Origin of the sequence: Planococcus plakortidis, from assembly GCF_001687605.2 — a bacterium.
Classification (GTDB): domain Bacteria; phylum Bacillota; class Bacilli; order Bacillales_A; family Planococcaceae; genus Planococcus; species Planococcus plakortidis.
On the sequence record NZ_CP016539.2, the window covers coordinates 1,293,365 to 1,524,050 of the forward strand.

Annotated in this window: 218 protein-coding genes, 1 tRNA gene, 1 other RNA gene, 2 pseudogenes, 2 riboswitches and 4 other annotated features (1 of these 228 only partly in view); of the genes and pseudogenes, 196 read left to right on the forward strand and 26 right to left on the reverse strand. The window is 51.4% G+C overall.

What is annotated here, in order from left to right; all coding sequences use genetic code 11:
- Nucleotides 1-64: 64 nt before the first annotated feature.
- Genes BBI15_RS06615 through BBI15_RS06625 form a run of 3 tightly spaced genes read right to left on the reverse strand, consistent with a single transcriptional unit; the run spans nucleotide 65 to nucleotide 2,506 of the window.
- Nucleotides 65-1,240 (reverse strand): acetoin utilization protein AcuC, encoded by a 1,176-nt coding sequence (locus BBI15_RS06615; protein ID WP_405312332.1) that lies wholly within the window; start codon nucleotides 1,238-1,240, stop codon nucleotides 65-67.
- On the reverse strand, nucleotides 1,216-1,854 hold the full coding sequence (locus BBI15_RS06620) for an acetoin utilization AcuB family protein (protein WP_068868836.1): 639 nt from the start codon (nucleotides 1,852-1,854) through the stop codon (nucleotides 1,216-1,218). Before BBI15_RS06620 ends, BBI15_RS06615 begins: the two co-directional genes overlap by 25 nt.
- Nucleotides 1,855-1,873: 19 nt before the next feature.
- Nucleotides 1,874-2,506 (reverse strand): GNAT family N-acetyltransferase, encoded by a 633-nt coding sequence (locus BBI15_RS06625; protein WP_068868837.1) that lies wholly within the window; start codon nucleotides 2,504-2,506, stop codon nucleotides 1,874-1,876.
- Between the two features lie 166 nt (nucleotides 2,507-2,672).
- Between BBI15_RS06625 and acsA the strand changes: the two genes are divergently transcribed.
- Nucleotides 2,673-4,388 carry an acetate--CoA ligase gene (gene acsA / locus BBI15_RS06630; RefSeq protein ID WP_068868838.1) on the forward strand — a complete coding sequence of 572 codons (1,716 nt, stop codon included), beginning with the start codon at nucleotides 2,673-2,675 and terminating at the stop codon, nucleotides 4,386-4,388.
- Nucleotides 4,389-4,423: 35 nt separating this feature from the next.
- Here the strand turns inward: acsA and BBI15_RS06635 are convergent, their stop codons facing one another.
- On the reverse strand, nucleotides 4,424-7,426 hold the full coding sequence (locus tag BBI15_RS06635) for a transglycosylase domain-containing protein (protein WP_068868839.1): 3,003 nt from the start codon (nucleotides 7,424-7,426) through the stop codon (nucleotides 4,424-4,426).
- Nucleotides 7,427-7,792: 366 nt separating this feature from the next.
- On the opposite strand from BBI15_RS06635, the gene tyrS reads away from it, so the two are divergent.
- Both tyrS and BBI15_RS06645 read left to right on the forward strand, forming a co-directional pair.
- Entirely contained in the window at nucleotides 7,793-9,058 is a 1,266-nt protein-coding gene (tyrS, locus tag BBI15_RS06640; protein WP_068868840.1) for a tyrosine--tRNA ligase, read from the forward strand.
- A gap of 133 nt (nucleotides 9,059-9,191) precedes the next feature.
- Complete coding sequence (locus BBI15_RS06645; protein ID WP_068868841.1) at nucleotides 9,192-9,740, forward strand: general stress protein; 549 nt, start codon at nucleotides 9,192-9,194, stop codon at nucleotides 9,738-9,740.
- A 63-nt stretch (nucleotides 9,741-9,803) separates the two neighbouring features.
- Here BBI15_RS06645 and BBI15_RS06650 read toward each other — a convergent pair whose 3' ends face one another.
- The gene (locus BBI15_RS06650; protein WP_068868842.1) at nucleotides 9,804-10,616 is read right to left on the reverse strand and encodes a cobalamin-binding protein; all 813 of its coding nucleotides are present in this window, start codon (nucleotides 10,614-10,616) and stop codon (nucleotides 9,804-9,806) included.
- A 166-nt stretch (nucleotides 10,617-10,782) separates the two neighbouring features.
- Between BBI15_RS06650 and BBI15_RS06655 the strand changes: the two genes are divergently transcribed.
- Nucleotides 10,783-11,340 (forward strand): chloramphenicol phosphotransferase CPT family protein, encoded by a 558-nt coding sequence (locus BBI15_RS06655; protein WP_068868843.1) that lies wholly within the window; start codon nucleotides 10,783-10,785, stop codon nucleotides 11,338-11,340.
- Nucleotides 11,341-11,390: 50 nt separating this feature from the next.
- Here BBI15_RS06655 and rpsD read toward each other — a convergent pair whose 3' ends face one another.
- Nucleotides 11,391-11,993, reverse strand: a complete 603-nt coding sequence (gene rpsD, locus BBI15_RS06660; RefSeq protein WP_068488533.1) for a 30S ribosomal protein S4 — start codon at nucleotides 11,991-11,993, stop codon at nucleotides 11,391-11,393.
- Between the two features lie 326 nt (nucleotides 11,994-12,319).
- Here rpsD and megL point away from each other — a divergent pair.
- Nucleotides 12,320-13,528: pseudogene (megL, locus tag BBI15_RS06665) on the forward strand (methionine gamma-lyase).
- Between the two features lie 39 nt (nucleotides 13,529-13,567).
- On the opposite strand, the gene BBI15_RS06670 reads toward megL, so the two are convergent.
- Together BBI15_RS06670 and hisJ are read right to left on the reverse strand one after the other, a co-directional pair.
- The gene (locus BBI15_RS06670; RefSeq protein ID WP_068868844.1) at nucleotides 13,568-14,047 is read right to left on the reverse strand and encodes a GAF domain-containing protein; all 480 of its coding nucleotides are present in this window, start codon (nucleotides 14,045-14,047) and stop codon (nucleotides 13,568-13,570) included.
- Nucleotides 14,048-14,076: 29 nt separating this feature from the next.
- Nucleotides 14,077-14,877: a histidinol-phosphatase HisJ gene (gene hisJ / locus BBI15_RS06675; RefSeq protein WP_068868845.1), complete on the reverse strand. Its 801-nt coding sequence runs from the start codon at nucleotides 14,875-14,877 to the stop codon at nucleotides 14,077-14,079.
- 150 nt (nucleotides 14,878-15,027) lie between these two features.
- Between hisJ and ezrA the strand changes: the two genes are divergently transcribed.
- The 11 genes from ezrA to BBI15_RS06730 all read left to right on the forward strand — a co-directional run bounded on the left by ezrA (nucleotide 15,028) and on the right by BBI15_RS06730 (nucleotide 26,120).
- Nucleotides 15,028-16,722: a septation ring formation regulator EzrA gene (gene ezrA / locus BBI15_RS06680; RefSeq protein ID WP_068868846.1), complete on the forward strand. Its 1,695-nt coding sequence runs from the start codon at nucleotides 15,028-15,030 to the stop codon at nucleotides 16,720-16,722.
- Nucleotides 16,723-16,779: 57 nt separating this feature from the next.
- Nucleotides 16,780-17,892 carry a cysteine desulfurase family protein gene (locus BBI15_RS06685; RefSeq protein WP_068868847.1) on the forward strand — a complete coding sequence of 371 codons (1,113 nt, stop codon included), beginning with the start codon at nucleotides 16,780-16,782 and terminating at the stop codon, nucleotides 17,890-17,892.
- The gene (thiI, locus tag BBI15_RS06690) at nucleotides 17,889-19,091 is read left to right on the forward strand and encodes a tRNA uracil 4-sulfurtransferase ThiI (protein ID WP_068868848.1); all 1,203 of its coding nucleotides are present in this window, start codon (nucleotides 17,889-17,891) and stop codon (nucleotides 19,089-19,091) included. Before BBI15_RS06685 ends, thiI begins: the two co-directional genes overlap by 4 nt.
- Before the next feature lie 260 nt (nucleotides 19,092-19,351).
- The gene (gene mbcS / locus BBI15_RS06695) at nucleotides 19,352-20,926 is read left to right on the forward strand and encodes an acyl-CoA synthetase MbcS (RefSeq protein ID WP_068868849.1); all 1,575 of its coding nucleotides are present in this window, start codon (nucleotides 19,352-19,354) and stop codon (nucleotides 20,924-20,926) included.
- A gap of 127 nt (nucleotides 20,927-21,053) precedes the next feature.
- Nucleotides 21,054-21,986: an EamA family transporter RarD gene (gene rarD / locus BBI15_RS06700; RefSeq protein WP_068872535.1), complete on the forward strand. Its 933-nt coding sequence runs from the start codon at nucleotides 21,054-21,056 to the stop codon at nucleotides 21,984-21,986.
- Nucleotides 21,987-22,047: 61 nt separating this feature from the next.
- Nucleotides 22,048-23,058, forward strand: coding sequence for a signal peptide peptidase SppA (gene sppA / locus BBI15_RS06705; RefSeq protein WP_068872536.1), 1,011 nt, complete (start codon nucleotides 22,048-22,050; stop codon nucleotides 23,056-23,058).
- Nucleotides 23,059-23,072: 14 nt separating this feature from the next.
- On the forward strand, nucleotides 23,073-23,642 hold the full coding sequence (locus BBI15_RS06710) for an RDD family protein (RefSeq protein WP_068868850.1): 570 nt from the start codon (nucleotides 23,073-23,075) through the stop codon (nucleotides 23,640-23,642).
- A gap of 36 nt (nucleotides 23,643-23,678) precedes the next feature.
- A complete protein-coding gene (tpx, locus tag BBI15_RS06715) occupies nucleotides 23,679-24,185 on the forward strand; it encodes a thiol peroxidase (protein WP_068868851.1) in 507 nt (168 codons plus the stop codon).
- A 52-nt stretch (nucleotides 24,186-24,237) separates the two neighbouring features.
- Nucleotides 24,238-25,161: a class I SAM-dependent methyltransferase gene (locus BBI15_RS06720; protein WP_068868852.1), complete on the forward strand. Its 924-nt coding sequence runs from the start codon at nucleotides 24,238-24,240 to the stop codon at nucleotides 25,159-25,161.
- Between the two features lie 122 nt (nucleotides 25,162-25,283).
- A complete protein-coding gene (locus tag BBI15_RS06725; RefSeq protein ID WP_068868853.1) occupies nucleotides 25,284-25,703 on the forward strand; it encodes a universal stress protein in 420 nt (139 codons plus the stop codon).
- 90 nt (nucleotides 25,704-25,793) lie between these two features.
- Nucleotides 25,794-26,120, forward strand: a complete 327-nt coding sequence (locus tag BBI15_RS06730) for a zinc ribbon domain-containing protein YjdM (protein ID WP_068868854.1) — start codon at nucleotides 25,794-25,796, stop codon at nucleotides 26,118-26,120.
- Between the two features lie 57 nt (nucleotides 26,121-26,177).
- Here BBI15_RS06730 and queE read toward each other — a convergent pair whose 3' ends face one another.
- The 3 genes from queE to queC are packed head-to-tail and all read right to left on the reverse strand — an operon-like array spanning nucleotide 26,178 to nucleotide 27,963.
- A complete protein-coding gene (gene queE / locus BBI15_RS06735; protein WP_068868855.1) occupies nucleotides 26,178-26,885 on the reverse strand; it encodes a 7-carboxy-7-deazaguanine synthase QueE in 708 nt (235 codons plus the stop codon).
- On the reverse strand, nucleotides 26,882-27,304 hold the full coding sequence (queD, locus tag BBI15_RS06740; protein WP_068868856.1) for a 6-carboxytetrahydropterin synthase QueD: 423 nt from the start codon (nucleotides 27,302-27,304) through the stop codon (nucleotides 26,882-26,884). The genes queE and queD overlap by 4 nt, the downstream gene beginning before the upstream one ends.
- On the reverse strand, nucleotides 27,301-27,963 hold the full coding sequence (gene queC, locus BBI15_RS06745; RefSeq protein WP_068868857.1) for a 7-cyano-7-deazaguanine synthase QueC: 663 nt from the start codon (nucleotides 27,961-27,963) through the stop codon (nucleotides 27,301-27,303). Before queC ends, queD begins: the two co-directional genes overlap by 4 nt.
- Nucleotides 27,964-27,971: 8 nt before the next feature.
- A riboswitch (PreQ1 riboswitch) is annotated at nucleotides 27,972-28,015 on the reverse strand.
- A gap of 105 nt (nucleotides 28,016-28,120) precedes the next feature.
- Between queC and BBI15_RS06750 the strand changes: the two genes are divergently transcribed.
- Nucleotides 28,121-29,059: an NADP-dependent oxidoreductase gene (locus tag BBI15_RS06750; protein ID WP_068868858.1), complete on the forward strand. Its 939-nt coding sequence runs from the start codon at nucleotides 28,121-28,123 to the stop codon at nucleotides 29,057-29,059.
- A gap of 51 nt (nucleotides 29,060-29,110) precedes the next feature.
- Here the strand turns inward: BBI15_RS06750 and BBI15_RS06755 are convergent, their stop codons facing one another.
- Nucleotides 29,111-29,611 (reverse strand): universal stress protein, encoded by a 501-nt coding sequence (locus tag BBI15_RS06755; RefSeq protein WP_068868859.1) that lies wholly within the window; start codon nucleotides 29,609-29,611, stop codon nucleotides 29,111-29,113.
- 297 nt (nucleotides 29,612-29,908) lie between these two features.
- Between BBI15_RS06755 and ald the strand changes: the two genes are divergently transcribed.
- Nucleotides 29,909-31,024: an alanine dehydrogenase gene (gene ald / locus BBI15_RS06760; RefSeq protein ID WP_068868860.1), complete on the forward strand. Its 1,116-nt coding sequence runs from the start codon at nucleotides 29,909-29,911 to the stop codon at nucleotides 31,022-31,024.
- A 61-nt stretch (nucleotides 31,025-31,085) separates the two neighbouring features.
- On the opposite strand, the gene BBI15_RS06765 is transcribed toward ald, so the two are convergent.
- A complete protein-coding gene (locus BBI15_RS06765; RefSeq protein WP_068868861.1) occupies nucleotides 31,086-32,183 on the reverse strand; it encodes a M24 family metallopeptidase in 1,098 nt (365 codons plus the stop codon).
- A gap of 90 nt (nucleotides 32,184-32,273) precedes the next feature.
- Here BBI15_RS06765 and BBI15_RS06770 point away from each other — a divergent pair, with 90 nt between their 5' ends.
- Both BBI15_RS06770 and BBI15_RS06775 read left to right on the forward strand, forming a co-directional pair.
- A complete protein-coding gene (locus BBI15_RS06770) occupies nucleotides 32,274-32,954 on the forward strand; it encodes a metal-dependent hydrolase (protein WP_068868862.1) in 681 nt (226 codons plus the stop codon).
- Between the two features lie 167 nt (nucleotides 32,955-33,121).
- Nucleotides 33,122-34,429, forward strand: coding sequence for a DRTGG domain-containing protein (locus tag BBI15_RS06775; protein ID WP_068868863.1), 1,308 nt, complete (start codon nucleotides 33,122-33,124; stop codon nucleotides 34,427-34,429).
- A gap of 85 nt (nucleotides 34,430-34,514) precedes the next feature.
- Here BBI15_RS06775 and BBI15_RS06780 read toward each other — a convergent pair whose 3' ends face one another.
- A complete protein-coding gene (locus BBI15_RS06780) occupies nucleotides 34,515-34,814 on the reverse strand; it encodes a YtpI family protein (protein ID WP_068868864.1) in 300 nt (99 codons plus the stop codon).
- Nucleotides 34,815-34,907: 93 nt separating this feature from the next.
- Between BBI15_RS06780 and BBI15_RS06785 the strand changes: the two genes are divergently transcribed.
- The 30 genes from BBI15_RS06785 to BBI15_RS06930 all read left to right on the forward strand — a co-directional run bounded on the left by BBI15_RS06785 (nucleotide 34,908) and on the right by BBI15_RS06930 (nucleotide 68,434).
- Nucleotides 34,908-35,849 (forward strand): DHH family phosphoesterase, encoded by a 942-nt coding sequence (locus tag BBI15_RS06785; protein WP_068868865.1) that lies wholly within the window; start codon nucleotides 34,908-34,910, stop codon nucleotides 35,847-35,849.
- Nucleotides 35,850-35,866: 17 nt separating this feature from the next.
- Entirely contained in the window at nucleotides 35,867-38,920 is a 3,054-nt protein-coding gene (gene dnaE / locus BBI15_RS06790; RefSeq protein ID WP_068868866.1) for a DNA polymerase III subunit alpha, read from the forward strand.
- Between the two features lie 573 nt (nucleotides 38,921-39,493).
- Nucleotides 39,494-40,135: a FadR/GntR family transcriptional regulator gene (locus tag BBI15_RS06795; RefSeq protein ID WP_157101633.1), complete on the forward strand. Its 642-nt coding sequence runs from the start codon at nucleotides 39,494-39,496 to the stop codon at nucleotides 40,133-40,135.
- On the forward strand, nucleotides 40,126-40,998 hold the full coding sequence (gene accD, locus BBI15_RS06800; RefSeq protein ID WP_068868868.1) for an acetyl-CoA carboxylase, carboxyltransferase subunit beta: 873 nt from the start codon (nucleotides 40,126-40,128) through the stop codon (nucleotides 40,996-40,998). The genes BBI15_RS06795 and accD overlap by 10 nt, the downstream gene beginning before the upstream one ends.
- The gene (locus BBI15_RS06805) at nucleotides 40,991-41,956 is read left to right on the forward strand and encodes an acetyl-CoA carboxylase carboxyltransferase subunit alpha (RefSeq protein WP_068868869.1); all 966 of its coding nucleotides are present in this window, start codon (nucleotides 40,991-40,993) and stop codon (nucleotides 41,954-41,956) included. The genes accD and BBI15_RS06805 overlap by 8 nt, the downstream gene beginning before the upstream one ends.
- Before the next feature lie 141 nt (nucleotides 41,957-42,097).
- Entirely contained in the window at nucleotides 42,098-43,057 is a 960-nt protein-coding gene (gene pfkA, locus BBI15_RS06810; protein ID WP_068868870.1) for a 6-phosphofructokinase, read from the forward strand.
- A gap of 22 nt (nucleotides 43,058-43,079) precedes the next feature.
- Complete coding sequence (pyk, locus tag BBI15_RS06815; protein ID WP_068868871.1) at nucleotides 43,080-44,840, forward strand: pyruvate kinase; 1,761 nt, start codon at nucleotides 43,080-43,082, stop codon at nucleotides 44,838-44,840.
- A gap of 24 nt (nucleotides 44,841-44,864) precedes the next feature.
- Nucleotides 44,865-45,251, forward strand: a complete 387-nt coding sequence (locus BBI15_RS06820; protein ID WP_068868872.1) for an FxsA family protein — start codon at nucleotides 44,865-44,867, stop codon at nucleotides 45,249-45,251.
- A 186-nt stretch (nucleotides 45,252-45,437) separates the two neighbouring features.
- Entirely contained in the window at nucleotides 45,438-46,553 is a 1,116-nt protein-coding gene (gene citZ, locus BBI15_RS06825) for a citrate synthase (protein ID WP_068868873.1), read from the forward strand.
- Nucleotides 46,554-46,631: 78 nt separating this feature from the next.
- Complete coding sequence (gene icd / locus BBI15_RS06830) at nucleotides 46,632-47,900, forward strand: NADP-dependent isocitrate dehydrogenase (RefSeq protein WP_068868874.1); 1,269 nt, start codon at nucleotides 46,632-46,634, stop codon at nucleotides 47,898-47,900.
- A gap of 62 nt (nucleotides 47,901-47,962) precedes the next feature.
- Nucleotides 47,963-48,901, forward strand: a complete 939-nt coding sequence (mdh, locus tag BBI15_RS06835; protein WP_068868875.1) for a malate dehydrogenase — start codon at nucleotides 47,963-47,965, stop codon at nucleotides 48,899-48,901.
- 157 nt (nucleotides 48,902-49,058) lie between these two features.
- Complete coding sequence (locus BBI15_RS06840; protein ID WP_068868876.1) at nucleotides 49,059-49,535, forward strand: MaoC/PaaZ C-terminal domain-containing protein; 477 nt, start codon at nucleotides 49,059-49,061, stop codon at nucleotides 49,533-49,535.
- Nucleotides 49,536-49,580: 45 nt separating this feature from the next.
- On the forward strand, nucleotides 49,581-50,288 hold the full coding sequence (locus BBI15_RS06845) for a response regulator transcription factor (protein WP_068868877.1): 708 nt from the start codon (nucleotides 49,581-49,583) through the stop codon (nucleotides 50,286-50,288).
- Nucleotides 50,285-51,685 (forward strand): two-component system histidine kinase PnpS, encoded by a 1,401-nt coding sequence (gene pnpS / locus BBI15_RS06850; RefSeq protein ID WP_068868878.1) that lies wholly within the window; start codon nucleotides 50,285-50,287, stop codon nucleotides 51,683-51,685. The genes BBI15_RS06845 and pnpS overlap by 4 nt, the downstream gene beginning before the upstream one ends.
- 9 nt (nucleotides 51,686-51,694) lie before the next feature.
- Nucleotides 51,695-52,915, forward strand: coding sequence for a carboxylate--amine ligase (locus BBI15_RS06855; protein ID WP_068868879.1), 1,221 nt, complete (start codon nucleotides 51,695-51,697; stop codon nucleotides 52,913-52,915).
- Nucleotides 52,916-53,086: 171 nt separating this feature from the next.
- The gene (gene hflK / locus BBI15_RS06860; RefSeq protein WP_068868880.1) at nucleotides 53,087-54,058 is read left to right on the forward strand and encodes an FtsH protease activity modulator HflK; all 972 of its coding nucleotides are present in this window, start codon (nucleotides 53,087-53,089) and stop codon (nucleotides 54,056-54,058) included.
- Nucleotides 54,058-55,038, forward strand: coding sequence for a protease modulator HflC (gene hflC / locus BBI15_RS06865; protein WP_068868881.1), 981 nt, complete (start codon nucleotides 54,058-54,060; stop codon nucleotides 55,036-55,038). Before hflK ends, hflC begins: the two co-directional genes overlap by 1 nt.
- A gap of 66 nt (nucleotides 55,039-55,104) precedes the next feature.
- Nucleotides 55,105-57,741, forward strand: coding sequence for a DNA polymerase I (gene polA, locus BBI15_RS06870; protein ID WP_208599450.1), 2,637 nt, complete (start codon nucleotides 55,105-55,107; stop codon nucleotides 57,739-57,741).
- A gap of 13 nt (nucleotides 57,742-57,754) precedes the next feature.
- A complete protein-coding gene (gene mutM, locus BBI15_RS06875; RefSeq protein ID WP_068868883.1) occupies nucleotides 57,755-58,624 on the forward strand; it encodes a bifunctional DNA-formamidopyrimidine glycosylase/DNA-(apurinic or apyrimidinic site) lyase in 870 nt (289 codons plus the stop codon).
- A 9-nt stretch (nucleotides 58,625-58,633) separates the two neighbouring features.
- Nucleotides 58,634-59,230, forward strand: a complete 597-nt coding sequence (gene coaE / locus BBI15_RS06880; RefSeq protein ID WP_068868884.1) for a dephospho-CoA kinase — start codon at nucleotides 58,634-58,636, stop codon at nucleotides 59,228-59,230.
- A gap of 110 nt (nucleotides 59,231-59,340) precedes the next feature.
- Entirely contained in the window at nucleotides 59,341-60,360 is a 1,020-nt protein-coding gene (locus tag BBI15_RS06885; protein WP_068868885.1) for a glyceraldehyde-3-phosphate dehydrogenase, read from the forward strand.
- 313 nt (nucleotides 60,361-60,673) lie between these two features.
- A complete protein-coding gene (gene speD / locus BBI15_RS06890; protein ID WP_068868886.1) occupies nucleotides 60,674-61,057 on the forward strand; it encodes an adenosylmethionine decarboxylase in 384 nt (127 codons plus the stop codon).
- Between the two features lie 121 nt (nucleotides 61,058-61,178).
- The gene (gene nrdR, locus BBI15_RS06895; protein WP_068868887.1) at nucleotides 61,179-61,655 is read left to right on the forward strand and encodes a transcriptional regulator NrdR; all 477 of its coding nucleotides are present in this window, start codon (nucleotides 61,179-61,181) and stop codon (nucleotides 61,653-61,655) included.
- Between the two features lie 12 nt (nucleotides 61,656-61,667).
- Nucleotides 61,668-63,038 carry a replication initiation and membrane attachment family protein gene (locus tag BBI15_RS06900; protein WP_068868888.1) on the forward strand — a complete coding sequence of 457 codons (1,371 nt, stop codon included), beginning with the start codon at nucleotides 61,668-61,670 and terminating at the stop codon, nucleotides 63,036-63,038.
- Nucleotides 63,039-63,980, forward strand: coding sequence for a primosomal protein DnaI (gene dnaI, locus BBI15_RS06905; RefSeq protein ID WP_068868889.1), 942 nt, complete (start codon nucleotides 63,039-63,041; stop codon nucleotides 63,978-63,980). It abuts the gene before it with no gap.
- 627 nt (nucleotides 63,981-64,607) lie between these two features.
- The gene (thrS, locus tag BBI15_RS06910) at nucleotides 64,608-66,536 is read left to right on the forward strand and encodes a threonine--tRNA ligase (protein ID WP_068868890.1); all 1,929 of its coding nucleotides are present in this window, start codon (nucleotides 64,608-64,610) and stop codon (nucleotides 66,534-66,536) included.
- Nucleotides 66,537-66,795: 259 nt separating this feature from the next.
- Nucleotides 66,796-67,317, forward strand: a complete 522-nt coding sequence (gene infC, locus BBI15_RS06915) for a translation initiation factor IF-3 (protein ID WP_068868891.1) — start codon at nucleotides 66,796-66,798, stop codon at nucleotides 67,315-67,317.
- 28 nt (nucleotides 67,318-67,345) lie between these two features.
- Complete coding sequence (gene rpmI, locus BBI15_RS06920; protein WP_068868892.1) at nucleotides 67,346-67,546, forward strand: 50S ribosomal protein L35; 201 nt, start codon at nucleotides 67,346-67,348, stop codon at nucleotides 67,544-67,546.
- A gap of 175 nt (nucleotides 67,547-67,721) precedes the next feature.
- Nucleotides 67,722-68,081 carry a 50S ribosomal protein L20 gene (gene rplT, locus BBI15_RS06925; protein WP_068868893.1) on the forward strand — a complete coding sequence of 120 codons (360 nt, stop codon included), beginning with the start codon at nucleotides 67,722-67,724 and terminating at the stop codon, nucleotides 68,079-68,081.
- Between the two features lie 89 nt (nucleotides 68,082-68,170).
- Nucleotides 68,171-68,434 (forward strand): DUF1294 domain-containing protein, encoded by a 264-nt coding sequence (locus tag BBI15_RS06930; RefSeq protein WP_068868894.1) that lies wholly within the window; start codon nucleotides 68,171-68,173, stop codon nucleotides 68,432-68,434.
- 16 nt (nucleotides 68,435-68,450) lie between these two features.
- Here the strand turns inward: BBI15_RS06930 and BBI15_RS06935 are convergent, their stop codons facing one another.
- Nucleotides 68,451-68,843 carry a sigma-w pathway protein ysdB gene (locus tag BBI15_RS06935; protein ID WP_068868895.1) on the reverse strand — a complete coding sequence of 131 codons (393 nt, stop codon included), beginning with the start codon at nucleotides 68,841-68,843 and terminating at the stop codon, nucleotides 68,451-68,453.
- An 88-nt stretch (nucleotides 68,844-68,931) separates the two neighbouring features.
- Here BBI15_RS06935 and BBI15_RS06940 point away from each other — a divergent pair, with 88 nt between their 5' ends.
- The 9 genes from BBI15_RS06940 to pheT all read left to right on the forward strand — a co-directional run bounded on the left by BBI15_RS06940 (nucleotide 68,932) and on the right by pheT (nucleotide 77,787).
- Nucleotides 68,932-69,417: a dUTP diphosphatase gene (locus BBI15_RS06940; RefSeq protein ID WP_068868896.1), complete on the forward strand. Its 486-nt coding sequence runs from the start codon at nucleotides 68,932-68,934 to the stop codon at nucleotides 69,415-69,417.
- A gap of 71 nt (nucleotides 69,418-69,488) precedes the next feature.
- Nucleotides 69,489-70,577, forward strand: coding sequence for a M42 family metallopeptidase (locus BBI15_RS06945; RefSeq protein ID WP_068868897.1), 1,089 nt, complete (start codon nucleotides 69,489-69,491; stop codon nucleotides 70,575-70,577).
- 267 nt (nucleotides 70,578-70,844) lie between these two features.
- Nucleotides 70,845-71,807 carry a nuclease-related domain-containing protein gene (locus BBI15_RS06950; RefSeq protein WP_068868898.1) on the forward strand — a complete coding sequence of 321 codons (963 nt, stop codon included), beginning with the start codon at nucleotides 70,845-70,847 and terminating at the stop codon, nucleotides 71,805-71,807.
- Between the two features lie 265 nt (nucleotides 71,808-72,072).
- Nucleotides 72,073-72,273, forward strand: a complete 201-nt coding sequence (locus tag BBI15_RS06955) for a helix-turn-helix transcriptional regulator (protein WP_068868899.1) — start codon at nucleotides 72,073-72,075, stop codon at nucleotides 72,271-72,273.
- A gap of 2 nt (nucleotides 72,274-72,275) precedes the next feature.
- The gene (locus BBI15_RS06960; RefSeq protein WP_068868900.1) at nucleotides 72,276-72,770 is read left to right on the forward strand and encodes a hypothetical protein; all 495 of its coding nucleotides are present in this window, start codon (nucleotides 72,276-72,278) and stop codon (nucleotides 72,768-72,770) included.
- On the forward strand, nucleotides 72,767-73,210 hold the full coding sequence (locus BBI15_RS06965) for a small multi-drug export protein (RefSeq protein WP_068868901.1): 444 nt from the start codon (nucleotides 72,767-72,769) through the stop codon (nucleotides 73,208-73,210). The genes BBI15_RS06960 and BBI15_RS06965 overlap by 4 nt, the downstream gene beginning before the upstream one ends.
- A 52-nt stretch (nucleotides 73,211-73,262) precedes the next feature.
- Nucleotides 73,263-74,036 (forward strand): TrmH family RNA methyltransferase, encoded by a 774-nt coding sequence (locus BBI15_RS06970; protein ID WP_068868902.1) that lies wholly within the window; start codon nucleotides 73,263-73,265, stop codon nucleotides 74,034-74,036.
- 36 nt (nucleotides 74,037-74,072) lie between these two features.
- Nucleotides 74,073-74,299, forward strand: a binding site (T-box leader).
- Between the two features lie 38 nt (nucleotides 74,300-74,337).
- Nucleotides 74,338-75,375 (forward strand): phenylalanine--tRNA ligase subunit alpha, encoded by a 1,038-nt coding sequence (gene pheS, locus BBI15_RS06975; protein WP_068868903.1) that lies wholly within the window; start codon nucleotides 74,338-74,340, stop codon nucleotides 75,373-75,375.
- Between the two features lie 12 nt (nucleotides 75,376-75,387).
- Nucleotides 75,388-77,787, forward strand: coding sequence for a phenylalanine--tRNA ligase subunit beta (gene pheT / locus BBI15_RS06980; protein WP_068868904.1), 2,400 nt, complete (start codon nucleotides 75,388-75,390; stop codon nucleotides 77,785-77,787).
- Nucleotides 77,788-77,831: 44 nt separating this feature from the next.
- On the opposite strand, the gene rnhC is transcribed toward pheT, so the two are convergent.
- The gene (rnhC, locus tag BBI15_RS06985) at nucleotides 77,832-78,767 is read right to left on the reverse strand and encodes a ribonuclease HIII (RefSeq protein WP_068868905.1); all 936 of its coding nucleotides are present in this window, start codon (nucleotides 78,765-78,767) and stop codon (nucleotides 77,832-77,834) included.
- An 82-nt stretch (nucleotides 78,768-78,849) separates the two neighbouring features.
- On the opposite strand from rnhC, the gene zapA reads away from it, so the two are divergent.
- From zapA to BBI15_RS07170, 37 genes and pseudogenes are all read left to right on the forward strand, one after another.
- The gene (zapA, locus tag BBI15_RS06990; protein ID WP_058381052.1) at nucleotides 78,850-79,110 is read left to right on the forward strand and encodes a cell division protein ZapA; all 261 of its coding nucleotides are present in this window, start codon (nucleotides 78,850-78,852) and stop codon (nucleotides 79,108-79,110) included.
- 5 nt (nucleotides 79,111-79,115) lie between these two features.
- Nucleotides 79,116-79,652, forward strand: a complete 537-nt coding sequence (locus BBI15_RS06995; protein ID WP_068868906.1) for a CvpA family protein — start codon at nucleotides 79,116-79,118, stop codon at nucleotides 79,650-79,652.
- 61 nt (nucleotides 79,653-79,713) lie between these two features.
- A complete protein-coding gene (gene polX, locus BBI15_RS07000; protein ID WP_068868907.1) occupies nucleotides 79,714-81,417 on the forward strand; it encodes a DNA polymerase/3'-5' exonuclease PolX in 1,704 nt (567 codons plus the stop codon).
- Nucleotides 81,418-81,430: 13 nt separating this feature from the next.
- The gene (locus BBI15_RS07005; RefSeq protein ID WP_068868908.1) at nucleotides 81,431-83,791 is read left to right on the forward strand and encodes an endonuclease MutS2; all 2,361 of its coding nucleotides are present in this window, start codon (nucleotides 81,431-81,433) and stop codon (nucleotides 83,789-83,791) included.
- 21 nt (nucleotides 83,792-83,812) lie between these two features.
- Nucleotides 83,813-84,226, forward strand: a complete 414-nt coding sequence (locus BBI15_RS07010) for a DUF350 domain-containing protein (RefSeq protein ID WP_068868909.1) — start codon at nucleotides 83,813-83,815, stop codon at nucleotides 84,224-84,226.
- Nucleotides 84,227-84,597: 371 nt separating this feature from the next.
- On the forward strand, nucleotides 84,598-86,289 hold the full coding sequence (locus tag BBI15_RS07015; RefSeq protein ID WP_068868910.1) for an AMP-binding protein: 1,692 nt from the start codon (nucleotides 84,598-84,600) through the stop codon (nucleotides 86,287-86,289).
- A 97-nt stretch (nucleotides 86,290-86,386) separates the two neighbouring features.
- On the forward strand, nucleotides 86,387-86,971 hold the full coding sequence (locus BBI15_RS07020) for a fatty acid metabolism transcriptional regulator FadR (protein WP_068868911.1): 585 nt from the start codon (nucleotides 86,387-86,389) through the stop codon (nucleotides 86,969-86,971).
- Between the two features lie 17 nt (nucleotides 86,972-86,988).
- Nucleotides 86,989-87,762 (forward strand): enoyl-CoA hydratase, encoded by a 774-nt coding sequence (locus BBI15_RS07025; RefSeq protein WP_068868912.1) that lies wholly within the window; start codon nucleotides 86,989-86,991, stop codon nucleotides 87,760-87,762.
- Nucleotides 87,763-87,782: 20 nt separating this feature from the next.
- On the forward strand, nucleotides 87,783-88,556 hold the full coding sequence (locus tag BBI15_RS07030; RefSeq protein WP_068868913.1) for an electron transfer flavoprotein subunit beta/FixA family protein: 774 nt from the start codon (nucleotides 87,783-87,785) through the stop codon (nucleotides 88,554-88,556).
- Between the two features lie 49 nt (nucleotides 88,557-88,605).
- Entirely contained in the window at nucleotides 88,606-89,574 is a 969-nt protein-coding gene (locus tag BBI15_RS07035; RefSeq protein ID WP_068868914.1) for an electron transfer flavoprotein subunit alpha/FixB family protein, read from the forward strand.
- A 321-nt stretch (nucleotides 89,575-89,895) separates the two neighbouring features.
- Nucleotides 89,896-90,210, forward strand: a complete 315-nt coding sequence (gene trxA, locus BBI15_RS07040; RefSeq protein WP_058381042.1) for a thioredoxin — start codon at nucleotides 89,896-89,898, stop codon at nucleotides 90,208-90,210.
- Between the two features lie 53 nt (nucleotides 90,211-90,263).
- Nucleotides 90,264-92,057, forward strand: a complete 1,794-nt coding sequence (gene uvrC / locus BBI15_RS07045) for an excinuclease ABC subunit UvrC (protein ID WP_068868915.1) — start codon at nucleotides 90,264-90,266, stop codon at nucleotides 92,055-92,057.
- A gap of 41 nt (nucleotides 92,058-92,098) precedes the next feature.
- Nucleotides 92,099-92,272: riboswitch (Lysine riboswitch) on the forward strand.
- 103 nt (nucleotides 92,273-92,375) lie between these two features.
- Nucleotides 92,376-93,602 carry an aspartate kinase gene (locus BBI15_RS07050; RefSeq protein WP_068868916.1) on the forward strand — a complete coding sequence of 409 codons (1,227 nt, stop codon included), beginning with the start codon at nucleotides 92,376-92,378 and terminating at the stop codon, nucleotides 93,600-93,602.
- Between the two features lie 436 nt (nucleotides 93,603-94,038).
- Nucleotides 94,039-94,650, forward strand: a complete 612-nt coding sequence (locus BBI15_RS07055) for a succinate dehydrogenase cytochrome b558 subunit (protein WP_068868917.1) — start codon at nucleotides 94,039-94,041, stop codon at nucleotides 94,648-94,650.
- 45 nt (nucleotides 94,651-94,695) lie between these two features.
- Nucleotides 94,696-96,444 (forward strand): succinate dehydrogenase flavoprotein subunit, encoded by a 1,749-nt coding sequence (gene sdhA / locus BBI15_RS07060; RefSeq protein ID WP_068868918.1) that lies wholly within the window; start codon nucleotides 94,696-94,698, stop codon nucleotides 96,442-96,444.
- A gap of 25 nt (nucleotides 96,445-96,469) precedes the next feature.
- Nucleotides 96,470-97,240 (forward strand): succinate dehydrogenase iron-sulfur subunit, encoded by a 771-nt coding sequence (gene sdhB, locus BBI15_RS07065; RefSeq protein WP_068868919.1) that lies wholly within the window; start codon nucleotides 96,470-96,472, stop codon nucleotides 97,238-97,240.
- Between the two features lie 131 nt (nucleotides 97,241-97,371).
- Entirely contained in the window at nucleotides 97,372-97,839 is a 468-nt protein-coding gene (locus tag BBI15_RS07070) for an acyl-CoA thioesterase (RefSeq protein WP_068868920.1), read from the forward strand.
- Between the two features lie 74 nt (nucleotides 97,840-97,913).
- Nucleotides 97,914-98,366: a MarR family winged helix-turn-helix transcriptional regulator gene (locus BBI15_RS07075; RefSeq protein WP_068868921.1), complete on the forward strand. Its 453-nt coding sequence runs from the start codon at nucleotides 97,914-97,916 to the stop codon at nucleotides 98,364-98,366.
- 16 nt (nucleotides 98,367-98,382) lie between these two features.
- Nucleotides 98,383-99,186, forward strand: coding sequence for a glutamate racemase (gene racE / locus BBI15_RS07080; RefSeq protein WP_068872537.1), 804 nt, complete (start codon nucleotides 98,383-98,385; stop codon nucleotides 99,184-99,186).
- 76 nt (nucleotides 99,187-99,262) lie between these two features.
- Entirely contained in the window at nucleotides 99,263-100,012 is a 750-nt protein-coding gene (gene rph, locus BBI15_RS07085) for a ribonuclease PH (RefSeq protein WP_068868922.1), read from the forward strand.
- Nucleotides 100,009-100,605, forward strand: a complete 597-nt coding sequence (locus tag BBI15_RS07090) for an XTP/dITP diphosphatase (protein ID WP_068868923.1) — start codon at nucleotides 100,009-100,011, stop codon at nucleotides 100,603-100,605. The genes rph and BBI15_RS07090 overlap by 4 nt, the downstream gene beginning before the upstream one ends.
- An 84-nt stretch (nucleotides 100,606-100,689) precedes the next feature.
- A tRNA-Arg gene (locus BBI15_RS07095) sits at nucleotides 100,690-100,763 on the forward strand.
- Nucleotides 100,764-100,926: 163 nt separating this feature from the next.
- Entirely contained in the window at nucleotides 100,927-101,526 is a 600-nt protein-coding gene (locus tag BBI15_RS07100) for a YdcF family protein (RefSeq protein WP_068868924.1), read from the forward strand.
- A 99-nt stretch (nucleotides 101,527-101,625) separates the two neighbouring features.
- Nucleotides 101,626-102,060: an OsmC family protein gene (locus tag BBI15_RS07105; RefSeq protein WP_068868925.1), complete on the forward strand. Its 435-nt coding sequence runs from the start codon at nucleotides 101,626-101,628 to the stop codon at nucleotides 102,058-102,060.
- A gap of 64 nt (nucleotides 102,061-102,124) precedes the next feature.
- Nucleotides 102,125-103,105 carry a tetratricopeptide repeat protein gene (locus tag BBI15_RS07110; RefSeq protein ID WP_068868926.1) on the forward strand — a complete coding sequence of 327 codons (981 nt, stop codon included), beginning with the start codon at nucleotides 102,125-102,127 and terminating at the stop codon, nucleotides 103,103-103,105.
- Nucleotides 103,106-103,208: 103 nt separating this feature from the next.
- Nucleotides 103,209-104,510 (forward strand): trigger factor, encoded by a 1,302-nt coding sequence (gene tig, locus BBI15_RS07115; protein WP_068868927.1) that lies wholly within the window; start codon nucleotides 103,209-103,211, stop codon nucleotides 104,508-104,510.
- 172 nt (nucleotides 104,511-104,682) lie between these two features.
- Nucleotides 104,683-105,954: an ATP-dependent protease ATP-binding subunit ClpX gene (gene clpX, locus BBI15_RS07120; protein ID WP_068868928.1), complete on the forward strand. Its 1,272-nt coding sequence runs from the start codon at nucleotides 104,683-104,685 to the stop codon at nucleotides 105,952-105,954.
- Between the two features lie 162 nt (nucleotides 105,955-106,116).
- Entirely contained in the window at nucleotides 106,117-108,444 is a 2,328-nt protein-coding gene (gene lon / locus BBI15_RS07125) for an endopeptidase La (RefSeq protein ID WP_068868929.1), read from the forward strand.
- Nucleotides 108,441-109,022: a ribosome biogenesis GTP-binding protein YihA/YsxC gene (gene yihA, locus BBI15_RS07130; protein WP_068868930.1), complete on the forward strand. Its 582-nt coding sequence runs from the start codon at nucleotides 108,441-108,443 to the stop codon at nucleotides 109,020-109,022. Before lon ends, yihA begins: the two co-directional genes overlap by 4 nt.
- 900 nt (nucleotides 109,023-109,922) lie before the next feature.
- Nucleotides 109,923-111,305 (forward strand): glutamyl-tRNA reductase, encoded by a 1,383-nt coding sequence (gene hemA, locus BBI15_RS07135; RefSeq protein WP_068868931.1) that lies wholly within the window; start codon nucleotides 109,923-109,925, stop codon nucleotides 111,303-111,305.
- Between the two features lie 161 nt (nucleotides 111,306-111,466).
- Nucleotides 111,467-112,297 (forward strand): cytochrome C assembly family protein, encoded by an 831-nt coding sequence (locus BBI15_RS07140; protein WP_068868932.1) that lies wholly within the window; start codon nucleotides 111,467-111,469, stop codon nucleotides 112,295-112,297.
- An 18-nt stretch (nucleotides 112,298-112,315) separates the two neighbouring features.
- Nucleotides 112,316-113,245, forward strand: a complete 930-nt coding sequence (hemC, locus tag BBI15_RS07145; protein ID WP_068868933.1) for a hydroxymethylbilane synthase — start codon at nucleotides 112,316-112,318, stop codon at nucleotides 113,243-113,245.
- A 55-nt stretch (nucleotides 113,246-113,300) separates the two neighbouring features.
- Entirely contained in the window at nucleotides 113,301-113,924 is a 624-nt protein-coding gene (locus BBI15_RS07150; RefSeq protein WP_237150921.1) for a uroporphyrinogen-III synthase, read from the forward strand.
- Nucleotides 113,921-114,901: a porphobilinogen synthase gene (hemB, locus tag BBI15_RS07155; RefSeq protein WP_068868935.1), complete on the forward strand. Its 981-nt coding sequence runs from the start codon at nucleotides 113,921-113,923 to the stop codon at nucleotides 114,899-114,901. The genes BBI15_RS07150 and hemB overlap by 4 nt, the downstream gene beginning before the upstream one ends.
- A gap of 1 nt (nucleotide 114,902) precedes the next feature.
- Nucleotides 114,903-116,189: pseudogene (gene hemL / locus BBI15_RS07160) on the forward strand (glutamate-1-semialdehyde 2,1-aminomutase).
- A 253-nt stretch (nucleotides 116,190-116,442) separates the two neighbouring features.
- A complete protein-coding gene (locus tag BBI15_RS07165; protein ID WP_068868936.1) occupies nucleotides 116,443-117,492 on the forward strand; it encodes an AbrB family transcriptional regulator in 1,050 nt (349 codons plus the stop codon).
- 21 nt (nucleotides 117,493-117,513) lie between these two features.
- Nucleotides 117,514-117,731 (forward strand) — a binding site (T-box leader).
- A gap of 81 nt (nucleotides 117,732-117,812) precedes the next feature.
- The gene (locus BBI15_RS07170) at nucleotides 117,813-120,446 is read left to right on the forward strand and encodes a valine--tRNA ligase (RefSeq protein ID WP_068868937.1); all 2,634 of its coding nucleotides are present in this window, start codon (nucleotides 117,813-117,815) and stop codon (nucleotides 120,444-120,446) included.
- Between the two features lie 217 nt (nucleotides 120,447-120,663).
- On the opposite strand, the gene BBI15_RS07175 is transcribed toward BBI15_RS07170, so the two are convergent.
- Nucleotides 120,664-121,458 carry an ATP-grasp domain-containing protein gene (locus BBI15_RS07175; protein WP_068868938.1) on the reverse strand — a complete coding sequence of 265 codons (795 nt, stop codon included), beginning with the start codon at nucleotides 121,456-121,458 and terminating at the stop codon, nucleotides 120,664-120,666.
- Nucleotides 121,455-122,318: an ATP-grasp domain-containing protein gene (locus BBI15_RS07180; RefSeq protein ID WP_068868939.1), complete on the reverse strand. Its 864-nt coding sequence runs from the start codon at nucleotides 122,316-122,318 to the stop codon at nucleotides 121,455-121,457. Before BBI15_RS07180 ends, BBI15_RS07175 begins: the two co-directional genes overlap by 4 nt.
- A gap of 73 nt (nucleotides 122,319-122,391) precedes the next feature.
- Between BBI15_RS07180 and BBI15_RS07185 the strand changes: the two genes are divergently transcribed.
- The 15 genes from BBI15_RS07185 to BBI15_RS07255 all read left to right on the forward strand — a co-directional run bounded on the left by BBI15_RS07185 (nucleotide 122,392) and on the right by BBI15_RS07255 (nucleotide 137,852).
- On the forward strand, nucleotides 122,392-123,582 hold the full coding sequence (locus tag BBI15_RS07185; protein WP_068868940.1) for a bifunctional folylpolyglutamate synthase/dihydrofolate synthase: 1,191 nt from the start codon (nucleotides 122,392-122,394) through the stop codon (nucleotides 123,580-123,582).
- Between the two features lie 31 nt (nucleotides 123,583-123,613).
- Nucleotides 123,614-125,317 (forward strand): sensor domain-containing diguanylate cyclase, encoded by a 1,704-nt coding sequence (locus BBI15_RS07190; RefSeq protein ID WP_068868941.1) that lies wholly within the window; start codon nucleotides 123,614-123,616, stop codon nucleotides 125,315-125,317.
- Between the two features lie 222 nt (nucleotides 125,318-125,539).
- Nucleotides 125,540-126,058 carry a type IV pilus modification PilV family protein gene (locus tag BBI15_RS07195; RefSeq protein WP_068868942.1) on the forward strand — a complete coding sequence of 173 codons (519 nt, stop codon included), beginning with the start codon at nucleotides 125,540-125,542 and terminating at the stop codon, nucleotides 126,056-126,058.
- Nucleotides 126,058-126,516, forward strand: a complete 459-nt coding sequence (locus BBI15_RS07200; protein WP_068868943.1) for a prepilin-type N-terminal cleavage/methylation domain-containing protein — start codon at nucleotides 126,058-126,060, stop codon at nucleotides 126,514-126,516. The genes BBI15_RS07195 and BBI15_RS07200 overlap by 1 nt, the downstream gene beginning before the upstream one ends.
- 10 nt (nucleotides 126,517-126,526) lie before the next feature.
- Entirely contained in the window at nucleotides 126,527-128,035 is a 1,509-nt protein-coding gene (locus BBI15_RS16545) for a hypothetical protein (RefSeq protein WP_068868944.1), read from the forward strand.
- 33 nt (nucleotides 128,036-128,068) lie between these two features.
- Complete coding sequence (locus BBI15_RS07210; protein ID WP_068868945.1) at nucleotides 128,069-128,479, forward strand: hypothetical protein; 411 nt, start codon at nucleotides 128,069-128,071, stop codon at nucleotides 128,477-128,479.
- Nucleotide 128,480: 1 nt separating this feature from the next.
- Nucleotides 128,481-129,914, forward strand: coding sequence for a G5 domain-containing protein (locus BBI15_RS07215; protein ID WP_068868946.1), 1,434 nt, complete (start codon nucleotides 128,481-128,483; stop codon nucleotides 129,912-129,914).
- Between the two features lie 22 nt (nucleotides 129,915-129,936).
- A complete protein-coding gene (locus BBI15_RS07220) occupies nucleotides 129,937-131,595 on the forward strand; it encodes a GspE/PulE family protein (RefSeq protein ID WP_208599452.1) in 1,659 nt (552 codons plus the stop codon).
- Between the two features lies 1 nt (nucleotide 131,596).
- Complete coding sequence (locus BBI15_RS07225) at nucleotides 131,597-132,649, forward strand: type IV pilus twitching motility protein PilT (RefSeq protein ID WP_068868947.1); 1,053 nt, start codon at nucleotides 131,597-131,599, stop codon at nucleotides 132,647-132,649.
- Entirely contained in the window at nucleotides 132,650-133,861 is a 1,212-nt protein-coding gene (locus tag BBI15_RS07230) for a type II secretion system F family protein (RefSeq protein WP_068868948.1), read from the forward strand.
- A gap of 134 nt (nucleotides 133,862-133,995) precedes the next feature.
- Nucleotides 133,996-134,424, forward strand: a complete 429-nt coding sequence (locus BBI15_RS16755; protein ID WP_068868949.1) for a prepilin-type N-terminal cleavage/methylation domain-containing protein — start codon at nucleotides 133,996-133,998, stop codon at nucleotides 134,422-134,424.
- Nucleotides 134,425-134,449: 25 nt separating this feature from the next.
- Nucleotides 134,450-135,385 carry a type IV pilus biogenesis protein PilM gene (gene pilM, locus BBI15_RS07240; protein WP_068868950.1) on the forward strand — a complete coding sequence of 312 codons (936 nt, stop codon included), beginning with the start codon at nucleotides 134,450-134,452 and terminating at the stop codon, nucleotides 135,383-135,385.
- Between the two features lie 2 nt (nucleotides 135,386-135,387).
- Nucleotides 135,388-136,122 carry a PilN domain-containing protein gene (locus tag BBI15_RS07245; RefSeq protein WP_068868951.1) on the forward strand — a complete coding sequence of 245 codons (735 nt, stop codon included), beginning with the start codon at nucleotides 135,388-135,390 and terminating at the stop codon, nucleotides 136,120-136,122.
- On the forward strand, nucleotides 136,119-136,874 hold the full coding sequence (locus tag BBI15_RS07250) for a pilus assembly protein PilO (protein ID WP_068868952.1): 756 nt from the start codon (nucleotides 136,119-136,121) through the stop codon (nucleotides 136,872-136,874). Before BBI15_RS07245 ends, BBI15_RS07250 begins: the two co-directional genes overlap by 4 nt.
- A 222-nt stretch (nucleotides 136,875-137,096) precedes the next feature.
- On the forward strand, nucleotides 137,097-137,852 hold the full coding sequence (locus BBI15_RS07255) for a prepilin peptidase (RefSeq protein WP_068868953.1): 756 nt from the start codon (nucleotides 137,097-137,099) through the stop codon (nucleotides 137,850-137,852).
- A 248-nt stretch (nucleotides 137,853-138,100) separates the two neighbouring features.
- Here BBI15_RS07255 and BBI15_RS07260 read toward each other — a convergent pair whose 3' ends face one another.
- Nucleotides 138,101-139,627 carry an AbgT family transporter gene (locus BBI15_RS07260; protein ID WP_068868954.1) on the reverse strand — a complete coding sequence of 509 codons (1,527 nt, stop codon included), beginning with the start codon at nucleotides 139,625-139,627 and terminating at the stop codon, nucleotides 138,101-138,103.
- A 379-nt stretch (nucleotides 139,628-140,006) separates the two neighbouring features.
- Between BBI15_RS07260 and BBI15_RS07265 the strand changes: the two genes are divergently transcribed.
- From BBI15_RS07265 to pheA, 14 genes are all read left to right on the forward strand, one after another.
- A complete protein-coding gene (locus BBI15_RS07265) occupies nucleotides 140,007-140,618 on the forward strand; it encodes a Maf family protein (protein WP_068868955.1) in 612 nt (203 codons plus the stop codon).
- Complete coding sequence (gene radC / locus BBI15_RS07270; protein WP_157101634.1) at nucleotides 140,608-141,300, forward strand: RadC family protein; 693 nt, start codon at nucleotides 140,608-140,610, stop codon at nucleotides 141,298-141,300. The genes BBI15_RS07265 and radC overlap by 11 nt, the downstream gene beginning before the upstream one ends.
- Before the next feature lie 94 nt (nucleotides 141,301-141,394).
- Nucleotides 141,395-142,423 carry a rod shape-determining protein gene (locus tag BBI15_RS07275; RefSeq protein WP_068872539.1) on the forward strand — a complete coding sequence of 343 codons (1,029 nt, stop codon included), beginning with the start codon at nucleotides 141,395-141,397 and terminating at the stop codon, nucleotides 142,421-142,423.
- A gap of 46 nt (nucleotides 142,424-142,469) precedes the next feature.
- Nucleotides 142,470-143,357, forward strand: coding sequence for a rod shape-determining protein MreC (mreC, locus tag BBI15_RS07280; RefSeq protein WP_068868957.1), 888 nt, complete (start codon nucleotides 142,470-142,472; stop codon nucleotides 143,355-143,357).
- Nucleotides 143,354-143,884 (forward strand): rod shape-determining protein MreD, encoded by a 531-nt coding sequence (gene mreD / locus BBI15_RS07285; protein WP_068868958.1) that lies wholly within the window; start codon nucleotides 143,354-143,356, stop codon nucleotides 143,882-143,884. The genes mreC and mreD overlap by 4 nt, the downstream gene beginning before the upstream one ends.
- Nucleotides 143,884-144,573, forward strand: coding sequence for a septum site-determining protein MinC (gene minC, locus BBI15_RS07290; RefSeq protein WP_068868959.1), 690 nt, complete (start codon nucleotides 143,884-143,886; stop codon nucleotides 144,571-144,573). Before mreD ends, minC begins: the two co-directional genes overlap by 1 nt.
- Nucleotide 144,574: 1 nt before the next feature.
- Nucleotides 144,575-145,378: a septum site-determining protein MinD gene (minD, locus tag BBI15_RS07295; RefSeq protein ID WP_068868960.1), complete on the forward strand. Its 804-nt coding sequence runs from the start codon at nucleotides 144,575-144,577 to the stop codon at nucleotides 145,376-145,378.
- Between the two features lie 1,442 nt (nucleotides 145,379-146,820).
- Nucleotides 146,821-146,894: a sequence feature (ribosomal protein L21 leader region), on the forward strand.
- A 14-nt stretch (nucleotides 146,895-146,908) separates the two neighbouring features.
- A complete protein-coding gene (gene rplU, locus BBI15_RS07300; RefSeq protein ID WP_068488425.1) occupies nucleotides 146,909-147,217 on the forward strand; it encodes a 50S ribosomal protein L21 in 309 nt (102 codons plus the stop codon).
- A gap of 2 nt (nucleotides 147,218-147,219) precedes the next feature.
- Nucleotides 147,220-147,549, forward strand: a complete 330-nt coding sequence (locus tag BBI15_RS07305; protein ID WP_068868961.1) for a ribosomal-processing cysteine protease Prp — start codon at nucleotides 147,220-147,222, stop codon at nucleotides 147,547-147,549.
- Nucleotides 147,550-147,561: 12 nt separating this feature from the next.
- Nucleotides 147,562-147,852, forward strand: coding sequence for a 50S ribosomal protein L27 (gene rpmA / locus BBI15_RS07310; RefSeq protein ID WP_068461850.1), 291 nt, complete (start codon nucleotides 147,562-147,564; stop codon nucleotides 147,850-147,852).
- Nucleotides 147,853-147,979: 127 nt separating this feature from the next.
- On the forward strand, nucleotides 147,980-148,492 hold the full coding sequence (locus tag BBI15_RS07315) for a Spo0B domain-containing protein (protein ID WP_068868962.1): 513 nt from the start codon (nucleotides 147,980-147,982) through the stop codon (nucleotides 148,490-148,492).
- Nucleotide 148,493: 1 nt separating this feature from the next.
- Nucleotides 148,494-149,783: a GTPase ObgE gene (gene obgE / locus BBI15_RS07320; protein ID WP_068868963.1), complete on the forward strand. Its 1,290-nt coding sequence runs from the start codon at nucleotides 148,494-148,496 to the stop codon at nucleotides 149,781-149,783.
- A gap of 16 nt (nucleotides 149,784-149,799) precedes the next feature.
- On the forward strand, nucleotides 149,800-150,252 hold the full coding sequence (locus BBI15_RS07325; protein WP_068868964.1) for an ACT domain-containing protein: 453 nt from the start codon (nucleotides 149,800-149,802) through the stop codon (nucleotides 150,250-150,252).
- Between the two features lie 19 nt (nucleotides 150,253-150,271).
- A complete protein-coding gene (pheA, locus tag BBI15_RS07330) occupies nucleotides 150,272-151,132 on the forward strand; it encodes a prephenate dehydratase (RefSeq protein WP_068868965.1) in 861 nt (286 codons plus the stop codon).
- Nucleotides 151,133-151,186: 54 nt separating this feature from the next.
- On the opposite strand, the gene BBI15_RS07335 is transcribed toward pheA, so the two are convergent.
- Nucleotides 151,187-151,720 (reverse strand): transcription repressor NadR, encoded by a 534-nt coding sequence (locus BBI15_RS07335; protein ID WP_068868966.1) that lies wholly within the window; start codon nucleotides 151,718-151,720, stop codon nucleotides 151,187-151,189.
- Between the two features lie 333 nt (nucleotides 151,721-152,053).
- On the opposite strand from BBI15_RS07335, the gene ruvA reads away from it, so the two are divergent.
- The 13 genes from ruvA to dtd all read left to right on the forward strand — a co-directional run bounded on the left by ruvA (nucleotide 152,054) and on the right by dtd (nucleotide 167,152).
- Nucleotides 152,054-152,650, forward strand: a complete 597-nt coding sequence (gene ruvA, locus BBI15_RS07340; protein ID WP_068868967.1) for a Holliday junction branch migration protein RuvA — start codon at nucleotides 152,054-152,056, stop codon at nucleotides 152,648-152,650.
- A gap of 16 nt (nucleotides 152,651-152,666) precedes the next feature.
- Nucleotides 152,667-153,665, forward strand: a complete 999-nt coding sequence (ruvB, locus tag BBI15_RS07345) for a Holliday junction branch migration DNA helicase RuvB (protein ID WP_068868968.1) — start codon at nucleotides 152,667-152,669, stop codon at nucleotides 153,663-153,665.
- 23 nt (nucleotides 153,666-153,688) lie between these two features.
- Nucleotides 153,689-154,741: a tRNA preQ1(34) S-adenosylmethionine ribosyltransferase-isomerase QueA gene (gene queA / locus BBI15_RS07350; RefSeq protein ID WP_068872540.1), complete on the forward strand. Its 1,053-nt coding sequence runs from the start codon at nucleotides 153,689-153,691 to the stop codon at nucleotides 154,739-154,741.
- Nucleotides 154,738-155,880 carry a tRNA guanosine(34) transglycosylase Tgt gene (tgt, locus tag BBI15_RS07355; protein ID WP_068868969.1) on the forward strand — a complete coding sequence of 381 codons (1,143 nt, stop codon included), beginning with the start codon at nucleotides 154,738-154,740 and terminating at the stop codon, nucleotides 155,878-155,880. Before queA ends, tgt begins: the two co-directional genes overlap by 4 nt.
- 41 nt (nucleotides 155,881-155,921) lie before the next feature.
- Nucleotides 155,922-156,179 (forward strand): preprotein translocase subunit YajC, encoded by a 258-nt coding sequence (yajC, locus tag BBI15_RS07360; protein ID WP_068868970.1) that lies wholly within the window; start codon nucleotides 155,922-155,924, stop codon nucleotides 156,177-156,179.
- A 420-nt stretch (nucleotides 156,180-156,599) separates the two neighbouring features.
- Nucleotides 156,600-156,920, forward strand: a complete 321-nt coding sequence (locus tag BBI15_RS07365) for a post-transcriptional regulator (protein ID WP_068868971.1) — start codon at nucleotides 156,600-156,602, stop codon at nucleotides 156,918-156,920.
- A 63-nt stretch (nucleotides 156,921-156,983) separates the two neighbouring features.
- On the forward strand, nucleotides 156,984-159,260 hold the full coding sequence (gene secDF / locus BBI15_RS07370) for a protein translocase subunit SecDF (protein ID WP_068868972.1): 2,277 nt from the start codon (nucleotides 156,984-156,986) through the stop codon (nucleotides 159,258-159,260).
- A 106-nt stretch (nucleotides 159,261-159,366) separates the two neighbouring features.
- Nucleotides 159,367-159,807 carry a LapA family protein gene (locus tag BBI15_RS07375; protein ID WP_084632784.1) on the forward strand — a complete coding sequence of 147 codons (441 nt, stop codon included), beginning with the start codon at nucleotides 159,367-159,369 and terminating at the stop codon, nucleotides 159,805-159,807.
- A gap of 84 nt (nucleotides 159,808-159,891) precedes the next feature.
- On the forward strand, nucleotides 159,892-162,234 hold the full coding sequence (gene recJ / locus BBI15_RS07380; RefSeq protein ID WP_068868973.1) for a single-stranded-DNA-specific exonuclease RecJ: 2,343 nt from the start codon (nucleotides 159,892-159,894) through the stop codon (nucleotides 162,232-162,234).
- Nucleotides 162,225-162,737 carry an adenine phosphoribosyltransferase gene (locus BBI15_RS07385; RefSeq protein WP_058380980.1) on the forward strand — a complete coding sequence of 171 codons (513 nt, stop codon included), beginning with the start codon at nucleotides 162,225-162,227 and terminating at the stop codon, nucleotides 162,735-162,737. The genes recJ and BBI15_RS07385 overlap by 10 nt, the downstream gene beginning before the upstream one ends.
- Before the next feature lie 89 nt (nucleotides 162,738-162,826).
- The gene (locus BBI15_RS07390; protein WP_068868974.1) at nucleotides 162,827-164,380 is read left to right on the forward strand and encodes a glycosyl hydrolase family 28-related protein; all 1,554 of its coding nucleotides are present in this window, start codon (nucleotides 162,827-162,829) and stop codon (nucleotides 164,378-164,380) included.
- A gap of 117 nt (nucleotides 164,381-164,497) precedes the next feature.
- Nucleotides 164,498-166,690, forward strand: coding sequence for a RelA/SpoT family protein (locus BBI15_RS07395; RefSeq protein WP_068868975.1), 2,193 nt, complete (start codon nucleotides 164,498-164,500; stop codon nucleotides 166,688-166,690).
- Between the two features lie 9 nt (nucleotides 166,691-166,699).
- Complete coding sequence (dtd, locus tag BBI15_RS07400; RefSeq protein ID WP_068868976.1) at nucleotides 166,700-167,152, forward strand: D-aminoacyl-tRNA deacylase; 453 nt, start codon at nucleotides 166,700-166,702, stop codon at nucleotides 167,150-167,152.
- Nucleotides 167,153-167,289: 137 nt separating this feature from the next.
- Here dtd and BBI15_RS07405 read toward each other — a convergent pair whose 3' ends face one another.
- A complete protein-coding gene (locus tag BBI15_RS07405) occupies nucleotides 167,290-168,858 on the reverse strand; it encodes an N-acetylmuramoyl-L-alanine amidase family protein (protein WP_068868977.1) in 1,569 nt (522 codons plus the stop codon).
- Nucleotides 168,859-168,976: 118 nt separating this feature from the next.
- Nucleotides 168,977-169,217: a binding site (T-box leader), on the forward strand.
- A 47-nt stretch (nucleotides 169,218-169,264) separates the two neighbouring features.
- On the opposite strand from BBI15_RS07405, the gene hisS reads away from it, so the two are divergent.
- The 4 genes from hisS to BBI15_RS07425 all read left to right on the forward strand — a co-directional run bounded on the left by hisS (nucleotide 169,265) and on the right by BBI15_RS07425 (nucleotide 173,429).
- On the forward strand, nucleotides 169,265-170,548 hold the full coding sequence (gene hisS / locus BBI15_RS07410; protein ID WP_068868978.1) for a histidine--tRNA ligase: 1,284 nt from the start codon (nucleotides 169,265-169,267) through the stop codon (nucleotides 170,546-170,548).
- A 2-nt stretch (nucleotides 170,549-170,550) separates the two neighbouring features.
- Entirely contained in the window at nucleotides 170,551-172,335 is a 1,785-nt protein-coding gene (gene aspS, locus BBI15_RS07415) for an aspartate--tRNA ligase (protein ID WP_068868979.1), read from the forward strand.
- 44 nt (nucleotides 172,336-172,379) lie between these two features.
- Nucleotides 172,380-172,563, forward strand: a non-coding RNA gene (gene ssrS, locus BBI15_RS07420) — 6S RNA.
- Nucleotides 172,564-172,667: 104 nt separating this feature from the next.
- Nucleotides 172,668-173,429 (forward strand): tRNA threonylcarbamoyladenosine dehydratase, encoded by a 762-nt coding sequence (locus BBI15_RS07425; RefSeq protein WP_068868980.1) that lies wholly within the window; start codon nucleotides 172,668-172,670, stop codon nucleotides 173,427-173,429.
- A 53-nt stretch (nucleotides 173,430-173,482) separates the two neighbouring features.
- On the opposite strand, the gene BBI15_RS07430 is transcribed toward BBI15_RS07425, so the two are convergent.
- Nucleotides 173,483-174,766, reverse strand: coding sequence for a replication-associated recombination protein A (locus BBI15_RS07430; RefSeq protein WP_068868981.1), 1,284 nt, complete (start codon nucleotides 174,764-174,766; stop codon nucleotides 173,483-173,485).
- Between the two features lie 137 nt (nucleotides 174,767-174,903).
- On the opposite strand from BBI15_RS07430, the gene cymR reads away from it, so the two are divergent.
- The 15 genes from cymR to mtnN all read left to right on the forward strand — a co-directional run bounded on the left by cymR (nucleotide 174,904) and on the right by mtnN (nucleotide 189,923).
- Complete coding sequence (cymR, locus tag BBI15_RS07435) at nucleotides 174,904-175,320, forward strand: cysteine metabolism transcriptional regulator CymR (protein ID WP_068868982.1); 417 nt, start codon at nucleotides 174,904-174,906, stop codon at nucleotides 175,318-175,320.
- Between the two features lie 14 nt (nucleotides 175,321-175,334).
- Nucleotides 175,335-176,468 (forward strand): cysteine desulfurase family protein, encoded by a 1,134-nt coding sequence (locus tag BBI15_RS07440; protein WP_068868983.1) that lies wholly within the window; start codon nucleotides 175,335-175,337, stop codon nucleotides 176,466-176,468.
- 14 nt (nucleotides 176,469-176,482) lie between these two features.
- Nucleotides 176,483-177,601 carry a tRNA 2-thiouridine(34) synthase MnmA gene (gene mnmA, locus BBI15_RS07445; protein ID WP_068868984.1) on the forward strand — a complete coding sequence of 373 codons (1,119 nt, stop codon included), beginning with the start codon at nucleotides 176,483-176,485 and terminating at the stop codon, nucleotides 177,599-177,601.
- A gap of 14 nt (nucleotides 177,602-177,615) precedes the next feature.
- On the forward strand, nucleotides 177,616-178,275 hold the full coding sequence (locus BBI15_RS07450; RefSeq protein ID WP_068868985.1) for a tetratricopeptide repeat protein: 660 nt from the start codon (nucleotides 177,616-177,618) through the stop codon (nucleotides 178,273-178,275).
- 26 nt (nucleotides 178,276-178,301) lie between these two features.
- Entirely contained in the window at nucleotides 178,302-180,737 is a 2,436-nt protein-coding gene (recD2, locus tag BBI15_RS07455; protein ID WP_068868986.1) for an SF1B family DNA helicase RecD2, read from the forward strand.
- A 302-nt stretch (nucleotides 180,738-181,039) separates the two neighbouring features.
- Nucleotides 181,040-183,664: an alanine--tRNA ligase gene (alaS, locus tag BBI15_RS07460; protein ID WP_068868987.1), complete on the forward strand. Its 2,625-nt coding sequence runs from the start codon at nucleotides 181,040-181,042 to the stop codon at nucleotides 183,662-183,664.
- A gap of 89 nt (nucleotides 183,665-183,753) precedes the next feature.
- Complete coding sequence (locus BBI15_RS07465) at nucleotides 183,754-184,020, forward strand: IreB family regulatory phosphoprotein (RefSeq protein WP_068872541.1); 267 nt, start codon at nucleotides 183,754-183,756, stop codon at nucleotides 184,018-184,020.
- Between the two features lie 2 nt (nucleotides 184,021-184,022).
- The gene (gene ruvX, locus BBI15_RS07470; RefSeq protein ID WP_068868988.1) at nucleotides 184,023-184,439 is read left to right on the forward strand and encodes a Holliday junction resolvase RuvX; all 417 of its coding nucleotides are present in this window, start codon (nucleotides 184,023-184,025) and stop codon (nucleotides 184,437-184,439) included.
- A gap of 13 nt (nucleotides 184,440-184,452) precedes the next feature.
- Nucleotides 184,453-184,761: a DUF1292 domain-containing protein gene (locus BBI15_RS07475; protein ID WP_068868989.1), complete on the forward strand. Its 309-nt coding sequence runs from the start codon at nucleotides 184,453-184,455 to the stop codon at nucleotides 184,759-184,761.
- A 92-nt stretch (nucleotides 184,762-184,853) separates the two neighbouring features.
- Nucleotides 184,854-185,978 (forward strand): endolytic transglycosylase MltG, encoded by a 1,125-nt coding sequence (gene mltG, locus BBI15_RS07480; protein WP_157101635.1) that lies wholly within the window; start codon nucleotides 184,854-184,856, stop codon nucleotides 185,976-185,978.
- A 548-nt stretch (nucleotides 185,979-186,526) separates the two neighbouring features.
- The gene (locus BBI15_RS07485; protein ID WP_068868990.1) at nucleotides 186,527-187,132 is read left to right on the forward strand and encodes an O-methyltransferase; all 606 of its coding nucleotides are present in this window, start codon (nucleotides 186,527-186,529) and stop codon (nucleotides 187,130-187,132) included.
- Nucleotides 187,133-187,159: 27 nt separating this feature from the next.
- Nucleotides 187,160-187,783, forward strand: a complete 624-nt coding sequence (gene udk, locus BBI15_RS07490) for a uridine kinase (protein WP_068868991.1) — start codon at nucleotides 187,160-187,162, stop codon at nucleotides 187,781-187,783.
- An 81-nt stretch (nucleotides 187,784-187,864) separates the two neighbouring features.
- Entirely contained in the window at nucleotides 187,865-188,341 is a 477-nt protein-coding gene (gene greA / locus BBI15_RS07495; RefSeq protein WP_068868992.1) for a transcription elongation factor GreA, read from the forward strand.
- A gap of 120 nt (nucleotides 188,342-188,461) precedes the next feature.
- Nucleotides 188,462-189,163, forward strand: coding sequence for a YrrS family protein (locus tag BBI15_RS07500; protein ID WP_068868993.1), 702 nt, complete (start codon nucleotides 188,462-188,464; stop codon nucleotides 189,161-189,163).
- 55 nt (nucleotides 189,164-189,218) lie between these two features.
- Entirely contained in the window at nucleotides 189,219-189,923 is a 705-nt protein-coding gene (gene mtnN / locus BBI15_RS07505) for a 5'-methylthioadenosine/S-adenosylhomocysteine nucleosidase (RefSeq protein ID WP_068868994.1), read from the forward strand.
- Between the two features lie 56 nt (nucleotides 189,924-189,979).
- On the opposite strand, the gene pssA is transcribed toward mtnN, so the two are convergent.
- The gene (gene pssA, locus BBI15_RS07510) at nucleotides 189,980-190,519 is read right to left on the reverse strand and encodes a CDP-diacylglycerol--serine O-phosphatidyltransferase (RefSeq protein ID WP_068868995.1); all 540 of its coding nucleotides are present in this window, start codon (nucleotides 190,517-190,519) and stop codon (nucleotides 189,980-189,982) included.
- Between the two features lie 89 nt (nucleotides 190,520-190,608).
- Here pssA and BBI15_RS07515 point away from each other — a divergent pair, with 89 nt between their 5' ends.
- The 12 genes from BBI15_RS07515 to BBI15_RS07570 all read left to right on the forward strand — a co-directional run bounded on the left by BBI15_RS07515 (nucleotide 190,609) and on the right by BBI15_RS07570 (nucleotide 199,997).
- Nucleotides 190,609-191,382, forward strand: coding sequence for a phosphatidylserine decarboxylase (locus tag BBI15_RS07515; protein WP_068868996.1), 774 nt, complete (start codon nucleotides 190,609-190,611; stop codon nucleotides 191,380-191,382).
- Nucleotides 191,383-191,412: 30 nt separating this feature from the next.
- Entirely contained in the window at nucleotides 191,413-191,943 is a 531-nt protein-coding gene (locus BBI15_RS07520) for a YqeG family HAD IIIA-type phosphatase (RefSeq protein WP_418312495.1), read from the forward strand.
- Nucleotides 191,940-193,043, forward strand: coding sequence for a ribosome biogenesis GTPase YqeH (gene yqeH, locus BBI15_RS07525; RefSeq protein WP_068868998.1), 1,104 nt, complete (start codon nucleotides 191,940-191,942; stop codon nucleotides 193,041-193,043). The genes BBI15_RS07520 and yqeH overlap by 4 nt, the downstream gene beginning before the upstream one ends.
- A gap of 13 nt (nucleotides 193,044-193,056) precedes the next feature.
- Entirely contained in the window at nucleotides 193,057-193,881 is an 825-nt protein-coding gene (gene aroE, locus BBI15_RS07530) for a shikimate dehydrogenase (protein ID WP_068868999.1), read from the forward strand.
- Nucleotides 193,868-194,158, forward strand: a complete 291-nt coding sequence (yhbY, locus tag BBI15_RS07535) for a ribosome assembly RNA-binding protein YhbY (RefSeq protein WP_068869000.1) — start codon at nucleotides 193,868-193,870, stop codon at nucleotides 194,156-194,158. The genes aroE and yhbY overlap by 14 nt, the downstream gene beginning before the upstream one ends.
- Nucleotides 194,155-194,763 (forward strand): nicotinate-nucleotide adenylyltransferase, encoded by a 609-nt coding sequence (locus tag BBI15_RS07540; protein WP_084632786.1) that lies wholly within the window; start codon nucleotides 194,155-194,157, stop codon nucleotides 194,761-194,763. Before yhbY ends, BBI15_RS07540 begins: the two co-directional genes overlap by 4 nt.
- Nucleotides 194,717-195,295, forward strand: coding sequence for a bis(5'-nucleosyl)-tetraphosphatase (symmetrical) YqeK (gene yqeK, locus BBI15_RS07545; protein WP_068869001.1), 579 nt, complete (start codon nucleotides 194,717-194,719; stop codon nucleotides 195,293-195,295). Before BBI15_RS07540 ends, yqeK begins: the two co-directional genes overlap by 47 nt.
- Nucleotides 195,288-195,626, forward strand: a complete 339-nt coding sequence (gene rsfS, locus BBI15_RS07550) for a ribosome silencing factor (protein WP_068869002.1) — start codon at nucleotides 195,288-195,290, stop codon at nucleotides 195,624-195,626. The genes yqeK and rsfS overlap by 8 nt, the downstream gene beginning before the upstream one ends.
- Nucleotides 195,623-196,345 (forward strand): class I SAM-dependent DNA methyltransferase, encoded by a 723-nt coding sequence (locus BBI15_RS07555; RefSeq protein WP_068869003.1) that lies wholly within the window; start codon nucleotides 195,623-195,625, stop codon nucleotides 196,343-196,345. Before rsfS ends, BBI15_RS07555 begins: the two co-directional genes overlap by 4 nt.
- A gap of 135 nt (nucleotides 196,346-196,480) precedes the next feature.
- Nucleotides 196,481-197,083 carry a helix-hairpin-helix domain-containing protein gene (locus tag BBI15_RS07560; protein WP_068869004.1) on the forward strand — a complete coding sequence of 201 codons (603 nt, stop codon included), beginning with the start codon at nucleotides 196,481-196,483 and terminating at the stop codon, nucleotides 197,081-197,083.
- A gap of 71 nt (nucleotides 197,084-197,154) precedes the next feature.
- Nucleotides 197,155-197,727 (forward strand): ComE operon protein 2, encoded by a 573-nt coding sequence (locus BBI15_RS07565; RefSeq protein ID WP_068869005.1) that lies wholly within the window; start codon nucleotides 197,155-197,157, stop codon nucleotides 197,725-197,727.
- A gap of 104 nt (nucleotides 197,728-197,831) precedes the next feature.
- Nucleotides 197,832-199,997: a DNA internalization-related competence protein ComEC/Rec2 gene (locus tag BBI15_RS07570; RefSeq protein ID WP_237150922.1), complete on the forward strand. Its 2,166-nt coding sequence runs from the start codon at nucleotides 197,832-197,834 to the stop codon at nucleotides 199,995-199,997.
- Nucleotides 199,998-200,031: 34 nt separating this feature from the next.
- Here BBI15_RS07570 and BBI15_RS16250 read toward each other — a convergent pair whose 3' ends face one another.
- A complete protein-coding gene (locus BBI15_RS16250) occupies nucleotides 200,032-200,166 on the reverse strand; it encodes a YqzM family protein (RefSeq protein ID WP_006828710.1) in 135 nt (44 codons plus the stop codon).
- A 178-nt stretch (nucleotides 200,167-200,344) separates the two neighbouring features.
- Between BBI15_RS16250 and holA the strand changes: the two genes are divergently transcribed.
- Nucleotides 200,345-201,379 carry a DNA polymerase III subunit delta gene (holA, locus tag BBI15_RS07575; protein WP_068869007.1) on the forward strand — a complete coding sequence of 345 codons (1,035 nt, stop codon included), beginning with the start codon at nucleotides 200,345-200,347 and terminating at the stop codon, nucleotides 201,377-201,379.
- Nucleotides 201,380-201,484: 105 nt separating this feature from the next.
- Here the strand turns inward: holA and rpsT are convergent, their stop codons facing one another.
- Complete coding sequence (gene rpsT, locus BBI15_RS07580; protein WP_068869008.1) at nucleotides 201,485-201,733, reverse strand: 30S ribosomal protein S20; 249 nt, start codon at nucleotides 201,731-201,733, stop codon at nucleotides 201,485-201,487.
- 215 nt (nucleotides 201,734-201,948) lie between these two features.
- Between rpsT and lepA the strand changes: the two genes are divergently transcribed.
- From lepA to recO, 21 genes are all read left to right on the forward strand, one after another.
- Nucleotides 201,949-203,778, forward strand: a complete 1,830-nt coding sequence (lepA, locus tag BBI15_RS07585) for a translation elongation factor 4 (protein ID WP_068869009.1) — start codon at nucleotides 201,949-201,951, stop codon at nucleotides 203,776-203,778.
- Between the two features lie 58 nt (nucleotides 203,779-203,836).
- Nucleotides 203,837-204,976, forward strand: a complete 1,140-nt coding sequence (gene hemW / locus BBI15_RS07590) for a radical SAM family heme chaperone HemW (protein ID WP_068869010.1) — start codon at nucleotides 203,837-203,839, stop codon at nucleotides 204,974-204,976.
- A 91-nt stretch (nucleotides 204,977-205,067) separates the two neighbouring features.
- The gene (gene hrcA / locus BBI15_RS07595) at nucleotides 205,068-206,099 is read left to right on the forward strand and encodes a heat-inducible transcriptional repressor HrcA (RefSeq protein WP_068869011.1); all 1,032 of its coding nucleotides are present in this window, start codon (nucleotides 205,068-205,070) and stop codon (nucleotides 206,097-206,099) included.
- A gap of 19 nt (nucleotides 206,100-206,118) precedes the next feature.
- Nucleotides 206,119-206,724: a nucleotide exchange factor GrpE gene (grpE, locus tag BBI15_RS07600; RefSeq protein WP_068869012.1), complete on the forward strand. Its 606-nt coding sequence runs from the start codon at nucleotides 206,119-206,121 to the stop codon at nucleotides 206,722-206,724.
- A 39-nt stretch (nucleotides 206,725-206,763) separates the two neighbouring features.
- Nucleotides 206,764-208,593, forward strand: a complete 1,830-nt coding sequence (dnaK, locus tag BBI15_RS07605; protein WP_068869013.1) for a molecular chaperone DnaK — start codon at nucleotides 206,764-206,766, stop codon at nucleotides 208,591-208,593.
- Nucleotides 208,594-208,709: 116 nt separating this feature from the next.
- Complete coding sequence (gene dnaJ / locus BBI15_RS07610; RefSeq protein WP_068869014.1) at nucleotides 208,710-209,828, forward strand: molecular chaperone DnaJ; 1,119 nt, start codon at nucleotides 208,710-208,712, stop codon at nucleotides 209,826-209,828.
- A 94-nt stretch (nucleotides 209,829-209,922) separates the two neighbouring features.
- A complete protein-coding gene (gene prmA, locus BBI15_RS07615) occupies nucleotides 209,923-210,864 on the forward strand; it encodes a 50S ribosomal protein L11 methyltransferase (RefSeq protein WP_068869015.1) in 942 nt (313 codons plus the stop codon).
- A gap of 12 nt (nucleotides 210,865-210,876) precedes the next feature.
- On the forward strand, nucleotides 210,877-211,614 hold the full coding sequence (locus tag BBI15_RS07620) for a 16S rRNA (uracil(1498)-N(3))-methyltransferase (protein WP_068869016.1): 738 nt from the start codon (nucleotides 210,877-210,879) through the stop codon (nucleotides 211,612-211,614).
- A 15-nt stretch (nucleotides 211,615-211,629) separates the two neighbouring features.
- Complete coding sequence (gene mtaB, locus BBI15_RS07625; RefSeq protein WP_068869017.1) at nucleotides 211,630-212,964, forward strand: tRNA (N(6)-L-threonylcarbamoyladenosine(37)-C(2))-methylthiotransferase MtaB; 1,335 nt, start codon at nucleotides 211,630-211,632, stop codon at nucleotides 212,962-212,964.
- A gap of 34 nt (nucleotides 212,965-212,998) precedes the next feature.
- The gene (gene deoC / locus BBI15_RS07630) at nucleotides 212,999-213,667 is read left to right on the forward strand and encodes a deoxyribose-phosphate aldolase (protein ID WP_068869018.1); all 669 of its coding nucleotides are present in this window, start codon (nucleotides 212,999-213,001) and stop codon (nucleotides 213,665-213,667) included.
- A 95-nt stretch (nucleotides 213,668-213,762) separates the two neighbouring features.
- Nucleotides 213,763-213,936, forward strand: a complete 174-nt coding sequence (rpsU, locus tag BBI15_RS07635) for a 30S ribosomal protein S21 (protein WP_006828698.1) — start codon at nucleotides 213,763-213,765, stop codon at nucleotides 213,934-213,936.
- A 246-nt stretch (nucleotides 213,937-214,182) separates the two neighbouring features.
- Nucleotides 214,183-215,511, forward strand: a complete 1,329-nt coding sequence (locus BBI15_RS07640) for an NfeD family protein (protein ID WP_068869019.1) — start codon at nucleotides 214,183-214,185, stop codon at nucleotides 215,509-215,511.
- Complete coding sequence (floA, locus tag BBI15_RS07645) at nucleotides 215,512-216,501, forward strand: flotillin-like protein FloA (RefSeq protein WP_068869020.1); 990 nt, start codon at nucleotides 215,512-215,514, stop codon at nucleotides 216,499-216,501.
- Between the two features lie 33 nt (nucleotides 216,502-216,534).
- On the forward strand, nucleotides 216,535-217,074 hold the full coding sequence (locus BBI15_RS07650; protein WP_068869021.1) for a hypothetical protein: 540 nt from the start codon (nucleotides 216,535-216,537) through the stop codon (nucleotides 217,072-217,074).
- 135 nt (nucleotides 217,075-217,209) lie between these two features.
- Nucleotides 217,210-218,169, forward strand: a complete 960-nt coding sequence (locus BBI15_RS07655; RefSeq protein WP_068869022.1) for a PhoH family protein — start codon at nucleotides 217,210-217,212, stop codon at nucleotides 218,167-218,169.
- A 170-nt stretch (nucleotides 218,170-218,339) separates the two neighbouring features.
- Nucleotides 218,340-220,469 (forward strand): HD family phosphohydrolase, encoded by a 2,130-nt coding sequence (locus tag BBI15_RS07660; RefSeq protein ID WP_068869023.1) that lies wholly within the window; start codon nucleotides 218,340-218,342, stop codon nucleotides 220,467-220,469.
- 21 nt (nucleotides 220,470-220,490) lie between these two features.
- Nucleotides 220,491-220,973, forward strand: coding sequence for an rRNA maturation RNase YbeY (gene ybeY, locus BBI15_RS07665; RefSeq protein WP_068869024.1), 483 nt, complete (start codon nucleotides 220,491-220,493; stop codon nucleotides 220,971-220,973).
- On the forward strand, nucleotides 220,960-221,313 hold the full coding sequence (locus BBI15_RS07670; protein ID WP_068872544.1) for a diacylglycerol kinase family protein: 354 nt from the start codon (nucleotides 220,960-220,962) through the stop codon (nucleotides 221,311-221,313). Before ybeY ends, BBI15_RS07670 begins: the two co-directional genes overlap by 14 nt.
- A gap of 49 nt (nucleotides 221,314-221,362) precedes the next feature.
- The gene (locus BBI15_RS07675; protein WP_068869025.1) at nucleotides 221,363-221,773 is read left to right on the forward strand and encodes a cytidine deaminase; all 411 of its coding nucleotides are present in this window, start codon (nucleotides 221,363-221,365) and stop codon (nucleotides 221,771-221,773) included.
- Entirely contained in the window at nucleotides 221,757-222,674 is a 918-nt protein-coding gene (era, locus tag BBI15_RS07680) for a GTPase Era (RefSeq protein WP_068869026.1), read from the forward strand. Before BBI15_RS07675 ends, era begins: the two co-directional genes overlap by 17 nt.
- 12 nt (nucleotides 222,675-222,686) lie before the next feature.
- On the forward strand, nucleotides 222,687-223,472 hold the full coding sequence (gene recO / locus BBI15_RS07685; RefSeq protein WP_068869027.1) for a DNA repair protein RecO: 786 nt from the start codon (nucleotides 222,687-222,689) through the stop codon (nucleotides 223,470-223,472).
- Nucleotides 223,473-223,497: 25 nt separating this feature from the next.
- Here the strand turns inward: recO and BBI15_RS07690 are convergent, their stop codons facing one another.
- The gene (locus BBI15_RS07690; RefSeq protein WP_084632789.1) at nucleotides 223,498-224,874 is read right to left on the reverse strand and encodes a glycine--tRNA ligase; all 1,377 of its coding nucleotides are present in this window, start codon (nucleotides 224,872-224,874) and stop codon (nucleotides 223,498-223,500) included.
- A 314-nt stretch (nucleotides 224,875-225,188) separates the two neighbouring features.
- On the opposite strand from BBI15_RS07690, the gene BBI15_RS07695 reads away from it, so the two are divergent.
- The 5 genes from BBI15_RS07695 to BBI15_RS07715 all read left to right on the forward strand — a co-directional run.
- Nucleotides 225,189-225,827, forward strand: coding sequence for a transcriptional regulator CcpN (locus BBI15_RS07695; RefSeq protein ID WP_068869029.1), 639 nt, complete (start codon nucleotides 225,189-225,191; stop codon nucleotides 225,825-225,827).
- A gap of 10 nt (nucleotides 225,828-225,837) precedes the next feature.
- Nucleotides 225,838-226,644 carry a pyruvate, water dikinase regulatory protein gene (locus BBI15_RS07700; RefSeq protein ID WP_068869030.1) on the forward strand — a complete coding sequence of 269 codons (807 nt, stop codon included), beginning with the start codon at nucleotides 225,838-225,840 and terminating at the stop codon, nucleotides 226,642-226,644.
- Nucleotides 226,645-226,871: 227 nt separating this feature from the next.
- Nucleotides 226,872-228,677, forward strand: a complete 1,806-nt coding sequence (gene dnaG, locus BBI15_RS07705; protein ID WP_068869031.1) for a DNA primase — start codon at nucleotides 226,872-226,874, stop codon at nucleotides 228,675-228,677.
- Nucleotides 228,678-228,710: 33 nt separating this feature from the next.
- On the forward strand, nucleotides 228,711-229,865 hold the full coding sequence (gene rpoD, locus BBI15_RS07710; protein WP_058380923.1) for an RNA polymerase sigma factor RpoD: 1,155 nt from the start codon (nucleotides 228,711-228,713) through the stop codon (nucleotides 229,863-229,865).
- A gap of 198 nt (nucleotides 229,866-230,063) precedes the next feature.
- A protein-coding gene (locus BBI15_RS07715) for an acyl-CoA dehydrogenase (protein ID WP_068869032.1) crosses the window boundary here: on the forward strand, nucleotides 230,064-230,686 show its 5' portion. Its footprint extends 517 nt past the window's final position; only the first 623 of its 1,140 coding nucleotides appear in the window; the start codon lies at nucleotides 230,064-230,066; its stop codon lies beyond the right edge, outside the window.

Sequence of the window (230,686 nt, forward strand, 5' to 3'; positions counted from 1 at the left end):
ATCCCGTCGCAAGGGCGGTTTTATGATGCAAACTGCGGAATATTCCGACTAAATAAGTTGTCGTTTATTGATTGCGGATCATGTATAGTGCCTTATCCAGCATTTGTTGGTTTTTTTCGGTGATTTCCGCTTTTCTTGGAATCGGTTTGTACATGTTTTCCGGATCTTCCCATGTCTCGATCAAAGGGACGGGCGATTCCGGTTGCCAGCGCTTCAGCCATGCTTCCGGCAATTTCCCGTGAGGCAGTGGATAGTTGTTCATTTCCATCCATAGAAGCGACCAGGCGCGTGGCACGACCCGCCAAATATCATAACCGCCACCGCCGACAGCGATCCACTTGCCCTCGCAGAACTCATGCGCCAGTTCATGGGCGATCTTCGGGATTTCACGGTAAATTTCCATCGTGCTGCTCAGGTGTGTCAAGGGATCCAGATAATGTGCATCGGCGCCATTTTGGCTTAAAATGACATCCGGTTTGAAATGTTCAACAATCTCACGCATTGCGGTCCGGTAGATATCCAGGAACGATTCATCTTCCGTGAATGCATCAATCGGGAAGTTGAATGAAGTGCCGTAGCCTTGGCCACTGCCACGCTCATTGATATTGCCTGTGCCAGGGAATAAGTAGCGGCCCGTTTCGTGGATCGACACCGTACATACTTCGGGGTCGTCATAAAAACACCATTGCACCCCGTCACCGTGATGCGCATCCGTATCGATATACAGGACACGCGCGTTGTATTTTTCCTTTAGATAATGGATGGCGACCGAACTGTCGTTATAGATGCAGAAGCCCGAGGCCTTTCCGCGGAAACCGTGATGGAGGCCGCCGCCAAGATTCAAGGCATGTTCGGCTTTGCCTTCCATCACTTGATCGACTGCGGTCAGTGTGCCGCCGACCAAGCGGGCACTCGCCTCGTGCATATTTTCGAAAATCGGCGTATCGTCCGTCCCGATGCCATAGCCTTCTCCTGCTTCCGGCGTGATTTCGCCTCGGCTCGCTTTTTTGACGATATCGATATAGCGCTGGTCATGTGCCAGCAGTAATTCTTCATCCGTTGCAGTCCGTGCGGGCACGATCAATTCCTCTGGAAGGGCGTCCATTTCCCTGAGTAAATCGATCGTTAGGATAAGGCGTTTTTGGTTGAACGGATGCGTTTCAGAAAATTTATACCCCAATTGATCTTCTGAATAGATGAAGACGGCGTGCTTTTTCATTCCTGCATAAGATTCGGCCATAGGACATCGAAACCTTCTTTGCGCAAATCTTCAATGATGGAAATGGGGTTCATCGTCTTGATGCGGAACGCTAAAATCTTATTGGAATTGTCTTCCCGGTCCGGGTAGACAAGGACACTCAATACATTGACCTTGTGCTCATAGAACACTTTGCTCACTTCGTAGAGTGCGCCTGAACGGTTTGGCACTTTGATTTCGATTTGGGATCCGGGCTGATGCGCACCGGTCAATTCGATATAGGTATAGAGCAGGTCGGTTTCGGTCAGGAAGCCGACGAGTTCATTTTGGCTGACGACCGGCAGGCAGCCGATTTTATTCTCATAGAATACCAAAGCGATCTCTTCGACGAAATCCAGCGGATGGGCTATGATCGGATTTGCTGTCATGATTTCCGAAACTTTCTTCTCGTAAGGATTCACTTTTGGCGTCACCGTAAACATGGAAGGCAACGCGTCTTTCAAATCGCGGTCGGTTACGATCCCGACGACTTTCCCGTCATCAACGATGGGGGCGTGGCGGATCCGTTTTTCCTCGAACAGATCCAGCACATCCTGTACGGTCTGGTCTGAGCGCAATGTGAAAACATCCTTTTTCATGATTTCTTCTACTAACATATAAGCACCCCTTCAGTAATCAGTACATGTAGCGGTTCATGAAACGCAGCTGGTCGAATTTTTGGATCGACTCGGTATCGACGCGGGAACCGATGCGCGCCATCAGCGTATTGGCCGGATGGGAGCTGATTTCGGGATCATCCGTCGCGAAATATTCCAGCCCTCCAGCTTGCATCATCTTTTCCATTATCTTGCGGTATTCCCAAACATTCAGCCCGGTGCCCTTTAAATCCCAATGCCAATAATATTCTGTCGTGATGACGATAAAGTCATTGAAGGCATCGTCCATCATCGATACTTGGAGCAAGGCTTTGCCGACGCCGGCACCACGGTATTTCGGGATGACTTCGATTGCCCCAAGCTCAATCAAGTTATCCATTTTCCCCTCGGACCACCGTTCAAGAGGATCCGGGTAGAGATATGTTACATAACCGACAATGGTATTCCGGTCGCGTGCAATCAGAATGCGCCCTTCCGGCAAATCCGCAATTTCCGTAATGGCTTTATGCTGCTGTTCCGGTGGGCGGAAAGCGACCAAGCCCTCGTGGAAGTCAAGCTCTTTCAATTCCTTGGAGGGGACTGGGCCTTCGATGATGAGGGGCCCGTGTTTCGTTTTCAATTCCATCGCATTGTACGTCTTCTTATGTTCCATCATTTCACCGCCTGTGGTTGCAATTAGCTTCATTATACATGAAGGGCATCCGGAAAAGAAAGTTGCTTGGGTAAATACACCGTATTTTCTAAAGAATTAAAATTATTAGCATTTCCCTTCCAGGTTGATGTAGAATATAGAGAAACAAAGGGAAAGGGTGATTTATGTGAAAGTGGAAGCGTTACCAGCAAAACCAGGGGAGCATCATTTACATAATTACGAAGAGCAGTCGGCGAGTTTCGATTGGTCGGAAGTTGAAAAAGAGTTCAGCTGGTCCAAAACCGGTAAAATCAATATGGCCCATGAGGCGATTGACCGTCATGCTGAATCGGACCGCAAGAACAAAGTCGCTCTCTATTATAAAGACCAGCATCGCCATGAGACCTACACATTCTATGAGATGAAACGCATGACCAATCGTGCGGCGAATTTGTTGAAATCACATTCCGACTTGGAAAAAGGCGACCGCATCTTCATTTTCATGCCGCGTTCGCCTGAACTGTATTTCCTCATGTTCGGGGCTTTGAAGATGGGCCTGATCGTCGGGCCGTTATTTGAAGCATTCATGGAAGGGGCCATCTATGACCGCCTGGACGATAGTGATGCGAAATCGATCATCACCACACCGGAATTGCTTCCGCGTATCCCGAAAGACCGCCTTCCGAATCTGAAGACGATCTTCATTGTCGGAGAGGAAGGGGAAAGTGAAGGCCATATCGATGTGCTGAAGCATCTACACTCCTGCTCAGATAAATTCGATGTTGAATGGCTCGATAAAGAAGACGGATTGGTGCTTCATTATACGTCGGGATCTACCGGGAAGCCGAAAGGCGTGCTGCATGCACAATATGCGATGGTGCAACAATACCAGACCGGCAAATGGGTGCTTGATTTCCAGGAGCAGGATATCTATTGGTGCACCGCCGACCCTGGTTGGGTGACAGGGACAGCTTACGGCGTGTTCTCCCCGTGGCTGAATGGTGTCACTACGGTCATACTAGGGGGGCGTTTTTCACCTGATGCTTGGTATCAAGCGATCGAAGATTTCGGCGTCACAATCTGGTACAGTGCGCCGACTGCGTTCCGTATGCTGATGGGGGCAGGCGATGCACTGGTGAAAGAATATGATTTATCGACATTGCGCCATGTGCTGTCTGTCGGCGAGCCGCTTAACCCGGAAGTCGTCAAATGGGGAGCGCAAGTGTTCGATAAACGCATCCACGATACGTGGTGGATGACGGAAACAGGCGCGCAAGTCATCTGCAATTACCCTTCGATGGCGATTAAGCCTGGTTCGATGGGCAAGCCTGTTCCGGGCGTCAAAGCGGCGATCGTCGATGATCAAGGCAATGAGCTGCCACCTAACCAAATGGGCAACCTGGCAATCAAAAAAGGCTGGCCATCCATGATGCGCCAAATCTGGAACAATCCGCAGAAGTACGATTCCTACTTCTTGAATGACGAGTGGTATGTATCCGGTGACTCGGCCTATATGGACGAAGACGGATATTTCTGGTTCCAGGGAAGAGTCGATGATGTCATCATGACTTCAGGCGAACGCGTCGGCCCGTTCGAAGTGGAAAGCAAGCTGCTCGAGCATCCGGCAGTCGCAGAAGCGGGGGTCATCGGTAAGCCCGATCCTGTGCGCGGGGAAATCATCAAGGCATTTGTCGCGCTGGTAGAAGGCCAAGAGCCTTCCGATGAGCTGATCGAAGACATCCGGCAATTCGTCAAGAAAGAATTGGCCGCACACGCAGCGCCGCGTGAAATCGAATTCAAAGACAAGCTGCCGAAAACACGGAGCGGTAAAATCATGCGCCGTGTCCTGAAAGCTTGGGAGTTGGATTTGCCGACTGGCGACTTGTCCACCATGGAAGACTAAAAAAAGCCCCTCTGCATTTAGCAGAGGGGCTTTCGTTATGCTGCGTCTTCTTCACTTTCCGGAGCTTCGGTGTCAGGTTCTGTTGGTTCTTCCGGTTCTTCAGGTTCCTCCGGTTCTTCAGGCGGAGCTTCTTCCTCTTCTTCCGGTTCTTCCGGAGCTGGAGTTTCCTCTTCCGGTTCTTCCTCGGCCGGTTTTTCTTCCGGCTCCTGTCTTTCGGTTTCTTGTGATGGAGCCGGCGCTTCTTCTTTCTCCGGTTCCGACTTTGGTTCTGGTTTCGGTTCTGGTTTCGGCGCTTCAATGGTCACGCCATTGGAAGCTGACGATTGGCGGCCGGTAATGTCTACAGCGACGACAGTGTACGTCCCAGGGCCAGATGCGCTATAGGAGTTGCTGCTCGATTCGGAAACAGAAGCGACTCTGCTGCCGCCGCGGAAAACGCGGTAGCCGACGACATCATTGGATGCGGAATCGCTCCAAGTGATCGTGCGTCCATTGATCGATGTTCCGACCGGTGCAGGTGCTGCACTGTCTGCGTCAAATTTGGCGCTGGAAACGACATTGCTGAACCTGGAGTTGCCTGGGAATAATTTGCTGGCGTCACCGCCGAATGGTGCGAGCATACGATCGACGTATTCTTCTGAAACGCCGAGGCCGCCGCCTGATACAAATTCACTTGGCGTATTCGATAGGGCGGCATAGCGTTTGCCGTTGATGGTTGTATACGATCCGCTGCTCAAGCTGTCATCGCCATCTTTTGGCGTCATGATGTCAGCGATGAACAAGTCGGAACGGACTAGGCCTGCTTTTTTACAAGCCTCGCTCGGTGCATAGCCTGAGATTCCGCAGAATGAGCGGGTGACAACGCCTTCCGGTTCCTGGAACTTGTCTCCCGAACCGATAGCGTCAGGGGCTACATCATAGGTTGTATTCATCAAATTCGCCCATAATTGGTTGACTCGGACGGATGGCTGCAAGTTCTGGTTCCGGAAATTATCTAGAGAGTATTTCTCTTTGTCGTAGCCGAGCCAGACACCCATCGTGATGTTAGGGTTATAGCCGACGAGCCAGACATCGCGTGTTTGTTGGGTGGTTCCCGTCTTGCCCGCGAAATCCGCATTGAACTTCAGCATGCCGTTTGCACGGTTGGCTGTACCGCGGTCTGTCTTGAAGACGTCGCGCAGCATATCGGTCAATACATAAGAAGCTTGAGGCGTGAACACGTCTTTCGCTTCAGTTTCGTGTTCATAAATGACATTGCCGTCTGCATCTTCGATTTTATCGATCATCGTCGTTTCCATATGCTTGCCGCCGTTTGCTAAGGTGGCATAGGCATTGGCGACTTCTTCAACGGATCCTTCGATACCGCCGCCAAGTGCAGCTGATACGACGCTATCGTTTTCATCTACACGCGAGAAGCCGTTATCGATCATGTATTGAATCGGCATTTCATCACGCATTTGCGCAAATAAACGCAAAGCGGGAAGGTTCTGTGACTGTGCGAGTGCATCGCGAGCCGGCATGATGCCTTGTTCACTTGTAGGGATGAAGTTTGTCGGTTCATAGGTATTGCCGTTGTCGTTCATGGTGAACTTCACATCGACAACCGGGCTGCCGGCGCCGATCACGCCATTTTCCAGAGCCGGTCCGTAGACGAGCAATGGCTTCACCGTCGATCCGATCGAGCGGTAGGCTTGCGTCGCGTGATTCAAGTTCTCGATTTCGTGATCACGCCCGCCGATAAAGCTCAAGATCCGGCCGGTGTCATTTTCCAAGGTGACACTGCCGACTTGCACCGGCAGCTGGCGGGTTTGTGTTTCGCCGTCTTCATCAATATAATCCTCGGATAAGGTCGTTCCGTATCCTTGATAGGCTTTCTGCGTTTTTTCCTGTGCAATATAGAGTTCTTTGTTGATGCTGGAATGGATGCGGTAGCCGTTCGAGCGTACAGCACGATCGGCAAGAATCGCATATTCCTCGTAGAGGTTTTGGTCTTGGTTCAGCGTTTCAGGATCTACGCCGTTTTGCTCTGCCAACACATCCATGATGATGCGGGTGGCACGTTTTTCAAGTTCTGCAGTGACAAACGGATAATCATCGTAGGAACGGGTTTCGCCAGTTCTGAAGCTTGAGACGATATCATAAGCCAAAGCTTCTTCATACTCGGCTTCTGTTATATATCCCGTTTCGAGCATGCGGTAAAGTACCGTTTTCATGCGATTAAGGCCAGGTTCAAGCCCCGCTTCATCTTTTAGTTTACCTCTATTGGTATATGGCGTGTAGCTGAAAGGCGCTTTCGGGATCCCGGCGATGAATGCCGCTTGCGGCAAATTCAACTCGCTTGCCGGCACATCGAATATCCCCTTAGCTGCCGTCTCAATCCCGGCGATATTTGTGCCCGCTGAGTTCCGCCCATAAGGGATGATATTCAAATAAGCTTCCATGATGTCTTCTTTGTTCATGAATTTCTCAAGGCGCATCGCCAAGAGGATTTCTTTCGCTTTCCGTTCGTAAGACACTTCATTTGTCAAAATCTGGTTTTTAATCAATTGCTGTGTCAAGGTCGATCCGCCCGATTGGCTGTCCGAATTGGAGACATCCTGGAACAAGCCGCGCATGATCGCTTTCGGGACAATGCCTTCGTGTTCGAAGAAATACTCATCTTCTGTCGCCAAGACAGCATCGATGGCGACATCGGAAACATCTTCCAAAGTCGTCTCCTCGCGGTCCAGGTCGGTCTGCAATTTGCCGAGGTACGTATTGTCGGCGAAATACAATTGGGAAGTTTCTTCGTAGCTATAGATGTCCGACAGCATTTCCTCTTCGGTTCGCAATTGTTCTTCATCTACCAGTGAAGCGAAGTACCCGGCTCCTGCCGATGCGGCAAATACGCCGCCTGCCACCAGTATAATAGCCAGAATGATTGCCAAATTCCAAATGACGCCCGTGGTGATTTTAAATCGCCTGAACCATTTATGGGAAGTCCATCTATCGGTTGTTTCCTCTGCTTTCACTAACCATCTTCTAAATTTATCTTGCACATTATCCCCCTCCTAAAAATCTTTTCCATTATAGCATAATCCGATAATTGAAACGAAAGATATTGACAATCTTTAGGATTCAAGTACACTACATAATAGAATCTTCATAATCAAACGGAGAACGGCCCGCAGTAGGGCATGCGATTTTGAAACCAGAGAGCCGGTGGAAGCTGCGAACCGGCCAAAATGCATGCGCCGAATTACAGGCCTGGAGTTTGCGGAAGTGCCCCGTCTGGCACATTCGAGTGGGGGGATGCGTCCTCCAAGCTGGGTGGTACCGCGCATATGCGTCCCTGCATGAATTCCATGCAGGGGCTTTTTTGTGTCCCGGCAATCAAGTGAAGCAGAACAAGGGAGGAAATTTACATGACGAATGCATTGATCGAGGATTTAAACTGGCGTGGGCTTATGTACCAGCAAACAGACGAAGAAGGAATGGCGGATCTACTGGAGAAAGAGAAGATTTCCTTATATTGCGGAGTTGACCCGACGGCTGACAGCATGCACATCGGCCATATCGTGCCGCTTTTGACTTTGCGCCGTTTCCAGATGCATGGGCACCGCCCGATCCTTTTGGTTGGAGGCGCAACCGGCATGATCGGCGACCCATCCGGACGCAACGAAGAACGCCAATTGCAGTCGACGGAACAGATCGACCGCAATGTCGAATCGATCAAAAAACAGATGGAGCAGATTTTTGATTTCAAGACGGAAAACGGTGCGAAAATGGTCAATAACCGGGACTGGATCGGCGGCATGAGCGTCATCGAATTCCTGCGCGATTACGGTAAATTGATTTCCATCAATTATATGCTGGCGAAAGACTCTGTCGCCTCACGTCTAGAAGGCGGGATCTCGTTCACGGAGTTCTCCTACACCTTGATCCAGGCGATCGACTTTAACCATTTATACAACGAATACAATTGCCGCGTTCAGATCGGCGGGTCGGACCAGTGGGGCAATATCACTTCAGGCCTTGAAGTGATCCGCAAGACGCACGAGGAAGAAACGAAAGCGTTCGGCATCACCATCCCGCTCGTGACGAAAGCGGACGGCACGAAGTTCGGCAAGACGGCGGGCGGTGCCGTGTGGCTCGATGCGAAAAAGACTTCGCCATATGAGTTTTACCAGTTCTGGATCAACACGGCCGATGCGGATGTCGTCAAATACTTGAAGATCTTCACGTTCCTCGAAAGACAGGAAATCGAAGCACTTGAGAAAAGCGTTGAAACGGAAGCGCACCTCAGAAAAGCGCAAACCGTCCTCGCCGAGGAAATGACCAAGCTCATCCACGGGGAAGAGGCGCTTCTGGACGCACAGCGCATCACGAAAGCCTTGTTCAGCGGTGACTTGAAAAGCTTGAGCGCAGGTGAAATGAAGGCGGCTTTCAAAGACGTTCCTTCGGTCGAGATGCCAAAACAAGCGAAGCCGATCGTCGATTTGATCGTTGATGGCAAAGTGTCGCCTTCAAAACGCCAAGCGCGCGAGGATATCACGAATGGCGCGATTTCCATCAATGGCGAAAAAATCCGTGACCTTGAATACGTTGTCGATGATAAAGACCGGTTGGATGATGAATTTGCGATCGTCCGCCGCGGCAAAAAGAAATACCATATGATCCATTTCGTTTAAACACTGACACCGCCAGCCTTTGCTGGCGGTGTTTTCTTGAGGTTACGGAATGTTTAGCACATCTTCGATGGGGAAACATATTCACTAAGATATATGAACAGGATTCCCAAACATGAAATGGAGGACGAGTAACATGTCACGAGTGGTCGGAGCATACGGTACGGAAATGGAAGCGGTGGAAGTCATTGAAGATCTTCAGCGGCAAGGCTACCGCGACGAAGATATTTCAGTTATCAGTAAAGATAAAGGTGACGTAGAGCGCGTAACAGAAGAAACCGGAACACAGGCCGGTGAAGGAGCCGCTGCCGGAGCTGCTACGGGCGGAGCATTAGGCGGTCTCGGCGGCGTCTTGGCGGGACTCGGGGCATTGGCGATTCCTGGCATCGGCCCAATTGTCGCAGCCGGGCCGATTGCAGCCGGCCTGACAGGCGCAGCGGCAGGAGCAGGCGTAGGCGGGATAGCCGGTGCCTTGATCGGCCTCGGCGTGCCGGAAGATGAAGCAAAAGGCTATGAAGACCAGTTCAAGGAAGGGCGGATACTCGTCTTGGTGGAAGAGGATGGGGCGAAGCAGCCTGACCGCAATGACGTGGACAGATTTACGGAAAAGGAAGATCCGTTGATCGGTACGGAACGCTCAACGAATATCCGCGGTGATGCCGGGCCAGGACGCGACCGGCTCTGATGATCCGCACCCAAAAACCCCGCAGCGCTTTAATGGCGCTGCGGGGTTTTGGATGTCCCAGATTTATGCATGTGATTGCTTTTCCTTGATGAAGGATGGGAGCGGGAAGTCTTCGAAAGCTTGTGGATGGACAAGCTTGCCGAGCTTGATCGCCCCTTCGATCAGCCGTGGCGACGGCCGGCAGAACAAAGCCTCTTCCATGACGTGGATGTGTTCGATCGCTTTCATCGATTGCCAGTCCGGGCGTTTCAGTACGAGTTCCGGCTTTACTTTCGAGGTCATGATGCCGACCCAAGCGAGGAGGATGAAGTCCGGCTCGCGTTTTCTCACGGCTTCCCAGTCGGTTTGGATGTTCGCGGTTTCCTCGTCCTCGAAACAATTGTGGGCGCCGACAAGCCGGCTGATTTCACTGAGCCAATTGACGCCTCCCGGAGTGAAGACCGGTTTCGGCCACCATTCCCAGTACAAGGAAGGCGAGGAAGATGTGCTGTCGCCGCGTCTTTTCAGTTCAGCGATAGCGGCGTCATATTCCGCGAGGACCGCCGCGCTGTCGAAATGGATGGCTTCGGCCACCGTTTCCAGGTCGTGGCGGATGTCGGCGAGTGATTGCGGGTCCAGGATGAGGTGCGGAATGTTGCGTTTTTCGAGCTCTTCGATATTTTTTTCCATGCCGGGCACGCTGAGCGATGCCAATACAAGGTCCGGCGCCAAGGCTTCGACTTCATCCATTCGTATGGATAGGTCCGGGCCGAGGCGCGGAAGCCGTTCGATGCTCTTCGGCCAGTCGGAATAATCATCGACGCCGACCAGCAAATGATCGGCATTCAAAAAAGCGAGCAACTCGGTATTGCTAGGGCATATGGATACGATTCTCATAAAGATGCCTCCTTTATATGGCTACAGTGTAGCATAGCTTGGAGGAGGAATCGACGGAACGGCAAGAGCTGGCGATTTTCAATCGATAAGCTTAAACTATTTATCAGGCATAGGACGGCACAGTTAAGAACGTGGATCCGGCTTGATTGAGAAGGGAGAGGGAACGGTGGATGCAGGAAAGATTATTTTATTGAATGGGGTCTCGAGTTCTGGAAAGTCGAGCTTGGCGAAAGAATTAGCTTATCAGCTGGAGAGTTACTTTCATTTAAGTATCGATGACTTTGACTTGGTAATCGAAAAAATGGAAGACCGCAACACGGAAAAGCTGATTCCGATTCCGACGGAAGTGTTTTTTCATGAGGCCGTCAGGATGTTCTCGGATAAAGGGGTCCATTTAGTGGTGGATCAAATTCTACATGATGAAGAAACGATTTCGCACCTCCTATCCGTGCTGAAGGGCTATCCTGTCTTGTTTGTGGGAGTTCATTGCCCTGTAGAGGAAATCGACCGGCGTGAAAAAAACAGGAGAGACCGCACAATCGGCCAAGGCCGGGCTCAACTGGCGTTTGTCCACCGCCAAAACGAAACCTATGATATTGAAGTCAATACAGGAGAAATCCCGCTTAAGGCGGCGGCTGAAAAAATCATCAACAGGCTGGAAAGCGGAGAAGCTCTTAATGGCTGGCAGGCTTTTGGAAGACAGCGGGCTGGCGGCCTGCTATAAATAGCCACGAAAAAACCCTCCAGGAGAACCTGAAGGGTTTTCGTCAATCATTAACGTGAGTAGAACTCAACGATCAATTGTTCGTTGATTTCAGCAGACAATTCGCTGCGCTCTGGGAGACGTACGAATGTGCCTTCTTTTTTGTCAGCGTCGATTGAAACGTATTCTGGAACGAAGCTGTTCACTTCGATCGCTTCGTTGACTACGTCAAGGTTGTTTGATTTTTCGCGGAATGCGATAGTTTGTCCTGGTTTCACGCTGTAAGACGGGATGTCTACACGCTTGCCATCGACAAGGATGTGGCCGTGGTTTACCAATTGGCGGGCTTGGCGGCGAGTGCGCGCAAGGCCGAGGCGGTAAACGACGTTGTCAAGGCGAGTTTCAAGCAAGATCATGAAGTTCTCACCGTGTTTGCCTTCCATTTTGCCGGCTTTGTTGAACAAAGTTTTGAACTGGCGTTCGTTTACTCCGTACATGAAGCGCAGCTTTTGCTTTTCTTGCAATTGCAAACCGTATTCAGAAACTTTACGGCGTTGGTTAGCACCGTGTTGACCTGGTGCGTAAGGGCGTTTTTCGAGTTCTTTACCTGTGCCGCTCAAAGAAATTCCAAGGCGACGTGACAGTTTCCATGCTGGACCTGTATAACGAGACATAATGAGTCTCCTCCTCTGATTTGGTTTTTAGAGTAAAATAAAAACCAGATGTATTCATGCTGCAAGCCATTTTGTTTTCATGTACCTTCGCTCAGCAGCCAAGAGTTACGCGATACACCTCCGCAGAGGAACAAAATGGGCAAACCCGCACATACAACTGCTGCGATTATTTTACACAAAGGCTAGTATACCTGATATCGGCTGCAGGAGTCAATGGGTAAAGGGCGGGAAGTACAGAAATGAGGCTTTCTTTTTCGGTATCCTCAGAGTAAAATGGAGATAGCTGTAAATGTAAGCGCTTTCTATTTTGTCTAAGGGGTGTATGAATGATGAAACAAAAGAAGAAGTTTGAAACGGCCATCATCCATGAGGGCTACGACAGTTCCGTGCATCATGATAGTCTTGCTACGCCGCTTTACCAGACGTCCACGTATTCGTTCGCGAATGCCGAGCAGGGAGAAGCCCGTTTTGCCGGTGAACAGGATGGCAATATCTACTCGCGCCTCGGCAATCCGACAGTGCGCGTCTTGGAACAACGCATGGCAGAGATTGAAGGAGGGGCGGCTGCGCTGGCATTCGGGTCAGGGATGGCTGCTGTCAGTGCAATTCTGGTTCATTTAACTAAAGCCGGCGACCATGTCCTATGTTCGCGCGGTATTTATGGATGCACATTCGGCTTATTGGAAATCATGGAGGAAAAGTACGGCATTACGCATTCACTTATCGCAATGACGACGGAATAGCAGATTGAACAGGCAATCCGGCCCGAGACGACAGTCATTTATGTCGAAACGCCGATCAACCCGACGATGGAACTCGTCAATTTGCGGGCGGTTGAAGCAGCTGCCAAAAAACATGGGTTGCGGGTAGTCATCGACAACACGTTCAGCTCGCCGTATTTGCAGAACCCGCTTGAATTCGGAGCCGATTTCGTGCTCCACAGCGCCACCAAATATTTGAATGGCCACGGCGATGTCATCGGCGGTGTGCTGGTCGGCGCGGATGCAGAAGAGATGCAGTTGATCCGCATGACCGTCCAGAAGGATTTCGGGGGCATCATGTCGCCTTTCGATGCCTGGCTATTGATCCGCGGCTTGAAAACCTTGCACGTGCGCATGGACCGCCATATCGATAACGCAGAAAAAGTCGTCGCCTTTCTTCATGGCGAACAGGCGGTCAAACGCATTTTGTATCCATTTGACGCAGGGCATCCGCAAGCGTCGATTGCCAAAGACCAGATGCGCCGCGGAGGCGGGTTGATCTCATTCGAACTTGAAGGAGGAAAGAAACAGGCCCAGGAGTTCCTGAATGCATTATCGCTCATCAAAATCGCGGTCAGCCTTGGGGATGCTGAAACCTTGATCCAGCATCCGGCAACGATGACCCATGCGGTTGTCCCTCCGGAAGAGCGGGAGCGGATGGGCATCAGCGATTCACTTGTGCGCTTGTCGGTAGGGCTTGAGAACGTCGAGGATATCATGGCCGATCTCGAGCGGGCTTTCGCACACATCAAATCCAATTTGCAGGAAATCTAAAAAAGATCCCGGCAGGATATCTGCCGGGATCTTCTGTGTTTAGATATGCTTCAACAATGTTTCCGCAAATTTTTCGAGCCCGATGCGGTCATCTTCCGTGAAGCGGGCAAGTTCCGGGCTGTCGATGTCGAGCACGCCGTAAGCTTCGCCGTCTTTGAAGAGCGGGATCACAATCTCCGAACGGGAAGCGGCATCGCAAGCGATATGTCCAGGGAAGGCGTGGACATCTTCGATCACCATCGTTTCGTTCTTATCGATGGCCGTGCCGCATACGCCTTTTCCGACGGGGATGCGGACACAAGCCGGCATGCCTTGGAACGGCCCGAGGACAAGCCCGCCGTCTTCCATCAAATAGAATCCGACCCAATTGATGCGGTCGAGAAATTGGCCGAGCAGTGCGGAAGCATTCGATAAATTGGCGATGCGGTTCGGTTCGCCTGCGAGCAGGGCATCCAGTTGTTTATTGAGCAGATTGTACTGTTCTTCGCGTGTGCCGCTGTAAGTGGATGTAGCAAACATGGAATCATCTCGTTTCTATAAGTTTCTATTTAATAGTGTTCAGTATAAAAGCGTTCGGCGAATTTGTGCAAGCCTTCAGCACTGTGGGCATCCGAACCGAAGACGAGCGGGATGCCGAGTTCGCGTGCATAAGCGATATAAGGCTGCGGCGGGTAAAATTCCAGGCAGCCTGGTTTCGACAAGCCGGCGGAATTGACGTCCAGTTCGTAGCCGTGTTCTTTGATCATCCGGAGGATTTTGCGGATGCGGGCATCATCGTCAATATGTTCCCGATGGATATGCTGGAATTTATGGCATAGAGTCGGATGCCCAATGCGTTTCGGTTTATGGGGGCCAAGATCCGCAAGTATGGATGCTTCGACGGTATCGTAATACAAGTCATAGACAGCCTGCACGGATCCCATGTCTTTCGCGAGATCCATAAAAGCGCCTGCACTGAAATCAAAACAGATATAGCGGTCAAGGCAGCGCAGGAAATGGACCGACAAGATGGCATCTTCCAGTTCAGTCCCGGCTTGCCCGAGCAGTTCGGCTGTCTGTTTTTCGAACCCTTGGATATAATCCACTTCTAGCCCGCTACGGATCCGCATTCCTGGAAATTGCGCTTTCGCCTCTTCCAGTGCATTGAAATACGCAGGCAATTCGGCCAAGCCCATGCCGCTATCTTGATCAGGCGTCGTATCCGTAAAACCTTCCGGCAAGGGAGCGTGTTCGGTAAAGCTGATGTCCGTGAACCCGGATTTTTCCGCCTTTTCGATATAGGCGCGGAACGGGTCGCTTGTGCCGTGAGGGCAGAACGGGGTATGGATGTGGCCATCGCGTTTTTGCATAAAGTTCACCATCTTTTCAATTTGATAAAATTATTCCCTGTTTTCTTCTAATTTGGCAAACAAAAGAGTAGAATACATGTTAAAATAAAAGAATCATTAAATATACTTATGTAACCGGTAATGTATTTGGAACAGGGGGCTAAATGACTTATGATGGAGTATATCATCATTGCGGTCATCATTCTATTGGCGCTGCTTATCATCGGCATGGTGTTTCGAAAAAAACACAATGCGGAAATCGAGCGTCTGGAACAACTGAAACTGCAACTAAAAGAGAAACCGATTATGGAAGAGCTTACCAAAGTGAAACAATTGAACTTGAATGGCCAGACAGAGGAAATGTTCGAGCGATGGCGCAATAAATGGAACGAAATCATGGATGTCGACATCCCGAAAATAGACGCAACACTCTATGACGCAGAAGAATCGATCAAACGCTTTAATTTCCCGAAAGCTTCCAAGCTCGAAAAACAAGCTGAAGTGAAAATAGATGATACAGACCAGCAAATTGCGACTATTTTCTCTGAACTGGATGAACTGATCGGCAGTGAAGAGAAAAATCGCAGCGAAATGGATCTGATCCAGGATAAATACGTGCGAGCGCGCAAAAATCTGCTCGCCCACAAGTCTTCCTACGGGGCGGCTGCCGGCCCGCTTGAAAAACGCTTGGAGTCATTCGTCCAGCGCTTCGAGGAATATGATCAGCTGACCGATGAAGGCAATTACTTGAGAGCGCGTGAGACAGTGATCAATTTATCGGCAGACAGCACGGAAGCTTTCATGCTAGTGGACGATATCCCGATGATGCTGGCGGAAATCGATGACAAGATCCCGCAGGACCTTGCGCAATTGCGCCAAGGCAAGCAAGAAATGGAAGAGCAATCGTATTACCTCAATCACCTGGGATTGACCGAGAAAATGGACGAAATCGACCAAGAACTTGCGGCATTGAAAAAACAATTGGAGACTCTTGAAGTAACCGATAGCAAGAAACAAATCGACGAAATCAAGGACCGTATCGATGCGATGTACGACCTTTTGGAAAAAGAAGTGGCGGCAAAGCATTATATCGACCAGCACTTGATGGAGACGGAGCGCCATCTGCAAGTCGTAGCGCGTGACACCCAGGAACTGGAAGAAGAGAGCCGTTATGTGCAGCATAGCTATAAAATCACGGACCAGGAAGCGGCGATACCGAAAACCTGCCTCGAGAAAGTCGAGCAGTTGTCGAAACGTTTCGAGCTTCTGGCGAATCGACTCGAGGAAGACCAATCCGCATACTCAAGCCTGCAAGATGAGTTGATGCATATCCGTGAAGACCTGACGATCGTCGATTCCACGCAAATGGATTTCACCGATGCGTTGAAAAATTTACGTGTCGAGGAAAACAAAGCCCGCATCCATGTAGAGGAATTGAGACGCCGCCTTCAAGAGACGGACCGCATGCTCCATAAAGCGAACATCCCGGGCATTCCGGAAGACATGGATGTGCGGCTGGAGGAAGCGGAAGAGCATCTCTTTGTCGCGATGCGGGCGCTTCGTGAAGTGCCGCTTAATATGAAGCTCGTCGACAATTATATGGAACAGGCAGAAACAAGCATTACAGACGTTGAGGCGAAAGCGAAAGAGATGATCGAAAACGTCTTGCTTGTCGAGCGCATCATCCAATACGGAAACCGTTACCGGAAAACGAATCCGCAGCTTCACGCAAATCTTTTGGAAGCGGAAGAATCATTCCGCCAGATGCGCTATACGAAAGCGCTCGAAGAAGCGGCGACGGCTGTCGAGAATTTCGAACCCGGCTCGATGAAACGCATCGAAGTGCTCGTGAAGGAAAACGACTAAGAAAATAACGAAACCACCAGCACATGAGCTGGTGGTTTTCTTTTCGGAGGGATGGCAATGATTTATTTGGACAATAGCGCAACGACCGAACCGGACCCGCAAGTGCTCGAAACCTATGTCAAGGCGAGCAGCCGCTATTTCGCGAATCCGGCATCGCTTCACCGCTTAGGAAATGAAGCGGAAGACCTGCTCGAGACAGCGCGCAGCCAGATCAAGGGGCTGCTCGGATACGAACGTGTCATTTTCACATCGGGCGGGACTGAATCGAATAACCTGGCGCTTCGCGGCGCGGCCTATGCCAATCAAGAAAAGGGCCGACACATCATCTCATGCAAGACCGAACATCCATCGGTTCTGGAGCCGTTAAAGCAACTCGAAAAAGAAGGGTTTGAAATCACGCTGCTGCCGGTTGACCGCGAAGGGGCGATCAACCTGGATGAATTACAGCAGGCGCTTCGCGAAGATACCATCCTCGTCAGCATAATGCAGGTCAATAACGAAATCGGCACGCTCCATCCGCTGGCACGTATCCGAAGCATGCTTGAGAATCACCGTGCGCTGTTCCATGTCGATGCTGTGCAAGGCATTGGCAAACTGCCGCTCAGCGAGGGGGAGCGTCCGGATTTATTGACCGTCTCAGCGCACAAGCTGCACGGATTGAAGAACAGCGGGGTCCTAGCGGCCAATAAAGCGGAGCTCGAGCCGCTCCTGCTCGGCGGTGGGCAAGAAGGCGGGCTTCGCAGTGGGACGGTCTCGGTACCGAACGCTGCGGCGCTGGCAAAAGCATTGCGCCTTGCCACACCAAAGCCTGATCACTTAAAATGGAACGCGGAATTGCGCAGCTTTTTTTCAGGATACAAAGATATCTATATCGTCAGCCCAAACGGCGCAGCCCCGCACATCCTTGCGATTGCGATTAAGGGCGCGCGCGGGGAGACCTTGGTCGGCGCCTTGCAACAGGAAGGCGTCATCGTCTCCACTTCGAGTGCCTGCTCTTCCAGGAACAAGCAAGCAAGCCACGTCATCGAAGCGATTGGCTTGCCGCGCGAATACCGGGACGGCACGATCCGCATCAGCTTCGGCGCCATGACCACCCATGAAGACATTCTAGAACTGAAGAAACGTTTCCATAAAGCGCATCAAACGATCAAAGGAGTCGAACCATCATGAAAACCAATCAAATCCTCATCCGGTATGGCGAGCTGTCGACAAAAGGCCGCAACCGGAAAGCATTTATCTCGCGGCTCCGGAATAATATCCAGACTTTATTCTCAGACGTCCCGGCGCTGCGCATCAAAGCCGAACGCGACAGGATGTTCTTGTTCTGCGACGATGAACAAGGCATGGAAAATGTCTTGGAGCGCTTGCCCCAAGTATTCGGCATCCAGTCATTCAGCCCTGTCACGCAGACCAGCCTGGAGCTGGATGAAATGAAACACACCGCTTTGTCGATCGTCAGGAAAATGGACACGGCCGGCAAGAGTTTCAAAGTTTCCGTCAAAAGGCCGTATAAGGATTTCCCATACGAAAAACCTGAAATCATGCGCGCAATCGGCGGCCATGTGCTCGGCAACACGCCGGAACTGACCGTGGCGATGAAAAATCCCGACATCGACTTGAATGTTGAAATTCGCCAAGACGCCGCTTATATGATGGCTGAAACGATACAAGGGGCTGCCGGGTTGCCGATCGGGGCAGGCGGCAGGGCGCTGTTGATGCTGTCAGGCGGCATCGACAGCCCTGTTGCCGGATATCATATGCTGAAGCGGGGCGTAAGGCTTGAACTGATCCATTTCTTCAGCCCGCCGTTTACGACCGAGCGCGCAAAAGAGAAAGTGCTGGATTTGGCGGAAAAATTGAGCGGCTTCGGATCGCCAGTGACTTTGCACATCATCCCGTTTACGGAAATCCAGCAGGAAGTCCATAAACAAGTCCCGGATAATATGACGATGACCTCGACCCGCCGGATGATGATGCGCATAGCCGATGCGGTGCGCGCAAAGACTGACGCCAAAGCGATCATCACAGGCGAAAGCCTCGGCCAAGTCGCCAGCCAGACGCTTGAGAGCCTGCAGGCGATCAATGCCGTGACGACGACACCGATTTTGCGCCCGTTGATCGCACAGGATAAACTTGAAATCATCGAAACGGCTCAAGCCATCGGAACTTACGATATCTCCATCCGGCCGTATGAGGATTGCTGCACGATCTTCACGCCGGCCAACCCTAAAACGAAGCCGAAAACGGACAAGGTGGAACATTATGAGAGTTTCGTGTCTTTCGGCGAAATGATCGACCAAGCGGTAGCGGAGCGCGAGGTCATTGAATTCCCAAGAAAGAAACAGCAGCGTTTCGAAGATTTGCTGTAACCCGAACCCTTCTAGCAGCCCGGCCAAGGACATGTCCTTGGCCGGGCTATTATTATGCAGTAAATTCGTTATTCTATTAGAACAATCATTTAGTGAATTAGTATTGATATCAGAAAAAGATTGACGATGTGGAGTGGTTTTTTGCGCGGTTGTCCTTATTAATAGAAGAATTGCTTTAAAATAATTATTTTGAATAATTAAATATTTATTGTATAATAATATAAGAATAATATTAGTTTATTGGCAAAGGGGAGATTGGGATGAAACGCGAACAATTGCTGGCACCTGAAAACTATAATTTGGTGGAAGAATTCGAACGCTTTGCGACGGGAGATGGACGCAAGGCAATCATTTGGGAGAACGATAAAGGGGAAAAGAAAGAAGTTACATATGATGAATTGATTCAACAGGCGAACCGTGCAGCGAACAGCTTTGAAAAAGCAGGCCTGAAAAAAGGCGATGTCGTGCTGGTCATGGTGCCCCGGCTGATCGAGGCGTACATTGTGTATGTGGGCGCATTGAAAGCAGGGCTCGTCGTCATTCCGAGTTCTGAAATGCTGCGGGCGAAAGATATTTCCTACCGCCTGAACCATAGCGAGGCCAAAGCGGTCATAGCATATGAACCGTTTTTGAGCCAATTTGAAGGAGTCGCTGAAATGGAAGGGCTGACCAATTTCGTCATCGGCCAGGGACCCGATTCCTGGATTTCATTGACCGACGAAATCGCTTCAGCTTCTGACCATTATGAAGCGGCACAGACCAAGAATGACGACATGGCATTTCTTTCCTACACATCCGGAACGACCGGCAATCCGAAAGGCGTGGTCCATAGCCACGGCTGGGCTTATGCGCATTTGCGCACATCCGCCGAGCATTGGCTCGGTGCGGAAAAAGGGGATCTGGTCTGGGCGACGGCGAGCCCGGGCTGGCAAAAATGGATCTGGAGCCCGTTCCTCGCTACACTCGGGAGCGGGGCGACGGCATTCGTCTATAATGGCAAATTCGACCCGGCTGTCTATCTTGAATTGCTCGAAAAACGGAAAATCAACGTGCTATGCTGTACGCCGACGGAATACCGGCTGATGGCGAAGCAGAAAGATTTGGCGGATTACGATTTAAGCGCGCTCCACAGCGCCGTGTCGGCAGGAGAGCCTTTGAATGCTGAAGTGATCGATGTCTTCCGGAAGCATTTCAATTTGGATGTGCGCGACGGTTACGGACAGACCGAAAACACCTTGCTTGTCGGCACGATGAAAGGCACACAAGGGCGCAAAGGCTCGATGGGCAAACCGACGCCAGGAAACCGGGTGGACATCATCGATGACAACGGGGTGCCATGTGCGGTTGGAGAAGTCGGGGACATCGCCGTACACGTCGAGACGCCGGCTTTGTTCAAGGAATACTTCAAAGATGCGGAGCGTACGCAAATGCAATTCCGCGGCGATTATTACGTCACCGGCGACAAAGCATCAAAAGATGAAGATGGCTTTTTCTGGTTCGAAGGGCGCGGGGATGACATTATCATTTCGTCGGGCTACACGATCGGGCCGTTCGAAGTGGAAGATGCGCTCGTCAAGCATCCTGCCGTGCAGGAATGTGCCGTCGTCGGTTCACCGGATGAAATCCGCGGGGCGATCGTCAAAGCTTTTGTCGTCTTGACAGAAGGCAACGAAGGCGGGGAAGGGCTCATCACGGAACTCCAGAATCACGTCAAGGAATTGACAGCGCCGTATAAATACCCGCGCGCTATCGAGTTCCGCACCGAACTGCCGAAAACGGCATCAGGCAAGATCCGCCGCGTTGAACTGCGGCAAGCGGAAAATGCAAAAAAATAATGATTTTGCCAAAAGCCCCCGCTCACACCGGGGGCTTTTGCTGTATTTACTTTCCAATAGGGCAGGCATATAATGGGTCTATTATTTCGTGAATAAAAATATTTTAAGAATGGTGCGCGATGCGAAGATGACTGAAGAGAAAAAAGGAACATTGCTGACGATTTTGACCTATACGATCTGGGGGTTCCTCCCGATATTCTGGAAGCAAGTTGACCATGTACCCGCCGACGAATTGCTGGCCGGCCGGATTTTTTGGGCGTTTTGGCTGACGCTAGGCTTTATCGTGCTGACAGGGGGCGGCAAGCGATTTATGGAGGATATAAAGTCCTTGTGGAAGTCGAAGAAAACCTTCTTCATGCTCATGCTTGCTTCGTTCCTCATTTCGGCCAATTGGTTTTTCTATATTTATGCCGTGACCAACGACCGGATCGTCGAAACGAGCCTGGGCTATTACATCAACCCGCTCATTTCCGTGTTGCTCGGTTCGTTCTTCTTAAAGGAAAAACTTTCGCCTGCCGTAAAGGCCGCTTTTGTGCTTGCCGCTATCGGCGTGGCGGTCATCACGATTTCCTACGGGACTTTGCCGTGGCTGGCGCTCGGCATGGCATTCAGCTTTGCGTTCTATGGATTGATCAAGAAAACCATCCAGCTGAATGCATTAAGGGGCCTGGCGATCGAGACGATGTTCGTGCTGCCGTTTGCGACTGCCTATTATATCTATCTATTTTCTGTCGACCGCGCAGCGTTTTTGCATAGCGGCGTGCCGACCGACCTGCTCGTCATCCTCAGCGGATTCCTGACCGCCTTGCCACTACTGCTTTTCGCCATGGGGGCGCCGCTCATTCCGTTATATATGATCGGCTTCCTTCAATATATCGCCCCGAGCTTGATGCTGTTGATCGGCGTCTTTCTGTACGGAGAGGCATTCGGGACCATTTCGGCCATTTCCTTCTCCTTTATCTGGAGCGCCCTGATCCTGTTCACGGGGTCGAAAATCATGGAAGCGAGACGGATAAGAAAAAACCGCCATATAGCAGGTGCCGAATTTGGCGGAAAGTGAAACATATTGAGCGTTGTATCGTATAGTTAAATGGAATACTTAAGGAGGGAAATGGAACATGATGAACACAAAACGATGGATCGCTTTAGTCGCCGCTGCTGTATTGCTAGTGATCTCACTGGTCATTAACTCGGCATTCAGCGTACTGCAGTCGGATTTCACTTCAGGATTTGATGATTGGACGGGAATGGATCAGACAGCCTTGAGCGAACGAGTGGTTGAACCGGGTGATGCTTCCAACCGCATTGCAGTGTTGAATGTGGACGGGGCGATCCAGGATACGGGCGAAGCTTCCGTTTTTGCAGCTGCTGGCTATAACCATGACCTGTTTATGGAGCAATTGCAAGCCGTCAAGGAAGACAGCAGCGTCAAAGGCGTTGTGCTGCAAGTCAATTCCCCTGGCGGAGGCGTGGTCGAGTCCGCTCAAATCCACGACAAGATCAAGGAAATCCAGGAAGAAACCGGCAAGCCGCTTTACGTGTCGATGGGCGCGATGGCTGCATCAGGCGGTTATTATATTGCCGCGCCGGCTGAAAAGATTTTCGTCAGCGAAGAAACCTTGACGGGTTCAATCGGTGTCATCATGCAAAGCGTCAATTATGGTGAATTGGCAGAGCGCTATGGCATTGATTTTGTCACCATCAAATCGGGGCCATACAAAGACATATTGAGCCCGACGCGGGAGATGTCCGAAGAAGAACGGGCGCTTTTGCAAGACATGCTCGACAGTTCATATGAAGAGTTTGTCGATGTCATCGAAGAAGGCCGCGATATGACCGAAGCGGAAGTGAAGGAATACGCAGATGGGCGCATCATGAATGGCCGCCAAGCAGTCGAGGCGAACCTTGCGGACGATTTCGGCTTTGCGGAAGATGTCATCCAGGCTATGCGTGATGATTTCGATCTAGCCGACGGTGAAGTATTCGAGTACGGGGCCGGAGATAACTGGTCTTCACTGTTCGCGATGAAGGCCGGCTCATTCTTCGGGATGGACATGGAAACGAAATTCATTTCGGATATGCTGTCCCAAAACAGCGGGCCGCGGATGATGTATCTATACGGTGAAAACTAAGGAGGTGGAAAAGCATGACTGATCACGTCAATACGGATGCGGCGGAACGGGCAGCTGCCACTCCGCCGTCCCAGCCGGAAAACGATTTGGTGCTTTTCTATGAACGCAAGCCGGCAGGGTTCTGGATGCGCTTCTGGGCATATTTGGTCGATATCCTGCTCATTTCAGCAGTTTCCTCTATTTTGATCCGGCCGTTGTTCGCGCTTTTCGGGTGGGAGGCCACAGAAAGTGTTTGGTATGCGCCATATGCAATCTTGACCGCGGTTGTCTTTTACGGTTATTTTGTCTTGATGACCAAATTCTTTGCGCAGACGGTCGGCAAGATGATTTTCGGCTTGCGCGTCGTTTCGCTGAAAACGGATCGCTTATCATGGGCCACTTTATTGTTCCGTGAGTGGATCGGCCGCTTTATCTCGGTGACGATCCTGCCTTTGTACTGGATTGTCGGCTTCACTCCCTTAAAGCAGGGGGTCCATGATTTCATCGCGGATACGACCGTCGTCCACGAGGAAGCCTACCGGAAACAGCAGATGGCGAGGAAACGGCTGGAAGGGTCTCGGTTGCAAGAGAGTGAAGGCATTTAGTATGATGAAGGTAATCTGAAAGGGAGGCGTTGCAATTTGGTACAAATCACATTCAAGCAAAACCCTGTAACATTGCCAGGAAATGAAGTGAAAGTAGGCGATGCGGCACCGGATTTCACGGTGCTATCGAACAGCCTGGAACCGAAGACACTTAGCGATTTCAAAGGCAAAGTGCTGTTGATCAGTGTCGTCCCGTCGCTAGATACAGGAGTATGTTCCGATCAGACGAAACGATTCAGCGATGAAGCGGCATCATTGGGTGACGAGGTCGAAGTATTGACGGTTTCCTGCGACCTGCCATTCGCGCAGAAACGCTGGACGGAGATCAATGGCGTAGATTCGATCACGACATTGTCCGACCACCGCGACCTTTCCTTCGGCGAAGCATACGGACTGACGATGCAGGAGCTGCGCTTATTGGCACGTTCCATCTTCGTTGTCGACAAAGACGGGAAAGTGACATATGTGGAATATGTAGCAGAAGGCACCGATCACCCGGATTACGAAAAAGCACTCGCAGCAGTGAGAGAGCTTACAAACTAATACCAGGAACCCACTCTAGCCGAGTGGGTTTCCTTATTGAGGACGGAGATTTATGAATTCATCTATGGAAAGCATTTTTACGGCGATCGACAATGAAACTGTGTCGATCCAAAAACAGGAAGAGACATCCTATTTGGAAAGCTTGCTCACAACGACTGAGCGCTGGCTGGACGGGCAATTGACTATTGCCGAAGGCGGCACAAAAGAAGACGTGCGAAAAGCGATCCAATTGTCGATCCTGAAAGGCATGAAAGAGCATGTCCAGCCCCACCATCAAATGACGCCGGATGCGCTTGGCTTGTTGATCGGCTATCTGGTGGAGCTGTTCGTCAAGGAACAACAAGCGACGGTTCTCGACCCGGCGGCGGGCACGGGGAACCTGTTGTTTACAGTGATGAACTATTTGGACGGCCGCATGAGCGGGACAGCTGTCGAACTCGATGACCTGTTGATCCGCCTGGCTTCGAATATCGGCAATTTAATCGAACAGCCAGTGACATTTTATTTGCAGGATGCCCTGCAGCCGCTATTGATCGATCCGGTCGACTGCGTCGTGTCCGATTTGCCGGTCGGTTATTATCCCGACGAAGCGACTGCCTCGAATTATGAACTGAAAGCGGAAGAAGGCATGTCCTATGCCCATCACCTGTTCATCGAGCAATCCTTGAGACATACGAAAGAAGGCGGCTATTTGTTCTTTGTCATCCCGAGGAACATTTTCGAATCGCCGCTCGCCGGGCAGTTGCATAGTTTCCTGAAGCAACAGGCGCATATCCAGGCCGTGATGGAATTACCGGAAAACATCTTCAAAAATGCCCAGCACGCAAAAGCCGTCTTGGTGTTGCAGAAGAAACGGGAAGGCTTGAAAGCGCCGAAAGAAGTGCTTCTTGCACGCGTCCCGAATATGTCGAAACCTGAAACGATGGCGAAATTCTTCACGCAAGTCAATGGATGGTTCAAAGAAAACAAAGCATGATGCAAGCCGGCCCCATCCGGATGGGGCCGGTTTTTTCATTTCAGGAAATAGGCAGGAACTTTTGGAGGGACGGCGAATAGCGTAAAGAGACAGGGAATGATCAGTATGGAAGGAGTGGGAGTATGTATCAGCAAATCTTGTTGGCTGTCGACGGGTCGGAAAACTCAATCCGCGCGGCGAGGGAAGCGGTAAAGATTGCCAGCCTGGTTGAAGGAGCGGAAGTGACGGTCGTCTATGTCTCCGATTACAAGGAAGATGAAAATGAAGTGATCCACGACGCTTCGGCGATGGAATTCGATTTGGCGAGGCGGAAAAAAATCCAGCCGGTAACCGAGATGCTCGACAGGGAGAAAATATTCCATCATGTCGAAGTACTGCACGGCATACCTGGCCCGGCTATCGTCCAGATGACAAAAGACAAGCAATACCACCTGCTTGTCATCGGCAGCCGCGGCCTGTCACCGATCCGTGAAGTGATGCTCGGCAGCGTCAGCCACAAAGCCGTCAACCATGCAGAATGCCCGGTCCTTGTGGTCAAATGAAATTGGCCCCATCACCGCCCATGCGATTTGGTATAATGAGAAGATCCACCGATGCACGATGCATCGTCACTTTTAGGAGATGAGAACTGAATGATGGCTTTACCGAATTGCCCGGAATGTGGTTCTGGATACACATATGAAGATGCAGGGATGATGGTTTGCCCGGAATGTGCTCATGAATGGAACCCGGATGAGAAGCAGGAGGAAGTAGTGCGCGATGCCGTCGGAAACGTTTTGCAGGACGGGGACGCTGTCACGGTCATTAAGGATTTGAAAGTGAAAGGCAGTTCCAATCCGTTGAAAATCGGCACGAAAGTCAAGAGCATCCGGCTCGTGGACGGAGAACATAATATCGATTGCAAAATCGACGGCTTTGGCGCAATGCAGCTGAAATCGGAGTTTGTGAAAAAAGCTTGATTAAAAAAACCGGCCGTTCCCATAATAATGGGAACGGCCGGTTCTGTAGGTGGCTCCTTACACGCCGCGCTTATTGCCCCATAACAAGGTGTGGAGCTGCGGCAATACTTTTGCGTCATTGAGCGAAACGGAAGCCAAATGCCTGTCGATCAGCCATTGGTAGCGCCCGAGCAGATGCTGGACTAACTTTTCGTCTTCGCTCGTCTGTGTATCGTCATTGCCGACTTGCAAAAAGAACGGGAATGATGGATAACGCAAGTGCAGCTGTTCAGCGAAAAAGAAATCCGCTTCATCGAATACGACAACTTTCAGGCTGGCTTGAGATGACGATAGCTTGCCGAGCATGGCATCGAGTTTGGAGTAGTCCAAAATCATGCCAGAACTCGGGGGCTTCGGGGAAACGGTCACTTCATCGATTTCCGAGAGCCAATCCTGCCAGATGCTTCCTTGCGTTTCGACGGCGGTACGCCAGCCGTTCTCTTGGCACAATGCGACCAGTTCTGCGATGCCTTTATGAAGTGCCGGGTTGCCTCCGGAAATGGTGACGTGTGAAAAGCTGTCTTTTCCGAGATCCTCAAGCTGCTGGGCTATGTCATCTGCAGTCATCATGACGCTTTTTCCGGTGCCGTCCCAAGTGAATTTGGAATCGCACCATGAACAGGAATAATCGCAGCCAGCGGTCCGGACGAACATCGTCTTCTGGCCCATGACCATGCCTTCGCCTTGTATCGTCGGGCCGAATACTTCCATCACGGGAATCTTCATGAAGACACCTCTTTCGGACGGTAGATGACATAGCTTGTCGGGGTTTCCCGGACGATGACTTGAATGCATCTTGGGCGGTTATCCGAACGGTCAAGCGTTTCCTGCACCAGCTCGTGTATTTGCTGCGCGAGCTGTTCGGTCGTCGGGAAAGTATCCCCAAATTCCGGATGGTCATTCAAGACGCTATGGTCGTAGCGTTTATGGATCAAGTCTTTCAATTGTTTAAAGTCGATGAGAAAACCGGTGCCGTTCAATCGATCGCCGGCAATCGTGATATTCAAATGGTAGGTATGGCCATGCATTTTTGCGCATTTGCCGGCTTCGTCGGCCGGGATATAATGAGCTGCGGAAAAATGCATATCCTTATTCAATTCAAAGCTATAGGGGTGCGGGACAGATGGGTAGAATTGCTGCATCAAGAGTTCGCACCTGCCTTTTGGGACAAATACGTCTGCAAGCCTTCATTTCGCAGTACGCAAGATGGGCATGTCCCACAGCCTGAGGCCGGAATGCCGTGATAGCAGGTCAAGGTTTCGTCTTGGACGAAATCGAATGCGCCGAGTTCGTCGGACAATGCCCAGACGCCGGCCTTATCGAGCCACATGAGCGGCGTATGGATGACGAACTGCTTGTCCATCGATAAGTTGAGGCTGACATTGAGCGAACGGATAAAGGTATCCCGGCAATCCGGATAACCGCTGAAATCCGTTTCGCTGACGCCGGTCACGAGGTGGCGTGCGCCGAATGCATCGGCGTAGATCGCTGCAAAAGACAAGAACAATAAATTGCGGCCAGGAACGAATGTGGAAGGAGGGCCGTCCTGTTGTTCTTCGACTTTGATCGAATCACGTGTCAAAGCATTGGCGGATAATTGGTTGATGAGCCCCATATCGAGCACTTGAAGGGACACGCCGAGCTTCTCGGCGATGCGTTTTGCGTGGTCGATTTCTTGCGCATGGCGCTGGCCGTAATCGAACGTGACGGCAAGCACTTCGCTGAATTGTTCCAGCGCCCAAAATAGGCAAGTGGTGCTGTCTTGCCCGCCGCTGAAGACCACGACTGCTTTTTCATTTTTCATTTACATACAGCTCCTTAGTTTTTTAGAGAGGGAGTTTGCGAACCTCTTTTATGAAACAGTATCCATAATAGCATAGTCAGTGAAGTTCTGGCGCTTTTTCATGTGTAGCAAGATGGTCTCAGGGTATATAAGGGATAAAAGGGAGGAGTGGGTGCAAATGAAAGCGATCGTTATTGATCAGTACGGGGGTAAAGAGCAATTGAAAGAACGCGAAGTGGAAACGCCGGTTATTTCGGCGCATCAAGTATTGGTGGAAGTCCACGCGACTTCAGTCAACCCGATCGATTGGAAGTTGAGGGAAGGCTATTTGAAAGAAATGCTGCCATGGGAATTCCCGATCATTCTCGGGTGGGATGTTGCAGGGATCGTCAAGGAAGTGGGCGAGGGCGTCCGTCATTTTCATCCTGGCGACCGGGTTTTTGCACGTCCGGCTACAACACGCCAAGGGACCTATGCTGAGTTCGTCCCGGTCGATGAAAACTTGCTTGCGCGCATGCCCGAAAGCATGAGCTTCGAGGAAGGTGCAGCGATTCCTTTGACAGGGCTGACTGCCTGGCAATGCCTGGTAGAGAGCGGCCATATCAAAAAAGGCGATAAAGTGCTCATCCATGCAGGTGCAGGCGGCGTCGGGAGCATGGCGATCCAGATTGCCAACAGCATTGGCTGCTATGTAGCGACGACAGCGAGCGATAAGAATGACGAACTGGTCACGTCTCTCGGCGCGAATCGCGTCATCGATTACCACGAAGAAGATTTCTCGGAAGTGTTGGAGAACTTCGATTTCGTGTTGGATACTTTGGGCGGGGAGACGCTCGAAAAAAGTTACGGCGTGTTGAAGCGCGGCGGCAGGCTTGTCAGCATCGCCGGCCAGCCCGATGAGGAAAAAGCGGAAAAGCTCGGCATCCATGTCAGCGGTTTCTGGTTGGAACCGGATGGCCAGCAATTGAAGAAATTGGGCGATCTGTTCGTCAGCGGGGAAGTGAAACCGGAAATCGGCCATCTCTACCCATTGACCGAGGAAGGGGTGCGGGATGCGCATGAACTAAGCGAATCCCACCATGCCAGAGGAAAAATCGTCATTAAAGTGAAAGATTAGGCATAATAAAAAGCACACGGCCCGGATGAAGGCCATGTGCTTTTATATGTGTCACTCAGGTTTTCCGGAGCGTTCTTCAGAATAGTATTCATCCGGTGCGTCACTTTGGGCTTCGTCTGTACGGACAACAAGCACGTCGCATTTAGCGGAGCGGACGATGTGTTCTGAAACGCTGCCGATAAGGAAACGTTCGACTGCATTCAAACCGGTTGCGCCGCAGACGATCAAGTCGGCTTCGACTCTCTCAGCGAGTTCGCGGGGGATCATCGTTTTAGGTGAGCCGTAATCGACCACAATGTTGACGTTTTCAACACCGCCGGCTTCGGCTTCTTTTTTATAGTCCCCAAGTAAGTCTTCCGCGAATTTTTGGGCGCGGTCGGCAATCGAGCGGTCATAAGCTTCGATCGCAGCGAACGACCGGGTGTCGATCACGTTCACCAGGTTCAAGGTCGCATGGTTACGTGTGGCGATACCAATGGATTTCTTAAATGCCCATTCCGCTTCTTTTGATCCGTCGACAGCTACCATGATTTGATTATACTTTAAGGTCATCTGTACATTCCTCCTTTGTCTATACTGTATCTTTCGAGGCATGGGCAATTTGTTCCTTCCTAAAGAGTGAAATTTATTGATTTATTTCCTATTTCTTTTGCTTTCACTATACCGGTATATCTTTCATTCTGGATATAAATGCTTTTGCGCCGCGTTATGGCAAGTAAAAAAATATCTTTTGAAAAGACAAAATTAAGGAGCAATATCCAACAATATCTGTTAGAATGGATTTGGTTTCAAATGCTAGTATTTTCGTTTATTTTATTATTTCAGACACAATAAATGGAGGGTTTTGTAATGCGTATTGGGGTACCTACAGAAGTTAAGAACAATGAAAACCGCGTGGCGATGACGCCGGCGGGAGTAGTGAACTTGGCACTTTATGGCCATGAAGTTTTCATCCAATCCGGTGCAGGGCTCGGATCGGGCTTTACGGATGCCGATTATGAAGCAGCAGGCGCCACAATCGTGGCGGATGCCGACCAGGCGTGGGCGCAGGACATGGTCATGAAAGTAAAAGAGCCGGTAGCTAGCGAGTACAAGCATTTTCGTGAAGGCCAAGTGCTGTTCACTTACTTGCATTTAGCGCCGGAAGTGGAATTGACAAAAGCCTTGCTTGAATCGAAAGTAACCGGTGTCGCTTACGAAACGGTCCAACTCCCGAACAATTCATTGCCGCTCCTTACGCCAATGAGTGAAGTGGCAGGCCGTATGTCGACACAGATCGGTGCCCAGTTCCTTGAGAAAATCCACGGAGGCGGCGGCATCCTGCTCGGCGGCATCCCTGGCGTTTCGCGCGGCAAAGTGACCATCGTCGGCGGCGGTGTCGCAGGGACGAACGCTGCGAAAGTGGCGATCGGGATGGGTGCAGATGTCACGATTCTTGACTTGAACCCAGAACGCTTGCGCCAATTGGATGATTTGTTCGGCAAAGATGTGCAAACATTGATCTCGAACCCATTGAACATCGCCCAATCGGTCGAAAAATCGGATTTGGTCATCGGGGCGGTATTGATTCCTGGAGCGAAAGCGCCGAAATTGATCACTGAAGACATGATCAAATCGATGAAGCCAGGTTCTGTCGTCGTCGATATCGCCATCGACCAAGGCGGAATCTTCGAGACGAGCGACCGCATCACGACTCACGACGCACCGACTTACGTGAAGCACGATGTTGTCCATTATGCCGTTGCGAACATGCCAGGCGCAGTTCCCCGCACCTCGACAATCGGCTTGACGAACGTGACGGTCCCTTACGCAGTGCAAATCGCCAATAAAGGGCTTAAGCAAGCGGTCCTTGACAACGAAGCATTGAAAAAAGGCGTCAACACAATGGATGGCCATGTAACATATAAGGCTGTAGCTGACGATCAAGGCCTCGAATACAAATCGGTAGACGAGTTGCTGCAATAATGATGAAAAAGAGCTGGCCCAGGAAAATCCGCCAAATGGATTTTCGGGCCAGCTCTTTTTTCTAACGGTTGATGATCGTCAATTCTTTCGGGTATTTGGTCAGCACTTCATAGCCGTCTTCGGTGACGACCAGGTCGTCTTCAATGCGAACGCCGACCTGATCCGTAACATAAATGCCCGGTTCGATCGTAAAGACCATGCCCGCCTCGAGCGGCATATCATTGCCTCCGTGGATCGACGGAAATTCGTGGACGGAAATCCCAAGGCCGTGGCCAAGGCGGTGTGTAAAATATTGTCCGTATCCCGCGTCCTCGATGACCTTTCTGGAAATGCCGTCAAGTTCAGCTGCCGTGACGCCCGGGCGCACCGCCTCGAGTGCTGCTTGCTCAGACCGCTTGACGACTTCATATACTTCTTTCGCTTGTTCGCTCGGTTCACCGAAAGCCAGTGTCCGGGTGATATCCGAGCAATACCCCTCATAGATGACGCCGAGGTCCATCAGCACCAGGTCGCCGCGAGCGATTCTACGTTCACCGGTTTTGCCGTGCGGGGAAGCGGCTTTTGGCCCTGTCAGCACAGTGGTGTCAAACGACATATGGGTGATGCCGCGTTTCTTCAACGCTGTCTCGATTTCGGTCATCAATTCGATTTCCGTCATGCCTTCTTGCATCACGTCAGCTGCCACTTCGATGGCGTAATCCGCAAGCGACGCGGCATGGCGCAGGATGTCGAGTTCGGCCGCATCTTTGATGACGCGCATCGCGTTCATCTGCGCATCGATCGAATGGATCTTGGGTGACTGGAAATAATGGTTGATTGCGTCGTAGCGCTCGACGTTCATATGCGCTTTTTCGATGGCGATGTGCTCCAGCGGCAAATTCCGCGTAGCTGCTGTTTCGTAAAGCACTTGCATCGCGTTTTGCGTATCGGCATGTCCTGCAATTTCGCCAGTCCAGCCGGCTGCTTTCGCATCGGGCGCTTCCATTGCCGGGCAGATGAGGAACGGCTCAGCATCAGCAAACACCATGACGGCGAGCAATCGCTCTTTCGGGTCGCTATTGAAACCGGTCAAATAAAAGACATTATGCGGGTCGGTGATGAGCGCCGCGTCGAGTTGCTGTTGCTTCAAAAAACTTTGCAAATTGGTCAATTTGTTCATATGTATTCCTCCCCTTCATGTGTAGCATATCAAAAATCAGGGTATAAAACAGCAGAAAGCAAGGAGCCAAAACTCTATTGGAGGGATATCATGAAAATCTCATATCACGGTCATTCGGTTGTGAAAATCCAAACCGGCGGCAAAACGATCCTTATCGATCCGTTCATTACCGGAAACGAATTGACGGACTTGACAGCAAGCGAAGAAAAGCCGGACGCGATTCTGTTGACGCATGCGCATAACGACCATGTCGGCGATACAGTGGACATCGCCAAATCAAGCGGCGCGGTCGTCGTGGCGCCTGTCGAGCTGGCCAATTACCTGGGCAGTCAAGGAATCGAGACAGTTGGCATGAACCTCGGTGGCGCTAAAGAATTCGACTTCGGCAAAGTGAAATTCACGAAAGCATTCCATAGCTCATCCTATACGACAGAAGAAGGCGAGGTCATCTACGGCGGCATGCCAGCCGGGATTCTCTTCGAAGCCGAAGGGAAAACGGTGTACCATGCGGGCGATACGGAAGTGTTCGGCGACATGGAAATCATCGGCAAGCGCCATTCGATCGACTTGGCATTCGTCCCGATCGGCGATTTCTTCACGATGGGACCGGAAGATGCCGCCTACGCCGTCGAGCTGATCAATCCAAAGCAAGCGGTGCCGATCCATTACAATACCTTCCCGCCGATCAAGCAGGACCCAGAAAAATTCAAGCAGGCGGTCAAGCAGGCGGAAGTCCAGGTCATGAAGCCTGGCGATAGCATCGAATTATAGAATCTTTTAACAGAGAACAGGCAAGGGAGACCAATGATTTCCCTTGCCTGTTTTTTTTTATTGCCTCGACCCGAACTTGGCTTTTGAAGGCGGCTGCCCGGGTTGTCGACTTCCATTCGGATTGTGATAAACTAAGGGATAAGGATAGCAGAAGGATTGGTGAAATAATGGCTACGAAACACGAACAGATTTTGGACTATATCGAGACCTTGGCTGTCGGGGAGAAAATCTCCGTCCGCCGGATTGCCAAGGAGCTCCAAGTATCGGAAGGCACGGCGTACCGGGCCATCAAGGAAGCGGAAAACAAGCGGCTCGTCTCGACAATTGAACGGGTCGGCACCATCCGCATCGAGCGCAAGAAAAAAGAGAACATCGAACGCCTGACGTATGCGGAAATCGTCAAAGTCGTTGATGGCCAAGTCCTCGGCGGTCGGGCGGGCCTCCATAAATCACTGAACAAATTCGTTATCGGGGCGATGCAGCTCGAAGACATGATGCGCTACACGGAAGCCGGAAATCTGCTCATTGTCGGAAACCGCTACAAAGCCCATGAGTATGCCCTTCAAGCAGGGGCCGCCGTTCTCGTCACAGGGGGCTTCGATGCGTCGGATCAAGTGAAGAAGCTGGCCGATGAACTGGAATTGCCGGTCATCTCCACCAGCTACGACACGTTTACGGTAGCCACGATGATCAACCGGGCGATTTACGACCAATTGATCAAAAAAGAGATCCTGCTCATCGAAGACATCTTGATCCCCTTGGAAAACACCCATTTCCTCCACATCAAAGATCCGGTCAGCCGCTATAATGAGCTGAACAATGAAACGACGCACGGCGGATTTCCGGTTGTCGACAGCAACGGCAGGCTGGTCGGGATCGTTACGTCTAGGGATGTCATCGGCGCTGCGGATGGTGAAACGATCGATAAAGTGATGACCAAAGACCCGATTACCGTGTCGCTGCAGACGAGCGTCGCGGCTGCAGGGCACCGGATGATCTGGGAAGGCATCGATTTATTGCCGATCACCGACGACCACCACAATCTCATGGGTATCATCAGCCGGCAGGATGTATTGAAAGCGATCCAGACTGCCCAGCGCCAGCCGCAGCAAGGCGAGACCATCGATGATATCATCAAAAGCCAGTTGACCTTGGTGCAAGAAGACAAGCTAAGCCTGGAATTCCGTGTCACGCCGCAGATGACGAATGCATATGGTTCATTGTCCTACGGGGCTTATACGATGGTGCTGACAGAGGCTGCGACCGTTGCACTGAAAACGAAAAACCGCAAAGACAGCGTGCTTGAAAATATTACGGTCTACTTCCTGAAACCGGTTCAGCTCGATGCTTCATTGACCATCCGGCCGGCCATCCTGGACATTAGCCGAAAATCGGCGAAAGTCGATGTTGAAGTGCTATATGAACAGCAAGTGATCGGCAAATCGATGCTGACGTTCCAATTGCTCGACCGTTGATGGGCGGCACCTTGGCAGGGGAGCGATCCCTTCCTTACACCGATCGCACGAAAAAAAACAACCTCTCCGCATGGGAGGGGCTGTTTTATGGATTCAAGCGGGTTTCTTCATCGAGAAATGCTTGGTAATGGCGATTCGCCTTGAAGTTATGGACGATCAGCGCCAAGCCGAGAACGATGAAAATGCCGGCAATGATATACGTGACGACGGTTTGGAAAACGAATAGCTGATTGATGCCGAAAAAGGCGATAAAGCTGCCGAGCGCAATCTGGGCGCGGCTGGCGTACCAGTTTTTGCGAACCGGCAAGCGGGTGCGGATCTGCTTCGTTTTATAGTAGAGATAGAATACAGCTGAAATGATAATCAAAAATACGAATATGAGCATGGGGAACCTCCTGTTGTGCAAATCTATCTCCATTGTAATGGGGATGGCCAGAAAATGCGAATGGATTTCCCTGCCTACTGGAGGATTGAAACAATGTACAGTCAAATCATCGACACAATTAAGCAATACGATACGATCATCATCCATCGCCATGTGCGCCCCGACCCGGATGCATACGGGTCCCAGATCGGCCTGAAATACATACTGGACCACAACTACCCGCAAAAGCGTGTGCTTGCAGCGGGAGAGCACGATTACAACATGGATTTCCTCGATTTCCCCGATATAGTCGAAGATGACGATTTCGAAGGTGCTTTAGTGATTGTCACGGATACCGCCAATACGGACCGGATCGACGACCAGCGCTATCGAAGCGGGGCGAAATTGGTGAAAATCGACCACCATCCGAATGATGATGATTACGGGGATATTTGCCAAGTGGACACAAAAGCGAGTTCCTCATCTGAAATGATCTATGAACTATTCACATACGGCCAAGTGGAAGAGAATTGGTCCATGCCCGATGCGGGTGCCCGGCTGCTTTATGCGGGAATCATCGGCGATACCGGCCGGTTCCTGTTTCCGAGCACCACGCAGAAGACGTTCGACGTGGCAGGCGAATTGATCAAGTACGATTTCGACCGCAACGAACTCCACAACGGCATGTATGAGATGGACCGGAAATTGCTGCATTTACAAGGGTATATGTACCAGAATTTCCAGATGAATGAAGATGGCGCGGCGTTTGTGAAAATCACCAAGGATATCCTGGCGAAATTCGAAGTCACCCCGGCAGACACTTCCCTTTTGGTCGGCTCGCTCGGCAATGTCAAAGGCATCAAAGCCTGGGTCATCCTAATAGAAGAAGATTCTGAAATCCGCGTCCGTTTGCGTTCAAAAGGTCCGGTCATCAATACGCTCGCCAAGGAATTCGGGGGCGGTGGGCATCCGATGGCGTCCGGGGCAGTCGCATATTCCTGGGATGAGGCAGACCGGGTCATCGGGCGATTGAAAGAAATTTGCGCGAAGGCATAAGGAAAGAAGGTGTTGAAATGGTCTATCCGCATATTGTGACGGCGGCTGATCCGCTCAAGAGCACGATCCGCCTCGATGAACTGTTTGCGGTTCTCACCGAGCAAGGCGCTGGCGCGGCAGCTTTGGTCAATTCCAAATTATACGGCGTCCTGCCATTTTGGGACGCCTGCAAAAAGGCCGGCATCCACGGGGTGCTCGGCCTTTCCGTGCCCGTCGACTTTGACGGGGCCGCATTGCCTGTAGTGCTGTATGCACAGAACAACACCGGCTACCAGATGTTATTGAAGCTGTCGAGTGCTTTGTCGACCCGCGATGTGGACGCCATCCCGCAAAAATGGCTGGCAGCTTATCAGGAAGGTTTAGTATGCGTGATTCCTGATCATGCGGAGTGGGTGCTGACAGACCGCAGCGAAGCGCTCGGCATCTTGTCGCGGTTGTTCGGGGAGGGCTTGTTCGCCAGCATCGAACGGCCTGGGGGGATGGTGCAGGAGACAGAACAAACGTTCATCGAGTACTGCTCATCCTTCGGTCTCAAATTCATGGCAAGCCACGAATGCCGATACGTAAAGCCACAAGATGCCTTTGCGTATGAAGTGGCAAGGTCAATCGGCGAAGGGTTCAAGCTAAGTGACCCTGAACGCCGGAAGCCTGAACATTCAATGGCATTCGTCCCGACGCAAACGCAATTATCGGAGTGGTTTTCAGACCATCCTGAATGGCTTGAACAAAGCCGGAAGCTGCTCATGGACTGCCGGGTCACGATTCCGTTGAACCGGCAATTGCTGCCGAGATTCCCGGTGAAGGAAGGCAGCGACAAAAGCGACGTGATCCGGGAGCTTTGCCTGAAGGGCCTGGAACAACGTATCGGGAAATTGGAACCAAGCTATTTGGACAGGCTCGATTATGAACTTGGCATCATTTCGAAAATGGGCTATATCGATTATTTCCTCATCGTTTCCGATTTCATGGCTTATGCAAGAAACAGGGGCATCTTGACCGGCCCTGGACGCGGATCCTCCGCCGGCTCGCTTGTCGCTTTCGCGATGCGCATCACGGATGTCGATCCGCTCGCTCATGGGTTATTATTCGAGCGTTTCCTGAATCCGGAGCGCGTCACCTTGCCGGATATCGATATTGACTTCGCGGACCATCGCCGCCACGAAGTCGTCGAGTATGTCGCGAAAAAATACGGTGCCTTGCAGACGGCACAAATCATCACGTTTGGCACTTTGTCCGCAAAAGCGGTCGCGAGAGACACGGCGAGGGTATTCGGGTTCGAAGCCGAAGAACTCGAGAAGATATCAAAGCTCATCCCAAGCCGGCCAGGCATCACTTTGCGCGCAGCTCTTCGTGAATCGAAAGCGTTGGAAGACTGGATTGTCGGAAATGAAACACGAGAGCGCTGGTTCAAGACGGCACTGAAGCTGGAAGGCCTGCCCCGCAATTCCTCAATCCATGCAGCCGGCGTCATCCTGAGTCCGGGCCCATTGGTGGATTATGTCCCGATCGAAAAAGGCCATGACGATATTTTCATCACTCAATGGCCGATGCAGGAGCTTGAAGCGATCGGCTTATTGAAAATGGATTTTCTTGGATTGCGCAATTTGACGATTCTGGAAAATATGGCGCATATGCTGAAACGCGACCGCAATTTGCCGATTGATTACCGCAGTTTGCCGCTTGACGATAAAGGAACCTATAGCTTATTGGCAAAGGGCGACACAGCGGGCATTTTCCAACTGGAGTCACCGGGTATGCGGCGCGCTTTGATGCTCATCAAACCGAGCGCGTTCGGCGATATTGTCGCGGTCAATGCCTTGTATCGGCCAGGACCGATGGAATTCATCCCGCTGTATGCGCGCCGCAAGCATGGCGAAGAGGCGGTAGCCTATATCCATCCGGTGCTGGAACCAATTTTATCGGAAACATACGGCGTCATCGTCTATCAGGAACAGATCATGAAAATCGCCGCTGACATGGCGGGCTTCAGCTTAGGCGAAGCCGATCTTTTACGCCGTGCCGTCAGCAAGAAAAACCGTCAGATCCTTGATGAAGAGCGCCAGCATTTCGTAGGAGGCGCCACCGCTAAAGGCTATACCGCAAAAGAATCGGGAGATGTCTATGACTTGATCGTGCGGTTTGCAGATTACGGCTTCCCGAAAAGCCATGCAGTCGCCTACAGCATGATTTCCTACCAACTGGCTTATATGAAAGCCCATTATCCCGTGCAGTTCTATGCCGCGCTGTTATCGAACAGCCAAGGGAACAACGAGAAGACGGCACAGTTCATGCGTGAAATGAAAGAACGCAGAATCCCGCTTGCGGCACCGTGCATCGCAAGGAGCCGCTACGGTTTTTCATCGGAAGAACGCCAGGTCCGCATAGGGCTCAGCGCAGTGAAAGGGGTTCCCGGAACGGCAGTCAAAGCCATTCTCGAGGCGAGAAAAGAAGGGCCTTTCCAAAACCTGTTCAATATTGCCGAACGGATTTCGGCTGTGCATTTCACCCGCAAGGCTCTCGAGCCACTCATCAAAGCCGGCGCTTTGGACGTGCTCGGAAAAGACCGGGCCGTCCTGCTCGCATCTCTTGATAGTGCGATCAAGCACGCAGAACTGGTCAAACCGAACGAAGACCCGGGTTTGTTCGATGATATGGGATCGAGCTTCATGAAACCGAAATACACAAAAGCAGATCCGATGCCGGACGGGCTCAAGCTCGACTTCGAGAAAGAAGCACTCGGCTTCTATTTGAGCACCCACCCTGTGGAGCGGGAAAAAGAACAGCGCAATAAGGCGTATACAGCGCTAAACGAGTTGCCGAAGAAAAAAGACCGTGAGCGTGTAGAAGTGCTCGGGCTGGTGGAAGACGTACGGCGCATCCGCACGAAAAAAGGCGATGCGATGGCGTTTGCCACATTGCAGGATGAAACAGGGGTCGCCTCGGTTACGCTGTTCCCGAAAGAGTATGCGCAGTACAACGAAATATTGGATAAAGACGCCTTGCTTGAAATCCAAGGAACGGCTGAAACCCGCCAAGGCAAGACGACCATCATCTGCAAAACCATTTTATGAAGGAACAAAATGATCCAGACCCATATAGGAGTATCGACAAAGAACTGCATTTCTTAAAAAGAAATACAGTTCAGAGTGTTGAACAAGTCTATGAACAGCTATAAATTGGAGCGAAAATTGTTTTTTCTACATTTTCTAATTCAAAGGTCGATCTAAGTATTGGGAGAAGCGTTTGATCGGAAAACATTCTGCTCAATAATGCTAGGCATTACTTCGCAAAGATAAGGTCTCCCGTAGGTCGATCTTATCTTTCCTGCGGGAATAGCGGGTTTGAGAGACCCTACAGGCAATGAATGAGCGAAGCTATGCTGAGCCTATTCATTTGCGACGCATCTGCTGGCAGATGTGGGAGCACAAGGGTTTTCGGTAGCGACCGAGGAGGCTCGATTCCCGCCCGCGGAAAGCGATCAATAAGCTTTGGAAAATACGACTTCATAACTTTCTCGACAGCTTGGACTGCATTTCTTAAAAAGAAATGCAGTTTTTTCTTTACGGCGGCCGAAATTTTTTGTAGAGTATAGGAAGATTAGTGGTCAGACCACTTTCAAAAAAATGGAAACAAAAGGAGTTTTCATGAATCAGCCAAAGCGCTATTTAAATATCGTAAGTGAAATGCGGGACATGATTCGGGAACAGGACATCCGGCCGGGCGACCGGATCCCGTCGGAACGGGAGCTGGCCGAGAAGCTGGCGGTCGGTCGTTCGACGATCCGCGAGGCACTCCGGAGCCTGGAGTTGCTGGGGCTTATCGAAACACGACGCGGTGAAGGGACATTTTTGGCCGATCCGAGAAAGCACCGGCTTGTGGAATTGTTGGCGACCTTCATACTGCAGGACAACAAGACGCTGGAAGATGTCCGCGTGACGATGTGCATACACGAAACCGCAGCCATCCAGGCGATCTGCGCAAGCGACGCCGCGAAACTGCCTGTATGGGAAAGTTTCCGTGAACGGCTCGATGGCCATGAGTTCATAAGGGAGGATTTCGTCCGTGAATTGATGGTGCTGTCAGGCAACCGCCTATCGTTGAAAATCTGGTTCTTATTGAAGCAATACGGGGGCAATCCGTACGATGGCGAAGTCACGACGGAAGAGAAAACCCTGCTGAAGAATATCCTGCAGGCGATCGAAAAACAGGATGCCGAAACAGCCATCCGGGATTTTAAAGCCTGGAGCAGCGTCTTAATCAAAGGAGAGAATGCACAATGGCAATGATACGCGATATATTCAAGCGAAAACGAGATGAAAAAGAAGCGACGATACCGTCCAAAGCGGCAAAAGATGTGCCGGAGGGTTTGATGACGAAATGCCCGAACTGCAAGCACATCACCTTGACGAAGGAATTGGAGAATCTGAACAAAGTATGCCCGAAATGCGACCATCATTTCAAAATGACGGCCCATGAACGAATTGTGCATCTGATGGATGATTCAAGCTTCGAATCGGTGGATGATCATTTGAAATCGGGAAACCCGTTGAATTTCCCGGGGTATAGCGAAAAAGTCCAGGCCGACAGTGAAAAGACCGGCTTGAACGAGGCGGTGCTCACAGGGACCGGTTCGATTAAAGGCCAGCAAGTAGTCGTGGCCGTAATGGATTCACATTTTAGAATGGGGTCGATGGGTTCGGTCGTAGGCGAGAAAATCACCCGTGCAGTTGAACTGGCCACCCGATTGAAAGTGCCGTTTTTGATCTTCACGGCAAGCGGCGGGGCGCGTATGCAAGAAGGCGTCTTATCGCTCATGCAGATGGCCAAGACGAGCGTCGCGTTAAAGCGCCATTCCAATGAAGGCTTGCTATTCGTCTCGATCTTGACGCATCCGACAACTGGCGGCGTGTCCGCGAGCTTTGCTTCTGTCGGCGACATCAATTTGGCGGAGCCGAAAGCGTTGATCGGATTCGCGGGGCGCCGTGTCATCGAGCAAACTGTGCGCGAGAAATTGCCGGAAGACTTCCAGACGGCGGAATTCCTACTGGATCACGGCCAACTCGATGCGGTTGTGCATCGCCAGAAAATGCGCGAGACTTTATCGACCATCGTACGCTTGCATGTGAAAGGGGCTGAATCCGATGTCTAAAAAGAAAATGAAGACGATGGCATTTGAAGAACCGCTGATCGAATTGAGAAAGAAGATTTCCGAGCTGAAGGAATATACGGAAACGGCAGATGTCGACCTCAGTTCAGAAATCACTTCCCTCGAACAGCGTTTCGCTAAGCTAGAACAAGAGATTTATGAAAACATGAAGCCCTGGGACCGTGTCCAGGTGGCGCGCCATCCTGAACGCCCGACGACTTTGGATTATTTGCCGCTCATCTTCAAGGATTTCATTGAATTGCATGGAGACCGGGTCTACGGAGATGATGAAGCGATCATCGGCGGCATCGGGAGTTTTGAAGGGCAGCCGGTAACGATCATCGGCCATCAGCGCGGCAAGGATACAAAAGAAAACGTCCGCCGCAATTTCGGGATGCCGCATCCTGAAGGCTACCGGAAAGCGTTGCGCTTGATGAAGCAGGCGGAGAAATTCGGCCGCCCGGTCATTTGCCTGATCGATACGAAAGGCGCATATCCAGGGAAGGCTGCGGAAGAACGCGGGCAAAGCGAAGCGATCGCCCGTAACCTCGTGGAGATGGCAGGGCTTGAAGTGCCGGTGCTGTCAATCGTCATCGGGGAAGGCGGCAGCGGCGGGGCACTCGCGCTTGGCGTCGGCAACCACATCCTGATGCTTGAAAACTCGACGTTCTCGGTCATTTCACCGGAAGGGGCCGCATCGATTCTTTGGAAAGATGCAGCGCTTGCGAAAACCGCAGCGGAAGCCATGAAGATTACGGCTCCAGATCTATTGGAAATGGGGATTATCGAGCATATGATTCCAGAAGTCCGCGGGGGCGCCCATCACGACACGGCCCGCCAGGCCCAATTGATCAGCGGTGCCATCCGTCATTCATTGAAGGAACTGGAAAGCATGGATGCACAACAATTGATTGCCCAGCGATACGAGAAATTCAGGTCAATCGGTGTCTTTTCGGAATAACAATCAGGCCGCACAGAGCGGCCTTTTTTATTTTTTCAAATCCAGCAAAAAACCCATGCCACGCAGGAGTTCTGGACTGACAGCACAGGCCCTGCGTGGTAAGGTGAATAAAGTAAAAAGGAAGTGCAGGAGGCGGTTCTGGTGAAGAAAATTGGAGTATTGACAAGCGGCGGCGATTCCCCGGGGATGAACGCGGCAGTACGCGCAGTCGTCCGGAAAGCCATTTACCACGATGTTGAAGTGGCTGGCGTCTATTATGGCTATCAAGGCTTGATCGAAGGAAACATCGAAGACTTGCAGGCTGGGGATGTCGGCGATATCATCCAGCGCGGCGGCACGAAGCTCTATTCCGCACGCTGCGATGAATTCCGCACAGACGAAGGGCAATGGAAAGCGATCGAGCAGATGAAGAAAAAAGGGCTTGAGGGCTTGGTGGTCATCGGCGGAGACGGTTCGTACCGCGGGGCGATGGCCTTGACCAAAAAAGGATTCCCGAGTGTCGGCGTTCCTGGGACGATCGACAACGATATCCCGGGAACGGATTATACGATCGGTTTCGATACGGCCTTGAATACCGTCATCGAGGCGATCGACAAAATCCGTGACACAGCGACAAGCCACGAGCGGACATTCATCATCGAAGTGATGGGAAGGGATGCGGGCGATCTGGCCTTATGGGCTGGCCTTGCTGGCGGCGCCGAAACCATCCTTATCCCTGAAGACCCGTTCGATATCGATGATATGCTAGAGCGTCTCGAGAATGGCCGCAAGCGTGGCAAAAAACACAGTATCATCATCGTTGCGGAAGGTGTCATGAGCGGCGGGGAACTGGCCGATCTGATCGCAGGCAAGACCAATGTGGAAACGCGCGTGTCGGTTCTTGGGCATATCCAGCGCGGCGGTTCACCGACGGCCCGCGACCGCGTGCTCGGCAGCCTGTTCGGCGCCCGGGCAGTGGAAGTGCTGCTCGAAGGAAAAGGCGGCTTGGCGATTGGCATGAAAAATCATCAGGTGGTAGACTATGATATGACAACGGCGTTCGAAAAAGAGCACGATGCCGATATGAGTTTGTACAAGCTTTCTAAAGAATTATCAATTTAAACAGTTAATTGGAGTGAGTCTATTGAGAAAAACGAAAATCGTCTGCACCATTGGGCCGGCAAGTGAATCACCGGAAGTATTGGAACAATTGATGAAAGCGGGCATGAACGTAGCACGCCTGAACTTCTCGCATGGCGACCATGAGGAGCACGCCTTGCGCATCAAACGCATCCGCGAAGCTTCTGAAAAGACCGGCATCACAGTAGGGATCCTTTTGGATACAAAAGGCCCGGAAATCAGAACCCATAAAATGGAAAATGATGCCATCGAACTCGAAACCGACCAGGAAATCACGATTTCCATGACAGAAGTGCTGGGCACGAAAGAAATGTTCTCAATCACTTATGATAAATTGATCGAAGATGTCCATGAAGGCTCCATAATCCTGCTGGATGACGGCCTGATCGAATTGCGCGTGACAAGCATCGATAAAGAACGCGGCCAGATCCATACGATCGTTGAAAATGCCGGCACGCTGAAAACGAAAAAAGGCGTCAACGTTCCTGGAGTTTCCGTTCAATTGCCGGGCATCACCGACAAAGACGCGGCTGATCTTTTGTTCGGGATTGAACAGGACGTCGATTTTGTCGCAGCTTCATTTGTCCGCAGACGTTCTGATGTCATGGAAATCCGTAGCCTGCTGGAACAAAACAATGGTTCTCACATCCAAATCATCCCGAAAATCGAAAACCAGGAAGGCGTCGACAATCTGGATGAAATTATCATGGTGTCTGACGGCTTGATGGTGGCGCGTGGAGACCTTGGGGTGGAAATTCCAGCGGAAGAAGTGCCGATCGTCCAGAAATCGATGATCGACAAATGCAATAGCGCAGGGAAGCCGGTCATCACGGCTACCCAGATGCTGGATTCCATGCAGCGCAACCCGCGTCCGACGCGTGCGGAAGCGAGCGATGTAGCGAACGCCATTTTTGATGGCACCGATGCGATCATGCTATCGGGTGAAACGGCAGCGGGGCTTTACCCGGTGGAGTCGGTCGAAACGATGCACCGCATCGCCGAAACGACTGAAGCTGCCCTGAACCATAAGCAAATCGTTTCCAACCGCCGGAAGGAAAAAGAATCGAACATGACAGAAGCGATCGGCCAAGCTGTCGCATACACCGCCCTGAATTTGCGCGTGCAGGCAATCCTTGCGCCGACCGAAAGCGGCCATACGGCAAAAATGATATCCAAGTACCGTCCGGGCTCGCCTGTCATCGCAGTGACATCGACTGCCCGTACTGCACGTAAATTGACATTGATCTGGGGCGTGCAGCCGATTGTCGGGACACGCGTCGAATCGACGGATGAAATGCTTGAAGTCGCAGTAGAAGAAGCGCTTAAGCACGGATTAATCAAGCATGGAGACCTAGTGATCATCACAGCTGGTGTTCCAGTCGGCGAAGCTGGCACGACCAACTTGATGAAACTGCGCGTCATCGGCGATATTTTGGCAAAAGGCCAAGGCATCGGCAAGAATGTCGGCTTTGGGGAAGCGGTTGTCGTACGCAATGCTGAAGAGGCATTGGCGATGGATACCGAAGGAAAGATCATCGTCACGTACGGCACCGACCGCGATATGATGGATGCCATCAATAATTGCTCAGGCATCGTGACGGAAGAGGGCGGCTTGACAAGCCATGCTGCGGTCGTTGGGCTGAGCCTTGGGATCCCGGTGATTGTCGGCGTCAAAGATGCGGTGGCGAAAGTGGAATCCGGCCAGGAAATCACGATCGATGCGGATGCCGGTGTCATTTACCACGGTCATGCAAGCGTATTGTAAAGAAATTGTGGAGGCCGATTGACTATGATGAAGTGGATTTTCCTGGCATTGGTGATCGTACCGACTCTTGAGCTTGCGATTTTGATCTGGGCAGGCGGGCAGATCGGATTTTTCTGGACGCTTGCGTTGATTGTCGCGACTGGGCTGCTCGGCGCTTATTTGGCGAAACGCCAGGGGCTTAAAGCGATACGGGACATACAGTTGAGCATGAGCCAGATGCAGCCTCCCGGCGACCGCCTGATCGGCGCGGCCTTTATCCTGGTCGGCGGCGCTTTGCTGCTGACACCGGGATTCATTTCGGATGCAGTCGGCTTCAGCTTGTTGTTCGGGCCGACGCAGAAGCTCTACAAGCCGTTCGTTTACCGGATGCTTCAGAAGAAGATGAAAAATACCCGGATTATCGTAGGATAATTCCGGGTACATTCATCATTAGGCAATCGTTTTTAAATTTTACCAAGCGTTTTCATTCACAAATTGTACAAAGTTGATTATAATGACTAGGTAAGTCCATTTACGGAAAAGTGCATGAAAGCAGATGGCTCATTATTCTGTTTTTTTTTTGGAATGATGAAGTAGAATGTAGAAGGAGAGATTTACATGACATCATCAAAAGGTTTAGAAGGTGTAGTCGCAACACAATCGGCGATCAGTTCGATCATCGATGATACCCTTACATACGTCGGCTACAATATCGACGATCTGGCGGACAACGCCAGCTTCGAAGAAGTGATCTACCTATTGTGGCACCAGCGTTTGCCGAAGGCGGACGAACTGGCCGAGCTCAAACAGCAGCTCGCGGACAACATGGCCGTACCGCAAGCGGTACTGGACCACTTCAAGACATACGACATCAAGAACGTCCACCCGATGGCGGCACTGCGCACTGCGGTCTCCATGCTCGGCCTCTTCGATGAAGAAGCCGAAGTGATGGAACCGGAAGCAAACTACCGCAAAGCGGTGAAGATCCAGGCGAAGATCTCGACGCTCGTGACGGCATTCGGCCGCATCCGCGCAGGGAAAGAGCCGATCCAGCCGAAAACGGACTACAGCTTCGCAGCGAACTTCCTATACATGCTGTCCGGCGAAGAGCCAAAAGACATTGAAGTCGAAGCCTTCAACAAAGCGCTCGTGCTTCACGCAGATCACGAGCTGAACGCATCGACGTTCACGGCGCGTGTGGCGGTCGCGACCTTGTCTGACGTCTACTCCGGCGTAACCGCTGCGATCGGCGCCTTGAAAGGCCCGCTCCATGGCGGCGCTAACGAGCAGGTCATGAAGATGCTCACGGAAATCGGCTCTGTCGACAACGTCGAGCCTGTAATCAAGGAAAAGCTTGCGAACAAAGAGAAGATCATGGGCTTCGGCCACCGTGTCTATCGCCAAGGCGACCCGCGCGCGAAACATTTGCGCGACATGTCGAAAAAGCTCACCGAGCTTCGCGGCGAATCGAAATGGTATGAAATGTCCGTGAAAATCGAGGAATTGGTGACAAGCGAAAAACCGCTTCCGCCAAACGTCGATTTCTACTCGGCATCCGTCTACCATTCGCTCGACATCGAGCACGACCTGTTCACGCCGATCTTCGCGGTCTCCCGTGCCTCGGGCTGGCTCGCGCATATCCTGGAGCAATACTCGAACAACCGCTTGATCCGCCCGCGTGCGGAATACATCGGGCCTGGCATGCAGACCTACGTGCCGGTTGAAGAACGTTAATCTAAGCAATATAATAAAATTTGATGGGGCTGTCACACTGTGCAGCCCTATGACTTTGAACTCAGGAGGAACTTACACATGACGAACGGCGAAAAAATTTCTGTAGAAAATGGCGTCTTGAACGTCCCTAATAACGCGGTTATCCCATTCATTATCGGTGATGGAACTGGACCGGATATCTGGAATGCAGCTTCACGCGTACTTGAAGAAGCGGTAAACAAAGCTTATAACGGCGAAAAATCAATCGTATGGAAAGAAGTTTTGGCTGGCCAAAAAGCTTTCGACGAAACAGGCGAGTGGCTTCCACAAGAAACGCTTGACGTTATCCGCGAATACTTGATCGCAATCAAAGGACCGCTTACTACGCCAATCGGCGGCGGTATCCGTTCATTGAACGTGGCACTTCGCCAAGAGCTAGACCTATACACTTGCTTGCGTCCTGTACGCTATTTCGAAGGCGTGCCTTCACCGGTTAAACGCCCTGAAGATACAGACATGGTCATCTTCCGTGAAAACACTGAAGACATCTATGCTGGTATCGAATACGCTAACGGCAGCGACGAAGTGAAAAAATTGATCTCATTCCTGACTGACGAAATGGGCGTTAAAAACATCCGCTTCCCTGAATCATCAGGTATCGGCATCAAACCGATTTCTGAAGAAGGAACAAAACGTTTGGTACGCGCTGCAATCAACTATGCGTTGACTGAAGGCCGCGACTCCGTAACGCTTGTCCACAAAGGGAACATCATGAAGTTCACTGAAGGAGCGTTCAAAAACTGGGGCTATGAAGTGGCTGAGCAAGAGTTCGGCGATAAAGTCTTCACATGGAACGAATACGATGCAATCAAAGACGAAAAAGGAACTGACGCTGCGAACAAAGCACAAGAAGAAGCTTTGGCTTCCGGCAAGATCCTTGTCAAAGATTCCATCGCTGATATCTTCCTTCAGCAGATCCTTACACGCCCAAGCGAGTTCGATGTTGTGGCAACAATGAACTTGAACGGCGACTACATCTCTGATGCGCTTGCTGCCCAAGTCGGCGGAATCGGAATCGCGCCTGGTGCGAACATCAACTATGACACAGGACACGCGATCTTCGAAGCGACTCACGGTACAGCCCCTAAATATGCTGGCCTTGATAAAGTAAACCCATCTTCTGTCATCTTGTCAGGCGTATTGATGCTTGAACACCTTGGCTGGTCAGAAGCGGCGAAATTGATCTCTGAATCAATGGAGAAAACAATCGCGTCTAAAGTTGTCACTTATGACTTCGCACGTCTGATGGACGGCGCAACAGAAGTAAAAACATCTGCATTCGCTGATGAACTAATCAAAAACATGTAAAATGAAAGAGGAGGCTCCGGCCTCCTCTTTGTTGTATCATCCGACGGAAAGGGGAGTTTTACATGACATTCAAACGGAAAAAGATTTCGGTAATCGGTTCTGGTTTCACTGGTGCCACGACGGCATTCCTGCTGGCGCAGAAAGAGTTGGGGGATGTGGTCATCGTCGATATTCCGGCAATGGAAGACCCTGTTAAAGGGAAAGCGCTGGATATGGCAGAAGCGGCACCTGTATTGAATTTCGATGCACATATTACGGGGACTTCGGATTACGCGGATACGAAAGACTCCGACCTTGTCATCATTACGGCAGGCGTGGCCAGAAAACCGGGCATGAGCCGTGATGACTTAGTGCAGACCAACCAGAAAGTCATGAAATCCGTTACAAAAGAAATCGTCACTCACTCGCCAAATGCGACAATTCTTGTGCTGACCAATCCGGTTGATGCGATGACCTACACTGTTTTCAAAGAATCCGGCTTTCCGAAAGAACGGGTGATCGGCCAGTCCGGGGTGCTCGATTCCGCGCGATTCCGCAGCTTCGTTGCCGAAGAGCTTAATTTGTCGGTTAAAGACGTTACCGGATTCGTGCTGGGCGGCCATGGAGATGATATGGTGCCGCTTGTCCGCTATTCATTCGCCGGAGGCATCCCGCTTGAGACCCTGATTCCGAAAGGGCGCCTCGAGCAAATCGTGGAACGGACTCGAAAAGGCGGTGCCGAAATCGTCGACCTCCTTGGCAACGGCTCTGCTTATTATGCGCCGGCTGCCTCCTTGGTGGAAATGGCGGAAGCGATCCTGCTTGACCAAAAACGCGTCTTGCCGTCGATTGCCTATTTGCAAGGTGAATACGGCATGGATGGAATCTATTTGGGTGTGCCGGCAGTCCTTGGGGCGTCCGGAATCGAGAAGGTCATCGAGATCGAGTTGAATGAAGAAGAAAAACAAGCGCTCGACAAGTCGGCTGCCTCGGTAAAAGCGGTCATGGATATATTGGCGTAAAACACGGAGCCGGGCAGGATTTCCTGTCCGGCTTTTTCTATATATCTATATAAGGGTTCGGCTGTTCATTCAATGGGCAGCAAAGCGAGCGAACTTGCACTTGTGCGCATGGAATTGATACTATAAGGATATGAAACACCTAGGGGAGGGAAAGCCTGTGTTGCTCGGGAAAAAGCGGAAACTAGGCAGAAAGATTGAAGATATCACAGTCGGCGAGAAGTTGAAGCTGACGGAAAAGATCGAGGATAAGGATTTGCTCTTGTATCTTGGGCTGACAAACGATGGAAATCCTTTATACATCCAGCATGACTTCGCTTCAACGACCAGTTTCGAGAAGCCGGTCGTGCCGAACATCATGTTAACGGGAATCATTACATCGGCAGTCTCCAAGTATATGCCGGGGCCGGGCTCATATATTTGCGAACAGCAACTGGTATTCAAGAAGCCGGTTTACCATTACGCGACAGTCGATTTCCTTTTGGAAGTGACCGACGTGGATGTAAGGGGGAACTTGGTGACCATCCGTGTAGAAGGGACGGATGAAGAAGGTAGCCTTTGCATAGAAGGAAAGATCGTGGCACAGCCGCCGAAGACGTCGACTCAATTGACGACCCAGGCGATGGAGAATTTCTAGAGCGGTTTGGGATGGGGGTTCCAAATTGAGTGTGGAGGATGCAAAATGCCGAAGAAAATTTTGATCATTGAAGACGAACATTCGATTGCAACGCTGTTATCTTATAATTTGGTGCAGGCCGGATATGAGACGATTATCGCAAATGACGGGAAGCAAGGTTATGAACAGGCGCTCAGTGAGAACCCGGACTTGATCGTGCTGGATTTGATGCTTCCTTCAATGGATGGCGTGGAAGTGTGCAAATCATTGCGCCAGCAGAAAGTGAATACGCCGATCATCATGCTGACGGCAAAAGGCGATGAGTTCGATAAAGTTCTTGGCCTGGAGCTGGGCGCGGATGATTACATGACCAAGCCATTCAGCCCGCGTGAAGTGGTCGCCCGCATCAAAGCGGTACTGCGCAGGGCAGAAACGAGCCCTGTTATCCAGCAGGACGGTTCTGCCCCATATGTGTTCGGTAAGTTGCAGATTTTCCCGGATAGATTCGAAGTATTTTTGGATGAAAAACAATTGGAATTTACGCCTAAAGAATTCGAACTGCTCGTCTACCTGGCAGAAAATAAAAACAGAGTGTTGACCCGCGACCAATTATTGAGTGCTGTGTGGAAATACGATTTCGCAGGCGATACGCGTATTGTTGACGTCCACGTCAGCCATCTGCGCGAAAAGATCGAAGCGAATACACGCAAGCCGACTTTTATCAAGACCATCCGTGGCCTGGGCTATAAATTCGAGGAGCCGAAAAGTTCATGACTTTCCGGCGCCGCCTGCTATTTTCCTTGCTGTTATGGATCGGTACGCTGCTCGTCGGTCTCTATTTGATTGTGCTCCAGTTCCTTCCATTATATGAAGAGGCGGAAAACAAATCCGCAGTCTGGGTGGCGCTTGGGCTTATTTTCCTGATCGGCCTGGGAATTTCCGCTGTCATCGGAAACCGCATAATCCGCCTGCAAGTAGAACCGGTGGAAAATGCGACAGAAACCGCAGTGGAACTGGTAAAAGGAAATTACCGCGCTCGCGCCTATGAATCCGATGCCCAGGGCAGCTTGGAGTTGAATAAGACGATCAATGTGCTTGCCCGGAACTTGCAGGAAGTCGCCGCTGTCCGCTTGATGGAACAGGAAAGGCTAAAAACATTGATCGAGAATATGGGCAGTGCTTTAGTGATGATTGACCGCCAGGGAACGATTTCATTGGTCAACCGGGCGTTTCTCGAGGAAACCGGCCTGAGCAGTGAAGCGGTCCTTGGCAGCCTGTACAGGGAAATCGATATTGCGCCAGAGCTTAAATCCTTCATTGAAACAGTATTCATGACAGAGACCCGTTCCCGCGACCAGATCGAGTTTGCCGAAGGGCTGAAAATGAAAAACTTGGATGTCTACGGGGCGCCGGTCATCGGAGAGCATGAGCGTTGGCTCGGGGTGGTCATCGTTTTCCACGATATTACCGAGTTGAAGAAATTGGAGCAGGTGCGCAAGGATTTCGTCGCGAATGTTTCCCACGAATTGCGCACGCCCGTCACGTCGATCAAAGGTTTTTCAGAAACCTTGCTGGACGGGGCTTATCAGGACAAGGACACGTTATTGTCCTTTCTGGAAATCATACAGACGGAAAGCAACCGATTGGAAATGCTTATCAATGATTTGCTTAACCTGTCGAATATGGAACGTTCCGCTTTCGAAATCGAATTGACGCCGACCGACATGAAAGCCGTGATTGAATGGGCTGTCGAAACGGTACACCCGAAACTGGCAGAAAAGAATATAAGCCTTGAATTGGACCTCGCGCCAGTTATCGTCAACGGCGACGGGAACCGGCTCATCCAAGTCATCGTCAATTTATTGATCAATGCCGCTACTTATTCACAGGAAAATACCACGGTGGCGATAGGGCTCTATGCTGAAGAGGGCCGCGCAATCGTGAAAGTGGCAGACCAGGGAATCGGCATCGAGGCGGCCGAAATCGGGCGCTTGTTTGAGCGTTTTTACCGTGTAGACCGTGCCCGCAGCCGGAATTCAGGGGGCACGGGACTTGGGCTTTCAATCGTCAAACATATCATTGAAGCGCATCATGGCAATGTCGAAGTCGAAAGCGAAGTCGGCGTAGGGACGACCTTTACTGTCTATTTGCCCCTTGCGGAAGAAATTTAGGAGGAACATATGGAAACCAAACACCCATTTTTGCCGATCATCGTCGGTACGGATATGAATGCATACAATATGGCGATTTCATTTCATGAAGCGTATGGCATCAAGCCGATCTTGATCGGGAAAGAGCCGTTGTCCTTTACGGAGATGAGCTCGATCACTGAAACCATCGAATTTGACAAGAAGTTGTCTGAACCGGAACATTTTGCGGATATTTTGATCGGCATGGCCGAGAAATACAGGGCCCCAGGAAAAACTTTATTGCTGGTCGGCACGAACGATCTATACGTGCGCTTGATCATCGAAAATGCCAAAGTGCTGCGCGAACATTATGTCTTCAATTACCCGACTGAAGAGTTGATGAACAAATTGCAGATGAAGGCGAATTTTTACGAACTATGCAAAGAACATGGGATCGACACACCGACGACGTATTTCTATAATTGCAGCCAGGATGTCCCGTTCGACGATAGCGATATGATGTATCCGGTCGTCGTCAAACCGAGCAATGGCATCGAATACAGCCGCAACAAGTTCGAAGGGCAGGAAAAAGTCTTTAAAGTGGACAGCCCGAAAGCATTATTCGAAGTCATCCAGAAAATCAAGGCAAGCGGCTATCGCGACGAATTGATCATCCAGGATTTTATCCCAGGTGACGATACATATATGTGGGATTCCGTCATTTACGCCAATTCCAAAGGCCAGACGCAATTGGTGACGTTTGCGCAAGTCGTCTTGCAGGAGCACACCGTCACGGCCATCGGCAATTACACGGCGCTCATCACGCGCTTCGACAAGGAAATGATGCAAAAGCTCCAGCATTTCCTTGAAGCGGTCGGCTATACCGGATTTGCCAATTTCGATTTGAAATACGATTCGCGCGATAAGAAATTCAAAGTCTTCGAAGTGAATATCCGTCAAGGCCGCTCGAGTTATTATGTAACCGCGCTCGGCCACAATATGGCAGAGTACCTGGTCGATGATTTGATCTACAAGATAGATAAGCCGATCACTTATTTGAATGAAGATTTCCTGTTCACGGTCGTCCCGAAAGTGGTATTGCGCAATTTCGTCCAAAACCAGGCGGTCCAAAAAGACATCAAGCGCTTGATCAAGGAAAAGAAATGGGGCAATCCGCTATTCTATAAAAAAGATACCCATATGAAACGCAAGCTGTATCTTTTTGCGCGCCAAGTGAATTATTATAAGAAATACAAAAACAATCAATGGTAAGTTTACAATGGCTTAACACCAGCTTCACAATCGGGTGCTATTCTTTAATAGAACCCCCTTCAACCGCATGACTTGAAAAAGAGCCCCTCCCCGGGCTCTTTTTCCATTTTCCTGAAACTATTTCACAATCATTCCGTATACATAGATATAAAGATAAAAGGGGGAAACACCATGACGACAAAACGAGTGCTGTCGATTATCGGCTTATCGATTGCGGGCATACTTTTATTGGTCGCTGTCTTCACTTCCTGGTATACCGTCGATGAATCGGAGCAGGCAGTCATCATCACATTCGGTGAAGCGGGGGAACCGGTGACGGAATCGGGGCTTCATTTCAAGATGCCTTGGCCGATCCAAAAAGCGGAAGTGATGTCAAAAGAAACGTATAGCCTTCAATTTGGCTATGACCAAAATGCGGACGGGGAAGTTACATCCTACGATAAGGAAACCAAAATGATCACGGGAGACGAGAACATTGTCCTGACGGATCTTGTGGTCCAGTGGAAAATCACCGACCCGAAAAAATTCCTGTTCAATGCCGAAGACCCCCGTGAAATGCTTCACGATGCCACATCCGCCTCCATCCGGTCGATCATTGGCAGTTCCTTGATCGATGATGCCCTAACTTCAGGGAAAGCGGAAATCGAAGCGGAAACACGTGACTTGCTGTCATCGCTTATCGAGGAATACGATATCGGCATTTCGGTGTTGGCTGTGAAGTTGCAGGATGTAGAGCTGCCGAACGAAGAAGTCCGCGCGGCGTTCACGAACGTGACGGACGCACGTGAGACGATGAACACCAAAATCAACGAAGCGAATAAATACGAAAACCAGAAGCGCAACGAAGCGTTGGGTGAAAAATCCGCCATCAATTCCCGGGCGGAAGCGCAAAAAGTCGAGCGCGTCGAACAGGCTCGAGGAGACGTTGCCGTATTCGATAAACTCTACGCCGAATATGAAAGCAACCCGGAAGTAACAAGACAGCGTTTGATCATGGAAACCCTGGAATCGGTATTGCCGGACGCCAAGCTGTATATCATGAATGACGACGAAGGAACGATGAAATATCTGCCGCTCGGCGAAATGCAGACCGCGATACCGCCGGCAACAGAAGAACAAACTGAAGAAGGGGGCGGCAACTGATGGATCCGAAACAGCCATTCGGCAATTCCAATACAACGGATATCTTCGGCAATAAGAACCGGGCGAAAAAACCGAGAGAGCAGAGGGAACCGATCAATTACAGGAAATACTGGAAACCGATCCTTATCTCGACCATCTTATTTTTCGCTTTGTTGATCGTCCTGACCAATACCTATGTCGTGAAAGAAAATGAATACCGGGTCGTCCGGCAATTCGGCGAAGTTGTCAAAGTCCAGGAAGAACCGGGCATCAAGATGAAAATCCCGTTCATCCAAAGCGTCACGACCATTCCGAAATATCAGATGACCTATGACGTAACGGAAGCGGAGATCAATACGAAAGACAAAAAGCGCATTTTGATCGATAATTACGCTGTCTGGCGAGTAACCGACCCGCTGAGCATGATCTCGAACGCCGGTACAATCATCAATGCCGAATCGCGCATGGAAGAGTTCATCTATTCCGTGGTGCGGACCGAGCTCGGGCAGCTGAATTATGACGAAATCATCAATGATGAGAATTCATCTCGGGGCAGCCTGAACGACACAGTGACGGAAAGGGTCAATGAATTGCTCGAAACCGACCATTACGGCATCAAAGTCGTCGACGTCCGCATGAAGCGGACCGATTTGCCGGCAGAAAACGAACAAGCCGTCTTTACGCGCATGATCTCAGAGCGGGATTCAACGGCACAGGATTATTTGTCGCAAGGGGACGCGCGCAAGCGTGAAATCGAAGCGCAAGCCGACCGCGAGGCACAGGAAGTGATCGCGACCGCCAAAAAAGAAGCGGCCTTGATCCAAGCGGATGGGGAATCGGAAGCAGCCCAAATCTATAACGAATCGTTCTCGAAAGACCCTGAGTTTTATGAGCTGTACCGTTCACTCGAATCATATTCGAAAACGGTCGGTGAAGATACGGTGATCATCATGCCGTCGGATTCTCCTTATGCAAGGCTGCTATCCGGAAATCTTGAATAGCTGACGAGCCGTCATTTCTCTTCTATTTGCCTGCGTGGTAAAATAAAGGGAATGACGGCTTTTTTTATGGAAAGGGGTAATTTTGTGTCAAAGAAAATTCTATTGCTCGATGGCAACAGCCTGGCATACCGTGCATTTTTCGCGCTGCCATTATTGACGAATGACAACGGGGTGCACACGAATGCAGTATACGGTTTTACAACGATGCTGCAAAAGCTATTGGAGGAAGAAAAGCCGACCCATATGATGGTGGCATTCGATGCCGGAAAGACGACATTCCGCAACGAAGCTTTTAAAGAATACAAAGGTGGCCGGCAAAAGACCCCACCGGAGCTGTCTGAGCAATTCCCGTATTTGCGCAAATTGCTTTCAGCTTACCAAATCAAACAATACGAACTCGATAATTATGAGGCGGATGATATCATCGGCACGCTGAGCCTTCAAGCCGAACAGGCAGGCGACCAAGTCGTTGTCGTTTCCGGCGACAAGGATTTAACGCAACTCGCCTCGGATTCAACGGTCGTCTACATCACGCGAAAAGGCATCACCGATATCGAGAAATATACGGTGGACCATATCCAAGAGAAATACGGCCTGACGCCGCTGCAGATCATCGACATGAAAGGCTTGATGGGCGATTCATCCGATAACATTCCGGGCGTTCCGGGCGTCGGGGAAAAAACGGCGTTGAAACTGCTCGCCAAATACGGGTCCGTGGAAGGCGTCTACGGGGCGATCGAAGAGCAGAAGGGCAAAATGAAGGAAAAGCTCGTGGAAAACGAGGAGCTCGCCTATTTGTCTAAGAAGCTCGCGACGATCGAGCGCCAAGCGCCGGTGGAAGTGTCGATCGATGAACTCGATTATGCAGGGCCGGACCAGGATGAACTGGTGCGCATCTGGAACGAGCTTGCTTTTAAATCATTGCTGGAGAAGCTGGATTACACGACAGAAAAAACCGAGAAGGAAGACTTGAAATTCGATGTGCTCGATACAGTCGATGCGGGCCTGCTTGAAGACGGCATGGCGGTCCATCTCGAACTGTACGATGAGCATTACCATAGCTGTGATTTGCTCGGCGTTTCATTGGCATCCGAAAAAGCGACATATGTCATCCCGATGGAAGTCGCGGAACAATCAGAAGCGCTGAAAGCCTGGCTCGAGGATCCGTCGGCGAAGAAATACATGTCCGATTCAAAAGCGGCGACAGCGGCGTTCCTCAGAAACGGCATCAAGATCGATGGGGTCGACTTCGATTTGATGCTTGGCGCCTATATCGTCAATCCTTCGCTGAAGTATACGGATTTGGCTGATATTGTCCGTGAATATGGTTATTCGGATGTGTCGACCAATGAACAGGTTTACGGCAAAGGAGCGAAGAAAAAAATCCCTGAAGCGGCTGATTTGAATGAGCACATGGCGAGAAAAGCGAGAGCGATCTACAACGTGCGCCCCGTCGTCGTCAAAAAGCTGGAAGAAAATGAGCAATTCGATTTATACGATAAATTGGAACTGCCGCTCGCCAAAGTGCTCGGCGAAATGGAATCGCTCGGCGTGAAGGTGGACCGTGGGCAATTGGCGGATATGGGCGTGGAATTAAAGCGCCAGCTCGGCATGATCGAACAGGAAATCTATTCGCTGGCCGGCCAGGAGTTCAACATCAATTCGCCGAAACAGCTCGGAGTCATCCTTTTCGAGCAGCTTGGCTTGCCGGTAATCAAAAAAACGAAGACCGGTTACTCGACTGCAGCGGATGTATTGGAGAAACTTGAAGGCAAACATGAAATCATCCACCATATCCTCATGTACCGCCAGCTGGGCAAATTGCTGTCGACATATATCGAAGGCTTATTGAAAGAGATCCATGAGGACGGCAAGATCCATACCCGTTTCCAGCAGGCGTTGACGACGACCGGCAGGCTCAGTTCGACCAACCCGAACTTGCAGAACATTCCGGTGCGCCTGGAAGAGGGGCGCAAGATCCGCAAAGCATTCGTCCCATCAGAATCCGGATGGGTGATGGTCGCAGCAGACTATTCCCAGATCGAATTGCGCGTACTCGCCCATATGTCGAAAGACAAGAGCTTGATCGAAGCTTTTAAGGCAGACCTTGACATCCATACGAAAACGGCGAGCGATGTCTTCAATGTCACGCTGGAAGAAGTGACATCGGATATGCGCCGCGCCGCCAAAGCGGTAAACTTCGGCATCGTTTATGGCATCAGCGATTATGGCTTGTCCCAAAGCCTGAATATCACCCGGAAAGAAGCGGCTGATTTCATCGAGAAATATTTAGCCAGCTTCCCGGGCGTCCAGGGCTATATGAGTTCAATCGTCGAACAGGCAAAAAAAGACGGCTATGTCACAACCCTGATGAACCGTCGCCGCTATTTGCCGGACATCAATAGCTCGAACTTCAATTTGCGCAGCTTTGCCGAACGTACCGCGATGAATACGCCGATACAGGGCAGTGCAGCCGATATCATCAAACAGGCGATGATCGAAATGGATGCGGCGCTTGAGCGTGAAGGCTTAAAATCGAGAATGCTCCTGCAGGTCCACGATGAGCTCATTTTCGAAGCGCCGCCCGAAGAAATCGATCGATTAATGAAGCTGGTACCCGAAATCATGGAATCTGCAGTGGAACTGAATGTCCCGTTAAAAGTGGATATCGCGACCGGGGACACCTGGTACGATACCAAATAAGGAGGAATATGCGATGCCGGAACTTCCGGAAGTAGAAGGGGTGGTCCGGCAAATCCGCCCCGTATCGATCGGCAAGCGGATCGTTTCGGTCGATGTGTCCGATACGATCCGAAAATCAAAGCAAGCAGGCAAGGATGCGATCTTGAAGCGCATCGAAGCGGATGATTTCCAAGAACGGCTGGCCGGAGCCCAAATACTCGCCGTCGAACGGCGCAGCAAATATATCTATATGACCATGAAAAACGAGCAGGAATTCCTGCTCGTCAACCATTTGGGGATGTCGGGGGCCTGGTTTTTCGTCGATAGCCTGCTGGCGATCCCGGAAGATAAGTTCAGGCGCCACGTCCATGTGGTGCTGACGCTTGATGATGGCAACCTGCTGGCCTTCTCGGACATCCGGCGTTTTGGGGAGATGCGGGTGCTGGAGACCGAAGCCGATTTCCCGCCGCTCCTATTGATGGCGCCGGAGCCGTTTGCAGACGGGGCGCTGGAGTGGTTTTTACAGCAAGCGGAAAGCCCGAAATTCCGCAACAAGCCGATCAAGGAAGTCATCATGGACGGCACGGTCATCTCGGGATGCGGCAATATATACGCCACCGAAGCCTTGTTCCGCATGAAGATCCATCCGAAGCGTGCCGCAAGCCGCATCAGCCGCAAGCGGAAAATTGAATTGTTCCAGGCGATAGCCGCCATTTTGCTTGAGAGCATTGAAGCGGGTGGCAGCACGATTTCCGATTACCGCAACATCAACGGGGAGTCGGGCAGCATGCAGAACCGTTTCGGCATGTACGGCAAGAAGACGTGCACAATTTGCGGCACAGAGACCAAAACAGTGAAAATTGCGAGCCGGGCGTCTGTCTATTGCCCGTCTTGCCAGAAATGAGGAAACTACATGATCATTGGACTCACGGGTAGCATCGCGAGCGGCAAAAGCACTGTCTCGCAGATGCTCAAGGAATTGGGATATCCGGTCGTTGACGCCGACCTGGTCGCCAGGCAAGTCGTCGAACCCGGAACGGAAACCTTGCAGAGCATCGAGCAAGCATTCGGCCCGGAAGTGATACGTGCGGATGGCTCGATGGACCGCGAGAAAGTCGGGGCGATCATCTTCAATGATCCTGCGAGCCGAAAAAAACTGAATGATATCATCCACCCGGCAATACGCCGGGAGATGCTTAGGCAGCGCCAAGCATTTTTGGCTGAAGGATATGAAACCGTTATCATGGACATCCCGCTCCTATTTGAAAGCAAGCTCCAGCATATGGTCGATAAGATCCTGGTCGTCAGCGTATCGGAACAAGAACAATTGAAACGCCTCATGGAGCGTAACGGCTTGACTGAACAGGAGGCAAAGGCGCGGATCGCCTCGCAATTGCCGATGGTCGTCAAAGAAGAAGGGGCGGATGAAGTGCTCGACAACAACGGTTCCGTGGATGATACAAAACGCCAATTGAAGCGCATATTGGACAATTGGCTGACACATCCGTAAAAAAGTATGCGCTTTCTTCTGTTTTCAGGTTCTCTAAAGAGAATAATGTGTTATACTATATATCGAATTGAAAAATATGAGTATGACTTATTTAATTGGAGGACAAATACATGACAGTTTCGATTGCAATTAACGGGTTTGGCCGCATCGGCCGTATGGTTTTCAGACAAGCGGTATTGATGGATGACGTGACAATTTCGGCGGTAAATGCCAGTTATCCGGCTGAAACGCTTGCTCATTTGATTAAGTATGACACAAACCACGGTACTTTTGCCGGAGAAGTGAAAGCTGAAGAAAATGCGTTGGTTGTAAACGGAAAGCGTATTCAATTGGTGAGCGAGCGCGATCCATTGAAACTCCCATGGGGCGAAATGGGCGTCGACATCGTCATCGAAGCCACAGGCAAGTTCAATTCGCGCGATAAAGCGGCGCTTCATCTGGAAGCCGGCGCGAAAAAAGTCATCCTGACTGCTCCTGGTAAAAATGAGGACATCACGATCGTCATGGGCGTCAACGATGATAAATTGGATGTCGAGAAACACGATATCATCTCGAATGCCAGCTGCACGACCAATTGCCTGGCTCCTGTCGCGAAAGTCTTGAACGATGCATTCGGCATCGAAAATGGCTTGATGACGACTGTCCATGCCTATACCAACGACCAGAAGAACCTGGATAACCCGCATAAGGACCTTCGCCGCGCCCGCGCTTGTGCACAGTCGATCATCCCGACTTCCACAGGGGCTGCAAAAGCATTGTCGCTGGTTCTTCCTGAGCTGGAAGGGAAATTGCATGGCCTGGCACTGCGTGTACCGACGCCGAATGTGTCACTTGTCGACCTGGTCGTCGATGTCCAGCAGGATGTCACGGTAGAACAGGTCAACCGCGCATTCACGGAAGCATCGGAAGGCGCGCTTGCGGGCATCCTCGATTTGACCATGGAACCGCTCGTGTCGATCGATTTCAATACGAACCCAAGCTCTGCAATCGTTGATGGATTGACCACCATTGTCATGGGCGACCGCAAAGTGAAAGTGCTCGCTTGGTATGATAACGAATGGGGCTACTCGGCCCGCGTTGTCGACTTGATGAAAAAAGTAGCCAATTCCATGGCTGTCGCTTCAAAATAATGCTGAAAGATTCCGCATTCCTCCTTATTGGAAGAGCGGAATCTTTTTTGTTTTTATATTGAAAAAATTTTTCTTCGGGAGCATTTATTTATTGCATTTCGAAAACATTCATCATATACTATGAATCGTAGCCGGAAACGGATGCCACTTCTCAATTTCTATTTATCATGTAGAGCAAGGAATTAGGAGCGTATATACTTATTCTTATGGCTGCTTAAAGGGTTAGGACCTCTCTGGACTAACTTTCCCCCGTGGTAGTCAACTTTGAATATTTTGCGCAAAACCAAAATGTTATCAAAGGGGGAAACGAACCATGGAAACTATGGGACGTCACGTAATCGCAGAACTTTGGCAGTGTGATTTTGACAAATTAAACGATATGGATTATATCGAAAAGACTTTTGTTGATGCAGCACTCAAATCAGGTGCGGAAATCCGCGAAGTCGCTTTTCATAAATTTGCACCACAGGGTGTCAGCGGCGTAGTCATCATTTCGGAATCACACCTGACCATCCACAGCTTCCCGGAACACGGCTATGCAAGTGTCGATGTGTATACTTGCGGAGATCTTGATCCGACAATTGCAGCTGATTACATCGCACAAGCTTTGGATTCAAAGCAGAGCGAAGTAACGGAAGTGCCACGCGGCATGGGGCCAGTCGGCGCTGGAGCGACCAAAGTGTCACTGACAGTGTAACCGGCCGTTAATAATGCAAAACACAAGCAGAGGAGAAAATCCTCTGCTTTTTCTAATGTTTGGGGAATTTTTTTGTTATACTGTTACTACTAGATAGAGAATTTTCGGGGAGATGTCTACCATGAAATGTCCAGCTTGCCAGCATAACGGCACCCGCGTAGTAGATTCGCGGCCAATAGACGAAATGAAATCAATCCGCAGGCGCCGTGAATGCGAAGCTTGCGGCTACCGCTTCACTACGTTCGAGAAGGTGGAGGAAATGCCGCTGATCGTCGTGAAGAAAGACGGCTCCCGTGAGGAATTCAGCCGCGAGAAAGTGTTGCGCGGCTTGATCAGGGCATGTGAAAAACGGCCGGTCTCGCTCGATAGGCTTGAAGAGGTCGTATTCGATATTGAAAAAGAACTTCGCCGCAGCGGCAATCCTGAAGTGAAATCAGAAGAGGTCGGAGAACTGGTCATGAACCGCTTGGCGGATATCGATGAAGTCGCCTATGTCCGCTTCGCTTCCGTCTATCGCCAGTTCAAAGACATTACGGTCTTTATCGATGAACTGAAAGAACTGCTCGACCGCAATCCCGGCGACAAAGACAGTAAATAAGGCGGTGAGCACATGATGTTATACAATGAACTCCAGCCCGCCGATTCGTACCGGATCCGCATGCCATACCCGTTCTCCAATTATGACCGTCAATTGCTGACGCTGCTCTATCAGCCGATGGTCGGTCCGGATGCCGTCTCCCTCTATTTGACGCTATGGGCAGACGGGGAGATGGGCTCTGGGGATTCGACGCATTACGCATTGATGAACACGCTCGGAAAACCGGTCAAGGCGATTTTTGAATCCCGTATCCAGCTCGAAGCGATCGGGTTATTGAAAACTTTCCGCAAGGACGGGGAAGGCCGTTCTTTCATATATGAACTGTGCCCGCCGCTCGACCCGAAAACTTTTTTTGCCGATCCGCTTTTGTCGATGTTCTTGTTCAGCAAGGTCGGGGAATCTTCGTATCGCCGGGTCCGTGACCGGTTCCTCATACAGACGCCGCTCGCCGAAGGATATGAAGAAGTCTCCAGGACCTTCACCGATATTTTCCAGCCAGTGCACGCCAAGTCTGGCTACCCTGCAGATCAACAAGATTTTGAAGCGCGGACGGACGGGAAATACGAGATGGAGCAGGATTTCGATTTTGCGCTGTTGCGACAAGGTCTCTCCGAGCAGCTTGTGCCGAAGCGTGTATTGACGCCGGCCATCCGTAACTTTATCGTAAAGCTTTCGTTTCTCTACGGGTTTGGCCCGCTTGAGATGCAAAAAGTCATCTTGCTGGCGATTGAAGATGATTACCGGATAGATGAGGAAGGGCTGCGCAAGGCTGCTTCCGATTATTATAAGATGACCGTCACCACCACTGCGCCAAAGCTGGAGCCAGTCAAGGAGGCAGAGCCGACAGCGAAGGAACCAAAAACGACACAGTCGTCGTCAAACAAAGAAGACGAGTTGATCGCTTATTTGGAATCGGCATCGCCGATCCAAGTATTGCGGGATATCGCAGACGGAAAAGAACCGCTGCCAGCGGATGTGCAATTGGCGAACCAATTGGTAACGCAGCATGGCATGGAGCCGGCTGTCGTCAATGTGCTGCTTCAATACGTCCTGTTGCGTACGGATATGAAATTGACGAAAGCATATGTAGAAAAGATTGCATCGCATTGGTTGAGAAAAAATGTCACGACAGCCAAGCAGGCGATGGAATTTGCACGTATCGAACACGAGCAATACATGAAATGGAAAAACGAATCAAGTACCGCACCGAAACGTGCGCCATCTTCCGGCCGCAAGCCGATCCGCGAAGAAAAATTACCGGAATGGTTCAATAAAAAAGATGAAGTGGAAACACCTGTGCAAGGGGCTTCGAGCGAACAGCTCGAACAAGAAAAGCAGAAGATGCTTGCGAAGCTTGCGTTGAAGAGAAGGAAGGGTGATTAAATGGAACCGATTCGTGAAACGATGAAGCGAGTTGTCAATGCGCCCTCATTTTCCGAGCGCTATGATGCAATGAAGAAAGAAGTGCTGGAACATCCCGGCGTCCTCAAGTTCCTGAAAGAACATGAAGAGGAAATTGACGGGCCGACAGTGGAAAAAGGCATGGGCAAGCTATATGAGTATATTGACCAGTCGCATGACTGCAATAAATGCCCAAATCTCGGTGGCTGCATCAATCATTTAAAAGGATTCGAACCGAATCTGGTGCTAGAGCGGGGCAATATCGGCATCTCCTACACGAAATGCCGTTTGAAAGCAGTGGAAGACAATAAGCGCCACGCGTCATCGTTGATCCACAGCATGTACATGCCAAAAGAAGTCATGCAGGCGAGATTCGAAAGTTTTGAATTGGATGACCGGAGGCTCCCTGCCTTCCGGGCAGTCGATGAATTCTTGGAACAAGCGAACGGCCCGGATTCCCTTCCGGAAAAAGGATTGTATCTGTACGGGAAATTCGGTACCGGCAAATCATATTTGCTCGGCGCAGTGGCGAATGAACTGGCGGAAGTCAATGTCAAATCGGTTCTAGTGTTCGTTCCGGAATTCATGCGCGAAATGAAGCAGGCGATCGGCGACCATACGCTCCAGGAGAAAATCGAATACGTCAAAAAGGCCGACGTCCTCATGCTCGATGACATCGGGGCTGAAGCGATGTCGAGCTGGACGCGCGATGAAGTGCTTGGCACAATCCTTCATTACCGGATGGCGGAAAAATTGCCGACATTCATGAGTTCGAACTTCAGTTATTCAGAACTTGCGCACCATCTGACGTATTCACAGCGCGGCGAAAAAGAAGACTTGAAAGCAGCGCGCATCATGGAACGGATCCAGGCGCTGACAGTCCCGGTCAAACTTGAAGGCGAAAACCGCCGCAACAAGCAATAGAAACTATTGCCTTTTGATTTTTTTCATCGTATAGTAAGAATCATCAATATTGATTTACATGCAATGACAAGGACATGATCGATTGCGCATGGCACACAGAGAGGGAAGACATGGCTGAAAGCTTCCCGGCACAGCGTTTTCGGTTACCCCCTTCGAGCAGCGCCTGCGAACTCCAGTAGCAGGCGACGGTACCGGCCCGTTAGCCGATGCAGAGCTTCATTCCGCGCGCAAGAACGGTGCGGAAGAGAAGAAGGGTGGAACCACGAACAGAGCTTCGTCCCTTTTGGGATGGAGCTTTTTGTGTGGAAAAAAAGAAAAGCGGAAGCTGCCGTTATGCTCCGACAGGCGTAAGCCGGGTTCCCGAAGCGGCGCTTTTTGCTGCATAGGGAAACTGGCTTACGACCCGAGGAGCAGGCAGCTGAAGCTAGACACCAAGAAAAGCGGAAGCTGCCGTTATGCTCTGACAGGCGTAAGGCAGGGTTCCGAAGCGGCGCTGTTTGCCGCACAAGGAGGCTGGCTTACGACCCGAGGAGCAGGCAGCTGTAGCTGGACACCAAGAAAGCCGGAAACGCTGAACCAGACCCTGTGGTTCGCGATTCACCCAAATCACTTAAAGGAGAGATTCATATGACAGACATGATTCAACTAACATTTCCGGATGGCGCAGTAAAAGAGTTCGAAAAAGGAACATCCACTGAAGAGATCGCTCAATCGATCAGCCCCGGCCTTCGCAAAAAAGCGGTAGCGGGCAAACTGTCAGGCAAGTTGGTCGACTTGAAAGCCCCACTCGAAGAGGACGGCGATATCGCGATCATCACTCCGGAATCCGAAGAAGCCTTGGAAGTGCTGCGCCACAGTTCAGCGCATTTGATGGCCCAAGCAGTCAAACGCCTGTATCCCGACGCCAAGCTTGGCGTTGGGCCAGTCATCGAAAATGGTTTCTATTACGATATCGATACTGAATCGGCGATCACAAGTGAAGATCTGCCGGTCATCGAGAAAGAAATGAAGAAAATCATCAATGAGAACTTGGACATCGTCCGTGTGGAAGTCTCGAGAAACGAAGCGCAACAACGTTTTGAAGCAATCAGCGATCCTTACAAACTGGAGTTGCTTGAAGCAATTCCTGAAGATGAGCAAGTATCGATCTACGAACAAGGTGAATTTTTCGACCTGTGCCGCGGCATCCACGTGCCATCGACTGGTAAATTGAAGGAATTCAAATTGTTGAGTGTCGCAGGTGCCTACTGGCGCGGTGATAGCGACAACAAGATGCTCCAGCGCATCTACGGCACAGCGTTCTTCAAAAAAGAAGAACTGAAAGCTCATCTTGAAATGCTGGAAGAAGCGAAAGAACGTGACCACCGCAAAATCGGCAAGGAGCTCAATTTATTCATGAACTCCCAAAAAGTCGGGCAAGGCTTGCCGATGTGGCTGCCGAAAGGCGCGACCATCCGCCGCATCATCGAGCGCTATATCGTCGACAAAGAAGAGCGCATGGGCTATGACCACGTCTACACGCCGGTCATGGGCAGTGTTGAACTGTACAAGACTAGCGGCCACTGGGATCACTACCAGGAAAACATGTTCCCCGTCATGAGCATGGACAATGAAGACCTTGTGCTGCGCCCGATGAACTGCCCGCATCACATGATGATTTATAAACAGGGCATCCATTCTTATCGCCAATTGCCGATCCGCATCGCAGAACTGGGGCTCATGCACCGCTACGAGATGTCAGGTGCCTTGTCCGGCCTGCAGCGCGTACGCGGCATGACATTGAACGATGCGCATCTATTCGTGCGTCCGGACCAGATCAAAGAAGAGTTCAAGCGCGTCGTCAATCTCGTGATCGAAGTGTACAAAGACTTCGATCTGAAAGATTATTCATTCCGGGTATCCTACCGCGACCCGGAAGACAAAGAAAAATACTATGACGATGACGCCATGTGGAACCGAGCGCAATCGATGCTGAAAGAAGCGATGGATGAACTTGGCCTCGATTATTTCGAAGCAGAAGGTGAAGCGGCATTCTACGGTCCGAAACTCGACGTTCAAGTGAAAACAGCACTTGGCAAAGAGGAAACGTTATCGACTGTCCAGCTCGACTTCCTATTGCCGGAGAAATTCGATTTGACGTATATCGGCGAAGACGGCAAACAGCATCGCCCGGTCGTTATCCACCGCGGGGTCGTGTCCACGATGGAACGTTTCGTCGCTTTCCTGATCGAAGAATACAAAGGCGCTTTCCCGACTTGGCTCGCACCAGTGCAGGTGGAAATCATCCCGGTATCGCTTGATGTACACAGCGAATATGCAAAAGAGCTTCAAGAGAAAATGCAGCAGCATAAATTGCGCGTCGACATCGATGAGCGTGATGAAAAGCTGGGCTATAAAATCCGCGAAGCCCAAATGCAGAAAGTTCCTTATATGCTCGTTATCGGGGATAAGGAACTGGAAAGCGGCTCGGTCAACGTCCGCAAATACGGAGAGCAGAAGTCGGAGAGCATGCCATTTGAAGACTTCCTCAAACTCGTCCAGTCCGAACTTCGTTAAAGTGCTTGACAGTGAAAACACTGCGTGCTATTCTTATTTAGGTTATTGAATACTTATATGTGCAAGCAGGAGCGCCCGCTTCTCACCTGATCGACCGATTGTTGGCAGGTAGACACGATTGACTTTTACATGCAGTTAGCATGTGTCATATTATGGCGGGCGGACTCCTCGGGGTTCGCCCGCTTTTTGTTTGCGCCTGTGAACCGGAAGATCCGGTTTACACATTTAAGCTATTCGCGACACTACCCGGAGGTGGATCATTATTAGCAGAGACAACAATGTAAACGAAGGCATTCGTGCACGTGAATTACGGGTTATTGACCAAAATGGTGAACAGCTCGGCATCAAATCACGCAACGAGGCGCTCGAGATTGCAGCCCGTGTCAATTTGGATCTAGTGCTTGTGGCTCCTCAAGCTAAGCCACCGGTCGCACGGATCATGGACTACGGCAAGTTCAAATTTGAACAGCAAAAGAAAGAGCGCGAAATTCGTAAAAACCAAAAAATCATCAATGTGAAAGAGGTTCGTTTGAGCCCTGGCATCGATGACCATGATTTTAACACGAAGCTCCGCAATGCCATCAAGTTCCTTGAAAAAGGCGACAAAGTGAAAGCTTCAATCCGTTTCAAAGGCCGTGCGATCACGCACAAGGAAATCGGACAACGCGTCCTTGAACGCTTCGCAGAAGAGTGCAAGGAAGTCGCGACGGTTGAACAGCGCCCGAAAATGGAAGGCCGCAGCATGTTCCTGATGCTGAACCCGGTCAACGAGAAGGAATAATAGCATAATTGTTTAGGAGGAACCCGAAATGCCAAAAATGAAAAGCCACAGTGGAGCGTCTAAACGCTTCAAGAAAACTGGAACTGGTAAAGTAAAACGCAACCGTTCCCACACAAGCCACTTGTTCGCGAACAAGTCAACTAAGCAAAAACGCAAGCTCCGCAAGAGTTCATTGGTTTCTGCCGGCGACTTGAAACGCATCAAATCTTTGATCTACAACATGAAGTAAGAACGAAAAGCGAAAACGGCCGTTTCAGCTCCGGCAGGCTTAAGATGAACTTCCGAAGCGGCGCCCTATGCCGCACAGGATGGGCAGCTTGAGGCCGAGGAGTTGGCCGTTGCAGTCTAGACACAAACAACTACAAAAATCGAATTTTTCATATTCAAGCAGGAGGTAATTCAATATGCCACGCGTAAAAGGCGGAACAGTGACGCGCAAGCGTCGTAAAAGAGTATTAAAATTAGCTAAAGGTTATTACGGTTCTAAACACTTACTATTTAAAGTAGCGAACCAACAAGTCATGAAGTCAGGTAACTATGCTTACCGTGACCGTCGCAACAAAAAACGTGATTTCCGTAAATTGTGGATCACACGCATCAATGCAGCAGCTCGTATGAACGATATTTCATACAGCCGTTTGATGCACGGATTGAAACTTGCTGGCATCGACATCAACCGCAAAATGCTAGCTGAAATCGCTGTATCTGATGCAGCTGCTTTCACAGCTTTGGTTGACCAAGCGAAAAAAGCATCTAACAACTAATTCACACTGGGCCTAGCGCCTGGTTGGATAGAAGGAAGGCCGGCTGATTGCCGGCCTTTTTTTATTGAAACCGTCCGGGAGGGAAGACCATGGTCATTTTGGCAGCGTATTTAGCCGCTATGTCGAGTTTTGCCTTTATCATGATGTGGGCAGATAAGCGTCAGGCTCAAGCCCGCGGCCCGCGCATTCCTGAAAAACGCCTATGGCTCGTCGCAGCAATCGGCGGCGGCATCGGGGCCTATTCGGGGATGATGCTGTTCAGACACAAAACAAAGCACACGAATTTCCGCATCGGATTTTTTGCTTTGGCAGTTGTTCAGGCCGGCTTGCTCATATGGTTCGCAACGGCATAAGAAAAGAGGGGGAAGCTCAGGCTTCTCCCTCTTTTTTCATCAATTGTTCAATTGGGCTTTTCCAGGAGATGTCTGCGTCGGGGTAATTCATGCGGATTTCCTTCTCCAGAAAATGAAAATCCTCTTTTGTGAAACCGATCAGCTTATCAGGCGTCTCGGTCCACACGAAAATGGACACGACATCAAAAGCTTCTTTCGTCGTCCCCAGATACTTCTCGCCTTCAAACAGGACGCCGCGCATGGCAATGAAAAAATTCCTGCGGACGTTCCCCACGTCGTCATGAAAATAATAAGTGCCGGATTCAAGCGCGGCATCGAGCTTGCGCTTCGGATCGAAAATGAATTTCAGGAGACGGTAAAACAGGTAAATGATCAAGGCGATGATGATCAAGCGGATCAAAAATGCCATCGGATTGCCCCCTTATCGAGATAGTCTTGTGTATAATACGTAACAGGAACCTGAAAGTTTCATTATTTTATCGAAAAGGGGAAAGCCTATGAACCTCCAGGAATTATTTCACATGCAGCGGGAGCTCGACCGCTATATCCAGTCGAACCGGAACGTCGAGGAATCCGTGTTCCGCAAGAAAGTATTGGCTCTCCAAGTCGAATTATCAGAGCTCGCGAATGAAACGAGATGCTTCAAGTTCTGGAGCACGAAAGGACCGTCGGGCAAAGAGACTTTATTGGAAGAGTATGTCGATTGCATTCATTTCATCCTGTCGCTTGGCATAGAGAAGGGCTTTGATTCACTGGAGCAATGGCCCGAACCGTCCGCTGAACAAGATTTGACAGAACTGTTCCTCGCTGCCCACCAAGAAGTCGGGCGCTTCGCTCAGCAAGCGACTCTGGAACAATACCGGAACTTGTGGCGGGTATTCGGTGCATTGGCAAAAGCGCTCGGCTTCAGCTATGGGGACGTGCTGACGGCATATGTGGAAAAGAATGAGACCAATTACAAACGCCAGCAGCAAGGATATTGAATGAATCTTTTGATAAGGGTAGCGCTTTCATATATACTAAAAAAGCAATGACTATTTAGGAGGTCGAAATAATGTCGAAACTAGATGAAACACAACAAATGTTGAAAGAGCTAACAGATGCGAATGGCATTCCCGGCAACGAACGCCAATCACGCGAGGTCATGAAGAAATACATAGAGCCGTTTGCTGACACGATCGAAACGGATAACCTCGGCAGCTTGATCGCCAAAAAAGAAGGGCTTGCAGACGGACCGAAAATCATGGTCGCCGGGCACTTGGATGAAGTCGGTTTCATGATTTCCCAGATCGACGACAAAGGATTCCTGAAATTCCAAACGGTCGGCGGCTGGTGGAACCAGGTCATGCTAGCCCAGCGCGTGACGATCACGACACGCAGCGGGGAAGAAATCACAGGAGTCATCGGATCCAAACCGCCGCATATCCTGTCTCCGGAAGCACGAAAAAAACCGGTGGAAATCAAGGATATGTTCATCGATATCGGCGCCTCTTCACGTGAAGAAGCAAAAGAATGGGGCGTCACCCCAGGCGATATGGTCACTCCTTATTTCGAGTTCACGGTCATGAACAACGACAAACTGTTGATGGCAAAAGCTTGGGACAACCGCATCGGCTGTGCTATCGCCATCGATGTCTTGAAAGGCTTGAAAGGCGTCGACCACCCGAACGTCGTGTATGGCGTGGGGACGGTCCAGGAAGAAGTCGGCTTGCGCGGTGCGAAAACGGCAACTTCATACATCCAGCCGGATATCGGTTTTGCAGTGGATGTAGGGATTGCGGGAGACACTCCTGGCGTCACATCAAAAGAATCCAACAGCAAAATGGGCGATGGCCCGCAAATCCTGTTGTTCGACGCTTCAATGGTCTCTCACCGCGGCTTGCGTGAGTTGGTAGTCGATACAGCGGAAGCGTCAGGAATCCCGTACCAGTTCGAAACGATCGCGGGCGGCGGAACAGATGCCGGCTCGATCCACTTGACGGCAAACGGCGTGCCGGCCTTATCAATTGGTGTAGCGACACGCTACATCCACTCGCACGCAGGCATTTTGCACCGCGACGATTACGAAAACGCGGTGAAATTGATTGTAGAAGTGATCAAGAAATTGGATAAAGACACTGTCACACGCATTACATTTGATTGAATAATGAAAACCCCTCCAACTTTTGTGGAGGGGCTTTTTGTTGGGCGGAAGCCGAAGACGAATCGGCAAAATAAGGTTTATATTTCGCAAATAAACTAAGCCGGCTCGCAATCAACCAGAGGAATACCGCAAATAAATCATGGGGTTTTGCAAAGAACGGTAACCATCCCGCAAACAAAATGATTGGAAAAGTCCATAAGTGTCAATTGGTGGTGAAAGAGACTTTGCGGGATGCTATACTTCAATTATCATACTAGGAGGTGTTCAATGGGCAAAAAAGAAATAGCGTTATTAACTGAAATGGAGTCATTGGAGCGGTTGTTATATCGATTGCCTGACAATCATTCACGCCGGGAATTTATCCAAGTTGAAGCTTTTAAAGCAGCTGCCGGAAAAAGAGGGGAAAAGAGACTGCACCGGAAGCTGGTTGAATTCGAGATGGAGGAGCAGTACCGATTTTTGAAAAATGTATGCTTGTCGAGAGGGCAGTGGAAAGTCCAAATGGATGGGTTGTTATTGACGGAGCGCGGTGCGATTGTCATTGAATCGAAAAATATTAGCGGCCAACTTTATTTTGATGATAAAACCGGCGAATTTTCAAGAACCAATATAGAAGGTGTAAAAACGATAATGGAAGATCCGACGATTCAGTTGAACAAGCATATTCGTTTCTTGACCTTGTTTTTCAAACAGCAGAAAATCGATTTGCCCATTTCGGGAATTGTCGTATTTACATCCAAACACTGTGAATTTCTGGCGAAGCCAGTCCACCATCACATCTGCAAAACGTATCAATTGGTCGATTATTTATTCAACATCCTTCAGGAATTCCCCCTAAAAAGCAACCCTCACGATTTATCGGAAATTCAGAAACTCCTCGAACGATCCCAGGCCCCTTATGAGAGGAAACCGTTGTGCCATTTATATTCAATAGCAGAAACCGAACTGCTTACGGGCATCTTGTGCAAAAACTGTAAAAACCTTAACGTGATGCGAAAGCATAAGAAAGGATGGGTTTGTGCCGACTGCCAAGCGGTGGATCCGCTCGCTTTTCAACATGCAGTCCAGGAATATTTTTCCCTGGTTCATACACATCTAAGCAATAGGCAACTCCGGAAATTTTGCAAGATCGAATCGCCTTATATAACTTCCCGTTTGTTGGCCGTATATGATTTAGGGACTGCTGGTGCTTTGCGCAACCGGACATACTATTTAAAGAAAAAAGACTAGCTTTTCGCGAAATGCGGAAAGCTTTTTTTGCGGTTTTGCAAATAACTTGAGGTATTCTGCAAAAAAAGAATAGTTTTCCGCAAATAACTTAAGGGATTTCACAAATAACCTCATACATTCGGCAAATAATCATCTATAATCCGCAAACATATCGAAACTCCGCAATTAAATAATTGCTTCTAGATTAGCTTTACTTGATAAAATGTTAAGTTTAATGTACATTATGTAATGTAAACATAACATATTTGAAAAAAGGGTGAAGCGGATGCTGAGAAACCGGGTGAAAGAGCTGCGGGCGCGCTATGGGTACACGCAAAGCGACTTGGGCAAGCAAGTGGATGTGACGCGGCAGACGATCGCGTTCATCGAGAAAGGCGAATTTTCACCGTCGATTACATTGTCTTTGAAGCTCGCTAAAGTCTTGCAGGTGGAAGTAGGCGAATTATTTTGGCTGGAGGAGGAGTAAAGATGAAACAGGATTTTCGCATGACATACCCGCTTTGGAATATGGCATTTATCTTAATATTGGCGGTGATGGCGGTCGGGTTCACTTCAAGTTTTGTCAATGTCTCGAAGACTGATTCGAGTTTGAGCATCGAAGCGCAAGCGGTGGAAGGGTTCTTGCTATTCATAGCACTGATCGCGTATTTAGTTTTGATCACGATCTATTTGATCGCTCTGCAGTCGTACAACCGAAAAAATCCAGAAAGAAAAATACCGGCGTTCTCGATCCGCCCCCCTGAGTATATGGAACAAGATGAAGGAATGACCTTCATCACGAGAAAGGCCGTGCAGAAAGTCTATACATTCATCACGTGGTCACTGCCGTTTTTGGCGCTCATCGTCATGCTGGCGCCGATTCCAAAACTGTTGATCGTCTGGGGGATCCTCGCGGTCGCATTCGGCCAGAACTTGATTTACTATGTGGAGATGCGCAGGCATCTCAAGGGGGCGGCTGAATGATTTATGAATACGCATTAATATTCCTCGGGGCGGCGATTCCGTGGTTTGAAATCGCGCTCGTCATCCCGCTCGGCATCGTATGGGGCTTGTCGCCGGCGTGGGTCATGATCACCGCATTCGTTGGCAATATGCTGACGGTGTTGCTGCTCATTGTCGGCTTCGATAAATTCCGCATCTGGTACGATAAGCGCCGGGAAGCGAAAGGCAAAGAGCCGTCGAAGAAAAATGAACGCGCGGTGCGCATCTGGAATAAATACGGGCTACCGGGGCTCTCGCTTTTAGGGCCAATCTTGATCGGCACGCATATCGCGGCGTTCATCGGCATGACTTTGGGTGCGACAAAACGCAATACGACCGTCTGGATGGTCATCAGCATCGGGGCCTGGACGCTCGCGTTCGGCATTTTGACAGCGCTCGGCTTTGATTTCTTCACTGCGTAAATCGGGCCTATGCTATACTGAAGCTATTCTTTGAAAAAGTGGTGAACGCATTATGAAACGAATTGAATCATTGCAGAACTCGCTCGTCAAACATTGGAAGAAACTGAGCACAACCCGTAAAGAGCGCGATAAATTCGGGGAATTTCTCATCGAAGGCTTTCATTTGACGGAAGAGGCGTTGAATGAGAAAGACGGCATCAAAGGCTTGATCGTCCGCGAAGGTACGGATATTCCGGATGCTTGGGACATCGAAGGCCTCACGCTTTATGTGGTGACGGCACAGATTGCCAAAGAAATTGCGGAAACCGAACATACGCAAGGCATTTTCGCGCATTGCGCACAGCCAGAGTACGATGAATCTATTCAGGCACAATGGCAGACGCTGCTGTTGATCGACGCGGTACAGGACCCGGGCAATGTCGGCACGATGATCCGCACCGCGGCAGCTGCCGGAATCGACGCAGTCGTTCTCGGCAAAGGTTCAGCAGATGCCTATAATCCGAAAACGGTGCGCTCGGCGCAAGGCGCCCATTTCCAGGTACCGATCGTCAAAGGCGATTTATTCGACTGGGTCGAACGCTTGAAGAGCCGAGACGTCCCGGTTTATGGCACGGCGCTATACCAATCGGTGCCAATGTATGAGGCGGAGTCGAAAGAGCGGTTTGCGCTCATCGTCGGCAACGAAGGAAGCGGCGTCGAGCCGCAACTGCTCGAGCAGACCGACCAGAACCTCATGGTGCCGCTTTACGGCCCGGCAGAATCATTGAACGTAGCCGTAGCAACTGGAATTCTATTGTATAGCCTCGTTCCCAAAACTGGTGTTTGATTAACCGGCGGAAGTTCATTATAATAGAAGAGAAATAAACAAGCGTTGACCGGGAAAAGTACGTAGTTCCCTGCATCCAAGGAAGTCCGCCCTCGACTGAAAGCGCGGATATGCAGGAACTCCGGAAGTTCACCCCGCGAGCTGCTAGACGGGGACCGGCCGCGTGCCGTAAAGTCTGGCCGGTGATGAGCCGTTATTCAATGAAGTGATCGCATGCGTGCGATAACTAGGGTGGTACCGCGAATCAATGCCTCGTCCCTTTTTGGGGGCGGGGCTTTTTTATGTTCAAGGAGGAGAGAAAATGGAAGCAAGATTGCAGGAATTGAAAAATGAAGCCTTGGAGAAAATCCAGGCAGCGCAAACAGTCAAGGAATTGACGGACGTGCGCGTCGCATATTTAGGGAAAAAAGGGCCGATCACCGATGTCTTGAAAGGCATGGGGAAATTGCCGGCAGAAGAACGACCGAAAATGGGTGCGCTCGCAAATGAAGTGCGTGCGGAAGTGACAGAATCACTCGATGCGCGCATGACACTGTTGGAAGAACAAGCAATCAATGAAAAGCTTCAAAGCGAAACGATCGATATTTCCTTGCCAGGGCGTCCAGCGAAAACGGGCAACCCGCATCCATTGACGCGCGTCGTCGAGGAGATTGAAGACCTGTTCCTGTCGATGGGTTACGAGATCGCGGAAGGCCCGGAAGTCGAAAAGGATTATTATAATTTCGAAGCGCTCAATTTGCCAAAAGGCCATCCGGCACGCGATATGCAGGATTCCTTCTATATAACGGAAGACATTTTGCTGCGCACACACACTTCACCGGTGCAGGCACGCACGATGGAAGCGAAAGGCGGAGAGCCGATCAAGATCATCTGCCCGGGCAAAGTGTATCGCCGCGATAACGATGACGCGACGCATTCGCATCAATTCACGCAAATCGAAGGGCTCGTAGTCGGCGAGGATATCCGCATGAGCGATTTGAAAGGGACCTTGTCCGTCTTCGCCAAGAAGATGTTCGGCGAAGACCGTGAAATACGCTTGCGCCCAAGCTTCTTCCCGTTCACGGAGCCTTCTGTTGAAATGGACATCTCTTGTTTTAAATGCGGCGGCGACGGCTGCAATGTCTGCAAAAAGACCGGCTGGATCGAAATTCTCGGCGCCGGCATGGTGCATCCGAACGTTCTGGAAATGGCCGGCTATGATTCGAAGCGCCTGACAGGATTCGCATTCGGCATGGGGCCGGAGCGCATTGCGATGCTGAAATACGGCATCGAGGACATCCGCCATTTCTACACGAACGACGTGCGTTTCTTGACGCAATTTCAACGGACGGAACTTTAAGGAGGAACATTCATGTTAGTATCGACAAAATGGTTGAAAGAATACGTAAATACACAAGATTTGCCCCCTGCGGAACTCGGGGAGAAAATCACGCGCGCAGGTATCGAAGTCGACGCGGTAATCGACCGTTCGGAAGGATTAGCGAATTTGGTCGTCGGTTATGTGACGGATTGCGTGAAGCATCCGGAAGCCGATAAACTGTCGATCTGCCAAGTGGACGTCGGCGGCGGGGAAATCGACCAGATCATCTGCGGTGCACCGAACATCGCGCGGGGCCAGTCGGTCATCGTGGCACGTCCTGGCGCGAAACTTCCGGGTGGCATGAAGATCAAAAAAGCGAAGCTGCGCGGGGAAGTGTCAAACGGCATGATCTGCTCATTGCAGGAGCTTGGCATCGAAACGAAATTGGTGCCAAAAAGCTATGCGGAAGGCATTTATGTCTTGCCTGAAAAAGCGGAGCCTGGCACAGATGTGCTGCCGTATCTGGACTTGGACGATACGGTCTTGGAACTTGGCCTCACGCCGAACCGTGCGGATGCGATGAGCATGCTCGGTGTCGCATATGAAGTCGGCGCGATTTTGGAAGAAGACGTTAGCTTACCGGAAATCAGCTATGCCGAAGCGGCAGAGCGCGCGGAAAGCATGCTGTCGCTTGAAGTGGATGCGCCAGATGCGAACCCTCTCTATGTCGCGAAAGTCGTGCGCAACGTCGAAGTGAAGGAATCCCCGCTATGGCTGCAGCAGCGCTTGATGGCAGCGGGTGTGCGCCCGCATAATAATGTCGTTGACGTGACGAACTATATTTTGATGGAATACGGCCAGCCGCTCCATGCGTTCGACTATGATTCCCTTGGTTCCGGTAACATCACCGTGCGCCAGGCCAAAGAGGGCGAAAAGATCACGACGCTCGATGACACAGAGCGCACATTGTCTGCTCATCAATTGGTCATCACCAATGGCACGGATCCTGTCGCGCTGGCAGGAGTCATGGGCGGCGCGAATTCAGAAGTGAGCGACGAAACGACAACGGTCGTCATCGAGTCCGCTTATTTTGCTTCCGATTCGATCCGCCGTACATCGAAAGACCATAACCTGAGAAGCGATGCGAGTTCACGCTACGAAAAAGGCGTCGACCCGAACCGCGTTATCCCGGCCGCGGAACGTGCCGCACAATTATTGGCTGAACTGGCTGATGGTGAAGTGCTGGCTGGATCGCTCATCTTCGACCAGCTCGATAAGCAAGAGCGCATCGTCAAAGTTTCACCGGATTTCATCAATAGCCGCCTTGGCATGAAGATCCGCCTCGAGGACATGCTCGACATCCTCAGCCGCCTGAAGTTCAAGACGGAAGCGGTGAACAACCAATTGATCATCGAAGTGCCTACGCGCCGTCAAGACATCCAGATCGAAGAAGACGTCGTGGAAGAAATCGCACGCCTTTACGGCTACGACGAGATTCCGGCAACTTTGCCGCGCACCGATGCCACACCGGGCGGATTGAGCCCTTACCAGGCGAAACGCCGCATCGCGCGCCACTTCCTTGAAGGTGCTGGGCTACTTCAAGCAACGACTTATTCCTTGACTTCGGAAGCGGCAGCGACGCAATTTGCGCTGGAGCCGACGGAAACGACGCGGCTTTTGATGCCGATGAGCGAAGAGCGCAGCATTTTGCGCCAAAGCCTGTTGCCTCATTTGCTCGAATCGCTTTCGTACAATACGGCACGCCGCATCGATTCGGCTGCTTTGTATGAAACGGGGTCGGTGTTCTTGAAAGGGCAGGAGGAACTGCTTGACGAGCAAGAACATTTGGCGATCGTCATGACCGGGTTGTGGGTCGATCACAGTTGGCAAGGCGAAAAGAAAGCCGTCGACTTTTTCGTGGCAAAAGGCATCGTGGAAGGGTTGGCTGGAAAGCTGGGCCTTGAATTAACGTTTGAACGCGGCGAAATGGACGGCTTGCATCCAGGCAGAACCGCTTTTATCCTGCTTGATGGCAAGCGCATCGGCGTCATCGGCGCATTGCACCCGTCCGAGCAGAAAAAGCGTGATTTGAAAGAAACGATTGCCGTGGAATTGAACTTGGCGACTTTGCTGACGCGCGAAACGGAAGCGCTTGTCTATACACAAGTGTCCCGTTATCCGACGATTTCACGCGACGTAGCTCTGGTCCTGTCGAATATCGTGGAAGCACAGACGATTGAAGGTGTCATCCGCAAAGCGGGCGGCAAGCTTTTGAAAGATGTCCGCGTCTTCGATTTATACGAAGGTGACCGGATGGAACAAGGCAAGAAATCCTTGGCATTCTCGCTAAAGTATTTCGATCCGGAGAAAACATTGACCGATGACGAAGTGAACGCAGTGCATGAGAAAATCATCAAAGCGCTCACGGAATCAGGAGCGGAACTCCGCTAAAAACCAAAAACAGTCTTGGGCTCATCGCGAGCCCAAGACTGTTTTTATGTGCGTTTTTTCTTTGCTGCCAAAACTTGCGCTTTCTTCGTGTTGGCAAAATGGGCTTTCGTGATGTTTTTCAGGAACACTTCCCCGCGCGACAGCAGGATCTTCGCGGCGGCTTCGTCAACGATCGCCCCGGCGCCTTTTGGCAAGGTGACACCGGCAATCGTGCTGAGCCGGTCCATTTCCTCTAAGAAAGCGACCCGTGCGATGATCGATGCGCAGGCAACCGATACATGGAGATTTTCCGCTTTCGTGGAAAACAGCACATTCTCGCGGATGATCTCCGCCTCATGGGCGATATGTCGATAGTAAATGCCGCGCTCTGCGAATTGGTCGATCAGGATCGCTTCGGGTTTTTCCGGCGCTATTTTCCGCAGCACATGCTTCAAGGCCTGGTTATGGAGCAAGGCCTTGATCTTTCCTTGCGACCAGCCCTGCGCCTGCACTTGATTGTATTTCTCGTTATTCAAGGTCAGCACACTATGGGGAAATGCCGCTTTTAAGTCAGGGGCGATTTTCCGCATATAGTCATCCGTCAATTGCTTGGAATCCTTGACGCCAAGCTCTTTGGCGAGTTCGACTTGCTGTGCAGGGACGTAACATGCGGCGACCGTGATCGGGCCGAAAAAATCGCCCGTGCCCGTTTCATCGGAACCGAGCACGGAGCGTTTGGCGAAATCAGGAGGAAGCTCATCGCCTTTTGTCTTGGCTGTTTTTTCCTTGCTGCTGTTGGCGGCACCCCATTTAGCGGATTCGCGTTCGGCGCCAGCGCCTTGGAACATGACTTTTCCGGATGAGTAGACGGTAATCATCGCATCCGGCAGCTTAGCGGCAAAGCGGGCGTGGGGATTTTTGGTTTTTATTTCCTTATTACGGTAATGGTCCATTAACCGTTTCAAGGCTTCTTCAGGCAGTTTCAGGACGCTATTGGTCATAGGGAGTCCCCTTTCTTATGATTCACAATCGGCTCGTGTTCGTGTTATGATGGTCTATAGAATTCCAAAGGGGGAACGCGCATTGCAGGAGCAGCATAAAATTCGCACTGTCGTTGATATATATGGCCATACCTACAAGATGCTCGGTACTGAGACATCCGGCCATATGCGGCTTGTCGCTTCCATGGTCGACAGCAAGATGCGGGAGATCAACGCCGCCAATCCATCGCTTGACCAGGCGAAACTAGCCGTATTGACCGCGGTAAATGCGACACATGAATATCTTAAACTGAAAGAGCAGCTAGAACAAATGGAAATTGAATTGAATAACTTGAAGGGCTGACGGATATGCTTGATTTAATCTTATTGGTATTGCTTCTGGCCGGGATCCTGGTCGGCTTCAAGAGAGGGCTTGTGCTGCAGTTCTTGCACATGGTCGGTTTCATCGTCGCCCTCATTGTCGCCTATACGTACTATAAACCGCTAGCAGAAAACTTTGTGTTATGGGTTCCATACCCGACGGTCGACGAAACATCGCGCTTTGCGATTGCCGTCGAACAATTGAACCTGGACGAAACCTTTTACCAGCTCTTGGCATTTGCACTTATTTTCTTTGTTGTGAAATTTTTGCTGACGCTGATCGCTTCCATGTTCGATTTCATTAAATACATACCGGTGCTCGGATTCCTGAGCCGGATTTTTGGTGGGATCCTCGGGCTCATCGAAGCGCACATCCTGTTGTTCATCGGCTTGTATGTATTTGCGCTCTTGCCGATCGACGGGATTCAAAATCAGATCGAAAACTCCGGGATCGCACGGACCATCCTGGAGCACACGCCTTATTTCTCTGAGAAAGTGAAGGAATGGTGGTATATTTATATGTAGTAGGAACTTCTCTCTTACGAGGGAAGTTTTTTTATGAACCGATTAGGGAGGTTTGTTTCGCATGAATAAAAAAATCATTATCCGCACATTGGAAAATATTGCGTTATATATGGAATTAAAGGGGGACAACCCGTTTAAAGTATCGGCTTTCCGCAAAGCTGCCCAAGCACTCGAACTCGACCAGCGCAGCTTAGATGAGATTGATGATGTCACGAAGCTGAAAGGCATTGGCAAAGGGACGGGCGATGTCATAACGGAATTGCTCAACGACGGCAAATCGTCTGTCCTCGAAGAACTCCAGGAAGAAGTGCCGAAAGGGCTTGTACCGATGCTCAAGCTGCAAGGGCTTGGCGGCAAGAAAATCGCCAAGCTTTACAAAGAACTCGGCGTGGATTCGATGGAATCCTTGAAGCAGGCATGCATCGACGGGCGCGTCCAGGCGCTTCCGGGATTCGGCAAGAAATCAGAGGAGAAAATCCTGCTCGAACTGGAAAACTTTGAAACCGATCCGGGCCGACACCCCATCTGGAAAACGGAAGAAACCGTCGCTTTCATCGAAAACCTGTTGACGACGATTTCCGATGTCGCGGAATTTTCAGTTGCCGGAAGCTTCCGCCGCACGAAAGAGACGAGCAAAGACCTCGATTTCATCGTGGCGACCGATGAACCGGCGAAAGTGAAAGAGCAGCTGCTCGCCGGCCTCCCTGTAAAGGAAACCATCGCTTCAGGAGATACGAAAGTGTCTGTAGCGGTGGAAGTGGTCGAGCCGATCGATGTCGATTTCCGGCTGGTCGCACCTGAAGAATTCGCGACGGCGCTGCATCATTTCACCGGCTCGAAAGACCATAATGTAAGGATGCGCCAACTGGCCAAGGCGAAAAAAGAGAAAATCAGCGAGTACGGGGTGGAGCAGGAAGACGGTTCTGTCTTGACGTTCGAATCGGAAGAAGCATTCTTTGCCCATTTCGATTTGTCGTTCATCCCGCCGACCGTACGTGAGGATGGCCGCGAAATCGACCGCATCGATGAATTGCCACACCTTGTCACAGTTGATGATATCCGCGGTGATTTGCATATGCACACGACCTGGTCGGACGGGGCGCATTCCATCGATGAAATGATTGACGCGTGCCGCGGGGAAGGATACGAATACATGGTCATCACCGATCATTCGCAATACCTGAAAGTCGCGAACGGCTTGACGCCTGAGCGCTTGATTGAACAAAACGGGAAAATACGCGAAGCGAATAAACGCCATGAGGGCATCGAAGTATTGTCCGGTACGGAAATGGACATCTTGCCGGATGGCAGTTTGGATTTTGATGACGAAGTGCTCGCAAAACTGGATTTTGTCATCGCGAGCATCCATTCAAGTTTCCAGCAACCGCAAGAACAGATCATGGCGCGTATCTTGACGGCGATGAAGAACCCGTACGTCCATATGATCGCGCATCCGACCGGCCGTATCGTCGGGAAACGCGATGGCTACAACCCCGATGTCGAGCAGATCCTCGACTGGGCCAAGGAATACGGCAAAATCGTCGAGTTGAACGCGAGCCCATATCGCCTCGACCTCGCAGTCGAATGGCTCGTCATGGCACAGGAAAAAGGCGTCCCGGTCGCCATCAATACCGATGCCCACTCAATCGAAGGATTGGACGTCATGGCAACAGGCGTCCGCCACGCACAGAAAGCATGGCTGAAAAAAGACAATGTGGTCAATACATGGCCGCTTGAGAAGTTAAGAGATTTCTTGAAACGATAAAGGAGGAGTTTATATGATCGCAGAGCGCGCATTACGAACTCTCGAATTCTATAAAATCCGCGAAGAAGTGGCGGCATTCTGCACCTCATCACTTGGAAAAGGGTTAGTGAAAGAATTGCTGCCGTCCACTGACATCGCGGAAGTGAACCGCTTGCTCGAGGAAATGGACGAAGCAGCGCAATTATTGCGCGTCAAGAATAATGTGCCCATGGGCGGCATTTCCGATATCCGCCCCCATGCGAAACGCGCACAAATTGGTGGCTCTTTGAGTCCGGTAGAATTGATGGAAGTCTCGTCAACGATCCGCGCGAGCCGCATTTTACGGCATTTCCTTGAAGCGTTCGACGCAGAAGAAGATGCCCCCATCCCCCATTTCATGGAGAAAAAAGAAAGCATGCCGATTTTGACACAGCTCGAACATGACATCAACGCATGCATCGATGACAACGGCGCAGTGGTCGACAGCGCAAGCCCGGAACTTCGCAGCATTCGCCAATCGCTGCGTGCGCAGGAAAGCCGCGTACGCGAAAAACTCGAAAGCCTGATCCGCGGGCGCAATGCCTCGAAAATGCTGTCGGACTCAATAGTCACCATCCGCAATGACCGCTTTGTCATCCCGGTCAAGCAGGAATACAGAAGCCATTATGGCGGCATCGTCCACGATCAATCATCTTCTGGCCAGACATTGTTCATCGAGCCGAATGCTGTCGTACAGGCGAATAATGAAGTGCGCCGCCTCAAGCTGAAAGAAAAAGAAGAGATCGACCGCATTCTCCAGATGCTGTCTGCCAAAGTGCAGGAAGTCGCGCATGAATTGTTTACCTTGGTCGGCGTATTGGCAGAGGTGGATTTGATTCTTGCGAAAGCGAAATACGGGCAAGCCCATAAATGTTCGACTCCCGAAATGAACACGGAAGGCTATATCAATTTGAAGAAAGCGCGCCATCCGCTCATCCCGCAGGACGAAGTGGTGCCGAACGATATCGAGTTCGGGAGGGACATCACCGCAATTGTCATCACCGGCCCAAATACAGGCGGGAAAACCGTCACCTTGAAAACGGTCGGCCTGTCGACTTTGATGGCACAGGCAGGGCTGCCCGTGCCGGCACTCGAAGGATCGGAACTGGCCGTATTCGATCAGGTTTTCGCTGATATCGGCGATGAGCAATCAATCGAGCAAAGCTTGAGTACGTTCTCGTCCCATATGGTCAACATCGTCGACATCCTCGAGAAATTCGACGAGAATTCACTCGTCATTTTCGATGAGCTCGGAGCCGGCACCGATCCCCAGGAAGGGGCGGCGCTTGCCATTTCATTGCTGGACGAGGTGCATGGCAGAGGCGCACGCGTCATCGCGACGACCCATTATCCGGAACTGAAAGCGTATGGCTACAACCGGGAAGGGGTCGCCAATGCCAGCGTCGAGTTCGACGTGGAGACATTGAGCCCGACGTACCGGTTGCTGATCGGCGTGCCGGGGCGCAGCAACGCATTCGAAATTTCCAAGCGTCTCGGCTTGCCGGAACATATCATTTCCCATGCGAAGAGCTTCACGGGAACCGACCGCAAAGAAGTCGACTCGATGATCGCCTCGCTCGAGAAGAGCCGGCGAGAAGCTGAACGGGATGCGGAAGAAACCCGTTCCGTGTTAGAAGAATCTGAGGCCTTGAAAGAAGGATTGGCAAAACGCCTCGCGGAGTATGAAAGCCGCAAGGAACAACTCGAAGATAAAGCGAAAGAAAAAGCGCGCAAAATCGTCGACCAGGCACGGGCGGAAGCAGACGCCGTCATCAAGGAACTGCGCCAGATGCAACTTGCCCAGCAGACAGGCGTAAAAGAACATCAGCTGATCGATGCGAAAAAACGGCTGGAAGATGCCATGCCGGAAAACCGCGTCTTGAAAAAAGCGAAAAAGAAAAACGAACCGGTCGCCCTGAAACCGAACGACGAAGTGAAAGTGCTGTCCTATGGCCAAAAAGGGACATTGGTCGAAAAGGTTTCAGATACGGAATGGATCGTACAGGTCGGCATCTTGAAAATGAAGCTGCCGGAATCCGACCTCAGCTATACGAAGCCCGAAAAGCAAAAGGAAACACGCACGATGACCAGCTTGAAAGGCCGCGAAGGCTATACGAAAATGGAGCTGGACCTTCGCGGGGAGCGGTACGAAGATGCCTTGTCGCGCGTGGAGAAGTATTTGGACGATGCCTTGCTGGCGAATTACCATCAAGTCTCCATCATCCACGGAAAAGGGACGGGCGCGCTTCGCCAAGGCGTGCAGCAATACTTGAAAAAACATCCGCGCGTCAAAAGTTACCGTTTTGGCGAAGCGGGTGAAGGCGGCTCGGGTGTAACGGTCGCTGAATTGAAGTAAGGGCGGAAGGGGAGCTTGCAGATGTTCGAAGAAGGATTTTGGACCCACCCGCTCGTCGAGACAGCTGGCTATTTCAGTGTGGTGGTGCTGTGCTTGATCGTGGCGATGGTCATTTTTGAAATCGTGACGAAGTATAAGAACTGGGAAGAAATCAAGAGCGGCAACTTGGCCGTGGCAATGGCGACAGGCGGGAAGATTTTCGGTGTCACGAATATTTTCCGCTTCTCGATCGAACAGCACACGACACTGTTCGAAATGATCGGCTGGGGACTATTCGGTTTCGTGCTCTTGATCTTTGCTTATCTCCTCTTTGAGTTTCTGACACCGAAATTCAAGGTGGACGAAGAAATTGCCCGTGACAACCGTTCGGTCGGCTTGATTTCGATGACCATTTCGGTCGGCTTATCGTACGTTATCGGGGCAAGTATTTCATAGGAGTTGGAACGAATGGAAAACCTGATCAAAATCTTAATCGTTTTTTGTATCTTGTTCGTGCTTGTAGGAATCGTCTTCCTATTTATCTTTTGAAAACGGCCTTTGTGCCGTTTTTTTTTTTAATCGAATAAAACAAGGCGAAAATTAAACCGGAAAGTGAATACAGAAAAATAGAGCGATCAAATCGCTCCAGGCGGACGCTTTTATGCCTGCCGGAAAGACGGAGGTGTTATAGAATAGTACTAGGGCTGAATATAAAATGAAGAGTTCCTCCTTTATAGAAAATAATGTTTGAAAGCGCTATCATAATTCTTTATACTTAATGTAGGAATATTCTCACGATTCCGATAACAGAGGGGGAGGTAGAAAGTATGTCCGAAAAACCGTGGTTAGCCCATTACCCGCCGGAAGTACCGCACACGCTTACGTATCCGAGCATACCGGTCCAGGATTATTTAACGAAAGCCTATGAAGACTTTCCGCAGAAAACCGCCATCCATTTCCTGGGCAAGGACATTAGCTATGAAGAGTTGTATCAATCTGCCATGAAAATGGCGAATTACCTTCAAAAGCTGGGCATCGAAAAAGGGGACCGGGTATCCATCATGTTGCCAAACTGCCCACAGGCGGTCATCAGCTTCTATGGAATCCTTTACGCTGGGGGTGTCGTCGTCATGACGAATCCGCTTTATACGGAGCGGGAAATTGCCTACCAGATGAAAGATTCCGGTGCGAAGGCAATCATCGCACTTGATATTTTGTTCCCGCGGATCAACAAAGTGATCAAAGAAACGGATCTTGAGAATGTTATCGTTACGGGTATCAAGGATTATTTATCATTCCCGAAAAACCTGGTCTACCCGTTCATCCAGAAAAAGCAATATGGCATGACTGTGAAAGTCGAACACCGGGGAATCAATCACCTCTTCACGGAAATCATGAAAACAGCTTCGCCGCAAATCACACAGCCACCATTCGATTTCGACGAAGATTTAGCGCTTTTGCAATACACCGGCGGAACGACCGGCTCGCCAAAAGGCGTCATGCTGACACACCGCAATTTAATCTCCAATGCGACGATGTGCGACGCTTGGCTCTATAAATCGAAGCATGGCGAAGAGACGATCATGGGGATCATCCCCCTATTCCATGTATATGGATTGACGACTGTCCTGATCTTGTCCGTCATGCAAGGCAATAAGATGGTGCTATTGCCGAAATTCGATCCAGAGCAGGCCTTGAAGACCATCAATAAGCAAAAGCCGACACTGTTCCCTGGCGCACCGACGCTTTACATCGGTTTGTTGAACCACCCGGATATCCAGAAATACGACCTGTCTTCGATTGAAGCATGCTTGAGCGGATCAGCGCCGCTGCCGACGGAAGTGCAGGAGAAATTCGAACGCATCACGGGCGGCAAGCTCGTCGAAGGCTACGGCCTGACCGAAACCTCACCGGTTACCCACTCGAATCTCGTATGGGGTGAACGGACAAAAGGCTCGATCGGCATGCCGTATCCGGATACGGATTGCGAAATTTTCCTCCCAGGGACTACTGATCCGGTACCGAACGGCCAGATCGGTGAAATCGCCATCAAAGGGCCGCAGGTGATGAAGGGCTATTGGAACCGTCCTGATGCAACGGCAGCTACGATCGTCGATGGCTGGCTATTGACTGGCGATCTTGGCTACATGGATGACGAAGGGCATTTCTTTATCGTCGACCGTAAAAAAGACATGATCATCGCCGGGGGCTTCAATATCTATCCAAGGGAAATCGAGGAAGTGCTGTATGAACACGAAGCGATACAGGAATGTGTCGTCGCCGGAATCCCGGACCCGTACCGCGGTGAAACGGTAAAGGCATACATCGTGGCCAAAGAAGGGTATACTGTTACAGAAGAGCAATTGGATAAGCATTGCCGCGAACATCTTGCAGCTTTCAAAGTGCCGCGTATCTACGAGTTCCGTAAAGAACTTCCGAAAACGGCAGTCGGCAAGATTCTGCGCAGATCGCTGGTGGATGAAGAAATCGCCAAACGCAACGAAGCGGTGCCTTCGTAACTCAGGCAAAAGCTTGACACAATTTATACAAAACGATAATATGAAAATATGAATGAATCGCCATTCATATTTTCATATTTTTTTGGGTGGTGACAGGATGGTAAAGAAGGATAAACCGAAATATAAGCAAATCATCGATGCTGCGGTCATCGTCATCGCAGAAAATGGTTACCACCAAGCGCAAGTCTCGAAAATTGCCAAGCAAGCCGGTGTAGCGGACGGGACGATTTATTTGTATTTCAAGAATAAGGAAGACATTCTCATTTCCGTTTTCCAGGAGAAGATGGGCGTGTTCGTCAGCGAATTGGAAAAGATCATCGCGAAAGATGCAAGTGCAGCCGACAAGCTGGGCATGATGATCAACAGCCATTTCAGCTTGCTCGCAAGCGATCTGCATCTGGCGATCGTGACGCAGCTGGAACTTCGCCAGTCCAATCACGATATCCGCATGAAAATCAATAATGTCTTGCGGGGGTATTTGAAATTGATGGACCGGATCCTGGTCAGCGGCATGGAATCAGGAGAATTTGATCAAAATATGGATATTCGTTTAGCCCGGCAGATGGTTTTTGGTACAATGGATGAGACCATTACTACCTGGGTGATGAACGATCACAAGTATGATTTGGTCGAACTCGCACCGAAAGTGCAGCGCTTATTGCTGAAAGGCATGCAAGCGTAAAGGGAGGGGATGAGCAGGTGGAATTTATCAGTTGGAAAAAAGAAGATGGGGTAGCGATCGCGACGATCAACCGGCCGCCGGCAAATGCATTGTCTCGCGCGCTGATCTTGGAAGTCGATGCACTTCTGGATGAGGTGAAAAACGACCCCGATGTCCGGGCAATCGTCCTGCACGGGGAAGGGCGTTTCTTCTCGGCGGGCGCAGACATCAAGGAGTTCACGGAAGTGACTTCAGGCGAGGAATTCTCGAAACTGTCAGCAAGCGGCCAAGCCGTATTCGAGCGTGTGGAAACATTCCATAAGCCGGTCATCGCCGCAATCCACGGCGCCGCACTCGGGGGCGGCTTGGAGCTTGCGATGAGCTGCCATATGCGTTTTGTCACGGAAAATGCTAAACTGGGATTGCCGGAACTGCAACTCGGCTTGATACCTGGATTTGCAGGGACACAGCGCCTGCCGCGCTATGTCGGAGTGGCAAAAGCCGCTGAAATGCTCTTGACGAGCGATCCGGTCACAGGCAAAGAAGCGGTGCAGCTCGGTCTTGCCAACCGTTCCTTCGGCGAAGAAGACCTTCTTCCGCAAACGCTTTCAATTGCGAAGAAAATTGCGAAAAAGAGCCCGGTTTCCGTGAAGGCGGCAATCGACATGCTTCAGTATTCGAAGCGCGGCGCTTTTGATGAAGGCGTCAAAGCAGAAGCGGATTCATTCGGTACAGTGTTCGTATCGGAAGATGCAAAGGAAGGCATCGGCGCTTTCCTGGAAAAACGCGAAGCACAATTTAAAGGGAAATAATACTTGGGAGGTTTACGTTCATGAACATTTATGTATTGGTAAAACGCACGTTCGACACAGAGGAAAAACTGGTTGTCTCCGGTGGCCAGATCCAGGAAGATGGCGCGGAATTCATCATCAACCCATATGACGAGTATGCGATCGAAGAGGCCATCACGGTCCGCGACGCTCACGGCGGCGAAGTGACGGTTGTCACAATCGGTGATGAGGAAGCTGAAAAGCAATTGCGCACAGCTCTTGCCATGGGTGCTGATAAAGCAGTCTTGATCAACACAGAAGACGATGTGGAGGAAATGGACCAGTTTACGGCAGCTTACATACTGGCAGAGTACTTGAAAGACAAAGACGCGGACTTGATCCTTGCAGGGAACGTCGCAATCGACGGCGGGTCCGGCCAGGTCGGGCCACGCGTCGCCGATTTGCTTGACATCAACTACGTAACGACAATCACAAGCCTTGAAATCGAAGGTGAAACGGTGAAAATCGTCCGTGATATCGAAGGGGATGCAGAAGAGCTCGAAACTTCATTGCCGCTATTGGTAACTGCCCAGCAAGGCTTGAACGAGCCGCGCTATCCGTCTCTTCCAGGAATCATGAAAGCGAAGAAAAAGCCGCTTGAAGAGCTTGAGCTCGACGACCTGGATATCGACGAAGACGATGTAGAAGCGAAAACGGAAACGATCGAAGTATACTTGCCGCCGAAAAAAGAAGCCGGCCGCATTTTGGAAGGCGAAATTCCTAGCCAAGTCTCTGAATTGGTCAGCCTGCTTCGCTCTGAAGCCAAAGTAATATAAATATACGCCAATCATTTATTTTCACATCTACTTAGGGGGTTAACGGACTATGTCGAAAAAAGTATTAGTATTGGGCGAAACGCGTGAAGGCGCTTTGCGCAACGTATCATTTGAAGCAATTGCCGCAGCCAAGAAAATTTCAGGCGGCGGGGAAATCGTCGCTGTCCTGCTTGGGGAAGCGGTGAGCGAATTCGGCAACGAATTGGTAGCGTACGGCGCAGACCGTGTCATCACAGTGGAGCACCCACACTTGAAATCCTATACATCCGATGGCTACGGCCAGGCATTCATGGCGGTCGTCGACCAGGAGCAGCCGGAAGCGATCGTCTTCGGCCACACTGCGGTCGGCAAGGACTTGTCGCCGAAAATTGCCTCGAAATTGCAAACGGGCTTGATCTCCGATGTGACGGATATCGAAGGGGAGGGCGATGACGCTGTCTTCATCCGCCCGATCTATTCCGGTAAAGCTTTCGAAAAAGTGAAACTGAAAGAAGACGGCGTTCTCTTCGTTACCGTGCGCCCGAACAACATCGCGCCGCTTGAGCGCGAAGAGCGTTCCGGCGACGTATCGAGCTTGTCGGTCGATATCACGAACTTGCGCACGATCATCAAAAATGTGGTCCGCAAATCCGCAGAAGGCGTCGACCTTTCCGAAGCGAAAGTCATCATCGCAGGCGGGCGCGGCGTCAAGAGCAAGGAAGGATTCGAGCCATTGCAGGAATTGGCTGACCTTCTCGGCGGTGCAGTCGGAGCTTCACGCGGCGCGTGCGACGCAGATTACTGCGATTATTCCTTGCAGATCGGCCAGACAGGGAAAGTCGTTACACCTGATCTCTACATCGCAGCAGGAATTTCCGGCGCGATCCAGCACATGGCCGGGATGTCCAATTCCAAGGTCATCGTGGCGATCAACAAAGACCCTGAAGCGAACATCTTCAAAGTGGCAGACTACGGAATCGTCGGGGACCTATTCGACGTCATCCCATTGCTCACGGAAGAATTCAAGAAAGTGATGTAATCACGACAGCCCGCAATTTAGCGGGCTGTTTTTATTCTGCAACTCGAGATGGAGCGGAAGGGGCCGACTCCTGCAGATAAAGTGGGTTTGAGAGACCCCGGAATGAGCGTAGCGAATGAGGAGGCTCGATGCCCACTCCGCGGAAAGCGTGCCCCTGCAGCGGAATCTCCTGGTCTTTAATTACATTGACTGCATCAAACCGAGGCAGTTTAACGGAAACAACAGCCGGGTATGGAAGGACTAGGCAAATAAATAGCTAGCGTAAATCACGTCTGCTATAATCGAAATATAGTTTGGTTATCACTTAAGGAGGAATTATACATGGCAATCGTTAAAGGTACAGACCAGAATTTCAAACAGGAAGTTTCAGAAGGACTCGTATTGGTAGACTTTTGGGCAGCATGGTGCGGGCCTTGTAAAATGATCGCTCCAGTTCTTGAAGAACTCGATGCGGATATGGACGATAAAGTGAAAATCGTGAAATTGGATGTTGATGAAAACCAACAGACAGCTAGCGAATACGGCATCATGTCCATCCCGACACTTCTTTTGATGAAAAACGGCGAAACAGTCGATAAAGTAGTCGGCTTCCGTCCGAAAGAAGCTTTGGCTGAATTGGTTGAAAAACACGCATAATTCCAAAACCGGGTCCCATTCGTGGAACCCGGTTTTTTAAATAGGGTGAGGAAATGAAAAATGAAATGATTCAACATAAATTGGCAGTTTTGCCGGACCAGCCAGGCTGCTATTTGATGAAGGACCGGCAAGGGACGGTCATCTATGTAGGCAAGGCGAAAGTGTTGAAGAACCGTGTGCGTTCCTATTTCACAGGCAGCCACGACACGAAAACACAGCGCCTTGTCAATGAAATCGAGGATTTTGAATACATCGTCACGTCTTCCGACAAAGAAGCATTGATCCTTGAATTGAACTTGATCAAAAAGCATGATCCGAAATACAATATTCGCCTGAAAGACAATAAGACCTATCCGTATTTGAAAATCACGGGCGAACGCCATCCGAAATTGGTCATCACGAGACAGGTCAAAAAAGACAAAGGGAAATATTTTGGCCCTTATCCGAACGCCTACGCGGCAAGTGAGACAAAAAAGCTGCTAGACCGTTTGTATCCACTCCGCAAATGCCATACAATGCCGGACCGCGTCTGCCTGTATTACCATCTCGGCCAATGCCTTGCGCCTTGCGTGAAGCCGGTGGAAAAAGATACGTACAGGGAAATGATCGACGGCATCAGCCGATTCCTGAACGGCGGCTTCCGCGAAGTGAAGCAGGAGCTGACCGAAAAGATGAGCGAGGCGGCGGAGAATCTGGAGTTCGAACGGGCGAAAGAATACCGAGACCAGATCAGCCATATCGAATCGGTCATGGAAAAACAGAAAATGGCCATGAATGATTTTACCAACCGCGACGTCTTTGCCTACGCTGTCGACAAGGGCTGGATGTGCGTACAGGTATTTTTCGTGCGGCAGGGAAAGCTGATCGAGCGCGAAGTGTCGATGTTCCCGTTGTACCGCGACCCGGAAGAGGAATTCTTGACCTTCCTCGGCCAGTTCTATGAAAAGCCGGATCACATCAAACCGAATGAAATCCTGCTTCCGGAAGCGGAAGATGAAGTATTCCTGAAAGAATGGCTCGGCGCGAAAGTGCTTGTCCCGCAGCGCGGCAAGAAAAAAGATTTGGTACAACTCGCGCAAAAAAACGCGGAAATCGCCATCAAAGAAAAGTTCCAGCTGCTCGAGCGCCAGGAAGAACGGACGGTCGGTGCCTGCAATGAACTGGGCGATGCGATGAACATCCACACGCCGCTGCGCATCGAAGCATTCGATAATTCCCATATCCAAGGGGCGGATGCCGTATCGGCGATGGTCGTCTTCGTCGACGGCAAGCCATCGAAGAAGGATTACCGGAAATACAAGACACGTTCCGCGGAAAAACCGGATGACTATGCGGCGATGCGTGAAGTGGTCCGCAGGCGTTACAGCCGTGTGTTGAAGGATGGATTGCCGCTGCCCGACTTGATCATCATCGATGGGGGCAAAGGCCAGATCGAAGCGGCACGTGAAATCGTTGAAGACGAACTCGGGCTCGATATCCCGATTGCGGGCCTTGCAAAAGATGCCAAGCACCAAACGTCTCAACTTTTGTACGGCAGCCCGATCGAAATGGTGGAACTCAAACGCACAAGTGAAGCATTTTATTTATTGCAGCGCATCCAAGACGAAGTCCACCGTTTTGTCATCACATTCCACCGCCAATTGCGCGGCAAGAATTCGATTCAATCGGCGTTGGATGGGCTCCAAGGCGTCGGCCCGAAACGCAAGCAGCAATTGCTCAAGCATTTCGGGTCCGTCCGGAAAATCAAGGAAGCGACAGCTGGCGAAATCCAAGAAGCGGGGATCCCCGAGAAGCTGGCAGCTGAAATCGAACGGCATTTCAAGGAACAGCCGTTGCAACAGGAATAACTTCATGGTATTGTAATAACACAATTGAATCACTTGTAAAAAGTGATGATAGAGGAGCGGACGTCAATAGTAAGCATTCCGAGATTTGCAGAATCTGTGAAGGATGCCGAAAGGGACGCCCGCCGAAGTTTACGCGCACTGCTTGCGCGTATGCTGGTCCTGCATTTAAGAGATGCAGGGCTGTCAGAGTTTGACTCTGGAGGGCTATCTCACATGGACGCTTGAAATCGTACATGAGAAGAGAGGTAGCTTGCCGGGCAATCGGCAAGTTGCCTCTTTTTTATTGAGGGCCACTTACTTTAAGTGGGAGTGAAGAGAATGACAACAATCGTAATGAAATTCGGGGGGACGTCCGTGGCGTCCCCGGAGAAAATCGTGGGCGTGGCAAAGCGTGCCATCCGTGAAAAACAGCAAGGCAAGCGCGTCGTCATCGTGGTGTCGGCGATGGGCAAAACGACGGACACGCTGCTCGGCCTCGCCGGGGAGATTTCCGCCGAGCCGCCTAAGCGTGAAATGGACATGCTGCTCGCGACAGGGGAACAAGTGACCATCTCGCTATTGGCGATGGCATTTAAAGAACTCGGCCATGATGCCTTGAGTTTCACGGGATGGCAGGCGGGCATCGAAACGGAATCCGTCCCGCGCAATGCTCGTATCGAGACGATCCATACGCAGCGCTTGGAAGAGGCGCTCGATCTCGGCTTGTTCTGCGTAGTCGCAGGTTTCCAAGGCGTCGACAAGAACGGCAACATCACGACGCTCGGCCGCGGCGGATCCGATACGACTGCGGTAGCGCTGGCGGCTGCTTTGGGCGCTGAGAAGTGCGAGATCTACACGGATGTCGACGGGGTCTACACGTCCGACCCGCGTTATGTTACAGGCGCGCGCAAGCTCGAACAGATTTCATACGACGAAATGCTCGAACTGGCGAACCTCGGAGCGGGAGTCCTTCATCCGCGAGCCGTGGAATTCGCCAAAAACAACCAAGTGCCCCTCTCTGTGCGGGCCAGCTACTCGGATGAACCGGGGACTATCATACAAGAGGTGATCACTGTGGAAAAAAATCTTATCGTGCGTGGTGTGGCATTCGAAAACGACATCGCCCGCATCACTGTCAGTTACACCAAGCCGTTTAATGGGTCGCTTGCCAATATATTCACGGTCTTGGCGGACCAGCTGATCGATGTCGACATCATCGTCCAAAGCATCAGTGAGGAGTTTCCGCCGTCCGTCTCGTTCTCGATCAAGGAAGACAGCCTGGCAGAAGCGCAGCGCGTGTTGTCGAAAGCGCAGGAGCAGATCGGCTACAACGCCCTCGATATCGAAACCGGCTTGGCGAAAGTATCGATCGTCGGCTCCGGCATGGTGTCGAATCCCGGCGTCGCAGCGAAGATGTTCGACATACTCCGCGGGCAGAACGTGCCTGTGAAAATGGTCAGCACATCCGAAATCAAAGTGTCTGTCGTCGTGCCGGCGAGTGAGATGGAACGCTCGGCAAATGCGCTCCACGATGCATACGGCCTGACGCCAGCGACAGTACAGTAAGCAAAAGCCCTGCTGGGTGGTGCGTCCTGAAAGTTGGCATTTTAGCCTGACCTTCAGGAAGCGCTACACTTGGCAGGGCTTTTATAAGTTTCCGAAAGTTTGTGTAAAAATTCACAATTTGTTCAAATTTGAAATCTTGCCATTATGGCCCTATATTTGCTCATAAAAGCTCGGAACAGATGCCTGTATCCCGCTTGTTTTAAAATAAAAATATAGCTTTTCGTGAATTCTTTCCTATTTAATATCCCAAAACGCCTTCCAAAAGCCCGGACAGTATGCGCCCAAAAAGCTTTCCTTGCCTTGACGCTCCCAAAAGTGGGGAGTACAATAAATATGTCATATTCTTGTACATGATGCTTGCAGTATCGCAGAGATATTTTCCTGATATAGGAAAGTTTTGCGGTGCCAACTAAAGTTTTTGAGGGGGGTAAAATTTTTGGATAACAATCGTGAATTTTTAATGCGCAGGCTGCACTCTTTACTCGGGGTCATTCCAATCGGTTTGTTCTTGACGCAGCATTTGATCGTCAACCATTTCGCTACGCAAGGCGTGGAAGCGTTTAACCAAGCTGCCCACTTCTTGGCAAATCTCCCATTCGTCATCTTCCTGGAGATTTTCGTCATCTACTTGCCGCTCATGTATCATGCTTTCTACGGATTATACATAGCGTTCACAGCGAAAAACAACCCGGGGCATTACAGCTACATGCGCAACATCCTGTTTGTTGCACAGCGTTACACCGGGGTTTTCCTTGTGGTCTTTATCGCATGGCACGTGTTTGAGACAAGGTTCCAAGTTGCGATTGGTGCAGCAGAGGCAGATTTCAACATGATGGAAAACATCCTGTCGAATCCGTTCATGTTCGCCTTCTACGTATTGGGTGTCCTGTCCGCGACGTTCCACTTGGCGAACGGATTGTGGTCTTTCTTTGTGACGTGGGGAATCACGGTTTCGGAGAAAGCACAGCGCTACTCAACTTACTTCACACTTCTAGTCTTTATTGTATTATCGATCATTGGTATCAGAGCATTGTTTGCATTCATTTAAGGATGTCCCAAACATTGGTGAATTAAAAGAGGAGTGAACACTACAATGGCGAAAGGCAAAATTTCTATCGTCGGTGGGGGCCTAGCAGGTCTAATGGCAGCGATCAAAGTTGCCGAAGCAGGGTCACCTGCCGACCTATTTTCCATCGTTCCCGTTAAACGCTCCCACTCTGTGTGCGCACAGGGCGGCATTAACGGTGCGGTGAATACAAAAGGTGAAGGGGATTCACCGGACATTCACTTTGATGACACCGTTTACGGCGGTGATTTCCTGGCGAACCAAAAGCCGGTCAAAGCGATGGCGGATGCAGCACCTGGCATCATCCGTTTGCTCGACCGCATGGGCGTCATGTTCAACCGGACGCCGGAAGGTCTTCTTGACTTCCGCCGTTTCGGCGGCACGATGCACCACAGAACGGCTTTTGCCGGTGCTACCACTGGCCAGCAATTGCTATATGCACTCGATGAGCAAGTCCGCCGCTATGAAGTGGCTGGGCTCATCACGAAATACGAAGGCTGGGAATTCCTTGGCCTGGTTCTTGACGATAACGGCGTGTCCCGCGGAATCACTGCACAGAACTTGACGACGATGGAGATCAAATCGTTCCGTTCGGATGCGGTCATCATGGCAACCGGCGGACCGGGGATCATCTTCGGAAAATCCACGAACTCTGTCATCAACACAGGATCTGCAGCATCGATCGTTTATCAGCAAGGCGCATACTATGCGAACGGCGAATTCATCCAAATCCACCCGACAGCGATCCCTGGCGACGACAAGCTCCGCTTGATGTCAGAATCTGCACGCGGTGAAGGCGGACGGATCTGGACGTATAAAGACGGCAAGCCTTGGTACTTCCTCGAGGAAAAATATCCGGCTTACGGAAATCTCGTGCCACGTGATATCGCGACTCGCGAAATCTTCGATGTGTGCGTTAACCAGAAGCTCGGCATCAACGGCGAGAACATGGTGTACTTGGACCTTTCCCATAAGGATTCAAAAGAACTCGACATCAAACTGGGCGGGATCATCGAAATCTATGAGAAATTCACAGGTGACGACCCTCGCAAAGTACCGATGAAAATCTTCCCGGCTGTCCATTATTCAATGGGCGGGCTATGGGTCGACGATCATCAAATGACAAGCATCCCTGGCGTTCTTGCAGCTGGTGAGTGCGATTACTCGCAGCACGGCGCAAACCGTCTTGGCGCAAACTCGCTATTGTCTGCCATCTATGGCGGAATGGTTGCAGGGCCGTACGCTTTGGATTATGTCAAAGGCTTGGACGTCCTGGCCGAAGATCTTCCAAACGATATTTACGAGAAGCACGAAGCTGAAGAGCAGCGTAAATGGGAAGAGATCCTGGCATTGGATGGAACTGAAAATGCCTACATCCTGCATAAAGAGCTTGGCGAATGGATGACGGACAACGTGACGGTCGTGCGCTATAACGATCGCCTCGAAGAAACGGACCGCAAAATCCAGGAGCTTCTCGAACGCTTCAACCACATCAGCATGACGGATACGCAACTTTGGAGCAACCAAGGGGCTATGTTTACACGCCAGCTGAAAAATATGCTACATTTAGCACGTGTCATCACGCTTGGCGCATTGAAACGCAACGAAAGCCGCGGTGCTCATTACAAGCCGGAATTCCCGGAACGTAATGACGAGGAATTCCTTAAGACGACAATGGCGAAATTCAACGGTTACGATGAGCCGATCTTCCATTATGAAGATGTCGACACTTCTTTGATCCCGCCACGCAAACGCGATTATTCCGCGAAAGCATAGTAATAAAGAAGGGAGCTAATTTACCATGGGTGAAGCAGCAAAAACGGTTATTTTTGAAATCGAACGCCGCAATTCCACAGACGAAAATTCGTACTGGGAAAAGTTCGAATTACCATATCGCGCCAATATGAACGTCATTTCCGCATTGATGGAAATCCGGCGCAACCCGGTCAACATGGACGGGAAGAAAACGACGCCAGTCAACTGGGACATGAACTGCCTGGAGGAAGTATGTGGCGCATGTTCAATGGTCATCAACGGCAAAGCGCGCCAGTCGTGCACAGCTCTTGTCGACCAGCTGGAACAGCCAATCCGCCTTCAGCCGATGAAGACATTCCCGGTCGTCCGCGACTTGATCGTAGACCGCAGCCGCATGTTCGATTCGTTGAAAAAAGTCAAAGCGTGGGTGCCGATCGACGGTACGCATGACCTTGGCGAAGGTCCGCGTATGCCTGAGCGCAAACGCCAATGGGCTTATGAATTGTCTAAATGCATGACGTGCGGCGTATGCCTCGAGGCGTGCCCGAACGTCAACGACAAATCCGACTTCATCGGTGCGGCTCCGCTTTCCCAAGTCCGCTTGATGAACGCGCATCCAACAGGTGCCATGAACCGTGACGAGCGTTTGAACGCGATCATGGGTGAAGGCGGCCTTGCGGATTGCGGTAACTCCCAGAACTGCGTGGAATCTTGCCCGAAAGGCATTCCTTTGACGACTTCCATCGCAGCTTTGAACCGCGACACGAACATCCAAATGTTCCGCAACTTCTTCGGAAGCGATCACATGGTCGACTGATCCACACTCCGCCTTTTAGGCGGAGTTTTTTTGTTTCACCTGAAAATGCCCAAGCTTGGCTGAAACTGATGTTCTTTGCGCGAGTTTTTGCTATACTTACAAAATGAGTAACATATACAGGGGGAACTGGAATGAGAGCGTCTTACATAGAGGATTTAAACAAATGGCAGGAAGGCTTTTCGTTTTATGCACCGGTGCACGTGCGATTTTCAGAGACGGATATGTTCGGCCATGTCAACAACACGGTCCCGATCGCCTATTTCGAGTATGCGCGGATCGAGTTCATGAAAGAGATCGGCTTGATGCAAAGATGGCTCTCCAAGGACAGCGATTTGATTCCCGTCGTGGCGGATATGCAAGTCGATTTCGTCCGGCAGGTATTCTTCGACGAACAATTGAAGATTTATGTCAAAGTGGATACGATCGGGAATTCTTCCGCAGATGTCCATTATTGGGCAGTGAACGATGAGCAGGAGACGTGTTTCACCGGCAGGGGCGCAATCGTCCAAATCTCCAAAACTAGCGGCAAAGGCCATCCATGGAGCGATGCGGAGAAGGTGATGTTGCGGAGCGGGAGTTTGGCTTCCTCCGGCAAATGAAGCAATCCTTGCCTTATTGGGACGAAAGCGTCATTATGGAAAAAATACCAGTAGCTAGGGAGTGAACCAAGTCCATGACTGAAGACAACTCAAACCGCCGCCACGACTTGGAGCGTGTGGCATTTATGGAAAAGGAATTGCGTTACATATCGGGGATCATCAAACAGAAAGGCCGCGAAATCCTGAATTCGTATACCATTACGCCGCCGCAGTTCGTGGCGCTTCAATGGCTGTTCGAACATGGCGACATGACCATCGGCGACTTGTCGAACAAAATGTTCTTGGCGTTCAGCACGACGACCGACCTGGTTGACCGGATGGAAAAGAACGATTTGGTCGTCCGTATCCGCGAAGAGCAGGACCGCCGTGTGGTGCGCATTAAATTATTGGAAGAGGGCGAGCGGATCATCGAAGAAGTGATCAAGAAGCGCCAGGATTATTTAGAGGCAGTACTCGAAGACTTCAGCGAAGAGGAAGTCGAGCAATTTTCAAGCTTGTTGGAGAAAATGCATATCAACATGAAATAGGAGCGGGGCTATGACATTGAATGCGCCAATCGGAGTCATCGATTCGGGCGTCGGGGGGTTGACCGTCGCCAAGGAAATCATGGAACTTTTGCCAAACGAAAAAATCTGTTACATCGGCGACAATGCACGCTGCCCTTATGGCCCGAGACCCCTTGCGGAAGTTAGGCGCTATACGTGGCAAATGGCAGAAGCGCTCATGAAAATGAATATCAAGATGCTGGTCATCGCCTGCAATACGGCAACGGCGGCAGCGCTCAATTCCTTGCAGAAGAGATTGCCGATCCCGGTCATCGGCGTCATTTTTCCGGGAGCCCGCGCTGCCATCAAGTCTTCTTCGACGAAGAAAATCGCGGTGCTCGGCACGGCAGGGACCGTAAAAAGCGGAGCGTACGAAAAAGCGCTCAAGTCGCTCGTCTCAGCGTCGGATGTCATCCAATTGGCATGCCCGCGTTTTGTCCCGCTCGTTGAAAGTGATGAGTACGAAGGGGAGTTCGCCCGGCGCATGGTGGCGGAAACCTTATCGGCAATCAAATCCAAGGAGTTCGACACCGCCATTCTCGGATGTACCCATTATCCGTTGTTACAGCGCTTTATCGAGCAGGAACTCGGTGATACGGTGACGGTGCTGTCGTCGGCCCAGGAGACGGCTAAGGATGTATCGCGCCACTTGAGCTATCAGGATAAATTTGCGGACCGCCGCAAACCGCCCGTCCATCAATTTTATACGTCCGGTTCGACGGAGATTTTCCGCACGATCATACGAAAGTGGCTTGCCATCGACGATCCGTGCATCCGTTCGATCAAGTTCCCGAAAACCTGACGGCCTAGCCGCCGGGTTTTTGTCGTCAAAGCAGAATTATGGTAAGATTTTTTGAGTACATGAGGAGGATTCAATGATGACAAGAATTGATAATAGACAAGCAGATGAACTGCGCCCGGTGGAAGTGGAGACGGATTACCTGATCCACCCGGAAGGATCGGTCCTGATTACAGTGGGCCAGACGAAAGTGATCTGCACAGCGACAATCGAATCGCGTGTCCCGAGCTTCTTGAGAGGGCAAGGCAAAGGTTGGGTAACAGCGGAATATTCCATGCTCCCGCGCGCAACGGGTAGCCGCAACCAGCGCGAAGCGACGCGCGGCAAGCTCGGCGGGCGCACGATGGAAATCCAGCGCCTGATCGGACGTTCATTGCGTGCTGTCGTGGACCTCGAGAAGATCGGTGATCGCACGCTATGGATCGATTGCGACGTCATCCAGGCGGACGGGGGGACGCGTACTGCTTCCATCACCGGGGCGTTTATCGCGATGACCATCGCGCTCGGCAAATTGGATGTGCCGGTATTCCCGGTGACGGATTATTTGGCTGCCACAAGCGTCGGCATCAACAGCAATAAGCAAGCCATCCTGGACTTGAACTACGAAGAAGACTCCACGGCAGCGGTCGATATGAACCTGGTCATGACCGGATCTGGCGAATTCGTCGAGATGCAAGGCACCGGCGAGGAAGCGACATTCAGCCGCAAGGACTTGAACGAGATGCTCGACCTCGGCGAAGCCGGAATCCGGCAATTGATCCAGATCCAAAAACAAGCGATCGGTGATTTGTCTGCGCGGATCGGCGAAAAGGCGGAGACGGCATTATGAAAAAAATCGTCATTGCGACACAGAACAAAGGAAAAGCGAAAGACTTCGAAACCTTGCTCTCCCCTCTGGGCTATGAAGTGCTGACCTTGAGAGATATCGCAAAAGACCTCGATATCGAAGAAACCGGCACGACATTCGAAGCCAATGCCATACTGAAGGCGGAAGGGGTCGCAAAAGAACTCGGCATCCCGGTCATCGCCGACGACAGCGGCCTGGAGATCGACGCCTTGGACGGCGAGCCCGGCGTCTATTCCGCGCGCTATGCGGGAGGCGAGAAAAGCGACGATGCCAATATCGATAAAGTGCTGGAGAAATTGGCGAAAGTGCCGGACGGTGAACGCACAGCGCGTTTCCGCTGCGTGTTGGCGGTCGCGGTTCCTGGGGAAGAGACGCAGACGTTCTCTGGTTCCTGTGAAGGCGAGATCTTGCGCATACGCAGGGGTGACAACGGCTTCGGCTACGACCCGATCTTTTACGTGCCTGCCCAGGAACGTGCCATGGCGGAGCTCGAACCCGAAGAAAAAGCGGCGATTTCTCACCGAGGACAGGCGCTCAGCAAGCTCAGCGAAGCAATGCCGGAGTGGCTGAAATAAGAAAAAAGATATTTTTTTGAAATAGCATTGACTTTTCTCTGGATGATTTCTATAATTAAAATTGTCTTTCGTGAGGAAAGTCATGTCTCAGTAGCTCAGCTGGATAGAGCAACGCCCTTCTAAGGCGTCGGTCGGGGGTTCGAATCCCTCCTGGGACGTTCCAAACCTTGTTTTCCCATTATGGGGAAACAAGGTTTTTTATTTGATGGAAAGTGCATGTGTAAAAATGATGGACATTTGATTTTTCGCTGTTTATTTGTGTGGCATGACGTATAATGGAAAAAGATAGAGAAAAAACAGACCTAAAGGTGGAAATGTAAGGTGTTCAAAAAATATTGGAAGCGGATTTTGCTTGTTCTTTCATTTATCCAACTCATCCTGATCGCTGCAACGGCGGTGAGCATCTGGTCATTTTCCGGTGAATCGGAATTGCTGGAAGCCGACGCGGCGATCGTGCTCGGCACGAAAGTCATCGGCGGGGAGCCCTCTCCGGTGCTCGAGCAGCGCATCCGCCACGCCATCGATTTATACGAAGCGGGCTATGTCGAGAAAATCATCTTTACAGGCGGCATTACAGATGGGGCGGATTTTGCCGAGTCGGTCGTGAGCCGGGATTTCGCGATCCGCAATAATATCCCTGAAGAAGATATCCTGATCGAGACCGAATCGCTCATAACCGAAGAGAACTTCCTCTTCGCCGGTGAAGTAGCCAAAGAAAATGGCTTGTCGAGTTTTCTTGTCGTCAGCGATCCCTTACATATGAAGCGTGCGCTGCTCATGGCAGAACACGCCGGAATCGACGCCCATTCTTCGCCGACGCCATCAACCGAATTCAAGGATTTTACGAACATCGCCCCGTTCTTCGCGCGTGAAGTCGTCTGCTATATGGCGTATGTTGCAATGCATACTATCATTTCATGAAACTGTCCCGCTGATGCGCGGGCAGTTTTTTCATTTAACAGATGAACACCGCAGCTTCAGGTGATACACTAATAAAAAGCTGTGAGGGGTGTGTTGTGCATGGAAACCGATCAACTGAAACTCAGCACGAAATGGCAAGGGGATTTTGTATTTGAAGCTACGGGACAGGGTGGGCACACCCTCCGGATGGATGCCCATCAAGGAGTCGGGAACGATCAAGGAATCCTTCCGATGCAAGCGATGCTCGGATCGCTTGCCGGATGTGTCGGCATGGACGTCGTGATGATCTTGCGCGCAAAGATGAAAGTCGTGCGCTCCATCGAAATCGTCACGGAAGGAGACAAGCGCCGGAACCCGCCGAAGGAATTATTGGCGATCATGGTGACGTTTATCATTGAAGGCGACATCGACCAGGAGAAAGCCTGGCATGCCATCGAAGTGAGCGGGGAGAAGTATTGCCCGGTGGCCCATTCCTTGAAAGCGGAAGTCACTTACAAACTGGTCTTGAACGGCAAGGAAGCTGGCGCAAAATAGCGCCGGCTTTCGTTTTCACAGTGCATTTTCCTATGGTATGATGAATGGACAAAGAGGTGGTAGGATGCGGAAGAAGTTTGGGGATTTGAAGCGCAGGGGCAATGTCATCGTTTTCCCGACGACAGTCACACGGCTGCTATCGGAAGGGATGACCAGTTTAAAGAATGAACAATACGATGATGCGCGCGATAAGTTATACCAAGTGCTCGTCTACGAGCCGGAACATGCAGCGGCGCTAGGTGGCTACGCATACAGCTTGTACGAGCTGGGGGAATTCGAGGAAGCGCTCGAAGTGGTACAGGAATTGCTGCGCATTGGGCCGATCCATTATTTGGAGACGATGGAGCTATACATAAGCATTTTAATGCAAGTGAAGGAATTCGAGGAAGCCGAGAAGATGATCGAAGTGCTGATTGAGGAAAATGTCCTGCCGAAAGAGCGTTTGGAGCAATTCCACCAATTGCGCGATCTGAACGAACGCATTGCCGAAAGCACCGCCTCGGCCAAAAAGGAAACGGGCCAATTCAGCTTGGAGCAATTTCTGCCGCTCAGCGCTGCCGAGCAAGAGCAACGTGTGACCGAATTGCCGAAAGAAGCTTATGAAGCCATGAAGAACCAATTGATAGAACTGATTGGGCACCCTGAAGTGGATTGGGTGGCAAAATCCTATTTGCTGCTCATGCTTCGTGAACAACAGATAAGCGGGACTGTGCGCGTAGAAAAATTCTACTATCACAATGAATTGGCAATCGAGGAATTGCCAGACCCATTGAAAGACAGCCGGCTGCTCGGGATCCGCATGCGTTTGGAAGAGTCTTTGGAAAAAGAGCCGGCCAAGCTGCAGATGGCGATGGAACTTGTCGACCGGCACATCTACCTGCTCTATCCGTTTTTCTGGGAAGAGTTCGAGGAAGCGGAGATTGCCGAAGCTTACCATGCGTATCTCGATAGTCTGTTCAGCGTTGAAGCGGCAGCAAAAGCCGATCCCAAACTGCTGGAAATGCTCATGCAGGCCGAGGCATACATAGAATTGCGCAATGGATAGAAATAGTTGAACCTGCTCGTATGTATGATATAATGTGGAGGTTGTCAAAAATCGTACAAAATTCGTACATGACTTTGTAAAAAATTGTTTGGAGGGCTTATACATGTCAGCAAAATGGGAAAAGCAAGAAGGTAATGTCGGAGTTCTTACAGTAGAAGTACCGGCTGAAGAAGTAAACGGCGCGCTCGATAAAGCGTTTAAAAAAGTCGTTAAGGAAATTAACGTACCAGGATTCCGCAAAGGGAAAATGCCGCGCCAAATGTTCGAAAAACGTTTCGGCGTAGAATCTCTTTACCAGGATGCTCTTGATTTCATCTTGCCGGACGCTTACGCGAACGCAGTCGAAGAAGCAGGCATCAACCCGGTTGACCGCCCTGAAATCGACATCGAGAAATTGGAAAAGAACGAGCCATTGGTCTTCACAGCTAAAGTGACTGTGAAACCTGAAGTGGAACTCGGCGAATACAAAGGGCTTGAAGTTTCCAAAGAAGACACGGACGTGACGGATGAGGAAATCGAAGAGCAATTGAAACAAAGCCAGGAGCGCATGGCTGAATTGACTGTCAAAGAAGACGGGCAAGTTGAAAACGGCGACACAGCTGTCATCGACTTCGAAGGATTCGTAGACGGAGAAGCGTTTGAAGGCGGAGCAGGCAACGACTACTCGCTTGAAATCGGATCCAACTCATTCATCCCAGGCTTCGAGGAGCAATTGATCGGCGCTAAAACAGGCGAACAAAAAGACGTTGAAGTCACTTTCCCTGAAGAGTACCACGCTGAAGAGCTTGCTGGAAAGGCGGCAACTTTCAAAGTGACGGTAAACGAAGTGAAAGCGAAAGAATTGCCTGAGCTTAACGACGAGTTCGCTAAAGAACTTGACGAAGAAGTAGAGGGCCTAGACGCGCTTCGCACGAAAATGAAAGAAAACTTGAAAGCGGAGAAAGAAAACGCTTCTGAAACACAAATGCGCGATCAGCTTGTCCAAAAAGCTGCAGAAAACGCTACAGTTGAAATTCCGCAAGCGATGATCGATTCCGAAATCGACCGCATGATGCAAGACTTCGAACAACGCCTAAGCCAGCAAGGCATGAACAAGGAATTGTACTTCCAGTTCTCAGGCCAAGACGAAGATGCGCTTCGTGAGCAAATGAAAGCTGACGCTGAAACACGCGTACGCGTATCATTGACGCTTGAAGCGATCGCAAAAGCGGAAAACATGGAAGTCACTTCTGAAGACATCGACAAAGAGCTTGAGAAAATGGCTGGCCAATTCAACATGGACGCTGAACAGATCAAAACAGCCCTTGGCGGCACTGAAATGCTAGAAAACGACATCCGCATGCAAAACACGGTTGAGTTCCTAGTGGAGAACGCTAAAATCTCTGACGCAAAAGCGGCTGAATAACACATAAGTTTTTTAATAGGACAAGGTGCGGCAACCGCACCTTGTTTTCTATACATAATGGCAAACAAATTCAAGTTCCTACATATAAAGTCAGTTTCTTTGGCATAGTTCTAATTAGTTGATACAATCAAAATAATCTTGTAACATAATGGCTTGAATAGGGGTGACTACATTGTTCAAATTCAATGATGAAAAAGAGCATTTGAAATGCTCGTTTTGCGGCAAACCGCAGGAACAAGTACGTAAACTGGTCGCAGGGCCAGGTGTATATATTTGCGACGAGTGCATCGAACTTTGCACGGAAATCGTAGAGGAAGAACTCGGGACAGAAGAGGAAACTGAGTTCAAGGAAGTGCCAAAACCGAAAGAGATTTTGGACATCCTGAACGGCTACGTCATCGGACAGGAAAAAGCGAAGAAATCCTTGGCGGTAGCGGTTTATAACCATTACAAACGTGTCAATTCCAACAGCAAGATCGACGATGTCGAGCTTTCGAAATCGAATATCGTCTTGATCGGGCCTACAGGGAGCGGGAAGACTTTGCTCGCGCAGACACTCGCGCGCATCCTGAACGTGCCGTTTGCGATTGCCGATGCGACATCGCTCACTGAAGCCGGTTATGTCGGGGAGGATGTCGAAAACATCTTGCTCAAATTGATCCAGGCGGCAGACTACGATGTAGACCGCGCAGAAAAAGGCATCATCTACATCGATGAAATCGACAAAGTGGCACGCAAATCCGAGAACCCGTCGATTACACGCGACGTTTCCGGTGAAGGCGTACAGCAAGCCTTGCTGAAAATCCTGGAAGGCACGACAGCAAGCGTCCCACCACAAGGCGGGCGCAAGCATCCTCACCAGGAGTTCATCCAGATCGACACGACGAATGTCCTGTTCATCGTGGGCGGCGCATTTGACGGTGTCGACCAAATCATCAAACGCCGCCTCGGCAATAAAGTCATCGGCTTCGGGGCTGACCCGAACAAAGACGAAATGGATGAAAAATCCCTTCTTAGCCAATTGATTCCAGAAGACTTGCTGAAATTCGGCCTGATCCCGGAATTCATCGGCCGTCTGCCGGTACTCGCAAGCCTTGAGCAATTGGACGAAAATGCACTTGTGCAGATTCTGACAGAGCCGAAAAACGCACTCATCAAGCAATACCAGAAAATGATGGAGCTTGATGGAGTGAAATTGACATTCGAACACGATGCGCTCATCGAAATTTCCCGTCTTGCCATCGAGCGGAAGACAGGCGCCCGCGGACTGCGCTCAATCATCGAGAACATCATGCTTGATGTCATGTATGATTTGCCATCCCGTGAAGACATCGTCGAATGTATCATCACGAAAGAAACAGTGACCGAGAATTCACAGCCGAAACTGATGCTGGAAGATGGCACTGAATACGATAACGGCAATAATGAAAAAACATCCGCTTGATTTTTGGCTGATGCACAAGAATAGGATGATACGGGCTGACTCTGAATCGTGCACATCCGCGCGTATGGGGGTCAGCCCTTTTTCAACGAAAAAACGATAGTCTGCCTGGACCTTGACACAGGCTGATAGAGAGAAAGAGAATTGACGGAGGTGCACTTAGTTATGGCGAAGAAAAAAGTGACAAAACAAGTCCCGCTCTTGCCGCTCCGCGGTTTGCTCGTTTTCCCGACGATGGTCTTGCATATTGATGTCGGACGGGAACGTTCTGTAGCTGCGCTCGAGCAAGCGATGATGGATGACCAGATCGTCTTTTTGGCGACACAAAAAGACATGGCAGTGGAACACCCGGAGAAAGACGATTTGCATAAGATCGGCACCCTGGCATATGTGAAACAAATGCTGAAACTGCCGAACGGCACGATTCGCGTGCTAGTCGAAGGCCTTGAACGCGGCCAGTGGAACCAATACGAGGAAGGCGAAAAGTTCACGCAAGTGGAAGTGACTTCGTTCCCGGATGAGCCCGAGCGCGATGCCGAACAGGACGCCTTGATGCGCATCTTGCTGGAGCAATTCGAAATCTTCGGGAAAGGCTCCAAGAAAGTGACGACCGAGACTTTCAATACGGTAGCGGATATCGAAGAGCCGGGCCGTTTGGCGGATATGGTGGCATCCCACCTATCGCTGAAGTTGCCGGCAAAGCAGGAAGTGCTGGAAACTTTCGATATCACGAAGCGCCTGGAATTACTGATCAGCCGCCTGCACAATGAGCAGGAAGTGGCCGATATTGAAAAGCGCATCAATGACCGCGTGAAAAAAGCGATGGAACAGACACAAAAAGAGTTCTATCTCCGCGAACAGATGAAAGCGATCCAAACCGAACTTGGCGACAAGGACGGCAAAGGCGCAGAAGTGGCCGACCTGAAAAAACGCATCGAGGAAGCCGGCATGCCCGAATCGACCGAGAAGACGGCATTGAAGGAATTGGACCGCTATGAGAAATTGCCATCCGCTGCGGCGGAAAGCGGCATCATCCGCAATTACATCGAATGGCTCGTGACGATTCCTTGGTCTGAAGCGACAGAAGACAGACTGGATATCAATTACGCAGAAGAAGTGCTGAATCGTGACCACGATGGCCTTGAAACGGTCAAAGAACGCGTGCTTGAATATTTGGCAGTCCAGCAAATGACCAAGTCGCTGCGCGGGCCGATCCTGTGCCTCGTCGGCCCTCCGGGTGTCGGGAAGACATCGCTTGCCCGTTCGATCGCCGATTCACTCGACCGCAATTTCGTCCGCATCTCGCTCGGCGGCGTGCGCGATGAGTCCGAAATCCGCGGGCATCGCCGCACTTATGTCGGCGCCATGCCGGGCCGCATCATCCAAGGCATGAAGAAGGCGGGCACTGTCAATCCGGTCTTCCTGCTGGATGAAATCGATAAGATGTCCAACGACTTCCGCGGAGACCCGTCATCAGCGATGCTTGAAGTATTGGATCCGGAACAGAACAATTCCTTCAGCGACCATTACATCGAAGAAAGCTATGACCTTTCGAATGTGCTGTTCATCGCGACCGCCAATGACCTTGGATCGATTCCAGGGCCGCTGCGTGACCGCATGGAAGTCATTTCGATTGCCGGCTATACAGAACTGGAAAAGAAATTGATCGCCAAAAACCATTTGGCGCCGAAACAATTGAAAGAACACGGCTTGACGCCGGAACAATTGGATTTCCAGGAAGACGCCTTTGTTTCCATGATCCGCTATTATACCCGCGAAGCTGGCGTACGCGGGTTGGAACGCCAAATCGCTTCCGTCTGCCGCAAAGTGACCAAGCAGATTGTCTCAAAAGAAAAAGAGCAAGTGACGGTCGGCGCAAAAGAAGTCGAGGAATACCTCGGCAAGAAGAAATTCCGCTACGGCGTAGCTGAAAGCGAAAACCAGATCGGTGTGGCGACTGGCCTTGCGTATACCGCTGTCGGCGGCGATACATTGCAGATCGAAGTATCGTTGTCTGCAGGCAAAGGCAAGCTGCAATTGACCGGTAAACTGGGTGATGTCATGAAAGAGTCGGCACAGACAGCGCTATCGTTTGTCCGTGCACAGGCAGAGGAGCTTGGCATCGACCCGAATTTCCAGGAAGCGCATGATATCCATATCCACGTGCCGGAAGGAGCTGTCCCGAAAGACGGCCCTTCCGCCGGTGTGACGATTGCCACAGCGCTCGTATCTGCACTTACGAAGCGGCCGGTGCGCCGCGACGTCGGCATGACAGGGGAAATTACATTGCGTGGCCGCGTCTTGCCGATCGGCGGGCTGAAGGAGAAAACCTTGAGCGCCCACCGAGCAGGGTTGAAGACGATCATCGTCCCTGCAGAAAATGAACGCGACCTCGACGATATTCCGGAAACGATCCGGGAAGAACTGGAATTCCACCTCGTCAGCCAGGCGGAACAAGCGCTTGAAATCGCGCTGGAAGGAGCAAAACAATGAATGTCAACAATGTAGAGCTGGTGATCAGTGCCGTGCGCCCTGAGCAGTATTCCGAGGGGGAGCTGCCGGAATTTGCGCTGGCCGGGCGTTCGAACGTCGGAAAGTCATCGTTCATCAATAAAATGATTGGCCGCAAGAGCATGGCCCGCATTTCATCCAAGCCGGGCAAAACGCAAACCTTGAACTTCTACAAGATCGAAGAGGACCTGTTCTTCGTCGACGTTCCGGGTTATGGGTATGCGAAGGTATCGAAAAGCGAACGCGAAGCCTGGGGCAAGATGATCGAAACCTATATCACAGGCCGTGAACAATTGCGCGCCGTCGTGCAGATCGTCGACTTGCGCCACCCGCCGAGCGCGGATGACCGCATGATGTATGATTTCATGAAGCATTACGGCATCCCTTGCATCATCATCGCGACAAAAGCCGACAAGATCCCGAAAGGCAAATGGGACAAGCACAAGAAAGTCGTCCGCGAAACACTCGACATGGATAAAGGCGATCCATTGATCGTTTTCTCTTCCGAAACAGGCCTTGGCAAAGATGCTGCCTGGCAGGAGATCGAAAAACGCATGTAAGCAAGCAGGCAATACACCTGAACGGCTTGAAATAAGACAGGGCCCGGAAAATCATTGATTTTCCGGGCCCTGTTTTTAGTTGCAGCGAATAGCTGACACAGATTGTAGACGAGATAATTAGAAAAGTGAGCGAGGTAGATTGTTTTTTTGTAGGATTCGTCGCAAGATAGCCGCCTCCCGCTTGGGGCATGCCTCCCACAATAAGCCAAGAAGAACACTTGTCTTATTGCTCCGGCTCGCCCGTGTACGCGGTTCGGCTTATAGATTTCTTTGAATGTTAGGTGCGAAGAAGTGTCACTGTTAATTGTTTTTATCTGTTCTTGGCGACGCTTAGCTGGACTTGATATTGCAGAGAACTTCCGTACGCTATTCAATTTGAATTTACGAAGACAATTAAGTTTTTCACGCTTACTTCAGTGTATGATGAATTTCATTTCTTCTTTAAAACTAGAGATGAAGCGGAAAGGGGCGACTCTGGAGGGATCAGGACGAGCTGAAGACCCTGGACTGAGCGCTAGCGAGGGAAGCGGCTGAAGCCGGCCCCCTCAGAAAGCGTCCCCTTGAAGCGATATCTCCACCAAATGCATTTCCTATTTAAATTCGTTAATTACAATTTTTCCTAATTCAACATCATGAAAATCACCATTCATTGTGCATAAGTTCACAGTCAATTCCGACTACGAGCGTTATACTTGTGACTGCATAATCGCTTTGCTAGAATTGTAATCAAGTTAAGTTTAGAATCATTATAAAGTGGAGTTTCCGAAGTGGAAACCCTTTCAGGATAAAGCAATGTTCGAGCAGGTTCATGCCTTGTTCACAAAATCGCAGGCATAATCTGATGGAAAAGTGGTATACTTAGGGAAATGAAATATGGAACGCGAAAGGTGTTTTAAACCCATGCATACACTCGTAGTCGGGGTCAACTATCGTTCAGCGCCTGTATCGATCCGCGAGAAGCTGTCGTTCATCGAAAGCGAGCTTCCGAAAGCGATGCAAGCCCTGCAACAACAAAAAAGCATATTGGAGAACGTCATCGTATCGACATGCAACCGGACGGAAATCTATGCCGTCGTGGACCAGCTGCATACCGGGCGTTTTTATGTGAAGCAATTTTTGGCTTCTTATTTCGACATTCCGATGGAACAGTTCTCCCAGTATCTGTTCATCCATGAACAGGACGAAGCGATTGATCATTTGTTCCGTGTCACTGCCGGAATCGATTCGATGGTCCTTGGCGAGACGCAGATTCTCGGCCAAGTGAAATCCAGTTTCCTCGCAGGCCAGGAGATCGGCACGACGGGAACGGTATTCAACCAATTGTTCAAGCAAGCGGTGACGCTGGCGAAGCGTGCGCACAGCGAAACGGCGATCGGCGAGAACGCCGTTTCGGTTTCGTATGCGGCAGTCGAACTTGGCAAGAAAATCTTCGGTTCATTGAAGAACAAGCATGTCGTCATTCTCGGCGCTGGGAAGATGGGCGAACTCGCCATCAAGAACCTGCAAGGGAGCGGTGCAGACCGCATCACGGTCATCAACCGCACGTTCGAGAAAGCGGAAGTGCTGGCGGATAAATTCGGCGGCACGGCGAAACCCTTGAATCAATTGCAATGCGCTTTACTGGAAGCGGACATCCTCATTTCGTCAACGGGATCGACGGATTTCGTCATCGATCTCGAATTGATGCAGTTTGTCGAGAAGCTCAGAAAAGGCAAACCTTTGTTCATGGTCGATATCGCGGTACCGCGCGACATGGATCCGCGCATCGGCGACCTCCAGAATGTCTTCTTATATGATATCGATGATATGCAGGGCATCGTCGAAGCGAACCTTGCTGAGCGCGAACGGGCGGCCAGGCAGATCGCCGGCATGATCGAGGATGAAGCGGAGCAGTTCAACGACTGGCTTGGCACGCTCGGCGTCGTACCGGTCATCTCTGCACTCCGCGAGAAAGCACTTGCGATCCAGGCGGAAACGATGGAAAGCATCGAGAACAAGATGCCCGATTTGACGGCTCGCGAGAAGAAAATCCTCAACAAGCATACGAAATCGATCATTAACCAATTATTAAAAGAGCCGATTTTGCAGGCCAAGGAAATGGGCACGGCGAAAAAATCGCGCGAACAGCTTGAATTGTTCATGCAGATTTTCGGCATCGAAGAAGAAGTCGAAGAGCAGCGTGAAAAACAAGCGCTTGCGGCGCGCCAAAAGGCAGAGCGTGTACGCCTTGAAAAGCAACAGGAATCGCTGCAGGGGCAGGAAAGCCCGGGCTATACAGTATAAAACCACTTCCGCTTGCCTTGGATTCCCATCGGCAGCGTCTAAAGTGACCCAATCGGACCGCGCAGGCGGGCACAAGCTATCTTATAATGAGGCGTTTTCGAATCTATATGTTAAAATGTAGAGGCGAAACGCCTTTAATTATGGAAACGAAGGGGAATAGGATGGCTGATATAACAATGGCAAGGCTGCATGAAGCTATGGTTATACTATATGCTGTCAGCCTTGTCTTTTATTTTGTCGATTATTTATATACTACGAAAAAAGCCATCCGGATCGCCATGTCATTTCTTGGGGCCGTGTGGTTATTGCAGACCGTGTTCCTGGTGCTCTATATCATCGAGACGCAGCGTTTCCCGGTTCTGACTTTGTTTGAAGGCATTTATTTCTATGCGTGGCTGTTGGTTACGCTATCGCTGGTCCTGCGGATTTTCTACCGTTTCGACTTTGCGGTATTTTTGATCAATATCATCGGATTCATCTTTATGGTCATCCACACGTTTGCGCCGGTCCAGATCGAACGCTCGCCGGTGGGGGAAGCGTTGGTGTCGGAGCTGTTATTCATCCACATCACGTTCGCCATCCTGTCCTATGCGGCCTTTTCGCTATCGTTCGTCTTTTCCGCGCTGCATCTGATTTTGTATCGACTGTTGAAGCAGAAGAAATGGACGAAGCAATGGAGCAGCTTGCCGTCACTAGGGCAGACCGAACAGGGCATGACCATTTCCATCCTGGTCGGGATCCCGTTGCTGTTCGTCTCGCTCGTCCTCGGGTTCCAATGGGCCGTCGTATCGTTGGAGGAATTTTCCATAATGGATGTGAAGATCGTGGGTTCGTTCATCCTGCTGGTCGTTTATAGTTTTATTCTATGGCGTCACCGGCGGGGGAACTTGAATGGCATGAATTATGCCTGGGCCCACCTGTATGCATTTTTGTTATTGCTGCTTAATTTCTTTTTTGGCAGCCGTTTATCGGAATTTCATTTTTGGTATTAATAGAAAGGTAGGATTCAGTTGAGAAAAATCATTGTAGGGTCAAGAAGAAGCAAGCTTGCGTTGACGCAAACCAATCAATTCATCGAGAAAATGAAAGCGGCAGGTGCGCCGTTTGAATTCGAGATCAAGGAAATCGTCACGAAAGGCGACCGCATCCTGGATGTGCAATTGTCGAAAGTGGGAGGCAAAGGGCTTTTCGTCAAGGAAATCGAACAGGCGCTTTATGCCAAGGAAATCGATTTCGCCGTCCACAGCATGAAAGACATGCCGGCCGTTCTTCCGGAAGGGTTCGTCATCGGCTGCATCCCGGAGCGCGAGGACCCACGGGATGCGTTCATTGCCAACGATCACGTGAAATTGATGGACTTGCCGGTCGGCGCTGTCGTCGGCACAAGCAGCTTGCGCCGGAGCTCACAACTTCTTTTGTTGCGCCCGGACCTTGACGTCCAGTGGATCCGCGGAAACATCGACACGCGTCTTGCAAAACTCCATTCAGGCGATTTCGATGCCATCATCCTGGCGGCCGCCGGATTGAAGCGCATGGGCTGGGGCGATGACATCGTCACGGAATTCATGGATACAGAAGATTGCCTGCCGGCGATCGGCCAAGGCGCACTTGCGATCGAATGCCGTGAAGACGACGAAGAGCTTCTTGCGGAACTGGCAAAAGTGAACGATAAGGAAACTGAACTGGCTGTCACGGCGGAACGCAAATTCCTCAAAGACATGAACGGCAGCTGCCAAGTGCCGATCGCAGGCTACGCAACGGTTGCGGGCGAGGAAGTGTCTTTCACCGGTCTCATCTCCTCACCTGAAGGCGACCAAGTGTATAAAGAGTCAGCTGCGGGTACGGACCCGGTTGAAGCGGGCCGCATCGTGGCTGAGAAGATCAGTGCCCAAGGCGGCTACGATCTGATCCAGCGCGTCATCGCCGAAAGCAATGTGTAAGAAAAAACCGGTCATCATTTTCACCGGCAGCCGATTGCCGCGGGAAGCTGCAAGATTGGCACGGGAAAAAGGCGCGGACGTGGAGTATCTGCCATTGATCGAAACAGTGGTGCGAAACACGGACGCGCCGGACTTCAGCCGCTACGGCTGGCTTATTTTCACGAGCCGCAACAGCGCAGAAGCTTTTTGCAAGCTGCATCCTGAAACCGATGCGAAAATAGCGGCTGTCGGCGATAAGACCGCTGAAATGCTGGAACAACACGGCTATACGGTCGACTTCATCCCATCAACGTTCAGTGCCGATGTCTTTGTCCAGGAATTCCCAGACATCGCCGGCAAGGAACGCTGTTTGTTTGTCCGGGGGGCACTCGCCAAAGACACGATTTTGTCGATGCCGCTCGCGATCGATGAATGGACCGTCTACGATACCGTCAAAAAGCGCAATAATGCACAAGCACTCGCCCGGATGTCCGATGTCACGATCATTTTCGCCAGCCCCTCAGCAGTTGCTGCTTACCGGGAAGCAGGCGGGAATTTCCAGGGTGTCCAGACAGCCGCCATCGGCCACATTACCGAACGGGCGATCATCGAAGCAGGGGGAGAAGTCCATTTCCGCCCTGAAACCTATACGTATCTAGAAATCATCCAGACAATAGCGAAAGGAAGATGCAGCTTATGAAAGACTTGAAATTCGACCGCCACCGCCGCCTGCGCGGTTCAGCGAATCTTCGTGCAATGGTCCGTGAAACCTCCGTACAGAAAGAGGATTTCATCTATCCGATCTTTGTCGTGGAAGGCGAAGACTATAAACAAGAAATCTCCTCGATGCCAGGCGTCTACCATTATTCAATCGACCGCCTTGGCGAGGAATTGGATGAAGTGGTCGAGCTCGGCATCCCGTCCGTCATTTTGTTCGGTGTCCCGAAAGACAAAGACCCGGTCGGCTCGCAGGCTTACCACGATCACGCCATCACGCAGGAAGCGATCCGTTTTGCCAAACAGCGCCATCCGGAACTCGTCGTCATCGCCGATACGTGCCTGTGCCAATATACAGACCACGGCCATTGCGGCGTCATCGAAGACGGCGTCATCCTGAACGATGAGTCGCTCGACCTGTTGGCGCGCACCGCTGTGTCCCAGGCGAAAGCCGGGGCAGACATCATCGCCCCGTCGAATATGATGGACGGCTTTGTCGCAGCGATCCGCTACGGCCTTGATGAAGCGGGATTCAGCCATATCCCGATCATGTCCTACGGCGTGAAATATGCTTCCGCTTATTACGGCCCGTTCCGTGAAGCGGCACACTCAACGCCTCAATTCGGTGACCGCAAGACCTACCAGATGGACCCGGCGAATCGCATGGAAGCGCTTCGTGAAGCCTCGTCCGATGTCAATGAAGGCGCAGATTTCATGATCGTCAAACCGGCATTATCCTATCTTGATATCATCCGCGAAGTACGCGATAACTTCGATATCCCAATCGTCGCTTATAATGTATCGGGCGAATACGCGATGGTCAAAGCAGCCGCTCAAAACGGCTGGGTCGATGAAGAAAAAATCGTCCTTGAAACATTGCTCAGCATGAAACGTGCAGGAGCGGACATTCTGATGTCGTACCACGCAAAAGACGCGGTACGCTGGCTGGAGGGGAAATAATATGGGATACGAACACTCGAAACAAGCATTCGAAGAAGCGAAAACATTGATGCCAGGCGGCGTCAACAGCCCGGTGCGCGCATTCAAATAGGTCAATATGGACCCGATTTTCATGCAGTCCGGAAACGGCGCGACCATCACGGACATTGACGGTAATACGTATATCGATTATGTCCTGTCCTGGGGCCCGCTGATTTTGGGCCACGCCCATCCGGAAGTGGTGAAAGCCATCCAGGAACAGGCGACACTCGGCACATCTTTCGGCGCACCGACCGTCCTTGAGAACGACATGGCGAAACTCGTCCAGGAACGGGTGCCATCGATCGAAATGGTCCGCATGGTATCGTCGGGCACAGAAGCGACGATGAGCGCACTGCGCGTCGCACGAGGCTATACGGGCCGCAATAAGATCCTGAAATTCGAAGGCTGCTACCACGGGCATGGCGACAGCCTGTTGATCAAAGCAGGATCGGGTGTTGCGACACTCGGATTGCCGGATTCACCAGGCGTTCCGGAATCGGTGGCGAAAAACACGATCACCGTTCCGTATAACGATTTGGAAAGCGTGCGTTTGGCGTTCCAGGAATTCGGCGATGACTTGGCGGCCGTGATCGTCGAGCCGGTTGCCGGCAATATGGGCGTCGTGCCTCCAGCTGAAGGCTTCCTTCAGGAACTGCGCAATTTGACGCATGAAAACGGCACCGTCCTGATCTTCGATGAAGTCATGACCGGCTTCCGTGTCGGCTTTAATTGCGCACAAGGCCATTACAGCGTTACGCCGGACATGACGTGCCTCGGCAAAGTCATCGGTGGCGGTTTGCCTGTCGGCGCCTTCGGGGGCAAGCGCGAAATCATGGAGCAAGTCGCACCGAGCGGCTCGATCTACCAGGCGGGCACTTTGTCCGGCAACCCGCTCGCGATGCGTGCAGGTTATGAAACTTTGTCCCGCCTTGATGAAGCGAGCTATGAGACGTTCAATGAACGCGCGGACCAGCTCGAAAAAGGCTTCCGCGAAGCGGCGGAAAAATACAATATCCCGCATACGGTCAACCGTGCCGGCTCGATGATCGGCTTCTTCTTCACGAATGAGGAAGTGACGAACTTCGAGACCGCTTCGAGTTCCGACCTGGAACTGTTTGCGGATTATTACCGCTTGATGGCGGAAGAAGGCATTTTCCTGCCGCCATCCCAGTTTGAAGGCATGTTCTTATCGACTGCCCACACACCTGAACATATCGAACGCACAGTCCAGGCATTCCATAATGTGTTTGCGAAACTGGCGAGATAAATGAAGCGAACCGTCCTTGAAGGCCATTGTGATTGGCTTTTGGGGGCGGTTTTTTTATGAATGAATGAAAACTTCGATGCCCATTGCTTCATTTACCTTGATTGGGCCACGGAAGAAGAGTGAAGCTTGAAAGGTGAAAGTAAAAAGATAAATAATTAATGAAAGGATAATTTGAATGGAAGTTCATTTTCTGTCTGATTGTCTGGTAATATAAAACTAATGGATATTTTAATTAGCGAAAGTTGGTAACGAATTGAAACGTTTTCTTATAACCTTGGCCATCGCACTCGGAGCCGGCTTTTTGTTCAGCCTGACCGGCTTGTTCCTGCCGTGGCTATTGGGCCCGATGGCAGCTTTTCTCATTTTGCGCCAAATGACCGATATGAAGTTCCATTGGCCGAAAGTGTTCCGCACGCTCGGGTTGTTGCTGCTTGGCATCCAGATCGGCGCGGCATTCACCCAGGAATCGGTGTTGTTGATGGCGGCGGACCTGCCGTATATGTTCGTCATGACCGTTGCGGTCGTCGCGTTTTCCATCGGCCTTGGCTGGTTGTTCCAGCGCATGACGCGCGTGTCGATGTCGACGGCATTGCTCGGCTCGATGCCGGGCGGCTTGTCTCAGATGGTATTGATCGCTGAAGAAGTGAAATCCGCCAATGTGACGGTCGTATCGGTCATGCAGACCTTTCGTATCCTGCTCATCGTCTTCACTGTGCCACTCTTTGCGGGATTGCTGTCGGGACGGTCACCGGGAGAAATGGCGGAAGCGAGTTTCCGGTTCTCGCCTTATGCATTCGGCATCGCGCTCATCCTCGGCTACGTATTGTATTGGATCATGAAGCGCATTTCGTTCCCGGCCCGTGAATTGATGGCGCCTGTCCTTGCGATGGCGGTCGTCCAGACCGTGACCGGCAGCGATCTTGTCGACCTTCCGAACCTGGTCATCATCATCGCGCAAGTATTGATCGGCACGCATCTCGGCTTATCGATGGAAAAGCTCGGCGATTCGATGGACGGTCGGATTGCAGGTGCGGTTTTCCTCAATACGGTACTGCTCATCGCGTTTTCGGCAGGGATTGCTTACGGGCTCGAGCTGGTGTTGCCGGATTACCTCTTCCTGGACTTTTTCCTGAGTGCGGCTCCTGGCGGTATGGCAGAGATGACGATCACGGCGCTTGAAGCAGGGGCGGCCGTTCCGCTCGTGACGAGCTTCCATTTGTTCCGTTTGTTCTTCATCCTGCTCGTCGCGGCGCCACTCGTGACATACTACGTGAAAAAGCTTGACGCTAAATCAGGCTATTGAGTACAATGAATTTAACAGGATATTGATGCGTTGATGAGGATAGTAAAGTGTCGGGGACATTTCAGAGAGAAAGCCGAGTGGTGAGAGGCTTTCATGTTCCGCATTTGAATGTCACCTCGGAGCAGTTGCCGTGAACAGAGTAGCGGAAACCGGATGTGAATCCGTTATCGAACTTGAGAGCCAGGCGAATTCTGCCTGTGTATAAAGGTGGTACCGCGAAAAACTCCTTCGTCCTTTACGTGACGACAGGAGTTTTTTTGTATCCATTTTTAAGTTCGACAGAAAACAGGGCCGCATGTTGGCCAAGAGGAGGAATTTGGATGAGCAAGCAATTATCAACGAAATACGAACCGCAGGCGATCGAACAAGGGCGTTACGACTGGTGGGTGGACAATAAATTCTTCGAAGCGAAGCCGGAAAGCGGCAAGACGCCGTACACGATCGTCATCCCGCCGCCGAACGTAACGGGCAAGCTCCACCTGGGGCACGCCTGGGATACGACTTTGCAGGACATCATGACGCGCATGAAGCGCATGCAAGGCTATGACGCACTGTGGCTGCCGGGGATGGACCATGCCGGCATCGCAACACAGGCGAAAGTCGAAGGCAAGCTGAAAGAAGAAGGGCGTTCACGACACGACATGGGCCGCGAAGCCTTCCTGGAAGAGTCATGGAAATGGAAAGAGGAGTACGCCGGCCATATCCGCCAGCAATGGTCGAAGCTCGGGCTTGGGCTCGATTATTCCCGCGAGCGTTTCACGTTGGATGAAGGCTTGTCAAAAGCGGTACGCGAAGTATTCGTCAAATTATACGAAAAGAAACTAATTTACCGCGGCAAATACATCATCAACTGGGACCCGGCAACGAAAACGGCGATCTCCGATATCGAAGTCATCTACAAAGACGTACAAGGCGCGTTTTACCATATGCGCTATCCGTTGGCAGATGGATCGGGCCATATCGAAATCGCGACGACCCGCCCGGAGACGATGCTCGGCGATACGGCAGTCGCGGTTCATCCGAAAGACGAACGCTACCAGCATTTGGTCGGTAAAAAAGTCATCTTGCCGATCATCGGCCGTGAAATTGAAGTCGTGGCAGACGATTATGTCGACCGTGAATTCGGAAGCGGCGCCGTGAAGATCACGCCGGCACACGACCCGAACGACTTCGAGATCGGCAATCGCCACAACCTGGAGCGCGTCCTCATCATGCACGAAGACGGCTCGATGAACGAAAACGCCGGCAAATATGAAGGCATGGATCGCTTCGAATGCCGCAAAGCGATCATCAAGGACCTCCAGGACATGGACGTATTGTTCAAGATCGAAGAGCATCTTCACTCGGTCGGGCATTCCGAGCGCAGCGGCGCAGTCGTGGAACCGTATTTGTCGACGCAATGGTTCGTGGACATGCAGCCGCTCGCAAAGAAAGCGGTCGACAGCCAGAAGAGCGAAGACGGCGTCAATTTCGTGCCGGACCGTTTCGAGAAAACCTACCTACACTGGATGGAAAACATCCGTGACTGGTGCATCTCCCGCCAATTGTGGTGGGGCCATCAAATCCCGGCTTGGTACCATAATGAAACCGGCGAAATCTACGTTGGCCATGAAGCACCAGCTGACGCTGAAAACTGGACGCAGGACGAGGACGTACTCGATACGTGGTTCTCATCCGCACTATGGCCGTTCTCGACACTCGGCTGGCCGGAAGAAAACGATGAGTTGAGCCGTTATTACCCGACCGATGCACTCGTGACGGGCTATGACATCATCAATTTCTGGGTATCGCGCATGATTTTCCAGGCACTTGAATTCACAGGCGAGAAGCCGTTCAAAGACGTGCTCATCCACGGCCTCGTACGGGATGCAGAAGGCCGCAAAATGTCGAAATCACTCGGCAATGGCGTCGACCCGATGGATGTCATCGAACAATACGGCGCGGATTCCTTGCGCTACTTCCTCGCGACGGCATCATCTCCAGGGCAGGATCTTCGCTACTCGAACGATAAAGTCGAGTCGGTATGGAACTTCGCCAATAAAATCTGGAACGCCTCGCGCTTTGCGATGATGAACATGGAAGGCATGGAGCATAAAGACATCGATTTGACAGGCGAGAAATCCGTAGCCGATACGTGGATCTTGACGCGTCTCAACGAAACGATCGAGCAAGTGACAAATCTTGCAGAACGTTACGAGTTCGGGGAAGTTGGGCGACTGCTTTATAACTTTATCTGGGATGATTTCTGTGACTGGTACATCGAAATGGCGAAATTGCCATTGTACGGTGAAGACGAACAGGCGAAAGCGATGACGCGCTCCGTGCTCGCGTATGTGCTCGATAACACGATGCGCTTGCTGCATCCGTTCATGCCGTTCATCACGGAAGAAATCTGGCAAAACCTGCCGACAGAAGGCGAATCGATCACGATCGCCGCTTGGCCGGCAGTGAACGCTGAACTTAGCGACAATAAAAAAGCTGATAGCATGAAGCTATTGATGGACGTCATCCGTTCTGTCCGCACGATCCGCGCGGAAGTGCAGACGCCGATGAGCAAGAAAGTGCCGATGACGATCAGCGCGAAAGACGAGACGACGTTGTCGGTGCTCGAAGAAAACGCAGCGTATATCGAACGTTTCTGCAACCCGGAAACCTTGACGATCGGGCTCCATATCGAAGCGCCCGAAAAATCGATGTCCGCGGTCGTATCCGGAGCGGAGCTGTTCATGCCGCTCGAAGGCTTGATCGATATCGAAGAAGAGCTAAAACGCCTGCAAAAAGAACTCGATAAATGGGCGAAAGAAGTCAAGCTCGTCCAAGGCAAATTGTCGAACGAACGCTTCGTGTCGAAAGCACCGGAAGCGGTCGTGGCGGAGGAGCGCAAGAAAGAAGCGGATTACCTCGAGAAGCACGCAACCGTAGAGAAACGCATGGAAGAATTGAAGAACCTGTAATAGGAAAAAGCGATTCCCAACGAGGGGATCGCTTTTTTTCAGGCTGACGGGAAAGTGAAGAAGCCGTATTTTCCGAAGCTTATTGTGCGCTTTCCGCGGGGTTAGATAGACCTTTGAATTATAAAGAGTAGAAAGAATAACTTTCGCTTTAATTATAGATGTTCTTAGATTTCTTCAACACATTGAGCGATTTCCCGTAAAGGGGGAATCGCTTATTTTAATTCCGGTCATTTTCCCGGAACGGATAGTTTTCTTCGAGTTTCGTGAAATGCCTTGCCAAGAGCTCGGCGATATTGTCCTCATGTGTTTGATAAAACGAGCGGGCGCCGACCGGGTCTTCGATTTCGTTGAACAGATGACGGCCGTCGTCCAGCAGCAGGAAATCCACGCCGATATAATCGCTCTTCAAGGCTTCAGCGATTTTCTTGGTATCTTCCCGTTGTGCGGAAGTCAGTTCAAAGCGTTCGACGGAAGCACCGAGCGAATAATTCGCTTTAAAGGAATCATGTGCGCTGCGTTTAACCGCGCCGACGATTTCCTTGCCGATGACATACGCCCGGACATCCGCCGTGTGTGGCACCACTGGCTGATAGAGGAGGGTGGCTTCGGTATCCGCCACATCCTGTTCCGATTTGACGAGCCACACTTCCGAACCGCCGTGGCCGCCTGCGGTTTTTACGATATACGGGAGAGCGAGCGGTGTTTTTTGTGTCGGGATCACCGGCACACCGAGCAGCTGGAATAATTGATAGCTCTGCCATTTATCGTTCGCGATGCGGTTCACTTCCGCGCGGTTGATGAGCCGTACGCCATGGTCTTCCAAGAAGCGGGCGGCATGCGGCTGGCGGACACGGAAAAAAACGGACTGTCCCTTGAGGCGCGGCAACAAATCTTCGAGCCCCGCTTCGCTCCAGTCATCCCAGGTGAGCAACTCGATCGAACAAAAGCGCTTCAATTCATCGATAAATCCCCGATTGTGTTGTGCGGATGCCGTTTCGTACAGAACGATCATGACAAATCCTCCTGGATATAACGGATCATCGCGTCTCCGACATTGATGCCTGTCACATTGAGGATATTGCGGATATGCGCAGCCGCATTGACTTCACAGACGAGCGGTTGGCCATTCGGGCCGTATAACAGGTCGACACCGGCAAAGACCGCACCGACAGCCTCGGCCGCCTCCAAGGCGAGCTGTTGTTGTTCAAGTGTCAATTCAACCGGGAATGCGCGGCCGCCGTTCGTGATGTTTGCGCGGAAGTCTGTATCGGACTGCCGTTTCATCGCCGCGACGATCTTTCCGCCGACGATATTGACGCGGATATCGCGCCCGTGGCTTTCCGCGATGAATTCCTGGAACACGTAATCGACGCCGGACAGGCTCTCGACTTTTTCATAAAACTCATTTTCCGTTTCAATCAAATACACTTTCATGCCGAACGACCCGTGCCCTTCCTTGATGATCATCGGCAAGCCGAGGTCATCCAGCACCCCTTCGAAATAGCCGGAATCCCGGATGGAGAATTTCGGATAGACTTTCGGCGCGACGATCGTCTTCGGCATCGGGATGTCCCGTTCTGCCAGCCGGATGTATTGCGTCGCCTTATTGTCGCATAAATCGATGATCGCGGGATCGTTATAGACGGGGACCCCGCGGCTTTTCAGGAAGTAGCCGAGCAGGATGTCCTTGTCGAGCAGCACCGCAAAATCCGGGAACTTCTGCTGGTGCGATAAGGACATCGGGATTTCATAATTCTTCTTGATTTCCGCTTGTATTCCCTGGCGCTCGGCGGCTTCGGCCATCAATTGCGCCTGGTCTTGAAATTTATCGGAAACGAGGCTTCCGTTATAGATCACCCAACAACTCAACATTTCCATTCCACCTTCATGATATACTCATACTAAAAAAAGTGTATCACGTTTAGCAGAGAAAAGAGGCTGGAAAATGATTAATGGCTTAGCTGAATACAAAAAGAGATGGGATATAGAAACGGATAATGCGATCAAGCCCGGGCTGGATGCCATCCGTTCAGCACTCGGGGAACTCGGGAGCCCGGAAGCCGAAGGGCGTTTTGTTCATATAGCGGGCACCAATGGCAAAGGCTCGACCGCTGCGATGCTGTCGGCGGTATTGCAGGCGCATGGGAAATCGGTCGGTACATTCTACTCTCCGGGCATCATCGACCTTCACGACCAGATCCAGATCAACGGCGAGCCCATCTCCCCGCAAGCTCTGGACGAAGCCATGAAGGAACTGTCGGGAATCGAGACGGCGCTCACGGATTTCGAATTACTGACGGCTGCCGCTTATGTGCACTTCCGCAATGCATCGCCTGATTACGTGATCATCGAAGCGGGGATGGGCGGCCGTTTCGATTCGACGAATGTCATCGACCCTGAAGTCGCGATCATCCCGTCCGTTTCCAAAGAGCATACGAATTTCCTCGGCGAAGACATCAAAGACATCGCCTGTCATAAAGCGGGCATCATCAAAAAATGGCGGCCGGTCGTCGCCGGCCCACTTGAAGAACAGGTGATGGAAGTCATTCGTGAGGAATCGCAGAAGCAGCACGCGGAACTTATCGTGCCCGGAACGCCCTATCAGGGGATGCTTTCATTAAAGGGGGCGCACCAACAATGGAACGCGCAAATCGCCCTGGAAGCGGCAAAGGAACTGCTTGGCACAAGCTTTGATGGGCAGCTAGCGCAAGTGGCCTTATCAAAGGCTTCGATCCCGTACCGATTCGAGGCTTACGCGGAAGGCTTGATATTTGACGGGGCCCATAACGAAGCGAGCATCGACGCGCTGGTCGAGACGATCCGGGCGGAATTCCCGGAAAAAAGCATCCGGATTGCCATGGGCATGCTGAAGGATAAACCATATGAAAAAGTGTTGCGCAAGTTGGAGGCGATCAGCGATGACTTCGTTTTTCTGGATTTCAACAACCCCCGTGCACTCCCGGCTGAAAAATTATTTGCTGTTAGTAACAGTAAAATAAAGACAATTAAAAACATTTATGATATATTACCTGTTAACGGATACGGTGAAGTGACTATAGTCACAGGTTCTCTTTACCTCCTTTCGACCCTCAAAAACCCCGATGTACTTTTTCTAAAACATTACCGAAACAATTGAAACAGCTTGAATCCCGCGAGGAGTAGATGTCATGAAAAATAGCCAAAAAAGAATACCGCTGTTATGGTCGCTTTGGGCCTTGATCGTTCCTGCCGGTTTGTATATTGTGTACGCGCAGTACCCGCCTGAGGTGCTGTTGGACTGGGAATTATTGGCGTTCATCGCATTTGCAGTCTTGACGTCTTTATTGCCGCTCAATATCAACGGCACGCCGATGTATCTCGTGCAATGGGTGACCATTGCGGTGTTCTTGAAGTATGGGCTATTCGTTGAAATCCTCGTTTCCCAATTGACCATGCTCATCCTCCTGTTCCGTACGAGAAGCGCATCGCCGCGCACGGAACGCTTCCCGTTCAATTCGCTCATGTTTTTCGTGTTGTCGGCCTTCACAGGAATCGTGTTTTTCTCGGTAGGCGGCGAAATCGGGTCGGTGGAGTTTTCGCATATCGTCATCTATGGCCTGCTCTACCAGCTGGTATACCTCATAGCGAATCATCTCTACCTGTATGTGGACGATGTGCTGATGAAAACATCCAAAACCTTCATCACTCTCGATACGATCTGGGATTTCCTCATCACCCTGTTGGTCTTTCCGTATGCCATTACGCTTTACGTCCTTGAAGCCTCGATCGGCATCTATGCCCCGATGCTGCTCGGCTTGCCGTTCATGGTCATGACCGTCGTGCTGCGGCTCTACAACAGTTCGGAGAAAATCAATATCGACTTGAAAAAGGCCGGGGACATCGGCCATCAACTGGCCGACCGGCTGACACAGAATGAAGTGATCGACCAATTCGTCGAACAGGTATCGACGATGTTCAAAACCGATTACGCTTACGTCATCGATTACCGCGACAATCAGCTGCTCGTCTTGCGGATGTTCGAGGACGGCAAGTTTGTCGAAATGGACATGCCCGCCCTCCCGTACACAAAAGGGATCGCCGGGCAAGCCATTGCCTATAATGCCCCATTGTTATACGGCAAGAAAAGGCAATGGGCCGACCTTGTCACGGTACAGATGCGGGAAGATATCGAAAGCATCATGGCGACGCCGATTTCAAGGAACAATAAAATAGAAGGCGTATTGCTCGTCGGCTCGAGAAAGCCGTTCGCTTTTTCCGAGAACCAATTGCAGATCATGGAAATCCTCAGTACCTATTTCGCGGTATCGCTTGAAAAGGCGGGCTATATGGAAAAAGTCATCGCCAAAAGCGAGCGTTGCGGCTTGACCAAGCTCTATAATTACCGCTACCTGGACGAAACGCTCGAAAACTCCATGAAAGAAATCCATGCCGGCACTTTGGGCCAACTGTCGCTCATCATGATGGACATCGACCATTTCAAATCGATCAATGACACATACGGCCACCAGAGCGGCAATGAAATCCTCATCCAACTGGCAGATTTATTGAGGGAGGCAATCGGCGATGAAGGCACGGTCGCGCGATATGGCGGGGAGGAATTCGTCATCTTGCTGCCTCATTACAGCAAAGAGCTGGCATTGATCCTGGCTGAAAACCTGCGCAAGGAAATCGCAAACCACGCATTCAAGATCCAACAGAGCATCCAAAATGAAAAACAAGCCGATGAACTCCACATCACCATGAGCATCGGCGTCGCATCCGCACCGGAAGACGCGGAAGACGGCACCGGCATCATCCGCAACGCTGACCGCGCCCTATACACAGGCGCCAAACAAGCGGGCAGGAATAAAGTTGCAGCCTACACGAAATAAGGCTACAGAACGGCATTTGCCGTTTCTGTAGTCTTTTTCTCTTATGAAATATGGGAATAAAAGCTAAAGTTTTATTAAAAAGTATAGATTATCCTGTAAAAATACCGTGTCAAAAGCGAGTAAACATGCAATAATATAGGCGTAGTATGATTTAGATAAAAAGACTTCAGTAAAAGGAAATTACTAACAATAAAACAGACGAAAATAGGGGGAATGCTGGAAATGAAAAAGCTGAAATCGCAACAAGGCTTAACGCTGGTCGAAGTACTGGCGGCGCTCGTTATCCTCGGGATCGTCTTTATCGGCATCATGACCGTATTTCCCCAGATGACCTTCTTCAACAACAAGACCGAGGCGAAGCTCGATACGATGAACTTGGCGAGGCAGGAAATGGCGATGATCACGAATGCTGACTGGCTGGGGGACCGGGACGAACTAGATCCGGTCATTTATGAAAAGTTTATCGATAACTATGAAAGTACAATGAACAGTTTGGGTTATACAAAAGTTTCTGAGGAAAACGGTTATGCTCGTTTCGAAAAGCAGGATGGCTACACGTACGAAGTCGAACTTGCGCTTGAGTGCACCCCGTTCCTGACCGAAACAGAAACCAGCCTTCTTCAATGCGACGATCCCACACTTGCCCAATTGCATAAAACCCACTTGAAAATTTATGAAGAAGGCCGAGTGAGCAGTGAGACCTACGGATATATCCAATACCGCATAGAGGAGCAAAACTGATGGAGAGGCTCGATGAAAAAGGGGTAAGCCTCGTCGAAGTGCTGGCGGCGCTTCTTCTCGTATCCATCATCGCGACCGCAGCATGGACCGCGCTGTCGATCGGAATGAAACATACCACTGCAGAAACGAGCAAAACTGAAATCCAGCAGGACGCAAATCTCATTATCGCTAAGCTATCAGCTGCCCATCGCCAGAGCGATTCATACACGATCAAGTTTGAAAACGGCCAAATGATGCTGGGAACGGTTGATGCATCGGGATCGGGAAATTTTGAGCGGGTGCTGGACAAAGACTATGACTACACCGGCACTGTAATAGCAGGAAACGCGAATTTAACTGCCGAAACATTGATCGAACCGAAAAAGAACCATGCAAATATCGACCTGAACTTAACCAAAAACGGCCGCAGCCTGAACATCCAGACGACGTTGACACGCATCCGCACTGACCGGCCATAGGAGGCGCAATATGGAGAAGATAAAAAACGAAAGAGGCTATGCGCTCGTCATCGTCCTGCTCATCATCGTGCTGTTTATGGGGTTGGCGGCCACGTTCATGGCGGGCTCATTAAATCATGCGAAACAGGAAAAAATCGTGGATACAGGAAACCAAGCGGTAGCGGCCGCAGAAATGGGAACTATCTATTATAGTTCGGACTTTGAGCGCGAATTGAAACTACTGAAAGAGGAAATGCAGCAGGAAACACAACTCAAATTGAACGAACTCATTGCATGCATTGAATTGCCATTAGGGACAACTTGCGATAGCGAACTAGAACGCACTATGTGGGAAGAAAAAATCGATAGAGAAATGAAAGAACTTTACGTCGAAAAGATTCTCGAAAAAAGCAATGAGTTAGATGCATTAAAATTAGCTGCTGAAGAAAATCCTTTTGATGGAGAACAAGTTCAATACCATGTCAAATCAGCAACTGCCAAGAAAATGAATGCAGCACAAAATGATGTGAACGATATTCTGGTCGTCGACAAACAAGTCAAATGGATAGAGATCGCCCTAAATGTTGAAGGAAAAGCATTGAATAACCAAAAAGAACTAAACGCAATTTTTCAAGTGGAAATTCCAGATAGTTTTCTCGACAGCATAGAAACCCGAAAGATTAACACCATAGTCATTACTGAAGATGAAGATTTGACATACGATAAAGTGTTTTCACTAACACCGCCTACAATCTCGTGTGCAGAATTAGTAACTGCTGTTAAGTACAAGACAGCGGAAGCACCTTATGAATGCAAAGCACAGGCCAATGAAACGTTAAAAGGATTTTTAGCCTCACTTGATGATGATATGGATCCTAAAGATTTTCGTGTTTTTACAAATGACTATGCGGAATTTGTTTGTGAGAAAAATTGTAATAATACAGATTTCCAAGGTATCAATATAGTCGTGAATGAAAATGATGCAGGGGCCCCTAACAATATGAATAATCTAGTCAATGCAAATTTGTTTATTTCGGGCAAGCTCTCAGTCGGAAATAATATTATAAACCTTGGCAAGAACGGAGAAAAACAGACAATTGTCGTAAAAGAGCTGGATGTCGATGTAAATTTGAAAAACATGTACAACACAAATTTTCTCGTATTGGGGTACCAAGACAAAACGAGAAAAGCGCAAATAGATTGGAAAAACCATATTGAAGTCTCGAATCATTCCAACTTTTGCATAGATATTGACCGAATTGATCCGGATGATCTGTCACGTTTGGAGAGAGAGGTCGCGTTCTCGGATAGCGGTCATTTAATATATTATACGGAAGTGGCAGAGAAGAACTTTGTTTTAAGGGATAAAAAAGGAAGAACCAATCAAGAACTAACTAGCATTTATGTAACGAGAGCCAGCGATTATTCAACATTCTTAGAAAACTGCGGCATCTCGATGAAAGAAAGCAAAATCGTCCCGATTGATGTCTCGGTTCCAGAACCGATCGGATCCGGTTTTGGTCTGGAAGTTGAATATTAATAAAGAAATGCGCAAGTCGTAGGGGGAAAAGAAATGATTAAATTATTGATTTGGCTCATGATTGCGGCGGCAGTCATGGCAGGCGTGGTCTTCTTCAAGAAAACAGAGAATAAGAAAAAGACCTATATCGTGGCGGTCGGCAGTCTTTTGGCGGCGGCTGTCGCGCTTTGGATGCAGGGCAGTTTCGCCTGGCATATGAGCCTGCTTGCGATTCTCGGGCTGTCGCTCGTGACGGCGCTTCTTTTCATGAAAATGGAAGAGCGGGAGCAGCAGGAGAAAGAGCGTTTGAAACAGGAACGCAAAGATCGCAAGAAGCAAGCGGTCGAACCGCCGAAACCGCCAAAAGCGGAAAAGGAAGCCGAAAATGAAGCGCAACCGATAAGAGAAAAATCCGAGAGGGTATTTGGCATGGAGTCCATCGGCCCGGTCGGAAAGGGGAGTTAAGATGGACAATAAGCAATTCGGAAAAGTGTTCGGTGGCGTATTCGGTGCCGCCCTTGTGGTCTTCGGGACAGCCAATGCCGGCGCATATGCGGTGGATGAATGGGTGTTTCCGTCGGCTGAATACGGCGATTACACCTATATAGGCACGACCGATGTATCGAATATGGAAGTCGCCGATGCCAAGACCCTGTTCTTAAGCCAGGCTTCCGCCATCCGTGAATCTTCGGAACTGCATGTCAGCTATTTGGATGCAACGGCGAAGTATCCGCTCAAAGACGTGAAAATCTCACTCGATGAAACTTTGGAAAGGGCACAGAGCGGCGCGCAGAATGATTTCGTTTTCGATCTATCCGAAACGACGACGCGCTCGTTCCTGAAAAAGCAATTCACCGATGTGCCGTTTACGGAAGCGGACATCGCCAGTATCCACCAGCAGCTCGAAACCGCACTTGAAGGCGGGCAGTCGGTAACGCGTGTCGACATCAGCAGCGATTCGCTCCAGATGCCACAGGTCACCGTCGCCGAGTCGAGCTTTTCACATGATATCGAAAGCGGCTCCGCAAGAGAAATCATCGAGGCGCTCGACGGGACGGTCATCGCGCCGAATGAACAATTCAACTTCCTGCCCAGATTGGAAGAAGTGGCATTGCTCGATGCAACGGATGCGGAATTGACGGAAATCGCTTCCGCCATTTATGGGGCCGTGCTGCGGACGAATTTCCTCATCGAACAGCGCAGCATCGGGGAACAAGTGCCGAAAAATGTGCCCGCGGGGGAAGAAGCGGCAATCAACCGCTCACTCGGAGTCGATTTTGCGTTCTCGAACCCGAATGCGAGCTCTTTTACATTGAACGTCTATATCGAGAACGGCAAACTGGTTGCATCGATCCACGGGCAGCCGTTCGTCAACGAATATTTCATTTCCGCGGCAAGCGATAAGGAAGTCGAACCGCGTTTGATCAAGCAGTACAGCGCGTTCGTCTCGAGCGGCAAGAAAGTGAAGGAACAAGGCCGCGACGGCAAGCGCATCGAAGTCGTCAAGACCATCGTCGAGGACGGCAAGGAAGTAAGCGTCGAGCCGGTGTCGAGCGATTTCTACCCGCCGATCCACCGCATCGAAGTATATCCGCTCAAAGTGCCTGAAGCGCCGGCGACGGATGCGGACGGCCAGCCCGTGCCACAGCCAGGAGATGAAGGGTTTGTGGACGAAAATGATAATGGCGTCCACGACCCGGCAGAACAAAATCCGGAAAGCGGCACCCCATCTGGAAGTGAAGATGGCAGAAGCGGCGAAACGGGCGGCTCAGGGCAAGGTTCCGGAACCGGAACCGAAACGAATGACGATAACGAGATCGAAACCGATCGCGATGAAGACGGCGACCAGAAAGATAAAGAAGCCGTATACGATAAAGGCGGCAACCGGGTCAGCAAGTAACGACGCAGCAAGGGGGATTTGAATGGCGATACAACGGAGACGGCTCGGCGATATTCTCGTCGAGCAAGGATTATTGACGCAAGCAGATCTGCAAGGGACGCTCGATACGAAACAGAATGACCAGAAACTCGGGGATGCGCTCCTGTCGCGCGGGCTCATCACCGAACAGCAATTGATCGAAACGCTCGAAGTGCAGCTCGGCATTCCGCATGTCTCGCTGTTCCGCTATCCATTCGACCCGATGCTGTTCAATGTCGTGCCGAAGGAATTCGCGAAGCGCAAATTGCTGGTGCCGCTCAAGACGGAAGGCGACCGGTTGTTCATCGCGATGACCGACCCGACCGATTTCATCACGATCGATGATTTGCGCCTGGCGACCGGCTTCCAGATCGAGCCGACGATCGCCTCCAAAGAAGACATCATGAAAACGATTGCCAAGTATTACGAAGAGGAATCCTATGATGAGCTGCTGGAGGAACTGCCGGATGCCAAGGAGGACAAGGAAGATGCACTGACCGACCTCGATGCGCCGATCGTGCGGCTTGTCAATCAGCTGCTGTCGAACGCGGTCGCGATGAAGGCATCCGACGTCCATCTCGACCCGCACGAAAGCAAATTATTAGTGCGTTACCGGATTGATGGGACGCTTAGGACCGAACGGGTATTGCCGAAATCGATGCAGCAAATGGTGACAGCGCGCATCAAGATCCTCGCCAATCTCGACATCACCGAAAACCGCATCCCGCAAGACGGCCGCATCAAGACGACCGTCGACTTCCGGGCGATCGATTTGCGCGTGTCGTCCTTGCCGACGGTGTTCGGGGAGAAAATCGTCATGCGGATTCTGGACTTGAGCCAGAACTTGACCGATATCTCGAAACTGGGTTTCAACGAGCTCAATATGGAACGCTTCATGCGGGAAATCGAGAAACCGAACGGCATCGTCCTGATTTCCGGCCCGACCGGTTCCGGGAAATCCTCTACATTGTATGCAGCGCTCAATAAACTCAATTCCGAAGAAGTGAACATCATCACCGTCGAAGACCCGGTCGAGTATCAATTGGAAGGCATCAACCAGATCCAAGTGAACGCCAATGTCGGACTTAGCTTCGCCGCCGGATTGCGCTCGATCTTGCGCCAGGATCCGGATATCGTCATGGTCGGGGAGATCCGCGACAAGGAAACGGCGGACATCTCAATCCGCGCCTCGCTGACCGGCCATTTGGTGCTCAGCACGATCCACACGAATGACTCGATCGCCTCGATCACGCGCCTGATGGATATGGGCATCGAACCGTTTCTCGTCACGGCATCACTCAATGCGGTCATCGCCCAGCGCCTGATCCGCCGCGTGTGCCGTGATTGCCGGGAAACCCAGCCCGCCAGTGTGCGCGAAAAAGAGATCTTCGCGAAAAGGGGCTTGTCGATCGACACCATTTCAAGAGGCGCCGGCTGCCCGCAATGCAATATGAGCGGCTATAAAGGGCGCATGGCGATCCACGAAGTGCTCGTCGTCGATGATGCGATGAAAGATGTCATCAACCGCGGCGGCTCGGCTGCAGAGATCCGCAAGATCGCCATCGCCAACAAGACGATTTTCCTCATTGATGACGGCTTATTAAAAGTAAAGGAGGGCATGACGACGACGGAAGAAGTGCTCCGCGTTGCCATGAGTGACTAATATGACAGAAACCGCTATTGATTTTATCGATAAAGTATTGACCGCGGCGCGTGAACTGGGCGTCTCCGATATCCATATGACGACCGGCATCCCGCCGGTATTCCGCATGCACGGATCGCTCAAGCGCTTCGGGGAGGAGCGACTGTTGCCGGAAGATACCGAATCAATCGCGAAAGCCTTGATGCCGGAAAGCCTGTGGGACACGTTCCTGCAAAAAGGCGAGATGGATTATTCCTACTCGATTCCTGGCGTCGCCCGTTTCCGCGTCAACTCATTCCACCAGCGCGGATCCATCTCCCATGCGTTCCGGACCATCCCGACGGTCATCCCATCGATCGATGATCTGAAAATGCCGGATACTTTAAAGAAACTGGCCGACACGCACCAAGGCCTGATCCTCGTCACCGGCCCGACCGGTTCCGGGAAATCGACGACTTTGGCGGCGATGATCCGCCATATGAATGAACATTTGACGAAGCACATCATCACGCTCGAAGACCCGATCGAGTATATGCATAAGCACGGTTCATCGGTCATCGACCAGCGCGAAGTCGGATTCGACACGAAATCATTCGCCAACGGCTTGCGCGCAGCACTGCGCCAGGATCCGGACGTCATTTTGGTCGGTGAGATGCGTGACCTCGAGACGATCACGACCGCAATCACCGCAGCGGAAACCGGCCACTTGGTCATGGGGACGCTCCACACCTCGAGCGCCGCCTCGACCGTTGAACGGATCATCGACGTCTTTCCACCGGAACAGCACGCCCAGATCCGCACGCAGCTCGGCGGCATCCTGAAAGCGGTCATCTCGCAGCGCCTGCTTCCGACGGCGGACGGCAAAGGGCGCGTTGCCGCGACCGAGATCATGATCCACAACACGGCGATCGCGAACTTGATCCGCACCGAGAAAGTCCACCAGATCCCGAACGTCATCCTGACGAACCGGGCGGCGGGCATGCATCTCATGCAGACCTCCGTCCAGGACTTGCTCAATAAAGGACGCATCACGAAACAGATCGCGGCGCCTTATTTGATCGGAGGCGAAGAGTAAGTGGCGCGCTTTAAATACGAAGGCCGTGACCGGAAAAAGATCCGTGCCGGCTACGTCACATCAGCCAACCGGCGCGAAGCGGTGCAGAAACTGCGTGAAGAAGGCATACGTGTTATCGATATCCGCGAAGTGCCGGTCGGCGCCTTGCAAAAAGATATCAGCTTCGGCAGCCCGGTCAAGCGCGACCAGTTCATTATGTTCCTGCGCCAGTTCTCGACTTTGATGCGCGCAGGGGTCACGATCGTCGATTCGGTGAAGATTTTGTCCCAGCAAGTCGAATCAAAACAGCTGCGCAAGACACTCGCTGAAATCGAGGAGGAGCTGCGAAAAGGGAATTCCTTATCCGATTCACTGGCCAAATACCCGAAGATCTTTGAACCGCTGACGGTCAATTTGGTGCGTGCCGGAGAACTGTCCGGGAACATCGACGACTCACTCGACCGGCTCGCGACGCATTACGACAAAGCCTACCAGACGAGGCAGAAAGTCATCTCGGCAATGAGCTATCCGGTCGTCGTCGGCATCCTCGCGATCGGCGTCGTCATTTTCCTGTTGTCGACGATCGTCCCGATGTTCGTCGATATGTTCCAGGGCTTCGGAGGCGAATTGCCGCTTGTCACGCAACTCGTCATGGGGGCGAGTGAGTTCACCGTCCAGTATTGGTATTTGCTTATCTTGTTTGGATTGATATTCGCCGGTACGATTTGGCTGATGAAACGTAGCGAGCAAGGGCGCATGGTGCTCGATACCGTCGTCTTGAAAATCCCGATTTTCGGGAAGCTGCTGCAGAAATCAGCGCTCGCGAGGCTCACCCGGACGCTCAGTTCCTTGTTCACCAGTTCGGTGCCGATCCTGCAGGCGATGACGATGACCGAGAAAGTCGTCGGTAATGCCGTCATGTCGAAAGTGCTGTTGGCTTCACGCGATTCGTTAGAGCGCGGCGGCTCATTAACGGCGCCGATGAAGCAGCACTGGGCCTTCCCGCCGCTCATCCCGCATATGATCGCGATCGGCGAACAGACCGGCTCGCTCGATCATATGCTTGCCAAAGTAGCGGAATTTTACGAGAAAGAAGTCGAAGCGGAAACCGACCGCCTGAAAGCCTTGATCGAACCCTTGATGATCGTCGTGTTGGCGGCGCTTGTCGGGACTATCGTCTTGGCCATCATGATGCCGATGTTCGAGATGTTCAATAATGTGGACAATTTGTAGGTATTTTAGTGAAAATAAAAAGAAAAAATTTCTAAAAAAATATTAAAAAGATATTGTGTAATCTGCGACCATTGATATAATTAAGCTGTACTGAAATTGGTACTTACTTAACAAAATGATAGGGGGAAAAGAGAATGAAAAAATTCTTGCAAAAGAAATTGAAAGATCAAAAAGGGATGACGCTGATCGAGCTTTTGGCAGTTATCGTCATCATCGCGATTATCGCAGCAATTGCGATTCCGGCGATTAGCAACTTGATTCAGAATTCACGTGAGGATGCACTAGTTGCTGATGCACAAAATGTATTGTCTGCTGCAAGTTTGTATTTTGCGGAAAATGGTGGAGCTACCGCATTTGCTGATGATACTCCAAACGTTAATAATTATATTGAAACAACAGGTGAAATTACAGATTTTAATGTTACAAAAGGAACTCCAAACTCTATAACGTTTACCGGCACAGCTGGCAGTGAATCATTTACAGTGACTGCTACAAAAGAGCAGCTTGATGCAGGTAGATCAGTATTAGGCTCAGCAACAACACCAGCTGGTGACGGAAGCTAACTTTACAAACTTAGGAGCTGATCAAATGGCTTTACCGTTTTTCCAGAAAAAAGCGCGCGTAGCGACGATTACGATAGAAGAAGATGCAATCCGCTATGTTGAGTTGAAGTCTGCGGAGCCGGTGTCCTTGATCCAGGCGGAAGAATTATTTCTTCCAAAAGGGATCATGGACAGCGGCAAAATCGCAGACCCAGAAGCGCTTGCTGTGGAACTCGGTAAGGCGGTCGATCAGTGGGGTCTCTCCAAGAAGTCAGTCCGATTCCTCGCCCCTGACGAATTTGTTATCATCCGCAAAGTCCCTTACCCCGAAGACGTCGAAGCCGACGAATTAAAAGGGCATTTCTTTATCGAAATCGGATCCACTCTGTACCTGCCGTTCGAAGACCCGGTGTTCGATGTAGTGCCTTACCATGTGGATTCCGATGAACCGGAAGCGATCATCATCGCGTCGAAAGAGTCGGTCATTAAAGATTACGAAGACGTCTTCGACGGTGTGAAACTGAAACCGCTCGTCGCCGACATTACGCCGCTCGCGCTTTACCGCTTGGCGTATCTCGAACACGATTTCCCGGAAGATGAACACATCATGCTCATCGATATGCATGGCAAGAAAATGACGGTATCGATTTTCCATGAGCATTTCCCGATGTTCATGCGGCCGGTCGACCTCGAGGTGCTCGTCGCCGACCCGGAAGATTCTTCCCAACTCCTTGCGGCAGTCGAGGAGGAAGCCGAAAAGCTCGGCAATTTCTACCGCTACAATATGAACGAAGGCGAACAAGGCATCACGAAAGTCATCTGCAACGGCGAGTTCGGCGATTGGCACGCATTTTGCGGGCGCTTGTCCGAACGCTTCCAATTGGACGTTGAGCCGCTCGTGAAAGGCGGCATTGAAGCGGACGGCAAGACCGTGCCGCCGCGTTTTAACCGGGCGATCGGCCTGGCGTTGAAAGAGGTGTAGGCATGTTAGTCGATATCAATTTACTCCCACAAAAAGAGCGCGACCGGCCAGCTGTTTTAATCGCGGCGGTCGCGATTTTATTATTGGCGGTCATCATTTGGGCGGCGTTCTTCATGATGGCAAGAGCCGAGGCGAACGAGCAGCAGGCACTCGAGGCCCAGGCGCAAGGCGTTATGGCCGAGCAGGCGCAGATCCGCAACGAACTCGAAGCGCGGCAAGGCATGAACGAAGAACAGCAATTGCAGGCGACGGTCGAGTGGGCGGAAAGCTACCAATTCGATACGATCCCGTTGTTGGAAGAACTCGTCTCTTTGCTTCCGGCGCGCGGTTTTTTCCAGACCTTCTCGTATACAGGCCTCGACCAGGCGCAACTCGTCGTCCAGTTCGATTCGTCACGAGAAGCGGCCTATTATCTGGCGCAATTGAAATCATCTGAATTGCTTACGTCCGCAACGCTCGACAATGTCACGACGGAAATTTTCGATGAAGCTGAAGGGGAAGAAGTAATCACCGACCCAAGTGAACCGCGTTATTTGGCGACCTATACGTTAATGTTCAAAGATGAACGCATCCCGGTTGAAGGCGAAGACGCAGCGGAAGGCGAAACTGCAGAAGCTGCGGCCCAACCGGCAGAGGTGCCGGAAGAGGGCGCGGAAACAGAAGCGAATGAAACGGATGTAGAAGTGGACGTCGAAGTCGAGACGGACGATGAACAATCAGGAGATGAAGCCGCATGAGCAGCATGACGAAAAGCCAAAAAGAAAAAGCGCTCATCGCACTCGCCGTCTTGTTCTTGCTTGCCCTTGGGTTTTATTCTTATTTTCTCATGTACGCACCGGCAAAAGAAGCGCGCGAACAAGCCCAGCAATCGCTGCGCTCGGAACGCGACGTATTGATGGCGCTGCAGACGCAAGTGAAGGAATTGCCGGAAGGCGAAGCCTTCAGCACGCTCGAACTGCAGAAAAAAGTATCGATCGATCCGCTGTCGGAATTGATGGTGCTGCAGATCGAAGAAGCGGAACTCATCTCCGGAACGCAAGTCGAAGCGATCCAGCTGGCGGAAGCGGACGTTTCATTGCCGGTGCCGGTCGAAGGTTTGGAAAACTTGAAGGAAGTCGAGACGACTGTCGCTTTTTCTGCGGATGATTATAATCAGATCACCGACTTCATTACCGAAATCGAAACGATGGAACGCATTCTCGTCATCGAGTCGATCAATTTCGGCGCCAATCCGGAAGTGCGGGAAGTGGTCGAAGAAACCGAACGCCTGCAAGTGACGCTGTCGTTCGCGGCGTATTACCGCCCCGACCTCATCGCGCTTCAAGACACCGTACCGAAAATCGACGCGCCGGCACCTGCGGACAAGAAAGACCCACTGCCGGCAAACGACGGGACGGAATATGCGGCTGACGACGAAGAAGAAACAGATCCCGACGTGGACGTCGATGTCGAGATCACGGTCGAAGAAAGTGCATCAGGGGAAGAGTGAAGGAAATCATCGCGATTTCCTTTTCTTCTTTTACTGGGCAATCCTGCATTTATAATTTCGCTTTAATTACAAACCATCTTGAATCACAGAGTGAAATACACTTTATATAGCAAAGCTGCTGAGACTCCCGCAGGAAAGCGAGGTAGTTTTGCGAAACATTTAAAGCTGGAAATATAAATTGTACTGATAGCTAACAAATTCTACTAGTAAAAGAGGGACATTATGATTGCTGTCTATTCCGTTTTTGCTTCTGTCTTCGGCTTGGTGTTCGGCTCGTTCTATAATGTCGTCGGCTTGCGCGTGCCGAAAAACGAGTCGATCGCCTATCCGCCCTCGCATTGCACGACTTGCGAGCGGCGCTTGACGGCACTTGACCTCGTGCCGGTGTTTTCCTATCTGTTCCTGCGCGGCAAATGCCGAAGCTGCGGCTCTAGCATCCACTGGGTCTATCCTTTGATGGAGGCGATCACTGCCGTGTTGTTCGCCTCCGTGTTCCTGAAATTCGGCTTCACGCCGGAACTCGTCGTCGGATTATTGTTCGTATCGATGCTCGTCATCATCACGGTATCCGACATCGCCTATATGCTCATCCCGGATAAAGTATTATTGCCGTTTGCGATGGTTTTGCTTGTGCTGCGCTTGTTCGTGCCGCTCGATCCGTGGTGGGATTCGCTGCTTGGCGCCGCTGTCGGTTTTTCGGTGTTATTGCTGATTGCGACGCTATCGAAAGGCGGCATGGGCGGGGGCGACATCAAGCTGTTTTTCGTCATCGGGCTCGCGCTCGGGACGGCGGGGACTTTGCTGACCTTGTTCTTAGCCTCGTTCATCGGCGCGGTTGCCGGCATCATTTTGCTGAGGGTGAGAAAACAAGGGCGGAAAACGCCGATCCCGTTCGGCCCGTCGATCGCATTATCCGCCGTCCTCGTCTATTTGTGGGGCGAACAATTTATCGGCTGGTATGTGAATTTGTTTATGTAGATTATAATTTTATTATGTAATCTAAAAAAGATATAAGTATGAATTAGTATTTTAAATAATAAACAAGATATGGAGCAGAACACCGGAGACTCTCGCGGGAAGCGAGAAAGATGAGACCCCGCAAGTCGAGAAGCGACTGAGGAGGCTCAGCGCTCGCCCGTAGGAAAGCGAAGGTGTTCTGCGGAATATCAACACGCTAAATCCATAAAAAAAGCGACAGAACCAAATGGGTTCTGTCGCTTTTTATATTATCCGTTATAGCGGATCGGTGAAGCCGGCCCAAGATCAAGGCCGAACAACATCCAGACAATCAACATCGCTGTCCAGAAGATCATGAAGAAAATCGAGTACGGGAACATGACCGAGATCAATGTACCGATGCCCATTTTCTTGTCGTATTTCTGTGCGAACGCGATGATGATCGCGAAATACGTCATGAGCGGCGTGATGATATTTGTCGATGAATCGGCGATGCGGTACGCCATTTGCGTCAGTTCCGGCGAATAGCCGAGCTGCATCATGATCGGCACGAAGACCGGTGCAAGCATGGCCCATTTCGCGGAAGCGGAACCGATGAACAAATTGATGATCCCAACGACGATGACGAAGCCGATGATCAACGGGATGCCCGTCAGGCTCATGGATTCGAGCGCTTGTGCGCCGTAGACGCCGAGCACCATGCCGATGTTCGATTCAGCGAAGTAAGCGACGAACTGTCCGGCAGTGAACGCCAGGACGATGAAGACGCCCATCGACGCCATCGTGTCAGACATTTGCGCAGCGACGTCTTTGTCGCTCTTGATGTTCTTCGTGGCGATGCCGTATGCAAGGCCCGGCAAGAAGAACAAGATCGTGATGATCGGGACGAGCGAGCTCATGAACGGAGATTGGACGATGCCGCCATCTTCCCCGCGCAAGACGCCGCTTTCCGGAACGATGAGAAGGGCTGTCAAGATGACGCCGACAAGAGCCGTGATTCCAGCCCATAGCAAGCCTTTTTTCTCAAGCGTCGTCAAGCCGGTCATTTCTTCGCGGAATTCGCCTTTGTATTCGCCAAGGCGTGGTTCGACGACTTTTTCCGTTACGACAGCGCCGACGATCGTCAACAAGAACACGGAAACGATGATGAAGTAATAGTTCATCGCGATATTCATGCCTTCAGCGTAGCCCGGGTCGATGATCGAAGCGGCTGCGATGGTCAGTTCCCCGAGCATCGCGTCCGTTGCGGATAAGAGCAAGTTGGCAGAGAAGCCGGCAGAGACACCGGCAAACGCTGCGGCAAGGCCGGCTAGCGGATGGCGCCCGAGTGCGATGAAGATCACTGCGCCGAGTGGGGGCAAGACGACATATCCAGCATCGGATGCGACACTCGACATGATACCGGCAAACACCAAACCGCCGGTGATCAGGAATTTCGGAATCGACAAGACGAATCCACGCAGCACGGCAGAGATGAGGCCTGTGCGTTCCGCGACCCCGATCCCGAGCATCGTGACGAGCACGACGCCGAGCGGTGCGAAGCCGATGAAGTTATCGACCATGCTTGCGAAGATGTATTGAATGCCTTCAGCGTTCAATAAGTTCTTCACTTCCACGATTTCGCCTTCTTGGCCCGGATGCTCGACGGAGATGCCGAGGTTTGCGAGGATGGCGGAGATCACGAGTACTATGATCGCAAGGCCTGCGAACAAAGTCACCGGATGCGGCAGTTTATTACCGATCGTTTCGATGCGGTCGAGGGATTTTTGGAAAAATCCTCGTTTTTGGTTTTTCAAAATAGACAAACTCCCTTCAAACAAAAATGTGAAAACGACTATCAAATTATTGTGTAATAGTAATTTTCAAAAAATTAAAGACTCTACCCATTATAAAACCTTGAGAAACATAAGAAAAGCAATTTACGGAAGTGCCAATTGCGTTAATTTTGTATAATGTTTGACAAGTCCCGGAAAAGCGATGATGGCGCGGATGAGGGAGCATGGAATAATAATCTAAGGTGAATAATAATTTTCAGTGAGCCAGTCCAATCCGTGAAAGCGCTATCTTGAAAAGCGGGATTTATTCGCTCCTTCCTGGTCGAATTCAGTATTTCACCATTTTGCCGCTTCTTTTCGATAATGATATGATGGCTTGAAAAAAGGAGGGATCTTTCCCATGAAGTTCACCGCGAAACACCCGCTCATCTTGGCGTCGCAATCGCCGCGCCGTAAGGAATTGCTGGCCTTGCTTGGCATTCCGTTCGACATCGTGCCGAGCGACATACCGGAACCGGATCCACAAGGGTTCAAGTCACCGGTCGATTACGTCCGCGCATGCGCCGAACAAAAAGCGGCGGATATTGCCGGAAGCCGCCCCGAAGCGCTGGTCATCGGCTCGGATACCGTTGTCGTGCTGGGAGAAGAGATTTTATTGAAGCCGAAAGACAGACAGCAAGCATCCCGCTATTTGCGCAAGCTGTCCGGCAAGGCGCACGAAGTCATCACGGCCGTATGCGTGCAACAAGGTGCGGAGGAAGTGTGTTTCCACGAAAGCGTCAAGGTGAAATTCTACGAATTGCCTGCCGCTTGGATCGATGCCTATGTCGATACCGAAGACCCTTATGACAAAGCGGGAGCGTACGGCATCCAGACCGTGTCGGGCTTGTTCGTCGAAAAAATCGAAGGCGATTACAACGCGGTCGTCGGCTTGCCGGTCGCAAAATTGCTCCAGCAATTGACGCGCGCTGGTTACGTGAAAGTGGAAGGGGCGCATGATTATGCCAAATGACCAGGCTATGATGATCCGTGACGTCCACATTGCCGACCGGCCGCGCGAACGCCTCATCAAGCAAGGCGCGGTGAGCTTGTCCAATCAAGAGCTCATCGCGATCCTGTTGCGCACCGGCACACGCGAGGAATCGGTATTGCATCTCGCGAACCGGGTGCTCAAGCAATTCGAGCATCTCCATGAACTGAAGCACGCGGCGATCGAGGAAATGACCGCCATCAACGGCATCGGCGAAGCGAAAGCCGTCCAGCTGCTCGCCGCCATTGAACTGGGGCGCAGGCTTGCTTCCAAACAGACTGATGAACGCTTCACGATCCGTTCCCCGAAAGACGCCGCCAGTTTTTTAATGGACGATATGACTTCCCTGAAGCAGGAGCATTTCGTCTGTTTATTCCTCAACATCAAAAACCAGGTGATGCACCGGCAGACCATCTTTGTCGGCAGCCTCAACGCCTCCATCGTCCATCCCCGCGAAATCTTCCGCGAAGCGGTCCGGCGCTCGGCCGCATCGATCGTCTGTGCGCACAATCATCCGTCCGGCAACCCTGCGCCGTCCCCTGAAGACATCGATGTCACGAAACGGCTGATGGAAGCCGGCTCGATCATCGGCATCGAATTGCTCGACCACATCATCATCGGTGACCATCAATTCACTTCATTGAAAGAAAAGGGGTTCATGTAGCACTGTATATTTTTTTTCGGATGTTCTATAATGGGTGGTATTGCGCAAAGCTGTTGCCGGTACCCCCGGTTTACATAAGAAAGGACCGATTCATGTGTTTGGATTTGCTTCAAAAGATATCGGCATCGACCTCGGGACGGCGAACACGCTCGTCTATTTGAAAGGGCGCGGCATCGTGCTCCGGGAACCGTCGATCGTCATCAAGAACACCCGCACGAATGAAATTGTCGCCGTCGGAAAGCGTGCGCGCGATATGATGGGCAGGACGCCTGCGAATATCGTCGCGCTGCGGCCGATGCAGGATGGCGTCATTTCCGATTATGATACGACGCTCGCAATGGTCAAACATTGCATCGCCGAAGCGACGGGCAAAGCGCCTGGCAAATGGCGTGGCGGCAAAGTGATGATTTGTGTGCCATACGGCGTGACATCCATCGAACAGCGCGCGGTTTTGGATGCTGCGCGTGCGGTCGGGGCGGCGGAAGCCTATACGATCGAAGAGCCTTTCGCTGCGGCAATCGGCGCAGGGCTGCCGGTCTGGGAACCTGTCGGCAGCATGGTCGTCGATATAGGAGGCGGAACGGCGGAAGTCGCCATCATCTCGCTCGGCGGCATCGTATCGAGTGAATCGATCCGCGTCGGCGGGGACGAGATGGACGAAGCGATCCAGCAATATGTCCGCAAGCGCTATAATGTCCTCATCGGGGAACGCACCGCCGAAAACCTGAAAATGGGCATCGGCACGGCAGCTGTCCTGAGCAAGGAAGAAGCGGAGCTGGATATGGAAATCCGCGGGCGCGACCTCGTGAGCGGCTTCCCGAAAACCTTGACGATCACGGCGCGCGAAATGGAACAGGCATTGAAAGAGCCCGTGAAGCGCATTGTCGACGGCCTAGGAGCCACGCTCGAGAAGACGCCGCCTGAGCTCGCGTCTGATATCATGGACCGCGGCATCGTCTTGACGGGCGGCGGGGCATTGCTGAAGAACCTAGACAAAGTGATCGCGGATGCAGTCGGCATGCCCGTCTTCACGGCGGACGACCCGCTCGATTGTGTCGCGCTCGGGACCGGGCGCGCACTCGAGGATTTCGGGCGTTACCGCCATGCGATCGAAAGACGCTGAGTTTTACTGCTCGAAACGAGCCAATCAATAAGGAGGATGGCCTCATATGCCACAATTTTTATCGAATAAGCGGCTTATCCTGCTGTTGATCGGCGTCATCCTGCTCGTCGCCTTGATTTCCATGACGCTCCGGGACCGCGGCCAAGTGTCGCTGCCTGAACAGATCGTCAAGGAAGCGGTAGGCGCCGGGCAATCGGTATTTTCACGCCCTGCACATTTCGTGACCGGCGTCTTTGACAATATCGACTCGCTGATCAACACATTTGAAGAAAACCGCCTGCTGAAAGCGCGCCTTGAGGAATTCGCGGGCGTGCAGGCAGAAGTGACCGATCTCCGTTCCGAAAACGAGGAATTGAAGGAACTGGTCGGCAAAGAGGAAGATCTACGTGAATTCAACCCGATCCAGGCAGTCGTCATCGCGCGCAACCCGGATCAATGGGAAGAGAAAATCATCTTGAACCGCGGCACCAACCACGGCGTCAAGGAAAATATGGCCGTTATGACCGCTGGTGGCCTGGTCGGCAAAGTGACGATCGTCACACCGACCACATCGACCGTAGAACTGGTGACGACACAAAACCCGAATTACCGTGTGTCGGCGATGGTGCTCGGTGAGGATGATGTCTTCGGGTTGATCGAAGGCTACGATGCGGAACGCCGCGAGCTGCTGCTCAAACGCATCGATTTTTCTGTCGAACTGAAAGAAGGCGACCAGGTCGTCTCGAGCGGGCTCGGCGGCATTTTCCCGAAAGGCATCGTCATCGGGGAAATCACGGAAGTGACGATCGACGAATTCGGCTTGACGAAACTCGCCTATGTCAAACCGGCCGCTGATTTCTCGATGCTCAATCATGTCGTCATCGCAGACCGGCTCGCGCCGGAAGTCGACGGCGAAGACAACGGCATGACGGAAGACGAGGAAGAGGAATCATGATCCGCTTTCTCGTGCCCATCGTCTGCCTTGTGCTGTTTTTCGTCGAACCGATCTTTGGCTTGTTTTCGCCTTTATCGATCGGCGGATCGCTGTATTATGTCGTCCCGCGGTTCCTCATTTTATTCCTGGTCTTTTTAACCGTTTTCTACGAACTGCGCCATGCGTTGTTTTACGGTTTGTTCTTCGGCCTCTTGTATGATGTCTTTTACATTGATATTATTGGATTATATTCTTTTCTGTATCCGGCCGTCTGCCTGATCGCCGCGTACTTTTTCAAAAAGATTCCACAAAATCTGCTGTCGGCAACGCTGCTGGCACTTGGTCTTCTGCTCGCGATGGAAGTGGCACTTTACCTGTTCTTCCAATTGATCGGCTTGACCGATGCGCCAGCCGGGACGTTCCTCACATCCAGATTGTGGCCGACCTTAATCGCCAACTCCCTGTACTTAGGATTGCTTGGCTGGGTGTTCAGGTCGATGATGGTTACGCAAGATCCAAAGCGTGGCACTAAGTTCGGGTTATATTAATGAAAGCGCAGGTGACAGGTTTTTTGAAAAATACCGTGAATATCAAAGGAACGAACAAAGGGCTTCTCATCCAGCTCAATGATATGGCCTCCTATGCGGAAATCCTTGATGAGCTAAAGAAGAAAGTTTCCGACCCTGCGCTCGAAGGGGATGCGGAAGTGCAGGTCCAATTGGCGAAACGCCATTACAGCAACGGGCAATTGGAAGAAATCAAGAAAGTCATCCACGACAATTCGAAGATGAAAGTGATCGGCACGAAATGCGATGTCGTCACCGTCGAAGAATGCAACCGGATGATCAGTGAGCGCCAGTCGGAAACCTATGTCGGCATCGTCCGTTCCGGGCAAGTCGTCAAGGCAAAAGGCGATCTCGTCGTCATCGGCGACGTCAACCAGAACGGCCGCATCGAAGCGGGCGGCAACGTCTATGTGCTCGGCCGCCTCAAGGGCTTTGCCCACGCAGGCGCTAGCGGCAACAAGGAAGCGGTCATCGCCGCTTCCTGGCTCGAAGCGACGCATTTGAAGATTGCCGATGAACTCGAGACGATGACCGATGAACTCGACAGCTTGTCGGAGCAACCCGAAATGGAATGCGCTTATTTACATACCAGCGGCAAGATCATCATTGACCGTTTGCAGGAACTGAGATTCCTGCGGCCGCAAATTTCTACGTTTAAAGGAGGAAGCTAGTGTGGGAGAAGCTATCGTAATTACATCAGGCAAGGGAGGCGTCGGTAAAACGACGACGACTGCGAACCTCGGCACTGCATTGGCTCTTCAAGGCAAAAAAGTGTGCTTGATCGATACCGACATCGGGCTTCGCAACCTCGATGTCATTTTGGGCCTCGAGAACCGCATCATCTACGATTTGATCGATGTGCTCGAAGGCCGCTGCAAAATCCACCAGGCACTTGTCAAAGACAAGCGTTTTGAAGACAAATTATTCCTGCTTCCGGCAGCCCAGACGGCCGATAAGAACGACGTCAACCCGGAGCAGATGAAAGAATTGATCGAAGGGATGAAAACGGAATACGATTTCATCATCATCGATTGCCCGGCCGGCATCGAACAAGGCTATAAGAACGCCGTCGCCGGTGCAGACCGCGCAATCGTCGTGACGACGCCCGAGATTTCGGCCGTCCGCGACGCAGACCGCATCATCGGCTTGCTTGAGCTGGAGGAAAACCTGGAAGCGCCGAAACTCATCATCAACCGCATCCGCCCGCATTTGATGGAAGCGGGGGACGCACTCGATGTCAACGAGATCACGACACATTTATCGATCGACCTGCTCGGCATCGTGCCGGATGACGAACGTGTCATCTCGAGCTCGAACAAAGGCGAACCGGTCGTCATGGACCCATCGAACCCGGCAGCGCTCGGCTACCGCAACATCGCACGCCGCCTGCTAGGTGAATCGGTTCCGCTCATGACCATGGACAAGCCAAAACCCGGCATGTTCGGCAAGCTGAAATCCATTTTCTCAAGCAAATAATGTTCTTATAGTAGAAACGCCACTGCATTTGCGGTGGCGTTTTTGTTTTGTAGAATTTGAGAAAGGAGAACTGTAGTGGTTGGCTTGCGCTCCGGGCGGATGCTTTCCGAGGGGTGGGAATCGAGCCTCCTCGTTCGCTTTGCTCTCTGCGGGGTCTCTCATACCCACTGATCCCTCAGGAGTCACCGCCCTGCGCTCCAGCCATTGTTGCATGTGAAAGCTCTAGAGCATCACAATTTATTTGTAGTGAGAGATCTAGTTAAAATTTCATCACAAGCTATCGATGCAGAAGTTTCTATTCATAGCTCGTTACTAGTGCTAAACCATGACATCATGAGAGGGAAGCGATTTCCCCACGAGCCGGAAATTAACTACAGAAACAGATTTGTTTGAACAAACACATATCAACGTAATCTTTCAGCCGACCAGCGCCGAGGGTGAGCCGATGCCGTAAGACAAGTGTTCTTCTTGGCTTATGGCAAGAGGCCAACCCAAAGCCAGGAGGCGGAATTCCAATGTGAAGCAGAATTGAACAACTAGAACCTCTGTACATGCTTTACGTAGCAAATCGTATAAGCCAGCAGGGAAGCGATTCCCCCACGAGCCGGCAACTACCTATAGAAGCAGAACTATCTAAACAAACATGAACCAATGAAATCTTCCAGTCGACCAGCGCCCAGGGTGAGCCGAAGCAATGAGACAGATGTTCTTTCTGGCTCATTGTGAGAGGCCAAGCCAAAGCAGGGAGGCGGAATTCTAAAATGACAAAAACTCGAACACAAGCAATATTGCCACACACTTCATTCTGCAAATCGCATAACCTGACAAGGAAGCGATTCCCCCACGAGCCGGCAACTAACTATAAAAGCAGATCTGTTTAAAGAAAATGAACCAATGAAATCTCCGAGCCGACCAGCGCCAAGGGTGAGCCGATGCCGTAAGACAAGTGTTCTTCTTGGCTTATGGCAAGAGGCCAACCCAAAGCCGGGAGGCGACGCTCCAAAATGATGAAAATTTGAACACAAACGATATTGCCACATTCTTCATTCTGCAAATCACATAACTAGATAGGAAAGCGATTCCCCCACTAGCCGGCCACTGCCTATAGAAGCAGATCTATTTAAACAAACCTGAATCAATGAAATCTCCCAGCCGACCAGCGTCCAGGGTGAGCCGATACCGTAAGACAGGCGGTCTTTCTGGCTTATGGCAAGAGGCCAACCCAAAGCCGGGAGGCGACGCTCCAAAATGACGCAAACTCGAACACAAGCAACATCACCACACTCTTCATTCCAAAAATCACAAGCTAGTAAAGAAACAATATTCCCTTCCTTTGACCACAATCCCAGGAATCGAATGAACTCATCACCAACTCTTTTCAGTTCCCTGTTGACGCGGGTCTCTGCCGCATGATATTATTCTAATGTTATGTTTGTAGCGCACCCGTGCTACAACCGCTCGAACCGGGTCTTAAAGCATCGCGAGATCACCTGGAGAGGCGAGTCTTAGTCTAAGAGGAGGTGCAAGGATATGTACGCAATTATTGAAACTGGTGGAAAACAAATCAAAGTGGAAGCTGGCCAAGAGATCTACGTTGAGAAAGTGAACGCAGAAGCTGGCGACACAGTAACATTTGACAAAGTTCTATTTGTAGGTGGAGACGATACTAAAGTGGGTGTTCCTTTCGTAGAAGGAGCAACTGTTACAGCGAAAGTTGAAAAACAGGGCCGCGGCAAGAAAATCACTGTCTTCAAATACAAAGCGAAAAAGAACTACCACAAAAAACAAGGTCATCGTCAGCCATTCACGAAATTGACTGTTGATGCAATCAACCTGTAAGAATGATCCAGGTGACTATTCATCAAACCGGCAGCTATATCAAAGGCTTTGAAATGTCGGGACATGCGGATTTTGCCGAACATGGCAAGGATCTTGTCTGTGCCGGGGCTTCCGCTGTTTCCTTCGGGGCAGTGAACGCCATTATGGAGCTGACGGGAATTGAACCGGACATCGAACAGGCGGATAGCGGTTTTTTGAAAATCGCCTTTCCGGAGAACATGGACAAAAAGACGGATGAGCAGGTTCAACTGCTTGTACGCGCTATGGTCATTTCTCTGGAAACGATTGAACACGAATATGCAGACTTTATAAAAATAACCTTCACAGCTTAGGAGGTGGGACATATGTTGAAATTAAATCTTCAGTTTTTTGCATCCAAAAAAGGTGTTGGTTCAACGAAGAACGGTCGTGATTCGGAATCAAAACGCCTTGGCGCAAAACGCGCTGACGGGCAAATCGTAACTGGCGGATCTATTCTTTACCGTCAACGCGGTACGAAAATCTATCCAGGCGAGAACGTTGGACGCGGCGGAGATGACACACTTTTCGCGAAAATCGACGGAACAGTACGCTTCGAGCGCTACGGCCGCGACAAGAAAAAAGTGAGCGTCTACCCGGTTGCTCAGGAAGCTTAATAACAAACGAAAAGGGCTGCTTTCGCAGTCCTTTTTCTTTTGAAACAAGACCACCCAAAACCCGGTCAGGGAAATCCGGCCAGAAACTTGGTATAATGGCTAAAAGTGTGTGAAAAGGAAGTGCATTATGGACGACAGGCTAACGGTGGCACAATCGCTTCGGCATGCGCGCCATGATTTCATGAATGAGTTGCAGATGATCAAATTGAATCTGGATTTGGGGCGCACAGATCGAGCCCAGGCGCTCATTCGTACGTATGCCGAAGCGGCTATGCACCAAAGCCGGCTGTCGGCTCTCTCTATGCCCGAAACGGAAGAGTGGCTATTGACGGCTGGCTGGCGTTTTCCGGAGTTGCGCCTAGCAATGTTCTGCGAAGCCCAAAGAGCGCCGCGCGAATTGGATGCGGCGCTCTCTAGCTGGCTCGAAGCATTCGCGGAAAGCGTGAAACAAGCGTTTTCCGACGCTTGGCCCTATACGCTGGAGCTGCACATAATGGAAGCGGGCGGCCGGTTTTCACTGGAACTGTCAGGTGACGGTGACTGGTCATCCCTGAATTTGGATTCACAGCAATTGGCAATTGGTAAAGCGTGCGGATCGGATCGCTCGAAAATTGAGATCCACGCACAGATGGAGGGATAATATGTTTGTCGATCACGTAAAAGTATATGTAAAAGGTGGCGACGGCGGGGATGGCATGGTAGCATTCCGCCGCGAAAAATATGTGCCGAACGGCGGGCCAGCCGGAGGCGACGGAGGGAAAGGCGCAGACATCGTCTTCCAGGTCGATGAAGGCTTGCGCACCTTGATGGATTTCCGCTTCAAGCGGATCTTTAAGGCCGAGCGCGGGACGCACGGCATGAGCAAAAACCAGCACGGCGCAAAAGCGCATGATACGATCATCAAAGTTCCGCCGGGCACGGTCGTAAAAGATGCCGATACCGGCGAAACGATCGCCGATTTGGTGGAAGACGGCCAAACGGCGATCATCGCTCGCGGCGGGCGCGGTGGGCGCGGCAACTCGCGTTTCGCGACGCCGCAGAACCCGGCTCCGGAACTGTCGGAAAAAGGCGAACCGGGCTTGGAGCGTAATGTCATCCTGGAATTGAAAGTGTTGGCGGATGTCGGCCTCGTCGGTTTCCCGAGTGTCGGCAAATCGACATTATTGTCGGTCGTCACGGCAGCCAAACCGAAAATCGGCGCGTATCATTTCACGACGATCGTCCCGAACCTCGGGATGGTCCAGACGGAAGACCAGCGCAGCTTCGTCATGGCCGATTTGCCGGGATTGATCGAAGGCGCACACGAAGGGATTGGGCTTGGCCATCAATTCCTGCGCCACATCGAACGGACGCGCGTCATCGTGCACGTCATCGATATGTCAGGCATGGAAGGCCGCGACCCTTACGAGGATTATGTGACCATCAATGAAGAATTGAAGCAATACAATATGCGCTTGACTGAACGCCCGCAACTCATCGTGGCGAACAAGATGGACATGCCGGATGCCGAAGAGAACTTGGAAGCGTTCCGCAAGAAATTGCCGGAAGACGCCAAAGTATTCCCGATCTCCGCATTGTCGAAAAAAGGCTTGAACAACCTGATGTTTGCGGTAGCCGATTTGCTTGAAGTGACGCCGGAATTCCCGATGGAAGAAGAGGCGGACCCGAATGCAGCGGATACGGTTCTTTACAAGCACGAAATGCAAGGCGATGGATTCGAGATCACGCGCGATCCGGATGGCGCTTTTGTCCTTTCAGGCTATGCGATCGAGCGGATGTTCAAGATGACCGACTTCTCCCGTGAAGATTCGATTCGCCGATTCGCCCGCCAGATGCGCGGCATGGGCATTGATGATGCGCTTCGCGAACGCGGGGCGGAAAACGGCGATACGGTCCGTTTGCTTGAATTTGAGTTCGAATTCACCGATTGATGCGGAGGGTACTTGAATGAAGGATATTTCGGAACAACGTTATTACCTGGTGCGTGAAGATGTACTGACGGAAGCGATGGTCAAGACGCTGGAAGTGAAGAAATTGCTTCAGCGGGACCGCATGTCCATCCTGGATGCGGTCGCACAGACCGGATTGTCGCGTTCGGCATTCTATAAATACCGTGACGCGGTTTTTCCGTTTCATTCCATCGTCAAAGAGCGGATCTTGACGGTTTTCCTGCAATTGGAAGACCGTTCCGGCACGCTTGCGACTTTGCTTCAGGCGGTCGCGGAGATGGGCTGCAATATTTTGACCATCCACCAGACCATTCCGATCCAAGGGCGCGCCAACGTCACTTTGTCACTGGATGTGACGGCGATGGACGTTGACTTGGACATGTTCTTGCAGCAACTGAAAAAACTCGACTTTGTTGAGTCGGCCGACGTGGTATCGAGCGGTTCGTCATAAATGTAGGGGGAATGAGTCCATGACTGAAGAGAAAAAGAAAATTTCATTTTTAGGCCCGGAAGCGTCGTTTACGCATCTGGCCGCTGCCAAAGTATTTCCGGCAGAACAGCTGATGCCGTATACGACCATTCCCGAATGCATCGAGGCGGTCGCGGACGGCACGGTCGACTATGCGGTCGTGCCGCTCGAGAATGCGCTCGAAGGTTCGGTGCCGTTGACGGTGGATTATTTATTCCATGAAGCGGAGCTGTATGTGACCGCGGAAGTGCTGTCGCCGATCCAGCAGCATTTGCTGGCCCACCCGGAAAACCGCGGAACGGATTCGTTCGAAGCGATCTATTCGCATCCGCACGCCTTGGCGCAATGCCATAAGTTCCTGTTCTACACGTATAAGAACACGCCACTTGAGCAGTACAGCTCGACGGCAGCGGCAGCCAAGATGGTCGCGGAATTGCCGGAGCGCAATATCGCGGCGATCGCCAATGATTATGCGGCGGAAAAATACGGCTTGGACATCGTGCAGCGCGATATCCACGATTTTCATTTCAACCATACACGCTTTTTCGTGCTATCGAGAAGCAACCATAAATTGACCGACCCGGAACACGAAGCGCAGATCAAGACCACTTTGATGATCACGCCGCCAGAAGACGACCGGTCCGGTGTCTTGCACCAGGTGCTGTCGGTATTCGCATGGCGCCAGTTGAACTTGTCGAAGATCGAATCGCGCCCGTTGAAGACAGGGCTCGGCAATTATTTCTTCATCGCCGATGTATTGGAAGACGAGAACGCGGCGATGATGCGCGGCGCGTTCGAAGAGCTTAAGGCTCTCGGTTGCGGCGTCAAGACGCTCGGTTCCTACTATACCTATAATTCATGATGAAACGCACAAAAAAATCCCCCGGAGCCTGAGTGGCGCCCGGGGGATTTTTGCTTATTCCGCTTCTTCCAGCAGGTAGCCGTGCTGCTTCATCGCTTCGACTGCGTTTGCGAGCGTTTCCGGAAGGTCTGCCGTGATGGTGTGGATATGCGTGCCTTCTGTCAGCTCGAGCAAGTAACTGGCACCGGTATCGCGTATGCGCTGCATGAACAAATCGACATCCAGCGGCGTCGAGACGTGGATGCCGGCTGTCAGCTCGCCGTAAACGGGATGTTCGATCGAGACGTCTTTCACTGTGACGCCGCAATCGACGAGTAGGCGCAATTCCGCTTCCGTTTCTTCCGGGCGGTGGCTGCAGGCGATTCGCCGGCTCACTTGCTTATTGCCGCTCGGGTCCAGGTACAGATACCCTTGGCTCGTCGCGATGATCGGCTCTCCTTTCGCCTTCAGCAAAGTCATGTCGCCGACCACCACTTGGCGCGATACTTGCGCGAGTTTCGCAAGCGCGCTCCCGGTCATCGGCCGCCCCGCCTGCTTCAGCTCATCCAATAAAACATTCCGGCGCTCTTCGCCGTATAACTTTTTCATGAAAACCCTCCGTTGATTACCAAATTACATATTGTACTCTGAAATTGCCTTTCTGTAAAAATCATTTAAGGCCACTCTTGGTGTGTTCAGCAATATATATCAATGTAGCAAAACTGCGAAGACTTCCGCGGGAAAGCGAAGCAGATTTGCGGAATGCGTTGAGTGAGTGAATTTGACTTCACCATATAATTTTATTTTAACATAAAGATAAACTTCAATCAGCGGGGAGCTCTTTGAACGCGCCACAAGGACCAGCCAAACGGGATAGCTTTCTTCGTAGGAGCGGGCGGAATATGGTATAATCAATAGGTTGAAAATGAAAGGGCGATTGCAATGTACGATTACATAAAAGGGCAAGTCACGCGTGTGACGCCTGAATATTTAGTGGTGGAACAGCAGGGAGTCGGCTGGCAGATCTTTGCCCCGAACCCGTATTCATTCGGATCCGATGAACTGCAGATCTTTGTGCATCATCACGTAAGGGAAGACGCGCAGTTCCTGTTCGGCTTCCCGACGCTCGAGCAACGGGAGTTGTTCCGCAAGCTCATCAGCGTCTCGGGCATCGGCCCTAAAGGCGCTTTGGCGATTTTGGCATCCGGCCAGCCGCAATTCGTCATCGAGGCGATCGAGCAGGAAGACGAGAAGTATTTGGTGAAATTCCCTGGCGTCGGCAAGAAAACCGCCCGCCAGATGATCTTGGACTTGAAAGGCAAGCTGACGGATTTCTTCGGGGAATCCTACGAGGAAGCGGGCCAGCCGGACTTGTTCGGCGGCGACGAAACCGAGCTCGAAGAAGCGATGCTCGCGCTCGGTGCGCTCGGCTATTCGGAACGCGAGATCACGAAAGTGAAGCCGCAGTTGAAAGGCCTGGAGCTCGACACGGAAGGCTATATGAAGAAAGCCCTTCAATTACTATTGAAACAGACTTAACAAGGAGGCGAACGCCATGGAAGAACGCATCATTGACGGCGAAATTTCGGAATTCGATGAGCGCTTTGAGCAATCGTTGCGGCCACAGCGTTTGTCGCAATACATCGGCCAGCAGAAGGTAAAGCATAATTTAGAGATTTTCATCGAAGCAGCGAGAATGCGCAACGAATCGCTGGACCATGTGCTGCTTTACGGGCCGCCGGGTCTCGGGAAGACGACCCTTGCGACCGTCATCGCCAATGAAATGGAAGTCGGCGTCAAGATGACTTCTGGCCCTGCGATCGAACGGCCGGGCGATTTGGCGGCGATCGTGTCGTCACTGGAGCCGGGGGATGTATTGTTCATCGACGAGATCCACCGGCTGAACCGCTCGATCGAAGAAGTGCTGTACCCAGCGATGGAGGATTTTTGCCTTGATATCGTCGTCGGAAAAGGGCCGACAGCGCGCTCGGTGCGTCTCGATTTGCCGCCGTTCACCCTGATAGGGGCGACGACGCGTGCAGGCGCTTTATCGGCGCCGCTTCGCGACCGTTTTGGCGTGTTGTCGCGGCTCGAGTATTACGACACGGAAGCGTTGACGGATATCGTCGAACGCAGCGCCGCTTTATTCGAGGCGGATATCGACCCGCATGCCGCGGGTGAAATCGCACGCCGTTCCCGCGGCACCCCGCGTATTGCGAACCGGTTGCTAAAACGCGTGCGCGATTACGCGATGGTGCGCGGCAACGGCTCGATCACGACCGATATGGCCGAGCAGGCGCTCGAGATGCTGCAAGTCGACCCGCTCGGGCTGGACCATATCGACCATAAGCTACTGACCGGCATGATCAGCCGTTTTAGAGGCGGGCCGGTCGGTTTGGACACGATCGCTGCAAGCATCGGCGAGGAATCGACGACGATTGAAGATGTTTACGAGCCGTATCTTTTGCAGATCGGCTTTATCCAACGGACGCCGAGAGGGCGCACTGTGACGCCTCTTGCATACGAACACTTTAAAATGGAGATGCCTGAATGACTAAATTAACGAATGAACAGCAATTGAATGTAAACGATTTTGATTTTGAGTTGCCGGAGGAATTGATCGCGCAAACGCCGCTTCTCGACCGGACGTCTAGCCGCTTGCTCGTCATGGGCAAAGAAACGGGTGCGGTCGAACACAAGCATTTCCGTGACATCCTTGGCCATCTGCACGCAGGCGACACGCTCGTGTTGAACGATACGCGCGTGCTCCCGGCACGCCTCATGGGCACGAAAGAAGAGACCGGCGCCAACATCGAAGTGCTACTATTGAAACAGGCTGAAGAAGACGTGTGGGAAACGCTCGTCAAGCCGGCCAAGAAAGTGAAAGTCGGCACGGTCGTGTCGTTCGGCGATGGATTGTTGCGCGCGGAATGCACAGGTGTCCTGGACCACGGGGGCCGTTATTTCAAATTCATCTATGACGGGATTTTCTATGAGATCCTCGACCAATTGGGCGAAATGCCGCTGCCGCCGTATATCCGCGAGAAACTGGAAGACCAGGACCGTTACCAGACGGTGTTCGCGAAAGAACGGGGCAGTGCCGCGGCGCCGACTGCCGGGCTCCATTTCACCGATGAATTATTGCAGGAAATCCGCAACAAAGGCGTCAATATCGCCTTCATCACTTTGCACGTCGGCCTCGGCACGTTCCGCCCGGTGTCGGTGGAATCGATCGAAGACCACGAGATGCATGCGGAGTTCTACCGCATCACAAAAGAAACTGCAGAATTGATCAATGAAACGAAACAACGAGGCGGCCGCGTCATCTCTGTTGGCACGACCTCGACGCGCACGCTCGAGTCGGTCGCGAAGAAATTCGGCGGCAAGCTGCAGGAAGACAACGGCTGGACGGATATCTTCATCTATCCGGGCTATCAATTTGAAGCGGTGGACGGTTTGATCACCAATTTCCATTTGCCTAAATCGACGCTCGTCATGCTTGTCAGCGCGATGTCGAACCGCGACGCCATCTTGAATGCGTACAATGAAGCCGTGAAAGAGCGCTACCGCTTTTTCAGCTTCGGCGACGCGATGTTTATTGAACCGCAGAAAAAGGAGACCGAATCATGACCCATGCAGTAACATACGAACATATCAAAACTTGTAAACAGACAGGCGCACGCCTCGGCATCGTCCACACGCCGCACGGCTCGTTCGAAACGCCTGCTTTTATGCCGGTCGGCACGCAAGCGACCGTCAAGACGATGAGCCCGGAAGAATTGAAAGCGATGAACGCCGGCATCATCCTAAGCAATACCTACCACCTGTGGCTACGCCCTGGGAATGACGTCATCAGGGAAGCAGGCGGCCTTCATAAATTCATGAACTGGGACCGCCCGATTTTGACCGATTCCGGCGGATTCCAAGTGTTCTCGCTGAGCGAGTTCCGCAATATCAAAGAAGAAGGCGTTCATTTCCGCAACCATATGAACGGCGATAAATTGTTCTTGAGCCCGGAAAAAGCGATGCAAATCCAGAACGACCTCGGCTCGGACATCATGATGGCGTTTGATGAATGCCCGCCCTACCCGGCGACGCATGAATACATGAAATCGAGCGTCGAACGCACGTCGCGCTGGGCGGAACGCTGCCTAGAAGCGCATGCGCGCCCGCAAGACCAAGGTTTGTTCGGGATCATCCAGGGCGGTGAATACGAGGACTTGCGCAGACAAAGCGCAGAAGACCTCGTCGCGCTCGACTTCCCGGGCTATGCGATCGGCGGATTGTCGGTTGGTGAACCGAAAGATGTCATGAACCGTGCGCTCGAATTCACGACGCCGTTCATGCCGTTTGACAAGCCGCGTTATTTGATGGGCGTCGGCTCGCCGGATTCCTTGATCGACGGCTCCATCCGCGGCATCGACATGTTCGACTGCGTATTGCCGACGCGCATTGCCCGCAACGGCACGTTGATGACGAGCACAGGCCGCCTGAATTTGAAGAATGCCAAGTTCAAGCGTGATTTCACCCCGATCGATGAGAAATGCACATGCTATACGTGCACGAATTACACGCGCGCTTATGTGCACCACCTATTGCGTGCCGATGAAACCTTCGGAATACGCCTTACGAGTTATCATAACCTGCATTTTCTGTTAAACTTAATGGAGCAGGTGCGTCAAGCGATCCGCGAAGACCGCCTGGGAGATTTCCGCGAAGAATTTTTTGAAGCGTACGGATTCAACAAGCCGAATGCAAAAAATTTCTGAGTACGAAAACGATAGAGAACATGAAAGGGGGAAATTGAACAATGGAAACATTAATTGCGTTATCACCTTTACTATTGATGTTCTTGCTGATGTGGCTCTTCATCATCCGCCCAGCGCAAAAACGCCAGAAAGCGACCGCTAACATGCAATCCGAATTGAAACGTGGGGACCGCATCGTCACGATCGGCGGCTTGCATGGCCAAGTCGACGCTGTGGACGATACGACCATCTACATCACGGTGGCAGACGGCACGCGCATGCAATTTGAGCGCCAGGCGATTGCCCGCATTGTTGAATAAGCAACCGCAAAAAACCGTCTTCCTTTCGGGAGGCGTTTTTTTCGTCCATTGGGAAATCCACTATACTCTAACTGAACAAAGCTATTTAAAGCCTTTTTAAGAACAATATTATGCAACACAACTGAAGCTGTGGATTGAGTGACCTATTTTGGTTTATTTCCCATCTAATGTATATACTCAAATGAAAGAGTGGAAGGCGGCGACTCCTGCGGGAATAGTATGAGTCTTGAGACCCCACAGGAAGCGAAGCGACCGAGGAGGCTCAAGCCATGCCCGCGGAAAGCGTCCGCCTGGAGCGATTTCATTAACTTATTTTAACCAAAATAAATTAAACAATTTTCCAAAAATTTTCATGCATTTGTTCTAAAATTTCCACCTGGGAGTTACAATGGAAACAGAACTGCAGAAAGGAGCACCGACATGATGAGCTATCCGGAAAAATACGAGCAGGTGCTGCCCGCATTGGAGAGCAAATGCAGCGAATTCACGTATTTGCAATACGAAACATTCACCCCGGAAGCCTTGTGGGATTATTGTCTGAAAAAAGTGTGGAAAAAGAAACAGATCGAAGCGCTGCGTTTGCATGAAATGGTATCGGATATCATGGATCTGACAGCTTCCGATTTTGTCGCTTACCATCAAGTGGAAGCCTTTAAAACCGCGAACTTTTTCACGGAAGACAGCATGGAGGACCTGCAGCAGCTTCTTCGTCCGGCGCGCCAGAAACCGCGCGGGATTTGACACCTTTTGGCACGTCACCGATAATGTAAGTGCTGTGTTGTATATTGAGGAGGAACTATACATATGAAAGCAAGATCTCGCATCATCGCCTTTTTCCTGCTGGTATTCATGCTCGTCGGCCTGATCGGCACAACCAGCCTGCCGATCGCTAAAGACATCAATCTCGGGCTTGACCTGCAGGGCGGATTTGAAGTTCTTTACCAAGTCGAACCGCTCGAAGAAGGGCAGGAAATCACAGAAGAAGTCGTCTCCGACACGACGGATGCGCTGAGAAGCCGCATCGACGTGCTCGGCGTCAGTGAACCGAGTATCCAGATCGAAAGCGGCAACCGGATCCGCGTCCAGTTGGCGGGCATCGAAGACCAGTCATCGGCCCGTGAGCTGCTCTCGACAGAAGCGAATCTATCGTTCCGCGATGCGGACGATAATGTCATGCTGTCGGGGAACGATCTCAAACAAGGCGGTGCCACGGCCACTTTCAATCAGGAAGGCCAGCCGATCGTCACGCTTGAGCTGAACGAGCCGGGCAAATTCGCCGAAGTGACTGGCGAAATCGCCCAAAAGCCGGCACCGGACAATGTGCTGGTCATCTGGCTCGATTTTGAGGAAGGCGTCGATTCCTATCAGGAAGAACGCCTGGAAGCGGACCCGAAATTCGTTTCCGACCCGCGCGTCCAACAGCGCATCAATTCACCTAGTGTGGAAATCTCGGGATCCTTCACAGTGGAAGAAACTCAAAACCTGGCAGGTATTTTGAATGCCGGTGCGCTTCCGGTGAAATTGGAGGAAGTGTATTCGACATCTGTCGGTGCACAGTTCGGTGAACAGGCGCTGGAGCAGACGACATTCGCAGCCGGCATCGGCATCGCGGCTGTCCTCATCTTCATGCTGTTGTTCTACCGCTTCCCTGGAGCGATTGCAGCCATCACGCTTTCCGCATACGTCTATTTGATTCTCGTGATTTTCGAATGGATCGGCGGCGTGCTGACCTTGCCGGGCATCGCGGCAATCATGCTCGGTGTCGGGATGGCAGTGGATGCCAATATCATCACTTACGAACGCATACGCGAGGAATTGCGCACCGGTGAGTCCGTGCGGGATGCATTCCGTGCAGGCGCCAGATCATCGTTCTCCGCAATCATCGACGCCAATATCACTACGCTCCTCGCTGCGGCCGTATTGTTCTATTTCGGCACCAGTTCCGTCAAAGGCTTCGCGACGATGTTGATCATTTCCATTCTCGCCAGCTTCCTGACAGCCGTTTGGGGCTCCCGGCTCATGCTCGGCTTATGGGTATGGAGCGGGTTCCTCGACAATAAGCCAGGCTGGTTCGGCTTATCGAAAAACAAGATCCACTCGAAAGAAGAGAATCTCCATATCACGGATTTGACGACGCCTTACGACCGCTTTGATTTTGCCGGCAACCGCCGCAAATTCTTCGCCGCGTCACTTGCGCTCATCTTATCCGGGCTGGCCGTCCTGTCGATCTTCCAGTTGAATCTCGGAATCGATTTCTCCAGCGGTACGCGCGTGGAAATCACTTCCGAATCCTCGCTTACCCAAGATGAAGTGGAGAGCTTCGTGGAAAGTGCCGGTTATCCGTCAGACGACATCGTTATGGCGGGAGAAGGCTCTTCCATCGGTGTCGTCCGTTACAGCGAGGAATTCAGCCAGCAGGAAATCGAGGAATTGAAATCCGCGGCTGTGGACGAATACGGCATCGAACCTAATGTCTCCACTGTGTCGCCGACCGTCGGCATCGAACTCGCACAGAACGCCATGTATGCACTTGCCATCGCGGCAGTGGGCATCATCATCTATGTGGCCTTCCGCTTTGAATGGCGCATGGGCGTGGCTTCGGTCGTTGCACTCCTGCACGATGCATTCTTTATCGTCGCGGCCTTCAGCTTGATGCGTCTCGAAGTGGACATTACGTTCATCGCCGCTGTCCTAACTATCATCGGTTATTCGATCAACGACACGATCGTCACCTTTGACCGGATCCGTGAGAACATGCGCCGCGTCAAGAAAATCGAAACCATCGACCAGTTGGAGAGAATCGTTAATACTTCGCTCCGGCAGACCTTGACGCGTTCGATCAATACCGTCATGACGGTTTTCCTCGTCGTGCTTGCGCTCTTGATCTTCGGTGCTGCATCGATCACGAACTTCTCGATCGCCTTGTTGATCGGCTTGATCGCAGGGACGTATTCTTCGATCTTCATCGCGGCCCAGATCTGGCTTGTCCTGAAAAAAGGCGAGCTGAAAAAGAAAGGGCCGATCGATATCGAGAAGAAAGAACAAGAGTCCAAATGGGGCTCCGACGAACCGGTCGTATAAGTTTAATAGGAGAAAGGGACAGGGTATAGAGTAGTGATACCTTGTCCCTTTTTTTATGGAGTCAGCGGCAAGGTATACGAAGCCTGAAAAAGAAGGGATGGTTCATATGAAAATGCAATGGCTCTTATTGCTCGGTCTTGTTTTTGCCATCATCATCGCTATTTTTGCCGTCTTTAATGTCGATAATGTGCCGGTCAATTATGTGTTCGGCGAAGCTGAGTGGCCGTTGATTTTGGTCATTCTTGTCTCCGCATTGCTCGGGTTCCTGCTATCGAGCATCCTCGCCATGACGCGCAACTACCAATTGAAGCGCAAGGTAAAGACGCTCCAGAAGGAAGTGGCGGTCAAGGAATCGCTCATCGCGACACAGCAGAACGAAATCGCTGAATACCAGAAAGCGGGCGTCACGCCTGACCCGATGGTGGTCACGGGAGAAGAGCGGGTGCATGATGAGGACGAAGCGCTCCGGTCGCAGCCCAAACGGGACGAGTTCACCACCACCGATACACAAGATCGCCGGACGGACACACGCCGCGACGAATTGTAAAAAATGAACCTTTCGGCTAAGCGCCGAAAGGTTTTTGTCTGCCCGCCGATGTTGTATAATGTACGGGTGAGGAAGTGAGAACCAATGATTGAATCGAAAAAAAGATGGCAATTGACAAGCCCGGATGAACAAGTCGTGCAGAGCTTGCAGGAAGCGCTGTCCTTATCTTCCGTGCTGGCGAAAATCCTCGTCACGCGGGGCATCGATACGGTCGGGAAAGCGCAGGAGTTTCTGGATGTGGAGTTGTCCGGCATACATAACCCGTTTCTGATGAAGGATATGGACGTCGCAGTGGCGCGTATCCAACAGGCGATTGAAGCGGAAGAGAAAATTCTCGTCTACGGTGATTACGATGCAGACGGAGTCACCAGTACGACGGTCATGATGACGGTGTTGCAGGATTTGGGTGCCGATGTCAGTTTCAAGATCCCGAACCGCTTCGACCATGGCTACGGCCCGAATGCGAAGCTGTTCAAGGAAGCGCACGCGGAAGGCATCAACTTGATCGTCACGGTCGATAACGGCGTATCAGGAATCGAGCCGGTGCGCTTGGCGAATGAACTTGGGATGGACGTCATCATCAGCGACCACCACGATATCGGCGATGAACTCCCTGAAGCGCTCGCGATCATCCATCCGCGCCACCCGGAAGGCGAGTATCCGTTTGGTGAACTGGCTGGCGTAGGCGTGGCCTTCAAGATTGCCCAGGCGCTATACGGAGATATCCCGGACCATTTGACCGAGCTGGTCGCGATCGGCACGATTGCCGATTTGGTGCCGTTGCATGGGGAGAACCGCGTGCTCGTCAAAGAAGGCTTGCGCGCCTTGCAGGATTCGCCGATGCCCGCGATTGCAGCGCTCGCGGATGTAGCGGGCGTCAAGCAGCGCGATATCACCGAAGAGACAATCGGCTTCATGTTCGGCCCGCGCATCAATGCGATCGGCCGTCTGCAATCGGCGGACCCGGCCGTACGGATGTTCATGACCGACGACCCAGCGGAAGCGAGATCGCTTGCGGACGGTTTGGACGTCTTGAACAAAGAACGCCAGGCAATCGTCAAGGCGATTTCACAGCAAGCGATCGAACAAGTCGAGGCGCGTTACGGCGAGCAGCTGCCGCATGTCATCGTCGTGGCCCAGGAAGGCTGGAATCCAGGCGTGGTCGGCATCGTCGCTTCGAAATTGACCGAGAAATTCTACCGCCCGTCCATCGTCCTGTCGCTCGATTTGGCAAACGACAAAGCGAAAGGCTCGGCGCGCAGCATCGAAGGCTTCCATCTCTATAATGAACTTGCCAAAAACCGGGACATCCTGCCGCATTTCGGCGGGCACCCGATGGCAGCTGGCATGACGCTCGCTGCAGAACATGTCGATGAGCTGCGTGAACGTTTGAACGAACAAGCAAAAACTGTATTGACCGCTGAGGATTTGGTACCGGTCGTGTCGATCGATATTCCGGTTACCTTGGATGAGGTGAGCACGGATACCATCGAAGGCATGCGCCGCCTCGCCCCGTTCGGGATGGGCTTTGCCAAGCCGAAGTTTTATTTGAACGGCGTGAAAGTGGCGGGCATCCGTAAAATCGGTGCCAGCCAGGCTCATCTGAAGATGGAGCTGGCGCAAAACAGTTCCACCTTAGATGCGGTCGGTTTCGGCATCGGCGAGCTCGGCGATGAATTGACGCCTGATGTGAAGATCGATGTCATCGGTGATTTGCAGATTAACGAATGGAACGGTCGTAAAAAGCCGCAGCTATTGGTGGAGGATATCCGCACGGACGAATGGCAATTGTTCGACATCCGCGGCATCCGCCAAGTGAGCCGCTGGTCGAAGCTCATCCCGAAACAGAACCAGGTGTTCGTCGCATTCCAGAAAGAGACCGAAGCGGTGTTCCGCTCGCTGCTCGACGGCCCGATCGTCCCGGCACAATCCTTGTCGGAGTCCGGTTCTGCGCAAGACCATCTCGTGCTATTGGACCTGCCGGATTCAGAGGAGCAGCTGTCGTCCGTCCTTAAGCAAGTGCGGCCGAAGCGCGTCTATGCCCATTTCTATGCACAGGAATCCCACTATTTCGAGCGTATCCCGGACCGCGAGCAGTTCAAATGGCTATTCGGTTTCGTCAAGAAGCGCGGCAGCTTCGACTTCAAAAAGAACGGTGATGAACTCGCCAAACATAAAGGCTGGAGCCGCGAGACATTATTTTTCATGCTTCAGGTGTTTTTTGAACTTGGTTTTGTTACACTTAACAATGGAATTACCGAGATTGCACAGGCTCCGGGAAAACGCGACCTGTCGGAAGCGCCGGCTTATAAGAAGCGCGAGCGTCAGATTGCCTTGGAACAGAAGCTCTTGTATGCATCCTATCGGGATCTAAAAGACTGGTTCGACGCCCAAGTGTCAGCCAAGGAGGAAGAATTATGGATTTAAAGCAATATATTACGATTGTAGAAGATTGGCCGAAGCCAGGAATCAAGTTCAAGGATATTACATCCTTGATGGACAGCGGCGAAGCCTATAAATACGCAACGGATCAAATCGTCGCCTATGCGAAGACGGTCGATGCAGAACTCATCGTCGGGCCGGAAGCGCGCGGCTTCATCATTGGCTGCCCTGTCGCTTACGCACTTGGAATTGGCTTTGCGCCAGTCCGCAAAGAAGGCAAGTTGCCGCGTGAAGTGATTCGCGCACAATACGGCCTGGAGTACGGCACAGACGTGTTGACGATGCATAAGGATGCCATCAAACCAGGACAGCGCGTCTTGATCACGGATGACCTTTTGGCTACCGGCGGAACGATCAATGCGACGATCAACTTGGTTGAGCAGCTCGGCGGCGTTGTGGTCGGCTGCGCATTTTTGATCGAATTGACCTATTTGGATGGCCGCAAGAACCTCGACGGCTACGATGTCACGACTTTGATGCAATATTAAGAAAATCACCTTGCCTTTTCGGGCAAGGTGATTTTTTTTCTGAAGGTAGGGTATGGTAGAGAAAGAAACTTGCGAGAGGGGTGATTTCCATGATCGAATTGGACAGACGGTATGACCCTGTGCAAAACAATGAATTGATCGGGCAGCTGCTAAACGATGCGACTCCTCTAGAACAAACCACCAGGGAGACCGAAGCATTGTTCAATGACATCAAGAAAGACCTTCCCCGCGCTCGTATCAAACGGCCAGTCCATTTTTTCGAGAAGCTCTGGTCTGTTTTTGCCGATGAGTACGAAGTGGCCGATGACAACGGCTATGGCACCATCGTGTTCGGGCAGGACCTGTTTCCGGAGTGGAAAGGCAAGCTCGACCGCGAATACAAAAAACTTGATTCGACGATTAACCGGCGCGTCAATATACGCGATTACGGCGCGGTCGGGGACGGCATCACCGATTGCACGGAAGCATTCAAAAAAGCGATCGGCAACGGCCGCGTGGAAGTGACGGTTCCGCCTGGCATCTATATCGTCAAAGGCATCCGCGTCCCGTCCTGGAGCCGGATCGTCGGGGCCGGAAAGACCGCTTCGGTCATCAAACTGCATCCAAAAGCACCGAAACGTTCCCGTTTATTGACGAACTCCAATTACGTGACCGGCAACCGCAATATCTCGATCGAAAGCTTGAGCCTCGATTGGAATGTGGAACGGCTCGGCCAGGCAGAACGCACGAGTGCCTGGGGCAATTATTCGAGCTGCGTGACGTTCGCCGGCGTCACCTATGGCTGGGTGCGCGATGTCGAAGCGATCAATCCCGGGCTGCACTGCGTCGATATCACATCGCCGCTTTATAATTACGCAGGCGACGGCATGCGCGGGAGGGGCGGCAGCAAGTATATTTGGGTCGATAAAGTGAACGGCTTCGGCTTCGGGGACGATGGCTTGACGACCCACCACAGCGATTATGTCTTCGTCTCGAACTGCCATTTTTCCGATCCAAGCGGAAAAGCCCATAAAAAAGGCTTTTCGAACTCCAACGGCATCGAAATCGATGACGGCTCGAGGCATATTTGGCTGTTCAATAATTCCACCACGCGCTGCTTCGGCGGCATCGAGATCAAAGCGCACGCAAACTCATCAGCTGCCTCCGGCGTCTTCATTTCCGGGCACCTGTCGGTCAACGACAACCGATCCTTCAACTTCCGCCATATCGGCCACCATCTCCGGGAAGACCCGGAATCCCTGTCGGCCTATAATATCAAAGCGCAACGGCTGGTGTCCCTGGCGCCGGTCGAGACGCGGCTGTACAAGGATTCATCTCCGCGCTCGCTGGTCATTTCCGGCTACCGCAATGTGGCCATCAACCGTTTCTTATTTGAAGGCGATCCGCTCTATGATTACAAAGGACGGCCGGCATCCGCCGTGCAATACCGGGCTGAGCATATTTCGCTGTCCAATGGCGTAGTACGCGGCTTCCGCACGGCGGGCTCGGACATCTCCATCATGGGGGGGCAGCAAAGCGCGCGCAACGTCCGCGTCAAGAACATCCTGAGTGTCGACTCGGCGAACAAGACCGTCGCGGTCGGCGATGACAGCAAATGGATCATGGTCGACGGCATCCGCAAGCAGAAAGCTGACCGCCTGTAGCCCCTGGGGTATTTTCCAGAGAGTTGTGAAAATATCCAAAAGCTTTACTTTTCAGCGGAAAGTTATCTATAATAAAGGAATACTCTTCTGGAAATAATTAAAGCAAGGTGGGCAATTATGGCGAAAGATCAAGTGAGAACAGTTGAAGATGTATTCGAGATGGTTGCGTCCTATATGAATGCAGAACATGTAGGAACGATAAAAAAGGCGTACCAGCTTGCCTATGAAGCCCATGATGGCCAATTCCGGAAATCCGGCGAACCGTATATTGTGCATCCGGTGCAGGTGGCCGGGATCCTCGCAGAACTGCAAATGGATCCGGCCACCGTCGCAGCGGGTTTTTTGCATGATGTCGTAGAAGACACCGACGTCAGCCGCGAAGACATCGTCCGCGAATTCGATGAGGAAGTCGCATTATTGGTCGATGGCGTCACGAAACTCAGCAAGATCAAGTACATGTCGAAAGAAGAACAGCAGGCGGAAAACCACCGCAAGATGTTTGTCGCGATGGCGCAGGATATCCGCGTCATCCTCATCAAACTGGCCGACCGGCTGCACAATCTGAGGACCTTGAAATACCAATCGGTCGAAAAGCAGCGCATCAAGGCGAACGAGACGCTGGAGATTTTTGCGCCGATTGCACACCGCCTCGGGATCAATACGATTAAATGGGAGCTTGAAGACACGGCTCTCCGTTATTTGAACCCTCAGCAATATTACCGCATCGTCAATCTGATGAAGAAGAAACGCACGGAGCGGGAAGACTATCTGAACAACGTCATGGATGAGATCCGTGTCCAGCTCGATGATGTCGGGATCGAAGCCGACCTGTTCGGGCGCCCGAAGCATATTTACAGCATCTACAAGAAAATGGCGATGCAGAACAAGCAATTCAACGAAATCTATGATTTGCTCGCTGTGCGCATCACGGTCGACAGCATCAAGGACTGTTACGCGGTGCTAGGCATCATCCATTCGACATGGAAGCCGATGCCTGGGCGCTTCAAGGATTATATCGCCATGCCAAAACAGAATCTGTACCAATCGCTCCACACGACGGTCATCGGTCCGCAGGGCGATCCACTGGAAGTGCAGATCCGCACGGAGGAAATGCACCGCATCGCCGAATACGGGGTCGCGGCGCACTGGGCCTATAAAGAAGGCAAGACGTCCGACAAGCCGCTCAGCTCCGTCGATTCCCGCCTGTCGTGGTTCCGTGAAATCCTCGATTTCCAGAACGAATCCGATAATGCGGAGGAATTCATGGAATCGCTGAAATTCGACTTGTTTTCCGACATGGTCTACGTGTTCTCCCCAAAAGGCGACGTCATTGAAATGCCGGACGGTTCCTGCCCGATCGATTTTGCCTACCGCGTCCATAGCGAAATCGGCAATAAGACGATCGGCGCGAAAGTGAACGGCAAGATGGTGCCGCTTGATCACGAGCTGCATACCGGCGACATCGTCGAAATTTTGACGTCCAAGCAATCGGTTGGCCCGAGCCGCGATTGGCTCAATATCGCCAAGTCGACACAGGCGAAAAACAAGATCAAGCAATTCTTCAAGAAGCAAGTGCGCGAGGACAATGTCCACAAAGGGCGCGACTTGGTCGAAAAAGAGATCAAAGCACAGGAATTCACCCAAAAAGAAGTGCTGACAGCGGAGAACATCAAACGCGTCATCGAGAAATACAATTTCGCCAGCGAAGACGATATGTATGCGGCAGTCGGGTTCAACGGCATCACCGCACAGCAAGTCGTCAACCGTTTGGCGGAGCGCCAGCGCAAGAAGCGCGAACAGGAAGAAGCCATCGAAAAAATCACCGTGGAAATGAAAGTCAACCAGCCGAAAAAACAGACGGAATCCGGCGTCATCGTTCGTGGCATCGACAATATGATGATCCGCTTATCGAAATGCTGCAACCCGGTGCCGGGCGATGCCATTCTCGGCTTTATCACGAAAGGCCGCGGCGTTTCGGTCCATCGCGCGGATTGCCCGAATATCCAGGCGGATGAATCCGACCGCTTGATCCCGGTCGAATGGGAAAATGCCGGCTCGCCTGAAAACAAATCGTATCAGATTGATATTGAAGTGCAGGCTTATGACCGCACCGGCTTGATCAACGAAGTGATGCATATGGTCAGTGAGACGAAGACGACGATCACCGCCGTCAGCGGGCGTGCAGACAAAGACAAGATCGCGACGATCAATTTGTCGATCATGATCCCGCACATCTCCCATCTGAACCGCGTCGTCGAACGGATCAAGCAAATTCCCGACGTTTATTCGGTTACACGCGTGACGAATTAAGGAGGAGCCATGAAAGTCGTATTGCAGCGTTCAAAACAAGCCTCCGTCACAGTTGACGGGGAAATTACAGGGGCTATCGATTCCGGCTATGTCTTATTGGTCGGCATCACCCATAGCGACAGCGAAGCGGATGCAGCATATGCCGCGAAGAAGATTGCCGGGCTGCGCCTGTTCGAAGACGAAGACGGCAAGATGAACCGCTCGATCGAGGAAGCGTCCGGCAGCGTGCTGTCGATTTCCCAGTTCACTTTATATGGGGACGTGAAAAAAGGGCGGCGCCCAAGCTTTGTCGAAGCGGCACGCCCGGAACAAGCGGAACCGTTGTGGCTGAAGTTCAATGAGGAACTAAGGCGCCACGGCCTGCAAGTCGAAACCGGCAAATTCGGCGCGATGATGAACGTCCAGCTCATCAATGATGGACCGGTCACCATTCTTATCGATTCGGATGCGGCTAAGAAATAATGTTTAAAAGAGGCGAACACATCTGCTTGCCTCTTTTTTGATGGATAAAACACCTGGGAATGATTTTTCAAGGCAATCGCCAGGTTAGGCTAAACAACAATGCCCCGCTTCTCATTCGAGAAGCGGGGCATTCGGTTTTATTCGCTTAATTCGGAATCGAAATAGCTGATGATGCCGTTGTAAAGGCCGAGCGCCGCTTGTTCGCGGAATTGATCGCTTGAGACGATGCGCTCTTCGTTGAAGTTGCTGAGGAAGCCAAGTTCGACGAGCACCGCGGCCTGGCGGTTGTCGCGCAAGACGAGGTAATTGCCTTTGCGCGCGCCGCGGTCATCGAGTGTCAATTTCCCGGCCAATCCGCCATTGATGTGTTCGGCTAATTTTTGCTGGTACGGATGCTGATAATACGATGTGAAGCCCGACACCGTGCTGTCTTCGGTGGCATCGTAATGGATGCTGATGAAGGCATCCGCTGCCACTTGATGGCTTTCGGAGACGCGGTGCCGGAGATCGACATAGACATCTGACTGGCGTGTCATGACGACTTCAGCCCCTGCAGAGCGCAAATGATGGGACAGGATTTCCGCGGTTTTCAAAGTCAGGTCCTTTTCGTTCGTTTTGCGGACCCCGACCGTACCGCCATCGTTGCCCCCGTGTCCCGGATCCAGGACGATCGTCAAGCCGTTCAAGGTGCCGGCTTTTCGTTCGGGTTGCTGTGTTTCGGCATCGGCCGGCCCGGTGGATGTCCCTGCACGCACGACCCAGTCGGCAATATAGGCTTGGCGCCCGTCTTCAAGCGCCACTAAATACCACTGGCCTTCTTTGCCTGCCACCGATAGCTGCGTGCCGGCATCGGCCCGTATCACGACTTCCGAAGAGGTGCTCGCCTGTGCACGCAGGTTCGTACCGTCAGTCAAAACAGTCACTTGTTCGTCCGAAGAATTCGCTTGCTGAACAGGCTGGTCGGATAGTTCGCCATAGAAAGCATAGACCCAGCCGGTTTTGCCATCCGTGAGTTCGAGCTGGACCCAGTTGCCGTCCATACCTTTAACATTGAACACTTGGCCTTTTTTGACCGAGCCCTGGATGTCGGCATTCAAGCTTGGCTCGGCACGGACGTTGAGTGCGTCGACCGCGATGCGGAAGGAAGAAAGTTTTTCGAGAGCTTGGGCCGTTTCTGCATACTCTTCGGAAGGCGGGTCTTCAGTTGACGCCGCTTTTTGCTCAGTCAAGCTTATGTACTGTGTCGAGACGAAGCCGCGGACATTGCGGAATTGCACTTCCGTCCAATCACCGTGGCTCGCGATGGCCTGTGCCTGATCGCCGGCGTTCATTTTCGACAGCACGGCGGAAGACAGGTCAGCTTGCGCACGGATGTTCAAGCTATCGACGGACGAAACGGCGGTTTGGGCTGAGGTATCTTGGGCTTGCCCTGTGCTGACGAGCCAGGATGCGACCCAGCCATCTGCATTGCCATGGCGGATCTCGATCCAATCGCCGCTGCGTGAAATCTGCTGTGCTGTATCGCCTTGTTTCATCGAGCCGATCACTTCATAGCTTAATCCCGGGCCGGACCGGACATTGACCGTCGAACCGGTCGCGGTCACCTCGCCGCTGTCGGCCTGGGCAGGGTTCGAGACGGCCATGGGAATCGTGCCTGACAAGGCCAGGATAAAAACCAGCAAGGTGAGTAAGAATCGTCGTTGCATAGCGGGCCTCCTAAATTCAATTCATCTTTATCATAATATCAAAAAACTCAGGCAATGTATGCAAAAGCTTGACAAGATTTATTCAGCTGATTAAGATTGATTTATTCTACTTATATAATTTTTGCTGAAGACGGAGAAAGTAATTGTAAGCATCGACTGAAAAGAGAGGGAAAGCCCCGGGCTGAAAGCTTTCCTGCAGGGATCTGCAACGAACAACACTCTCGAGGTTCTTTACTGAACGGCGCATGCGCTCATTAGGCTAAGACGGTTCCGGCCGTTATCCGGACAGAGAGGGCGCAGAAATTTGCGCCAACTAGGGTGGAACCGCGGAAGCTTAAAATCGAGCTCTCGTCCCTTGCGCAAGCAAGGGGCGGGAGCTTTTTTGTATGGAAAAGGAGAGATGGAAATGGGCAATATCCAAGCACCGCGCGGCACATACGATGTGCTGCCGCAAGAGTCTGCCAAATGGCAGGAAATCGAACAGAAAATCGATGAACTATGCAATTTGTATCAATACAAGGAAATCCGCACGCCGGTTTTCGAACACACGGAATTATTCCAGCGGGGCGTCGGCGATACGACCGATATCGTCCAGAAGGAGATGTATACTTTCCAGGACCGCGGGGACCGCTCGTTGACATTGCGTCCCGAAGGCACGGCATCGGTCGTGCGATCGTATGTCGAACACAAATTGTTCGGCCAGCCCGACCAGCCGGTGAAGCTGTACTATACCGGCCCGATGTTCCGTTATGAGCGTCCGCAAGCAGGGCGCATGCGCCAGTTCGTGCAGTTCGGCGTCGAAGCGATCGGTTCGAAAGATCCCGCAATCGATGCGGAAGTCATCGCGCTCGCGATGGATGTCTACAAAGCATGCGGCTTGAAAAGTCTCCGGCTCGTCTTGAATTCGCTGGGCGATACCGAAAGCCGACTGGCGCATAAACAAGCGCTGATCGAACATTTCGCACCATCGATCCAGGAGTTCTGCGGAGATTGCCAAAACCGCCTGGAGAAGAACCCGCTGCGCATCCTCGATTGCAAAGTGGACCGGGAGCATCCATTGATGGCAACGGCCCCGTCTCTTGCGGATTATCTGAATGAAGAATCCACGGCTTATTTTACGCAGGTAAAGGAATACTTGGACGAACTTGGCATCAGCTATGTCATTGACCCGAACCTGGTACGGGGCCTTGACTATTACAACCACACCGCTTTTGAAATCATGAGCGAAGCGGAAGGGTTCGGGGCGATCACGACGCTTGCAGGCGGCGGCCGCTATAATGGGCTTGTTGAAGACCTCGGGGGCCCGGAATCACCGGGGATCGGTTTTGCGATGAGCATCGAACGCCTGCTGCTCGCACTCGAGATGGAAAAAGTGGAAATCGGTGAAGGCCGCTCGCTTGACGCTTATGTCATCGCGATGGATGCGGCTTCGAAAAAGAAAGCCGTAGCGGTTGTCCGCGACTTGCGCGCAAGCGGCATCTCGGCGGACATGGATTTCACGGATCGCAAGATGAAGGCGCAGATGAAATCTGCTGACCGCAAGAGTGCCCGTTTCGTCATCGTCATCGGCGAATCAGAGCTTGGAAGCGGAAAAGCGGCTGTCAAAGAAATGGCGACGCGCGAACAGCAGGAAGTGCCATTCGAGGAATTGGCTGAAAACATCCAGAAAAAGAAATCATTGGAGGAATAATTATGTCGAGAACACATTATTGTGGAGAAGTGAACGAAACGGCAATCGGCCAGCGCGTATCATTGAAAGGGTGGGTCCAGAAACGCCGCGACCTCGGCGGATTGATTTTCGTCGATGTCCGCGACCGTTCAGGCATTATCCAGGTCGTCTTCAACCCGGAAATTTCCGAAACGGCGACAGCAATCGGCGAAACGCTGCGCAACGAATTCGTTGTCCATATTGACGGGCTCGTCGTCGAACGGGCGGAAGGCCAAGTGAATGCAGCGATGAAAACAGGTAAAGTCGAAGTGCAGGTGGATAGCGCGGAAATCATCAATGCCGCGAAAAACCCGCCGTTCGCGATTGAGGACCAAACCGAGGTGGGCGAAGACTTGCGCTTGAAATACCGTTATCTGGACTTGCGCCGCCCTGCGATGTTCGAGACCTTGAAAATGCGCTCGGACGTCACGAAAACGATCCGCAATTTCCTCGACAGCGAAGGCTTCCTCGATGTGGAGACGCCGATTTTGACGAAATCGACACCTGAAGGCGCACGCGATTACTTGGTGCCAAGCCGTGTCCATGACGGCGAATTCTACGCCTTGCCGCAATCGCCGCAATTGTTCAAGCAAATGCTGATGGTTTCAGGAGTGGACAAATATTATCAAATCGCGCGTTGTTTCCGCGATGAAGATTTGCGGGCTGACCGCCAGCCGGAATTCACGCAAATCGACATGGAAATGAGCTTCCAGACGATGGAAGACATCATCGAATTGAACGAACGCTTGATGGTCCAAGTGATGAAGGATGTCAAAGGCATCGACATCGACCCAGGATTCGAGCGTATGAGCTACCGGGATGCCATGGACCGTTTTGGTTCCGACAAGCCGGATGTCCGTTTCGGCATGGAATTGACCGATGTATCCGAACTGGTGAAAGATTCCGCGTTTAAAGTCTTTACTGGAGCAGTCGAATCCGGAGGGCAAGTCAAATTGATCAACGCCAAAGGCCAAGCCGGCAATTATTCGCGTAAAGACATCGATGCTCTCGGCGAATTCGCTGCCCGTTACGGCGCGAAAGGCTTGGCGTGGCTAAAAGTGGAAGAAGGCGGCGTCAAAGGGCCGATCGCCAAATTCTTCGAAGGCGATATGGCGGATAGCTTGATTGCAGCAGCTGATGCCGAAACAGGAGACTTGCTGTTGTTCGTAGCCGACTCCAAAACGGTCGTTGCGGACTCACTCGGTGCCTTGCGCATGAAGCTCGGCAAAGACTTGGGCTTGATTGACCAATCGATTTTCAAATTCCTGTGGATCACGGACTGGCCGTTGCTTGAATACGATGACAAAGACGGGCGCTATTACGCGGCGCATCATCCGTTCACGATGCCGTTCGAAGAAGACCTCGATAAACTGTCGACCGAACCGCAAAACGTCCGTGCGCAAGCTTATGATCTGGTATTGAACGGCTATGAACTGGGCGGGGGATCGGCGCGGATTTACAGACGCGACATCCAAGAGAAAATGTTCGAAGTGCTCGGGTTCTCGAAAGAAGAAGCGACGGAGCAATTCGGTTTCCTGCTCGAAGCATTCGAATACGGGACGCCTCCGCATGGCGGCATCGCATTCGGCCTTGACCGCCTCGTGATGCTGTTGGCAGGGCGCACCAACCTGCGCGACACGATCGCGTTTCCGAAGACCGCTTCCGCGAGCGATATGCTGACGGAAGCGCCGAGTGCAGTCTCTTCGGCCCAATTGGAGGAATTAAACCTATCTGTAACTATTCAGAATAGTGAAAAAGATTCAGAGTAAAAGACTTGTACATCTTTTTCGGGTATGCTACTATACTTGTAGAGAGAATCCTGATGTGTTCGTTTTTAGCAATTCGATTTTGACCCAACATTTTGTCGTCGGGAGACCTACATATCGCCATGGCTAACATGCCTTAACGGGAAGTTATAAGTGGTGATGCGGTCACCCACCTGCTATAAGCGGGTTCAAACGATGCGCAACACAAAGGACGGCACGATCGGGATTCTTCTTACATAGTAGATTCCAATCCCTCCGGCATTTGCCGGGGGATTTTCTATGTGTATAATCCCTAGTATCCCTATTTAATATTGAATGTGAAAGGCAGTGTGTATATGTTACATCAATTTTCAAGAAATGAACTCGCCATCGGCAAGGAAGGCATGGAGCTGGTAAAAGGTTCAACGGTCGCCATCCTCGGAGTCGGCGGAGTCGGGTCATTTGCAGCTGAGGCTTGCGCAAGAAGCGGGGTCGGAAAAATCATCCTTGTCGATAAAGACGATGTCGACATCACTAACATCAACCGCCAATTGGTGGCGAATCTCTCGACGATCGGCCAGTCCAAAGTCGAAGTGATGAAAAAGCGCATTGCGGATGTCAATCCGGATTGTGAAGTGGTGACGCTCCATATGTTCTATACGGAAGAAACGTATGAGGAATTCTTCAGCCACAAGCCTGATTATGTCATCGATGCCTCGGATACCTTGATCTATAAAGTGCATTTGATCAAAGAATGCTATAGCCGCCGCATCCCGATCATCTCGAGCATGGGCGCCGCCAACAAGACGGACCCGACGCGTTTCAAAATTGCGGACATCTCGAAGACCCATACCGACCCGTTGGCGAAAATGATCCGCAAGAAACTGAAGGAAGCGGGCATTCGAAAAGGGGTTCCGGTTATCTTTTCCGATGAAAGCCCGATCGTAGTCCGCGAAGATGTCGTCGATACCGTTGGCAAAAAAGACGCGGCGATCCGCAAAGCACAGATGCCGCCATCTTCCAATGCGTTCACCCCGTCGACCGTCGGCTTGATCGCAGCCAGTTGGGTGGTCAACCAGATCACCAAATCGATCCACATCCAGCGCGTCAATCAATAGCCAATAGAAAAACGGGCGGAGAATGCCATCATTCTCCGCCCGTTTTTTATGCATCATTTTTTTCGGAAGTCTTTTAGCTTTTCATAGATGCCTGCGAATTTCTTTTCTTCTCCGGCGACAACCGGCTTGTAGAATTCCGCCTTTTTCAATTCTTTCGGCAAATAATCCTGGTCCGCCCAGCCGCCGAACGAGCCGATCGGCGTGTCGTGCGGATATTTATAGCCTCCGTGGCCGAGTTCGGCGCTGCCTGCGTAATGCGTATCCCGCAAATGCGCCGGGATGTCGCCGACCTGGCCTTTATTGATGGCGGCAGTGGCAGCATCGATTGCGCGATAGGCCGAATTGGATTTCTCCGATAGGCACATCTCAGCAACCGCCTGCGCGAGCGGGATGCGCGCTTCCGGCAAGCCAAGACGGTCCGCCGACTGGCACGCCGCGAGCACATGCCCGCCGACAGCCGGGTTGGCGAGGCCGATGTCTTCGTAAGCCATGACGAGCAGGCGTCTTGTGACTGCGGTCAAGTCGCCGTTTTCAAGCAAGTGGGCGAGGTAGTACATCGCCGCATTGACGTCGCTGCCCCGGACGGATTTCTGCAAGGCCGATAACAAGTTGAAGAAATGGGAGCCTCTTTTGTCGCCGAACACGCCGACACGTTTGATCATCTGTTCGATGATGGCGTCATCGACAAGGTATTCCCCGTCTTCTTCATCGGAGGCGATGACGATCGATTCAAGCATCGTCAAGGCCTTGCGCGCATCGCCGTTCGTTCCTTCGGCGATACGGGCGACCTGTTCTTTTGTAATGCGGATTTTCTCGCGGCCAAGCCCGCGCTTTTCATCGCTCAAGGCTTTTTCCAACAGCTCGATGATATCGTCTTGTGTCAGCCGCTTGAGCTGCTTGATCTCGCCGCAGCGCGAACGGATCGCCGGGTTGACATCGTGGAACGGGTTTTCCGTCGTCGCGCCGATTAAGACGATCGAACCGGATTCCACATGCGGCAAGAGGGCGTCCTGCTGCAATTTATTGAAGCGGTGGATCTCGTCTAAAAACAGTAATACTTTCCCGGTCATGCGCGCCTCGGTGACGACCGATTCGACATCTTTCTTGCCGGAAGTCGTGGCATTGAGCGCGATGAACGGCAAGTTCGATGTGCCGGCGATGGCGTGGGCGATCGAGGTCTTGCCGATTCCCGGATCGCCATATAAGAGCATGGACGGCACATGGCCGCTTTTGATCATTTTGTAAAGCGCGGTTGAAGGCCCGATGACGTCTTTTTGGCCGACGACTTCGTCGATCGTCCTTGGACGCATGCGGTACGCAAGTGGTTCATTGTGCACGAGGAAAACTCCTTCCGTCTGTTCATTCCATCAGTATAGCGAATCGGGCGCCGAAAGTCATTGAAAGCCTATGTCCTGTAAGATATGCTATACTTATTTGAAGAATTGACGAATAGGTTTTAGGGGAGTAGTTCTATATGAAAATATCAACAAAAGGCCGTTACGGCTTAACGATCATGATCGCATTGGGAAAACAATACGGGGCAGGCCCGGTGCCGCTGCGCAAGATTGCAGCGGAGAATGAATTGTCGGAAGCCTACCTCGAACAGCTCGTAGCGCCACTGCGCAATTCAGGGCTCGTGAAAAGCGTACGGGGCGCATACGGCGGCTATATGCTGACACGCCACCCGAAAGAGATTTCAGCGGGTGACGTCATCCGTGTGCTCGAGGGGCCGATCCAGCCGGTCGAAGGCATCGAAGACGAAAAACAGCCCCAGCGCGAGTTGTGGGGGAGGATACGCGACGCCGTAAAAAATGTCCTGGATACGACGACGATCGAGGATTTGGCGACGACAGAAGAAGGCGACACCGAGCATTATATGTTTTATATATAAGGAGTTTATCAATCATGAAACAAATTTATTTGGACCATGCGGCGACATCGCCGATGCATCCGCAAGCAGCTGCGGTATTCGCCGAAGCGTTAAGTGAACAATATGGCAACCCATCAAGCATCCACCGGACCGGGCGCGATGCGCGGCGCGTTCTGGATGAAGCGCGGCGCATACTCGCCAAAAGCATACAAGCTGACGATACCGAGATCGTCTTCACATCCGGCGGCACAGAGGCGGATAATTTGGCGATTTTCGGGACAGCTGGCGCTAAACAAGGACGCCATATCATCACGTCGCAAGCCGAGCATCATGCAGTTCTCCATGCTTGTGAGGAATTGGAGAGACAGGGCTATGAGGTGACATATGTACCCGTGGACGAAACGGGCCGCGTCAAGCCGGAAGACGTGAAACAAGCGCTCCGGGATGATACGATTCTCGTGTCTGTCATGCTCGCCAATAATGAAATCGGCACGATCCAGCCAATCGCCGAAATCGGGGAGCTGTTGAAAGGGACGAATGTCACCTTCCATACCGATGCGGTGCAGGCGTATGGCTTATTGCCGATCGATGTAGACGAGTTGAACGTCGACTTGCTGTCGGTCTCTGCCCATAAAGTGAATGGCCCGAAAGGCATCGGGTTTTTATACCAGCGCAAAAACACGCCTCTCAAACCGCTTCTTTACGGCGGTGAACAGGAACGCAAACGCCGCGCCGGAACAGAAAACGTGCCGGCCATCCAAGCGTTCGCCAGCGCAGTGGAAATCGCGCAGGAAACGATGGAGGATAAATGGCAGGCGTTCAACGGATTCAAGGAGATTTTCCGGGATGAGTTCAAGGTCAAAAAAATCGTCTTCAAGGAGAACGGCATCGATCAATTGCCGCATATATTCAATGTGTCTCTAGAAGGCATCGATATCGAATCGTTTTTGGTCAATTTGGATTTGTCAGGTATTTCCGCATCGAGCGGGTCGGCGTGCACAGCCGGCTCGATCGACCCATCGCATGTGCTCGTTGCGATGTACGGGCAAGACGCAGCAGAACTGCGCAATTCGATCCGTTTCAGTTTCGGCATCGGCCTGACCGACACGGATATTAGACAAGCAGCCGAAAAAACGGCTCAAATCACGAAGCGCCTCGCGCAAAAATAGAAAAGGTGAATACAATGGAAACAAAAGCTCCACAAGATACACGTGTAGTTGTCGGCATGTCCGGAGGGGTAGACTCCTCGGTGGCCGCTCTTTTATTGAAGCAACAAGGCTATGACGTCATCGGCATCTTCATGAAAAACTGGGACGATACCGACGAAAACGGCGTCTGCACTGCGACGGAAGATTACGAAGACGTCATCCGCGTCTGCAACCAGATCGGCATCCCGTATTACGCGGTCAATTTCGAAAAGCAGTATTGGGATAAGGTGTTCACGTATTTCCTCGAGGAATACAAAGCCGGACGCACGCCGAACCCGGACGTCATGTGCAATAAGGAAATCAAGTTCAAGGCATTCCTTGAGCATGCCTTGAGCCTCGGTGCGGATTATCTCGCCACGGGCCATTACGCACGCGTGGAAACGGATGAAAATGGCGTTGCGCACATGCTGCGAGGCGTCGACAATAATAAAGACCAAACCTATTTCCTGAACCAGCTGAACCAGGAACAATTATCGAAAGTCATGTTCCCGCTCGGTGCGATCGATAAGAAGGAAGTCCGTGAAATCGCACTTGAAGCAGGGCTTGCAACGGCGACGAAAAAAGATTCCACCGGTATCTGCTTTATCGGCGAACGCAATTTCAAGGAATTTCTAAGCCAATATCTTCCAGCTCAACCAGGGTCGATGGAAACCTTGGACGGCATCAAAAAAGGCTCCCATGACGGCCTGATGTATTACACGATCGGCCAGCGCCAAGGCCTCGGCATCGGCGGAGCCGGCGACCCATGGTTCGTCATCGGGAAAGACCTGGAGAAAAACGTCCTGTATGTCGGGCAGAACATCCACCACGATGCACTGTTTTCCGATAGCTTGACTGCGGTCAATTTGAGCTTCACAACGGGCGATGCACCGTCCGCGAGTTTCCAGTGTACGGCGAAATTCCGCTATCGTCAGCAGGATGTGGGCGTCACGGTCGACATGAAAGACGGAGAAGCTCTCGTCACCTTCGATGAGCCGGTCCGTGCAATCACACCTGGTCAGGCCGTCGTCTTTTACGACGGCGACGAATGCCTCGGTGGCGGCACGATCGACCGCGTATTCAAAAACGGCATACAGCTGGACTATGTAGGATAATGGGGGGATCGGCGATGAATTATAACGAAATCGGCATCAAAGCCTTGCAGGAAGGCAGGGCCGAAGATGCCATCCAGGCGTTCACGAATGCTATTGAAGAACAGCCGGAAGACGCGCTCGGTTACATTAACTTCGGGCATGTATTGGCATCGATGAATGAAACGGAGCGTGCCGAGCGGTTTTTCCAGAAAGCCTTGACGCTCGATGAAACATCCGCAACTGCTTACTACGGTTTGGCGAACCTCTATTACAATGCAGAGCGCTACGAGGAAGCGCTGAAGTTGTATGAAAAAGCGGTCCAAAATGGCATTGAAGGGTCGGATGCCCATTACATGATCGGCAAATGCTTCGAGCGCATCGACCAGCCGAAACTCGCCTTGCCTTATTTGCAGCGCGCGGTGGAATTGGATCCGAACGACCTGCCAGCGCGTCTCAGCTACGGCATTGCGCTGGCGTCACTGGAACTGTTCGATCTAGCGGAAGAACAATTTGTCTCTGCGCTTGAAATCGATGTGGACAACTCGGATGCGCATTATAATCTGGGCGTATTGTACGCCGTGTCGAGCGACCGTACGGAAGATGCCATGTACCATTTGCAGCGTGCCTACACATTGGATGATAAAAATGAAATGGCACGCTACGCTTACGACATGATCAATGAACGCTTGAACTAGATGTATGAAAGAGAGGAGACGGCCGCATGTCCGGACAGATCGATTTATTCCAAAAAGAAAGTGAATTTGTGCTGGGGCGTCCGGTCGTCTCGATTTTTCACAACCCCCAAAACCTCTTCTCCATCATCAAAGTGAAAATCCAGCAAACCAACACCCCCTATACGGAAAAGGAAATCATCGTCTCCGGCTATTTCCCTAAGCTGTCGCTTGAAGAGCAATACAAATTCACCGGCAGCGTCAAGAACCATCCGAAATACGGCGTGCAGTTCCAAGCTGAAACCTTCAAGAAAGAGGTGCCGGAAACTGAACAAGGCGTCGTGCATTATTTGTCGAGCGATTTGTTCAACGGCATCGGGCGCAAAACCGCCGAGACGATCGTCAAGAAACTCGGCAGCGATGCCATCAAGAAAATCCTGGAAGACCCGGATGCGCTCGATGGGGTCCCGCGCCTGTCCGATGATAAAAAAGACACGATCCGTTCAACCTTGCAGATGAACTTGGGGCTTGAACGCGTGATGATCCAATTGAACGACTGGGGGTTCGGGCCGCAAGTCGGCATGCGAATCTACCAGGCATACCGCGAGGAAACGATCGATATCCTGACGAAGAACCCCTTCCAGCTCATCGAGGAAATCGAGGGCATCGGCTTCCACCGCGCAGATGAACTCGGGTCGAAGCTCGGCATCACCGGCAGCCATCCCGACCGCATCAAAGCGGCGATCCTCCATGTCTTGAACCAGGCATCGTTGTCGGAAGGGCATGTCTATGTCGATGCGAAGAACCTGATTCCGCTCGTCAAGCAAATGCTTGAAGCGAGCCAACGCGAGGACATTCCGGTCGAAGCGATTTCACAGGCCGCCATCGAATTGAACGAGGAAGGCAAAGTGGCGGGGGAAGAAACCCGCCTTTATTTGCCGTCGCTGTACTATTCGGAAGTGGGCATCGCGACGAAGCTCGAGACCTTGATCGCCGAGCAGGAGACGCGCGACGGTTTCCCGTCCTCCGAAATCCGCAAAGCGCTCGGCGAAGCGGAAGAGCGGCTCGGCGTCAATTATGCGGAGACACAAATCGACGCCATCGAGAAAAGCTTGAATTCGAGTGTCATGATCCTTACCGGCGGACCCGGGACCGGCAAGACGACCGTCGTCCGGGGATTGGTCGAAGTATACGCAGAGCTGCACGGGCTGCCGCTCGACCCGAAAGACTACGCCAAGAAAAAAGAGCCCTTCCCGATCATCCTGGCAGCTCCTACAGGGCGCGCGGCAAAGCGCTTGAGTGAGTCGACGGAACTTCCGGCCATGACCATTCACCGCCTGCTCGGCTTTAACGGGCAGGAGAAAGATGAGGAAACCGAAAAGGAAATCGAAGGCAAACTGATCATCATCGACGAAATGTCGATGGTCGACACGTGGCTCGCCCATCAATTATTGAAAGCGGTGCCTGTCGACGCGCAGTTGATCTTTGTGGGCGACCAGGATCAATTGCCTCCGGTCGGCCCCGGGCAAGTGCTGAGGGATATGCTGGCATCCGGCCGCATCCCGACGGTCGAGCTGACGGAAATCTACCGCCAAAGTTCCGGCTCATCGATCATCGAGCTCGCGCACCAAATGAAAGCCGGGAAACTGCCGGACAATATCGAAGCGAAGACGTCCGACCGCTCGTTCATCCGCGCAGGGGCAGACCAGATCCCGATGGTCGTCGAAAAAGTGGTCAAGAGCGCTTTGTCAAAAGGCCATACGATCAAAGACATCCAAGTGCTCGCGCCGATGTACAAAGGGCCAGCTGGCATCGATGCGCTGAACCAGATGATCCAGCAGATGGTCAACCCGAACGATGACGGCTCACGCAAGGAGCTGGCATTCGGTGACATCACCTACCGCATAGGCGATAAGGTGCTGCAGCTTGTCAACCAACCCGAGAGCAATGTCTTTAACGGCGATATGGGCGAAGTGGTTGCCATCATGAAAGCGAAAGAGACGGTGGAAAAGCAGGATGTGCTCGTCGTATCGTTCGATGGCATCGAAGTGACCTATCAGCGCAGCGACTTGAACCAGCTGACGCTCGCTTATTGCTGTTCGATCCATAAAGCCCAAGGTTCGGAATTCCCGACGGTCATCATGCCGGTCGTCCGCGGCTATATGAAAATGCTGCGGCGCAATTTGCTTTACACTGGGATCACGAGAAGCCGCGACTTCTTGATCTTGTGCGGCGACCCGGGCGTGTTCCGCTACGGCGTCGAACGCACCGATGATTCGAGCCGGTTGACGACCTTGGCGGACCGGCTGGGCGCATCCGCTGAAGGGCAGGCGGACATGCCGCCTGGTGAAGCAAAACCGGTAGCACAGCAGCCACCCGAGAGCGAAGAGGCGGAATCGAAAAGCCTGACGCAGCAAAATGCTCACCGCATCCATCCGATGATCGGCATGGAAGGGATCACGCCGCGCGACTTCCAGGATGCGTAAGCGTGCTTGACAAGGAACTGCGGGTTTTCTATAATTCAATTTATAACCGATAGACAACACCTTGACGGAGACAGTAGGAAGATTCCGGTCGGATAGAAAGAGGCTCCCTGGCTGAAAGGGCCTTCTGCCGCATCTTTTGAACGCTACTCCCGAGTGCAGCTAATCACTGCCGTCCCGCCGCGTTAAGGCGCTTGAGAGACACAGGGCTTTTCCTGTGTAACCAGGGTGGTACCGCGAATCGAGCCTTCGTCCCTTTTTATTAGGGGATGGAGGCTTTTTATTATGCAGAAGGAGGAATTTTGATGAAGAATTTGAAAGCTGAAGACATCCGGCAAATGTATCTCGACTTTTTTAAAGAAAAAGGCCATGACGTGGAGCCGAGCGCGCCGTTAGTGCCGTTTGAAGACCCGTCCTTGTTGTGGATCAACAGCGGCGTCGCGACTTTGAAGAAGTATTTTGACGGGCGCGTCATTCCGGAAAACCCACGCATCGTCAACGCGCAGAAATCGATCCGCACGAACGATATCGAAAATGTCGGCAAGACTGCACGCCACCATACCTTCTTTGAAATGCTCGGCAACTTCTCGATCGGTGAGTACTTCAAGAAAGAAGCGATCCACTGGGCATGGGAATTCCTGACGGATGAAAAATGGATCGGTTTCGAAGCCGATAAACTATCGGTGACGATCCACCCGGAAGACGAGGAAGCGTATGCCATCTGGCTCAATGAAGTCGGCGTGCCGGCTGAACGCATCATCCGACTGGAAGGCAACTTCTGGGATATCGGGGAAGGGCCGAGCGGACCGAACTCGGAGATTTTCTACGATCGCGGCGAAAGCTACGGCAACGATCCGGAAGATCCGGAACTGTACCCGGGCGGCGAGAACGAACGCTACCTGGAAATCTGGAACTTGGTGTTTTCCCAGTTCAACCATAATCCGGACCACACATACACGCCGCTGCCAAAGCAGAACATCGATACCGGAATGGGTCTCGAGCGGATGGCTTCGGTCGTCCAGGATGTGCCGACCAACTATGACACCGACCTGTTCGTGCCGATCATCGAGAAAACATCGGAGATTTCCGGCAAATCCTATGGCGAGAGCCAGGAACACGACATGGCATTCAAAGTCATCGCCGACCACGTCCGGACCGTCGCATTTGCAATCGGTGACGGCGCGTTGCCATCGAATGAAGGACGGGGCTATGTGCTGCGCCGCCTATTGCGCCGCGCGGTCCGTTATTCGAAGAAACTAGGAATCGAAAAACCGTTCATGTACCAGCTCGTGCCGGTAGTCGGCGAAATCATGCAGAGCTTTTATCCGGAAGTCAAAGGCAAAGAGGATTTCATCGTCCGCGTCATGAAACTCGAAGAAGAACGCTTCCTGGAAACCTTGCATGACGGCTTGGAGATTCTGTCTGCAGTTGCCGAAAAGCAAAAACAGGCCGGCCATAGCGAAATCCCGGGCGAAGATGTCTTCCGCCTGTATGATACGTACGGCTTCCCGGTGGAGTTGACGGAAGAATATGCGGAAGATGAAGAAATGACGGTTGACCATGCAGGCTTCGAACGGGCAATGAGCGAGCAGCGCGAACGCGCAAGAAATGCTCGCCAAAACGTCAATTCCATGCAGACACAATCCGAAGTGCTCGGCAATATCAAGGAAGAAAGCGAATTTATCGGCTATTCCCATACGGTAGCGGATGCTGAAATCGTTGCCATCGTGAAAGACGGGGAATTGGTCGACAGCGCACAGGAAGGCGAAGAAGTGCAGCTTGTGCTGGACCGCACGCCATTCTACGCAGAGAGCGGTGGGCAGATCGCCGACAAAGGAGCCTTGACGAACGATTTGGTGACAGCTTCAGTACTTGATGTGAAAAAAGCGCCGAACGGGCAGAACTTGCATACTGTCCGGGTCGATTCCGGAGAATTGACGAAAACGGCTGTCAAAGCGAAAGTCGATGCATCCGAACGCCGCCATACGGTGAAGAACCATACGGCGACCCATCTTCTGCATCAGGCATTGAAAGATGTCCTCGGCACACACGTCAACCAGGCAGGCTCTTATGTCGGCCCGGACCGCCTGCGCTTTGACTTCTCCCATTTCGGCCAAGTGACGAAAGATGAATTGGCGACGATCGAGCAGGCAGTCAATGAAAAGATCTGGGAAGGCATCGAAGTTGAATCCGGCTACCATAATCTGCAGGAAGCGAAAGACATGGGCGCGATGGCCTTGTTCGGCGAAAAATACGGCGACGTCGTCCGCGTTGTCGCCATCAGCGATTACTCGCTCGAATTATGCGGCGGGATCCACGTGGCGAACACGTCCGAAATCGGCGTCTTCAAGATCGTCTCAGAAAGCGGCATCGGTGCCGGCGTCCGCCGCATCGAAGCGTTGACCGGAAAAGGCGCTTACATGAGCATGAAGCAAAGCGAGAAGACCTTGGATGAGGCAGCTTCCCTATTGAAAGCGAACCCGCGCGACCTCGTGCAAAAAGTCGAAAGTGCGCAAGGCGAGATCAAATCATTGCAGCGTGAAAATGAATCACTGCTCCAGAAAATCGCCAATGCGCAATCCGGTGAATTGCTGGAGTCGGCGAGAAAAGTCGGAGACGTGACCGTATTATCCGCAAAAGTACAGGCAAAAGACAATAACCAGCTGCGCCAGATGGTCGATGATTTGAAAGCGAAGTTCGAGCAGGCTGTCATTGTCCTTGGAGCGAGCGACGGCGACAAAGTCATGCTGGCTGCGGGCGTATCGAAAAACATTGCGGGCAAGGATTACCATGCCGGCAATATCGTCAAGGCAGTCGCTGAACAATGCGGCGGCAAAGGCGGCGGCCGTCCGGACATGGCAATGGCCGGGGCGAAAAATCCGGAGCAATTGGATACGGCGCTCGAATCGGTTTACACTTTAGTCAAATAGGTTTAACAAATACGCGCTTTCAGTTATAATGGGATTCAGCAAGAGGAACGAATTGTTCAATCACACATTCCGAAAGCGAGGTGCTTGTCGTGAGCTCATTTGATCGCACGATGAAATTCGATTCATCCGATGAATCGATGGAGCAGGACGTAAAGCAGGTCATGCTGCAAGTCCATGAGGCTCTAGAGGAAAAAGGCTATAACCCGATCAACCAGATCGTCGGGTATCTACTTTCAGGTGATCCGGCTTATATCCCTCGCCACCAGGATGCCCGGAACATGATCCGGAAACTGGAGCGGGATGAAATTTTGGAAGAACTGGTGAAGTTCTATATCAAAAAGAATAACGAGGAATAATTATGCGAATTATGGGATTGGATGTCGGTTCCAAAACGATCGGAGTGGCGATCAGCGATGCGCTTGGCTGGACAGCCCAAGGCATCGAAACCGTCAAGATCGACGAGGCGAAAGGCGAGTTCGGGCTTGAGCGCCTTGGTGAATTGATCAAGGAATACAAAGTAACAGAAGCGGTCGTGGGCTATCCGAAGAACATGAACAACTCAGTCGGGCCACGGGCCGAAGCTTCCGAAAAGTTTGCAGCATTGCTGAAAGAAGGATATGATATACCGGTAGTGCTTTGGGATGAACGGCTGACGACGATGGCGGCGGAGAAAATGTTGATTTCTGCCGATGTCAGCCGGAAAAACCGCAAAAAAGTAATCGACAAGATGGCTGCAGTGATGATCTTGCAAGGCTATCTTGATTCAAAAAAATGATGAGGTGACACGAATGGAACATGGTCAAGAGCATATTACAGTAGTGGACGAGCACGGCAACGAGCAATTATTCGAAGTGTTGTTCACATTCGAATCGGATGATTTCGGGAAATCATACGTCTTGTACTTCCCGGTAGGGGCAGATGAAGACGAAGAAGGCGAGATCGAGATCCACGCATCATCCTTCACTGAAAACCTGGATTCCGAAGAGAACGTTTCCGGTGGGGAGCTTCGCCCGGTCGAAACGGAAGAGGAATGGGACATGATCGAAGAAATGCTCAACACTTTCCTTGAACAAGAAGAAGAAAACGAAGAGCAATAACCATAAGGGGGACGGAATTGAACCTTGATTCCGTCCCTTTCGTTTGAATCACCTTCCGTTTTGGAGAGATGAATAGCTGAGGGGGAACACCCGTGGAAAAGCAGTCAAAGAAAGATGTCATGTTCGACAGGATGAAGGAAAAGAAAAAAGAAGTGAGAGTCGTGCGGCGCATTGTGCTGATCGTCGCGCTCGTCTTGCTTCTGGTCGTCGCGGTGGCCGGCTGGCAAGCCTATAGCTATGTCACGGGCGCGCTCGAGCCTGTCGATCCCGACTCCGAAGAAGTCATCGAAGTCGAAGTGCCGATCGGTTCCAACCTGGACAGCATTGCCGCATTGCTTGAAGAGAACGGCGTCATCAAGGATGCCCGGATCTATAAGTATTACGTCAAGTTCAAGAATGAATCGGAATTCCAGGCTGGCAGCTATGGCTTGACCCAATCGATGACATTGGACGAAATTACGCAAAGTTTGAAAACCGGGAAAGTTTACCATGAACCTTTGTATACGATCAACGTTCCGGAAGGGCTGACGCTGGAAGAAATTGCCGAGCGTGTGATTGCGGAAAAAACGGATTACACCGCAGAGCAGTTTATGGAACAAGTACAGGATGAGGCCTATATTGACGAATTGATGACCAAATACCCCGATTTACTGACAGAGGAAATCAAGGGGGAAAACGTCAGATATGCGCTTGAGGGCTATCTGTTCCCTGCGACTTATCCGGTATACGAAGAGAATCCTTCGCTTACCTTGTTGATCGAGCAGATGCTCGATGCGACAAAAGCGAATATCGAACCATATCAAAGCGTCTTGCAGGAGCAGGAAAAGTCGCCGCATTGGCTATTGACTTTCGCTTCGCTATTGGAAGAGGAGGCGACGGCCAAATCCGATCGCCAAACCATCGCGAGCGTGTTCTACAACCGCATGGACCAAGACATGCCGCTTCAGACAGACCCGACCGTCATCTATGCGATGGGCGAGCACAAGGACCGTTTGTTCAACTCGGATTACGAGTTCGAACACCCTTACAGCACCTATACGAATAAAGGATTGCCGCCCGGGCCGATCGCTTCTGCCGGCGCATCTTCCATCGAAGCGGTGCTCGATCCGAACCAGACGGATTACCTGTACTTCCTGGCTGACTCGGAAGGCAATAACTACTTCTCGACCAGCTACGAACAGCATCTTCAATACCGCGATGAACATATCGGAAATTGATAAATAAAATTTGACCTAGAGAATGAGTAAGTGTGAATAAATCGTTCCAGGCGGACGCTTTCCGCGGGCATGGCTTGAGCCTCCTCGGTCGCTGCGCTTCCTGCGGGGTCTCAAGACTCATGTCGCTCTTTCGCGGTGCTCCGTCACTGCTCCCGCAGGAGTCGCCGCCTTCCACTCTTTAGTGTATTTTATTCGAGAGATATGGAGCAAAACAGCGCAGACTCCTTGGGGAGCAGAAACGGAGGTGGCTTTCCAACTCCGTTTCGACGAAGTGCTGAAATCCATTCGGGCGTCTAGCCCGAATTAGTTCAGCGCGAGCCCCCAGGAAGCGAATTAGTGAAGCGGAGCTGAACCAATTCGTTTGCGATGCTCGAACATAGTGAGAGTAGAGCAAAGCTTTTTCAGCTGTTTTGCGGAATATCGTTTTAATAAGATTTTAATTACAAAACCATTAGTTCAATTTGTATAAGAAGGAAGGGAGCGTCCGTTTCCCTTCTTCTTTTCTGTTCAAATGAAGGATTAGAGCATGAAAGGAGCGGACATCCACAATGCCCGATACAACAATAGAAGCTTTATTCGAAACAATGCGCTCCTATGCAGCGGCGCATCATGTGCCGATCATGGAAGAGCAAGGCATCGGTGAGTTGCTGGAGTTGCTCCGGCAGCAACAGCCGCAACGCTTGCTCGAACTGGGCACGGCGATCGGCTATTCGGCGCTCCGCATGGCCGACGCCCTGCCTGATGTCACCATCGATACGATCGAACGGGATGAAGAGCGCCATGAAAAAGCGCTTGGGTACATCCGGGAATCAGGCCTGGAAAACCGTGTGCGGGCCATATGCGCGGATGCGCTCGAACTGGACATCGATGAATTGACGCCGTATTATGACGCCATGTTCATCGATGCCGCAAAGGGGCAATATGAGCGTTTCTTCAATAAATATGAAGGCCTGCTGTCCCCGGGCGGCATCATCTATTGCGACAATATGTCGATGCACGGCATGGCGGAACAACCGATCAAGGAAGTGCCGAGGCGCAAACGCACGATGATCCGCAACATCCGTTCGTTCCGCAAGAATATGGATGAACATCCCGGATTCGACTGCGAGCTTCTACCGGTCGGCGACGGGCTTCTCGTCTGCAGGAAAAAATGAAAATCGAAACACAAGGAGTTAACGTATATGTCTAAAAACAGACCGGTCGTCATCGGCATCGCTGGCGGTTCAGGATCAGGCAAGACCAGTGTCACCAATTCCATCTATGAAGTATTCAAAGAGCATTCCGTAGTGGTCATCGAACAGGATTATTATTATAAAGACCAAAGCCACCTCGAGTTCGAAGAGCGCCTCGAGACCAACTATGACCATCCGCTCGCGTTCGACACAGAGTTATTGATCAAGCATGTCAATGAATTGCTCGAACGCCGCGCAATCGAAAAACCGATCTATAATTACGCCTTGCACACCCGTGCCGAAGAAAGCGTACTGATCGAACCGAAAGACGTCATCATCCTCGAAGGCATACTCGTCCTTGAAGACGAACGGCTGCGTGAGTTGATGGACATCAAATTATTCGTCGACACTGATGCGGACCTCCGCATCATCAGGCGCTTGATGCGCGACATCAACGAACGCGGGCGTACCATCGATTCGGTCATCGAGCAATATTTGACGGTCGTGCGCCCGATGCACAACCAATTCATCGAACCGACAAAGCGCTATGCGGACGTCATCATCCCGGAAGGCGGGCAAAACGAAGTCGCAATCGATTTAATGGTTACAAAAATTAAAACAATTCTTGAATAGATTGGAAATTTATAATAGAATGATACGAGACTGACGGGTGTTAGCGCATTCATAGTCAGCAGTTGAAGGAGTGGGAAGAGTATGGCAAACGATAAACAATTTCCGATGACAGCTGCCGGAAAGCAGAAGTTGGAAGATGAACTGGATTATTTGAAGACGGTCAAACGCAAAGAAGTGGTGGAACGCATCAAGGTGGCAAGAAGCTTCGGGGACTTGTCCGAGAACTCGGAATATGATTCTGCCAAAGAAGACCAAGCCTTTGTTGAAGGGCGCATTTCTACATTGGAATCCATGATCCGCAATGCGGTCATTATAAATGAAGAGGAAGCTGGCAACGATGTTGTCCGCCTCGGGAAAACGGTTACGTTTATGGAAATTCCAGACGGCGAGGAAGAAGCATACACAATCGTCGGTTCTGCAGAAGCGGACCCGTTGGAAGGCCGGATTTCCAACGACTCGCCGATCGCGAAAAGCATGCTTGGCTGCACTGTCGGAGACCGCGTCAAAGTATTGACGCCAGGCGGGGAAATGGAAGTCAAGATCGTTTCGATCAATTGATGCACCCAGCCATTCCTTTGGGAGTGGCTGTTTTTTTGATGGTTGAAACAAAACTTTAGTTGAAACGTCAAATTTGTCATGGGCCAAATATGATAAACTATGGATAAAGGGGGGCATTTCATGGCTAACGAAGAAAAACCGTATCCCTCTCGTTTGAATAAGAACAAGAACAATAAAAATCGTTCGAATTCCATCCTGAATATCATGATCGCCTTAGTATTCACTTTGGTGCTTATCATCGGGGCAACATTGCTATTCGGAGGCGGCGATGATTCAGCAGATCGTCAATTAGAGGAAACATCGCCGGAAACGGAAAGCCAAACGAGCGGGGATGATGATCCGCAAGTGACAGCAGAGGAAAACGACCTTGAAGCTAAAGAGAAAGCTGAAGAGGAAGCCAAGGCTGAAGAAGAAGCAGCGAAAAAAGAAGCTGAAGAAAAAGAAAAAGAAGAGGAAGAAGAGACCAAAGGCGGGACCATCACACGGGAGGAATCCAACGATCCGATCGTCAGTGAAACCATCGTCAATACAAGCTGGGAGCCTATCGGCACAAGCCAAAGCGGCGACCACGTCTCTTCCTACCAGAAAAACTCGGTAGATTGGAACGAAAAAATTGAAGCGGTCACGTATGCTACCGGATTATCGCAAAACGACATGTATGTCATGATGGTCCAAAACGGCGGCGGCCCGCAAAAATCCATCGCGACAGTCCAGTCGAAAGACCAATCCGAGAAGTATCGCGTCTATCTCGAGTGGGTAGACGGTGAAGGTTGGAAACCTGAGAAAATGGATGTACTCAAAACGCTGGACGGCGCCTATTAACCATTAATAGGGCGCCGTTTTTCTGGCGTAATCATGGAAGCAGGGAGCGGATACAATGAGAATCGGTGTAATCGGCGCAATGGAAGAGGAAGTTGAACTGTTGCGCAATCAATTAGCGAATATTTCCGTCCGTGAAATCGCCAATAGCGAATTCACTACAGGTACATACAAAGGGCAGGAATTGATCCTGTTGAAAAGTGGCATCGGCAAAGTCAATGCGGCGATGACGACCACGATCCTGATGCAAGAGTACAAACCGGACCTCGTCTTGAATATCGGTTCTGCCGGCGGCTTTGACGAAGAGCTGGAAGTCGGCGCGGTGGTCATTTCCGGTGAAGTGCGCCACCACGATGTAGATGCGACCGTCTTCGGCTACGAACTCGGGCAAGTGCCGCAAATGCCGGCCGCCTACACGGCGAACAAGGAATTGATCGAACTTGCCGTCCAAGCGGTCGATGAGATCGGTGAACATCAGCATGCAGTCGGGCTTATCGCAACAGGGGATTCATTCATGAGCGATCCCGCGCGCGTGGCATTGGTAAAACGGCAATTCCCGGAAATCAAGGCAGCGGAAATGGAAGCGGCGGCGGTGGCCCAGGTTTGTTTCCAATACGATACGGCCTTTGTCGTCATCCGCGCCCTATCGGATATCGCCGGCAAGGAATCTTCGGTATCATTCGATGAGTTCCTCCCGGTTGCCGCCAAGCATTCGACGGAAATCGTCCTGCGCGTCATCGAAAAAATGCTCCAGCGCGTATAATATTGAAACTACATCCCAAAACAAGCAAAAAGCTGAGGGCATCAAGCCCTCAGCTTTTATAATTTCCTCAATGAAAATGTGCTGATCATCAAAAATGAAGAAATCAACAGGATGAACATATAGACAGCAGGCGACCAATAGCCGAACCCGAAATATGACAAAGTTAGCACAGTTCCGGCTGCGGTGATCGGCAAGCCGGTGAAATAGCCATTCGATTCGGTAATATTGAAGCGTGCCAAGCGGAATGCGCCGCACGAAATGTAGATAACGGTGAATACCATGCCGGCCAATCCGAAATCCTGCAAAGCGAGCTGATGGATCAGCAATGCCGGTGCCACGCCGAACGAAATGATATCTCCCATGGAATCCAGTTGTTTGCCGAGTTCGGATTCCTGATTGTATTTTCTCGCGACCATGCCGTCAAAACGATCCAAAAATGCAGCAATGAATATAAAGAGCACACTGTAGCTATAGTATCCGTTCAAAGTCGCCATCAATGAGGCGCCGCCGAACACCATATTGCCGATTGTCAAAGTGTTGGCTGCCTGGCTTTTCAGCCGTTTGATGGTGTAATCCATTTTGTCGATCAATATCAATGCAAGCGCTCCTTTTTCGATATGCTTTCGACAATTATACTGTGAAACGACAAAAAATGGTAGACTATTTTAACGACGGAGGTGCAAGCATGAAAAGATGGATGTATCAATCGATGATCGAATTGGGCAACGGAAAAACAAGTTCTGCTGCGTTGAAACGCTTTGCCCAATCAGCCATCAGCCGAAAAGCAATCCCCGGATTCATCAATGCCTATAAAATCGATCTCGGCGACGTCGACCGCCCGAGCGGCAGATACACAAGCTTGCACGACTTCTTTACGCGCAGCCTGAAAGCTGGTACTCGGCCGGTTGCCGGTGCCGATTTGGTCTCCCCGGTCGACGGGCGTGTCGAGGTCCATGGCGCAATCCAGGAAGGCAGCCGGTTTCAAGTCAAAGGCATCGGTTATTCTCTCGCTGAACTGCTCGGCAGCGAACAGATGGCTGAGCGCTATGCAAATGGCCAGTACGCAATTCTCTATCTATCCCCTGCAGACTATCACCGCATCCATAGCCCGGCAGACGGTGAAGTCTTGAAGCAATATATGCTTGGCGACAAATCCTATCCGGTCAATCGGCTTGGCCTGACGTACGGGAAATCGCCGATCAGCGGCAACCGCCGTCTCATCACTGAACTGAAAACCCCTCATGGTCAAGTATTGGTCGTGAAAGTCGGGGCGATGTATGTCAACTCCATCGAATTGACGGAGTTCGGGAAGGTTTGGAAAAAAGGCGGGGAAGTCGCTCATTTCAGCTTCGGTTCAACGGTCGCGTTATTCTTTGAAAGCGGACATCTGCAATTCGATGCGAAAATCCATGACGGCGACCGGATCAAGGTGGGAGAACCCCTTGCATATATGGTATAATCAATGGACTTAAGTCCCTAGAAACAGGAGTTGTTATGTGTGTATCGATATTTTATTCCAAGGCAGTACGTTAAAGAAGTGTTTGACATTACGCCAGAGTCATTAAAAGAAAAAGGGGTGCTCGGGATCATCACCGACCTCGACAATACATTGGTCGAATGGGACCGCCCTGAAGCGACGCCGCGCCTGATCGAATGGCTGAAATCGATGAAAGATGCGGGCATCCAGGTAGTCATCGTTTCCAATAATAACGAGATGCGCGTCAAATCATTCGCTGACCCTCTCGGCATCCCGTTTATCCACCAGGCAAGAAAGCCGATGGGCAAAGCTTTCCGGAAAGCTTTGAAGATCATGAGCGTCAAACGGGAACAAGTCGTCGTCATCGGCGACCAGATGCTGACCGATATTTTCGGCGGCAACCGCAATAAGCTCCATACGATCCTGGTGTTGCCGGTCGCGCAATCGGACGGCTTCTTTACGCGTTTCAACCGCATGGTAGAGCGCCGGATCATGAAACGATTGAAAGATAAAGGACAATTGATGTGGGAGGAAGAAAATTGACAGAAATGCCATATTGCATCGGTTGCGGTGTACAGATCCAGACAGAGCGGAAAGACGATATCGGCTATGCGCCGCCGTCTTCACTCGATAAAGAGGAAATCATCTGCCAGCGCTGCTTCCGCTTGAAAAACTACAATGAATTGCAGCCGGTGTCCTTGACGGACGATGATTTCCTGCGCATTTTGAACGGCCTTGGGGAACGTAAAGGGCTGATCGTGAAAATCGTCGATATTTTCGACTTCAACGGCAGTTGGCTGCCGGGGCTGCACCGCTTTGTCGGAAACAATCAGATTTTGCTCATCGCCAATAAAGCGGATTTACTTCCGAAATCGGTCAAAGAGAAAAAATTGATCAATTGGATGAAACAGGAGTCGCGTAAATTGGGCTTGAACCCGATTGATATCCTGGCTGTCTCCGCCCATAAAGGGACGGGCGTCGCAGAAGCGATGGACGCGATCGAACAATACCGCGATGGCGGCGACGTTTACGTGGTCGGCTGTACGAATGTCGGAAAATCGACCTTCATCAACCGGGTCATCAAGCAGGCGACGGGAGAAGGCGATGTCATCACGACGTCCCATTTCCCGGGAACTACGCTTGATATGATCGGCATCCCGCTTGACGATGAGCGTTCGTTATTCGACACCCCAGGCATCATCAACCACCATCAGTTGGCGCATCACCTGCATACTGAAGATCTCAAGGCGATCATGCCGAAAAAAGAGATCAAGCCGCGCGTGTTCCAATTGAACCCTGAACAGACTTTGTTCATCGGCGGCTTGGCGCGTTTTGATTTCATCAGCGGAAAACGTTCATCGTTCACGGTGCATGCTGCAAATTCCTTGAATATCCACCGGACCAAACTGGAAAACGCAGATGACTTATATGAACAGCATCTGGGCGGCATGCTTGCCCCGCCATCCGCTGAATATAAGGAAGATTTCCCTGAACTGGTGCGTCATGAATTCCGCATCAAAGAAGGTAAGACGGATATCGTCTTTTCCGGGCTCGGCTGGATTACGGTCCAGCACGATGACGTGACGGTCGCTGCCCACGCGCCAAAAGGGGTAGAAGTCATCGTCCGCCCATCGCTCATATAGGAGGTTTTTCTCAATGAAGAAATGGTATGCGGTCATCGGAGACCCGATCTCCCATTCACTATCGCCTTATATGCACGATCATTGGTTTGAAAAGCATGGCATCGATGCTTCCTATATTCCGGTGCACGTCGAGCCGAAACAGCTCGAACAGGCGCTTCGGTCGATGAAGTTGCTCGGGGCCAGCGGATTCAATATCACCTTGCCGCATAAACAGGCGGCGATCCCGCTTTTGGACGAACTGGATGAAACGGCGCGCATCATGAATGCGGTCAATACCGTCGCTTTGGAAAATGGGCGTTATAGAGGGTTCAATACAGATGGCGATGGGTTTGTCCGTTCGCTCTTAAGTTATCCCGTCGACAAAGACCGCGCGTTGCTGGTCATCGGTGCAGGAGGGGCGGCGCGGGGCATCGTTTTCGCGCTCTCGCGTGCCGGCTTTACGGACATCACCATCACCAACCGCACTTTCCGCAGGGCGCAGGAACTGGCGGATGAAACCGGCAGCAAGGCGATCGTAATGGCCGATGCAGAGGCGCATTTAAGCGAATTCGCTACGATTGTCCAGACCACTTCGGTCGGTTTGACAGAAGAAGCCTTGCCGCTGTCCTTGACGCATCTCGGAAGCGGTTCGGTCGTGGCGGATATCATCTACAACCCGCTCGAAACACCGTTTTTGAAAGAGGCGAAAGCGAAAGGCTGCCTCGTGCTGAACGGTGTCGGCATGTTCGTCAACCAGGGCGCCATCGCGTTCGAGAAATGGACAGGCATCCGTCCGGATACAGAAGAAATGATTCAATTGATAACGGAAAAACTAGGAGGCAATTATGTTAACAGGTAAACAGAAACGTTTTTTAAGAAGTGAAGCGCATCATTTGGACCCGATTTTCCAGGTCGGAAAAGGTGGCGTCAATGAAGCGATGCTCGTGCAAATCGGGGAAGCCCTTGAAAAGCGTGAACTCGTAAAAGTCAGCATCCTGCAGAACAACGAAGATGGCAAGCACGAAGTGGCGCAACATTTGGCGGAGGGAACGAAATCGGAATTGGTGCAGTTGATCGGCCATACCGTCGTATTGTATAAAGCGTCCGTCAACAATAAACGGATTGAGCTTCCGTGAAAAAACGCAAGATCGGTATTCTCGGCGGCACGTTCAACCCGCCGCATTTCGGCCATTTGATCATGGCGAATGAAGCCTATTACGCATTGGGCCTGGATGAAGTGCGTTTCATGCCGAACGCGATCGCCCCCCATAAGGAATCGAGCGGCATCGATACAAAAACGCGTGTCATGATGACGCACCTTGCCATAGACGGGCATGACCATTTCCGCCTGGAAGACATTGAAGTGTCGAACGGCGGTGTCTCGTATACATTTGAGACGATGGCCAAATTGACCGACCGCGAACCGGGATGCGAATTTTATTTCATCATCGGCGGGGACATGGTCGAAAGTTTGCATACATGGCATCGCATCGGCGAGCTGGCCGAATTGGTCCAGTTTGTCGGCATCGGCCGGCCGGGCTATAAAGCTGAAACGGATTACCCTGTCTTGATGATCGATTCCCCAGAAATGCATCTGTCGTCGACGATGCTGCGGGAGCGCGTATTGGCGGGCCGGCCATTGACTTTCTTCGTACCTGAACAAGTGGAAACTTTCATCCGGAAGGAGCGATTATATGGACCCGAGCCTGATGCTCCAAAAAGTGAAGGAACGCCTTCCTGAAAAGCGTTTTAAGCATGTACTGGGCGTGATGAATACGGCGGTGGCATTGGCCAAGCAATATGGGGTGCCGGAAGATCAAGCGCGTATTGCGGCGATTCTGCATGACGTGGCGAAATTCGCGGACCGTGAATGGATGCGCGGCATCATCGAAAAGCAAAAGATGGACCCTTTACTGCTCGACTATCATCATGAGTTATGGCATGCCCCGGTCGGTGCTTACCTGGCTTCCTACGAATTCGGTGTCGAAGATGCAGGCATCCTCGACGCGATCCGTTACCATACGACAGGGCGCGCCGGCATGTCCGATCTCGAGAAAATCATCTATACTGCAGATATGATCGAACCGAGCCGCCAGTTCCCGGGAGTCGACCGGTTGAGAGCCATGAAAAATGACGGCCTCGACCGCTTGATGGAAGCATCGATCCGGCAATCGATCGAATTTCTCGCATCAAAAAATCAGCCGGTTTATCCGGATTCCTTGAAATGCCTGGAGCATTTCGAGCAACAGAAAGGGAACGTGAAGAATGACTAAAGATACATTATTGCAAGTGGCGTACAAAGCCGCAGAGGATAAAAAAGCAGAAGACATCGTTGTATTGAACATGGAAGGGATTTCGCTGTTGGCGGATTACTTCCTCATCTGCAGCGCGAACTCGGACCGTCAAGTCCAGTCGATCGCCCGTGAATTGATGGATAAGGCTGGAGAAGCCGGCTATGAAGTGAAAAGTGTCGAAGGCTTTGACGCCGCGCGCTGGGTCCTGGTCGACCTTGGCGATGTCGTGGCGCATATCTTCCATCGCGATGAGCGCTCGTATTACAACCTAGAGCGTCTATGGCGCGACGCTCCGCAGCTCGAAGTATGAACTACGGGCGGTTTGCAGCGGTTTATGACGATTTGATGGAAGATATTCCATACGAACAATACGTGGAATGGATTGCTGAAACGATGCGCTCCGGGTCTGTACTCGATCTTGCGTGCGGAACCGGCGTGCTGTCTGAATTGATGGCTGAACTCGGCTATGATGTGACGGCAAGTGATTTATCCGCTGATATGCTCACAGTTGCGCAGAATCGCTTTAAAGAATCAGGGCTGGAGATTCCGGTGCTTCAATTGTCCATGGACAACCTCGAAGGATTAGAAGGCTTCGATGCTGTGACGATCGCGATTGATTCGTTGAATTACTTAGCGAAAGAAGAGCAGGTCAAGGACACCTTCGGACAAGTTTATGCGGCATTGAAGCCTGGCGGGTATTTTTTCTTCGATGTCCATTCAGTGTTTAAAGTCGATGAGATCTTTATGCACAGCCCGTTCGTTTATGACGGAGAAGATCTTGCTTATATGTGGCACACGGAAAAAGGATCGGCGCCTCACAGCGTCATCCACGATTTGACTTTTTTCGTGCGTGAGGGCTGGATGTTCGAGCGTTTTGAAGAAACGCATGAACAACGGACTTACCCGATTGAGGTTTATAAGGAATGGCTTACGGAAGCCGGATTCACGGTGGAATCAGTAACTGCTGATTTTACAGCCGATGCACCAAACGACGAAAGCGAACGGATCTTTTTCCGTGCGAAAAAATAATCAATAACACCACCCCCGCATATTTCGATATGCGGGTTTTTTCATGGAAAGATGGACTTCTGCCCGTCCGTTATTATATAATTCAGACAGCTTCAGCTGTTTGCTTCCTGCGGAAACGGGGGATGCCCACTGAATATGTCTCCGCAACTTGCCAAATACGCCCGCATCGTCGTGCCGATCGCCGCGGTTTTGGCACTTCTCTATTTCTTTCTCCTGCGCGACCCTCCTGAGGCTACACGCCTCGGCGAACTCACTCCCGAACCCACCGAACAAATTCCGCCACCGGAAACCGATACAGCGATACCGGAAAACGTCATGATCGATGTGAAAGGGGCTGTCAAAAATGCCGGCCTTTATGAATTGCCTGCCGGTTCACGTATCAACGATGCTATCGAAGCTGCCGGCGGCTTGTTGCCGGAAGCGGACAGCCGCTCGATTAACTTGGCTGTCATCGTGCTGGACGAATCATCGGTTTATGTGCCAACACTAGGCGAGGAAAGCGTGGCACAGGCAGCATTAATGCTAGGCGGCAGTGCTGCGCCCGGGCTCATCAACTTGAATTCGGCAACCGAAGAGGAGCTGACCGAACTTCCTGGAATCGGGCCGGCCAAAGCGGCAGCCATCGTGGCGCACCGGACTGAGAACGGCCCTTTCAAAAACATCGAGCAATTGATGGATGTAACAGGGATCGGTGAAAAGAGTTTTGAACAATTGCAAGAGCTGATCCGGGTTAGATGAGGACGGACGGCCCTTGACGAAACAACTGCCTCTGCTACACTTGATTTAACGAAACAGCAGGAGGCAATCAGATGAAGCGAATAACGTGGGATCAATTTTTTATGGCTCAAAGCCATCTTTTAGCGCTAAGAAGCACTTGCACGCGGCTGGCCGTCGGGGCGACGATCGTACGCGACCGGCGCATCATGGCCGGGGGGTATAACGGCTCGATTTCCGGTGGGGACCATTGCATCGATAAAGGCTGCTATGTTGTCGATAACCATTGTGTACGGACCATCCATGCGGAAATGAATGCGCTGTTGCAATGCGCGAAGTATGGGGTCAGCGTCAGCGGCGCCGATATGTATGTCAGCCATTTCCCTTGCCTCCAATGCACGAAATCCATTATCCAGGCCGGCATTTCACGCCTTTACTACGCAGCGGATTATAAAAATCACGAATACGCGATCGAACTGCTGGAACAGGCAAATGTTGAAGTGATCCAAGTGATGTTCGATGAACGCACCATCGATTTCCTCAGCGTCGAGAAAACGGCACTTTATATGGAATTGATTGAAAAGCTTGGCGCAAAAGGGGCGAGCGAAGAAGAATTGTCCCATTATAAAGAACGGGTGAAGGAATTATTCGGAGAACTTCTCGTTTAACCGAAGCGTTATTTCTCTATGCAGCAATTGCGACGGCAATTGCCGCACAAGCAGCACATGGCTCAGCTGATAAGCTTTTGCTCATGGTGCTGCTTTTTTGTTGGATGATCTACCGGAAAGAATCCGGTATTTGGCTGCTGATTGTTTTCGCGGTGTCATTGGTTTCTTTCATTAATATGGATGCCCGTCTGGTGGAAGGGCCAGTGCTAACTGGAAGTTTTCAAGGAGAACTTGTTTTCGGTGAAAGGACAATCGACGGCGACCGCTTGTCAGGATTTGCGACTGACCGTTTTGGCCAAGTCATTTATGCGAGCTATCGAATCCGTTCGATTGAAGAACAGCGGCGATTGCTGCAATTGGGCCCTGCTATGACGCTTCAGGTAGAAGGTGAATATGCAGAACCGAAACAGCCTGCCCATCCATATGCGTTTGATATGGCGGGCTACCTGAAGCGACACAACGCTTCAGGCATGCTTGAGATCAAGACGCTCGAGGCGGCAGTCTCTGGAACGGGGCTTCGTGCCCGTTTGGCTCGGCAGCGCAGTGACTTGATCGAACATATCGAATCGTCTTTCCCGGAATCTTTGGCAGCAGAAGCCCAGGCGCTTTTGCTCGGTGACCGCAGTGGCATGGATACGGAGCAGGCGAGGATCCAGCGGACGCTCGGCATCACCCATCTTTTTGCCATATCGGGGCTCCATGTCGGCATCGTTACGGGCATAGTCTATTTTGTGTTGCTGCGCTTGCGTGTCCGGAAAGGAACGGCGACAGTGCTATTGCTCATGTTACTGCCATTATATTCCGTATTGGCAGGGGCCGCCCCGTCGGTCATGCGGGCATGTGCCATGGTAGCTTTCGTGCTGGCGGCAAAGCTGTTCGGTCTCCACGTATCCGCACTTCAGGCATTGTCAGTGAGTTTCATCCTGTTCTTATGGGTGGATCCTGGCCTCTTACAAGATATCGGCTTTCAATTATCGTACGGGGCGAGTTTCGCGATTATCGCGTCACTGAAATTGATGGAAGGGGCTTCTTTTCTGAAAAGCGGCTTGATTGTCACCGCAGTTTCCCAGCTCTGCCTATATCCTCTCTTGCTGTTCCATTTTTATGAAATTTCCTTATCTGCCTTTTTGGTGAATGCCGTCTATGTGCCTATGTTTACGCTGGTGATTCTGCCTGCGAATTTCATCCTTTTGGCTGCGACCTTCTTGCCGCTGGGCATCGATGCCCTCCTTTTTATGATTTATGAACCGTTTCGCAGCTGGATTGGCGGTGTGACTATGTCTTTGGCGGGTTTGCCGCATCAAGTTTGGACGCCGGGCAGGCCGACTGCCGCTTGGATAGTGTTCATGGCTGCCAGCGTGCTGCTATTCTTTGTCCAGGCCGAAAAGCGCTTCCGTTTCCGTTTATTGTTTATCCTGTTGGTTCCGGCATTATTGTTGACGGCAAAGTCATATTTGGACCCTGGGCTGCATGTCAGTTTTATCGATGTGGGACAGGGCGACAGCACGCTGATCGAACTTCCTTACCGTCAGGCGGTCTATTTGATCGATACCGGGGGAGTGTTGCGTTTTGAAGGGGAGGCATTTCAGGAAAGCGGCAGGCCGTTTGAAGTGGGGCGGCAAACGGTGGTGCCGTATTTGAAAGGGCGCGGCATTTCCGATGTGGATCTTTTGATTTTGAGCCACCCGGATTCGGACCATGCAGAAGGGGCGGATGAAGTGTTTGAGGAATTGGATGTCGAGCACTTGCATATTACGCCTGGATCTGAAACGGCTGCTTTGATGGCAGAACTTTCAGCGTCTGCGAAAGAAGTGGGAGTGGAGACGCCGAAGAGCGGTGCGCGCTGGCTTGCCGGCAATACGCGTTTCCACTATTTATCCCCTGAGGATGAAGTGTATGAAGGCAATGATGATTCATTGGTGTTGCTGATGGACCATCAAGGCCAGCGATTCCTCTTTACAGGAGATCTGGAAAATGAAGGCGAGTCCGGGGTGATCGAGCGGTACGGTCAACAACTAGCCGGCATAACGGTGCTGAAAGTTGGGCACCATGGCAGCAAGACGTCGAGTTCGCAATTTTTCCTGGAAGCGCTGCGGCCGGAAATGTCCATTGTTTCGGCCGGGGCCGATAACCGCTATGGGCATCCGAGCCCTGAAGTGACCGAGCGTTTTCGCGCATTGGGCTTGCCATTGCTGTCGACAGCAGAAAAAGGAACCATCCGCATGACTGTTGAAAGCGGAAAGGTTTACGTCGAATCCAGCCGAAAATAAAAAAGCCCTGGCATCGGCCAGGGCTTTTTGGGTATCAGCGGGCTGCGAATTGCACAACGCCAGCGATGATGAAAATTAGTGCAAAGAAACCAAAGGAAACGACGAAGCCCATCCCTGCATCGATGGCATCGTTGCGTTTGGACTGAACGTTCTGTTCAAATTCATTCATTGAAAATCCCTCCTAGTTGATTTTATTATAAGGGAACGATAATGAAAAATCCATATCGAACTCAACAATGTCAGCCGATTTTGGCCGACGTCACATAACTGTCAAAAGCGGACTTGCACCATGAGGCAGACCGGGCAGCTAAAATCCGGTATAGTAAAAGGCAGAGGGAGTGAAACGAATGATTACATCAATCTGGAAGTCGATACGCGCGGATAAAATCGATCCGGTTTATTTGATCGTCGGGACGGAAAGTTATTTCATCACGAAGACGATTGAATTGCTGAAAGCGCAAATGGCCGAAGCCGGGGAAACGGATGTCTCCACTTTCGACTTGGATGAAGTGCCTGTTAGCCATGTGCTTGAAGAAGCGGATACGATCCCGTTTTTCAGCGACCGGAAATTGATCGTTGCGCGCAATGCTTCGTTCTTGAAAGCGGCGGAACGCGGCAAAGAGAAAATCAACCATGATCTCAAGTCCTTGGAAGCGTGGCTCGAGAATCCCCCCGCGACGAGTGTGACGATTTTCGTGGCGCCATATGAAAAATTGGATGAACGCAAGAAAATCGTCAAGCTGATGAAAAAGAATGTCGTGCTCATCGAAGCGAAATCGCTGCAGCCGCATGAATTGGAAAGCTGGATCGCGCATGAGGCGAAATCCCACGGCAAGACGCTTGAGCGGCAAAGTGCGCAAAAGCTCATCGAAATGGCCGGGACCAATTTGACTTTGCTTGCGTCGGAAATCGAGAAGATGTCCTTATACCTCGGCTCGGAAGAAGAGGACATCACACAGGCCCTCATCGAAGACATGACTGCCCGCACATTAGAGCAGGATGCTTTCAAGATGTTGCAGGCTTATCTCGACGGCGATGTCCAGACAGCGCTCAGTGTCTATTACGACTTGCTGCGCCAAAAGGAAGAGCCGGTCGCGCTCGCCGCGCTGCTCGCCTCCCAGATCCGCTTCATGGTGCATGTCTATTACTTGCAGAAAAAAGGCTATCATGCACAGCAAATTTCCAAGCAGCTGAAAGCACACCCTTACCGCGTCAAATTATTGGTGGAAAAGCGCCGGCAAATTTCGGAAGCGCGCTTGCTTCAAGTGCTCGGCGATTTAGCGGACATCGATCTGCAATTGAAGACCGTTTCCGGAAACCGGGAACGCGTGCTGGAATTCTTCCTCATGAAGCGCGCGGGACATCAAAAGCGAACATCCTGAAAATGGAACGACCCATAAAGCGCTGTCTGCCAAAACGGACAGCGCTTTTTCTATTGTTGCAAAGAAAAAAGCCGGCCCATTGATGGGCCGGCTTTTTGATGCGTTTTACGCTTTTTTCATGAGGCTTGATTTTCTACGGGCAGCAGTGTTTTTGTGGATCAAACCTTTAGAAGCTGCTTTCTCAACTTGTTTGATTGCTGCTTTAAGGGAATCCCCTTTGTTTTCTTCATTGTTGGCTACAGCTTGCTCAGCCTTTTTCACAGAAGAACGCATAGCAGATTTAACAGATGAGTTCTGAGCATTTTTCGTATCGTTCGTGCGAACACGTTTGATTGCAGATTTAATGTTTGGCATATCTTTCACCTCCTAGACAATTTGAGCGGCGGGCATCAGCCTTTGCTCTTCAATGTCTCTATACAACAAAAGTTATTTTATCAAATCGGCTGGCCGAATGCAATAGTTACGTGCAAAGAAGTTTGCCTTGACAGTTGAAGCTTTATGCGGTCATTCATTGCCCAATACCCGCTTGACTGCTATAATTCAAAGTAGTTTATATGGGAGTGAAGAAAATGGACCAAGAACAGAGATTAGCGAGACAACAGAAGATCCGCAACTTTTCCATCATCGCACACATCGATCATGGGAAATCGACGCTGGCCGACCGCATTTTGGAAAGAACCAATGCACTGACAGCACGCGAAATGAAATCCCAATTGCTCGACTCCATGGATTTGGAGCGTGAGCGGGGAATCACCATCAAATTGAATGCCGTCCAGCTCAACTATACAGCAAAAGACGGGGAAACATACATCATGCACTTGATCGACACGCCGGGCCATGTCGATTTCACGTACGAAGTATCAAGAAGCCTGGCTGCGTGTGAAGGCGCTGTGCTCGTCGTCGATGCAGCGCAAGGAATAGAAGCACAAACCCTCGCCAATGTCTATTTGGCGCTCGATAACGATCTCGAGATTCTTCCGGTCATCAATAAAATCGATTTGCCAGCAGCAGACCCTGAGCGCGTGCGCCAGGAAGTCGAGGATGTCATCGGATTAGATGCGTCCGAAGCCGTGCTTGCTTCCGCCAAAGCGGGGATCGGCATCGAAGAGATCCTCGAGCAGGTAGTCGAAAAAGTCCCGCCGCCATCCGGGGACCCGTCCGCACCGCTCAAGGCGATGATCTTCGATTCCTTGTACGACCCGTACCGCGGCGTCGTGGCATATATCCGGATCATGGAAGGTACCGTGAAGCCGGGCGACAAGATCAAGATGATGGCAAGCGGCAAGGAATTCGATGTCGTCGAAGCCGGCGTCTTCACGCCGAAAGTGACATTGCGCGACGAATTGACCGTCGGCGATGTCGGATTCCTGACAGCTTCCATCAAAAACGTCGCGGATTCACGTGTCGGTGATACCATCACCCTTGCCGACAATCCGGCTGAAGAAGCACTGCCGGGTTATCGCCGCTTGAACCCGATGGTCTACTGCGGGATGTATCCGATCGATACATCGAAATACAACGATTTGCGCGAAGCGCTCGAAAAACTGGAATTGAACGATGCTGCCTTGCAATTCGAGCCTGAATCCTCTCAAGCGCTCGGCTTCGGCTATCGCTGCGGATTCCTTGGCCTCTTGCATATGGAGATCATCCAGGAACGGATCGAACGTGAATTCAATATCGACTTGATCACGACGGCACCGAGCGTTATCTACCACGTCCACATGACGGACGGGGAAGTCTTGAATATCGACAACCCGGCGATGATGCCGGACCCGCAAAAGATCGAATACGTCGAAGAGCCATATGTCAAAGCGACTGTCATGGTCCCGAACGATTTCGTTGGCGCCGTCATGGAGATTTGCCAACAGAAGCGCGGCAACTTCATGACCATGGATTATCTCGACAACTCACGCGTCAGCATCATTTATGAATTGCCGCTCGCCGAGATCGTCTACGATTTCTTCGACCAATTGAAATCAGGGACCAAAGGATATGCCTCGTTCGATTATGAATTGATCGGCTACAAGGACTCCAAACTGGTGAAAATGGACATTCTCCTGAATTCGGAGAAAGTCGACGCCTTGAGCTTTATCGTCCATAAGGATTTTGCCTACGAACGCGGGAAAGTCATTGTCGACAAATTGAAGACATTGATTCCGCGCCAACAGTTCGAAGTCCCGATCCAGGCGGCAATCGGCCAGAAGATCGTGGCCCGCCAAACCATCAGCGCCATCCGGAAAAACGTCCTCGCGAAATGCTACGGCGGCGATATTTCCCGTAAGCGCAAACTTCTCGACAAACAGAAGGAAGGGAAAAAGCGGATGAAGCAAGTCGGTTCCGTGGAAGTCCCTCAAGAAGCGTTCATGGCTGTTCTCAAAATGGATGACCAATCCAAATAAACGAAAAAAAGGAGGCGGTTATTCTGCCTCCTTTTCTTATTAGAAAGAAGGATTTCTTATGGTAAAAGGCATGTATATCCATATCCCGTTCTGCCACCAGATTTGTTTTTACTGCGATTTCAATAAAGTGTTTTTCAAAGACCAACCGGTGGATGCCTACATCGAATCGATTGGCAAGGAACTGGCGCTGTGGAAGCAAGAGGGCGCGCTGGAGGAGCCGCTTAAGACGGTCTTTCTCGGCGGTGGGACACCGACAGCCTTGACGCCCGTACAATTGGAACGTTTGCTAGAGTTAATCCACCAATACGTTCCGATGGCCAAAAATGTGGAATGGAGTTCAGAGGCGAATCCGGATGAATTGACGCGCGACAAGATGGAAGTGTTATATAAAGGCGGCGTCAACCGGCTCAGCATGGGCGTCCAGACCTTCGACCAGGATTTGTTGAAGCGGCTCGGCCGCACGCATGCCAATGAGGATGTCTTGCGCGCCGTGGAAACTGCCCGGGAAATCGGCTTTAGTAATATCAGTTTTGACTTGATGTACGGGCTCCCGGGACAGACGATGGCGCAATGGGACGAAACGCTCGAGCGCGCATTCGCATTCGACATGCCGCATTTCTCGGCCTACTCACTGATCATCGAACCGAAAACGGTGTTTTATAATTTGATGGTCAAGGGTAAGCTCAATACGGTGACGGAAGACCTCGAAGGCGATATGTACGAGCGCCTCATGGATGAAATGGCAAAGCAGGGCTTGCATCAATATGAAATCTCCAATTTCGCGAAGCCTGGCCATGAATCCCGCCACAATCTGTTGTACTGGGATAATGAAGAATACATTGGCGTCGGCGCCGGCGCTCACGGCTACGTAAACGGCGTGCGCTATTCCAATCACGGCCCATTGAAAAAATACATGGAGCCATTGGAATCGGGGGAACGGCCGGTGCTTGATTCGACACAAGTGAGCATCAAGGCGAAGATGGAAGAAGAAATGTTCCTCGGCCTTCGCAAAACGACAGGTGTCGACATCGCCCATTTTCAAGAGAAATTTGGCGCCCCGCTGGAAAAAGTGTATGGCGAGATTCTCCGGAACGAAAAGGCGAAAGGCAATTTGGCGGTCGAACAGGGCCGTGTCAAATTGACGCATAAAGGCCGATTCGTCGGCAATGAAGTTTTCGAGCAATTTTTGCTTTCGTAGGAGCGCATCCGTTGACAAGCAAAAAAAGATTTGGTAATTTTAGTGTAGTCTTAGCACTCGAACTCATAGAGTGCTAACAGAGGTGATGATCATGTTAACAGAACGGCAGCTGCTCATTTTGAAAGTGACAGTCGATGATTACATCCAATCAGCGCAGCCGGTAGGATCGAACCAACTAGCTAAAAAGCCGGGCATCACTTCCAGTTCGGCGACCATTCGCAATGAATTGGCTGAGCTCGAAGGCCAGGGCTACCTCGAAAAGACTCACACATCCTCGGGGCGGATTCCGTCTCAAAAAGGCTACCGCTATTATGTGGACCATTTGCTGACGCCGAATCCTGTGCCGCAACAGGACATTGTCCAGCTTCGTTCGGTTTTCGAGGAAAAGGTGACCGAAACCGAGGAAATCATCAAACGTTCGGCTGGCATCCTGTCCGAATTGACGAATTATACGTCGATTCTGCTCGGGCCGGATATCCGCAAACACGTCGTCAAGAAATTGTCGATCGTGCCCCTGTCCCCGGGAATGGCGGTGGCAATCATCGTCACCGACTCGGGCCATGTAGAAAATCGGGTATTCTCCATCCCGCCGGATCTGGACCCATCCGACATCGAAAAGATGGTCAATATCTTGAACGAGCGGCTCATCGGCGTCTCGCTGCACGATTTGCACAAACGCCTCGAGCAGGAAACGCTCGTTCTCTTGCGCCAGCACATCGAGCGCTACGGGGAATTGTTCCGTACGTTCCAGCAGGCATTGCTGCTTCCGCGCGCAGATAATGTGTATTATGGAGGCAAGCTGAACATTTTGAAGCAGCCTGATTTCCACGATATCCAAAAAATCCGTGAATTGATGGACGTGATGGAAGAAGGGAAGCACATTCCTGAGATCCTGCCGATCGGCGCTCAAGGGCTCCAAATCCGCATCGGCTCGGAGAATGCGCTGGCGGCCATGGAAGATTGCTCGGTCATCACGGTATCCTATGATATCGGAGATGAGCAGATGGGCTCCATCGCAATTGTCGGGCCGAAAAGAATGGATTACCGCCGAATCGTCTCGCTGCTGGATTATGTGAGCGGCGATTTGTCGAAAGAGCTGACACGGCTGTTTCAAGGAAAGTGAACCAAAGGAGGCACATATTTTGTCGAATGAAAAAGAAACGATCAAACAACAAGACCTAGAGCAGGAAAAGGCGCAAACCGAGGCGCAGGAAGCTGTTGAAGAAACAGCGGCAACCACCGAAGGGACCGAGCCGGGAACTGTCGAATCGGCTGAACAGGCACAAGCTGAAGAACCTGTGGATGAAACGGCCGAGCTTCAAGCCCAGCTTGAAGAAGAGCAGAATAAATACTTGCGCCTATTGGCAGATTATGACAACTTCAAGCGCCGCACGAAAAAAGATCAGGAATTGGCAAGGGCTTTCCGTTCGCAATCATTATTGACGGATCTCTTGCCGGTCTTGGATAATTTCGACCGCGCGCTCGCTGTTGAAGCGAAAAGTGAAGAATCCGCTTCACTCTTGAAGGGCCTCGAAATGGTCAAGAAATCCTTGGTCGATGCTGTGACAGCCGAAGGTTTGGAAGAGGTAAAGGCGGTCGGTGAACCGTTCGATCCTCATGTCCACCAGGCGGTCATCCAGGAAAACGACCCTGACAGTGAACCGGGAACGGTGTTACAGGAGCTTCAGAAAGGGTATACCCTGAATGGCAGAGTGCTGCGCCCGGCAATGGTCAAAGTGAACGAATAACTGAAATTCAAGAATCTAATGTTAATGGAGGAATTTTAAATGAGCAAAATTATCGGAATTGACTTAGGTACAACAAACTCAGCAGTCGCAGTCCTAGAAGGCGGCGAGCCGAAAATCATCCCGAACCCGGAAGGCAACCGCACGACACCATCCGTCGTATCGTTCAAAAACGGCGAACGTCAAGTCGGTGAAGTAGCGAAACGCCAATCCATCACGAACCCGAACACGATCCAATCCGTCAAACGCTTGATGGGCACACAGGAAAAAGTGACGGCTGAAGGCAAAGAATACACGCCTCAGGAAGTTTCAGCGATGATCCTTCAATACATCAAGGGCTATGCGGAAGACTATCTTGGCGAGAAAGTAACAAAAGCTGTCATCACGGTACCGGCATACTTCAACGATGCCGAACGCCAAGCGACTAAAGACGCTGGCCGCATCGCAGGCCTCGAAGTGGAACGCATCATCAACGAGCCGACAGCGGCAGCTCTTGCCTACGGTCTCGATAAAATGGAAAAAGACGAAACAGTCTTGGTCTATGACCTTGGCGGCGGTACATTCGACGTATCCATCCTAGAACTTGGCGACGGCGTGTTCGAAGTAAAATCGACTGCCGGCGACAACCGCCTGGGCGGCGATGATTTCGATAAGCTGATCATCGACTACCTGGTACAGGAATTCAAGAAAGAAAATGGCATCGACTTGTCGAAAGACAAAATGGCGACACAGCGCCTGAAAGATGCAGCGGAAAAAGCGAAGAAAGATTTGTCAGGCGTAACGACCACTCAAATCTCGTTGCCATTCATCACAGCCGGTGAAGCAGGCCCGCTCCACATGGAAATGAGCCTGTCCCGCGCGAAATTCGACGAGTTGACGTCTTCTCTAGTCGAACGCACGATGGGGCCGACTCGCCAAGCCTTGAAAGATGCAGGCGTTTCCGCATCAGAACTTGACCGCGTCATCCTGGTCGGTGGATCTACACGTATCCCGGCTGTCCAAGAGGCTGTCAAAAAAGAAACAGGCAAAGACCCGCATAAAGGCGTTAACCCGGACGAAGTTGTCGCAATGGGCGCAGCTGTTCAAGGCGGCGTATTGACTGGCGACGTACAAGACGTAGTATTGCTTGACGTTACACCACTATCTCTTGGTATCGAAACAATGGGCGGCGTGTTCACGAAATTAATCGAACGCAACACGACGATCCCGACATCTAAATCCCAAACATTCTCTACTGCAGCGGATAACCAGCCGGCAGTCGATATTCACGTCCTGCAAGGTGAACGCCCGATGGCAGCCGACAACAAAACGCTCGGACGCTTCCAATTGGCGGATATCCCGCCAGCACCGCGCGGCGTACCGCAAATCGAAGTCAGCTTCGACATCGATAAGAACGGTATCGTCAGCGTAAAAGCGAAGGACCTTGGCACGCAAAAAGAACAAACGATCACGATCCAGTCCAGCACGACGCTTACGGACGATGAAATCGACCGCATGGTAAAAGAAGCGGAAGAAAATGCGGAAGCGGATGCGAAGCGCAAAGAAGAAGTCGAGCTTCGCAACGAAGCGGACCAGGCAGTATTTACAACAGATAAAACGATCGAAGACCTTGGCGAAGCCGTTTCTGAAGATGAGAAGAAACAAGCTGAAGCCGCGCGCGATGAACTGAAAACAGCGCTAGAAGGCACGGACATCGAAGATATCCGCACGAAGAAAGATAAACTGCAGGAGCTTCTCCAAGGTTTCGCCATGAAAGCTTACGAGCAAGCAGCGCAGAACCAGCAAGGCGCTGAAGGCGAAGCACAGCAAGGAAACGATGACGGAGTTGTCGATGCCGACTTCGAAGAAGTGAACGACGACAAAGACAAGTAAGATATGCAAGGCCGGAAAAGTCAAAGCAAAGCAACTGCTTTGGCTTTTTCAATGTCTTTGCAAGCGCAATTTAAACCGTGTACAATTACAGTTGACTGCAAGAGGGAGAGTGACCTATGAACAAGCGAGATTATTATGAAGTCCTTGGCGTTTCCAAGGATGCTTCGAAAGAGGAAATCAAGAAAGCCTACCGGAAGCTTTCCAAAAAATATCACCCGGACATCAATAAGGAAGCCGATGCTTCTGAAAAATTCCAGGAAGTCAAGGAAGCCTATGAAGTGTTGAGCGATGACCAAAAACGCGCACAATATGACCAATTCGGCCACCAGGATCCGAACCAAGGATTTGGAGGAGGCTTTGGCGGTGCGGAAGGCTTCGGCTTTGATGATATTTTCAGTACCTTCTTTGGCGGGGGCACGCGCCGCCGCGACCCGAATGCCCCTCGAAAAGGCGATGATCTTCAATATTCGATGACCATCGATTTTCTGGATGCCGTATTCGGCCAGGAGACGGAAATTGAAATCCCGAAAGACGAAACATGCGAAACTTGCGACGGTTCAGGAGCGAAGCCCGGAACGAGCAAGAAGACGTGCCCGTATTGTGAAGGTACCGGCCAGTTGAATGTCGCGCAAGATACGCCATTCGGCCGCATGGTCAACCGCCGCGCCTGCCATCACTGCGAAGGCACCGGCCAGATCATCGAAGAAAAATGCACGACATGCCGCGGTGCAGGCAAAGTAAGAAAAATGAAGAAAATCAAAGTCACAGTACCAGCGGGCGTCGATGACGGGCAGCAATTGCGCGTTTCCGGACAAGGCGGCCCGGGCTTCAACGGGGGCCCTGCCGGCGATCTTTATGTACTGTTCCGCGTCAAGCCACATAAGCAATTCGAACGTGACGGCGATGACATCCATCTGGAATTGCCGATCACTTACCCGCAAGCGGCCCTCGGGGATGAAATTGAAGTCCCGACGGTTTCCGGTAAAGTCAAGCTGAAGATTCCAGCCGGAACGCAAAACGGGGCGCGTTTCCGCCTGCGCGGAAAAGGCGTGCAAAATGTCCATGGATATGGCGTAGGCGATCAGCACATCACGATCAAAGTGAAAGTGCCGACGAAACTGAACGAAAAACAGAAGCAGTTGCTGCGCGAGTTTGCCGAAATTTCCGGAGATATCCCGGAAGAGCAAAGCAGTTCATTGTTCGACAAGATCAAAAGAACCATCAAAGGTGATTAATAGGCAGATAGAGCCTTGGACAAATGGAAAACTCCCGTGCAATAGGGAGTTTTCTGTCTGTTACATAATTGTTCGATAAAGGAGCTGGTCGAAAGTGAAATGGTCTGAGCTGTCGATTCATACAACGAACGAAGCGATTGAATCAATCTCCAATATCCTGCATGAAGCAGGGGCAAGCGGGGTCGTCATCGAGGATTCCGATGATTTGACGAAAGACCGGGAAGATGTGTTCGGCGAAATCTATTCACTCGACCCGGAGGATTTCCCGACAGAAGGCGTCATCCTGAAAGCCTATCTGCCGGTCAATAGCTTTCTCGGGGAAGCCGTGGAAGGCATCAAGCTGGCCATCAACAACCTTGCGGAATTCAATATCAATGTTGGGCGCAATGTCGTCACGATCAGCGAAGTTAATGAAGAAGACTGGGCGACGTCCTGGAAGAAGTATTACCATCCGGTAAAAATTTCCAAGAGGTTCACGATCGTGCCGACATGGGAAACCTATCATCCCGTTTCAAGCGATGAACTGATCATCGAACTCGATCCGGGCATGGCATTCGGGACGGGCACGCATCCGACGACCGTCATGAGCCTGCAGGCACTTGAAAAGCATGTGAAGAAGGGCGATACAGTGATTGATGTCGGGACCGGTTCGGGAGTGCTGGCCATCGGCGCCGCATTGCTTGAAGCAGGGCCGGTGAGGGCGCTGGACCTCGATGAAATCGCCGTGAAAGCCGCTGGGCTGAATGTCAAATTGAACAAAGTGCAAGACCGTGTCCATGTATTCCACGGCAATTTGCTGGATGCGATCGATGACCCGGCCGACGTGGTCGTGGCAAATATCCTCGCTGAAATCATCATGTCGTTTACAGATGATGCGTACCACGCAGTCAAGCCAGGCGGTATGTACATCACTTCAGGCATAATCGTCCAGAAGAAAAATGATGTGAAGCAAGCGCTCGAAGCTTCAGGGTTTGTCATAGAAGACATCATGATGATGGAAGATTGGGTAACGATCATTTCAAAAAAACCGCTATAACGGGGTGCGAACATGCAACGATATTTTTTGGAAGAGAAAGCTTCCGTCAATAACCAATTGGCGATTACAGGTGAGGACGCCAAGCACATCGCCAAAGTGATGCGTCAATCCGTAGGCGACCAGCTGATCGCTGTCGTTTCAGGGAAGGCCCATTTGGCTGAAATCACGGAAATTGCCACAGACGTCCAGATCAGGCTGATCGAAGAGCTTGAGGACCGCAGTGAGTTGCCGAAGAAAGTGACAATCGCATGCGGCCTTCCGAAAGGCGATAAGCTGGAACTGATCACACAAAAAGCGACAGAGCTCGGGATGAGTGCTTTATTGCCTTATTCTGCGGAGCGGTCGATCGTCAAATGGGACAGCGCCAAAAGCGCCAAGAAAATCGAGCGCTTGAAGAAAATCGCCAAGGAAGCGGCTGAGCAATCACATCGCAGCCGCATTCCTGACATACATACAGTGCACAGCTTCAAAGAACTTGTAAATGCGGTGAAGGATTACGACGCAGTCATCGTCGCCTATGAAGAAGAGGCGAAAAAGGGCGGCGGGAAGCGGTTTGCCGAAATTCTAGAATCGTTGTATGATAAAGACTCAATCTTGCTCGTTTTCGGGCCGGAAGGCGGCATTTCGGAAGCGGAAGCGTCGGTACTCAAAGAAGCAGGCGCATTGTTCACTGCGCTAGGCCCGCGCATTTTGCGCACCGAGACGGCGCCGCTTTATGCATTGTCTGCCATATCCTATGAATTTGAATGAAAGAGGTGGCCATCGATGTCAACAGTGGCATTTCATACTTTAGGTTGCAAAGTGAACCATTATGAAACCGAAGCGATTTGGCAATTATTCAAAGAACAGGGCTATGAGCGCACTGATTTTGAACGTCAATCCGACGTTTATGTCATCAATACCTGCACCGTCACCAACACGGGCGATAAAAAAAGCCGCCAAGTGATTCGCCGTGCAGTCCGCTCCAATCCAGATGCGGTCATTTGCGTCACGGGCTGCTATGCCCAGACTTCGCCTGCGGAAATCATGGCGATTCCGGGCGTCGATATTGTCGTGGGCACACAGGACCGGACGAAGCTCCTGCAATACATCGCGCAATACCGTGCCGAGCGTAAGCCGATCAATGCCGTGGGCAATATCATGAAGAACCGCGTATATGAAGAGTTGGATGTGCCCGCCTTTACAGACCGCACGCGTGCTTCGCTGAAAATCCAGGAAGGCTGCAATAATTTCTGCACGTTCTGCATCATTCCGTGGGCGAGGGGCTTGATGCGTTCGCGCGACCCACAGGAAGTGATCCGCCAGGCGCAGCAATTGGTCGATGCCGGTTATCAGGAAATCGTCTTGACCGGCATCCATACCGGAGGCTACGGGGAAGACCTGAAGGACTACAACCTGGCGCAGCTTCTTCGCGACTTGGAGCAGGACGTCAAAGGCTTGAAGCGACTGCGCATCTCATCCATCGAGGCGAGCCAGCTGACGGACGAAGTGATTGCCGTCTTGAAACAATCGGAAATTGTTGTGCGCCATCTCCACATACCGATCCAGTCGGGGTCCGACACGGTCTTGAAACGGATGCGCCGGAAGTACACGATGGCATTTTTCGCGAATCGCCTGGAGCGTTTGCGTGATGCCTTGCCGGATTTGGCGATCACTTCTGACGTCATCGTCGGTTTCCCGGGTGAGACGGAAGAGGAATTCATGGAGACTTTCAATTTCATCCGCGACCACAGGTTCTCGGAGCTGCATGTCTTCCCCTACTCGATGCGTACCGGCACGCCGGCAGCTCGCATGGATGACCAAGTCGATGAAGCGGTCAAGAACGAACGTGTCCACCGCCTGATCGAGTTGAACGATCAACTGGCGAAGGAATACGCCAGCCGTTACGAAGGCGAACTTTTGGAAATCATTCCGGAAGAAGAGTCGAAAGACCATCCGTCAGGCGGCATGCTTGTCGGCTATACGGATAATTACTTGAAAGTCGCCATCCCCGGCGATGAATCGTTGATCGGAAAAATTGTCAAGGTGAAAATCACCAAGGCAGGATACCCGATGAACGAAGGGCAGTTTGTCCGCGTGATGGACAGCGTGCCTGTCTAAAAGAAACCCTACTAGTAGAATGGAGAACTGAATCATGACGAATATTGCATCTTTAATCGACCATACATTGCTAAAAGCGGAAGCTACAGCCCCGCAAATCGAACAGCTTTGCAAAGAAGCCGCAGAATATAATTTCGCCTCGGTTTGCGTTAACCCGGCATGGGTCGCGCTTGCAGCCGAACACCTTGAACAAAGCGAAGTGAAAGTGTGCACGGTCATCGGCTTCCCGCTCGGCGCATCGACTTCTGAAACGAAAGCCTTCGAAACGAAAGACGCCATTGAAAAAGGCGCTGGCGAAATCGATATGGTGCTGAACATCGGCGCGTTGAAAAGCGGCCAGGCAGACCTCGTGAAATCGGACGTCGAGGCGGTCGTGAATGCGGCGAAAGGGAAAGCGGTCGTTAAAGTCATCCTTGAAACGTGCTTGCTGACGGACGAGGAAATCCAGTTGGCCAGCCGCCTGTCAAAAGAAGCCGGAGCCGATTTCGTCAAAACATCCACTGGTTTCTCCACGGGCGGAGCGACTGTCGAAGCGGTCCGTTTGATGCGTGAAACGGTCGGTCCTGACTTGGGCGTTAAAGCTTCAGGTGGCGTCCGCAGCCTGGAAGACGTGGAGAAAATGGTCGAAGCCGGAGCGACGCGCATCGGCGCAAGTTCAGGCGTCCAGATCATGCAGGGCCTCACTTCAGACAACGATTATTAAGTATTGACGAAGGCCGGATCATGCGTTATAATTTTCTAGTATATAACACTTGTTGTTATTTGCTTCAACGTGTGTTCGGAGGGAGGGAAAAAGAGATGTCAAAAACTACAGTTCGTAAAAACGAATCAATTGAAGATGCTCTTCGCCGCTTCAAACGCACTGTTTCGAAGTCCGGAACAATGCAAGAGGTAAGAAAGCGCGAGTATTATGATAAGCCGAGCGTGAAACGTAAATTGAAATCAGAAGCTGCGCGTAAACGTAAATTTTAATTGACTTTGAACTTAAATGACTTTTAAAAATAGCAACGAACAGCTAAGACCGGAAGCACAATTGTGCTTCCGGTTTTTTTATGCCTTAAAACGGTCACTTAATGGCGAAGATGTAAGCGCATTCCATCGTAACTTGGGGAAGATTGCTTTATAATGAAAAAAGAAGCCGGCTTTTGAAACCGCAGCTCAATTCATCCGTATACATAATTATCCTAAAGTTTTCATGAAGGAGAGGGGGAACTTGCCGTGCGTAGAAAAAAAGCATGGATCGGCTTCTTGTTCCTGGTTGCCGCATTTGCTTTAGCCATTCCGGCCATCTCGGCCGATAATGGGAAAGTCTATGTCATCCCGATCGAAGCGGAAGTGGAGCGGGGCTTGCAATCATTTCTGGAGCGGGGCATTGAAGAAGCCGAGGAAGCCGGTGCGGAAGCCATAGTCTTTGAAATCGATACTCCAGGCGGTTTCGTCAATGCCGCCGACGGCATCGCCCGCCTATTGGATGAAGCCGACCCTGAAACACTCGCTTTCATCAATCAGGACGCGTTGTCGGCTGGCGCATTCCTGGCCTTGCATAACGATGAAATCTATATGCATCCGAATGGCCGGATGGGAGCGGCGCAAGTCATCGACCAATCAGGCAACGCAGCTGCCGATAAGGCAAATTCCGCTTGGCTTGCTTCGATGAGAAGTGCTGCGGAATCTTCAGGCCGCAATCCTCAATATGCTTTGGCGATGGCGGATGCCAGCATCGACCTGCCGGAATACCGGGCAGCGGAAGGTGACTTGTTGACGCTCGGTGCCCAGGAAGCGCTCGACGTCGGCTATTCGGAAGGGACCGTGTCCTCTCTCGATGAACTTCTGGAGATCAAAGGCCTGTCCGGCGCTGAAGTGATCCAAGTGGAAGAAAATTGGTCCGAGACGCTGGCGCGTTTCCTGACGAGCCCGATCGTGGTCCCGATCTTATTATCGGTGGCTGGGCTTGGCCTATTGCTTGAGTTGTTCACCCCGGGGGTAGGGATTCCCGGATTCTTCGGGCTGTTTTCACTGATGCTGTTCTTCTATGGCCATTTGGTGGCAGGGCTGGCGGGCTATGAATCGATCCTGCTGCTGGTCTTTGGTCTCGGCCTGATACTCCTGGAGTTTTTCGTCCCGGGCGGCATCCTCGGGATCCTCGGGATACTGGCGGTCATCGGAAGTGTGCTATTAGCGGGTGAAGACGTCCAGACAACAGCAATCGCAATCTTGATTGCATTACTTGTAGCTTCAGCAGGGATGGTGATTTTAGTGAAATTTTTCGGGAAGAAATTGAGCATGTTCAAACGGATCATTCTGACCGATGCCACCGATACCGAGCATGGCTATGTATCGGCCGTCAACCGTCCGGAACTCATCGGCCAGATTGCCCGCTCCACCACCGCCCTTAGGCCTTCCGGCACCATCCGTCTCGGTGATGAATACATCGATGCGGTATCCGAAGGGCGGTTTATCGACAGCAACAAAGATGTTAAAATTATCAAGGTAGAAGGGTCTCGCATCGTTGTGCGTGAACTCGAAAAACAAGAGGAGGAAGAATAAATGGGACTTGAAACAATCGGCCTGGGCGCTGCGATAATTGCCATTATCGTCGTACTTGCCATCTTTTTCACATTCGTACCGGTCACATTATGGATCTCGGCTTTGGCGGCCGGCGTCCGCATCAGCATCTTCACATTGATCGGGATGAGATTGCGCCGGGTTATCCCATCGCGCATCGTCAACCCATTGATCAAGGCTTCTAAAGCCGGCCTTTCCGTTCAGATCAACCAATTGGAAAGCCATTACTTGGCTGGCGGTAACGTCGACCGTGTCGTCAACGCATTGATCGCAGCACACCGTGCCAATATCGACTTGCCGTTCGAACGCGCAGCAGCCATCGACCTTGCCGGCCGTGACGTGCTGGAAGCGGTACAAATGTCGGTCAACCCGAAAGTCATCGAAACGCCATTCATTGCCGGTGTTGCGATGGATGGGATCGAAGTGAAAGCGAAAGCGCGCATTACCGTACGTGCCAATATCGACCGCCTTGTCGGTGGTGCGGGCGAAGAAACCATCGTTGCCCGTGTCGGTGAAGGTATCGTTTCGACACTCGGTTCAAGCACTAACCATAAGAAAGTCCTTGAAAACCCGGATCTCATTTCCCAAACCGTTCTTGGCAAAGGGCTGGATTCCGGTACTGCATTTGAAATCCTGTCGATCGATATTGCAGACGTTGATATCGGCAAGAACATCGGCGCGGAGCTTCAGACGGAACAAGCCGATGCCGATAAGAAAATCGCCCAGGCTAAAGCCGAGGAACGCCGCGCAATGGCTGTAGCCAGCGAACAGGAAATGAAAGCGAAAGTCGTCCAGATGCGCGCGAAAGTTGTCGAAGCCGAAGCCGAAGTGCCGATGGCGATGTCAGAAGCGCTGCGTTCAGGGAATATCGGCGTGATGGATTATATCAATTATAAGAACGTGCAAGCCGATACGAGCATGCGCGAATCCATTTCGAAGAGCGGAACGGAAAAGCAAGAGGACGAGAACTAATAAGCTCCGCCATAACTTAAGGGAGGTTTTGGAATGGAACCCCTCATCATGATGCTGATCATTGCGGCTGTCAGTGCCTTGTTCGGTAAAGACAAGAAGAAAGACGCCAATCAGCAAAAAGGCCGTCAGACGACGCGCCAACAAGTCCCAGGCGCTCCTCGATCCGCACAGCAGAGGCAACAGCAATCGCCAACAGGCGGGCAGCGAAGCTTTAAGCGAATTGAAGATTATGCCAAGGAGATCTACGGCGAGTTTCAATCCCAGATGGAGAGCGATCCGAAACGGGCAGAACAAGCCCGCCAGGTCAAGGAACAGGCAGAACGCGCCAAGACCCGCGCCATGGAGGAAGTTGAGAAACGGGCTCCGGTGCAGGCCAAGCAAGCTGCCGAGCAGGTAAGTCGCCCTGGAAGATTAAGCGCCCATCGACAAGAGCCCCTGAAACGGGCAACGGGAGATGAAAAAGAGCGGGATCTGCTGCCCCTGGATGGGCAAGACGTAAGAAGAGGCATCATCATGGCGGAGATTTTACAACCGCCTAAAGCAAAGCGACAAAAACAAGGCCGGCATATTTAATGCCGGTTTTTTTTATGGTAGTAAAATTATTTATAATATTATTATGTAAACTGAATTTGATGAATTAATTTACATTTTCATATAGAAAATGATAGAGTTGAGGAGAAATAAAAACATGATCCAAGGAGCGTCTAAATGACAAATAACAGCCTACTCGAATTGCATGTGAAAGACCCGAACGAAGCGGTCCTGCTTCTCGGCACATCCGACAGCCACTTGTCGCTGATCGAAGAATCTTTTGATATACACATCATCACCCGCGGCGAGGTGATTCGCCTGGAGGGGTCCGAAGAGGGACGCCGGACGGTGAAACTGCTGCTTGAGCAATTATTGAAGGTCATCCGGAAAGGCATCAATATCGACCAGCGCGATATCGTTTCCGCTATCGAGATGGCGAAAAACGGGACGATCGAATATTTTGCGGAACTTTATGATGAGGAAGTGGCACGCAGCGCGACCGGCCGTTCCATCCGTGCCAAGACGATCGGGCAGCGCCATTATATCCATGCCATCAAAAGAAGTGATATGGTATTCGGGATCGGCCCGGCCGGAACCGGGAAAACATATTTAGCGGTCGTGCTGGCGGTGCAAGCATTGAAAAACGGCCAAGTGAAAAAAATCGTCCTGACACGCCCTGCGGTTGAAGCGGGTGAGAGCCTCGGATTTTTGCCTGGCGATTTGAAGGAAAAAGTCGATCCGTATTTGCGTCCTCTTTATGATGCTTTGCATGATGTCATGGGCCAGGAGCAGACCAACCGCCTGATTGAGCGCGGCACGATTGAAGTGGCGCCGCTCGCCTATATGAGGGGCCGCACGCTCGAGGAGGCGTTCATCATCCTCGATGAATCCCAGAATACGACGAAAGCGCAGATGAAAATGTTTTTGACGCGTCTTGGCTTTAATTCCAAGATGATCATTACCGGCGATAAAACACAGATAGATTTGCCTCGCGGGGCGGAGTCCGGATTGATCGCCGCAGAAAAGAATCTGCACGGAGTCAAAGGAATCGCGTTCCAATACTTGGAAAAAGGCGATGTCGTACGCCATCCGCTCGTCTCCAAGATCATCGAAGCTTACGAGAACCAGCCTGGCTAAGGCTGGTTCTTTTTTTCGGAAGTTTCCCCAAAGGATCTCGTTTATCCTTATCGGAAAGATAGGTCAGCTAAGAGCGTATTCGGGTCCGGTAAATTGTTATTAATTTGTAAGGGACGATGAAAAAAGGACGATGTATTGGTATGATGAAGGAAGAATAGTGAGGTGGTCAAATGGCGGGATGGATCAGGCGCATTTACTTGCGGTTCGGGGCTCCTGTAGTCTTGATCGGCATCAGTTTCATGACAGCGTTGCTCATGTTCGGATTTCTATACGATACGATGGCAACCGATACATACAAAGTCGAGTTATTCCAATTATCCGAAGAAACGATACGGGCGGCAAAAACTGTCGAAGACCCGGTAAGGACGGAACTTGAAAGGGAACGGGCGGCAGCGGAAGTGCAGCCGAGCTACCGGTATATCGAGAAGATTGCCGATAATCAGGCGTCAGTCGTCGATTCGCTGTTCGGCTACGTCCTTGAAGCGAAGCGGGCCAATGAGACCGGCGGGGAGGATGAACCGGACCCGCGTGATGCCGATGAGGCGTTAAGCAGTTTACGCGAATCGACCCGCTTGCTCGAACAAAATGAAAACGGGCTACGCTTGACTGACGATATGCTATATTCGCTGCTCGCACTCGACGATGAAGTGCTGATGCGCGTCGAACGGGAAGTGCGAAACCAAGTGCTGGCTGTTTTGCAGGAGCCACTGCGCGATGCGGGGCTTATGCAAGCGCGCAATGCGGCTGAGCAGGAAATCCGCAGAAACGACCAAGTTCCGGCTTCTGCCATCCCAGCTGCGGTAGCCATCACGAGAGCGAATATCATACCGAATGAGATGATCAATGAAGAACTGACGGAACAACAGCAAGAACAGGCGCGGGCCAGTGTGGAACCGACCCGCATCCTGCAGGGGCAAGTGCTCATCCAGGAAGGGCAATTGATCGACCGGGAAGTGTACCGGCAGCTCGAACTTGCAGGCATGACCGAACAGCAATCGAATTATCGGCCGTTGCTTGCCTTGAGCTTATTGGTGCTCATTGCGGCCGGATTGTTGCTCCTCGTATTGCAAAGCGCGAAAGTGGAAGGGGTCAAAAAAGCCATCCGCTTGACGATCGTCTTTGTGGTCGTCGCTTTGTCACTGGCCATCATGAAGCTGCTCGAGATCATCAGCGGCAATTTTGAAGTGGTCATCGATTTCATGTATCCAACGGCTCTGGCGGGCATATTGGTGCGTTTATTGATCGACGAGCGGACCGCTGTGTATGTGACAATCCTGCTCAGCGCCAGTGCCGGCATGATGCTGCAAAGCGGCTATGCGGGGATTTTCCAGATGGATTCCGCACTGTATGTGTTATTTGGCGGCCTGACGGGGATATACTTAATACGCAATGGGCATAGAAGCATACGCATCCTGCCGATCAGCCTGGCAGTCGGCGGTGTCCATTTGCTCTACGTGGCATTTTACTTGTTGGTAAACCAAAGCCAATACAGTGCAGAAGAAGTCGCTTTCTATGTGGCAGCGGCTCTGGCAGCCGGATTACTATCGGGGACGCTCGCGACAGGATTATTGCCGCTGTTTGAAACGGCGTTCGGCATCCTGTCGACGATGAAGCTGCTTGAGTTGTCGAATCCGAACCATCCGCTGCTCAAGAAGATCCTGACCGAGACGCCTGGGACCTATCACCACAGTGTCATGGTGGCAAACCTTTCGGATGCGGCATGCGAGGCTATCGGGGCGAACGGATTGCTGGCGCGGGTCGGCTGTTATTATCACGATATCGGGAAGACCATCAATCCCCAATATTTCATCGAGAATCAATCCCATGGCAACCCGCATGACCACCTGACGCCGGAACAGAGCCGTGACATCATTCTCGCGCACGGAAAAGACGGGGCGGCGATATTGCGCAAGCAGAAGATGCCGAAAGAATTGATCGATATCGCGGAACAGCATCATGGCACGACTTTATTGAAATTCTTCTATCATAAAGCGAAAGAGCAGAATGACGCGCTTTCTGAACAGGAATACCGCTATTCTGGGCCGAAACCGCAGAGCCGGGAAATCGCCATCATCATGGTGGCCGATAGCCTGGAAGCCGCGGTACGTTCGATGGATTCGCCGAGTACGGAGAAAATCCGCAAGATGGTCGATGCCATCACGGAAGATAAGTTGAAAGATGGACAGTTCGATGAATGTGATATAACGTTAAAAGAACTGAAACGGGTCAAAAGTGTCATGTGCGAAACCTTGAACGGGATCTTCCATTCAAGAATCGCCTATCCTGATGATCAAAAATAATTCACTGGAGGAGGCAAAGGGATGCTGACAATCGATTTCATAGATGAAACGGAACAATTGGACGGCAAGGCGATGGCCTTTGTGGAAAAGCTTTTGGAGCATGCGGCACAGCATGAAAAAACGGGAGAGGCGGAAGTATCCGTCACCTTCATGGACGATGAATCGATCCGCGCGATCAACCGGGATTACCGCGATAAGGACCAGCCGACGGACGTCATCTCCTTCTCGATGGAAGAGCAAGGGGAAGATGAAGTAGCCATCATCGGTGAAACGGGACCGCGCCTGCTCGGGGATATCATCATCTCGGTGGAACGCACGAAACTCCAGGCGGAAGAATATGGGCACAGCTTCGAGCGGGAACTTGGCTTCCTGGCAGTGCATGGCTTCTTGCATTTACTCGGCTATGACCACATGAACGAGCAGGAGGAGAAGGAAATGTTTGCTAAACAGGAAGAGATTCTTGCTTCCCTGGGCGTTACGCGTGATGCGCATGAAGCTGAGTAGGTTTCTCTTCTCATTCCGTTTCGCTGCGCAAGGGATTGGCACGGCCATGAAGCGGGAACAGAATATGAAAGTGCATGCAGGCTCGGCGGTGGTCGTCGTGGCTGCCGGAATGTGGACTGGCCTCGATCCGGTGGAATGGATGCTGGTCATTTTGCTGATCGGGGGCATGCTGGCGCTCGAACTGGTCAATTCCGCCTTGGAGCGGGTGGTCGACCTAGTCACTGCAGAGCGGCATCCGCTGGCGAAGCAGGCGAAGGACATGGCGGCAGGAGCCGTTTTGGTATTTGCTGTGGCAAGTGCTATAATCGGTTTACTGATCTTTTTGCCAAAATGGTTTTAGGCTTTACCGTGCAGAGTGTACAGCAAATATAGAAAAGTGAGTGATGATAATGGATAAACAACAACTGATGGAACAGGCCATCGCGGCGCGTGGCAATGCCTACGTGCCGTATTCGAAATTCCCGGTAGGTGCGGCCCTCTTGTCGAGAGACGGCAAAGTCTATACGGGATGCAATATCGAGAATGCCGGCTATTCGCTGACCAATTGCGCAGAACGGACCGCGGTCTTCAAGGCTGTATCGAAGGGCGTCAAGCAGTTTGACGCATTGGCCGTGGCAGCCGATACGAAGGGCCCGGTTGCGCCGTGCGGGGCATGCCGACAGGTGCTCGTGGAATTCTGCGCGCCCGATATGCCTGTTTATTTAACGAATCTTGAAGGAGCGGTATCGGAGACGACGATCGCGGAATTGCTTCCGGGCGCCTTCACAACGGAGGATTTAGACTATGCATCAAGGAAATAACGGTTATAAATCAGGGTTCATCTCCATTATCGGCCGGCCGAATGTCGGGAAATCGACTTTCCTGAACCGTGTGGTCGGGCAGAAAATCGCCATCATGAGCGATAAGCCGCAGACAACGCGCAATAAAGTTCAGGGCGTCGTGACGAACGAAAACAGCCAGATGGTCTTTATCGACACGCCGGGCATCAACGAGCCGAAACACAAACTTGGGGATTTCATGCTGAAAGTCGCCAAAAACACATTCCGCGAAGTGGATGTCCTGTTGTTTGTCGTCAGTGCAGCGGACCGCATCGGCAAGCAGGACCGTTATGTGCTCGACATGCTGAAAGGCATCGAGGTGCCGGTCTTTTTGGTGCTCAATAAAATCGACCAAGTGCATCCCGACAATCTGCCGAAGATCGTCGAATCCTACCGCAACGAATTCGATTTCGCAGAAGCGATTCCGATCTCTGCCTTGCAAGGCAATAATGTCGAGAACTTGCTCGCGAAAATCGAGGAGCGCTTGCCGGAAGGGCCGCAATACTATCCGTCCGACCAAGTGACAGACCATCCGGAACGTTTCATCATTTCGGAATTGATCCGCGAAAAAGCCCTGCATTTGACGCGCGAGGAAATCCCGCACTCGATCGCTGTGGTCATCGATAAAATTGCCAAGGACGAAGAAAACGACAACATGATCCGCGTCCAGGCAACGATCATGGTCGAACGCGATTCCCAAAAAGGCATTGTCATCGGCAAGAAAGGCGCATTGTTAAAGGAAATCGGCACGCGCGCCCGCAAGGATATCGAAAACCTGCTCGGTACGAAAGTCTATTTGGAGCTATGGGTCAAAGTCCAGAAAGACTGGCGCAACAAAGCAATGCATCTCCGTGATTTCGGTTTCAGAGACGACGAATACTAAGGAGCCTGGCTCATGCAGAACCAACTCGAAGGCATTGTCATCCGTACGCGTCCCTATGGGGAAAATAATAAAATCGTTACCTTGTTCACGAAAGAGGCTGGAAAAATCACGTGCATGGCGCGTGGGGCGAAAAAGCCCGCCAGCCGTCTCGCGGCCATCACACAGCCGTTCACCCATGGCGTTTTCTCGATCTATAAAGGCCGCGGCATGGGCACGTTGCAGGCAGGTGACCAATTGGAGTCGCTGCGCCATATTCGTGAAGACATCATGGCTACGGCATATGCGAGCTATATTACAGAATTGGTCGACCGGCTGACGGAACAGGACGAGCCGCAGCCGTCGATCTACGATATGCTGTACCAGGCGCTTCATGCGATTGCAGACGGTTACGATCCGGAAGCGATCACTTTATTCGTCGAATGGAAAATGCTGCGCGTGGCGGGGCTCACCCCTACCTTGCATGAATGCGCCAATTGCGGGGCAACGGAAGGGGAATTCGCTTTCTCGTTCCAGGAACTCGGCTTTTTGTGCCATCGCTGCTTCCATATCGACCGCTATATCATCCGCTTGAGCCCAGCGCTCGTCAAATTGATCCGCACATTCTATTTCGTGCCGATCGAACGGGTCGGGGCATTGACTTTGAAGAAAGAGTCGAAAACCTTGCTCAAACAGATCGTCCGGACCATTTACGAGGAACAGGCAGGCATCCGGCTGAAGTCGCGTTCATTTCTCGAGCAACTCGAACGGACGCCCGAATTTTTCCCGGAACCGAAAAAAGACATCCCTGAAGGCGATTAGCCTCGGGATGTCTTTTTGTTTTTGATTAGAATTGGATATGCTGTTCGATATAGGCCTGCACGTCTTTGATCGGCATGCGGACTTGTTCCATGGAATCGCGGTGGCGAACGGTCACTTCGCCATCTTCGACCGAGTCGAAATCGTACGTGATGCAGAACGGCGTACCGATTTCATCCTGGCGGCGGTAGCGTTTCCCGATGGACTGGGACTCGTCATAATCGACCATGAAATGCTTCGCAAGGTCGGCGAATACTTCCGTCGCGCCTTCAGAAAGTTTTTTCGACAAAGGCAATACCGCGGCCTTGTATGGCGCAAGGGCCGGGTGGAACTTCAGCACGGTGCGGGTATCGTCGTTGTCCAATGCTTCTTCCTGGAATGCATCCACAAGGAAAGCGAGTGTTACGCGGTCTGCGCCGAGAGATGGCTCGATGCAATACGGCACGTAACGTTCATTTGTTTGCGGGTCGATGTAATTGAAGTCTTCGCCGGAATATTCCATATGGCGCTTCAAATCGAAATCGGTACGGTCCGCGATGCCCCATAGTTCGCCCCAGCCGAATGGGAATTTGTATTCGATATCGACAGTGGCGTTTGAGTAATGGGACAATTCATCCGCATCGTGTTCGCGCAGGCGCATATTGCCTTCGCCCATGTTCAGCTCGAGAAGCCAGTTTTTGCAGAAGTCGCGCCAGTAGGCATACCATTCAAGGTCTTCGCCTGGTTTGCAGAAGAATTCAAGCTCCATCTGCTCGAACTCGCGTGTGCGGAACGTGAAGTTCCCCGGTGTGATTTCGTTGCGGAAGCTTTTGCCGATCTGGGCAATCCCAAACGGCATTTTCTTGCGCATGGAGCGCTGGACATTTTTATAGTTGACGAAAATCCCTTGCGCCGTTTCAGGGCGCAAGTAAACTTCGTTCGTCGATGATTCAGTGACGCCCTGGAAAGTCTTGAACATCAAGTTGAACTGGCGGATTTCCGTAAAGTCGGCTTTGCCGCAAGTCGGGCATTTCACTTCATGTTCATCGATCAATTCTTTCATGCGGTCGAACGACAAGCCATCGACGATCAGCTCGATGCCTTTTTCATCCAACGCGTTCTCGATCAGCTTATCGGCACGGTGGCGCGATTTACAGGCTTTGCAGTCGATCATCGGGTCGTTGAAATTGCCGAGGTGCCCGGATGCTTCCCACGTTTTCGGATTCATCAGGATGGCTGCATCCAGCCCGACGTTATGGACGGATTCCTGGACGAATTTTTTCCACCATGCTTTTTTGATATTGTTTTTCAGCTCGACGCCGAGTGGGCCGTAATCCCATGTATTGGCGAGGCCGCCGTAAATTTCAGAGCCCGGGAAGACGAACCCTCGGTGTTTGGCTAATGATACTACTTTTTCCATTGACATCTTCATTACCTCCATAAAATAAAAAAATCGCACACGCCACGGACAAATGTCCGAGGACGAGTACGTTACCCGCGGTTCCACCTCGATTGACTGAAAAAAGTCCAGCCCGCTCGCATTGCCTATGGCTCCGGATTGCCGTTTCCCGCTTTGCAGGCTTTCACCATCCCTGCTCGCTTCATGTGCGGTACTTATCGATCCATCAACGCCATTATTCGATTCCCGATAATTGTATCATGGCAATCTTTTCTTCGCAATATAGCATGTAATAGTATATAATAATTGGTATTGAGTATAACATATTTGAATTTGAGGCGGTGAGTCCAATCGAACTCAATAAGCGGCAAGAGGAGATTTTACAGATCGTCAAAGGCAATGGCCCGATTACAGGCGAGCAGATTGCAGACCGTCTGAATTTGACGCGTGCAACGCTGCGGCCGGATCTGGCGATTTTGACGATGGCCGGCTTCCTGGATGCCAGGCCACGTGTCGGCTATTTCTATTCGGGCAAGAAGCCGGGCCAGGATATCAGCGACACGATGAACAATATGAAAGTGAAGGATTTCCAGTCGATCCCTGTCGTAGTCAGGGAGGATGTCAGCGTATACGATGCCATCAGCCAGATGTTTCTGGATGACGTCGGGACGCTTTTTGTTGTGGATAAAAAATCCTGCCTGGCGGGTGTGCTGTCGCGCAAGGATCTATTGCGCACAAGCCTCGGCAACCAGGACCTGAATGCAATTCCTGTACATATCATCATGACGCGCATGCCGAACATCACCTATTGCCTGCGCAATGATTCGCTCATACAGGCTGCAAACCGGCTGATCAACCAGCAAATCGACGCATTGCCGGTCGTCGAAGAACAACCGGAAGGCTTTAAGGTCGTCGGCAGGCTGACAAAGACCAATATTACGAGGGCATTTTTATCCCTTTCGGAAAACCACGAACTGTGAGGTGCAGAATATGAGTTTATTGCGAGTTTTTATCGTCTCCGATTCCGTGGGCGAAACCGGAGAGCTTGTCGCAAAAGCGGCCATCAGCCAATACTTGAATACAGAACAAAACGCCGTCTTGAAACGCTTCCCCTATATCGACTCTATCGAACATTTGCAGGAGATCACCAAACTGGCGGAAGGGCAGCGGGCAGTGATCGTCTATACGCTCGTCTCGAAAGAATTGCGACATTTCGTCGAACGCGAAACGGCAAGGCGGGGCATCAAGGCAATCGACTTGATGGGCCCTTTGCTTGATGCCTTGGAAGAAGAGCTGCACTCAGCACCGATCGGCGAGGCAGGCCTTGTGCGCAAGCTCGATGATGATTACTTCAAGAAAGTCGAGGCGATCGAATTTGCGGTCAAATACGATGACGGGCGGGACCCGCGTGGCATTTTGCTTGCGGACATCGTCCTGGTGGGGGTATCGCGAACATCGAAAACCCCGCTATCGCAGTATTTGGCCCATAAACGGCTGAAAGTCGCCAATGTGCCGTTAGTGCCCGAAGTGGACCCGCCGGATGAATTGTTCGATGTGGATCCGAAAAAATGCTTCGGCTTGGTCATCTCTCCGGAGAAATTGAACAATATCCGGAAAGAACGCCTGATCGCACTCGGTTTGAACGATGATGCCAATTATGCAAAACTCGACCGCATCCATGAGGAAATCGTCCATTTCCGCAAAGTGGTCGACCGCATCGGCTGTGAGACGCTGGACGTCACCAACCGCGCCGTTGAGGAAACTGCGAACTTGATTCTCGGCAAACTGCAGAAATAATAAGAGGATTCCGCCTGCCAGGGCGGTTTTTCTTATGCCTGTATAATTAAAAGACCGTTTTTCTACGCCTTTTTATGGATTTTTACAAAAAAACGTTTTATAATGAAGAATTGTGGCTAAAGCTTACTAACAACATGAAGAGCTTCCCCATCTTTTTGTCGAAATTTGAAGGATTTCAATGGATTTCAACGAATTAAGTAAGGTAAGCAAATAAAGATGGTGATAAGGTGTCCAATCGAATTCCTGAAGAAGTGATTGAAGAAATCCGTTCCAAAGCGGATATTGTGGATGTCGTGGGCGAATACGTCCAATTGACGAAAAGAGGCCGTAATTGGTTCGGCCTCTGCCCATTCCACGGGGAAAGCACACCGTCCTTTTCCGTGACGGCCGACAAGCAGATCTTCCATTGCTTCGGCTGTGGGGCTGGCGGCAATGCCATCACGTTCTTGATGGATATAGAGAACATCAGCTTCCAGGAAGCGCTGGCCAAACTCGGTGAGCGTTCAGGGATCGAGGTCGATGTCCAGCCGGGAGAAGGCAAAGGTGCGGCGCAGGATCGCAATGACGATCCGCTCATTTTGATGCATGAGTTCGCTGCAGATATGTACCATCATATTTTGCTGAATACGGAAGAAGGACAAGCGGCTCTTGATTATTTGGAGAACCGGGGATTCACGCAGGAGATCATCGAAAAATACCGGATCGGCTGGGCGCTTCCTGAATGGAATTACATGGAAGTTGCGTTGCGCAGAAAAGGGTACGATGATGAACAATTGGAAGCGAGCGGCCTGGTCATCAAGCGTGAGAAATCCGATGGTTGGTTCGACCGGTTCCGGGGCAGGATCATGTTTCCGATCATGAACGAAAACGGCAAAGCCATAGCGTTTTCGGGCAGGATACTTGAACAGTCAAAACAGGAAGCGAAATACATGAACAGCCCTGAATCACCGATTTTCCAGAAAAGCCAAGTTCTCTACAACGTCCACCTGGCCCGAGGCGCTATCCGGAAAAACCGGAAAATCGTCCTGTTCGAAGGGTTCATGGATGTCATCGCCGCCGGCAAGGCCGGTATCGACAATGCGCTCGCGACCATGGGAACATCGCTGACGCCTCAGCATATCCGCCAGATGAAGCGCTTTGCGCAGGAAGTGGTCGTTTGCTTTGACGGCGATGACGCCGGATGGGAAGCGGCGAAACGGGCGGCTGTGCCGCTCGAGGAAGCGAATTTCAAAGTTGGGATTGCGGTGTTGCCGAATGGCATGGACCCTGATGACTATGTCCGCCAAAACGGCGCCGATGCTTTTCGGGAGCACATTATCGAGAAGCCGCAAACCTTTATCGCTTTCGCGATGATGCATGCGCGCCGCCATAAGAACTTTCAATATGAAAACGATCTCCTTCAATATATCCAAGAGGTGCTCCAGCTACTCGCCGGCAAATCCTCTCCTGTTGAAAGGGATTTGTATATTAAGCAGCTGTCAGCAGAGACGAAGCTTTCTGAAGAAGCCATTTTGCAGCAGTACAGGCGCCTGGAAACCCGGAGCATCGAGCGCAGTCGGCCGAAAGCCGCTGAATCGGTCCAGGCACCCCCGAAAAGGGAGCAGAAAAAAATCACGTCGCTGCATCGTGCAGAACGCATGCTGTTCGCACACGCGCTTGCAGATCCGGCCGTGATGGACAAGCTGGCACGTGAAACCGAAACCATCCCCTTCATCAGTGAAGAATACCAGGCGTTGTATGTCCAGCTGCTCGGTTTTTACGAGGAATGGGAAAAAGCGGATTTCCATAAATTCCTGGAAACCCTGACGGACCAGGAGCTCCGGAAGCTCGTGATGGAGACGGCTCTGGCCGAAAGGGATCCCGATCATCCGGAAGAAGAGATCGAAGATTGCCTGAAGCATTTGAACAAGCACCGCATCGAGCAACAAATCAATTTAAAAATCCAGCAATCAAAAGAAGCGGAAAAACAGCATGATTTGAAGCGCGCTTTGCTTCTGGCACAAGAAGTGATTGCTTTACGGAAATCATTGTAGATTATTCCGGTTTTTTCAAAAGGAGGAAGTTGTATGGCTGAGAAATCTGAACGCCAAACAGAAGTCGTAACAAACAGCATCCCGTTGCCTGCTGAAGGCCCGGAAGCAAGTGTAGAAGACGCGAAAAAGCAATTGATCGAACAAGGGAAAAAAACCGGAGAATTGAACTACGAACAGATTGCCGATAAATTAGCTATTTTTGAAATGGAATCGGATCAGGTAGAGGAATTCATTGATCAATTGGAAGGGCACGGCATCGAACTCGAACGCAAAAGCGATGATGAAGAACATCTCGACCGCCTCATGAAACCGACCGAAGAGAAGTTCGACTTGAACGACTTGAGCGTACCGCCAGGCGTCAAGATCAACGATCCCGTGCGCATGTACTTGAAAGAGATCGGACGTGTTGACCTGTTGAAGGCGGAGGAAGAAGTGCGCCTGGCAAAACTCATCGAACAAGGCGACGAGGAAGCGAAAAAGCGCCTAGCGGAAGCCAACTTGCGCCTCGTCGTATCGATCGCTAAACGCTATGTGGGCCGCGGCATGCTGTTCCTGGATTTGATCCAGGAAGGGAATATGGGCCTTATCAAGGCAGTCGAGAAATTCGACTACTCAAAAGGCTTTAAGTTCAGCACTTATGCCACGTGGTGGATCCGCCAAGCGATTACGCGCGCCATCGCCGACCAGGCACGCACAATCCGTATCCCAGTCCATATGGTCGAGACGATCAATAAACTGATTCGCGTACAGCGCCAGCTATTGCAGGATCTTGGCCGCGAGCCTTCACCGGAAGAGATCGGCGAAGAGATGGATCTATTGCCTGAGAAAGTGCGTGAGATCCTGAAGATCGCCCAGGAACCGGTATCGCTGGAAACACCGATCGGTGAGGAAGACGATTCGCATCTGGGTGATTTCATCGAAGATTCCGATGCACAGTCACCGTCTGACCATGCGGCATACGAATTGCTGAAAGAGCAGTTGGAAGATGTGCTCGACACATTGACCGACCGAGAAGAAAATGTCTTGCGCCTGCGTTTCGGCCTGGATGACGGCCGTACGCGGACGCTGGAGGAAGTCGGGAAGGTGTTCGGCGTGACGCGTGAACGGATCCGCCAAATCGAAGCGAAAGCACTTCGCAAACTGCGCCATCCATCCCGCAGCAAACGCTTGAAAGATTTCTTGGAGTAAATTGAACCGATCCTTCCGGGCCAAGTGCCCGGAAGGATTTTTTTGCGTTAAAGGAATTAGGGGGGCATCGAGGAAAGATCTCTTTCTTGCCGACAGAACGACATATTGGAATAACTTTCCGTTATGCCTTGATTGTGTCGGAATTTTAGCTATATAATGAATATTGTAAGCGTATTCATAGCAAAGGGGATGTAAGACATGAATTTCGATTTGACACAAGAGCAACAGATGATCAAGAAAACGATGCGGGAGTTTGCCGATAAAGTAGTCGCTCCAGGCGCAGTCAAGCGCGACCGCACGAAAGAGTTTCCGAAAGAAGCATTCAAGCAATTGGCCGACATGGGGATGATGGGCTTGCCGTTTGATGAAGCTTATGGCGGAGCGGGAGCGGATACGACAAGTTTTGCGATCGTTACGGAAGAATTGAGCCGCGTGTGCGCCTCTACAGGCATTACGTACTCGGCACATATTTCACTTGGAGGCGCGCCCCTCAGCCTGTTCGGCACAGAAGAGCAGAAGCAGAAATACTTGGCGCCGATCTGCACGGGCGAGTCGTTCGGCGCGTTCGGTTTGACAGAGCCGAATGCCGGGTCGGATGCGGGGGGGACAGAAACCCGCGCAGTGGAAGATGGGGACGACTGGGTCATCAATGGATCGAAAGTATATATCAGGAATGCGAGCCATGCGAAGCATTTGGCAATCACGGCGATCACCGGCATGAACGACGGCAAAAAGGAAATCAGCGCCATCATCGTACCGACCGATGCAGAAGGCTTCACCGTAATCGATAATTACGAGAAAATGGGCTTGAACGCATCCAA

Coding starts and splice junctions, on each gene's coding strand:
- yajC (WP_068868970.1), top strand. CDS start 155,922: ATGGAAACATTAATTGCGTTATCACCTTTACTATTGATGTTCTTGCTG.
- BBI15_RS06795 (WP_157101633.1), top strand. CDS start 39,494: ATGAATCAGCCAAAGCGCTATTTAAATATCGTAAGTGAAATGCGGGAC.
- BBI15_RS06750 (WP_068868858.1), top strand. CDS start 28,121: ATGAAAGCGATCGTTATTGATCAGTACGGGGGTAAAGAGCAATTGAAA.
- hisS (WP_068868978.1), top strand. CDS start 169,265: ATGGGCAATATCCAAGCACCGCGCGGCACATACGATGTGCTGCCGCAA.
- BBI15_RS07690 (WP_084632789.1), bottom strand. CDS start 224,874: ATGTCAATGGAAAAAGTAGTATCATTAGCCAAACACCGAGGGTTCGTC.
- BBI15_RS07220 (WP_208599452.1), top strand. CDS start 129,937: ATGGCGATACAACGGAGACGGCTCGGCGATATTCTCGTCGAGCAAGGA.
- BBI15_RS07305 (WP_068868961.1), top strand. CDS start 147,220: ATGATCCAGGTGACTATTCATCAAACCGGCAGCTATATCAAAGGCTTT.
- BBI15_RS07265 (WP_068868955.1), top strand. CDS start 140,007: ATGAAGTTCACCGCGAAACACCCGCTCATCTTGGCGTCGCAATCGCCG.
- BBI15_RS07570 (WP_237150922.1), top strand. CDS start 197,832: ATGATCTACCGGAAAGAATCCGGTATTTGGCTGCTGATTGTTTTCGCG.
- BBI15_RS07175 (WP_068868938.1), bottom strand. CDS start 121,458: ATGATCGTTCTGTACGAAACGGCATCCGCACAACACAATCGGGGATTT.
- pheS (WP_068868903.1), top strand. CDS start 74,338: ATGGAAGCAAGATTGCAGGAATTGAAAAATGAAGCCTTGGAGAAAATC.
- BBI15_RS06710 (WP_068868850.1), top strand. CDS start 23,073: ATGACTGATCACGTCAATACGGATGCGGCGGAACGGGCAGCTGCCACT.
- BBI15_RS07650 (WP_068869021.1), top strand. CDS start 216,535: ATGGAACCCCTCATCATGATGCTGATCATTGCGGCTGTCAGTGCCTTG.
- BBI15_RS06780 (WP_068868864.1), bottom strand. CDS start 34,814: ATGCTCATATTCGTATTTTTGATTATCATTTCAGCTGTATTCTATCTC.
- aroE (WP_068868999.1), top strand. CDS start 193,057: ATGAAGAAATGGTATGCGGTCATCGGAGACCCGATCTCCCATTCACTA.
- BBI15_RS06965 (WP_068868901.1), top strand. CDS start 72,767: ATGATTTATGAATACGCATTAATATTCCTCGGGGCGGCGATTCCGTGG.
- hemW (WP_068869010.1), top strand. CDS start 203,837: ATGGTAAAAGGCATGTATATCCATATCCCGTTCTGCCACCAGATTTGT.
- rpsT (WP_068869008.1), bottom strand. CDS start 201,733: ATGCCAAACATTAAATCTGCAATCAAACGTGTTCGCACGAACGATACG.
- BBI15_RS06885 (WP_068868885.1), top strand. CDS start 59,341: ATGACAGTTTCGATTGCAATTAACGGGTTTGGCCGCATCGGCCGTATG.
- BBI15_RS06940 (WP_068868896.1), top strand. CDS start 68,932: ATGAACCTCCAGGAATTATTTCACATGCAGCGGGAGCTCGACCGCTAT.
- BBI15_RS06670 (WP_068868844.1), bottom strand. CDS start 14,047: ATGTTTGCTACATCCACTTACAGCGGCACACGCGAAGAACAGTACAAT.
- BBI15_RS07670 (WP_068872544.1), top strand. CDS start 220,960: ATGAAGCTGAGTAGGTTTCTCTTCTCATTCCGTTTCGCTGCGCAAGGG.
- BBI15_RS07325 (WP_068868964.1), top strand. CDS start 149,800: ATGAAGGATATTTCGGAACAACGTTATTACCTGGTGCGTGAAGATGTA.
- nrdR (WP_068868887.1), top strand. CDS start 61,179: ATGAAATGTCCAGCTTGCCAGCATAACGGCACCCGCGTAGTAGATTCG.
- BBI15_RS07500 (WP_068868993.1), top strand. CDS start 188,462: ATGGCTAACGAAGAAAAACCGTATCCCTCTCGTTTGAATAAGAACAAG.
- trxA (WP_058381042.1), top strand. CDS start 89,896: ATGGCAATCGTTAAAGGTACAGACCAGAATTTCAAACAGGAAGTTTCA.
- BBI15_RS07015 (WP_068868910.1), top strand. CDS start 84,598: ATGTCCGAAAAACCGTGGTTAGCCCATTACCCGCCGGAAGTACCGCAC.
- rplT (WP_068868893.1), top strand. CDS start 67,722: ATGCCACGCGTAAAAGGCGGAACAGTGACGCGCAAGCGTCGTAAAAGA.
- lon (WP_068868929.1), top strand. CDS start 106,117: ATGGCGAAGAAAAAAGTGACAAAACAAGTCCCGCTCTTGCCGCTCCGC.
- BBI15_RS07010 (WP_068868909.1), top strand. CDS start 83,813: ATGTTCGAAGAAGGATTTTGGACCCACCCGCTCGTCGAGACAGCTGGC.
- mbcS (WP_068868849.1), top strand. CDS start 19,352: ATGAAACGCGAACAATTGCTGGCACCTGAAAACTATAATTTGGTGGAA.
- dtd (WP_068868976.1), top strand. CDS start 166,700: ATGAAAGTCGTATTGCAGCGTTCAAAACAAGCCTCCGTCACAGTTGAC.
- BBI15_RS07250 (WP_068868952.1), top strand. CDS start 136,119: ATGAGCAGCATGACGAAAAGCCAAAAAGAAAAAGCGCTCATCGCACTC.
- rpoD (WP_058380923.1), top strand. CDS start 228,711: ATGGCTGAGAAATCTGAACGCCAAACAGAAGTCGTAACAAACAGCATC.
- BBI15_RS07515 (WP_068868996.1), top strand. CDS start 190,609: ATGAAAAGATGGATGTATCAATCGATGATCGAATTGGGCAACGGAAAA.
- mutM (WP_068868883.1), top strand. CDS start 57,755: ATGCCGGAACTTCCGGAAGTAGAAGGGGTGGTCCGGCAAATCCGCCCC.
- mreD (WP_068868958.1), top strand. CDS start 143,354: ATGATCCGCTTTCTCGTGCCCATCGTCTGCCTTGTGCTGTTTTTCGTC.
- BBI15_RS06970 (WP_068868902.1), top strand. CDS start 73,263: ATGAAACGAATTGAATCATTGCAGAACTCGCTCGTCAAACATTGGAAG.
- BBI15_RS07660 (WP_068869023.1), top strand. CDS start 218,340: ATGGCGGGATGGATCAGGCGCATTTACTTGCGGTTCGGGGCTCCTGTA.
- BBI15_RS07195 (WP_068868942.1), top strand. CDS start 125,540: ATGAAAAAGCTGAAATCGCAACAAGGCTTAACGCTGGTCGAAGTACTG.
- BBI15_RS07050 (WP_068868916.1), top strand. CDS start 92,376: ATGACAACAATCGTAATGAAATTCGGGGGGACGTCCGTGGCGTCCCCG.
- ruvB (WP_068868968.1), top strand. CDS start 152,667: ATGGAAGAACGCATCATTGACGGCGAAATTTCGGAATTCGATGAGCGC.
- rsfS (WP_068869002.1), top strand. CDS start 195,288: ATGACTAAAGATACATTATTGCAAGTGGCGTACAAAGCCGCAGAGGAT.
- floA (WP_068869020.1), top strand. CDS start 215,512: ATGGGACTTGAAACAATCGGCCTGGGCGCTGCGATAATTGCCATTATC.
- BBI15_RS07245 (WP_068868951.1), top strand. CDS start 135,388: ATGTTAGTCGATATCAATTTACTCCCACAAAAAGAGCGCGACCGGCCA.
- BBI15_RS07395 (WP_068868975.1), top strand. CDS start 164,498: ATGGCGAAAGATCAAGTGAGAACAGTTGAAGATGTATTCGAGATGGTT.
- BBI15_RS07210 (WP_068868945.1), top strand. CDS start 128,069: ATGATTAAATTATTGATTTGGCTCATGATTGCGGCGGCAGTCATGGCA.
- BBI15_RS07390 (WP_068868974.1), top strand. CDS start 162,827: ATGATCGAATTGGACAGACGGTATGACCCTGTGCAAAACAATGAATTG.
- BBI15_RS07450 (WP_068868985.1), top strand. CDS start 177,616: ATGAATTATAACGAAATCGGCATCAAAGCCTTGCAGGAAGGCAGGGCC.
- BBI15_RS07225 (WP_068868947.1), top strand. CDS start 131,597: ATGACAGAAACCGCTATTGATTTTATCGATAAAGTATTGACCGCGGCG.
- dnaJ (WP_068869014.1), top strand. CDS start 208,710: ATGAACAAGCGAGATTATTATGAAGTCCTTGGCGTTTCCAAGGATGCT.
- BBI15_RS07335 (WP_068868966.1), bottom strand. CDS start 151,720: ATGAAAAAGTTATACGGCGAAGAGCGCCGGAATGTTTTATTGGATGAG.
- BBI15_RS06770 (WP_068868862.1), top strand. CDS start 32,274: ATGAAAATCTCATATCACGGTCATTCGGTTGTGAAAATCCAAACCGGC.
- ald (WP_068868860.1), top strand. CDS start 29,909: ATGCGTATTGGGGTACCTACAGAAGTTAAGAACAATGAAAACCGCGTG.
- BBI15_RS07170 (WP_068868937.1), top strand. CDS start 117,813: ATGAGCAAGCAATTATCAACGAAATACGAACCGCAGGCGATCGAACAA.
- BBI15_RS06650 (WP_068868842.1), bottom strand. CDS start 10,616: ATGAGAATCGTATCCATATGCCCTAGCAATACCGAGTTGCTCGCTTTT.
- BBI15_RS06730 (WP_068868854.1), top strand. CDS start 25,794: ATGATGGCTTTACCGAATTGCCCGGAATGTGGTTCTGGATACACATAT.
- holA (WP_068869007.1), top strand. CDS start 200,345: ATGATTACATCAATCTGGAAGTCGATACGCGCGGATAAAATCGATCCG.
- BBI15_RS06755 (WP_068868859.1), bottom strand. CDS start 29,611: ATGACCTTAAAGTATAATCAAATCATGGTAGCTGTCGACGGATCAAAA.
- speD (WP_068868886.1), top strand. CDS start 60,674: ATGGAAACTATGGGACGTCACGTAATCGCAGAACTTTGGCAGTGTGAT.
- BBI15_RS07255 (WP_068868953.1), top strand. CDS start 137,097: ATGATTGCTGTCTATTCCGTTTTTGCTTCTGTCTTCGGCTTGGTGTTC.
- BBI15_RS07140 (WP_068868932.1), top strand. CDS start 111,467: ATGGCTGATATAACAATGGCAAGGCTGCATGAAGCTATGGTTATACTA.
- ybeY (WP_068869024.1), top strand. CDS start 220,491: ATGCTGACAATCGATTTCATAGATGAAACGGAACAATTGGACGGCAAG.
- BBI15_RS07475 (WP_068868989.1), top strand. CDS start 184,453: ATGGAACATGGTCAAGAGCATATTACAGTAGTGGACGAGCACGGCAAC.
- recO (WP_068869027.1), top strand. CDS start 222,687: ATGCAGAACCAACTCGAAGGCATTGTCATCCGTACGCGTCCCTATGGG.
- BBI15_RS06645 (WP_068868841.1), top strand. CDS start 9,192: ATGTCACGAGTGGTCGGAGCATACGGTACGGAAATGGAAGCGGTGGAA.
- BBI15_RS06820 (WP_068868872.1), top strand. CDS start 44,865: ATGATGAAGTGGATTTTCCTGGCATTGGTGATCGTACCGACTCTTGAG.
- cymR (WP_068868982.1), top strand. CDS start 174,904: ATGAAAATATCAACAAAAGGCCGTTACGGCTTAACGATCATGATCGCA.
- BBI15_RS06855 (WP_068868879.1), top strand. CDS start 51,695: ATGGAAACCAAACACCCATTTTTGCCGATCATCGTCGGTACGGATATG.
- secDF (WP_068868972.1), top strand. CDS start 156,984: ATGAAAGCAAGATCTCGCATCATCGCCTTTTTCCTGCTGGTATTCATG.
- hemB (WP_068868935.1), top strand. CDS start 113,921: ATGAAAGACTTGAAATTCGACCGCCACCGCCGCCTGCGCGGTTCAGCG.
- BBI15_RS07440 (WP_068868983.1), top strand. CDS start 175,335: ATGAAACAAATTTATTTGGACCATGCGGCGACATCGCCGATGCATCCG.
- BBI15_RS06785 (WP_068868865.1), top strand. CDS start 34,908: ATGTACAGTCAAATCATCGACACAATTAAGCAATACGATACGATCATC.
- BBI15_RS07030 (WP_068868913.1), top strand. CDS start 87,783: ATGAACATTTATGTATTGGTAAAACGCACGTTCGACACAGAGGAAAAA.
- BBI15_RS07675 (WP_068869025.1), top strand. CDS start 221,363: ATGGATAAACAACAACTGATGGAACAGGCCATCGCGGCGCGTGGCAAT.
- BBI15_RS07405 (WP_068868977.1), bottom strand. CDS start 168,858: ATGCAACGACGATTCTTACTCACCTTGCTGGTTTTTATCCTGGCCTTG.
- rph (WP_068868922.1), top strand. CDS start 99,263: ATGACAAGAATTGATAATAGACAAGCAGATGAACTGCGCCCGGTGGAA.
- BBI15_RS07315 (WP_068868962.1), top strand. CDS start 147,980: ATGGACGACAGGCTAACGGTGGCACAATCGCTTCGGCATGCGCGCCAT.
- BBI15_RS07075 (WP_068868921.1), top strand. CDS start 97,914: ATGACTGAAGACAACTCAAACCGCCGCCACGACTTGGAGCGTGTGGCA.
- mtaB (WP_068869017.1), top strand. CDS start 211,630: ATGTCAACAGTGGCATTTCATACTTTAGGTTGCAAAGTGAACCATTAT.
- ezrA (WP_068868846.1), top strand. CDS start 15,028: ATGATGGAGTATATCATCATTGCGGTCATCATTCTATTGGCGCTGCTT.
- BBI15_RS07485 (WP_068868990.1), top strand. CDS start 186,527: ATGCCCGATACAACAATAGAAGCTTTATTCGAAACAATGCGCTCCTAT.
- lepA (WP_068869009.1), top strand. CDS start 201,949: ATGGACCAAGAACAGAGATTAGCGAGACAACAGAAGATCCGCAACTTT.
- ruvA (WP_068868967.1), top strand. CDS start 152,054: ATGTACGATTACATAAAAGGGCAAGTCACGCGTGTGACGCCTGAATAT.
- dnaE (WP_068868866.1), top strand. CDS start 35,867: ATGGTCTATCCGCATATTGTGACGGCGGCTGATCCGCTCAAGAGCACG.
- BBI15_RS06720 (WP_068868852.1), top strand. CDS start 24,238: ATGAATTCATCTATGGAAAGCATTTTTACGGCGATCGACAATGAAACT.
- BBI15_RS06960 (WP_068868900.1), top strand. CDS start 72,276: ATGAAACAGGATTTTCGCATGACATACCCGCTTTGGAATATGGCATTT.
- BBI15_RS06620 (WP_068868836.1), bottom strand. CDS start 1,854: ATGTTAGTAGAAGAAATCATGAAAAAGGATGTTTTCACATTGCGCTCA.
- mreC (WP_068868957.1), top strand. CDS start 142,470: ATGCCACAATTTTTATCGAATAAGCGGCTTATCCTGCTGTTGATCGGC.
- mtnN (WP_068868994.1), top strand. CDS start 189,219: ATGAGAATCGGTGTAATCGGCGCAATGGAAGAGGAAGTTGAACTGTTG.
- BBI15_RS07215 (WP_068868946.1), top strand. CDS start 128,481: ATGGACAATAAGCAATTCGGAAAAGTGTTCGGTGGCGTATTCGGTGCC.
- polA (WP_208599450.1), top strand. CDS start 55,105: ATGGAAAGGGGTAATTTTGTGTCAAAGAAAATTCTATTGCTCGATGGC.
- accD (WP_068868868.1), top strand. CDS start 40,126: ATGGCAATGATACGCGATATATTCAAGCGAAAACGAGATGAAAAAGAA.
- BBI15_RS06775 (WP_068868863.1), top strand. CDS start 33,122: ATGGCTACGAAACACGAACAGATTTTGGACTATATCGAGACCTTGGCT.
- BBI15_RS07070 (WP_068868920.1), top strand. CDS start 97,372: ATGAGAGCGTCTTACATAGAGGATTTAAACAAATGGCAGGAAGGCTTT.
- hflK (WP_068868880.1), top strand. CDS start 53,087: ATGACGACAAAACGAGTGCTGTCGATTATCGGCTTATCGATTGCGGGC.
- BBI15_RS07185 (WP_068868940.1), top strand. CDS start 122,392: ATGATTAATGGCTTAGCTGAATACAAAAAGAGATGGGATATAGAAACG.
- rpsD (WP_068488533.1), bottom strand. CDS start 11,993: ATGTCTCGTTATACAGGTCCAGCATGGAAACTGTCACGTCGCCTTGGA.
- BBI15_RS06765 (WP_068868861.1), bottom strand. CDS start 32,183: ATGAACAAATTGACCAATTTGCAAAGTTTTTTGAAGCAACAGCAACTC.
- rplU (WP_068488425.1), top strand. CDS start 146,909: ATGTACGCAATTATTGAAACTGGTGGAAAACAAATCAAAGTGGAAGCT.
- hisJ (WP_068868845.1), bottom strand. CDS start 14,877: ATGCAAAAACGCGATGGCCACATCCATACCCCGTTCTGCCCTCACGGC.
- mdh (WP_068868875.1), top strand. CDS start 47,963: ATGACATTCAAACGGAAAAAGATTTCGGTAATCGGTTCTGGTTTCACT.
- rnhC (WP_068868905.1), bottom strand. CDS start 78,767: ATGACCAATAGCGTCCTGAAACTGCCTGAAGAAGCCTTGAAACGGTTA.
- thrS (WP_068868890.1), top strand. CDS start 64,608: ATGACAGACATGATTCAACTAACATTTCCGGATGGCGCAGTAAAAGAG.
- tgt (WP_068868969.1), top strand. CDS start 154,738: ATGACCCATGCAGTAACATACGAACATATCAAAACTTGTAAACAGACA.
- BBI15_RS06845 (WP_068868877.1), top strand. CDS start 49,581: ATGCCGAAGAAAATTTTGATCATTGAAGACGAACATTCGATTGCAACG.
- BBI15_RS06900 (WP_068868888.1), top strand. CDS start 61,668: ATGATGTTATACAATGAACTCCAGCCCGCCGATTCGTACCGGATCCGC.
- hrcA (WP_068869011.1), top strand. CDS start 205,068: ATGTTAACAGAACGGCAGCTGCTCATTTTGAAAGTGACAGTCGATGAT.
- BBI15_RS06995 (WP_068868906.1), top strand. CDS start 79,116: ATGCTTGATTTAATCTTATTGGTATTGCTTCTGGCCGGGATCCTGGTC.
- coaE (WP_068868884.1), top strand. CDS start 58,634: ATGATCATTGGACTCACGGGTAGCATCGCGAGCGGCAAAAGCACTGTC.
- sdhB (WP_068868919.1), top strand. CDS start 96,470: ATGGGTGAAGCAGCAAAAACGGTTATTTTTGAAATCGAACGCCGCAAT.
- BBI15_RS07180 (WP_068868939.1), bottom strand. CDS start 122,318: ATGTTGAGTTGTTGGGTGATCTATAACGGAAGCCTCGTTTCCGATAAA.
- BBI15_RS07375 (WP_084632784.1), top strand. CDS start 159,367: ATGAAAATGCAATGGCTCTTATTGCTCGGTCTTGTTTTTGCCATCATC.
- citZ (WP_068868873.1), top strand. CDS start 45,438: ATGACATCATCAAAAGGTTTAGAAGGTGTAGTCGCAACACAATCGGCG.
- dnaK (WP_068869013.1), top strand. CDS start 206,764: ATGAGCAAAATTATCGGAATTGACTTAGGTACAACAAACTCAGCAGTC.
- BBI15_RS07035 (WP_068868914.1), top strand. CDS start 88,606: ATGTCGAAAAAAGTATTAGTATTGGGCGAAACGCGTGAAGGCGCTTTG.
- BBI15_RS07385 (WP_058380980.1), top strand. CDS start 162,225: ATGGATTTAAAGCAATATATTACGATTGTAGAAGATTGGCCGAAGCCA.
- era (WP_068869026.1), top strand. CDS start 221,757: ATGCATCAAGGAAATAACGGTTATAAATCAGGGTTCATCTCCATTATC.
- BBI15_RS07200 (WP_068868943.1), top strand. CDS start 126,058: ATGGAGAGGCTCGATGAAAAAGGGGTAAGCCTCGTCGAAGTGCTGGCG.
- yihA (WP_068868930.1), top strand. CDS start 108,441: ATGAATGTCAACAATGTAGAGCTGGTGATCAGTGCCGTGCGCCCTGAG.
- rpmA (WP_068461850.1), top strand. CDS start 147,562: ATGTTGAAATTAAATCTTCAGTTTTTTGCATCCAAAAAAGGTGTTGGT.
- radC (WP_157101634.1), top strand. CDS start 140,608: ATGCCAAATGACCAGGCTATGATGATCCGTGACGTCCACATTGCCGAC.
- queE (WP_068868855.1), bottom strand. CDS start 26,885: ATGAAGATTCCCGTGATGGAAGTATTCGGCCCGACGATACAAGGCGAA.
- tig (WP_068868927.1), top strand. CDS start 103,209: ATGTCAGCAAAATGGGAAAAGCAAGAAGGTAATGTCGGAGTTCTTACA.
- alaS (WP_068868987.1), top strand. CDS start 181,040: ATGAAGAATTTGAAAGCTGAAGACATCCGGCAAATGTATCTCGACTTT.
- pheA (WP_068868965.1), top strand. CDS start 150,272: ATGACTGAAGAGAAAAAGAAAATTTCATTTTTAGGCCCGGAAGCGTCG.
- BBI15_RS07090 (WP_068868923.1), top strand. CDS start 100,009: ATGAAAAAAATCGTCATTGCGACACAGAACAAAGGAAAAGCGAAAGAC.
- pheT (WP_068868904.1), top strand. CDS start 75,388: ATGTTAGTATCGACAAAATGGTTGAAAGAATACGTAAATACACAAGAT.
- BBI15_RS16250 (WP_006828710.1), bottom strand. CDS start 200,166: ATGAATGAATTTGAACAGAACGTTCAGTCCAAACGCAACGATGCCATC.
- BBI15_RS07620 (WP_068869016.1), top strand. CDS start 210,877: ATGCAACGATATTTTTTGGAAGAGAAAGCTTCCGTCAATAACCAATTG.
- greA (WP_068868992.1), top strand. CDS start 187,865: ATGGCAAACGATAAACAATTTCCGATGACAGCTGCCGGAAAGCAGAAG.
- rpsU (WP_006828698.1), top strand. CDS start 213,763: ATGTCAAAAACTACAGTTCGTAAAAACGAATCAATTGAAGATGCTCTT.
- rarD (WP_068872535.1), top strand. CDS start 21,054: ATGACTGAAGAGAAAAAAGGAACATTGCTGACGATTTTGACCTATACG.
- BBI15_RS07555 (WP_068869003.1), top strand. CDS start 195,623: ATGAACTACGGGCGGTTTGCAGCGGTTTATGACGATTTGATGGAAGAT.
- minC (WP_068868959.1), top strand. CDS start 143,884: ATGAAAGCGCAGGTGACAGGTTTTTTGAAAAATACCGTGAATATCAAA.
- queC (WP_068868857.1), bottom strand. CDS start 27,963: ATGAAAAATGAAAAAGCAGTCGTGGTCTTCAGCGGCGGGCAAGACAGC.
- BBI15_RS06930 (WP_068868894.1), top strand. CDS start 68,171: ATGGTCATTTTGGCAGCGTATTTAGCCGCTATGTCGAGTTTTGCCTTT.
- BBI15_RS16755 (WP_068868949.1), top strand. CDS start 133,996: ATGAAAAAATTCTTGCAAAAGAAATTGAAAGATCAAAAAGGGATGACG.
- BBI15_RS07365 (WP_068868971.1), top strand. CDS start 156,600: ATGATGAGCTATCCGGAAAAATACGAGCAGGTGCTGCCCGCATTGGAG.
- dnaI (WP_068868889.1), top strand. CDS start 63,039: ATGGAACCGATTCGTGAAACGATGAAGCGAGTTGTCAATGCGCCCTCA.
- BBI15_RS16545 (WP_068868944.1), top strand. CDS start 126,527: ATGGAGAAGATAAAAAACGAAAGAGGCTATGCGCTCGTCATCGTCCTG.
- BBI15_RS06955 (WP_068868899.1), top strand. CDS start 72,073: ATGCTGAGAAACCGGGTGAAAGAGCTGCGGGCGCGCTATGGGTACACG.
- BBI15_RS07020 (WP_068868911.1), top strand. CDS start 86,387: ATGGTAAAGAAGGATAAACCGAAATATAAGCAAATCATCGATGCTGCG.
- polX (WP_068868907.1), top strand. CDS start 79,714: ATGAATAAAAAAATCATTATCCGCACATTGGAAAATATTGCGTTATAT.
- BBI15_RS06625 (WP_068868837.1), bottom strand. CDS start 2,506: ATGGAACATAAGAAGACGTACAATGCGATGGAATTGAAAACGAAACAC.
- BBI15_RS07105 (WP_068868925.1), top strand. CDS start 101,626: ATGGAAACCGATCAACTGAAACTCAGCACGAAATGGCAAGGGGATTTT.
- hemA (WP_068868931.1), top strand. CDS start 109,923: ATGCATACACTCGTAGTCGGGGTCAACTATCGTTCAGCGCCTGTATCG.
- udk (WP_068868991.1), top strand. CDS start 187,160: ATGTCTAAAAACAGACCGGTCGTCATCGGCATCGCTGGCGGTTCAGGA.
- BBI15_RS06935 (WP_068868895.1), bottom strand. CDS start 68,843: ATGGCATTTTTGATCCGCTTGATCATCATCGCCTTGATCATTTACCTG.
- BBI15_RS06950 (WP_068868898.1), top strand. CDS start 70,845: ATGGGCAAAAAAGAAATAGCGTTATTAACTGAAATGGAGTCATTGGAG.
- BBI15_RS07190 (WP_068868941.1), top strand. CDS start 123,614: ATGAAAAATAGCCAAAAAAGAATACCGCTGTTATGGTCGCTTTGGGCC.
- sppA (WP_068872536.1), top strand. CDS start 22,048: ATGAACACAAAACGATGGATCGCTTTAGTCGCCGCTGCTGTATTGCTA.
- BBI15_RS07560 (WP_068869004.1), top strand. CDS start 196,481: ATGTCTCCGCAACTTGCCAAATACGCCCGCATCGTCGTGCCGATCGCC.
- BBI15_RS07565 (WP_068869005.1), top strand. CDS start 197,155: ATGAAGCGAATAACGTGGGATCAATTTTTTATGGCTCAAAGCCATCTT.
- ruvX (WP_068868988.1), top strand. CDS start 184,023: ATGCGAATTATGGGATTGGATGTCGGTTCCAAAACGATCGGAGTGGCG.
- BBI15_RS07110 (WP_068868926.1), top strand. CDS start 102,125: ATGCGGAAGAAGTTTGGGGATTTGAAGCGCAGGGGCAATGTCATCGTT.
- thiI (WP_068868848.1), top strand. CDS start 17,889: ATGAAAACCAATCAAATCCTCATCCGGTATGGCGAGCTGTCGACAAAA.
- deoC (WP_068869018.1), top strand. CDS start 212,999: ATGACGAATATTGCATCTTTAATCGACCATACATTGCTAAAAGCGGAA.
- tyrS (WP_068868840.1), top strand. CDS start 7,793: ATGACGAATGCATTGATCGAGGATTTAAACTGGCGTGGGCTTATGTAC.
- recJ (WP_068868973.1), top strand. CDS start 159,892: ATGATTGAATCGAAAAAAAGATGGCAATTGACAAGCCCGGATGAACAA.
- pilM (WP_068868950.1), top strand. CDS start 134,450: ATGGCTTTACCGTTTTTCCAGAAAAAAGCGCGCGTAGCGACGATTACG.
- BBI15_RS07700 (WP_068869030.1), top strand. CDS start 225,838: ATGAGTTTATTGCGAGTTTTTATCGTCTCCGATTCCGTGGGCGAAACC.
- BBI15_RS06685 (WP_068868847.1), top strand. CDS start 16,780: ATGATTTATTTGGACAATAGCGCAACGACCGAACCGGACCCGCAAGTG.
- uvrC (WP_068868915.1), top strand. CDS start 90,264: ATGAAAAATGAAATGATTCAACATAAATTGGCAGTTTTGCCGGACCAG.
- mnmA (WP_068868984.1), top strand. CDS start 176,483: ATGGAAACAAAAGCTCCACAAGATACACGTGTAGTTGTCGGCATGTCC.
- hflC (WP_068868881.1), top strand. CDS start 54,058: ATGGATCCGAAACAGCCATTCGGCAATTCCAATACAACGGATATCTTC.
- BBI15_RS06725 (WP_068868853.1), top strand. CDS start 25,284: ATGTATCAGCAAATCTTGTTGGCTGTCGACGGGTCGGAAAACTCAATC.
- BBI15_RS07425 (WP_068868980.1), top strand. CDS start 172,668: ATGTTACATCAATTTTCAAGAAATGAACTCGCCATCGGCAAGGAAGGC.
- BBI15_RS06945 (WP_068868897.1), top strand. CDS start 69,489: ATGTCGAAACTAGATGAAACACAACAAATGTTGAAAGAGCTAACAGAT.
- sdhA (WP_068868918.1), top strand. CDS start 94,696: ATGGCGAAAGGCAAAATTTCTATCGTCGGTGGGGGCCTAGCAGGTCTA.
- icd (WP_068868874.1), top strand. CDS start 46,632: ATGACGAACGGCGAAAAAATTTCTGTAGAAAATGGCGTCTTGAACGTC.
- pnpS (WP_068868878.1), top strand. CDS start 50,285: ATGACTTTCCGGCGCCGCCTGCTATTTTCCTTGCTGTTATGGATCGGT.
- recD2 (WP_068868986.1), top strand. CDS start 178,302: ATGTCCGGACAGATCGATTTATTCCAAAAAGAAAGTGAATTTGTGCTG.
- aspS (WP_068868979.1), top strand. CDS start 170,551: ATGTCGAGAACACATTATTGTGGAGAAGTGAACGAAACGGCAATCGGC.
- BBI15_RS06615 (WP_405312332.1), bottom strand. CDS start 1,240: ATGGCCGAATCTTATGCAGGAATGAAAAAGCACGCCGTCTTCATCTAT.
- rpmI (WP_068868892.1), top strand. CDS start 67,346: ATGCCAAAAATGAAAAGCCACAGTGGAGCGTCTAAACGCTTCAAGAAA.
- BBI15_RS07005 (WP_068868908.1), top strand. CDS start 81,431: ATGATCGCAGAGCGCGCATTACGAACTCTCGAATTCTATAAAATCCGC.
- BBI15_RS06805 (WP_068868869.1), top strand. CDS start 40,991: ATGTCTAAAAAGAAAATGAAGACGATGGCATTTGAAGAACCGCTGATC.
- BBI15_RS07655 (WP_068869022.1), top strand. CDS start 217,210: ATGACAAATAACAGCCTACTCGAATTGCATGTGAAAGACCCGAACGAA.
- yhbY (WP_068869000.1), top strand. CDS start 193,868: ATGTTAACAGGTAAACAGAAACGTTTTTTAAGAAGTGAAGCGCATCAT.
- obgE (WP_068868963.1), top strand. CDS start 148,494: ATGTTTGTCGATCACGTAAAAGTATATGTAAAAGGTGGCGACGGCGGG.
- yqeK (WP_068869001.1), top strand. CDS start 194,717: ATGGACCCGAGCCTGATGCTCCAAAAAGTGAAGGAACGCCTTCCTGAA.